We start from the raw sequence: 230,686 nt of genomic DNA on the forward strand, positions 1-230,686 counted from the left end.
CTTCTGAAATTTAACAAAAGAGACCTTTAAAGCAAGGAAAATATATCCCGGTTAAAGGTGATAAAACTCAGCTGATTAACCTGTTACGATGTGATTGCAATCATACTTTTCCATTTTTTATAGACTTAAATTTATATTGTTAAAAGGACTAAAAACCTGAATTCTTCCGACAAACTAACAAATAAAATAAAGACTATGAAAAAATCAATCATGATGCTTGCTGTTCTCGCGCTTGCTTTCTCTTCCTGCGCGAAAAGCGAAGAAGCAGCGACAACTGAAACCACCAGCACAGAAAATGTGGCAGTTGGAGGGCAGGAAGCTGTTCAGGACGATGAGAGTGCGCCCGACATCGTAAAACTTGCAGTCAGCAATAAAGACCTTTCTACTTTAGTTACAGGAGTTCAGGCGGCAGGTCTTGCGACTTCATTAAGCAACGCCGGACCTTTTACGGTTTTCGCACCAACTAACGAAGCTTTCGATAAACTACCAGCAGGAACTGTCGATGATCTTCTAAAAGCTGAAAATAAGGATAAACTTAACGATATTTTAAGCCATCACACTTACGTTGGCGTTATTAAAGCTGATCAGTTTACGGATGGCCAAAACCTCGGTATGGTGGATGGAAAATCAATCACCATTAAAATGGTGGATGGCAAACCAACTGTAAATGGTACAGCGCACATCATTGCTTCAGTACCTGCATCGAACGGAATGGTGCACGTAGTAGACAACGTAATTTTACCGCAATAAAGACTGTTTTTTTTGATTTAGATTTAATGTTTTGTTTACACTTCCCAATTTTTTGGGAAGTGTTTTTTATACCGTTTTCGGTTTCAGGCTGAACCAGATATAAAACAGTGAAAACATCATCAATAATGAAACTGCTAAAAGAATTTCCGCGGCGTACGGAACCGCAATATATTGTGTGGAGAAAAGGCCCATTAAACCTAAGACAGCTTCATTGAGGAAAATTCCTAACAGCAGCAATTTTAAGCCGGTGGTGACCGGTTTTGTCATTTTGAAAACATTGGTGGCTAAAATCTGATTTAAAAGGAAAATCGAAACACACATCAAAAGAATCAGGTGAAGATAAGCAATCACCACGTTTCTAAAGCCAAAAGCAAACTGGCTGAGGACCGGAACATTTGAGCCGAGCTGCAGCAAAATTTTCATGAAAAAAGCGAAGCCGACATACATCAAAACAAATCTTTGCAAGGCGGAAAAACTCTGCACTACTTTTCCCCAATTTTCTTTCACAACTTGATAGAGTTTGAAGGCAGAAACGGTTTGTGCAATCGTTCCAAGCAAAATCACAATCAGAATCCAAAGCGGAATTTTCATCCATAAAACTGAAAGTCCGTAACCGATTACGCAGCCGATAAACATCAGCCAAAAAATGAGGTTATTGTCTTTTTCGGTGATTACCGCGCCGATATTTTTCAGCGAAAGCAGCAGAAAACCGATGCAGCAGAAAATGAAAAATCCGTTATACTGGAAATGAAGATAATAATAGGTGGACGCCAGATACAGCGTTTGGTTCATATTTTCGGTCGCCATCATGTAGCTTAAGTTGAAAACGCCTGCTGACGAAATCACGGCAAAAAATAGCCCGGCTAAAAACCACGGTTTTACGATATCTCGCATGCCGCGCAAATCGCGAAGTAAAAAGAAAAAGAATGCAAAACTAGTGAGCAACGCCGCAGTAGAAGCTGCAATTGAAACCGAGAAATAACCGTTGTAAATAAAACTCGGAATCATTACATATGCTGCCACCGCATTGATAATTAACAGAATGTTGTATTTTTTTAGCGTTTCAGCAGGTAAAATTCCGTACAGATAGCGGATGATAAGAACGTAGATAATTTGGGTAATCCAGCCGTAAAAAGCAAAATGCGAATGCGCTTCCTGCATGAATTTCTGGTCAACGATCGGCAGCGAATATGCGATTTTATAACGCATAATAACGCCCAATATGGCAACAATAAAAAAGTTAAGAACTGAAAACCGGAGCCAAAAAACAATATTCTTCATATTACAAAAATAAAAGCAAAAAACTGATTAACACTAAGATTCAGATGATTTTCGGTATGATTTCCATCAGCCTTTTTAATAAATTATTTTACCGTTTACAATTTCGAGTTTCTCTTCCTTTTCCATTTTTTTTATGGTGCGGATAACGGTTTCAATGCGGAGACCGGTCATGTGCGCCAAATCTTTCCGCGTAAGCTGAATCAAAACTTTTTCATCCGGCTTTCCCATTTCTCTTTTGAAATCCTGCAGCTGAAGCGTAATGCGGTCTTCAGGATTGCAGAGGACAATTTGCTTTAAAAGCTGGCTTTTTTTAATGGATTTATTCGCCACAGAAAGCGTGAATTCAAACAGAATTTCCGGATTTTCCTTTAAATATTTAATCAAATTGTCGCGCGGAATCTTAATGATTTCGGCTTTGTCGGTGCAGACTTCCACATTTCCGGGAAAACCAACGCCGAGAAGCACCGCCGGTTCTGCAAAAAAATGGCCTTCTTTTACTTTGTGTTGCAACAGTTCCTTGCCCTTTTCGGTCAAGTTAGAAACCGAAAGTTCACCTTCTTTCAAATAATGAAAAAATTGTGAGCACTCCCCTTCGCTAAAAATAATATCACCTTTATAATATTTCTTAAATTCAGCTTTTGTCTGTTTTAATAAATCGTCTTCCAGTAAAAATTTCATTTATTGCAGTTGTAGTTCCTCAAATATAGCAAAGTTTTTACGTTAAATTTTACTAAAAACGCGATAATTTTGCTGATCTTCACCAAAAATCGACCATTATACCCATCTTAAATCTCTATTTTTGAGGAAGTAAAAAAGTAGAATGTCCAATCTTTTCAATCCGCGTGATATTACGTGGCTCGCCTTTAACGAACGTGTGCTCCAGGAAGCCATGGATCCTCACGTTCCGCTGCATTTGCGTATTCGGTTTATGGGAATTTTTTCGAATAATCTGGACGAATTTTTCCGAGTTCGCGTTGCCGGTTTAAAGCGCGCCATGGATTTTAAAGAAAAATTCATCACCGAATCTTTTTACCAGCCGCCAACCAAAATCTTGCAGAACATTACCGATATCGTAATCCGACAACAGCAGAATTTCGATAAAACCTGGACAAAAATTCAGGTGGAAATGGCGGAACAGAATGTTTACATTAAAACTGCAAAAAATCTGACCGTAAAGCAGCAAAAATTTGTGGTTGATTATTTTGACGAGTTTGTTGAAAGCAACGTCATCCCGATTTTGCTTCACGAAAATACTGCGATGCCGTATTTGCGCGATAAATCGCTGTATTTGGGCGTAGCAATGCGGAAAAAAGATTTACAGTACGAAAGTCAATTCGCGATTATCGAAATTCCGTCGCGCACTTTAGGACGTTTCGTTTTGCTTCCAAGCGAAAACGACGGTGAAAAAAATGTGATTTTGCTCGAAGATGTCATCATTCATAATTTACCGCATATTTTCTCCTATTTTGGATATAAAGAATTTGTGGCACATTGCTTCAAAGTTACAAAAGATGCGGAGTTTGATTTAGATAACGACATCCGTACGACGCTTGCGGAAAAAATTGAAAAAGGCATAAAATCGCGGCGAAAAGGAAAACCGACGCGTTTCGTTTTCGACAAAGAAATGGATAAGGCTTTGCTTGAATTTCTGATCCGAAAGCTGAATTTAAGCAAAAAAGACAGCATTATTCCGGGTGGAAAGATTCATAATTTTCGGCATTTCATGGAGTTTCCAGATGTTTTTGAGACGCATCAAAAACCCATTGAAAGAACTTCCTTCGATCATGCTGATTTCGTCGGAAAGCGAATCACCGATGTCATTCAAAAAACCGATATCTTGCTTTCCTTTCCGTATCATAAATTCACGCCTGTCATTGATTTGTTACGCGAAGCTGCGATGGATCCGGAGGTAAAATCAATTCAAATTACTGCGTACCGACTGGCGAGCAATTCAAAAATTATCAATGCTTTGATAAACGCCGTACGCAACGGCAAAGAAGTGACAGTGATGCTGGAACTCCGCGCGCGTTTCGACGAAGAAAATAATCTGGGGTGGAAAGAAATTCTGGAGCAGGAAGGCGCAAAAGTTCTGGTTGGAATTCCAAACAAAAAAGTGCACGCGAAACTGTGTGTCATCAAAAAAAGAGTACACAATAAAACCTTGCAGTACGGTTTTGTCAGTACGGGAAATTTCAATGAAAAAACGGCTAAAATTTACGGCGACCATTTGCTGATGACTTCTGACCGTGCGATTATGGCAGACATAAACAAAGTTTTCAGCGTTTTGAAAAAACCGAAACACGACATTTTGCCGGCACTGAAATCCTGTAAAAACCTGCTCGTTTGCCCGGATTTTATGCGTGAAAAAATCATCCAGCACATTGATAAAGAAATTGATGAAGCTAAAGCAGGTAAAAAAGCTTTGATTATCATTAAAGTAAATTCCTGCAGCGACCGCGCGCTCATCACCAAAATTTATGAAGCCGCGAAAGCCGGCGTGACGGTGAAAATGATCGTGCGCGGCATTTACTGCGCCATCAACCAGAAAGATTTTAAGCAAAAAATTTCCGCGATCAGCATCGTTGATGAGTATCTGGAACATTCGCGCATCATGTATTTTTACAATAAAGGTCAGGAAGACATTTACATTTCCTCCGCCGACTGGATGACGCGAAATCTGGATCACCGCATTGAAGCGGCGGCAAAAATCACGCAGAAAAATTTAAAAAAGGAAATCAAGGAACAGCTTGACATTCAGCTGAATGATAATGTAAAAGCCAGAATTCTCGATAAAAAACTTAGGAATTTTTATGTGCAAGATGGAGATGTTCCGATCCGTTCCCAAATCGAAATTTACCATTATCTAAAAGACAAAGTTTCAACTAGCTAAACTGAAAAAAAATGCCTGAAAAGCGGCAAATTTTTCGTTTTAAATTCACCATGATAAACCGCAAAAATATCTGCTTTTAGCCGGATATTTCCGCTATCTTTGCCATGCTTTTAGAAAAGGGAATCGTGTGAAACTCACGGACTGTCCCCGCAACTGTAAATCACGCTAAAAAATTGCTTCAAAAAAAACCACTGGAAACGGGAAGGTGAAGCAAAGTGAAAGTCAGGAGACCTTGCTGAAAGTACCATTATTAAACGCTTTCGGAGGAAGAGTCGTGAATTGCTGGAAATTTTTTTTCGGCTATTTTACCTACATTTTTCCGATAAGTACACTTTAACCAAAAATTATTTTTTTATGAAAAAAAGATTATTTTTTGTTGGAGCAATGCTTGTCGTAAGTTCAGACATTTTTGCCCAACAGGAATTTCAAATCGAGGAAGTGACCATCGCTTCCAAAACCAAACAGCAACTTTACAAAACCGGAAAAAACGTGCAATTGGTCACGGAAAAAGATCTGGAAAAACACCGCGGACAAAACCTTTCGGAAGTCTTAAACCAAGTTGCAGGTTTCCAGATTGTCGGAAACCAAAACAACAGCCAGGAACCGAAAGCTATGAAAATCCGTGGCGGAAAAAGTGCGAATGTTCTCATTTTAATTGATGGAATTCCGATGAAAGACGTCACCGGAAACGATTACAATGTTTCTGATTTACGTTTGATGTCCGTAGAGAATGTAGAAAGCATCGAGATTTTAAACGGCGCCTCGTCTGTTTTGTACGGCAGCAACGCTACGGTTTCGGTGATCAACATTAAAACCAAAAAATTTGCAACCAAAAACATCGAAGGAATTGTTGGCGCGCGCGCCAGTTCATTTAAAACATTTGCGCAGAACGCTTTAGTAAAAGGAAAAATCAGCCGCTATAATTACCAAATTTCCGGTTTTAACGAAAAGTCCGAAGGACTTTCTTCCGCGAAAGGCGAGAATTTTGAAAAAGACGGTTTTGAAAAGCAAAACGTAAACGCCAATTTTGGCTACGCTGCTGAATATTTCGACGTCAACATTAGCGGCGGATGGAATCATCATCTTTTCCAATACGACGGCGGCGCTTTTACCGACGGAGATTACCGTTCGGATGACCAGCAAAGTTACATTGGTGGAAACGCAAATTTTCGGTACAAAAAGGGCGAAATTTCTTTAAATACCAGATTTTCCGGTAACGAACGAATTGGTCAAAGTTTTGTGAATAGTGAGTATCAGGATCAGTTTTCCTATTCCGGCAGAGACTTTTTCACCGAATTATTCAACCATTATGAGTTTAATGAAAATATCGGTTTTACCGCCGGTGTTCAGTACGAAAATCAAAAAATGGGCGCAAAATCGCTGCCTTGGGGCGGAACGGCGATGCAGGAAGATTTGAAAATCGAGGACACCAAACTGCAAACTTTCGATGCTTTTGCGAACTTTAATTTTAAATATAATATTTTGAATTTGGATGGCGGAGCAAGACTGACCAACAATTCTAAGTTTGGAAATCACGTGGTTTACAGCGTGAATCCATTTATTTTAAAGGAGCTTGAAACGGTGTATTTCAAATTTGGATATTCCTTTGCGACGGCCTTCATTGCGCCGACTTTATACCAAAATTATGGTTCATTGCCGTATGTTTTGCCGAATTTCGATTTGAAACCGGAGACCAATTCTTCGCACGAACTCGATTTAAGTTTGGGTAAAAAAGACCGCAGCATTGTTTTCAACGCGAGTGTGTTTTACCGTGCCGAAGAAGATGCTTTTGCGTACGAAATCACAGATTTTCAAACATACGCCGGAAAATTTAAAAATGTGGGTGAAAACACAGTGAAAGGTTTTGATATTGGTTTCACGTACAAGTTGAATGAAATGCTGAATTTCGGTGGAAATTTCAGTTTTGTAGAAAAAGAGAAGCGCGAAACCATGCTTCGTCAGCCGAAACAGCGCGTAAATTCGTTTCTGGAAATTTTGCCGTTTAAAAGCACCAGAATTAATTTCATTCACCAGTTTGTTTCAAAACGGACGGATTCCTATTACAATTCCGAAACTTTTACGGTGGAAAATGTGGATTTGAAAGGTTATAATTTGTTCAATTTAAACATCAACCAGAAAATTTCACCAAAGATTGAAAGTTATCTGAACATCGGAAATCTTTTCAACACATCGTATGTGGACGTTATCGGCTTTACAACGAAACCGCGAAATTACTCGCTCGGCGTAAATTATCAGTTTTAAAAACTTAAAGAAAAAACCCTTTCAAAATTTTGAGAGGGTTTTTTATATTTTTCAATTATTTGCCAAAATAAGGCCCAAAATTTCAGCTTCTTTAATTACAAAGTTTCGTGCCTCAGTTTTATCGTTTGCGATTTCGCCTTCCAAAATCGCTTCTTTCACTTTTTCTTTTAAAATCCCGATTTCTCGTCCGGGCTTAAGGTTGAAAAGTTCCATAATTTCTTCGCCGGAAATCGGTGGCTGAAAATTCCGGACCTGGTCTTTTTCTTCAACTTCTTTTATTTTTACGGCAACTTCTTCGAAATTCCGCTTAAATTTTGCCTGTTTCGATGCGTTTTTTGTGGTAATGTCCGCTTTACACAGCGTAAATAAATCTTCGAGATCGTCACCGGCGTCGAATAAAAGTCGGCGCAGCGCCGCATCTGAAGTGTCGTCATCAATTAAAGCAATCGGACGCGAAGAAAGTTTCACCAATTTTTGTACGTATTTCATATCGCTCCCGAGCGGTAATTTCAGGCGGTGAAAAAGATTTTTCACCATTTTAGAGCCTAAAAATTCGTGGCCATGAAAAGTCCAGCCGCTGCCTTCCAGAAATTTTTTTGTGGGCGCTTTTCCGATGTCGTGCAACAAAGCTGCCCAACGAAGCCAGAGATTATCGGTGTTTTGCGAAATATTATCTACCACTTCCAGCGTGTGCCAGAAGTTATCTTTGTGCGTTTGACCTTCAACTTCTTCAATTCCGCGAAGTGCAGTGAGTTCTGGAATTATTAACGGCAAAATGCCTGTTTTTTCCAATAATTTCAAACCGAGCGAAGGTTTTTCGGAAAGCATGATTTTGTTGAATTCCACCATAATGCGTTCCATCGAAACGATTTTGATTCTCGCAGCTTCTTTGGAAATCGCGTTCAGCGAATTTTCTTCAATTTTAAATTTCAGAGTGGATGCAAACCGAATTGCGCGCATCATCCGCAGCGGATCATCGGAATAAGTTTGACTTGGTTCCAACGGCGTGCGCAAAATCTTGTGCTGAAGATCTTTTAAACCATCAAAAGGATCGATCAGTTCACCAAAATTTTCCGGATTTAAAGAGATCGCCAAAGCATTAATTGTAAAATCGCGGCGTTTCTGGTCATCTTCCAAGGTGCCGTTTTCTACCGAAGGATTTCGGGAATGTTCAGCGTAACTTTCTTTTCTGGCACCAACAAACTCCAGATCCAAACCTTTATGTTTGAACATCGCGGTACCGTAATTTTTAAAAAGGGAAACTTTGGGTGTAGGTTCAATTTCGTGGGCAACGGCTTTTGCCAAAGTCATTCCGTTTCCTTCTGTCACAAAATCGATATCGGTGGGCGCCGAACGGTGTAAAAGCAAATCGCGCACGTAACCGCCGACGATAAAAACGGTTTGTCCGTTTTTCTGGGCGACTTCGGAGATTAATTTAAAGAGTTTTAAATTTCTGTTTTGCGTGAGATTGATGTTCATAAGCTGCCGCGAAGATTTTTGCAAAGATAAAGCTTCTGGCGGGAACTTTTTTAGCTGAACAAACAGCAAATTTTTGAAAATTGCTTCTTACTGCACGTTGTTGTCCTGTAAAAGCCAATCATCTATTTCTTCTTTCAAATATTCGGTCTGAAGTTTTATGGCATCCAGAAAATCATCGGGAATACTGGTGACATCGGTGTGCTCCAGATTCCATAATTCTTCCGACATGGTTTCATATTCTGTAAAGACTCTTTTGAAACGTGGACTTTCTTTTTCCAATGCTTCAATTTTCTTTTGAAACGGCTTGAACTTTCGGGGCGGTGACTTGGTTCTCATAGCGTGATTTATTAGGTTTTGTGCGAAAATATTTTCAACTGAAAATTAAAAATCTGCGAAATTCAATCTTCATTAACTGCTTAAAAATGAAAACTTTATAATCGTATTTTCTTATTTGGCAAAATAAAAGTAAACAAAATAGAAAGACGAAAAAATAATTTAACATCTTTTTCTGATTGTTTAACATATAATTTTAAATTTGCAAGTTGAGTTATGAAGCAACTTCTTTTTAAGCAAAAACAGATTGTTTTTTTTGGTATCGCAGGAGCGCTGAGCGCTTTTGTAGAAATTGGATTTTTTAAGATTTTTACCCTTTATTTGCCGGTTTTTTTTGAAAATGAAAGAAATTTCCACGGCATTCATTTCCCTTTAAGCAACATTTTTTCTACCAGCTGCGGCATCATCACCAATTATTTCCTGAGCATCTGGTTTGTATTTGAAAGAGGCAAACATTCTAAAAGGCGGGAATTTGTTTATTTTATGACGATCTCGGTTTTTTCCACCATTTTAAGCTTAATTTTTTTCCAGATTTTCTTCAGCTTTATCTTCAGCGATCATCTTGATGTCGGTGTTTTCGTATTCAGCCGTGAGATTTTAAGTAAAATTTCTGCGATCCTGCTTGTTTCGATTTTAAATTATTCCGTAAAAAAGAAAATCATTTTCAACGGATAAGGTTTTAGACAAAACCAGAAAAAATGCCATTTTATGACGAAATTTTTTAATTATCTCTGGCGCGGATGGATGATATTATTAGGTGCGGTGCTCACCTTTTTATTGGCGATTCCCGTTTTGGCTTTCTCCGTAAAAAAAGAACATTACCCCATTGCTTATAAATTCATCCGGCTCTGGTGTTTCGGTATGTTTTACGGAATGGGATTTCGGTATGAGTTGATAAAGCTCACAGAAAAAAAAATCGATAAAAATCGGCAATATGTTTTCATTTCCAACCACACTTCGATAATGGATGTGATGTTGCCGTGCATTTTAATGCCAAATCATCCGCTGTGTTATGTCGGTAAAAAAGAAATCGAAAAAATCCCGGTTTTTGGGTTGGTTTACAAAAGAATCTGCGTGATGGTGGACCGCAGTTCGCCAAAAAGCCGCGCCGACGTTTACCGCCGCTGCGCGGAAAGAATGGAAGAAGGCGACAGCATCGTGATTTTTCCGGAAGGTGGCGTGGCTGAAGATACTTCTATAATTCTCGACACTTTTAAAGACGGCGCTTTCACCTTGGCTTCAAAACATCAGTCGCCGCTGGCAGTTTTTACTTTTGTGGGTTTAAAGGAAATGTTTCCTTTCGATGCGTCTCGTGGTTTTCCGGGAAAAGTGAAAGTTTATTTCACCGATGTTATCGAACCAGAAGAAAGTGTTTCCGAGCTGAAAAGCGAGGCTTTTAACCAAATCAAAAATGTGTTGGTAAACCACCAATAATGGAATAAAACGGCTATATTTGTTTTCAAAAAATAACTTTATATGTCGACAAATTATTCTAAGAAAACCAATTGGGGACAGTTCGTGCCGTTGGTTACGGTCTTTTTCTTTTGGGGTTTCGTTGCAGCCAGTAACGATATTTTAATTCCGGTTTTCAAAAAAGCTTTTGATCTTACCCAAAGTCAAAGTCAGCTGGTTTCGGTTGCTTTTTACGTCGCATATACCGTAGGTTCTCTTATTTATATGTTTGTGTCGCGCGCGATGAAGCAGGATTTGGTGAATAAAATTGGCTACAAAAATGGCTTAATTTTAGGTTTGCTGATTTCCGCTTCCGGAACTTTGCTATTTTATCCTGCCGCAAATCTCGGTTCATTTCCATTGATGATTTCCGGACTTTTTATCGTAGGACTTGGATTTTCGCTACAGCAGATTGTTGCAAATCCACTCGCGATTGAAATTGGACCTTCGGAAACCGGCTCGCAACGTTTGACAATGGCTGGCGGAATTAATAATTTCGGAACGACCATCGGACCGCTGATTGTTTCCTTTGCGATTTTCGGTTCTGTAACCGCCGGAAATACCGAAGCGAGCATTGAATCGGTGAAAATTCCGTATTTGGTTTTAGGTGTTGCTTTTATTTTGGTGGCAATTTTACTTAAATTTTCCTCTTTACCACAAATTACTCCAACCATAAAAGAAGATACAGAAGACGTGATTCCGGGCGAACACCGAGATTCTGCGCTGAAATATCCGCAGTTGGTTTTAGGAATGATCGCGATTTTTGTTTACGTGGGCGTCGAAGTTTCTACGGCGAGTAATTTGCCGGCTTATATGGAAAATTCGCTCGGATTTTCCACCAAAGATATTGCGCCCTACGTTTCACTGTATTGGGCTTCATTGATGATCGGGCGTTGGACCGGCGCTGTAGAAGCTTTTGATGTGACCTCCGGAACGAAGAAAATTTTGCGCTTTTTAGCACCTTATTTGGCTTTCGGAGTTTTCCTTTTGGTAAACGCCATCGCGCAGCACGATCTCTCTCATTTTTATGTGTACGGACTGATTATTTTGGTGATGATTGCGGCAGATATTGCGAGTAAAGGAAATCCCGCGCGGATGCTGCTTATTTTCTCCGGCATGGGAATTTTAGCTTTGGTAATCGGAATGATGACCACCGGAATGACGTCCGTTTACGCCTTTACAAGCGTTGGTTTGTTCTGTTCCACACTTTGGCCGTGCATTTTCGCGCTGGCGATTAATGGTCTCGGTAAGCACACAAATCAGGGTTCGGGATATTTAATTATGATGATTATGGGCGGCGGAATTGTTTCGTGGATACAGGGATCGCTTGCAGATGCGGTGAACATTCATTTCAGCTACATCGTTGGCGTCGCGTGTTTCGCTTATCTGGCTTTCTACGCCGTTCAGGTGACCAAAATTCTGAAAAAGCAGGGAATTGAATTAGACAGCGTGGAAAAAGCAAATGCTCATTAATTTTAAAAAATTATATCGCAGAAAAAGATTTTGGGCAGGTTTATTACTTGCCCAATTTGTTTTGTTTTTTATATTCTCGAAAATTTCGTTTTTTTCGGCGTTATTCGAGCATTTTTTTGAATTTCAAAAAGCATTTCATCAAAAGATATTTTCGGCAGTTCCGTTTTCGGTCGGTGATGTTTTATACATTTTGCTGATTATTTATTTCGCATTTATTTTCATTAAAATTTTAAACCGAAAAAAAAGGCCAGTTTACCTGCTAAAATTTTTAATGTTTCTAAATGTGCTATATTTCATTTACCAGATTTTCTGGGGAATGCTTTATTTTCAAAAACCACTTTTAGAAAAGCTACCGGAAAAAAATATCGGGTTAAATGAGGTAAAATTTCTGACTTTAAAATATCTGGAAAAATGCAAAAAATCGCGGAAATTTGTAAGTGAAGATGAGCACGGTGTTTTCAGAATTAATGATTTCCAGAAAGTGGAAACTGAAGTTTTAGCACAACAGAAAAAAATTCCGGCCTTTTTGAGCCGAAAATCTGCAACGGAAATTCATGCGTTTAAAAAGTCGCTGTTCCATAACGTCATAAGTTATAGCGGGATTTTGGGTTATTATAATCCGTTTACCGCCGAAGCACAATATAATGCTGATTTACCGGACACGTATTTGCCGTTCACTTTAGCGCATGAAAGCGCGCATCAGCTTGGTTTTGCGCGCGAACAGGAAGCAAATTTCGTAGGTTATTTAATTGGAAGAAATTCGAAAAACCCAGATTTAAAATACAGCACAGACTATTTTGTTTTGAAATCAATTTTGAATTCATTGGTAGAAGAAAATCCGGAATTTGTAAAAAATGTGATTGATAATTATTCGGAAGGAATGAAACGCGACCGAAATGCGGAAAAATTATTTGTTGAAAAACATGCCGGATTGCTCGATATTTTTTTCGGTTTCACCAATGATCTTTTCCTGAAAAGCAACCAGCAGGACGGCAGCATTACGTATTCTTATTTCATCGATCTGTTGCTGCGCTATGACGAAAATGTGAAATAAAAAGAATCGCAACTTACGAAGCGATTCTAAAAACACAAATGATGAAAAAAAATTTATTTACTCTCTAAGGATTTCTCCTTTAGCATTGTAAATGTAGTGCAAATTTACAACATTACCACATTGGTAAGTAGCTTTTTTATATTTTTTGCAGAGTGATATTTGTCAGGTGAAAATCAAGCTAAAATGAGAAAGGAAATCTTTAAATATTTTGCCGCTAAAAGTGCAAAAAATCGGGAATTGCTAAAACCGAAAAAACCCAGCTTTTGCCGGGTTTTTTTGTAGCGAAGACGGGAATTGAACCCGTGACCTCAGGGTTATGAATCCTGCGCTCTAACCAACTGAGCTACCTCGCCGTTTTGGTGGTGCAAATATAAAAATATTTTGTGAGGTAGCAAATAATTACTTTAACTTTAGATAAGAAATTACGTCGGCAGCGTGGTCCGGTTTAGCAATAATTTTGTTGTTTACGTCCAGTATGAAATACGTTGGTGTCGCGTGGATGTTATAGGTATCAGAATAAGAACTGTTCCAACCTTTCAACTCTGTATCATTAATCCACGGAAGCATTTTCACCTTGCTTTCGTAGGCGCTTTTGTCATTGTCTAAAGACAAAGCAATTATTTCACCTTTCTGACCTTTAATAGCATTGTATTTTTCAATAAGCGCAGGAAGTTCCGCTTCGCAGTGCGAACATGTTGAAGCCCAGAAAACCACAACTTTTTTATCAGCCTTAATATCGTGAAGCGTTTTCGCGGTCGTGTTGCTGGCATTTTTAAAGGTGTAATTCGGGAAAAGCGCACCAATTTCCGTATTTTTGTTGGTGGAAATTGTTTGAGCTAAACGGTCGTTAATTGTACATTTTAAGTTGGTAGCTTCGGTGAGGTATTTATTTTTCAAATCGGCCATTCCATAGGTGTCGAAAATTTCAATCAGTTCCGACATTACTGTTTGCCCACGTGGCGTTTCGGTATTTACAGCAGCTAAAAGTCTGTCCACATCGGCAATGATGTTTGTGCTTGGTCCGATGTTTAAGTATGAAACCAAAATGGGACGCAGCAGTGAAGACGTTTCCAGCATGTCGGTTGATTTGTTTATAAAATCAATGATTTCCTCATGAGTGACCGCGTTTGCACCTGCTTTCTTTTCAATGTATTTTCTGTAATTGGTGTTGTAGAAGTTGATGAACGGAAATTTTGTAGCGTCGGTCGCATTTGTAGATAGCCGCTCAATTTCCTGAGTAAGCGCGGTACCGAAACCTGCGTCGGTTTTGTAATATTCTTTAATCTGGTAAAGCGCCGGCAAAATTATTTCTTTCTTCTGCTGTATATCCTGAATTTGGTTCATGGTGTAATTCGCTTCATCCAGATATTCTACGTTGGTAATTTTATTGTTTTGCGTAGCGAATATCAGCTTTACATCTTTGTTCTCGGAAATAAAATTGATGGTAGCATTATTTTCCGGAAAATAAAGTTTCATCATTCCGGTATATGGTTGCTTTACCTGTAGTTGCCAGGAATTTCCTTTTTTTATTTCTCTTGTATTCAGGACATCTTTAGAACCATTTAAGGTATAGAGGTAAACCTCCTTTGGTGCAAATGACGCCGGTGCTTCAATGCTGATTTTAAATTGTGCGCTATAGGAGATGCACATCAATAAACTTGTAAATAGAACGATTTTTTTCATATTGTAAATATAAAAAAACCCACCGAGTTACGGTGAGTTCTTTTTTTTGTTTTAATCCAGTACTAAGCGAGTTTTTTACTTGCTCTCTTTGAATAATAAGCAATAAATAAAACTGCTACAATGCCCAATACATAAATATATGCATCAATTGGCGACGCCGGAGCACCCGGCCCAACACCACCACCACCACCACCCGGAGGAGCCGGCGGACCTGTTTGAGCACTTAAAAAGGCACCTACTGTAAGGAATGCGAATAATAAAATTTTATTAATATAGTTCATAATTTAACCTTTTTAAGAATTATCTGATAATTTTTGTACTGAATTTTTCGCCAGTTTCTGAAAGCGCTGTCACAATATATGCGCTGTTTTGTTTGCTTAATTTTAAATTGTAATCGCTGCCGGTTTCAACATTTTTGTTGGAAATAATAAGCTTTCCGCTCATATCGTAAACCTGAACATCCGCTTTTTTCCAGTTTGGATCAAACCTTACAAAGAAATCGTCCGTACTTGGATTGTAAACTACTCTTGTTCTGCTAGGTTTCACTACGTTATCTGTTCCGAGAGAGGTTGTAGCTTTACCGTAAAATAAGCTATATTTATCACCTGTTACAGGAACTATAGAGTTTTGCGAAGCTTCCTTTATTTCTCCGTTAACATCTTTATAATAAAAACCAATGCCTGTAGATAATTTGTGCTGACCCTTGTCGATTAATTCCGCGTTTTCTCTGATTTCAAATTTAAGAGATTTAATATCGCGGTTATAAAGCATCAAAGGTACAGCTTTTCCAAAAAAGTCTTTTTCATTTGCTTCATTAATATAAAGCCAGTATGCATCTTTTACCTTATCGTCAATTCCGCCTTTTACAGCATCTTCTTCATAAGTACCAATAATATTTTGGCTACCTAGAACTGCTTGTGTCGTAGATTTTGAAGAATGTCCGGTTGTACCGTTTTCGTAAACGACGTAATATGCTCGAGACATTTCTTTTCCGTTCGCATCTAACGCAATTACGCCTAATTGCTTAACAGTGCTTGTTCCAACCATCTTTTCCGCCGTTGGACTGTATGGAGTGCTGTTATTTCGCGAACCTGGGTTAAATCGGCGTAAGCCGTCAAAACTTAAAGTTCGGTTAGAACCGACCTCAGGATCGTTATTTCTTAATTTGATCGCAATAGCTTCCATTGGCTGAATGGATACATCCACGTCCCCTACAGGAATAGGACTAAACCCATCATTTGTGAAACTTATAATATCGGCATTTACAGACCACGTTGCGCCTGCTTCATTTGAAACAACACCGCCCGGATCTAATCTTATACCTTGAATTGCACTTATATTATTTCCATCTGTTGTTGCACCACTTTCAACTCGTCCAATAAATTTCAGATCTAAGTTAACGAGGTATGGATTTCCGTACTGATAAATATTTTTGCCGTAGGTAGGAACAGAATAAGGAGTTGCTCCCGGAGCTACTAACTGCGCATCCCAAGCATCTTGCAGGTACGTGTTATACGGCTCACTATATGAGTTTCTCATATTCCCTGTTGGTCCGAAATCAACTCCTGCTCCGGCATTTACCATCGTTTCTTTCACACCATTTGCAAATGGAATTCCTCTTAAAGTGAACACATCACCGACAAGAGGACTAGCTGAATTAAAGTCCTTGGAACCTAACATATAGTAAGTCGTTCCCTTTAACGTAAAATTACTTGTGCTGAAATTATCAGCTTCCACATTGTCATTATCCCAAATAAGAATCTCATTTTGGGACCGTCGAACATCGGTAAAGTTTTTACCTAATTCTGAATCCAGGGAAGCCATTGGTTTATTGAAGAATGGAAGTGCAACCTGCTGGTAAGTACCATGTTTTAGAGTTTTGTACTCTCTGTCAACAATTCCAGTAATATTACTTTGGGGAATTCCATCAATGTAAAGTTGCCCGTAACTAGTAGCGTCAACCGCTGTTGGTGAATTGATACGAACAATGATGTTACGGCCATCCGTTTTCTCACCGATCCCTGCGGCATCATACGTTCTAATACCGTCAGTTGCGTCGCCGACAATCATTAAATTTCCATGCAAATCAATGATACCGTTTCCTTTGGTCTGAATACCGCCGCCGTTGTATACTAAGGCATATTCGCCAACATAGAAATTGCCGCCATTATCAACATGAATAAGTGCCTGGGCACTCATTGATAAACTTAACGACAAAAATCCTACAGTTAATAGATTTTTTTTCATTATAAGTAGTGTTTGTGTTTTTAAAAAATAAGCCTGAGCTACAAATATACTATTTTTTTGAACACACCAATAATTATACCATCAAAAACTTTAAAATGAAATGTTTTTCTTGGTTACAGCAACTTTCTTTTCGGCATCGATATCAAACATATAATCTTCCAAAACTTTTTCCGTAGTACCGCGAAGTCCGCGCGCGCCCAAACCTTTTTCGTTGGTCTCTTCCACGATCATCTCCAAAGCTTCATCAGTAAACGAAAGTTCTACCCCATCCATTTTGAAAAGCTCTACGAACTGGTTGATGATAGAGTTCTTTGGCTCCTTCATAATCCTCAACATCGTTTCTTTTGTCAGTTTTTCGAGATAGGTAATGATCGGGAATCTTCCTAAAAGTTCCGGAATAAGGCCGAATTTTCGAAGATCGATTGCATTGATTTGCTTTAAAATATAATCCTCTTCATCAATTTTATTTATCTTGTCCGCGCTGAAACCAATTGCCTGCTTGTTAAGGCGACGTTCAATAATTTCCTTAATTCCGTCAAAAGCCCCACCGGCAATAAAAAGGATATTTTGGGTATTAACCTGAATGTATTTCTGATCCGGATGTTTTCTTCCCCCTTGCGGCGGAACGTTTACGATGCTACCTTCCAGTAATTTAAGCAAACCTTGCTGTACACCTTCGCCGGAAACATCACGCGTAATACTTGGGTTATCAGATTTGCGTGCAATCTTGTCGATTTCATCGATGAAAACGATGCCTCGCTCTGCTTTCTGTACATCATAATCTGCCACCATCAAAAGTCGCGACAAAATGCTTTCTACATCTTCACCAACATAACCCGCTTCGGTAAGAATGGTTGCATCTACGATACAGAAAGGAACATTTAGTTCTTTAGCGATGGTTTTAGCCAGAAGCGTTTTCCCGGTTCCGGTTTCACCGATCATAATGATATTCGATTTTTCAATCTCCACTTCACGGTTTTCATCCTGTGCGTGAAGTAATCTTTTATAATGGTTGTAAACCGCGATGGAAAGCTGCTTTTTTGCCTGATCCTGACCAATAACATACTGATCCAGGAACTTTTTTATTTCCATCGGTTTCTTTAACTCTTCCATAGTATTTGCCGGGGAAACCCCATTTTTCGTTGAAGTTTCCTTTACAATTCCATGAGCCTGTTCAATACACTCTTCGCAGATAAATCCGTCGTTTCCGGAAATTAACATTTGAACTTCATTTCGTTTCTTACCGCAAAAAGAACATTGGTTTGAATTCATATAATATTATTAAAAATAATTTTTTTTAAAGGTTAAGCGCTTCGGAGTTAACGATGCGTTGTTGGATTCTCTTGTATTCCTCTTCAGAAAATTTTAAACGCGCGTTTTTGAAATTCATATCTTCCATTTTCGAAATCGGGATGAGGTGAATATGCGCGTGCGGAACTTCCAGACCCACAACTGCCACAGCAATTCTTTTAGCCGGATAAGCTACTTCCAATTTTTTTGCCACTTTCTGCGCGAAAGCCCAAAGATTTTTATATGCTTCCGATTCCAGATCGAAAATGAAATCTGTTTCTTCCTTCGGTATGACCAAAGTATGACCTTCCACCAGCGGCATCGCATCTAAAAAGGCCAGATTTTCAGCATCTTCAGCAATTACATACGCCGAAATTTCTCCTTTTACAATCTTCGTGAAAATAGATGCCATTTTTGATATTTTAAATTAAAAAACCCACGCCGAAGCGCGGGTACAAATTTACAAAATCTGAAATAATAGTTCAGTTAAGGTTTTATTAATTTTATTTCACAAAAAATTCGCTGCTAAAACAGCATATTTTCATAATTTCTAAAGTGAAATTTCTAAAATATCGAATGAAAGTTTATTACCGTTTGGCAAAACAATTTCTGCGGTTTCACCTACAACTTTTCCTAACAAACCTTTCGCAATCGGCGTGTTCACTGATATTCTTCCGGTTTTAATATCGCTTTCGTTATCAGGAACCAAAGTGAATTTCTGCTCAGCTTTTGTGGCATTATTTTTCAAACGAACCGTGGTCAAAATAGAAACTTTAGAAATATCAAGCTGGCTTTCATCAATCACTTTAGCATTGATGATGATGTCTTTCAGTTTAGAAATTTTCATTTCCAACATTCCTTGTGCTTCTTTAGCCGCATCGTATTCGGCGTTTTCAGAAAGATCTCCTTTGTCGCGGGCTTCCGCGATCTGCTGCGTGATCTTTGGTCGTTCTATTGTTTCCAGCTTCTCCAATTCCGCCTTCATTTTGTCTAAACCTTCTTTGGTGACGTAACTTGCCATAGCTTCTAATATTTAGCGTTAGTATAAAAAAATAATCCGACATTTGTCGGACACTGTTTATGGGTGATTTGTTTCACAAAGATATAAATTTATTTTACATGAAATACATTTTTTACCGGCTTTTCGGCACAATAATTCTCATTTTCAGTCTTTTAAATCTGCAGTCCTGCGCAGATCGTCGCGAAACCGTCAGCTGCTTTCCCGAAACTCCGATAAATGTTGTTTTAAATCTCAATCTTCCGGCTTATTTTAATTTGCAATCGGTTGGCGGCTGGATTTATGTTGATGAACAGCAATCCGGAACACGCGGTCTAATCGTAGTTCGCACCACAACCGGCTTTAAAGTGTACGACCGTAATGCGCCGCATATTTGCCCCGATGCAAATACCACGCTGAACGTGGTTGAAAATATTAAAATCACCTGCGCGAAAGACGGCGCGGAATGGATTTTATTAACCGGCGAACCCATCAAGATCGCCACCGTTCCACCAAAAACGTATCCGTACAGCTACGACCGCAATTCCAATATTTTATCGGTTTATTACTAAGATTTTTAATTTTTTATGAAAGCAGTTATTCAGCGTGTTTCCCAATCATCCGTTAAAGTAGACGGAAAAATGGTCGGTGAAATTGAGGCCGGTCTTTGCCTTTTAATCGGCATTGATGAAGACGACACGAAAACTGATGCGGAATGGCTTACGCAGAAGATTTTAAACCTCAGAATTTTTGGTGATGAAGACGGAAAATTAAACAAATCGGTGCTGGATATTTCGGGTGAAATCCTTTGCATCAGCCAGTTTACGCTAATTGCAGATTATAAAAAAGGCAACCGACCATCATTCATCAAAGCTGCCAAACCTGATGTTGCAATTCCTTTATTTGAATTTTTCAAAGCGGAACTTGCAAAATCCTGTTTAAAAATAGAAAGCGGAATTTTCGGCGCGGATATGAAAGTTGAAATCAGCAACGACGGGCCTGTAACCATTGTGATGGATTCCAAAACCAAAATGTAAAGCATGAAATATTTTTTAGCCGCTATTTGGGCATTTTTTTTCTTTTCCTGCACACCAAAAGAACCTACGGAAAACCCATTGATTACCGCGGAACACAGAAGAATTGAATCGCTGAATGTCATCAGAACAAAAATTAATGACAGCATCGCGCTGAAAAACAGCAAAAACAAATTCCAAAACTTAGCGGGAAAACATCAGCTCAGTTTTTCAAATGACGAAAATTTGCCGTTTTATGGCGGTATTTTTTTTAAAGCGAACGGTGGCGATAAATATGAGGTTGAAGGCAGCGCAACATCCGGCAAAAATTCATTGAAAATTCAGGGGAAAATAAGAAGAATTTCTGAAAAGCATCTGAATTTCGAAGGTGAAATTATACAAAACATCAACGGTAAAATTTATAGGCGTACAGGTAAAACTACTTTTTTTGATGAAGACAAGGGGAATTTTTGGCGCCTTCAGAACAAAATAAATGGCGAAGGTTTTGTTGATTACATTGACATTCATTTCTAAAAAAATCTAAATTATGCTGAATTTCAAAACTTCGGGAAGCGGAAAAGAAAACCTGGTTTTGCTGCACGGTTTTATGGAAAATATTTCCATTTGGGACGAAATGGAAAAATTTCTGTCCGATAAATTTTCATTGATAAAAATTGATTTGCCCGGACATGGCGCCTCCAAAGTTTACCACGAAACGCACACGATGGAATTTATGGCGGAAAAAGTGAAAGAAATTACCGATTTTCTAAAACTGGAAAATTTCCACCTTTTAGGTCATTCCATGGGCGGTTATGTATCGCTGGCTTTCGCTGAAAAATTTCCGGAAGTTTTAAAAAGTTTAACCTTATTTTTTTCAAGTTATCTGGCTGATGACGATGAGAAAAAAGAACAGCGCCAGAAAAGTTTAAGAATTATTAAAGAAGCTTATCCCGGTTACGTAAATGCGGGAATTCCGAATCTATTTAACCCAAACGAAAAAGATTTCCTGGAAGGAAAAATTGAAAATGCAAAAAAAATTGCCCTGAGCACGGAAAATTCAGGTGTAATTGCCGCAGTGAAAGGAATGATTGAAAGAACTGATAAAACTTCTTTAATCCAGAATTTTGAAAATAAGATTCTGGTTATCGCCGGAAAACACGATAACGCCGTAAAAACCGAAGAATTGCTGAAAAATTTGCCGGATAAAACCAATATCAAATCTTACGTTTTAGATTCCGGGCATAACGGGCACTGGGAAAAACCGGAAATCTGCGCAGCCATCATTAATACCGAACTTCTGCACCATTTACCAAAACATTTCGTGCTGTAAATTTTGGAAAAAATGCCCAAATAGTGGCGAAAAAAAAGGTTGTCTTTTCAGGCAACCTTTTGTATTTAAAAATCTTCAGCTTCAATTTTCTCTTTAAAATCTTCGATGGTTTCTTCGATGGTTTTCATGTATTTTCCGCCCGCAGCATTAATGTGGCCACCGCCGTTAAAATATTTTCGGGAAAATTGGTTAACATCAACATCATCTTTTGAACGGAAAGAAATTTTAATGAAATCTTCATATAAATCTTCCATAAAAAAGGCAGAAACCTGAGTTCCCATAATACTTAAACCGTAATTTACAAAACCTTCGGTGTCACCTTTCTGGAAGCCGTATTCTTTCAGTTCCTCACGTTTTAACCAAAGAATGGCAACTTTTCCGTCTTTCACCACTTCAATTCTGCCCAAAATAAGCGCCAGCAAATGCAAGCGCGAAACCGTGTTGGTATCCCAGGTATTGGAAGTGATCATCGCGGGATCTGCACCATTTTCAATTAAGTTCGCGACAATCCGGTGTGTGGTCGCGCTTGTAGAACGGAAACGGAAACCGCCGGTATCGGTCATAATTCCGGTATAAAGACATTCCGCCACATTTTGATCGACCAAATTTTCCTCTTCCAAACCCTGAATAAAATGGTAAACCATTTGGCAAGTCGCAGGCACGGTGACATCAGAGTAGACAAAATCAAAATCCTCCGGCTGCTGATGATGATCGATGAGGATTTTCGTAGCACGCGCTTTTTCAAGCCACGGCCCAACCAAATTTCCACTTCGGTGCGACGCATTGAAATCTAAAACAAAAATGATATCAGCATTATGAATGGCTTCGCCGGCAACTTTCCGCTTATAATCTGCGATGATGACTTGCTTTGCGCCGGGCATCCATTTCAGGAATTTCGGAAAATCGTTCGGCGCGATTACATCAGATTCAAGACCTTTATTTTTCAGAAAATGCTGCAAGCCTAAACTGGAACCAATTGCGTCGCCATCGGGATTATAATGGGTGATAATGACGATTTTTTTGTCCGGAGTGAGTAGATTTTGGATATCGGTGAGTTCTGCAGCTGTAAACATTGGTGACGTAAATTTTTAGAATGACAAAGATAAGGTTTGTTTTTATTTTTTGGTTGCCGGCTTAATTTGATTCATATTTGAATGTGCTGAAAGAAAAAAATCTGCTGTTTTTAAAGCAATAAATTTTACCGGTTATTCACTTAAAAAACTTTCTATTAAATTTGCAGAAAGTAAAAAGTTTTCTATCTTTGCAATCTGAAAATAAGATATAGTTTTTACTAAAAATAATCGCAATGCCAAAAAGAACATTTCAACCCTCTGAAAGAAAAAAAAGAAACAAACACGGTTTCCGTGAAAGAATGTCTACTCCTAACGGAAGAAGAGTATTGGCTGCTAGAAGAGCGAAAGGCAGAAAGAGTTTAACTGTAAGTGCACAGCGCGCTAAGAGATAATCTCAGGAATTATCATATAAAATCATGCTTGAAAAGTTTCTTTTCAGGCATTTTTTGTTTGTTAAAATTTGCTAAATTGTAGCACGCAAAGAAAGTTTTATTTACTTTTGGTGGGCTATTGCAGCACATACATTTACTTTAATTAATTGTACTTTATATGCCACATACTTATCAGGAAGGACAGGATGTTATTCGGCTAAAAAATGCCAAAATTGCCCAGAAAAATTTTACCGTTCTGAACGATGTTAATTTAAATATTAAAAAAGGCCGTTTTTGCTACCTCATCGGCAAAACGGGTTCGGGTAAAAGTTCGCTTTTAAAAACGATTTACGGGCACATTCCGCTCACTGGCGGCCAGGGAAATATCGCAGGTTTCGACCTTGAAAAGCTCCGCACTTCGGATATCCCAAATTTGCGCCGCAAACTTGGAATTGTTTTCCAGGATTTTCAGCTTTTACCGGACCGAACTGTAGAAAAAAATCTTCGTTTCGTTTTGGAAGCTACAGGCTGGGACGACAAAACAAAAATTGATGACCGGATTAATGAAGTTTTGGCAAGCGTTGGTATGAAATCGAAAAAGCATAAAATGCCGCATGAACTTTCAGGTGGTGAGCAACAGCGTATAGCAATTGCGCGTGCGCTTTTAAACCACCCCGAATTGATTCTTGCTGATGAGCCCACCGGAAACCTGGATCCGGAAACTTCGAACGAGATTATGACTTTATTGAAGCAGGTTGCAGTTGAAAACGGTTCTGCAGTAGTAATGGCGACGCACGATTATCACATGATTCAGAATTTCCCGGGCGAAGCAATTCGCTGTGAAGACGGAAAAGTAACTGTTCTGGACACTTCCGAACTTTTCGAATAATTCTATTATTTTAAATAAAAAAATCCTGCTAAACGGCAGGATTTTTTGTTTTTTCTAAAAGTGAAATTAACCTTTAAACTGGCCCATGGCAATGAATTTATCTTGTCTTTGGGTTTCCAGTTCTTTTCCGGTGAATTTCGAAAAAGCTTTGATGTTTTGTAAAATAGAAGTTTTCAAATGCTCATAAGCAACTTTCGGGTCGTAATGCGCACCACCAAGCGGTTCTTCGATAATTCCATCGATGAATTTCTCATGAAGTGCATCGTTTGGCGTAAGTTTTAAAGCATTCGCTGCATCTTCTTTATGATCCCAATTTCTCCATAAAATAGATGAGCAACTTTCCGGTGCAATTACGGTATACCACGTGTTTTCCAGCATATAAACCTTGTTTCCAACGCCAATTCCTAAAGCTCCTCCGCTGGCACCTTCGCCAATGATGTACACGAAAATCGGCGTTTTCAGCATGGTCATTTCGAAAATGTTTCTCGCAATGGCTTCACCTTGTCCACGTTCTTCTGCTTCCAAACCTGGATAAGCTCCCGGTGTATCGATTAGAGAAATAACAGGAATATGAAATTTTTCTGCCAGTTTCATCAGTCTTAAAGCTTTTCGGTAACCTTCGGGATTGGACATGCCAAATCTTCGGTGTTGTCTTTCCTTAGTTGTACGACCTTTTTGCGTTCCGATAATCATCACTCGTTGTCCGTCGATGGTTGCTAAACCGCCAATCATTGCCGGATCATCCGCAAAATTTCGGTCGCCGTGCAGTTCCAGGAAACTGTCTTTATCTGTAATTCCTTTGATGAAATCTAACGTATACGGCCGGTCCGGATGACGCGAAAGCTGCACGCGCTGCCACGGAGTAAGATTATGATAGATCTCTTTTTTCTTTTCTATAATTTTATCCTCGATTTGCGAACAGGCGAGTTTTACGTCTACCCCACTTTCTTCGCCCACCAATGAACAGGTTTGATACTGATCCATCAGATCCTTAATCGGAAGTTCAAAACTTAAGTATTCCATTTCAGTTATTACAAATTATGAGTCAAATTTAGGGAAAATTCTAAGAAATCAGGTCAATATTATTCACCGCATTTTGAATCCTGGCGGCACATTCATCTTTTCCAAGGATTTGCATAATGTCCGGCACATCGGGGCCTTTCAATTCACCAACCAAACACAGGCGCAGCGGCATCATCACTTTACCCATACCTGTATTTTGACTTTCAGCAAAATCATGAATTTCCTGTTTCAATCCTTCTGCTGAAAATGAAAAATTTGCCATTTGAGCGGCTAAAATTATCATTACCGATTTCGCGCTTTCGCTCCAGGCTTTTTTAACGGCTTTTTCGTCATAATTTGTCGGAGCTTCGAAGAAGAATTTTCCATCTTCATAAATGTCTTTCGGGAAAGTTGCACGCTCTTTCATTAATGAAATTACTTTCAGCAGTTTTTCGTCACCGGAATTCGATAAATCTAAATCTTTTGAAGATTTTAGTAATTCCAAAACTTCTTCGTCAGATTTTAATTTTAAATATTGCTGATTAAACCATTCTGCTTTTTCCTTGGAAAATCTGGCACCGGCTTTATGTACTTTATGTAAATCAAATTCCTGCACCATTTCTTCTAATGTTAGAATTTCACGGTCGTTAGCGGGACTCCAGCCCAAAAGCGCTACCATATTGATGAAGGCATCTGGCAAATAACCTTCTTCGCGGTAACCTTTCGAAATATTTCCGGTTTCAGGATCTTTAAAATTCAACGGAAATACCGGGAAACCAAATTTATCGCCGTCTCTTTTGCTTAATTTTCCTTTTCCTTCGGGCTTTAAAATCAAAGATAAATGCGCGAACTGCGGCTTTTCCCAACCCATTGCTTCGTATAATAAATAATGCAAACCAAGTGATGGCAGCCATTCTTCACCACGGATGACGTGCGAAATTTCCATCTCGTGATCATCAACAATATTCGCGAAATGGTAAGTTGGCATTCCGTCATTTTTCACCAAAACTTTATCATCTAAAGTATTGGTGTTCACCGCAAATTTTCCGCGGATAATGTCTTCAAGATTTAAAACGCGGTCCACCGGCATTTTAAAACGCACAACATACGGAACCTGAGCTGCGATAAGCTTCTGAACTTCATCTGCAGAAAGCGTAATTGAGTTTTTCAGGCGGTTTCTAGTGACATAATTATAAGCGAACACATCGCCGTTCTGTTCGAATTCTTTTCGGATTTCGTCCAGTTCTTCAGTGGTGTCAAATGCCAGATAAGCGTAATCGGTTTTGAGAAGTTCTACCAGATGACGATCGTAGATTTCACGTCTTTCAGACTGACGGTACGGCGCAAATTTTCCGCCATGTTTTGGGCTTTCATCGGGGATAATTCCGCACCACTCGAGCGCTTCCATAATATATTCTTCCGCACCTTCCACGTAACGCGCGGTATCGGTATCTTCAATTCTCAAAACGAAATCGCCGCCCTGACTTTTAGCAAAAAGATAATCATATAAGGCAGTTCGTACGCCACCTAAATGTAAAGGCCCGGTTGGACTCGGCGCAAAACGCACTCTAACTTTGCTCATTTTCTGTAAAATTTTAAGAGGCAAATTTACTGAAAATTTAGCGCGTTTTAGAAATTTAGGTAATTTTGTATAATGGCAAAAATTAAAAAACAAAACAAACTTCTATTTTATCTCAAAGGTTTTTCTGCCAGATTGCTTCCACATCAAGAATTGGAACGCAAAATTAAGGATTTACGGAAAAATTTATCTGCGGAACAATTGAAAACAGTAGACTTTCGGGTAGATTATTATAATAAAATTTCGGAACCGACACCTGTTCCTCACAACGGAACCCGTATAAAAGATTTATTATCTCCTAAAAAGAAGAAAGTATATTATTTTGACACGTATAAATACGCAAAATATTTTGATAAAAATCTGCTGATTGACTTTACTTTTGGAGATGTAAATACGATTTTACCATTTCCCATGATTGCGAAAAGTCGACCCATTTCCGAAGATAATCAGAATAATATTCTGCTCAATTTGAATAAAATACGGCATTTTGTATCAGTTGAAAATGATAAACCACAAAATACTAAAAAAAATAAATTAGTTGGCCGTGCTGCAGTACACCAACAACACAGGATTGATTTTTATAATCAGTATTTTCAATCGCCCATCTGTAATCTTGGTCAAATTAATAAAACCGGCGGCCGCGCAGAATGGATTAAGCCAAAGATGCCTATTAAAGAACATTTAGATTACAAATTTATTCTTAGTTTGGAGGGAAATGACGTCGCAACAAATCTAAAATGGATTATGTCCTCAAATTCAATCGCTGTAACTCCAAAGTTGAAAATGGAAACTTGGTATATGGAAGGAAAGCTGGTTGCTAATGAGCACTACCTTTGCATTGATGACGATTACCAAAATCTGGACGAAAGACTTCAGTATTACCTCGATCACCCAAATGAAGCCAAAAACATCATTGAAAATGCTAAGATATATCGGGCTCAGTTTAATAATAAAAATATGGAAGATTTAATTTCATTTTTGGTTCTAAAAAAATATTTTAACTACATTCGCTAGAAATTTTGAGAGTATGTTAGAAAGTGGCGACAGACCATGGGGAAAATATTTTGTTTTGGCAGATGAACCACATTATAAATTAAAACGGATTGAAGTGCAGCCCGGGCATCGGCTTTCATATCAGTTTCATCATAAAAGACAGGAGCAATGGACGATTATAGAAGGAAATGCCACAGTAATTTTAAATGATGAGGAAATTTCGCTGTCCTATGGCGAGAGTATTTTCATTCCGCAAGGTGCAAAGCACAGAATTATGAATCAAACCAATAACCTCGTAGTATTTATAGAAGTACAAACTGGAACCTATTTCGGTGAAGACGATATTGTACGCCTCCAAGACGATTACGAAAGAAAATAAAAATATGCCGTTATAGCGGCATATTTTTTTTAATTTACATTTAAGATTTTGTTACAAATTCGATGGCATCATCGAATTTTTGCAATACCGATTTCCAGGAATAATTTTCCAAAACGTAATTCTGCGCTATTTCAGCTTCAATTTCCCTTTCTGTCTCGCTTTGCTCAATGTAAAACTGCAGCGCCTGGAAAAATTCTTCTTTTGTAGTATAACTTTTCCCCACGCCACTGCGCTGCACGTGGCTTTTTAAAACATCGCAATTTCCGTTCACAATCACCAGTTTTTTTTCTACCATCGCTTCCAAAGTCACCATCGAAAGACTTTCGTAAAAAGACGGCATAATCATGGCGAGTGCGTTGGTCAAATAAGCGTGCTTTTCTTCTTCGGTCACGAAACCTGCAAAAATTATCGAGCTGTTCCGGTAATTTTTTTTCATATGATTTTTCCCGACGAGCACCAGTTTAAATTCCCGGTATTTCGGGTATTTTTTCTGGAATTCCAGAAAATGGTGAATAACTAAATCACAACCTTTTGCGGATTCAATTCGGCCGATGTAAATAAAATATTTGTTCGGAATAATTTCAGCCGGAAGCTGGGCTTTTTCACCGTGGAAAGAGGAAATTCCCACGCCGGCAACCTCTGAATTTTGGGTAATATTCCGGAAGTTGTTTTCAACAAGCTGCTTTTCACTTTCCGTATTATACATGATAAATTTCGGGACAGAAAAAAGATTTTCGTACGGTTTCGTGTACAAAATCGGTTCGTCGTGCGCGGTTGGAATAAAAATACTTTTTTCCGCGACAAGCGGCATCCCGACCACAGTCGGATAATATAGATAGGTGAAAAATATAAAAACGTCGTAACTTTCTTTATTTGCTGAAATAAAATCTACCAAATCTGGTACGTAAGGTCCCTGACCGAGCAACCAGACGTCCACATTTTTTTCTGTAACTTCAGATAAATTGAAAAGCTGATCAGCTTTTTTAAAAATTCCAAGGAATTTTAAAATTTTAAAATACTTTTTCTTCTTAAAAATGGCTCGTCGCGCAGCCCGGGTTTTTCTCTTATTTTCGGCAAACGTTGGAAATCGGCGAACTTTAATTTCATTGATAAAACTTTCGCCGGGCTGATAATGATTTTCCCAACCGTGGTGGTTGATGGCGGTGGAAGTCAGAATTTCCACTTCATATTTTTGCGCTAATTTCTCCGCAAGAATCCGCGCATGAAATTCTGCACCGCCGTTTACTTCCACGCCATAACGCTGAACCACCAGAGCTATTTTTTTCTTTTTATCAGGCATTAAAGTTTAAAATATTTGGTTTTCCAGCGCAACTTAAGTTTTCGGATTAAATTTAAAGGTTTTGGTTTTAATTTTCCCTGATATTTTTCAATAAAATCGTCCACTGCCAAAAGCACGCGCTCGGAATTTTTACCATCGCGGTGCGCCTCGTGATGCAGCGTATATTTATGAATTTCTTGTATCAAATTTTCGGGTCTTTTCAGGGCTTTTTCCAAAGCTTTACCTATTTCATTTTTATCCAAAACATCGATTAAATGTTTTCCCGGATGCGTGTTCCGATAAGTCACCACAGGTTTATCCAAAAGCATGGCTTCAATAATAATCGAAGAACTGTCACACAACATCACATCGATTTTCTTTAAAGTTTCCAAGCCGTCATTAAACCGCTGAAAAGTAACATTTGGAAATTTTGCCGCTAAAGCACGGTATTTTTCAATAAGTTCCGCATCATCCAATTTCGGGTGGAAAGTGATAAGCCAATTCCAGTTTTTTGTCTCCATCAATTTTTCAAGCGTTCCATACAAAGCTTCGGCAGAGGAAATACCTTTTGTAAATGTTGGTGAATACAGAATTAACGGCCTTTCATTTTCCACTTTATGTTCCACCGAAAAAAACGGATCGACTTTACACCAGCCGGTTTCATAAATTTTAAAAAAACCTTTTTCTTTCTCTAATTTTTTAAAATATTCCGTGCTGCTCGGGCCTTGCGTGCAATAAATATCAAACCAGCCACGGATGGTAAAATGATCGTCAATTTTTTCAATGCGTTTTTTCATGGCATAACCGTGAAAAACTTCCACTTTTACACCGGGAAAAAAATCGTAAATATGATTTCCCGGCGCAAATACCGCGATCGGCTGATAATCCATAACTTCCTGAATTGAAAACAGTTGCTTTTCATCTTTGTTTAGCAACACCTCGCACGGTTCTTCTATAAACCACGCCACTTCATCACCACGTTTCCAGATTTCCTGCTGCAGCGGTCGTAAAATAGAGTACGAATACGGAAGTGAAACAAAAAAAAGATAGCGTTTCGGCATTTTTTTAAGGATTTCCCCAAAACTACAGAAATCGACTTGATGTCGCAAGATGTTCTGAAATCTGGTTTTACGTAAATACTCAGCTTCGATTTTTGAATTTTTAAATTATATTTGAGCTTATTAAACTTTACAAAGTTTGATGAAATAATGCTTAAAATTTAAAGGTTAAAATATTGATGAAAGTAAAAGTTCTGCTTGATCTTGAGCGACTTCGCCGACCGCATTCCGGCATTGCAAATGTTTTCAGAAACCTGGCGCGCGGCATCGAAGAAACTCAGCACAACTTTAATTTCACCTATTTTGGTGTTTTTACGACGATAAATTTTCCCTTAAATGAGCAAAAAAAGTGGAAACGGCTTCATAAAATTTACGAAAATTTCAGTCAAAAATTCGACATTATTCACGTCAGTCATCAGGCGTCGTTGTATTTTACGCGGAATTATAAAAATTCTATAAAAATTGTGACGCTGCACGATTTGAATTTTCTGCACGAAAATTTACCTGAAAAAAAGAAAAAAAAGCTGCTTTTAAGGCTGAATAAAAATCTAGAATACGCAGATTATATCGTTTGCATTTCTCAGTTTGTAAAAGCTGATTTCGAAGAAAATATCGGGCTTTTCCGGCTAAAAAAGCTGAAAAAGGTTGAAGTCATCCATAACGGAATTCAGCTTCCGGAAGTCCGGAAATACGAATTGGGGAAATTCGCGTGTTTAGCCGCTAAAAAATATATGCTGAACATCGGTGTATTATTCGACAAAAAAAACCAGCTGAAACTCGTAGAAATGCTGCCGTTTTTAGAAGAAGATTTGGTTTTGGTGGCTTCGGGTGAAAAGGAACCGTATGCGACAGAAGTTCGGAATAAAATTAAAGAACTGAAGTTGGAAAACCGCGTTCATTTTCTGAAAAATATTTCTGAGGAAGAAAAATATGCATTAATCCAGAACTGCGAAGCGATGTGTCATCCGTCGACGGCGGAAGGTTTTGGTATTCCGCCGATCGAAGCGATGGCATTTGGCAAGCCGGTTTTCCTGTCGGAATATACCAGCTTACCGGAAATTGGCGGTGATTCCGCCTTTTATTTTAAAAATTTTGAACCTGAATTAATGGCAAAATTTTATCGGGAAAAAATGAAACTTTACCACGAAAATCAAGAGGAATTTTCGCTAAAAATAAAAAATTGGGTAAAACAATTTGATTATAAAGCGATGGCGGCCAATTACCTTGATTTTTATAAAAGAATTTCGGAGGATTCTACTTCTTAAATTCCAAAACTGTTTTTTCGATAATTTTCACACATTCTAAAATCTGCTCCTCAGTGATGACCAAAGGCGGCGCGAGGCGAATTATGTTTCCGTGCGTAGGTTTTGCAAGAAGACCATTGTTTTTCAGTTCCATGCAAAGATCCCACGCGGTAGAACTTTCGGGTGAATCATTAATTAAAATCGCATTCAGCAAACCTTTTCCGCGAACTTTTGTGATAAGCTCGGTTTTTTCGATTACTTTTTCAATTTCGGAACGGAAAAGTCTTCCTAATTCTTCCGCTCTTTCGGAGAGGTTTTCGTCTTCTACCACGCCCAAAGCTGCTAATGCAACGGCGCACGCGATAGGATTTCCACCGAAAGTCGAACCGTGCTGACCAGGCTTAATGACATTCATAATGCTATCATTGGCCAAAACCGCAGAAACAGGGTACATACCGCCGGAAAGTGCCTTGCCGAGAACCAAAATATCCGGCTGAACATTTTCGTGATAACACGCGATTAATTTTCCGGTTCTTGCGATTCCGGTTTGAACTTCATCAGCAATGAAAAGAACGTTGTATTTTTTACAAAGTTCTGAAGCTTGTTTTAAATAACCTTCATCCGGCACGAAAACACCAGCTTCGCCCTGAATTGGTTCCACCAAAAAAGCCGCGATATTTTCCGCATCGTTTTTCAAAGTTTCTTCTAGAGCATTAATGTCGTTGTACGGAATTTTGACAAAACCCGGGGTAAAAGGGCCGTAATTTTTGCTCGCATCGGGATCGTTGGAAAATGAAACGATCGTGGTTGTTCTACCGTGGAAATTGTTTTCGCAAACAATAATTTTTGCGGCATTTTCGGCAATATTTTTCACTTCGTAACTCCATTTTCTGGCGAGTTTTACTGCAGTTTCTACCGCTTCCGCGCCGGAATTCATGGGTAAAACTTTATCAAAACCGAAAAGCGTCGTAATTTTTTTTTCGTATTCACCAAGATTTGAATTGTAAAAAGCGCGGGACGTCAGTGCCAATTTTTGCGCCTGGTTTACCAAAGCATCGACAATTTTCGGGTGCGAATGCCCTTGGTTCACCGCGGAATAAGCAGATAAAAAATCGAAATATTTTTTTCCCTCAACATCCCAAACGTATACGCCTTCGCCTTTTTCCAACACAACCGGTAACGGATGATAGTTGTGAGCGCCATATTTATTTTCTAAATCGATGTAATACTGAGCATTATTTTTTACCGCTAATTCTGACATATATTTTACTTTTTACAAATTTACTCAATATAATCCTAAATCTAAAACCAAAAAAATTGCCTCTAAAAGAGGCAATTTTTTGTATTTATTAAATTTCGGTTTTAGTTATCGAAACTTTTATCCATTTTGAAATCTTCCATAAATTTCGTGGTATAATTTCCGGACAAATAATCTTCATCTTCCATCAACTGACGGTGAAATGGAATTGTAGTTTTCACACCTTCAATATAAAATTCTTCCAACGCGCGCTTCATTTTGGCGATGGCTTCCTGACGCGACTGTGCTGTTGTAATCAGTTTAGCGATCATGGAATCATAATTTGACGGAATGGTGTAACCCGAGTAAACGTGCGTATCAACACGAACGCCGTGACCACCAGGAATATTTAAACCGGTGATTTTTCCCGGTGACGGACGGAAATCGTTAAATGGATCTTCCGCATTAATTCTACATTCGATTGAGTGAAGTTTCGGGAAATAATTCTGACCGGAAATTGCATTTCCGGAGGCTAAAAGAATTTGCTCACGAATTAAATCGTAATCTACAACCTGCTCGGTAATTGGATGTTCTACCTGAATTCTGGTATTCATTTCCATGAAATAAAAATTCCGGTGTTTATCGACCAAAAATTCTATTGTTCCTACGCCTTCGTAAGCGATATATTCCGCAGCTTTTACGGCAGCATCACCCATTTTCTGACGAAGTTCATCGGTCATAAACGGTGAAGGAGTTTCTTCAGTTAATTTCTGGTTTCTACGCTGAACGGAACAGTCGCGTTCTGAAAGGTGACATGCATTTCCGTACTGGTCGCCTGCAATTTGGATTTCAATGTGACGCGGTTCTTCGATGAGCTTTTCCATGTACATTCCGCCGTTTCCGAAAGCAGCAACAGCTTCCTGAATTGCAGATTCCCAAAGTTCTTTCAAATCCTCTTCTCTCCACACGGCGCGCATCCCCTTTCCGCCACCGCCGGCAGTAGCTTTAATCATCACCGGATAACCGATTTCTTTTGCGATAACCAGGGCGCTTTCATAAGATTCTACCAAACCGTCGGAACCTGGAACACAAGGAACACCTGCTTCTTTCATGGTCGCTTTAGCATTTGCTTTATCGCCCATTCTGTCGATTTGCTCCGGCGTTGCGCCGATGAATTTTATGCCGTTCTTTTGGCAGATTCTGGAGAAATTAGAATTTTCTGACAAAAACCCGTAACCCGGATGAATCGCATCGGCATTGGTGATTTCTGCGGCAGAAATAATATTTGGAATTTTAAGATAGGAATCTTTGCTCATCGCCGGTCCTATACAAACCGCTTCATCTGCAAACCGCACGTGCAAGCTGTCTTTGTCGGCTGTAGAATACACGGCAACGGTCTTTATTCCCATTTCTTTGCAGGTACGTAAAATACGCATTGCAATTTCGCCGCGGTTGGCGATTAATATTTTTTTGAACATCTAAGAAATTTTGAATTTTAATTTTAAATTATTTCAGACGAAGCGCCCAAAATTTATAATCTATAATTTAAAATTATATTAAGAAGGATCTACTAAGAATAATGGCTGATCGTATTCTACCGGCGTGGCATCATCCACCAAAACTTTAACGATTTTACCAGAAATTTCAGATTCAATCTGGTTAAATAATTTCATCGCTTCAATAACACAAACAACTTTACCAACAGAAACCTCATCACCAACGTTCACGAATAAATCTTTATCAGGAGCAGGTTTTCTGTAGAAAGTGCCGATCATTGGAGATTTTATGGTTACGTAGTTCGCATTTTCAGCAGCTGGTTCTTCAGTGGCAGCTGGAGCAGCAGGAGCACTTGATGGAGCAGCTGGAGCTTGCTGTTGCTGTGTGTGGTAAACGGCAGGTGCCGGACCGTAGTTAATTTCACTTCCACCAAGTGGCGTTTTAATGGTGATTTCGAAGTCCTTTGTTTTGTATTTTACCTCGGAAACCTCAGCTTTAGACACAAATTTTATAAGATTCTGTATGTCTTTAATGTCCATATAATTGGTATTTGTTTATTATGCCAAAGATACTAAAAATCAATAAAAAACCACTCAAAATTGTAAAAATTGAGTGGTTTATGTATTAAAACGAAGAAATTTGACGTTTTTTGGCTTAGTTCTCTTCTGAAGTTTCTACTTCTTTTTCCATTACTACTTTACCTCTGTAGTAAAGTTTTCCTTCATGCCAGTGTGCTCTGTGGTACAGGTGCATTTCACCAGATGTTGCATCTTTTGCCAATTGAGGAACTTCAGCTTTGTAGTGAGTTCTTCTCTTATCTCTTCTTGTTGACGACTGTCTTCTCTTTGGATGTGCCATTTTCTATATTTTTAATTTGATGAGCGATGAGTACTTGATTGCTCAATTCTCATCATTTTAAATTATTTAATTATTATCTTTTAACTTTTTCAGCGCTTCCCATCGGGGATCAGTCGCAGGTTCTTCTTCTTCAATAATTTCGGGACTGAACAGGTTTAAAATTTCCAAATCTTCCTCAGAAACATTTGGTGAAACCTTTTTCATTGGAATGGATAACATCACGTCTTCATAAATCAGCTGTGCTGCATTGAATGCGTGGTCGGTCATCGGAATGGTGATCACATCTTCATCGCTGTCATCATATTCTTCACCAAATTTCACTAAAACCTTGATCTCATGTTCAATAGGATAATCGAAATTGTCGTTCGTGATATCACAAACTAAATTAACGGTTCCAGTTGTTTTAATCCAAAGTTCCAGAAAAGTCGTATGCCGGTCCATAAGGATTTCGGCCACGATTCTGGGATCTGTAAATTCCTGTTCAGTATCGAAAAGTTCAAAGAACGCTTTATCTATCTCAAACCTGAACTCGTGTTTTCCGTTTTTAAGCCCTGAAAACACAATGTCGTAGTTTCTAAACTTGTCCATAAAATGAGTGTGCAAAAATATGCAATTTTTTTAATATTACAAATATATTTGAAAACAATCTGCAGTAATAAATATTTACTCAGATTTCTCAGGCGCGGTCAACCGGCAAATCTTCATCCACGTTGTTGTTGGAATTGTTGCGGCGCGGTCGCATTCTGTTGGTCATCAGATCATTATATTCCTGGCGGTTTTTAAAAATTTTAATTGCCATAAAAATCGCTTCACTGAAACTTTGCGGATCTGCGATGTTTTTTCCGGCGATGTCATAAGCCACGCCGTGGTCCGGACTGGTTCTGATAAAAGGCAATCCCGCAGTATAATTTACACCTTCTTCATAGGCGATCGTTTTAAACGGAGCCAAGCCCTGATCGTGATACATGGCTAAAACAGCATCGAAATTTTTATACTTTTCAGGCTGAAAAAAGCTGTCTGCCGGATACGGACCGAAAGTCATAATCCCATTATCGAATAGTTCGCGGATCGCAGGTTCGATAATTTCAATTTCTTCTTTACCAATCGCACCGCCATCGCCAGCGTGTGGATTTAATCCTAAAACCGCAATTTTTGGTCTTTCAATACAGAAATCTTCAACCAAACACTGGTTCAGCATCTTAATCTGCTTTTTAATTTTTTCTTTCGAAATATTTTCAGCTACGTTTGCGATTGGAATATGATGTGTAGATACCGCAACTTTCAAACTTTCTGTAACCAAAAACATTAAGCCTTTTCTATTGAATTTCTCTTCAAGATAACCGGTGTGGCCCGCGTGCTGAAAACCGTATTTCAGCATTTCTTCTTTATTGATCGGCGCGGTAACCAAAACATCTACTTCACCGTTCATTAAAGCATTTGTTGCAGCTTCCAGCGAATCTATCGCCATTTTCGTAGACTCTTCCGTTGCTTTTCCTAAATCAACATTAACATTATCCTTCCACAAATTCACCATATTAATTTTATCCGGATGCGCCTGCGCAACTTCGGTGATATAATTAAAATTATGCTGCAGTTTGAAGATATTTTTCTGGTAGGTAAACAATTTTCCGGAGCCAAAAATCACGGGCGTAAAAAAATCAGTGATGGATTTGTCCTGCAGAGATTTCATAATGATTTCCGGACCAATTCCGTTGTAATCACCGATCGATATTCCTACTCTTACTTTATGCGGTTTCGCGGTCATTTTTGTTATCTTTGAAAATTGTTTGAATTTTACAAATTTAACAAATTAGGACTAATAATCCTTCATATTATTTATTTTAAGCTAATTCAGCAGTTTATTTACTACCTTTTTTTAATAATACCAATATGTTTACAGGAATTGTAGAAGCCACGGGAATTGTAGAGAAAATTGAACATCGTGACCGAAACATCGATTTTATTTTGAGCTGCCCTTTCACCTCCGAATTAAAGATTGACCAAAGTCTGGCGCATAACGGCTGCTGCCTTACCGTAGTGGAAATTAGCGATACCAATTATCGCGTAACTGCTATCGACGAAACGCTGGAAAAAACAAATCTCGGCAAGTGGAATGTCGGAACCGAAGTGAATTTGGAACGCTGTTTGAAGTTTGATGGCAGACTTGATGGCCACATTGTACAGGGACACGTAGACAAAACCGGAATTATAGAAAAAATAGACGATAAAGCAGGAAGTTTTTTCATCACCATTTCTTACGATTCTACCGATGAATATACCACTGTTCCCCAAGGTTCCATAACTGTAAACGGCATAAGTTTAACGGTTGCGGAAAGTGCAGACACCAGTTTTTCTGTCGCGATAATTCCTTACACCTGGGAATTTACGAATATGAAAAACCTGCAAATTGGTGATATGGTTAATCTTGAATTTGATATTATCGGAAAATATGTAAACAAATTGATGAAAAAAAATGCCCTTCTCTAAATATAAAGGTTTAAGCCTTCGCAACAAAGTTTTCTGGGGATTTTTGGTGATCTGTTTACTCAGTATTACCGGTTCCTCAATACTTTCCTATTTTATTTTGAAGGACAATGCAACCGTGCAAAGCCGCACCGATTTGCAGAAAAAAGCAGAAGCGCTGATGTCTGCTTTGGATTACGCCGTAAGCCACACGCAGACGCAAACCGAAGATCTGCCGAAAATACTTTCAAATACCATTTACGAAATCGCGGACATCAATAATCAAGACATCATTATTTACGATTTAAACGGTAATTTTGTGCTTTCTAATAAAGACAGCAACCTCATCGCGACCAAAAAGCTTTCCTTACCGGTAATCAATCGCGTGCTGAAAAGCGATAAAAGAACCGATTACAATACTTTCGACAAAGACATCGGTGCGAACGTCACTTCTTCTTACATGATGTTGAAAAACAATATGCTGGAGCCGATTGCCATTGTTTATTTCCCTTTTTACCACAATGATTCCGCTTATGTGAGCGTTTTTAACCGTTATCTGAACTATATTTTCATCGTCAATCTTTTGGTCATTGCTTTCGGTGCCTGGCTGAGCTGGGTTATTTCTAAAAATCTCACGAAGACAGTCACGAAATTTTCAGAGCTTATCAATAAAATCACCTTCCTGGAAGAGGATCCGCAGCCCATTAAATATTATCAAAACGATGAGCTGAATCAACTTGTGAAAGCTTACAATAAAATGATTTTGCAGATTCGGGAGCAGAAAGAACGACTTTCCTTTAAAGATAAAGAAGAAGCCTGGCGCGAAATGGCAAAACAGGTGGCACATGAGGTGAAAAATCCGTTGACGCCGATGAAGCTTACCATTCAGAATTTTGAGCGGAAATTTGATCCGGCGGATCCTGAAATTAATGAAAAAGTGAAAAAATTAAGCAAAGTAATGGTAGACCAAATTGATTTGGTAGCCACCGTGGCGAACGCTTTTTCCCAGTTTGCGCAACTTCCGGAAAAATACAATGAAGTTTTCGATGTGAACAGTGAAATTAAAAACATCATTAAAATCTTCAGCGACGAAAAAATATATTTCCACGCCAACCAGGACAAAATCATGGTCGAAATGGACAAAATTTATCTGTCCAGAATTATTACCAACCTGGTTTCCAACGCGCGACAAGCCCGCGATGAAGAACGCGAAAACATTATTAATGTTGATGTGGAACAGCGCCAAAAAAGAATCATCATTACCGTGGAAGACAACGGCGTCGGCATTCCGGAGGAATTATACGCACGGATTTTCGAACCAAATTTCACCTCAAAAACCAGCGGAATGGGTCTGGGTCTTACGATGGTGAGGAAAATGGTAGAAGATTATAAAGGCGAAATCACAGTTTCTTCTGAAATTGGAAAAGGCACCACTTTTACCATTTTTCTTCCCACGAACCTGAAAGCAAAACACGAAAAAGTTTTAGAAAAAGCAATGGTTTAATCGGTGCTAAAACGGCATTTTTTTTCAAAATACATAATTCTTGAAACTTTTCCATTTTAAAAAATTCTCGGTTAAACAGTCCAAAAAAGTTTTCCGAGTGGGCACCGATGCGGTTTTGCTTGGCGCATTAACCAATGTTGACGGCGCGCAAAAAATCCTCGAAGTCGGCACTGGAACGGGAATTATTTCACTCATGGTAGCGCAGCGAAACACTTCAGCGGAAGTTACAGCGCTGGATATTTCAGCAGAAGCAGCAGAACTCGCGGCGGAAAATTTTGAAAACAGTCCGTTTCATTCGCGGTTGAAAAGCATCAATGCTGATTTTAAAGATTTCAAAAATTCCGTGCTATTTGACCTGATTTTTTCAAATCCGCCTTATTTCGAAAAAAACGGTTCGACAAAAGATATTGTAGCGCGACAGCAAACCGAACTTTCCTTCGAAGAACTTCTGACAAAATCTTCAAAAATACTGAGCAAAAAGGGGCAAATTTCTGTAATTATCCCAACTGAATCTGAAGCCGTTTTTACCAAAATTGCAAACGAAAAGCTGCTTTATTTAAACCGAAAAATTACGGTTTACGGCATCAAAAATTCAAAACCAAAACGCGTGGTGTTGGAATTTACATTTCAGGAAAAAATGACCGTAGAGCAGGAAATTTTTATTGAAAAATCGCCGCGGATTTATTCGGAAGAATATTTAAAACTTACTGAAGAATTTCACCTTTTTAACCGGTAGTTTTATTTCGGTTGGTTCAAGGTAATTACGATGTCTTTGCTGATGCTTTTCCGTGAGGTGTATTTCGCGTCACAAACCGAAGTTGTCAGCGTGTACGAACCTTTATCCACCATAATGAAGTTTTGGTTTCGTGCCGGGACATCAAGATTATAAAACTTTTTACCGTTGATTTTAACGATTAAATTGCATTTTGATTTATTTACGATTTGTACGTAAGCAGTTTTGCTGTTGGGATCAGAGTTAAAAAGATGATTCAGCAAATCTGCGGTTCTTTTGTGTTTGTCGTTGGTGCCGTCTTTTGCGACATCTTTCCGGACAGCGGTTTTCAGCTTATTTTTATTTACTGGCGTTACGGTAGGTTTTGCAACGCTGGCTTTTACGGCGACAGGTTTGTCATTATTGATAACGGCGAAGAGTTTTCTTTTAAATTCCGGTGTTCTTGGATGGTTGGGATTGTACTTAATGAAATTCGCGATAACCTGCGCATTGGTACTTTTTTCTACTTGCTGAACCGTATATTTGGACTGTGCAAAGGCAAAAACAGACAGTAAAAAAACAATTAAATAGAGTGTTTTTTTCATTAAAGGTTTAATAATTAGAGATTTAAATTTTAGTAATAACGGAAAAATCCTCTTTTTAGTTTGTGCTAAATTTATTATCTTTGCAACGCTCTAAAACCGAGCTAAAGTAATCAATTTTAAATCTAAAAAACAAGAATATGTATACACCAGTTGCTGCAGATGTAGCGAAATTGAGAAATATTACAGGCGCAGGAATGATGGACTGTAAAAAAGCGTTGGTAGAAGCGGAAGGAGATTTCGATCTTGCGATTGATAACCTACGTAAAAAAGGTCAGAAAGTTGCCGCTAACAGAGCCGACAGAGATTCTCATGAAGGTGCTGTAATTGCAAAACTGAACGAAGATTTCACCATGGGTGCAATTATCGCGTTGAACTGCGAAACTGATTTCGTTGCGAAAAACGACAGCTTCGTAGAATTGGCACACGAACTTGCTGAGCAGGCTGTGATGTATGCAAACAAAGAAGAATTTTTAGCTTCTGATTTCCACGGAATGACTGTCGCTGAAAAATTAATCGAGCAAACAGGTGTTATCGGTGAAAAAATCGAGATCGGTTCTTTCGAAAGAATTGAAGGTCCTTATTTAGGAGCTTATATTCACGCTGGGAACAAAATTGCTGCAATCAGCTCACTTTCTTCAAAAGTTGATGGCGCTGCCGAAGTTGCAAAATCTGTTTCAATGCAGGTTGCTGCGATGAACCCAATCGCTTTGGATGAAACTAAAGTTTCTCAGGAAACCATCGACAAAGAATTGGAAATCGAAAGAGAATTGTTAACAAAAGAAGGAAAACCTGCAAACATCATCGATAATATTTTGAAAGGAAAAATGCAGAGATTCTACAAAGACAACACTTTGGTGCACCAGTCTTTCATTAAAGATTCTTCCATTTCAGTTGCTGATTATGTAAAATCTTTAGATAACGATTTGAAAGTTTTAGGTTTCGTAAGAGTAAGTCTTACCTAATTTTTCAAAAAAAATAATTAAAATCTCTTTCTATTTTTAGGAAGAGATTTTTTTTTCGGCTAAATAGAAGTAATTTTATATTTCTAATTTAACTATATAATTGAAAAATCTACTTTCTTTCTTTTTTGCATTAATTTTTGCAGGTGCTTCTGCACAAATGGACACCGAACACTGGTTTGCACCTATGGCAGCAAGCCAGAGTTCAAACGGTTCTTTTCAGCCAGAAAGTTACCTTTATCTTTCCACCAATGAGACCACGTCTTTTCCTGTAGAAATTTACAGCGGTAATGTACTTTATACCACCGTACAGGTTTCTAAGGGAAACCCGCAAGTGATCGATATTCCGTTCAATTTTATGATGACAATTTCAACTTCGGAAATGTTTAGAGCAGTTCCGATGGGTCTTCATGTAAAAGGAACAAAGAAATTTTTTGCTAATTACAGATTTTCTGTACCTAATCACGCAGAAATTATCACTTCCAAAGGTTTAGCAGGAGTTGGAAAAAACTTTTTCGCCGTTATGGCACCTCTTACTGCCGCTAGAGAATACTTCAATGCGACCATAGGAGTTATTGCCACTGAGGACAATACGCAGGTAAAACTATCCGGCTATAATCCCGCGGTAGTTTTTGCGGATGGAAGTAGCAGTGCCACGAAAACATTTACCTTAAATAAAGGCGAGTCTTATATAATTAATGCGATCAACAATTTGGAGCTGGCAAACAGCGATGGTTTAGTTGGAGCAAAAATCGAAGCTAATCAACCTATCGCTGTGACTAATGGAAACTTTAATGGCATTTATACGAATGAAAATTTTAGTAATAATGACATCCTGATGGACCAATCTGTTCCGGTAGAACGACTTGGAAAAGAGTTTATTCTGGTCAAAGGAAACGGCCCATATAACAATAATATGGAATCCGCGCTTATCGTAGCATCCGAAGATGATACACATATTTTCATCAACGGCGCAGATTCCGGAGTTGTTTTAAATGAAGGAGATTATCACGTTTTTAAAGCTAATAATTACGTTGATCAGTCACGTAATCACTATAACATGAGCGTTTCTACGACTAAAAATGTTTATGTGTACCAGTTATTGGCTGGCGTCGGTTTTGGAAGCGTATATGCTACGGGCGGATTCAATTTTATACCGGCACTCAGCTGCTTTTTACCCAATAAAATTGATGAAATCTCTGCAATTAATCAAATTGGACAGGATCTCTATAACGCTAAATTAAATATTATCTCCGAAAAGGGAGCCATAGTTCAGGTAAATGGAACTGTACTTAACAGCCTGCAAGGTCCCTTTCCCGTGATCGGAAATCCAAACTGGGAAACCTACACCGTGCTAAATGTAAATGGTAATATCACGGTAAACTCTACAAAATCTGTTACCGCCGGTATTGCCTCGGGAAATGGCGCGGTGGGCTACGGCGGTTATTTCGCGGGGTTCAGTTCAGTGCCGGTGATTTCCAAAACAGGTGATTGCTATGCGGGAGTTTTATTACAGGTTGATGATTCCTATGACCAGTACCAGTGGTATTTAAATGGAATAGCGCTTCCGGGTGAAACTAAATTTATCATCAATCCCGACCTTTACGGAAGCGGAAGTTACACCAACAACATTTCGAAAACGAATTGTGAAACCAAGTTAACTGCGCCTTACCAATTTACAAAATGTCCGCCCATATCCACGACAACATTCGATATCGGTTTCTGCCAAACGGTTACGGTCATTCCGGCATTCACAAGTTCCAGCCAAAAAATAAACCCGCTTAAAACTAAAATTATTGTAAGACCTCAGTATGGAAGTGTCATTATTGATGTGGCAACCGGCATTATTACCTACACTCCTAATTCCACATTAACCACCAATGTTTCCGACGTTTTTGTTTATTATATTGAAGGAAACGGGACCCCGGAAGACAGCGAGTATTTTAAAGTGCTTGTCAATGTAAAAACCCCACAAACTACCGATGCTACCCTTCTGGTCTGCCCAAATCTGGACGGCACCGGAACCTATAATTTAAGTCTGGCCACCGTCTCCACCGATGCAACGGATACTGTTTTGTACTATTCGGATCAGCTGCTAACTAACCGCATTTCAAATTTCACCAACTATAAAACCCCACCCGGAACCGTATACGCGGCGGTAACTTCAACCTACAATTGCACTAAAACCGTAAAAATATTCTTAGAACTTACCAAGTTACCAATATTGAACGGAAATAATTACAGTTTTCCTTTCTGTGATGATAATTTTGCAGGAAGCATTCCAATTAAATTTTCGACTATTGCCCCGCAAATTATTTCAAATTACACCAATTCGTTTGTTGTCCGATATTACCTGAGCCCGGCAAGCCAGCAGAATGGTACAAACGATTTTTTACCCGACGACTGGTCTTATTCTGCCAATACTACGGTTTATGTGAGAGCATTTGACACCTCAGGCTGCACAGTTGTTTTAGGTCAAATTAATTTTATTGTTGGTGCAAAAACACCGCTTAAAAATTCCTCGGTAGTAAAGTCTGTCTGCGATGACAAAATTGTCGGAAAGGTAGATGTTGATTTAAATAATTATCTCTCAGAATTCACAGCTAATGCGTCTACTACTTTCTACATTAATGAAACCGATGCGAAAAATAAACAAAATCCAGTTTCAGCCAATCAAAATCTTACTGCTTCTAAAACATTTTACATTAGATTTGAAAGCAATAACGCATGTACAAATATCGGTACTTTAACCTTAAATATTTCTACTCCCAAGAAATCTACAACTTTAAAAAACGAAAAAATATGCCCTGGAAGCAGCGTAAATTTAGACGCTGGCTCCGGTTTCGATTCGTACAAATGGAGCACGGGCGAAACTACATCTAAAATTAATGCCCGAGTTGGAACGTACTACGTAGATTTAGGTTTTAACGGTTGTGTCTATAGGCAAACTGTAGAAGTTACAGCAGCTGAACTTCCGCAGATAAAACTAATCGAAGTTACCGGAAACACCGCCACGGTTTCAGTTACCGGTGGAACGCCACCTTACCAGTATTCTTTTGACAATATTAATTTCCAACCCTCAAATATTTTAACAAATATTCCCCGCGGAAAGCAAACGGTTTACGTGAAAGACGCGCAAAATTGCCAGGTAATTACCAAAGAATTTTTAATACTGAATTTAATAAACGTCATTACACCAAATGATGACGGAAAAAACGATGTGCTGGATTATTCCGACTTAAGCATCAAAAAAGATGTTCAGATTGAAATTTATGACCGCCAGGGAAATTTGGTATTTTTGGCCAATAAAGCACCGTATTTTTGGGATGGCAAATTAAACGGCCGGCTTTTACCCACCGGAAATTACTGGTATATTTTAAAATGGATTGAGCCCGACACCGATTTGCCAGTGCTTCACAAAGGCTGGATTCTGCTTAAAAACAGAAATTAATTCACGCTTCGGAAATTTGCTTAAAATCCTGAAAACCATTAAGAAAATCCTTAACGCTCATACGTTTTTTACCTTCAAGCTGAACTTCTTCGGGGAAATAAATTCCGTCTTCGGTAAAAAACTGCAGGTGATTTTTATCGATTTCTAAAGCTCCAGGTTTCTGATCGTGAGAATTTTCTTCGAAATGACCTTTAAATATTTTCAGCACTTTTTCATCATCACCGATTTTTATTGAAGTAAAAGCCGCGGGATACGGCGACATTCCGCGGATAAAATTGTAAACCGTTTCAGAACTTTTTTGCCAGTTAATCCGGGTATTTTCTTTAAAAATTTTAAAGGCATTTTTTGGATTTTCTACGTGTGGCTGCGGTTTCTCCTGAATGGAATTTTCCGCCAAACCATCCAATGTTTTTACCACGAGTTTTGCGCCCATTTCCATCAAACGGTCGTGCAGTTCGCCCGCATTTTCTTCAGGAAGAATATCGATTTCTTCCTGCAGAAGAATATTTCCTTCATCAATTTTTTCATTGATAAAAAAGGTTGTTGCGCCGGTTTTTTTCTCGCCGTTGATTACCGCGTAATTTATGGGTGCCGCACCGCGATAATCTGGCAGCAACGAAGCGTGCAGGTTAAAAGTGCCGAGTTGTGGCATTTCAAATAAAATTTTCGGCATCATCCGAAAAGCTACAACCACAAAAACATCGGCTTTTAATTTTTCTATCTCCGCTAAAAATTCTGGATCCTTCAACTTTTCTGGCTGCAAAACGGACAAATTTTTCGAAATTGCATATTCCTTCACTGCTGACTGATGGATTTTCTGGCCGCGGCCGCTCGCTTTATCGGCGACGGTCACTACGCCTACCACTTCGTGATGAGAATCGTGAATCGCCTGCAGCGAAGTTTTAGCAAATTCTGGTGTGCCGAAAAATATAACTTTTAGAGATTTCATTTGTTTAATTTAAAATGCATTTAATCATGGTTAAAGGCGTAAGTCCGGAAATTCAGCATTTTTATTTTTCCTGAATCCAGGAGATGAATAAGGTTTTCCAGGATATTTTCTTTGCTAAAGTACTTTAGTTTTATCGAAATTTCTTCCACATTTGCCGGAGAAATTTTTAAAATATTTAAAATATCAGCAGAAATGTCGCGCCCAAAAATGCTTTCTTTCTGTTGCTGACAAACCGAGCACTTTCCACAGTTTTTTGCATTTTTTTCACCGAAGTAGGATAAAATCATTTTCATTTTGCAGAAGTCCGTATCCTGCACAAAAAATTTCATTTCTTCCCATTTCTGGATTTTATTTTTCTGTATCTGTGCAAATAACTGCCAATATTTCCCTTCGATTGCACGCTGGTCGCGGTGCTGAAGAAATTTCACACTGGACAGCGCTCCGTCGATATAGCTTAAATGCCCGCTTTTTTGAAGTTCCAATAAACGTTCTTTCACCAAATGAGGCTCAGAACCAATTTTTGTACTGAACGTTTTTTCGCTGAAAAGCACTTTGTGTGTTGCTATTCCGGTGAGATTTCTGAGCAAAAGTTCAATAAAATAAGCGTCTTTCTTCGGTAATAATTCTATTTGTTCCGGACTTATTTTCAATTCCAGCGAGGACAAAGAATTTTGGGAATTATAATAAATAATCTCCTGATGGTGAAGAAAGTTCAGCACATTCCGGATTTTGGCTAAAGAACTTTTGGTAAAATTCTGAACTTTCTGGATATGAAGCTGAAAAATATTTTCAGGAAGATCATTTTCCGCGATTTGAAACCTGGAATATAAATAGGTGACAATTTTTTGAAATTCTAGTTTAGACGGAATTTGATTGATCAGAATTTGGTCAAAATTTTTGAGTTCCTGCTCATTCCACAGAAGAAAAACATAAGATTCTGTGCCGTCTCGCCCGGCTCTTCCGATTTCCTGGTAATAATTTTCAATCGACGCAGGCGGTGAAAAATGCAGCACAAAGCGCACATTTTCCTTATCGATTCCCATACCGAAAGCGTTGGTTGAAATTAGGACGTGGTTTTGGCTTTTCACCCAATTGTTCTGCTTCGCGTTTTTTTCTTTTATAGGAATTCCGGCATGGAAAAAATCAACATTTTTTATTTGGTTTCGGTGCAGGAAATGCGTCAGTTCTTCGGCTTCTTTGCGTGTCCGCACGTAAATTATTCCGGAGGAACTGTTATATTTTAAAAGATTTAAAACCCGTTCATATTTATCCGAAATTTTATCTGAAATAATTTTCAGGTTACTTCTGCGAAAACTTTTCTGAAAAACCAAAGCATTTTTCAGGTCCAGTTTCACCTGAATTTCCTGCATCACCTTTGGCGTCGCGGTAGCGGTTAAAGCTAAACACGGAATTTTGCCTATAAAAGGCCGGAATTTTTTAATATTCTGATAGCTCGGCCGGAAGTCCTGTCCCCATTCGGAAATACAGTGCGCTTCATCCACCGCAAGAAATGAAATCTGAATTTCTTCCAAATTTTTCAAAAAAATCTGGTTTGTAAGCCGTTCCGGCGAAACGTATAAAAGTTTGGTAAGACCATCTTTGCAACGGTTAAAAATGACTTCAGCATCAAAATCATCAAGTTCTGAAGACAGATATTCTGCTTCAATTCCCAAATTTTTCATCTGAAAAACCTGGTCTTTCATCAGTGCTAAAAGCGGCGAAACCACCAAACATGTGCCTTCTAAAATCAGGGCCGGCAGCTGGTAACAAAGCGATTTTCCACCGCCGGTAGGTAAAAGCGCTAATGCGTCCTGACCGGAAATTACAGCGTTAATAATTTCTTCCTGAGCATCGCGAAAATTCTCGAAACCAAAAAAATGTTTTAAGGTTTGATGTTTTAGCTGCTCAAAATTTTGGGAAGAAATCACCCGTAAATTTACTGAAACAAACTTCATAAAACAAAAAAAGCCACGATATACGTGGCTTCTTTTATAGTCTGAAAAACTTTGAAATTATTTAGCTTCGAAGTAAACTCTTCGGTTTGCTCTGTTTTTCCATTCAGGGCATTTTGTAGCCGGTTCACATTCTGGATATTTCAAGTCTTTTTCTCCTTTTCCGATTGCATTGATTTTACCTGCATTTACTCCGTTGTCGATCAAATAATTTTTAACGCTATTTGCTCTTCTTTCAGATAAATTTTGGTTATAAGCATCAGAACCTCTGGTATCTGTTCCACCGATTACGTTGTAAGTACCTTCGGAAGAATTGATGTAAGTTACTGCATTATTTAAAATTGGTGTGTTTGACGGAAGGATTCTGTCTGAATCGAAATCGAATTCAATACCTTCAAGTGTTCTTGTATCGTCAGAAACTGTAGATGAAGAAGTTGTAGGGCAACCGTCATTTTCAACTGGTCCCGGAACAGTTACACATTTGTCATACAAATCGATAACGCCATCTAAATCAGCATCTAAAGCTACACCAGCACCGTCAACTCTCGCTCCGGCAGGCGTATCCAATTGTCTGTCCCAATCATCGCAAACTCCGTCATTATCAGCATCACCTGTTTTACAAACTTCAACATCCTGATTTCTTTCAGCCAAAACATCTAACTTGTAATAGATTTCCTGTAACGGATCGTGCCAGAAAAGGTGAGATTCGTGTTTTCCTAAATTTAATGTTGCACCTAAAGTCAGGTTGATTAAGTTATCTGATGGGCTGTCGTTAACCGTTTTACGTGCACCGTCAAATGTCTCATCACCGGAAACCAGATACATACCTCTTGCTTCCAAATCTAATGATTTAGTCGCGCGGTATTTTACACCAGCACCTGCCTGGCCGAATAAACTGTTTAATTTAAACGGTTCTATTTCGGTAATTAAAGCCTGGTTATAAACTGGACCTGCATCCTGTCTGTAAGCTCTGTAAGCCAATGTACCAATACCTGCATAGCCGTGAAGTGCCCATCTGAAAGGTGAGTGATTATCAACTCTACGCAACAGGTTGGAAATATTAAGGTCTCCTAAAACGGAAAGTGCATCATACTGAGTTCTTGCACCGTCTCCCGCAGTAGTTGTTTCGTGATCTTTGGTATTTACAAAACCCTGTCTTGTTTCACCTTTGTCGTATTGTAGTTTAAGACCGAAAGCATGGGTAATTGCTTTGTCAACACTTAAATAAGCCGACCAGCCGAATAAGTTTTTACCTGCTCCAAAACCTTTAATAGAAGTTAAGTCAGATGACTGCATTAAAGGTACACCTACTCCAGCAGAAACTGCCCAGTCATTAAATCTTTTCGATTCCTGCGTAAACGGGGAAACATTTGCTGAACCGGAAGTGTAGGCATTTGGATAACCTACGGGCGCAACAGCAATTGTGTCCTGTGCAAAAGTAGCTGTTGGTATAGCTAACGCGATTGCAATAATTGTTAAATTTAGTTTCATATTTTGTTATTATTTGTAGATTAAGAATTTATAATATTTTGCATCAATATTTGTTGCATCTCATATTATATTATTTCGGGCAACCACTGTTTTCTACCGTACCCGGTACAGTAACACATTTGTCATAAAGGTCAATAACACCATCCAAGTCCATATCTAAAGCTACACCAGCACCGTCAACTCGCGCACCGGCTGGTGTATCAAGCTGTCTGTCCCAATCATCGCAAACGCCATCATTATCTGCATCACCACGTTCGCAAACAACCAATTCAATTGGTTTCGCTTCCAGCACCCCAATTCTGCCGTTAATATCCTGCAATGGATCATACCATGATAAATGAGTATCGTGACCACCCAATTTAAAGGTTAAACCAAGATTTACCGTAAATAAATTGTCTGAAGTACCTGGATTAATCGCGTTGTATGGAGGTCTCGCATTTTTTCCGTAACCGCCGCCGTCAAAAGAATCATCACCGGTAATAGTATATAATGCTCGTGCTTCAATATCAATTAGTTTTGAAGCGTTATATTTCACGCCTGTTCCCAAATGAAACATGAAAGTATCTAAACCTAATTTTTGATCAATTTTTATAGGAATTCTTGGTGGATTTGTACTGTATCTCGACATATCATTATCAAGCAATAAAGTATTGTAACCCTGGAAGCCTAAACCTGCGTACCCGTGCAATGCCCATCTGTAAGGTGAGTGGTTGTCTACACGTCGCATTAAATTAGAAAAATTTATATCACCCATTAAAGAAAGTTGGTGATATTTTGTATAAGCTGTCGCAACGCCCGCTGCTGCTCCCAGTTCACCAGGCAACATAGCCTTTTGGTTGGTTTCTCCGGTTTGGAAATGTAATCCTAAACCAAAAACATGTGTAATTTGTTTGTCTAATGACCCATACAAATTCCATCCGAAATCTGTTTTCCCGTCGTAGAACGAGTTTACATCGGCATTTTGTAGAAAAGCGCCGCCGCCACCTATTGAAACGGACCAGTCACGAAACATTCGCGAAGAATTGTCAAAGGGACGGACATCGGCAGAGCCGGAAGAGAATGCATTAGGATAATCCCCGATTGTGCGGTCTACTTTTGTGCTGTCCAGAGTGGTACTCTGCGCAAAAAAAGCCATCGGAAAAGCTAATGTTAATAATAAATTTAATTTCATATTATTGTTTTTTAATGTTCATTAATTCATCCAACAGCCGCCGGGAAAATTCCCGCTGATGCAAATGTTTCTCATGTGGAATTATCAATTCCGTAGAATAAAAGCTGATTTTATCAAAAAATATCACATCAATGTCAATTATTCTATCTTCGTAGATTTTTGAAACTGATGTGTCAGTGCTCCTGCCCATCAACCTTTCAACCGCTTTTAGCTGCTTTAAAAGGGATATGGGTGAATATTGCGTTTTTATTACTATTGCAATATTACAAAAAAAATTATTACTATCAAATTCTACCGGCTCGGTAGTAATCATTTCTGTGCGAGCTATAATTGTGCCGATTTTTGCTTCTAACAGCCGAATTGCGGTTTTTATATTATTTTCTGTGTTTCCGACATTACTGCCCAGTAACAAAGTGACTTCATGTTGCGACATATAGCACAAATATAAAAAGAATAATGAAGAGTTTTTTTAAAAATGTTTTAGCAAATATTGTTGCTGTAATTATTATCGCCGCGGTATTTTCTATCACCATTATTATGCTCATTGCTGCAAGTGCTTTAAGCGGTGATCAAAAACCCAAAATCAAAGACAAATCTGTCCTTACTCTCGATTTTAAAACCAATATCATCGATAGTCCTTCGGAAGACCAAGGTGAAATTTTTGCCTTTAACAACACGGAAAAAAATATCATGATTTATGATATGCTGGAAGCGGTGAAAAATGCCAAAGAAGACGACAAGATTAAAGGAATAAGTATAGAAACCGATGGCCTGCGCGCCGGTTTCACACAGCTGGATGATTTACGCGCAGCAATTCAGGATTTCAAGAAAAGTGGAAAATTCGTGTACGCATATGGGAACGTGGTTTCGCAGCCTGCGTATTACCTGGGTTCTGTTGCGGATCAGTATATTTTAAATCCTGCCGGTGGAATTGACTTGAAAGGACTTTCGATGGAGGTGCTTTACATGAAAAGTTTTGCGGACAAATACGGAATCGGAATCCAAATTATCCGCCATGGAAAGTACAAAGCAGCTGTAGAACCTTTTATGCGTGATGACATGTCGCCGGAAAATAAAGAGCAGCTTTCAACTTTATTAAATGATATTTGGACTGAAAATGCCGGTAAAATTGCAGCGTCACGAAAAATGGATACTCTGCAATTCCGAACTGTAGTTGATAGTCTTTACGGTACAATCCCGGAATTAAGCATCCAAAACAAACTTGCCGATCGGCTGATGCAAAAAACCGAGTACGACCAAATGATAAAAAACAAGCTGAAATTGGGCGAAAAAGATAAGCTATCAAAAGTATCGTTCAGTAAATACATAAAGTCATTTGAGGAAAAAGCCGACAAAAAAGACCAGGTGGCTGTTTTATATGCATCGGGTACCATTTATAATGGTGAAGGTTTCGACAATATTTATGCGGACAATTTCATCAAGGAAATTAAAAAGCTTTCGGAAAACGATAAGATCAAAGCGGTGGTGTTACGCGTAAATTCTCCTGGTGGAAGTGCAAACGCCTCAGACGAAATTTTATTCGAGCTCCAGCAGCTAAAAAAGAAAAAACCGCTAATCGTTTCGTTTGGTGATTACGCAGCCTCTGGTGGATATTACATTTCCATGGCAGCTGATAAAATTTATTCCGAACCGAACACACTTACCGGTTCCATTGGTGTTTTTGGCATGATTCCTTATTTTAAAGAATTAGCAGATAAAAACGGTTTAAGCGCACACGTCGTTTCTACCAATGCCAACTCCAATATGTATTCTGCAATTAACGGGGTAACACCAAGCGGCGTGGCAATCTTAACCAAAAGCGTGGAACAGACCTACAAAAGATTTATACATTTTGTAACCAAGAACCGCAACAAATCTTTTGAGCAGATTGATGCCATTGGCGGCGGTAGAGTTTGGAGCGGCGTGCGGGCGAAACAAATCGGGCTTGTAGATGAGCTGGGAAATTTGCAGGACGCTATAAAATTCGCTGCTCAAAAGGCAAAAATTAAAGATTTCGGTGTGGTAAACTATCCCAAAAAATCGTCGCCTTTCGAGCAGTTTTTTAAGAATATAGAGGAAGACGAAATCTCAGCAAGATTCATCAAAAATAAAATCGGTGCTGAAAATTATAAAATGTTTGAAATGATTTCGAACCCGAAATTCAAGCAAGGTGTAATGATGACCACACCTTTTCAAATTAAAATGGATTAAGAACAAAAAAAAATCCCGCACTGAAATTCAGCGCGGGATTTTTATATTTTCTTTTAATTATCCACGTTTTGTGGCCATACCGTAGATCCAGAGAACGACCAGCGCTCCTACTACAGCAAGAAGAATTCCTTTGATGTCAAAATCTTCAACAGTTCCCCAACCTAGCATACTTCCGATCCATCCACCAACGAATGCTCCTACGATACCTAAGATGATTGTTAAAAGCCAACCCATGTTTTGGTTTCCTGGCATAATTAATTTAGCGATTGCTCCTGCGATAAGACCAAAAATGATCCAAGTTAAAATTCCCATAGTTTAAAAATTTAATGTTAGTATTTATTAATTTAACTTCTATTCTCTCATCAAACATAAGACCAAAAGAAACTGACAACTGCATTTTTTAATCAACTACAGGTTAAAATTAATAAATTATATTTAAATAATGGGCATTTTTATTATCTTTTTTTGAAAAACGAATCCACGAACTCTGCTCCGTTGAAAAGCTGAAGATCAGTCATTTTCTCGCCAACACCGATGTATTTTACCGGGATTTGGAACTGATCTGAAATACCGATTACCACTCCGCCTTTCGCAGTTCCATCTAATTTTGTAATCGCCAAAGCATTTACTTCCGTCGCCGCTGTAAATTGTTTTGCCTGCTCAAAAGCATTCTGCCCAGTAGAACCGTCAAGCACCAAAAGAATTTCGTGTGGCGCATCGGGCAGCACTTTCTGCATCACTCGTTTGATTTTCGTGAGCTCGTTCATTAAGTTCACTTTATTGTGAAGTCGACCCGCGGTATCGATGATTACAACATCTGCATTGTTTGCCACCGCACTTTGTACCGTGTCAAAAGCGACGGACGCCGGATCGCTTCCCATATTTTGCTTTACAATCGGTACACCTACCCGTTCGCTCCAAATTACAAGCTGGTCCACAGCAGCCGCGCGGAAAGTATCAGCAGCGCCGAGAACTACTTTTTTACCTTCGCTTTTAAACTGGTGCGCCAGTTTTCCGATGGTTGTGGTTTTACCAACACCGTTCACACCAACAACCATAATCACATATGGTTTTTTGGTCTCATCGATATTACCACTTCCAGCGTGGGGATTATCGAGTAATAAGCCGGTAATTTCTTCACGTAAAATTTTATCCAGTTCATCGGTACCGACGAATTTGTCGCGCGCCACACGGTTTTCAATTCTTTCAATAATTTTAATGGTGGTAGATGCGCCGACATCCGACGCGATAAGAACTTCTTCCAGATCATCCAAAACCTCATCATCAACTTTAGATTTCCCAACGACTGCTTTCGAGATTTTATCGAAAAAACCCTGACTGGATTTTTCCAGACCTTTATCTAAAGTTTCCTTCTCTTCTTTTTTAAATATTTTTTTATACCAACTCATTGTCAGATTTAAGTTTTACATTAAGAAATTTAAGCGCCGCCGCGGCTGGCAAACAAAGATAAAATAAAAAAACTACCCAAAAAGGATAGTCTTATATATTCGCAATGGTGCTGAATGTTATTTTTTCAAATAAGCTTCAACCTCGTCAGCGTTCATTACTTTTTCGTCAAATACGTAAGCTCCGGATTTAGGAGATTTTACCATTTTCACAACTTTGGTCATTTTCTTTGATCCTGCACCACCCTGAAGCGTTGCTACTACTTTCTTTGCCATATTCTATAACTTTTAAAAAAATTATTTAATTTCTTTGTGAACAGTATATTTCTTCAGAACAGGATTATATTTTTTCAATTCTAATCTTTCTGTAGTGTTCTTTTTATTTTTAGTAGTGATGTATCGTGACATTCCTGCTACTCCAGTTTCTTTGTGCTCAGTACACTCCAAAATCACCTGTACTCTATTTCCTTTTTTTGCCATGATTTCTTCTTATTTTTTAATAAAACCATTTCTGGTTGCTCTTACGATAGCTTCTTCAATACCAATTCTATTGATAATTCTCAAACCGTGAGCTGAAACTTTTAAAGTTACAGATTTCTCCTGCTCCGGGATGTAAAATTTCTTTTCCAACAAATTTATTTCAAAACGACGTTTCGTTTTGTTATTAGCGTGAGAAACATTGTTTCCTACCATTGCACGCTTTCCTGTTATTTGGCAAATTCTTGACATATCTCGATGTTCTTTTTTTACTACTAAATATTTGAGAGTGCAAAATAACGAAGAATTTTTTAGTTAGACAAATATAATCCCGATTTATTTTGAAGAAAATCAAACAAATAAGCCCCGAATTTTTTCCGAACTCTCAGCCGAAAAAATTTACATGATGTTCACTTCCCTTTCCAGCTCAATTCCAAATTTTTCTGCCACCGAATCAATTATCTGCGAAGAAAAATCAAAGATTTCCTGCCCGCTTGCCTTCCCGGTTTTGTTCACAATTACCAAAGCCTGCAGTTCATGCGACGCCACATTTCCGATTTGTTTGCCTTTCCAGCCACATTGTTCAATCAGCCAGCCCGCCGGAATTTTCACTAAATCAGCGTTAGGATAATTCGGCATGTCCGGATATTTTTTCTGAACTTCTAAAAACTGATTTTTTGTTATCGAGGGATTTTTAAAAAAACTGCCCGCATTGCCCAATATTTTTGGATCCGGAAGTTTACTTTGGCGGATATTGATTACCGCTTCAGATACCTGCTGTATCGTCGGACTTTCAATTTGCTTTTTCTGAAGTTCCGCCTGTATCGCGCCGTATTCCGTTTTCAGCACATGATTTTTTCGCGTCAGTTTAAAAGTGACTTCTAAAATCACAAATTCACCTTTTCGCTCTCGTTTGAAAATAGATTCGCGATAACCGAACTTGCATTCTTCGTTTGTGAAAGTTTGAGTTTCTAAAATTCCGATATTCAAAACCTTGCAAGTCACAAAAGTGTCTTTAATTTCCCGGCCGTACGCACCTATGTTCTGCATCGGCGATGTCCCTACATTTCCCGGGATTAAAGACAAATTCTCCAGTCCGCCGTAATCTTTTTCTAGGCAAAACTGCACAAATTCATGCCAGTTTTCACCCGCTTTTGAAGTTACCAAAACTTCATCATCACTCAAAAGTTCCTCCGTAATTCCTTGTAAATTTAACTGAATGACCAAACCTTCAAAATCTTTGGTAAATAAAATATTACTTCCGCCACCTAAAAATAACGGCCTTAAAGACTGTTTTTTTGCAAATTGCAATGCCTCGATAAGTTCGTTTTCAGAAGTGACTTCTGCAAAATATTTTGCAGAAACCTCAACACCGAAAGTATTGTAATTTTTTAAAGAATAGTTTTCCTGAATCTTCATGTACGAATTTATAATATTAAAAAAAACGGGCAAAAACCCGCTTTTTTTTGATTTTACTACAGATTGAATTCCAGCTTATATTTTTCTAGTGCGTCGCTTAAAAGCTCTACACTTCGGCGCAAATCTTCTTCTTTTAAAACGTACGCTATTCTCACCTGTTTTTTTCCAAGTTCCGGATCGCTGTAAAAACCGCTCATTGGCGCCACCATTATGGTTTCGTTGTTGTTCGAATAACTTTCCAACAGCCATTGCGCAAATTTATCGGTATCATCCACCGGAAGTTCTACCGCGCAGTAGAAAGCACCTTTCGGTTTCGGACAAATCACGCCCGGAATACCGTTCAGCAAATCCACCAAAACATTTCGGCGGTGCGTATATTCAGCGCGAACTTTTAAAATATATTCAGAATCGTTTTCGTGTGCCGCAGCTGCCGCAATTTGTCCCAACAAAACCGGACTCAATCGTGCCTGCGCGAAAAGCATCGCAGCATCATGAATTTTTTTCGAGCGTGTTACCATAAAACCGATGCGTACGCCGCACATCGAATATCTTTTGGATTCAGAATCAATGATGATGCAGTTTTCCGCAATTTCCGGAAATTCAAACATAGAAATTTGCTGTTTTCCGTCGTACACATATTCACGGTAAACTTCATCAGAAATAATTACGATATCGTGCTTCGCCGCAATGTCCGCAAGTTTCTGCAACTCTTCTCGGGTGTAAAGATAACCCGTAGGATTTCCCGGATTACAGATTAAAATTGCCCGCGTTTTATCGGTAATTTTCTTTTCGAAATCTTCCACCGGCGGCAAAGCAAATCCTGTTTCAATGGTTGACGAAACAGCTACCACATTTACATTAAAAGTGCTTGCAAAACCGTTATAATTCGCGTAGTAAGGTTCGGGAATAATCACTTCATCACCGTCATCGCACAAAGTAGAAATTGCAAAATTCAAAGCTTCCGAACCACCGTTTGTCACGATGAAATTATCGGTGGTCAAATCGGTAAAACCTAAAGAATGGTAATAATTGTTCAGCGCCGTTCTGTAATTCAAATTCCCTTCAGAAAGTGCATATTCAAAAATCTTTAAATCATTATTTTTAACGGCGTCCAGGGCAGATTTTGGCGTTTCAATATCCGGCTGACCGATGTTCAAATGATACACTTTAATTCCTTTTTGCTTGGCTTGTAACGCATAAGGAACCAGTTTTCGCACCGGCGAGGCGGGCATATGTTGTGCTCTTTCAGAAATTTTTGGCATTATTTAAACTTTTACACAAAATTAAGAATATTTTTCGGGAGCAACACGGTTTTCTCTTCTAACAAGATGATCACCGGTCTCCGCTGCAATCTTTTTCTTCGCTGGCGCTACGAAAAGGGATTTCCGCTGCACCCGGGCTAGAAGTTCAGGTAGTTTTTCATCCGATGGGTGCGCGCACGGAATTTTGAAAAAATTTGCCCGAAAAACAGCCAAAAAATTTATTCATCAAAATCTGATTCTTTTACATTTCTGTAATAAGTTTAACTGAAAAAATTTGCCCAAATAGCGCCAAAAAAAACCGCAGAAAAATCTGCGGTTTAGTATCAATTATTTTGTAATTGATTTATTTGATAAATCCTTTGCTTTTCAATAAAGGTTTCAGATCCGCTTCGCGCCCTGTAAATTCTTTGAAAGCCTGATTCAAATCTTTTGAATTCCCGACAGATAAAATATATTTCCGGAAACGGTCACCGTTTTCACGCGTCATTCCACCGTGAGTGGAAATCCAGTCCCACGCGTCGGCGTTCAGCATATCGCTCCACATGTACGCGTAATATCCTGCAGAATATCCGCCGCCCCAAATGTGCGCAAAGTATGGCGAATGGTATCTTGGCGGAACTTCAGTAAGGTTGAATCCGTATTTCGCCAAGACATCTTTTTCAAATTCCAAAGTGGGTTTAAACTGCGCTTCATCCGTCACCGAATGCCAGTTCATATCCAGAGTTGCTGCAGAAACAAGTTCAGTGGTAGAATATCCCTGGTTGAAAGTTCCGGCTTTCTTAATTTTATCAACTAACGCCTGTGGCATTGGTTTTTTGGTTTCGTAATGTATTGCGTAGTTTTTCAAAACAGAAGGTTCCAGCGCGAAAAATTCATTGATTTGCGACGGAAATTCTACGAAATCGCGCGGCACATTTGTTCCGGAAATCGAGATGTATTTTTGATTTGCAAACAGACCATGTAAAGTGTGCCCAAACTCATGGAACATCGTAGTTACATCGTCATATGAAATCAACGAGGGTTTTCCTTCCGCCGGTTTCTGGTAATTGAAAACGTTAACAATCACAGGTTTCTGGCCTAGCAGATGCGACTGCTCAACAAAGTTGCTCATCCACGCGCCGCCGTTTTTATTGCTACGGGTATAAAAATCCAGGTAATAAAGTGCCATTGATTTTCCGTCTTTATCGAAAACTTCGTAAGCCACCACATCTGGATGATAAACCGGCAAATCCTTTCTTTCCTTGAAGGTTATACCGTAGAATTTTTCTGCGGCATAGAAAACACCTTTCTCGAGAACGGTCGTTACTTCGAAATATGGTTTAATTTCGTTTTCATCCAGATCATATTTTGCTTTACGAACCTGTTCTGCATAGAAATTCCAGTCCCATGGTTCTACCGTAAAACCGCCTTTTTGCTTGTCAATCAGCGCCTGAATTTCATCGCTTTCACGTTTTGCAGTTGCCACAGCCGGTGTTGCCAGACGCGCTAAAAGATTCATCGCATTTTCCGGAGTTTTTGCCATCTGGTCCTGTAACTTCCATTCCGCGAAAGATTTTTTGCCCATTAAATGACCTTTTTCCATGCGCAGTTTAGCTTCTTTTTCCAAAATAGGTCTGGTGTCATTTTCGTCACCTTTTTGTGCACGGAACCACGAAGCGCGGAATAACTTTTCTCTCGTTGCGCGGTTTTTAAGATTTTGAAGCAAAGGCTGTTGCGTAGTATTTTGTAAAGCCAAAAGATAACCGGTTTTTCCGGCAGCTTTTGCATCTGCTGCTGCCGCGGCAATTTCGTCTGCTGAAAGTCCGTCCAGCTCTTTTACATCAGTGATGAGAAGTGCACCTTCTTTTCTCGCATCCAATAATTTGCTCGAAAACTGCGTAGAAAGCGTTGCCAGTTCTTCATTGATTTTTTTCACCTTAGCTTTATTTTCCGGTGAAAGATTTGCGCCAGCAAGATCAAAATTCGTGGTGTATAATTCTAAGACGCGCTTTTCTTCAGAACCTAAATTTTCGGTTTTAATGGCTTTAATTCTGGAATAGAGTTTTTCGTTCAGATAAATTTTGTCGCTCAAGGCGGAAAAAACCGGCGCGTATTCTTCTTCCAGTTTCTGCAAGCCCGGATTGGTATTAGAGCCGGTAAGATTATAGAATACAAGCTGTGCTCTTTTTAAAACTTCACCGCTGTTTTCCAGCGCCACAATAGTATTTTCGAAAGTTGGCGCCGCAGTATTGTTAGCGATTGCTTCAATTTCTGCCAGCTGAACTTTCATTCCGTAATCAAAAGCCGGTTTGAAATGTTCGTCTTTGATTTTGTCAAATTCCGGTGCCTGATATTGCAGCGAACTTTTCTTTAAAAAAGGATTATTTGCCATTACGTCTGGAATCGCAATTTCTGTGGAAGCGTTTTCGGTTGTTTTCATAGTAGTACAGGCGGAAGTTAACGCCAGAGAAGATATTAAAAAAACAGATGTAATATTTTTCATTCTTGAATTGTTATTTAAAGATAAAGGTATTAATTTTAAATTTATCTTTAACAAATAAACCCTGAAAACAAACTAAACCATGAAAAAATCTCTAATTTTTGCCTGCTGTGCAGTGCTTTTTTTTAATTCCTGCTCCATAAAGTCAGACAACGGTTTTCCGCTGAATTTCCAGGTTAAAGAAGGAAAAGGAATAATTAAAAACAAAGAGTTTGAAGGTAATTTTGATGAAATCAAAGTTTCACAATCCATCAGCGCGGAAATTGTAAAAGCAAACACCGAAAAAGTAGTTTTAAGCGCACCATCCGATATCATTGATGATGTTTTGGTGGAAAATAAAAACGGAAAACTTTACATTCATTTCAAACCCGGACTTAATATTTCTGCGCGAAATGTGGCGGTGAAAATTTTTGCTAAAGATTTTACAAGAGTTGAAGCAAATTCTTCCGCTTCAATCGCCATGAAAGATCACTTCATCCAGGACAGAACTGAAGTAAAAGCCGCAAGCTCTGCTTCTATTTCCGGAAATATAGAAGCAAACCAACTTTCGATTGATGTTTCCAGCTCCGGCACTTTTACCGGAAAAATCTGGGCAGTAGATCTTGATGCTGAAGTTTCTTCTTCCGGTGACATTATTATTTCCGGTGAAACCAAAAATGCAAAACTTCATGCCTCATCATCCGGCACCTTGGATGCGCGGAAAGCTACGGCAGCGAATGCAGATATTGAAGCTTCAAGCAGCGGTTCCGTCAGCTTGGCAGTGAAAAACCAACTTTCAGCGCGCTCGAGTTCTTCCGGTGATATTACGATCCGAAAAGCTGGAAATTTAAATATAATCAGCAAAACCGAAAGCAGCGGTGGCAGCGTAAACATTCAGTAATATATAATTGCTAAAAAGAAAAAATCAGCCCTTTTAACGGCTGATTTTTTTTCATTTAAAATCTGTTCATTTTAATTTACCACCCACCAGATGCTCCGCCACCGCCGAAGCTTCCGCCGCCACCAAAGCCGCCGAAACCGCCACCTCCAAATCCGCCACCGGAACCGCCGAAGCCTCCGCCGCCAAAACTTCCCGGGAATGGGAAAAATCCGCCGGGATAAGATCTTCGTCCGCGACGTGAAAGGATTACATCTTCATCATCACCATTTCTTCCGCCTCCGCCGCCACGATTCCGGAAAAGAAAACTCAAGATAATGAAAACAAAAAACGCGATAATCATGATTTGCGCAGGTGACAGACTATCTCCCGAAGTATCTTTTACAATCGGTTTAAATTTTCCCTGCACCGCTTCCATAAGCGCCGTAGTTCCCCGGTTTATTCCTTCATACCAACGTTCCTGCTTAAAATTCGGCGTTACGATATAATCCAGAATCTGCCCTGCGACTGATGCGGTTAAATACTGCTCCACCGCTCGTCCTTGTTGAATCGACATGGTGTGATCTTCGGTCGCTATCAGAAAAACAATTCCGTTATCCGTCTCTTTTTGGCCAATTCCCCATTTTTCGCCGTACATCGTGGCAAGATAATTCACGTCTTCACCGCCGGTATTTGGAATAATAATAACTGCTATTTCGGTAGAAGTAGTGTCAGCAAATTTGATGAGTTTTTGGTTCAGCTGATCTTTTTCAGTCTGCGTTAATAAACCAACTTCGTCGGTAACCGGATATAAAATTGCCGGCTTTTCGGGTACTTTTTGGGCAAAAGCATAGATGCTAAAACCTAAAAATAAAAAAAGGAAAATATATTTACGAGAAAGTAATCTCATTCGAAATTTCATTGGGATTTTCGCCCGAAATCGGGAAATGTTTTTTTAGTTCCAAACCAGTTTCTAAAATCGCCTTTTTCAAACCGTCGTGGTATTTTCCCACCGCAAAATCCATCGTAATCTGGTCATGCATTTTATCCCAGAAACGCTGATGCACTTTTTTGTGAATTCCTTCATCACCGATAATGGTCAAATAGTGCTGCTCAAAATTTACATGAAAAAGCACGGCATTTTTTTCCGCGGTTTTTCCTTCGCACAACATCTTGAAAACCTCAAAAGCAATTTCTGCGTTGTTGCCTTCGGTTTGGGAATCTATGTGAATACGGATTTCACCCGTGGAGTGATCTTCGGCTGTTTTAATGGCTTCCACGAGAGAAGCCATTTCAGAATCTGTCAAAAAACTGTTCATTAGTTAGTGAAAACTTCCGGTGCTTTTTGCGCACCTGCATCCGCTTTAAAGTATGGTTTTTCTTTAAAGTTGGTAAAGTTTGCCAAAATATTATTCGGGAAAGTCTTTATCGAAGTATTGTAATCCTGCGCAGCTTCGTTGTAATACACGGTTTCGCTTCGGATGCTGTTTTCAATCGCTGTATATTCTCTTTGAAAATTCAGGTATTGCTGATCCGCTTTCAAGTTTGGATATTGTTCCACAACCGCCATCAATCTGCTCAAAGCACCGCTTAATTCACCTTGCGCCGCCTGGAATTTCGCCATATCAGCTTCGGTCATATTTGTAGGGTCCACAGTAATAGAAGTTGCTTTAGAACGCGCTTCAATTACTTTGGTTAAAGTTTCCTGCTCGAACTGGGAATATGATTTTACGGTACGTTCCAGATTTGGAATCAGGTTCGCACGTTTTTGATATACGGTTTCCACGTTTGACCATTTGGTATTTACGGTTTGCTCTTTGGTGACAAAATTATTGTAGCCGTTTTTACCCCAAAAGAACAGCACAGCAGCAATTACAAGGAGAGCAATACCGATGGTTCCGGCGCTCATACAACCTTTATTTCTCATAGTTTATTAATTTTTTTAATTTTTATTGCTACCCAAATATACAATTTATGTGCTAAATTTGTGGCAAATTACTTTAAAATGATTACAGCGGTCGTCGCCATGGGCTTAAACAATGAAATTGGTGCTGAAAATCAAATGCTTTGGCATTTACCAACCGATTTAAAACATTTTAAAGAAATTACCACAGACCATCCCGTGATCATGGGCCGCAAGACGTACGAAAGCATTGGCAAAGCTTTGCCGAACCGCACAAATATCGTCATCAGCACCAAAAAAGATTGGTTTGAAGAAGGAATTTTGATTGTGGGAAGTATTAAAGAAGCGCTGAAATTTGCTAAAAAAATCGATGAAAATTTCTTCATCATCGGCGGCGGCAAAATATACGAACAAACGATGGATGTTACCGATAAACTGGAAGTTACGCTGGTAAAAACCACGCTGAAAGCTGATACTTTTTTCCCGAAAATCAACGACAAAATCTGGATGAAAACCGAAGAAATTTGCCACGAAAAGGACGAAAAAAATGCTTTTGACTTTTGCTTTCAAACCTACGAGCGAAAAGTAAAACTCGAAAAATAAGCCTGAAACTGTGCTCTTTCTTTTTGGCACAAATTATTATCTTTGCACCACTAAAATTTAACAATGAACAAATACCTGAAATTCGTTATCGCAGCGCTGATTATCGCAGCCGGAGTTTATCTGATGATGAACAGAAATATAGGCTGGGGAATCGTTTTGGTAATTCTTTCCGCAATTCCGATTTTGCTTTTTTTCAAGAACGAATATATTTTGGCGGCTTTCTGGTATATGCGAAAACAGAACATGGTAAAAGCTGCGCACTGGCTTTCGAAAATCACCAATTATGAGTCGCAGTTGCACAAATCTCAATACGGCTATTTTCATTATTTACAGGGTTTAACATTGGCTCAGGAAAATCCGGCGAAAGTGGAACCTTTTATGAAAAAAGCATTGGAATTCGGTTTGAATATGAAACATGACCGCGCCATGGCAACTTTGAATATCGCTGCCGGAGCCATGCAGAAAGGTCGTCGCCAGGAAGCGCAAAAACTGTTGGAAGAAGCAAAACGCCTGGACAGCGCCGGAATGATGACCGATCAGATAAAAATGCTGAAAGACCAGCTGAAAATGCCGTCAATGCAGAAACATATGCACAACCCGAATATGCGCCAGCGTGGGAAATTCAATTAAAAAAAATACAGTATTAAAAACAGCTTTTTTAGAAATTGCTGCAGTTATAAAAATTAAAAAAAAGCCTCATTTAGGGGCTTTTTTTATGTTTATATGTTTGTCATTGTCGGTAGAAGTTGGTTTACGCAGAAGACTTTAATTAAAAAAAATACCGAGTTAAAACGGCATTTTTTTTATTTTTTCATAGTTTGCTAAAATCAAAAAAAACCCTCATTTAGCGGCTAATTTTTTGACTTGAATTCTTGATTACGCTTGAAAAAACGGGCCAATTTTAAATCAGAAAAATACCGGGCTAAAACGGCATTTTTTTTTAAATTTCAAAGTGAAATATTACATTTCCGAACTGTTGTCCACCCCATAAAACTTCGGGATTTCCCAATGGTATTTCACCGCAAAAGTACGTATGGCGACAATCAGCAAAATCGTGGAAACCTGTACAAAAGCGTAAGAAAGCGTACTGTATTTCACAAAACCTAAAAAAATGGTTCCACCGATTATGCACGCCGTGGCGTAGATTTCCTTCCGGAAAATAAGCGGAATTCGGTTCAGCAAAATATCGCGACTGATACCACCAAAACAACCCGTAATCGTTCCTAAAGTTATGCAGATCAGCGGATGCAAATCAGCATTAATTCCTTTCTGAATTCCGATAATGGTAAAAAGTCCCAGCCCAAAACTATCGAATATAAACAAGGTTACTTTAAACTTTTTTTCCACCGATTTAAAAATCATCGAAACGATCGTGGTGATGAAAATAACGCTGCAAATGACCATATCGTGCATCCAGAAAACCGGTACATCGAGGATCAGATCGCGAATTGTACCGCCGCCGACGGAAGTTACAAAAGCAATAATCAGTACACCGAAAGGATCCAGGCGCTTTTGCATCGCGGCAAAACTGCCCGACATCGCAAAAGCAATGGTGCCCAAAATTTCGATGGCTAAACTAAAGTTTTGCTGAACTTCCACGCTTTATTTTGTTTTAGGCGCAACGCGTACAGCTGGTGGAACCAAAATTTCATAATTGCCGCCAAAACTGATGATTTCGCGCACAATACTGCTGCTGATAAAGGATTTCCCGGCAGATGTCAGTAGGAAAATGGTTTCTATTAAATTATTTTTGGTGAGCTCTCGGTTGGTTTGCGCGATGGCTTTTTCAAATTCAAAATCTGCTGGATTTCTGAGGCCGCGAAGTATGAAATTCACGTTTTTGCTGTGGCAGTAATCAATTGTTAGACCTTCAAAATGATCGACTTCAATATTGGGAAAATCTTTGAAAACCTCGCGGATAAAATGCATCCGCTGCTCCAGGGAAAACATGTATTTTTTCTGCGAATTCTGCCCGATCGCGATAATTATTTTGTCAAATAACGGGTACGCTCTTTCTACAATATCGTAGTGACCAAGCGTGATCGGATCGAAAGAACCCGGAAAAACTGCAACTCTCATAAATGGTTGTTTTAATTACAATTTCAATTCGGCTTTTATGAATCTGAAATTTTTATTTTTTAGCTAAAGCTTTTTCTACCTCATTTCCGCACAAATCTTTGATGGAAATTCCGTAAAAAGCAGCTTGTTGTGGTAAAATTGAGGCGGGCGAAAACCCTGGATTGGTATTCATTTCCAACATATAGGGAATTCCATCCATAATAATGAATTCGCTGCGCGAAAAGCCACTCATTCCCAATGCATTATATGCTTTAATGGTGATTTCTTCCACACGTTTTCGCGTTTCATCATCAATTCTGGCTGGTGTAATTTCTTCGGATGCGCCTTCGTATTTGGCTTCATAATCGAAAAATTCTTTGTCCGGCACGATTTCCGTAATACCGAGCACGATGGTTTCACCATTGAAATCGACCGCGCCCACGGAAACTTCCATTCCGTCCAGAAAGCTTTCGATTAATATTTCCTCATCTTCCGCGAAAGCGAAATCTAAAGCTTTTTGAAATTCAGACTGCGCTTTTACTTTAGAAATGCCAAGCGAGGAACCGGATTGGTTTGGTTTCACGAAAAGCGGCAAACCGAGTTCCTTAATAATTTGGTCTTCCTCAATATTTTCACCGTGGCGCAAATAAATACTTTTCGCGGACGGAATTCCGTATTTTGACAAAACCGCCAAAGTATCTTTTTTATTAAAGGTGAGCGCGCTCTGGTAAAAATCGCAGCCGGTATATTTTTGCCCGATGGTGTTCCAATACGCTTGAAGTTCACCATTTTCACCTGGTTTCCCGTGGATAATATTAAAGCAGACATCAAATTTCACTTCAAAACCACTGCTTAATTCTACCGTAAAATCTGCTTTATTAATAGGTGCTTTTACACCGCGGTCGTCGACGAAATACCATTCATCTTTTAAAATGACGACTTTATAAACGTTATATTTTTCACGGTCCAGGGAATCAAAAATCAGTTGGCCGCTTTTTAGAGAAACTTTATATTCCTCGGAATAGCCGCCCATTACAACGGCAATGTTTTTTTTGTTCATCAGATTTTACAATAAAAGCAAAATTAAACAAATTGTTTAATAGCCACCGACTAATATGAGATTTTCTAAAAAAACTGGCTTTTAGCGGCTAATTTTTTCTTTAAAAATGTAAAGAATCACCTTTTTAGAAGTCTTAAAAAATTGTAATTTCGCCCTCTATGAAAAGATGGTATCTCTACCCTTTTTCCTTAGGTTATCATGTGGCTACGGCAGCGCGTAACACCATGTATAATTGGGGAATTTCTAAATCGACCGCCTTTAAAACGCCGATTATCAACGTCGGAAATCTTTCCGTTGGCGGCAGCGGAAAATCGCCGATGGTGATGTATCTCGCAGATCTGGTTTCCAAACATTACAAAACTGGTGTGCTTTCGCGTGGTTATGGCCGTGCGACCAAAGGTTACGGCATCACAAACTACGACAGCAATTATAAAACGGTTGGCGATGAAGCCATGCAGCTGTTTGAAAGGTTTAAAAACCGTTTCGTCATCGCAGTTTCCGAGGAAAGAGTTCCTGGCGCCAAAAAAGTCATTAAAGATATGGATCTGGAAGTTTTGATATTGGACGACGCTTATCAGCACCGCGCAATAAAACCGGGTTTTAATATTTTGATGACCGATTACGAAGATCCGTATTTCAAAGATTTTCTTTTACCTGCCGGAAATTTACGTGAAAGCCGAAGTGGCGCGCGGCGCGCTCAAATCATCATGGTTTCGAAATCTCCGGAAAACTTGACTGAGGAAAAAAAGCAATATTTCATCTCGAGAATAAATCCGCGTCACGGCCAAAAAGTATTTTTTTCGAGTATTGGTTACGATGAAAATGTATATTCGAAAACTCAGATATTGCCAGATAATAACCTTTCGTATTACGATATCTTGCTGATTACCGGAATTGCAAATCCGAAACCGCTCGTCAAACATTTAGCTAAATTTTCGGACCGCGTGAAACATCTTAAGTTTCGCGACCATCATAATTTTACCGATCATGACATTAAAAATATTTTGGCAGAATTTAAAAAACTCGGCGAGTATAAGCTCATTCTGACCACCGAAAAAGACTACGTTCGCCTGAAAACTTTTGATTATCTTCGGGACCTTGTTTTCTACTGGCCCATCAATATTACCATCGACCGGAAGGAAGAATTTAACCAAACCATCCTCAACTATGTTGGAAAAAATTAAAGAAACCGCAGCGTTCATTAAAAATATCATTCAGGAAACGCCGGAATTTGCCATCGTTTTAGGTTCTGGTTTAGGCAAACTTAAAGATGAAGTGGAACCGATTCACGTTTTGGATTATTCTGAAATCCCGAATTTCCCTCAAACTACGGTTGTTGGTCATGGAGGAAAATTAATTTTTGGCGTTTTAGAGGGCAAAAAAGTTTTGATGATGAGCGGGCGATTTCATTATTATGAAGGTCACGATATTCAAACAGTGGTTTTCCCTTTTCGCGTTTTTCATCTTTTGGGCATTAAAAATTTAATCTTGTCTAATGCTTCCGGCGGTGTGAATCCAGCTTTTAAAGTGGCTGATGTGATGATTATTAATGACCACATCAACATGATGCCGGAACATCCTCTGCGCGGAAAAAATCTGGAAGAATTTGGGCCACGCTTCGTGGATATGAGCGAACCGTACAATCGGCAAATGATAAAAATTGCCCGAAATACCGCCGAAAATCTCGGAATCACCGCGCACGAAGGCTGCTATGTCGCGCTGCAGGGACCAACTTTTGAAACGCCGGCGGAATACGGAATGATTCGCGCCATCGGCGGCGATGCTGTCGGGATGAGCACTGTGCCCGAAGTAATTGTCGCAAAACATCAGGGAATGGAGTGTTTCGGGATTTCCATCATCACCGATGTGGGTGGCCCGGACATCGCCTTCACCGTTTCCCACGAAGAAGTCTTGGCAGCTGCAGATAAAGCAATGCCGAATGTCATTAAAATTGTAAAAGGTGTGGTGAAAAATTATAACTCCTAAATTACATTTCCGCAAAAAATAAAAAAAATGCCCTTTTAGCGGCATTTTTTTTCGTTTTGGATCGTGCTGTTATTTCACACGCACATAAATATGCCTGATGTTTTTTACGCCGGTTTCTCTTTCGTCGATTTCAATTTTACCGATGCTTTTAATTAAAGGTAATAGCTTTGGAAAACCGAAATTTCGCGGATCGAAATCCGGTTTCTTTTTAATGATGAAACTTCCGAGGTTTCCAAGAAAAGTCCAGCCATCTTCATCGCCCAAATCATTGATGCTTTCCGTAATGAGCTTGATATTCCGCGAATCTACTTTGCTTAAAGGTTCTTTTTTGCGCTTGGTTTTCTCGGGCTTAATTGTGGCAATATTTTCAGATTCCTTTTCAGAATCTTCGGTATCATTTAAAATTTCAAGGTAAATAAATTTATCACAGGCAGAAATAAACGGCTTCGGCGTCTTTTTTTCACCAAATCCCATGACCATCATTCCGGCTTCACGAAGTCGTGTGGCAAGACGTGTAAAATCGCTGTCGCTGGAAACAATGCAGAAACCGGTAACTTTTTCAGAATATAAAATATCCATCGCATCGATTATTAATGCGCTGTCGCTTGAATTTTTTCCCGTCGTGTAGCTGTATTGCTGTATCGGCGTAATAGCGTTTTCAAGCAGCACATTTTTCCAGCCGGAAACCGTGGGTTTGGTCCAGTCGGCATAAATTCTTTTGATGGTGGGCGTGCCACTGCGCGAAATTTCTTCCAGCATTTCCTTCACATTTTTGTACGGAACATTATCTGCATCGATGAGCACTGCTAATTTATCGTCGTTCATATTTTTTTTTGAATTAAATTTTTGTCACTTTCTTCAAATTTACGGCATTTATCCGAAGGTTTGCGAAATGGTGAAAATCTAAAGTGCATTTCCTAATTTTGCTGCGTGCAAACCGACCGAAAAATTATTCATGTCGATATGGACGCGTTTTATGCGTCTGTAGAGCAACATGATTTCCCCGAACTGAAAGGAAAACCACTCGTGGTCGGTGGCGGCATGTACGGCGTAGTGGCAGCGGCGAGTTATGAAGCACGGAAATATGGAATCCGTTCTGCGATGCCGGGAAAAATTGCTTTGGAAAAATGCCCGCATTTGATTGTGGTGAAACCGCGTTTCGCGCGGTACAAAGAAATTTCGCAGCAAATTCGGGCAATTTTTTATGAATTTACCGATTTGGTGGAACCGCTTTCCTTGGATGAAGCTTATCTGGACGTGACCGAAAACAAAAAAAACGTCGATTCTGCTCAGGAAATTGCCAGAGAAATCCGGAAAAGAATTTTCGAAGAAACGGGATTGACTGCTTCTGCCGGAATTTCGGTGAATAAATTTTTAGCAAAAGTCGCCTCAGATTACCGAAAACCGAACGGCCAGAAAACCATTCATCCGAGCCAAATTCTTCAGTTTATGGAAGAATTGCCGATTGAAAAATTCTACGGAATCGGAAAAGTTACCGCCAATAAAATGCATGAACTGCACATTTTCAAAGGTTTACATCTGAAAGAAAAATCTTTGGAAGAGCTTGTGCGGCTTTTCGGAAAATCCGGCGCTTATTATTATAATGTGGTGCGCGGAATTCATCACAGCGAAGTGAAAGCGCACCGCATCCAGAAAAGTGTGGGCGTGGAAGAAACTTTTTGGGAAAATCTGCTCGATGAGGAGGAAGTTTTCAAGCAGCTGGAAATCATCAGCGAAGATCTGAACAAGCGGCTTCTGACGAAAGAAATTAAAGGAAAATCTTTGACCTTAAAAATTAAATACAAAGATTTCACCGTGTACACACGTAGTAAGACGCAGGAAGAATATTTCGGAAACGAAAAAAACCTCTTCGAAACGGCGAAAAAATTGTGGGAACTTCGTCCGTTCGATAAACCGGTGCGTTTGCTCGGCCTGTCACTTTCCAACCTCAACACACAGGCAAAAAAGCAGGTTTCGGTACAGCTGAAAATTCCGTTTGAGGAATTTGAATAATTTAAACCTAATTATTTTCCGGCTTTAAAATTCGCGAAGCGAGCTAAAACGGAAAAATTTGCCGAAATTAGAGGAAATTTTCTTTTTCACATTATTAAACTTTAATTCATGATGAATCCTACGATGATTCAGTTTTTCCATTGGTATTCCGATGGCAACGCTCAGCTTTTTGACCAGATCAAAGATTGCACTGCTTATTTAAAAGAACTGGGAATCAGCGCCGTGTGGTTTCCACCGGCATACAAAGCTGCGGGCGGCGGATATTCGGTAGGTTACGATCCGTACGATCTTTTTGATCTCGGCGAATTTGATCAAAAAGGCACCATTCCGACAAAATATGGCACCAAAGAAGAATATTTAAATGCCTGTAAAACGCTGGAGTCAAATGAGATTTCGGTGTATGTGGATATTGTTTTGAATCATAAAGCCGGCGGTGATGAAATGGAAAAATTTCATGTCATTAAAGTAAATCCGGAAAACCGGCTGGAAGATATTTCGGAACCTTTTGAAATTGAATCGTATACCAAATTTACTTTTCCGGGCAGAGGCAATACATATTCTGATTTTGAGTGGAATTTTCAATGTTTTTCCGGAGTTGATTATGCTGAAGGTCAGGAAGACGGCATTTTCCGCATTATCAGCGAGTACTGCGACGGTTGGGAAGAAATGATTTCCGACGAAAAAGGAAACTACGATTATTTGATGTACAATGACATCGAACACCGAAATCCCTTCGTACGCGAAGAGCTGAATAACTGGGCGAAATGGTATCATGATCAAGTTCAGTTTGATGGGGTGCGCCTGGATGCGGTGAAACACCAGTCGCCGGAATTTTATCAGGAATGGCTTTATAATTTACGCGCAAATACCGGCAAAAATATTTTTGCCGTGGGCGAATATTGGGCGCCCGGAGAATTATCGCTTCTGGAAAAGTATATTGAAGCAACGGCCGGTTCCATGAGCCTTTTCGATTCGTCGTTACAGCAAAATTTTCACATCGCATCGCTTTCCGGGTCGGAGTATGATTTACGTACTATTTTCGACGAAACACTAACTTCTGCAAATCCACTTTTGTCGGTAACTTTGGTGGATAATCACGATACGCAACCGCTTCAGGAACTGGAAGCGCCGGTGGAAAAATGGTTTAAACCGCTCGCCTACGCTTTAATTTTACTTCGGCAGGATGGTTATCCGTGCATTTTTTATCCTGATTTATTTGGTGCACATTACATTGACAAAGATAAAGAAGGCAACGACCAGGAAATTTTCCTGGATAAGGTGGAGAAAATTGAGGAATTGCTGAAAGCCCGACAATTGTTCGCTTATGGAATTCAGCGCGATTATTTTGAAGATGCCAACTGTCTCGGCTGGATTCGCGAAGGTGATGAAGAGCACGCCGGCTGCGCCGTGGTTTTGAGCAATAAAGATGCCTACGAAAAACCGATGGAAATGGGAATTCAATATGCAGGGCAAAATTTCTACGATTATTTGGGCTGGTTTGAGGAAAAAATTACCATTGATGAAAAAGGCTGGGGAAATTTCCCGGTTCCCGCCGGAAATGTTTCGGTTTGGGTTCCTGAATAAAATGGTCTAATAGCAGGTAAAAAATTTTAATACTTCATTAACACACATTCTTTTTCTTAGCCAGTATATTTGCGTAAACGAAAAAATAAAATATGGGCGATACCAATATAAAAGCTTTTGGAACGGCATCGAAGGATGAGGATTTAAAAGAAATGCACATCGAGCGGCGGGAAGTTTTACCTACCGACATCGAAATTGAAATTATGTACTGCGGCGTGTGCCACAGCGATTTGCACACTGCCAGAAACGATTGGGGCGGCACGAAATATCCCGCAGTTCCGGGACATGAAATAATCGGAAAAATTACAAAGATCGGTGCCGAAGTCACCAAATTTCAAGTCGGTGATTTAGCCGGCGTTGGCTGTCTGGTAGATTCCTGCCGCGAATGTGAAAGCTGCAAACAGGATTTGGAACAATATTGCCTGAACGGTTCCACCGGAACTTATAACGGTCACGACAAACATTTAAACCAACAAACTTTCGGTGGTTATTCCGAAAAAGTGGTGGTTGATGAAGCTTTTGTTTTGAAAATTCCGCAAAATTTAGATTTAAAAGCCGTTGCACCACTTTTGTGCGCGGGAATTACAACCTGGTCGCCACTTAAGCACTGGAACGTAAAAGAAGGTAGCAAAGTTGCAGTCGTAGGTTTAGGCGGTTTGGGGCACATGGCGATAAAACTTGCCAAAGGTTTAGGTGCTGAAGTGACTTTAATTTCCCGCAGTCCGGATAAAATTCAGGACGGATTGGATTTAGGCGCTGATGCCGTGGTGATTTCCACCTACGAAAATGAAATGAAGGCCGCCCAGGGAAAATTCGATTTGATTATTGATACTGTGCCTTACGATCATGATATCAACCCATATATTTCTACTTTAAATATTAGCGGAACTTTAGTTTTGGTCGGTTATATCGGGAAAATGGAAGAAGCACTGTTTACTCCACCCGTGGTTTTAGGCAGAAGATCGGTCGCCGGCTCACTGATTGGCGGCATTAAAGAAACCCAGGAAATGCTGGATTTCTGCGGTGAACACAACATTCTACCGGAAATTGAAATGATTAAAATGCAGGACATTAACGAAGCGTACGAACGCATGCTGAAAAGCGATGTTCACTACCGATTTGTCATTGATATGGCGTCCCTGAAAAATTAACAGCTTTTGGGAAAACGAAAAAATCCGGTCATTTGAGGCCGGATTTTTTATTTATTTTACGAGAACTTTTCTCGCTGTTGTTTGAGTACCGTCTATTGGTTCTGTGATTTTTAGCTTTAAAATATCGGCTACAATCGGGTACACATTTACATTTTTAAATTCACCAATTTTTTTATCGGTTTTAAAAGCCGGACCGTCCGCAATAAAAACGGCTTTCATTTCCGGCACTTTATACGGATTGTAACCGTGCTTTCCGGTGGAAGTTGTTTTGCCTTCTTCCAGAAATATTTTCGGAGCATTTGGCATCAAAACTAGATCACCAATCCGGCCGTAGCGGTCTTCTTTGGTTGAAAAGTTTAGCTTGCGCGGAATTCTTTTAGTTAAATAAACCTCGTAATCCGGTGTTTTATTTTTGTTTAATTCACGGTAAACCGAGTTTATTTCGCTTTTATTTTTAACTACAATTCGAAGCAAAGTTTGTGCATTGTAAAAATCAAACCGGTTTTTGTCTAATAAAATTTCCGGTATTTTCAGTGGATTTTCACGATCTACTGAAATCATTCCGTGATCAGAAACAAAAATAAAGTTCACATTTTTTAGGCCTAAATCGTCCACTTTCTTCACCAAACTTCCCACCGCATCGTCCACGAGTTTTACCGCCTGTGCTGTTTCTGCACTTTCCGGCCCGAAATGATGGCCTTTCGAATCCACTTCCGGGAAATATAAGCTGATGAAATGCGGTCTTTTATCCATCGGGAGTTTCAACCAGTTCACTACTTTTTCCACTTTTTCTTCGGGTGAAAATTTTTCGTGGTAATGGTAATAATAAGTTGGTCTCGCTCCGCCGGCATCACTTGCTGCACCCACCCACATCATGGAAGCTGAAACTACATCTTGCTTTTCGGCCAAACTCCAAAGCGGTGTTCCGCCGTACCAGGAACCGCTTTCAGCATCTTCTTGTTTGCTCATGGCGTACGATTTCTGCCGCTTATAATCGTAAAAATAATTGTCGATCAAACCGTGGTGCGAGGGATACAAACCGGTGATTAAGCTCCAGTGGTTCGGGAAAGTTATGGTTGGAAAACTCGGAATCATCGCAGTTGCGGAAACGCCATTTTCAGCCATTTTCTGAAGGTTTTTTGCCTGAAATTTCTCTACATAATCCGCACGGAAACCATCGGTTGAAATCAAAATAACATATGGTTTTTGCTGCGCTTCGGGAGAATTGAAACGGTTGGCGACAACCACCTGTGCGGTATCAGCCTGGGAATAGGCAAAACCGAAAAAAAGGGCAAAACAGAGCCGAAAAAATTTATTCATAATGAATTTAAAAAAATATAAAAAGTTTAATTGAAAAATTTAAAATGGAAATTTTGGTCATTAAAAAGCCAAATTTTTAGAAAAAATCTGGCTAGTTATCGTCTATAAAATTGCTTGAAGTTCAGTAAGCACTTTTTCAGTTTCGCGCTGAAGTTCCTCAAAACCGTCATTATTAAAAATAACAAAATCTGCCATTTTCACCTTATCTTTTTCGGGCATCTGGCGCAGCATGATGGATTCTACTTCGCGGTACGTTTTGTCGTCGCGGTCCATCACTCTTTTCAATCTGCAGTTGTCGTCCGCCGTTATCAAAATGGATTTGAAGCAGTCTTCATTTAATTTCAGTTCAAATAAAAGCGCAGTTTCCTTAAACACCAGATTTTTTGACTGCTGTTTTACCCAATTTTCGAAATTTAACTTTACGGCCGGATGAATGAGGGAGTTCAATTTTAAAAGCAAATCAGGATCATTAAAAACGAGATTTGCAACAAATTTCCGGTCGTATAAACCCTCCTGATTATAGGCTTTTTCACCTAAAAGCTCAGTGATTTTTCCGCGCAATTGCGCATCTTCATTGACAATTGTTTTAGCGCGCACATCCGAATAATAGACAGGAAATCCCGCTTCTTCGATAAATTTGGACACAGTAGATTTCCCGGAACCGATTCCGCCGGTTACGCCGATAATTTTCGTCTTTTCCCCGGGCTCAGGTTCAGCTTCTTCTTCTATCATAATTTTTTTTAAATTTTTAATGTTTTAATAGCCAAAAACTTCGTTCATAGAGAAGGTTTCGTCTAAACGGATGCCTTTTTCAGTCATTTTAAGGCTGGCGAGTTCGTTGTGAGCGTCGTGCTCGAAAAATAAAAGGTATTCGTTATCCACGCATTGCTTCAAAAACTTTGCCTTTTCTTCCATGGTCAAAAGCGGCCGCGTGTCATATCCCATCACATAAACCTGCGGAATATGTCCCACGGTCGGAATTAAATCTGCCGCGAAAACCACCGTTTTTTCTTGATATTGAATGACCGGCAGCATTTGTTTTTCGGTATGACCGTCGACGAAAATCACATTCATTTTTAAATCCGGTGCAAAACCGTAATTTCCGGTTTGTGGTGTCGGTAAAAACTGAAGCTGACCGCTTTCCTGCATCGGTAAAATATTTTCTTTAAGGAAACTTGCCTTTTCACGCGGATTCGGTTCTGTTGCCCATTTCCAGTGTTCTTCGTTCGTCCAGAAATTGGCATTTTTAAAAGCCGGACGATAGCCAGTTTTCTCATCATTCCACTCTATCGCGCCGCCGCAATGGTCGAAATGTAGGTGCGTAAGGAAAACATCGGTAATATCTTCTCTTACAAAACCATATTTCTTCAGGTTTTTATCCAAATTATCATCGCCCCAAAGCGAGTAATGACCAAAGAATTTTTCGTCCTGTTTATTACCCAAGCCACAATCGATGAGGATGAGTTTTTTACCGTCTTCCACCAAAAGTGAGCGGGTACCGAGCTCAATTAAATTATTTTCGTCCGCCGGATTTGTACGCTGCCAAAGGCTTTTCGGAACCACGCCAAACATAGCTCCTCCGTCTAATTTAAATTTTCCGCACTGGATTGGATAGAGTTTCATAAAACAATAGGTTTATTTTTATCTGTTTTTGAGACAAATTTCAATTCATACAAAATAACAATTTTATCTTTGAATGGGCTAAAACAGTTCATCCGGCCTACGCGGTACAGCAATCTGCAGATGTTTATAAGCTTTTTCAGTGACTTCGCGGCCGCGGGGCGTTCTGATGATGAATCCTTCCTGAATTAAAAATGGTTCATAAACCTCTTCCAATGTTTCCGGATTTTCCCCAATGGAAGTTGCTAAAGCAGAAATTCCTACCGGTTTGCCACGGAAATTTTCAATCATCACGCGCATAATCCGGTTGTCCATATCATCAAGACCGAATTCATCAACATTTAAGGAGTTTAAAGCAAATTTTGTAATCTCAATGTCAATTTCTCCGTTACCTTTTATTTCAGCAAAATCACGCACGCGTCGCAAAAGTGCATTTGCAATTCTCGGTGTTCCGCGACTTCTGCGCGCAATTTCCAACGCGGCGTCTTCGTAAATTTTTACATCTAAAACCCGCGCGCTGCGCTGGATAATCATCGACAAAAGTTCGATGGTATAATATTCTAGGCGCGACTGGATTCCAAATCTGGCGAGCATGGGTTTTGTCAGCATTCCGCTTCTCGTTGTGGCTCCCACCAATGTAAACGGATTTAAACCGATCTGCACACTGCGCGCGTTTGGGCCGCTTTCCAACATAATATCGATTTTGTAATCTTCCATTGCGGAATACAGATATTCTTCTACAATAGGAGAAAGCCGATGAATTTCATCAATAAAAAGCACATCATTTTCCTCCAGATTCGTTAGCAAACCTGCCAAACTTCCGGGCTTGTCCAAAACCGGCCCCGAAGTTATTTTGCAACCAACGCCCAATTCATTCGCAATAATATGTGCTAAAGTGGTTTTTCCCAAACCCGGCGGACCGTGCAACAGTACGTGATCCAGGGCGCCGCCACGGTTTTTTGCCGCAGCAACAAATACTTCCAAATTATCCAAAGTTTTGCGCTGACCCGCAAAATCCTGAAAGCTCTGCGGGCGGATTTTTTCCTCTAACATCAACTCATCCGCGGAGAAATTCTCCTGATCCGGATGCAAAAAATCGGGCATTTTTATAAAATTTATCCAAAGATATAAAATTTTAAAAGGGAATTTTTTCCATCTTTTTTAAATTCAAAGATTTCCTGAGATATTTTTTCGGCCTTAAAACGGCATTTTTTTCAAAAAAATCAAAAAAGTTTCGCTTTCTAAATTCGTAATTTTGCGCCAATGATTTCAACACCACAAAAGCAAAGAGTTGCTTTATCAGCTTATTTCCTGTTATCGGGAATGTGTTTTTCGACCTGGGCGTCGCGAATTCCCACCATCAAAGATCAATTTAACCTCAGCGAAAGCGATTTGGGAAACCTGCTGATGATCATGCCAGCAAGCGCAATTATCGGCATTCCACTTTCGGGTTGGCTTGTCGCAAAATATGACAGCCAAATTCCATTACAGTTCGCGAGCATACTTTTTCTGCTTTCTCTATTTTCAATCGGTTGGGGAATTTCGCTGTTTGCGCTGGTCGTTTCTTTGGTTTTATTTTCAATAGCTCTGCGCGTTATCAATGTGGCGATAAACACGCAGTCGCTTTCAATTCAGGAAAAATTTGAAAAAAAAATCATGGGGAAATTCCACGGCGTCTGGAGTATCGGCGGAATTTTAGGTGTGCTATTTTCCACGCTGATGATCAAATTTGAAGTTTCCATTTTTTGGCACTTTTTAGCGGTAATTTCTCTCGGATTGCTTATTGTCATTAGCATGTATCCTTTTCTGATTAAAAATGACAAAGCAAAAACCAGCAATCCGTTCCGGTTCCAGAAACCCAGCAAATATATTTCACTATTAGGATTCATGGTTTTTTTCGCGGCGATCTGCGAAGGCGGAATGTACGACTGGAACGGCGTTTACCTGCAGGAAATCGTCCATCAGGAAGTTTTCACCTATGGCTATTTGCTTTTCATGGTTTGTATGACGATTTCGCGGCTCACCATCGATAATCTGATGGGAAGATTTGGTATGCAAAAACTCTACATCACCAGCTCGGTTTTAATTACAGGCGGCGTACTTCTCGCCACCATTTTTCCTTATTTGTTGCCCGTTTTAATTGGGTTTTGCATGGTAGGTTTTGGCGTTTCGGGGCTTTATCCGATGACTTTTATTTTGGCCGGAAAAGCAAAAAAATATTCGGTGCCAATTGTAATTTCAATTATCAGCACCTATTCTACCGTCGGGATGTTTTTGGGACCGCCGATTATTGGTTATCTTGCAAGTGCTTTCGGACTTCAAAGAGCCTTTATCGCCTTTATTGTCGCCGGCGTAATGTTTATTCCGCTTTCGAAAATGGTCTTTCACCATTTAAAAAAGACAGCATAAATATTTAGAATTAAATTTTTTCCGCTCTAAAACGCCTTTTTTTTTGAAATTTTAAACTGCATTTATGAAATTGATCGGTCCTTTTAAACAAATTGTAACGCTTGCAAACCTGCCGCTTCGCGGAAAACTTTCTGATGAGCAGCTGGAAATTATTCCTGATGGCGGAATTTTGGTTAAAGACGGAACGATTTTAAAAACCGGAAATTTCTCCGCTTTAAAGGCCGAATTTTCTGAAATTGAAATTGAGGAAATTAAAGGCGAACAGGTCTGTTTGCCAGCGTTTACAGATTCTCACACGCATATTTGCTTCGGTGGAAACCGTGCGAACGATTTTGCTTTGCGAAATGCCGGAAAAACTTATCTCGAAATTGCGGAAAGCGGCGGCGGAATCTGGAGTTCGGTTTTACATACCAGAAAAGCGACCGAAGACGAGCTTTTGCAAACAGTTTTAGAAAGAATAAATTTTTTAATCGCGCTCGGAATTACAACAATTGAAATAAAATCCGGTTATGGTTTGGATGTTGAAAATGAGCTGAAAATGCTGCGCGTCATCAAAAAAGCGCAGAGTTTTACGAAAGCGACTTTAGTTCCGACCTGTCTTTCCGCACATTTAAAACCAAAAGATTTTACCGGAAGTTCTGAAGAATATTTAGAATATATTATTGATGAAATTTTGCCCAAGATAAAAGCAGAAAATCTTGCCAAAAGAGTCGATATTTTTATAGAAAAATCAGCTTTTTTACCCGAAGAAAGCCGGAATTTTTTGCTAAAAGCTAAAGAAATTGGTTTCGAAATAACGGTTCACGCGGATCAATTCACTTCCGGAAGTTCGCGAATCGCGGTGGAAGTCGGCGCGAAATCTGCCGACCATTTGGAAGCTACGATTGATGAAGATATTGAGTTTTTAGCAAAATCAAACACTGTAGCCACCGCGCTGCCAGGTGCAAGTTTGGGTTTAGGCGAGAAATTTACGCCCGCCCGGAAAATTCTGGATGCCGGTGGAATTCTTGCCATCGCTTCCGACTGGAATCCGGGTTCTGCGCCAATGGGAAATCTGATTACACAAGCATCGATTTTAGCGACTTTCGAAAAATTATCGACGGCAGAAGTTTTAGCCGGAATAACTTTTCGCTCAGCTTTTGCTTTAAATCTCGAAGACCGCGGAATTTTGGAAAACGGAAAAAAAGCCGATTTTATCACCTTTAAAACAGATAATTTTCAGAATATCCTTTACCATCAGGGAAGTTTGAAAGCCGAACATATTTTCATAGACGGAGAAAAAGTTTAAAAAAATCTTTATCTTTAAAACCATAAATTTTTGATTAATGAGCAACTTAGATATGTGGGAAGTTTTCATCCAGACAAAACCCGGACTTTCCCATAAACACGCAGGAATCGTGCAGGCAGCAACAGCAGAAATGGCGCTGCAAGCCGCACGCGACGTGTACACCCGCAGAATGGAAGGAACTTCAATTTGGGTGGTTCCGAGCAAATATTTGGTGACTTCGGAAGGTGTGGATAAAGAAGCGTTTTTCGATCCGGCAGACGATAAACTCTATCGCCACCCAACTTTCTACGAAATCCCGAATGATGTGAAAAACATGTAAAACCGCGATATGCAATAGGCAATAAGCACTACGCTTATAGCTTAAAGCTTATAGCCTAAAGCTTCAAATAAATGAATCCACTTTTTAATTATACTTTAAAATTAGCTGATGATACTTTGATTTTTGGTCAAAGGCTGGGCGAACTTTGTGGTCAGGGACCGTATCTGGAAGAAGATATTGCGCTGACGAACATCGCGCTGGACTATCTGGGCCAAAGCAATAATTTCTATAAATACGCGGCGCAAATTCAGGGTGAAGGAAAATCGGAAGATGATCTGGCTTTTCTTCGTTTGGAAAAAGAATATCTGAACTGCCAGCTTTCGGAACTTCCGAACGGCGATTACGCAAATACGCTGCTAAAAGTGTATTTTTTTGCGGTTTACCAAAAAATTCTTTACACAGAATTAATGAAAAGCAGCGATGAACAACTCGCCGCAATCGCTGAAAAATCGCTGAAAGAAGTAAAATATCACTATACGCACACTTCAACATGGATAAAAATGTTCGCGGGCGGAACGGAGGAAAGTAAAACCCGACTGCGAAATGCGGTTGAAAATTTATGGGAATACACCGGCGGAATGTTCGCGGAAACGCCGGGTGAAGAAGATTTAGCAAAATTGGACATCGTGCCGAATTCAAAAAATCTGCTCGAAAAGTGGTCAAAAAATATTTCTGAAGATTTCCAGACTTTTGGTTTACAAATTCCGGAAAGTGATTTTATGCAAAAAGGTTCCAGAACCGGTTATCACACGGAATATTTCGGATTTATTTTGTGCGAACTGCAGTATATGCAAAGAACGTATCCGAACTGCGCGTGGTAAATCCAATTTGAAAATTTGGTAATGTGCTGATTTCAGAATTAAAAAATTTCTCCATCATCAAATTACCAAATCGACACATTTTCAAATTACCAAATTGACACATTCTCAAATTCATAGTTTATTTTGAACCGACTTTTTGAACTTCTTTCCCAAATTCCTGATCCCGAAATTCCCGTCATCAATATTGTTGAATTAGGAATTGTGCGGGAAGCTGAAATGATTTCTGAAAACGAAGCCGAAATTATAATTACACCGACTTATTCGGCGTGTCCGGCGATGTTTAATATCGAAGAGGACATCATTAAACTTTTTAAAGAAAGCGGAATTTTAGCCAAAATAACTACCAAAATTTCTCCGGTCTGGACGACAGACTGGATTACCGATGAAGCACGCGAAAAACTCCGCGCGTACGGAATTACACCACCGGAAAAAGGAAATCACGAAGATCATCTGAACATTCCGAAAAAATGTCCGCGCTGCGGTTCGGAAAATACGAAGCAAATCAGCCGCTTCGGTTCTACACTTTGCAAAGCCAGCTATCAGTGCAACGATTGCCTGGAACCTTTCGATTATTTTAAATGTCACTGACGATGTGGTGATGTGCTAAATTGATGTTTAAAAAGACAGTATTCAAAGCATTATTTTAAATGTAATTAAACCATTATCTTTGTTAAAATCCGATTAATATTGGAAAAATAAACACATTACCACATTAGCAAATCAACACCTCAAAATATGTACAACCAACTCGAAATAGAATCTCACCTCGACGGGAAACTGCAGATCGCGTATCTGAATGACGAAAAAACTTATAACAGTTTAAATAAAACTTTGCTCGCAGAGCTCCGAAAATTTGTTCACGACGGCAGCCGCGATGAAAATGTGCGCTGTCTGGCGATTTCTGGACGTGGAAAAGCCTTCTGTTCCGGTCAGAATTTAAAAGACGCCATGTCATTAGGCGATGCTGACGAAGAAAGAGTCATTCAGCGCATGGTTATTGATTTTTATAATCCGTTGGTTAAAGAAATTGCAAACGCCAGAAAACCTGTAATTTCTTTGGTAAATGGTCCCGCAGTGGGAGCCGGGGCAATGTTGGCTTTGATTTGTGATTTCACTTTAGCCACAGTATCGTCGTATTTTTCTCAGGCTTTTGTAAACATCGGATTAATTCCGGACACCGGTGGAACGTATTGGCTGCCGAAACTTTTGGGAAGACAGCAGGCCAATTATCTGGCTTTTACGGGCAAAAAATTATCGGCTAAAGAGGCAAAAAATCTCGGTTTAATCGCCGATGTTTTTGAAGATGAAAACTTCCTTGAAAATTCAATGGCAATTCTGGAACAAATTTCAAATTCACCAACAAAAGCCATTTCATTAACAAAAAAAGCCTTTAACGAATCTTACGACAACACGCTGACTCAGCAACTTGACATTGAAGGAATTTTGCAGCAGGAAGCCGCAGAATCCGCAGATTTTATGGAAGGCGTGAGCGCATTTTTAGAAAAAAGAAAACCGGAATATAAGGGAAAATAGACAAAAGATGCAAGAACCAAGAACCAAGAAGCGCGAGAAATCTCAAATCTCAAATCTCGAATCTCAAATCTCCAAAGTAGGAATCATCGGTTCGGGGACCATGGGAATTGGCATTGCGCAGGTTGCGGCGACTTCCGGATGCCAAGTTTTTTTGTATGACGCCAACATTGCCCAAACCGAAAAATCTTTAGAAAACTTGCAAAAAGTTTTAGCCAGATTAGTTGAGAAACAAAAAATTACGCCAGAAAGCAGCGAAAATATTTTCAGGAAAATAAAACCTTGCACGGAACTTTCGGATTTTAAAAATTGCGATTTGGTCATTGAAGCGATTATTGAAAATAAAGAAATCAAGACCAAAGTTTTCCAGCAACTGGAAGAAATTGTGTCTGAAAAATGTATTATTTCGAGCAATACGTCATCAATTTCAATTACATCACTTTCTTCAGAATTAAAAAATCCGGCCCGTTTTATCGGAATTCATTTTTTTAATCCAGCGCCGCTGATGCCTTTGGTAGAAGTTATTCCCGGACTTTTAACCGAAGAAAATTTGGCGCAGGAAATTTATGTTTTGATGGAAAGTTGGGGTAAAATTCTTGTCATTGCGAAAGATGTTCCGGGTTTTATTGTCAACCGCATTGCGCGTCCGTTTTACGGCGAAGCTTTACGGATTGTTGAAGAAAATATCGCCACCGTGGAGCAGGTTGATGAAGCCATGCGAAGTTTGGGAAATTTCAAAATGGGACCTTTTGAACTCATGGATTTAATCGGAATTGACATCAATTTTTCAGTTACCAAAACAGTTTATGCCGATTATTTCTTCGATCCGAAATATAAACCGAGTTTGCTTCAACAAAGAATGGCAGAAGCGAAATTGCTGGGTAGAAAAACCGGAAAAGGATTTTATGATTATTCGGAAAAGACGCACGATGCAAGGACCAAGAGCCAAGAAATAAAAGATGTTGAGCAAAATTCAGAAAAAACTGTCGAATTGCACCGAAAAATTTTCATGCGAATTATTTCCATGCTGGTGAATGAAGCGGTGGAAGCCAAAAGACTCGGCATTGCAAATGATGAAGATCTTGAACTCGCCATGCAAAAAGGCGTAAATTACCCGAAAGGGTTGCTCGCGTGGGGAAAAGAAATTGGTTACCAGAAAATCTCGGAAACCTTGCAAAATCTTTACAGCGAATATCAGGAAGAAAGGTACAGACAAAGTCCGCTTCTTAAAAAGATGTCATTAAAATTCTACTAAAAGCTTAAAAATATGACTAAAAGAAAAATAGCTGGAGCATTCTGTGGCTCGATCGTATTCTCAGCTCTTTTAATTTTATTGAATTGGCAGATTGATCCCGAAAAATTCGAAATCGGCAACTACTGGTTTAAACCCATTTCACAAGGAATCATTATGTTTTTTGTTTTATTGTTACCTACGGCTATCCAGAATATAACCTGGAAAGAATTTTACCAAAATTTCTCAAAGTTCATTAAAAGTAGTCCGAGTAAAAACGTATAAAAAATATGCTGCTTTAAGCCCATTTTTTTCAAAGATTCAAATTAGCAGATTTTCACATTCCCAAATTATCAAAATACCCAATGACGCCACACGAACTCGCGCAATATATGCTGAACCAGGATGAATTCTCAAAATGGATGGGAATAAAACTTATCGAAATCCGCGAAAAATATTGCAAAATAGAAATGCCGGTGAAAAAAGAAATGATTAACGGCTTAAAAACCGTTCATGGCGGCGTAACTTTTTCGCTTGCGGATTCCGCGCTTGCTTTTTCCAGCAACAATACCAATGACGCGTCGGTTGCATTGCATTGCGCGATGAATTTTACCAAAGCTGCGAAACTCGGTGATATTTTAACGGCTGAAAGCACCTTAATTTCCGAAACACGAAAAACCGGAATTTATGACATTTCGATAAAAAACCAGGACGAAATTCTGGTCGCGAGTTTCCGCGGGACGGTTTATAAAATTAATAAAAAAGTCACCGATTTATAGCGCACACCGCAACCCGACTTGAGCGGAGCTCTTTTTGCGGAGCGGAGCAAAAAAGCGGGAGCGGAAGGCGGAAAAGTTGCCCAAAAAAAATTTGCCGCTAAAACACCCAATTTTTCTAAACTTCAAAAACTATTTTGAAGTTTTTTTTATTTCCATGTAACAAATTTGCGATCTTCGTTGTCTTACCTATAGAAACTAAACTATGACTCACACGATTTTTAAAGAAACGGTTTTCTGTCTCAAAGATGAGATGTACCGTTTTGCGAAAAGATTTGTGGTCAGCAGTGACGAGGCCGAGGATGTTGTGCAGGATCTGATGCTGAAATTCTGGCAGAAAAAAGAAGAACTCGGCAGTTTTGGAAATCTGAAATCCTATGTAATGAAGTCGGTAAAAAATGAATGCCTGAACCGACTGAAACATGAAGATGTGAAACTGGGTTTCGCGGGTTTTCAGCAGCACCGAAGCGAGATTTACCACGTGGAAGCGAATAATTTGAAAGACCAGATCATCGGTTTCATTAACCAATTACCGGAAAAGCAAAAAGCCGTGATTCACCTGAAAGATGTAGAAGATTTTGATGTGGCGGAAATTGCAGAAATCCTGGAAATGGAAGCCAATGCAGTTCGTGTAAATCTGATGCGCGCACGGCAGAAAGTGAAGGAGCAGATTGAAAAACTGATGGCTTTCGAAAACAGAATGATCGAAAATTTATAAAACTTTTTAAGATGGAAAAGAGCAAATCTCAAGATAAATATACCGAAATAACCAAAGAAATCCGGGAAGAGAAAATGAACTGGAGCTTCGAAGAATTTTTGGGAAAAGCCAATGAAGAGGAAAAAGTAATTCCGCGAAAAAAGGTCCAAAAAGGCGGTTATTTTCCTAAAAATTTCTGGATGGCGGCGAGCGTAATTTTTCTGCTCTCAATCGGCATTTTTTTCAAATTTGGCAATAACAATTCCGTGAAAGACCAGGATATTTTGGTGAAAAATGAGATTTTAAAGAATAAAGACAACTTTCAGCAGGAATCTAATTTCGCGGTGAATGCGGTAAATGACAGCGTGGAAGTTAGAAAAGACAGCATTATTTCCGATTCCAGCAGAACGGTAGAACAGTCGCCGGATGTAGATATTATGGAAAAAATATTACCGCGCCGCGGCAGAATCAGAAAAGACTTGAAACCGCGCTTCGCCGCAATTTCATCGGAAATTTCCGATCATAAAAAAAACACAGAAAAGCCTGAATACGAATCGAATTACGTAATTATTAACGGCCAGAAAATAGAAAATGAACAGGAAGCGATTGACTTGACGAAGTATTCCTTCCGGATTTTGTCTGAAAATGTTTCGAAAACCGTGGCGCAAACCGACGTCATCACCACAATTAGCGACGATTACTAAAATTTGAAATAACCTTTAAAAATCTTAGGTGATTCTGTGAAATCTTAACAACAAAAAAATTGTACCCATGAAAAAACTTCTGTTAATATTCGCCCTTACTTTTTCGTATTTTTTCCAAATCAATGCGCAAAAAGATAAACTGGATCAGCTTTTTGAAAAATACCAGGAAGCCGACGGCGTAACATCAATAAAAATCGCCAAACCGATGTTCAACATGCTGAACAAGCTGAATATCGCGGATGATGAATTATCGCAGATCAAACCTTTGCTAAGCAAAATCAACAGTTTGAAAATTTTAATTCTGGAAAAACCTGAGCTTTCCACCAATTTGGCAAACCAAAACCAAATGGCTTTATTTCAAAAACTACAGACTGAAATAGGAACTTCATTGAAAAACATGAAATATGAGGAACTGATTACCGTAAACAGCAAAGACAACAAAATTAAATTTCTTTCCACCGATGCGGCGAACGGAGTTTTAGATGATCTTTTGCTCAGCATCAATTCCGACGGAAATACGGTTTTGATGATGCTGGATGGCAGAATTTCGATGGATGATGTGAATAAATTGGTAAATGAAGCGCAGAATTCAGTTCCAAAAAGTTCGGTAACCACGGAAAACATTAATTCAAACGGTGTAACGCAAGTGCGAAATGTGGAAAAATTTACAGGAATTTCGGTTTCCAGTGGAATAAAAGTAAATTTCACACAGGGAAATAATCAAACCGTGGTCGTAGAAACCAATCCGAACCTTCAGGAATATGTTTCTACGGAAGTTGTAAACGGAATTTTGGTGATTTCATTAAAGAATAAAGAAAACAAGAATCTGAACTTCAAAAAGCTGTTGGTTACAATAGAAGGGCCGCGTTTGTCTTCGGTAAAAGTAAATTCCGGTGCTTTTTTTACCACCGTAAATACAGTAAATGAAAATGATTTTAATGCTGAAGTCACGTCAGGCGCTAATCTTACCGCGAATTTAAATGTAAAAAATCATACCAAAGTTGACATCAATTCCGGCTCTTCGATGAGAATGGATTTGAAAACAAAATCTCTGGAATTTGAAGGAAGCAGCGGCTCGATGGCGACTATTGCGGGAACTGCGGAAACCACAGTTGTAAACCTTTCCAGCGCCGCCTCTTACAATGGCCAGAATTTAACTTCTAAAAACAGCGCAGCGCGCGCGTCATCCGGCGCAAGTCTTAAAATCAATGCTACAGAAAGCTTGAATGCGGCGGCAACTTCGGGCGCCTCCATTCGTTACGTCGGAAATCCTAAAATGACTGGCGGTGAGAAATCTTCAAGCGGCGGCAGTGTAAAATCTATAAACTAAAAACCATGAAAAAACTCTATTTTGTCCCCGTATTTTTTGTGATGCTGTTCGCGCTGCAGTCGTGTATGGTATCCTCCAGCCCGAACATGGCGTTTTTCGACAATCCTTATTACGATTACAAAGACGCGCGGTTTACAAGCGTGAATGTCCCGATGTTTCTGGCAAAACCAATGGTGAAAAAAGCTTTGCGCGAAGACGGTGAAAGTGAGGAACTCATTAGGCTCATCAAAAAAATTTCCGATATTAAAGTGATGACCATTGAAAACGGAAATCAGGAAATGGTGGCAGATTTTGCTAATTATCTGACGAAAAACAATTTCGAAGAATGGGTAACCGTGAAAAAAGACAACGAAACCATTAATTTTCAGGCGAAACAAAAAGGTGAGTCCATCCGCAAGCTTTTAATTACCGTTGCTTCTGGCAAAGAGCTGGTTTATGTAGACATTTCAGGAAAGTTCACTGCGGATGATATTTCCAAAATGATCAACTATTCGGAGAAAAATGAAATCCGAAACAAAATGGCAGATTAAATATTATTGTAGCAAGAGTGCTTTATTTTATTTAAATTTAGCGCATGAAATTCAGTAAAATCTTAATAAGCCTTTTTCTGTGCTTAGGTATTTTTTCAAAGGCGCAATTAGATTTAGAGCACTGGTTTCCGCCTGTTTACCAAAGTGGCAGCCTCTATAAACTTTCAGAATTTGCCATTTATCTTTCTACGGAAAAAGAAGAACCTTTTAAGGTAAACGTGTACAGCAATAATATCCTGCTGAAAACGGTGGAAATCAGCAAATCAAAGCCGTTCAGCTTCCAGATTGAGGATACAAGTATAATACTGGTTTCAACCGACCGGCGCGTAATGAAAGTTCTACAGGCCGGTATTCACCTGGCGGGTGAAAAGAGTTTTTACGCCAGTTTAAGGCTTGCAACGGGAAGAACCGTAACTTCCGCACCTATCGCTGATGTTTTATCTTCAAAAGGAAAATCCGGTTTGGGTAAAGACTTTTTCACCGTTATGGACCAGATTATCCTGTACGGCAACAACCCGAGTGGCATGAATTATTTTGCCTCGGTAATTGCCACTAAAGATAATACGCACGTAAAAGTTTCCGATTACGATAAAACCATTATATTTTCTGACGACCAAAAGCACGAAAATTTAGAATTTACCTTGCAGAAAGGTGAATCTTATATTATCGCAATGGATAAAAGTAAAAATAATCCGAGCGGTATTTTAGATGATAATGACCCGAATTTAATTGGCATGCGAATTACCACCGACCAGCCGGTGATTGTTTCCAATGGAAATTTCGCAAGTCAGAATATTGGTGCGGAAGGCCCGGGAAACATGAATCTTGATCAGGCGATGCCCATTACGAAAATCGGCAAAGAATATTTTATCGCTAATGGAATGACCAAAACCGAAGCCGGAATGGAAAAAGTGATCGTCTTCGCTACTAAGGATGGAACCAAAGTTTATTTTAATAACGAAACCGTACCCTACAAAACGCTCAATAAAGGGGAACATTTTATAAGTCCGACCCCAAACCGAATAAATACCTGGGTAGACGGCGGGCAGGAAGGTTTTCGAAACGATGAGCCACTAGATATTGCAACACGCGGCATGTTCATTCGTACATCGCAACCCGCTTACTTGTACCAATTGATTGGCGGCTATAATTTTATGGTGCGCGGTCCCGTTCCCGACAGAACAGACTTTACCAGCGGAATGCTTTTTTCTTACCCTCTCGATAAAGATTATTTGCCAGACCCGCGGCAAAATTTATCCAATACCATTCAGATTCCCAAGATTAATGAGCTGGGTGCAGTTTCCGTCGTTAACAACAAAGTAATCGTAAAAACGCCCAGCAATGCCTCGGTTATTTTTAATGGCGTTCCGGTTACTGATTTCTCGGATATTCTCGGAAAAGCGGGTTGGTCCTATTTTACCAGAATAAATTTAGGCGGTGATATCAGCGTAAATTCCAATAAAAGTTTGATGGTAGATACCGTTGGCGGTTATCGATATGCCGGCTATGGCGCAGGATATACTGGCTTTTCCAATGATCCTTTCATCATAAAAAACGGAAATTGCATTGAAGAAGGCGTTTTTTTATACCTCAATAATAATGATTTTGACGGTTTTCAATGGAAACGTGACGGCGTAAATATCGCGGGAGAAACCAACCCAACGATTATCCCAAAACTTCCGGGAAACTACTCCTGCGTGCTTTCGTATATGGATTTTACATTCACCACTACTCCTATCCGCGTGGATGCTTGCCCTTACACGGTGATCGAAAAAGATGAGGGGTTACAGTGCCTTTCTTTTACTGCAGATGCGTCTTTTTCGCCTCCGCGACCGAGAGACGTTGTGGTTTCCACGAAAATTCTAACTGAACCCTTACGCGGAAAAGCGCGAATCGTTGATGAAGTTTTATTCGTGGAAATTGACAAAGACTTTTCTGGTGAAAACAGGTTAGTTTATGAAATAAGAGGTGAAAGCGGCTTTTCGCAGACAGTAAAATTAAATTTTTCAATTTATCCACCGCCAAATGTTCAGCTTCAGGAATCCATTTTTCCGAAAGGTTTCCGCGGCAGCAGTTATGTTTATAACCTTGCGGAAGCAGTTATTTCAAATCCGGGAAATAACCGAATCCGCTATTTCCAAACGGAAGATGCAAATTCTTCAAGTGAAATAACCGGTTCTGTCATTAATAATTTCGCTACCACAAAAACTGAAGTTTTCGCCCAAATTATTTATGGAAGCGGCTGCACTATTTTAATGCCCATCAGCCTTACTCAAACTAAAATCCCGGATCAGCCCGGCGACCCGAATGCGCTTTTAAATAATTTTTTCTCACCAAACGATGATGGTATTAATGACTTCTGGTGTTATGAAAATCTCGGAAATTTATCAACCTTAAGGCTCGCAATCTACGACCGGTACGGCACGAAAGTTTATGAACACACCAACAACGAAAGCTGCTGGAACGGCAAAAACACAAATGGCATCAGTTATCCCGTCGGAACGTATTGGGTGTATTACATCGTCACTGATTCCGAAGGAAATAAAATCCAGAAATCGCAATGGGTCGTGCTGAAAAACTCAAATTAAAAATTTGCCGTTAAAAGAGGCAAATTTTTCATTTTAAATAAAAATTGCTTAATTTTGCACAGAAAGTAAAGATGTCTATTCACAACAAAATCGTAGAAACTGCCATCACTTTCGATGACGTTCTGTTAATTCCTTCTTATTCCGAAGTTTTACCTAATCAGGTTTCCCTAAAATCACGACTTTCCGATAAAATTACGCTTCAGACTCCGATTATTTCGGCAGCGATGGATACCGTTACCGAAGCTGAAATGGCTATTGCGCTCGCGCGAATCGGTGGTTTAGGTTTTATCCATAAAAATATGCCGATTGAGGAGCAGGCTTCGCAGGTTTACCGCGTGAAACGTTCGGAAAACGGCATGATTTCCGACCCGGTTACTTTAACAAAAGACCATACTTTAAAAGAAGCGCGCGATCTGATGGCGACTTACAAAATCTCCGGTTTACCGGTGGTTAATGAAGAAAATACGCTGATCGGAATCATTACAAACCGCGATGTAAAATATCAGCAAAACCTGGATGCAAAAGTGGAAGAATTGATGACTAAAGAAAAACTCATTACTTCAGACAAAGCAACCACGCTGGAACAGGCAAAAGAAATACTGCTTCAAAACCGCATTGAAAAGCTACCGATTGTTGACCAGAACTTCAAACTGGTTGGTTTAATTACCATTAAAGACATTGACAACCAAATGGAATATCCAAATGCCAACAAAGACCAAAACGGCCGCCTGATCGTAGGTGCGGGCGTAGGTGTTGGCGAAGATACCATTGACCGCGTTACCGCTTTGGTAAATGCCGGAGTTGATATTATCGCTGTAGATTCAGCGCATGGTCATTCTAAAGGTGTTCTCGATAAAGTTGCTGAAATCCGTGAAAATTTCCCTGATTTAGATATTGTCGGCGGAAATATTGTAACGGCGGAAGCCGCAAAAGATTTAATTAAAGCCGGTGCCAATATTCTTAAAGTAGGCGTTGGTCCGGGCTCCATCTGTACCACCAGAGTTGTTGCCGGTGTTGGCGTTCCGCAACTTTCCGCGATTTACAATGTTTTCGAATATGCAAAAAGTAAAAATGTTGCTGTTATCGCTGATGGTGGAATTAAACTTTCCGGTGACATCGTAAAAGCTTTGGCTTCCGGTGCAAGCGCCGTAATGCTCGGCTCATTACTGGCCGGAACTGATGAAGCACCAGGGGAAGAAATTATTTTCCAGGGAAGAAAATTCAAATCTTACCAGGGAATGGGCTCGCTTTCAGCAATGAGAAGAGGCGGAAAAGAAAGATATTTCCAGAGTGAAGCCAAGAAATTTGTTCCGGAAGGAATTGAAGGTCGCGTTCCGCACAAAGGAAGTTTGGAAGATGTGGTTTTTCAGCTCACAGGCGGCATCCGCGCTGGAATGGGATATTGCGGCACGAAAGATATTAGCACATTGCAAAACGAAGGTAAAATGGTGATGATTACCGGAAGCGGTTTGAAAGAATCTCATCCGCACGACGTGATTATCACGCAGGAAGCACCGAATTATTCCCTGTAAAAACAAGGTTTTTTTCAAAAATTTAATGCCGGAGTTCTGCTTCGGCGTTTTGTTTTAAATTTTATTATATTTACTTTTTTGGAAGTTTTATGAAATCTATTTTTTCGGGGTTTTTACTGCTTTTTTTTCTGAGTTGCGAGGTTTTGCCACCGGGAAGCGTCTACCGCTCTCCGGCCGGTCAGGCACCGACCAACGCTTCGGCGCCGAAAAACGAAGGTTCAGAATTCGACCAGCTGATGGCAAAAGACCAAATCGATAAAAGAAAAGTTACCGCTGAAGTGCTGACTTATCTTTTAAATGATCCTGACCCGACGGAAAAACAAACTGGTGCCGTCATCGAAAATAAATCTAACTGTAATATTATTATTCGGCTGGTTGGCATTAATTCTACAAAAATTTACAATTTGCCCATTCCGCGTCAGTCTAAAAACCAATTTGTTATCGATAAAGGAAATTACACTTTAAAATCAGATATTTGCGGCGCTAATTATTACTCTCAAAAAGACATTACAGAACCGCTGATCTTAAAACTGTCCAATAACTAATTTTAACCGAACCAAAAACATTTTTTGATTACCATCAGAAATAACCAAAAATGTGCTCATTTACCCCGGAAAATTTAATGCAGAAGAAAGCTATTTCCAGATGATAAAATTCATATCAGCAAATTTTGAAATAAAGTCTAATTAGGATAATTTTGTCCTATTAAAAAACAGTAAAAAAAATCTCTTTAAAATGAAAAGAATTATCACAAGTTTTGCATTAGCCCTTTTAACATTACAGGCGTGCAAACAAACCACAAGCGACAACGGCGCTAAAACTACTGAAAATTCTGCAATGGATATGAAGGTAAGTGGTGAAACAGAAGTGCAGAAAAAATTAGACCCGCCATTGGTTCCTGCCGCAATTGGTAACAGAGCAGCGAAAAAAGTTGTAGTTCACCTGGAAGCTACTGAAGAAGAAGGCGAATTGGCTGATGGTGTAACTTACAAATTCTGGACTTTCAACAGTACAGTACCGGGAACTTTCATTAGAATCCGTGTAGGTGATGAAGTGGAGCTTCACCTGAAAAACGCAAGTAATAGCGTAATGCCGCATAACATCGACCTTCATGCTGTGAACGGCCCAGGTGGTGGTGCTGAAGCTACCAACGTAGCGCCGGGAAAAGAAGCAATATTCAATTTCAAAGCTTTAAATCCAGGTCTTTATGTGTATCACTGTGCTGCAGCGCCAGTTCCATTACACATTGCAAACGGTATGTACGGTTTGATCCTGGTAGAACCGGAAGGTGGATTGCCAAAAGTTGACCGTGAATATTACATCATGCAAGGTGAATTCTACACAAAAGGAAAAACCGACGAAAAAGGTCTTCAGGAATTCGACCAGGATAAAGGCGTTGACGAAAGACCAACTTATGTTGTCTTCAACGGTAAGAAAAACAAATTGATGGGTGCAGACGCTTTAGAAGCTAAAGTTGGTGAAACAGTTCGTTTCTTTGTAGGTAATGGTGGACCAAACTTGGTATCTTCATTCCACGTGATTGGCGAAATCTTCGATAGAGTTTACGTAGAAGGTGGCGACATGATCAATAAAAATGTTCAGACTACAGTAATCCCTGCTGGTGGAGCTGCAATGGTAGAATTCAAAGTAGAAGAGCCAGGAAACTATATTTTAGTGGACCACTCTATCTTCCGTGCCTTCAACAAAGGAGCTATCGGAATGCTGAAAGTTACCGGCGAGAAAAATCCAAAAATTTTCCATAAAGTTCAATAATATTGTTCACTTATAAATCAATAAAAGAAATCACCATGTCTAAAATTTTTAAAATAATCTTATTCTTTGGTGGTTTCTTTTTTCTATTCACCGCCTGCGAAAAGATTTCCGCCACCAATACGCACAAAGATTCTTTAAATCATTTAGAAGCTGCAATCACACCGGATGTAAAAATGGTTTTGATTAAAGGTGCCGAGTATCAGCCATTTTATGGTGAAGACAGCTCTTTTGTAGAAGTTCAGGATTTTTTACTCGATGAAAGACCTGTTACCAATGCTGAATTTTTAGATTTTGTAAAGAAAAATCCGAAATGGAAACGCAGCAACGTTAAAGCCGCTTTCGCTGATGAAACCTATCTGAAAGACTGGCAGGACGACGAAACCTTGCCAAAAGATGCAAATCCTGATGCAGCTGTAACGTTCGTTTCCTGGTTTGCCGCAAAAGCGTATGCTAAAAGCGCAGGCAAAAGATTGCCAACTCTGGACGAATGGGAATTTGTGGCGATGGCAGACGAAGAAAGCGCAAATGCGCGAAACAAACCAACCTACTCCTCTCACCTCATCAATCTTTATAATGAAAAAAATCGGGAGAAACACCCGGTAAAAATTTCAAAACCAAATTATTGGGGCGCTTATAATATGTTTGATCTGGTTTGGGAATGGACGGACGATTTTAACTCAATAATGACTACGAGCGATTCCAGAACTGCTGAATTTGATGACAAAGGTTTATTCTGCGCTGCAGGTGCCACAAGCACCACCGACGTTTTGAATTACGCTTCTTACATGCGCTACGCATTCCGTTCCAGTTTAAAAGCAAATTACACGGTAGGAAATCTCGGTTTCCGATGTGCTAAAGATGTAACAAAATGATGAAAAATATTTTTATCCTGCTCTTTTCGGTATTTTTTCTGTTTTCCTGTAAAGAAAACGAAGCTCCGAAAAACGAAAAAAAAGCCCTGAATGAGTCGATATTTTTATTGGATTCAAAATGGGAAAACCAGGATGCAAAGCATCTTCAGCTCCGCGATCTGAAAGGTAAAAACCTTGTCATGGTCATGATTTTCACAAGCTGTAAAACCGCCTGTCCGCTTTTGGTTTCAGACATGAAAAAAATCGCTAAGAAAATCGATGCAGACAAACTGAAAGAAACCACAATGGTAATGGTTTCCATAGATCCGGAAAATGATACGCCGGAAGTTTTGAAACAGTACGCCGCGCAAAATAAAATTTCCGGAGAACCATGGCTTTTTCTGCGCAGTGACAAAGAATCTGTACGCGAACTCGCGAATGTTTTAGCGGTAAAATATAAAAAGATTTCACCGATTGTTTTTTCTCATTCCAACATTATCACCGTTTTCAACAAGGAAGGTGAAATGGTAAAACAAGCCGAAGGAACCGTAAACGCTGATGAAGTTGCGCAAGCAGTTAATCAGCTTTAAAATAAAAATTTGCAAAACCAAAAAAAACCTGCTTAAAGCAGGTTTTTTTTATTTATTCATCTTCACCGAGCCGGTCTTTAAAATCATCAATCCGATGGTTGGTTAAAGCATTTCCTTTTTCTACTTTTTCTTTGGAATAAAGCCGGAAATCGTTTTCGGTTTTTTCTAAAAGATGATCATACGGACCAACGGTCGAAATTAATTTAACCAAAACCGGCGCAATTTCCAGGGTGATAAACAATCCCATAATAAAAGCCGCCGCGACTGCAATTATCGCTGAATTTTTGCCTAGTTCATCCAAAGCCTGCAAACGCGCCGCAAAACCATTGAACTGGTCTTCGAAAGTTTCGGTTTTATCCCGTTCTTTTTCAATGTTGGTGTACACTTTCGAAACTTCTTTATCCAGATATTCCAGGCGCGGTGCCATTTGCTTCTGATAATTTTCAAGATCTGCGCGGCGCTGTTCTTTCAGTTCAGCTTTTCGTTTAGCATTCGACCCGAAACCCACTTTTCCGCTGGTTAATCCGCTTTCTTTTCCTAAAATTTCTTTTTCAAGTTCAACCGAAGCAGAATCATAAGATTTTTGGTATTCTGCAATTTTGGTTTGAATTTGATTCTTTTCGGTTTCAAAAGGTCCGGATTGCTGCAAAATTCGTCCGTTCATTTCGGCTTGCAACTGCGTTTTATTTCGTTGAATAATGGTGTTCAGTTGCTTATTCACTTCTTTTTCAAAAATCTTCAGCTCCAACGGTTTTGAAATAATAATGCCCAAAAAAGCAGCTAAAATTAATCGCGGAATTGCCATTAAAATCTGGTTCCACCACGGCCCTGTTTTTTTAATCGAAGAAACAATGTAACGGTCTAAATTGAAAATCATTAAACCCCACAAAACTGCGAAACCTACAGAAATCCAGATATTGTCGAACACCGTGAACATCGCGTAACCCGCAGAAAGTGTGGCGAAAATTGCGGTGAAAAGCACGATTCCGCCAATGCCGGAAAATTTGTTCCACTCGCTCGGAGTTTTTCTTAAAATATGAATATTTCCACCGGAGCAAACCATCAGAAATTTCTGAAACCAGTTCATAGAATGACCTGCAGAATTCACCGGATTTATTTTTTGATTTTTCATGCTTAGAAGCGCTAATAATTAATTGGTCTTAGAAAACGCAACAATGTTACAAATAGTATTAGGTTTAGCCAAGTAAATGCTTTGTAAATATGCTGTAAATGTAATTTACAAAAAAGGATTTTGATTTTTAAGTACTTAGCTTATTTCAGCCGCTCCGGATTCTGTTTCAGGAAGCTGTCCCAGCCAGTGTAGGATTTATCCTGTGAAATGCTTCCGGAATTGAAATGATGACAAACCGCCACCGCCAAACCGTCTGAAGCATCCAGGTATTTCGTCGGAAATTCCTTGAGATTCAGCAAAGTTTTCAGCATTCCTGCAACCTGTTCTTTGCTGGCGTTTCCGTTTCCGGTGATTGCCATTTTGATTTTCTTCGGGGAATATTCCGTAATCGGCACATCGCGGTAAAGCGACGCCGCCATCGCTACGCCCTGTGCGCGACCCAACTTCAACATGGACTGTACATTTTTACCGAAAAACGGCGCTTCAAGGGCAACCTCATCCGGATGAAATTCATCAATCAAAGATAAAGTCCGTTCAAAAATATATTTGAGTTTGGTTTCGTGGTTTGGATATTTTTTCAGAATCAATTCGTGAATGGAAAGCAATTCCATTTTACTTCCCTTGACAGAAATAAGTCCGAAACCCATAATCGTGGTTCCGGGATCAATTCCTAAAATAATTTTTTCAGTCGCCATCAGCGCAAAGGTAAGAAAGTACTTTTACGATCGGACGCGAATTTTCTTCAGATGCGAAAATTTAATCATTCGGTTATTTTCCTCGTCCCAAAGCACATAAAAGGCGTATTTCAAGCTGCCCCACCAAGTGATTTCAGAAACGTGTTTTTGGAAAATTGGGTTTTCTTCGCTGCATTTTTTCAGTTTGTAAAACGGAATTTTTGGTGCTAAATGATGTAAATGATGATAACCGATATTTCCGGTAAAAAAGTTCAAAATAGCCGGTAATTTATAGTAAGAACTTCCCTTAATCGCCGCCAAAACGTATTCCCAGTCTTTTTTCCAGGCTTTGTAATTAGGGTCATGCTGATGTTGCATGTAGAAAAACCAAATCGCGGTAAAAACGAAAGTAAGCAAAATTGGAACGTAAATAAAAGCTAACTTTTTAAAACCGTAAGCCAAATCAAAACTCGGCAAAGAAAGTAAAAGCCCGAGAACTGCGAAAAACAAAACCAGAAAAAGATTGGTAAAATGCAGCATTTTTCTTTCTTTGTCCCAACCTTTTAAAGTGATGAAAGGTATGCGGTTGTGAACAAAAATATAATACGCAGGCCCAATAATGAACATTACGGGAAACGAACGGTAAACACGATATTTCAGTTTTTCAAATTTCGAAAGCGCTTCATATTCGCGGACGGTTAAAAGGTTAACATCGCCAATCGTTCGCGTATCAAGCTGTCCTTGGTGCGCGTGATGGTGATTATGCGATCTCGCCCAGTATTTATAGGGAATACAGGTCAAAAAACTTGTGATAAAGCCGGTTACATCATTTTTCTTGCGATCCGGGAAAAATGCGTTGTGGCCGCAGTCATGCTGAATAATGAAAACGCGGGTTAAAAAAAGTCCGCCCACGACGCAAACCACCAAAGTTGCGATCAGTGAATATTCGTAGAGAATTGCCGCTAAAATAAATATTCCGATGAACGGTAAAATGGTATTGAAAATCTGTTTCCAGGCGAGGTGCGTTTCCGGTGACGCGTAGGGTTTAATAAGTTTTTTCCAGTCTTTTAGATCGTTAATGATCTGTTCTTCTTGCTCTTTGGTCATGTAAATTGTTAAGATGCAAAGGTATTGTTTAAGAAACCACGATGCAAATTTTACCGCTTTTAACCGGAAATTTTTAAAATAATCTCATCATCCCTACAGCTTAAAATTTTTTAGCTGCTATAAAGCGGTTTTTTTCAGAGTCTCTTTGACCGAAACTGTTGCATTTTCCAGTGACTCGGTAATTTCTTTTATTCTTTTGTGTGAAATAAAAACCGCGCTTTTCCCGCGGCTTTCATCAGCAATATTGGATAAAATCACGACTGAAGTTCCGCTTTCTGGATAATAAATACTCAACGATGCAGAACCTTTCACGTAGCCCGTATGAAAATATGCCGTTGGTTGGGCAAAATTTGTCATAATTCCGAAACCGTAACCCATCTTTCCTAATATCGCGTGTTCGCGTTCAGCAGATTGTTCCAGAAATTTTTTCAGAGATGCCTGATTAATAATTTTTCCGGTGTACAAAGCATTATTCCAGCGATGAAGATTATTTAAGGTTGAGAGAATCCCGCCTGCGGGAACAGAAATGGCGCGCGCAGAAAGACGTTCGGGCATATTGGGAACTTCGGAAAAGTTTTTCGCCGTGCCGAGATACGCTGAGGCGAAATGCTTTCCGTCAAAATTATTGGCGGTAAATGAATGATTCATTCCAACCTTTTTAAATAATTCGTTGAGATTTTCATCGTAAGATTTTCCCGAAACTATTTCGATGATTTTCCCTAAATTATAAAAACCTTTATTCGAGTAATTAAATTCTTCACCTGGTTTTGAGTGTAAACCATCATCAAAATCGCGAATTCCGGAGGTGTGATTCAGCAATTCCTTAATGGTGATTTTTTCAAACTGTTTCGGTTCAAATTCCTTTAAATATTTTGAAACAAAATCGTCGGTTTTCAGTTTTCCGTTTTCTTCCTGCAGTAATATCAAAACGGCGGTGAACTGCTTGCTTAATGAAGCAATTGCAAAAACAGAATTGCTGTCGAGCGGCTTTTTATTCTTGAAATTTTCAAAACCGTTTATTTTCTCATATAAAATCTTTCCGTTTTGATGTACCGAAACACTGCCGTTAAAATTTGTTTTTGTGAAAACCGAATCAATCTGCGATTTCAGCAACTGCTTTTGAAAAACCGTAATCGTGCTGTCGATTATTGCATTTCGTTCAGCGGTTTTATTGACCACTTTCTCGGCTTCAGCTTTACAGGCAAATAGAGAAAACAGAAAAAAAAGGGCAAAAGAGGCGGAAAATTTTTGAAACACGATTTGTAATTTTTATAAAAATATCAATTTTAAATTAAACAAAAAACCCTGTCAGGATTTTGAGTTCCGAACAGGGCTTTTATTTTTTACCGGTTTAAAAAGCAAATTTTTACATATTTCTGCGGTATTTCCCGCCCACTTCGAAAAGCGCATTCGTGATTTGTCCCAAAGAACAGAATTTCACGGCTTCCATCATCTTTTCAAATAAATTTTCCTGGTTAATAGCGGCTGTCTGCAATCCTTTCAACATTTCTTCACTTTTGTCAGCATGCGATTTCTGAAAATTTTCAACATTCTGAATCTGCAGCTGCTTTTCTTCTTCGGTAGAACGGATGACTTCGCGCGGTAAAACCGTCGGCGAACCGTCCTTTCCTAAAAACGTATTTACGCCGATAATCGGAAATTCGCCGGTATGTTTCAGCATTTCGTAATACATACTTTCCTCTTGGATTTTAGAGCGCTGATACATCGTTTCCATAGCGCCAAGAACACCACCTCTTTCCGTAATTCGGTCGAACTCTGCATAAACAGCTTCTTCTACCAAATCGGTCAATTCTTCGATGATGAACGATCCTTGCAGCGGATTTTCATTTTTCGCTAAACCTAATTCTTTGTTGATGATCAGCTGAATCGCCATCGCGCGGCGCACGGAATCTTCAGTTGGTGTCGTGATCGCTTCATCATACGCGTTCGTGTGAAGAGAGTTACAGTTGTCGTAAATCGCATACAAAGCCTGAAGCGTCGTGCGGATATCATTAAAATCAATTTCCTGCGCGTGCAGTGAGCGTCCCGATGTCTGAATGTGATATTTCAGCATTTGGCTTCTTTCATTCGCGTGGTATTTCAGCTTCATGGCTTTTGCCCAGATTCTTCTCGCCACACGGCCGATTACGGCATATTCCGGATCAAGCCCGTTGGAGAAAAAGAAGGATAAATTCGGGGCAAAATCATTGATATTCATGCCACGGCTCAGATAATATTCCACATAAGTGAAACCGTTTGCAAGCGTAAACGCAAGCTGCGAAATCGGGTTTGCACCGGCTTCCGCGATGTGATAACCAGAAATTGAAACCGAATAAAAATTACGGACTTTCTGATCAATGAAATATTGCTGAACATCGCCCATCAATCTCAACGCAAATTCTGTGGAGAAAATACAGGTGTTTTGCGCCTGATCTTCTTTTAAAATATCTGCCTGAACCGTTCCGCGAACCGTGGCGATGGTTTCCGCTTTAATTTTATTGTAAACATCGGCTTCCACCACTTCATCGCCGGTAAGACCTAATAATTTCAGACCCAAACCATTATTTCCTTTTGGAAGTTCGCCTGCGTAAACCGGTCTTTTCAAACCTTTATCGTCGAATTTGGCTTTTAATTTCGCTTCAACTTGATCCCAGAGACTATTTTCTGAGAGGTATTTCTCTACATTTTGGTCAATTGCAGCGTTCATAAAAAAGGCGAGCAACATCGGCGCAGGACCGTTGATCGTCATCGAAACCGACGTCATGGCATTGACCAAATCAAAACCGGAATAGAGTTTTTTCGCATCATCTAAGGTCGCAATCGAAACACCTGCGTTTCCGATTTTTCCGTAAATATCTGGCGGAAAAGCCGGATCTTGGCCGTAAAGCGTCACCGAATCGAAAGCAGTGGAAAGGCGTTTTGCATCCATATCAGAAGAAACGTAATGAAATCTTCGGTTGGTTCTTTCCGGGCCGCCTTCACCTGCAAACATTCTAGTTGGATCTTCACCTGTTCTTTTGAAGGGAAATAAACCTGCGGTGTATGGAAACTGTCCAGGAACATTTTCCTGACCTTTCCAGCGCAATAAATCGCCCCAATCCTGGAATTTCGGTAAAGAAATTTTCGGGATTTTTAAATGGGAAAGCGATTCATATTTCGTTTCAACTTTAATTTCTTTTCCTCGGACGAAGTAAGAATACGTGTCGCCGGACATTTCTTCTTTAAAGTTTTTCCAGCCTTTCAGAAAGGCGATATTTTCTTCGGAAAGTTCTTTTTTAGTTTTCAGAAAAACTTTTTCCAGTTTGTCGCTCGTGTGCTGATCATCCGTAATGAGAACTTTTGCGCCTTCCAGCAAATACATTTTTTTGGCGATTAAAGCCTGATTTTCCACTTCTTTATCGTAAGCATGGTTGCTTTCAACAATTTCCGATAGGTAGCGCACTCGTTTTGGCGGAATTACCGTAGTATCTTCGGAAATATTCTGCTCAACGAATTCATTAAATTTCGGCGCTTTTTCACCCAGATTTTCTGAAAGTTTCGCATTCACTTTTTGGATCAGCGCATTGTATAATTCGGTCGTTCCATAGTCATTAAACTGGCTGGCTTTCGTGAAATACACCGGCATTTCTTCCAACGGTTTGTCAAAAGCGGTATGATTTCTCTGATAGGTTTTCCGAACTGCCTGCAAAGCGTCTAAAGCGCCGCGTTTGTCGGATTTATTTAAAGCAATCAAATCCGCATAATCCAACATATCAATTTTTTCAAGTTGCGTGGAAGCGCCATATTCCGGCGTCATCACGTACATGGAAACATCAGCGATATCGGTAATTTCAGAACCACTTTGTCCGATGCCGGAAGTTTCTAAAATAATGACATCTGGTTTGGCTAATTTTAAAATATTTAGCGCGGAATGAATGTATGGCGAAACCGAAACATTATTCTCCCGCGTCGCCATAGAACGCATATAAACGCGGGAATCGTTGATAGAATTCATGCGGATTCTGTCGCCTAAGAGCGCGCCGCCAGTTTTCTTTTTGGAAGGATCTACAGAAACAATGGCAATTTTTTGCTCGGGATTTGAGCGTAAAAATCGGCGCACTAATTCATCGGTTAGCGAAGATTTTCCCGCGCCGCCGGTTCCCGTGATTCCGATAATCGGAATGGTGGAATCTTTTGCTTTTTCGTCGATTGCCTGAACCAATTCCGGTTTTTGGTCGGAGAAGTTTTCAACGGCGGAAATAACTTCAGCAATCGATTTTGAGTCTTCGAAGGTGATATTTTCGAGATTAGAAACTTCGATTTTTTCACCAGTTGCGAAGTCGGACCTTTGCACCAAATCATTGATCATTCCCTGCAAGCCCATTTCGCGACCGTCATCCGGCGAATAAATACGGTCAATGCCGTATTCCATTAAATCTTTAATTTCTTCGGGTAAAATTACGCCGCCACCGCCACCAAAAATCTTGATTTGCGGCGCACCTTTCTGGCGCAAAAGATCATAAATATATTTGAAATACTCGTTGTGGCCGCCCTGATAAGACGTTAAAGCAATAGCATTTGCATCTTCCTGAATCGCGCAGTCTACCACTTCTTCCGCAGATTTATCGTGGCCGAGATGAATAACTTCAGCGCCGGTGGCCTGAATCATGCGTCTCATAATATTGATTGCAGCATCGTGACCATCAAACAAAGAAGCGGCTGTAACGACTCTTACCTTATTTTTGGGCGTATATTTTTCCTGGTTCATAAAATAGTTTCGATTGTCTCCAAAGATAAGGTTTTTAGAAATTTTGAGAAAAGAAAAGCCTTTCAGTTTGGTGAAAGGGTTTTAGCAGAAATATAACCGGGTTTTCCAAAAGCAAAAAAAAGCGTCAAAATGCCCCGAAAATTTCTAATTTTGTCACAAATCAAAATTAAATGCAACGCGCACTCCTCTATTTCTTCGCCGGTACTTTGGTCAGTTTTTTATTAAATTTTTTCCTTCTCGGAAGCCAGGGTTGGCAACTCGATTTATATTATGGTGTAGCATTTGGGCTCGCCTGGGGAATTGCGTATTTTCTGGATAACGAAAAATTTTCGCTGATGCAGAAACTTTTTTATTCTTTCGGTGCGATGGCGATTTTGGTTGCTTTAGGGGCATTTTTTTTCAATTTGGAACTTGCGGTGCCGTCGATCATTAAATTTTCAATGGTTTTCGTGGCGTATTATATTTTGGCAAGTTTTAAAAGATCAAAATCTTTGCGGAAATAAGCTGCCACGAAGGCACGAAGTTTTACAACTAAAATGGGAAAAAGCTGAAAACTTAGGGTTTTAAAAGATCGATTTCTATCAGATTATTGTCTTTTGCGTTTGCTTGTTTGGCGTTTTGCTCTATTTCTTTAATTCTTGAGGCTGGTGAAATCTCGGTTCCATTTTTGTCTTTAATGATAAACGTGCCGCCGCTGGCAATAACCTGCTTCATGTCTTTTGCCGGATCGTTTCGGCGGTCCCAAAACATCTTTTTATATTGTCCGCGGTTAACGGCGAGTGGTTTTGCCGGTGAATTAAATTGGGAAGTCACTTCAACTGCAGGTGTATATTTTGTTACGCCTTTCAATTCGAAAACGTGAGTTTTGCTTTCGTCTTCAAGCTTTACAATCAAACCCGGAAGTCCCTGAAATTTGTACGGACCGTCCTGGAAAGGCAATTCCGGTGCGAAAAAAGCTGTCCATTCTCTGCCGGCGAAAGTTGTTGTGGCTTTTTGAGCTTCAAATTCACCAATTTTCATTTTTTCTGGCAAAATTTTCCAAACCATCTTTCGGTCTTCAGCAACGTGAAAAAGATCGCGGCCGACTTTTGATTCTAAAATTACCTCCTGTTTCGGGTAATTTTTAAGGATTTTATCTTTTACAGTTCCTCGGTTGCCTGAATTGAAAGAAACCGAAACATTCATTCCTCCGGTGGTTTTTATCTGTTTTTCGAAATTGGCAAACATGGTGGAATCGGCGACGAAGGTGTCTCGGCTGTAAAACTTCGAACCGTCTTTAGAAATATCGAGATACATGAGTTCTTTTAAGACATCAGCTTTAGCTAAAGTGTCTTTCACAAAAGTGTAATCGTAGATAAACCGTTGGTTTTGCGCGGAAGACAAAACGGAAAAAAAGAGAAATAAAGCGGCAAATTTTTTCATTGTTAATGTAAATTTAAATTGAAAGATAATTCTTTTTTGGATTGTAAAGTTCGGAGAAAGATATTTTATTTAATTAAAATTTTTCGGTTTTAATATTCGCGGATGGCGCAATTTTTCACAGATGAAATTTAAAAAGAAAAAAAATGCAGTTTTAGCTTGGAATTTTTCAATTTGAATTTAAATAGTTTAAACCGGAATTTTAGTTTTTAATTCAAATCAGAAAAAAATGCGGTTTAAACCGGATATTTTTTAGTTTTTGAAATGTAAAATTTAGATAGAAAACTGCGCGAAGATATTCAGCGTGAATATTTTAGGTAAAAAAATATTTTGGTGGAAATCATTTCGGACAAATATTACGAAACCTTTTCGGAATAGAAAAAAAAATCCTACCTTTGCACACCCGTTTTGGGGAAAATTATGTTTAATCGTAAACGAAAAAGTGTGAATACATTAAGTTACAAAACCGTTTCAGCTAACAAAGCTACTGCAAATAAAGAATGGGTTGTGGTAGACGCTGAAGGACAGCCTTTAGGAAGATTAGCTTCCAAGGTTGCAAAGATTTTGAGAGGTAAGCACAAAACGAATTTTACACCTCACGCAGATTGCGGAGACAATGTAATCGTTTTGAATGCTGGGAAAGTTACTCTTTCCGGGAACAAGTGGGCTGACAAGACTTACATTTGGCATACTGGTTACCCAGGTGGTCAAAAGTCAATGACTGCGCTGGAACTTCAGAAAAAAGATTCTTTGAAAGTATTGGAAAAATCTGTAAAAGGTATGCTTCCAAAAAACAAATTGGGATCTATTTTGTTCACCAACCTTTATTTATATGAAGGAACTGAGCATAAACATGAAGCTCAACAGCCAAAAGTTATTAATATTAACGAATTCAAATAATTAATATGTCAATAGTTCATAAAATCGGAAGAAGAAAGACTTCTGTTGCAAGAGTTTATGTGCGACCAGGTTCTGGTGTGATCACAATAAACAAAAAAGATTCTAAGGAATACTTTGGTACTGATGTATTGGTTTACAAAATCAACCAGCCGTTTTTGTTGACAGAAACTGTGGGTCAGTATGACGTTACCGTGAATGTTTTCGGTGGCGGTATTACCGGTCAGGCAGAAGCTATCAGATTAGGGATTTCCCGTGCAATGTGCGAGATCAACGAAGAATTCCGTTTGCTTCTAAAGCCACACGGATTGCTTACCAGAGACGCAAGAATGGTTGAAAGAAAAAAACCAGGTCAGAAAAAAGCGAGAAAGAAATTCCAATTCTCGAAACGTTAAGAATGGCTGTAAGCTGTATGCAATATGCATTAAGCTTAAACCCGTACAAATTATTAACTCGCTGGAAAGCTTAAAGCGTACTGCTTAAAGCCCAAAGCACCAAATTGCCCCGTTTAGTTTAGCACCCAAACATTTCTCCCATCTAAAGAAATTGTTGATTGCATAAGCGGCACGTAAACTAAAAACAAAAAAGAGACATGGCAAAAGCAAATGTTAAAGACCTTTTAGAGGCAGGCGTACACTTCGGTCACATGACCCGTAAGTGGAATCCAAATATGGCTCCATACATTTTTATGGAGAAAAACGGTATTCACATCGTAGACTTACATAAAACAGCAGTAAAATTAGACGAAGCTTGTTCAGCTTTAGAAAAAATTACTTCTGCAGGTAAAAAAGTTCTTTTCGTAGCTACCAAAAAGCAAGCGAAAGAAGTTGTAGCGAAATATGCAGCAGAACTTAATATGCCTTATATTACTGAAAGATGGCCGGGCGGAATGTTAACCAACTTTGTTACCATTCGTAAAGCGGTGAAGAAAATGAACCACATCGATAAAATGAAGAAAGACGGTACTTTCGAAACTTTATCTAAAAAAGAAAGACTTCAGGTTGACCGTCAGCGTGCAAACCTTGAGAAAAACTTAGGTTCAATTTCCGACATGGTGCGTCTTCCATCAGCACTTTTTGTGGTTGATATCATGAAAGAACACATCGCGGTAACAGAAGCTAAAAAATTGGGCATCCCGGTTTTCGCAATCGTTGATACCAACTCAGATCCAAGAAAAGTAGAATACGTAATTCCTGGAAATGATGATGCTTCCAAATCAATAGATATGATTTTGAGCGTTGTTTCAGATTCAATCAAAGAAGGTTTATCTCAAAGAAAAGCCGACAAAGAAAAATCGAAAGAAGAAGGTGAAAAAGTTTCAGCTGATGCTGATGCAGATTTCACTTCCGAAACTCCAGCAACCGCTGCAGAATAAGGATTTGCTCTTTAAAATAAAAAAGGTTCAGAATTAATTTTCTGAACTTTTTTTTGGCCGTTATATTGGAAAATTTTTGCGTTTTAGCTTTTGAATTAAATTTAATTTTTTAAAAAAAAGAAAGGTTCAGAATTAATTTTCTGGACCTTTTTATTTGCCGTTATTTCGGCATTTTTTTGTGTTTTAGCTATTTAATTCTAAACTTGATATATGTGATGGTTTTTCCTTTCGCTTCGAAAAGACTTTCATAATAGGTTTTTATTTCCCGTAAAAGCGGAGTTTCCGGATCGAATTCCGGTGCGCCGTAAATATCGTGGTTCGCGAAGAGAATTTCGTGACCTAAACCCTGAAGCAAGCCTAAAGTGTAACCGTGCAGAAACTCCGAGTCAGTTTTTAGGTGCATAATGCCGTCTTTTTTCAGGATTTTTTTGTAGCGTTCCAGAAAGTCCGGATGCGTCATGCGGTGTTTCGTACGGCGATATTTTATCTGTGGATCCGGAAAAGTAATCCAGATTTCATCAACCTCATCTTCGGCAAAAAAACGGTCAATCAGTTCGATTTGAGTTCTTAAAAATGCCACGTTTTGCAGGTTATTTTCCAGCGCATCTTTTGCACCAAACCAAAACCGCGCACCTTTGATGTCGACACCGATAAAGTTTTTTTCCGGAAAAGCTTTTCCCAGTCCTACGGAATATTCGCCTTTGCCGCAACCCAACTCCAGCACAATCGGATTTTCATTTTTAAAAACTTCCTGCCGCCATTTTCCTTTCAGCGGATATTCCGCTAAAGCTTCTGCTCTGGTTGGCTGAAAAACGTTCGGAAGCGTTTTATTTTCGGCAAATCTTGCCATTTTATTTTTACCCATAAGTGGTACGGAAGCACGCGCTTCTACGAAAATTTTAGTGAAAAAAGGAAATTATTTTCCCGGATTGTTCAGCGAAACGATGATGGCTTTTTCAATAGATTTCTGCGATGCGTAATCAGCACCGCAAATCTTAGTTGTGAAGAGATAACTGCCCTTTTGTACTACAATAGAACCTTCTGCCTGGGTCGGAACCGCAAGACGGTATTTCGTATTCCCTACGCCTTCAATCCGCATGATCATATTGCATTTTGACTTATTTTCAATCATCACAATACTTTCTTTGCTTGCAGGATCGTTGTCAAACAGGGAGTTTAAAAGCTGAACAGTTTTATGCTTATGCTCCGCCGGCGAAACAGACATCAGCATCAGAAACTCTTCCTGTTCATTGGCATCCATTAAAGTTGATGATTCACCCAAAGCTGCTAAATCCTGATTTGCGGCGTAACTTTTTGCCGCAACTTCAGCTTCCAGCTTCGCGATTTGTTTTTGTTTGATGATTTCATTCATCTCCTCAAAACTAATTTTCGTGGAAGGTCTTCTGTAAAGTAAGGCTATTTTCTCCTGAAAATCCGGCACTCGCTGGTCCGAAGGATGCGCTTTTTTGATATATTCTTTCATCAGTTTTATCAGCCTTGGCTTCAGAAGCAGTCGTTTAGGATCATCGGGATGCGCGTCTTTCAAAAAAGCATCAATTTCATAAATACTGGTGCTTCGCATAATACGGGAATAATCCTTCATTTTTTTCTGTGCCGAAATATTTGCAGAAAACAAAGTGATAAGAAGTAAAAAAGATACCTTTTTCAAAAATGCCATAGAGTGTATAAATTATCAGTTCAAGTAAATTTCTAGTTTTGGTGTGCTAAAAAATACCTTTTTCAAGATACGTCGCCAAATATAAAAAATTATTCCTTATAAAAGAGTTCTGTGCCTTATTTTACCTGCTCCATCAAATTAGAATTTCTTAAACGGCGCTGGTAAATCGGCAGATATTTTTCAATATACAACGTGATTCCTTCATAATTTTTCGCTGCAACGAAGGAATAAATATCATCTGACGAATACACGAACTGCAGAAAATTTTCGATAAGATTTTCGGGAATTTTTAAATTGGTAAAATACGGAACGCCAAAATAATTTTTGATATTAATAACGGTTGAATTCATTTTTTCGTACTGCTCGGCTCTTTCTTTTTTCTTGCGCTCACCGGAAAGAATATCGTACATGCTTTCTACGCTGAAAGACAATCCACCACCTTGCAGCGACGCCACCGGAAGTCGTGGCGAAGTGCCGTCGCCTTTCGGACTTGGCAAACCAATCATTTGCTGCAAAGCCAAAGCTTTTTCACCATTTTTAAGCGAGTTTACGTCTTTGCGGAGATTTCCGGTGGGTTTAAATTTGCTGATGACCACTTCCTGAATATCGTAGTACGCAATTTTCAATTCTACCACATTTAGTGAAGTCTGCAGTTGCTCTTCGGTAACTTTTACATCTTTTCTGTCCGTAACTATTGAGGTAAAACGGATGACGTCGCCGGGTTTTGCAGGAATTTTAAAACTTCCGAAATGGTCGGTGTACACCGTTTTGCGGTCTGTTAAATTGGTAACGTAAATTTGGTTCAGATAATAAACCGATTTATCGCGGATGATAATTTCGCCGCTGAAATATTGCGCCTTGAATTGGGTTAAAATAAAAAAAACGGCCAGTAACAGTAGCTTCTTCATACAGTGCGCAAAATTAAATGCTTTTTCGCTAAGATTAATTTCTTTGATGCTAAATTGAGGTTAAAGTTTGGTTAAAATCAGAAAATATGCCCAGATAACGGCAAATAAATAAAAATCCCCGAAATATTCCGGGGATAGAGATATGTTTTTAAAAAAATTCGGTGCTATTTCTTTATAAATTTCACTTTTGCAGTTTCCTCAACATCTTTGAAGGAAATGATATAAACACCTTTTACCAAAGTTGAAACATCAACCTTACTGTCTTTTATTAAGCCATTTCCAACCAGCTGGCCGGTCATATTATAAATTTCAAAAGCAGCTTTATCTGAAACTTTGGTTACATTCAAAATCTCGGTTGCAGGATTTGGATAAACCTGGATTTCTGTTGAAGTCGGATCGTTCACCGCCAGATCAGCGCTAATTTTTACCGCGTAATCTTCAACTTCACCATAATTAAAAGTTCCGCACGGTGAAGTTTGTAAGGCATTATATCTTAAAACCACGCGCATTCCAACCGTTTTGTCTCCTGTATAAGCATCAGCCGGCACCGCGAAAGTTGCGGAAACCGGTGTGGTCTGACTTGGTGAACTCGACATAATGAGTTCACTCGCTTCGTAAATTCCATTTCGGTTGAAATCAATCCATGCCGTTACGCCGTCATTAAATCGGTCGCCCGGCCAGGTTTTAGTCACTCTAATGATGTTGTTCGTGGTATTCGCCCTAAGTTTCACCAACCGCGCCGGATCAGCTGAAAAGTCCGAATAGGTAGAAGCTCCGGAATCGCTGGTGACGCCGGTTGCTTTTTCAGCGATAATCTCAACTTTACTGATATATTCATCGGCTGCGCTGTTCGCATCCAAATCGCAATAAGTCAGTCCCGTGGTTTTAAAGTTTGCGTTCGCGTAAGCACCGACGGTACCGGAGCAAACAGCTGCGACCTGGACATTGTAATCTGTGCTTTCTGCTAAATTAGTAAGCGTATAGCTGACGCCTGTAACAGGAATTTGCGTCCAAGCGGTTTCAGTTGATTTTTTATACCGAACCATATATGTTGCATTTGCCACCGCTTCCCAGCTTAAAGTTGCGCTATTGTTGGTCACCGTGCTTACCGTGAAATTCTTCGGTGCTGTACCGTCGCACGGTGCTATTGGAGCCACCTTAACTGGTGCAACAGCATAAAATACATTTCCGATTGCGGAAATTCTTACCTTAATTTCGAGGTTTGTAGCTAAAGACGGAAAATTTAACAGTTCTACACCGTCATTCGGTGTGGAAGAGGTTACTAACAACCATGTATCGCCATTGTCTTTGGTATAATCTATGCGCACGTCTTTAACATTAAACGGTGCAGCATTGGTGCCTACAACATCCCAGGTTAACGGTCCGGAAGCATTATTGTAAACTTTCGTACTTGTAATTTTAAACGGACCATTATCGCTCACGATCACTTTCTGAACGGCACTTTGCGTTTGTTTTTGCGTAGCATTAGGGTGATTATCTCTAACATTAATACTAAAATTTGAAATTCGCGCGACAGTGGAAGCAGATTCCCAACTGTCGGGATTTCTCACCACGCCTGAAAGCACCGTTTCCAATTTCGGGAAATACCGCGTGGGGTTTGGAGTTGGCGGTAAAGACCGGAAACTTGCACCGGTGGTTGTTTTTCCAAGATTTTCCTTTTCAATCGGCGTCAAAGCGTTATCAACTTCTTCCCAGGTGTACGTCAGCGGGTTTTTTTCTGGATCTGTAGCCTGCGCGGTTAAAACAAAAGCCGTGGATTTTGGAATCGTAACATCGGGCATCGGCGTGATAACGGGCGGATTATTATTGATAGGAACCTCCACATCGCAGGTTTTATTAATTAAATTATTCTGAACCTGATTGATAGAAACCACATGAAAATAAGCATCAGCCTGTGCTTGAACATCGGTTGTGGCACCAGTGATTCCAGCGTAGCCCATTATGGTAGAGCCTGAACCCGGTTCCACATTATTGCCGCCTTCTAAAATATGCGAAAAAGTGTGCGTCGCACCGAGCTGGTGCCCAAGTTCGTGCGCCACGAAATCAAGATCAAAACTGTCACCTTTCGGAATGTTATTCGCCGGCGAAGTGATTCCGGAACCTTTACCTCTGTCGGTATCACTGGTCGGATTTACACAAACGCATCCTACGCAGCCGGCATTGCCGCCACCGCCCGAAGCGCCAAATAAATGCCCGATATCGTAGGCATTATTTCCTATGGTTTTGGTAAGATTTTTCTGAAGCTCAACGTTCCAATTATTTAGATTTGTATATGGGTCCGTATCGGGATTTGTATAAATAAGTTCTGGGAAATCCTGCAAAATGAGGCGCACGGCAAAATCTCTTTCGAAAACTCCGTTCACCCGCGTGAGCGTAGCATTAATAGCAGCTAAAGCCTGGGAAACACCGCCGAAATACTGCGTATATTCACCGTTTACCGACAAAGCCAGACGCAAAGTGCGGAATTTTTTATCGGATGATTTGGCAAAATTTAAAGCATTTTTATCGAAACTATTTCCTTCGGAATAGAGCTGATCAATCTGATGTTTGGTTAAGGGATTTTCGTTGGTTGAACAAACGAACGCTTGTGAACTGCTCGTTTTGGTGCTTTTCGGTTTAACACGGTAAATGGATTTCTCGGTGTTTTGCGGTTCGATGAATTCGTAAACGCCGTTTCTGATCATCATCGACTGAAAATCATTTGGTGCGATGCTGAAACGGACATAAGCTGACGGATCATCAATACCAACACCAACAAACGAACCCAAACCGTAACGGTCTGCCAAAGATTTTACCACCACAGGCGAGCTGTACACCGCAAATCTTTCCAGTTTGCCGTCCATCGTTGGAAGCGTAATTTCAACAGGAGCAGCATATTTGCCAGATTCATCTGCATTTTTAAGCGCTGAAATCATTTTATTTTGATCCAAAGCGTAATAAGCGGCCTGCTGCGTCGGTTTATTTATCTGTTCACCTTGCGCGGTTGTGCGAATCCACTGAGCGGTAGCTGCTGTTGAAAAGATTACGAAAAGAAAGGAAAGAAAAATCTTCTGCATATTCTGCTGTTTTTTTATTATTCAAATGTAGATTATTTTTGACTTATCTAAAATGGAAATAATGGTAAAGTATTTTTAAGCTACAGACATTTAGCTTTTTAGGAATTTATAAAAAGAAAAAATCGGGCTAAATAAGGGCGATTAATTTTGAAAGATTCATTAAAAAAAATTCCGGCAAAAATGACCATTTTTTTCAAATTTTTAAAAGAATACGCCGTATATCACTATTTGCAGAAATTTAGCAGATAGTTTCTGACTTGAAAATTAGTCTTATCACCTACTTTCATAAAAGCTTCACAGGCTTTTGGAATGTTACCAACTGCTAAATATGAAACTCCTAAATTAATAAATGCACGATTTAAATTAAATCCAAACCTTTCTTTAGTTACGGCAGCTATGTTTATGGAAAGTAATTTTTCGTAATTTATTATCGCATTGTTAAATTTATTCTTTTCATAAAGTTTATCACCTTTTTGTATGAAATTACATATTTGCACTTCTTCCTTATTGCTTAAACTTGCAAACATTTTGAAAAAATTGAACGTTTGCGTTACTAGTAAATCTTTGTCAGAAGTGTTTCTGAGGAACTTTTCGGAGTTAAAAAGTGCCGTTTTAAATTCAGCATCAAATCTTTTCGAAATGCCGTCAACAATTTGAATATCAGTGATCTTATTTTCTTTAGTAACAATAAACTTTGCTTTGAAAAAATTGTTTGTAGCAGATGTCGGTGAATAGCTTGGAATATTTTTTCTAATGAATTCTTCAAAACTTTCGGAATAATTGAATTCTGGCTTTACTATTGAATTTGCTTCAAAAACGGTTTTATCAGCATAAGTTATTTCTTGTGGTTCAAACTCCGGATATCTTTTCAAAAAATCAGTACTTTTTAAAAAATAATATACCTTGTCGCTGCCGCTTTCGTTAATAATTAGATATTCATTCTCAATTTTATAATTCAGTTTTCTAGTATTAGTGGTAATTATAGAACCATTTATCGAAAATTTAAATTTTGAATTATTTATCTCTAGATTATTTCCCTTAAAATCGTATTCTATAAAAGTAGAATATAAAGGATAATTAATTTCAAGAGGATTCCCGTTCTGATAATAGATTTTATCAAGTATCCACTTTCCTTGTAACCTGTTTTGCTGCGAATGTAAAAATGTAAAGGATAAAAGAATTAGAAGGAGTAAAATTCGCTTCATACCAAGATTTTTGAGTTAAAGCTTATTAAAAAAAATAGGCAATATTCCACGAAAAACCCATATTGAATTTTGCGGAGCTTTTACCAAATCCGGGAACGATCATCGGTTTTATTTCTTCCTGAGTCGTGGAATACAACAGATATTTTGGCTGCGCTGTCACTTCGATGTACAGTGGCGTTTCGAAGAGCTGAACTCGTCCGCCAACAGCACCTTCGAGCCAGTAAGAACTTTGTGTAGAAGCCGGAAAAGCGGTGGAAACATCGCTGTCACCATATCCGCGTATCGGTACCGCGAAATATTCCTGAGAATACAAAGAAGCCGCAGCTTTTGCACCGATAAAAAAGCCGTTCAGCTCATTTTCGGGATCTTTTGCCAACATGTACGAACTTCCCAGACGTACAAATGGACCAGAAGCTTTGGCATCGTACCCGTTTTTTTGGTAAACATTTGATTCGAAACCGCCATCGACAATGGCGTAAAAATCATTTTTAATTTTCGAAGAGACAAAAACTTGAATTAATTTCCTTTCTGTAAAAACCGCAAGTCCCGCATTTAAAACGTCAAAACCGACCAAGAAATTCGGTTCATATTTCCAGCTGGTTTTTACAGAATCTTTTTTATTCTGCGCTAAAGCGAAAATAAAAAAAAGGCTAAAAAAGAAGGAAAAAATGCGTTTTGCTTTCATCGGTAATCTGGGTTTGGTTGGTTTCTAAACCAAGAACAGGATTGGGAATTTCAAGCTCCGGACGGAAATTCTGGTAAACTTTTTTAATGCCACACGCAGGCGAAACATATTCCGCCACGGTGGTATAATTCAATTTGATTTTAGAATTTACCGCTATTCTTGACGTTCCCACATAAATATCGGTAAAAGGTGAATCGTCCACGCGAATGGGAATGAGCACCGAATCGGTTTTTACCACATTCCCGAAAACGGGCACTGGACCCTTCCCATAATCAACATTGATAAAGAGAGAGTCCAGTGTTTTTATTTTGCCCGTTGCCTGTGTTTTAAATTTGATTTTCACCCTTGGTGTGGCTTCTCCGCTGATACAGATGTCGTCATCTGACCCGCAGGAAAAAAGGAAAATCGAAAAAAAACAGAGAAAAAGCAGGTTTTTTTTCATTATTTCGGGTCTAAAGCCTTGTCGATTCGGTACACCAAATCGTCGTAATGATATTTGTTTATTAAATCGGTTGCAGTTTTTTGAGCTGCTTCATCTTTGATGCTTTTCAAAGTTCCGCGAACAACTGCAGTTACATCAGAGTTTTCAGAAACCGTTACACCGTCAGAAAAACGGGAAGTCGGTGCCGGTTTTGCTGTCAATAAATTGATGAGCGACCCAACATAATTTCTTTGAAGATTTCTGCGGTAAATATCGGTTTCACCATTAGTGAAAATCGAGTTTTTCAAATCGTTCATATATTCCACCAACGGATAAGCGTTTTTGTCCATCACCTGATTTTGATACATCATCTGAAGAACATTGGCGCTTAAAATTCGGTTTAAAACTGAATTTTGCAAACCTTCAACTACAGCTACCGGTGTTTTTTCCGTGTTCTGGAAAACGTCTTTCTGCAACAGCCATTCCGGTGTGGTAAAGATATTTTTGTTTAAGAAATCCAATGATCTTTTTTGATCTTCTTTGGAAACGACCTCATAAACCGGTCCTTTCTGTTCCAAAGTTTTCGGTGTTTCCATTTGTCCACCGATGTATTTCGAAACGTGACCTAAATATCTGCCGAACTGTCCTGTAACCTGATCGTACATTAACGCAAGGTTTGAGTAATCTTCGTTTGGTTTTTTGGTCCAGTTTGGTAAATTATCTACAATTCGCTGCAAGTTTTTAATTCCGTAAGTGCTTGCGAGCATTGCATCGTCACCAACCTGCTCGCTTTGGGAGCGCGGATCGTACGCATTGCTTTCAGTTCCAAACCAAAGTCTGTTGTCTTTCAACTTGTTCATCACCCATTTATTCAGGTGTTCTTTTTCTTTATCAGGTGAATTGAACTGGTAAAATCTTCGGTAACCCCAATCGATTGCCCAGTCGTCATAATCACCAATTCTCGGCATTAGTCCGGCTGCTTTTACACGGTCTTCCGGTTGTGCAACATAATTAAAACGCGCATAATCCATTATTGATGGCGTATGACCGTTTTTTTCCAACCATTTATTGTCGCGCAGTTTTTCAACCGGCACGCTGGAACTTGAACCGTAGTTGTGACGTAAACCTAAAGTGTGACCAACCTCATGCGAAGAAACGAAACGGATCAGTTGTCCCATCAACGCATCATCAAAATCCATTTTTCTGGCGCGCGCATCGTTTGGTGAGGCCTGCACGAAATACCAGTTTCTTAAAAGCAACATCACGTTGTGATACCAGTTGATATGACTTTCTAAAATTTCCCCGGTTCTTGGGTCTGAAATTGAAGGGCCCGAAGCATTCGGCACATCCGAAGGTTTATAAACGATCGCGGAAAAACGCGCGTCTTCCAAACTCCATTCAGGATCGTCTTTCGCATTCGGAACTTTTGCATAAATCGCATTTTTAAAACCTGCTTTTTCAAAAGCTTTTTGCCAGTCATTCACACCTTCCACTAAAAACGGAACCCATTTTTTCGGTGTTGCCGGATCGATGTAGAAAACAATGGGTTTTGCTGGTTCTACCAGTTCACCTCTTTTATATTTTTCCAGATCTTCAGGTTTTGGTTCAAGTCTCCATCTTTTAATCAATGAAACTCTTTTTACGCCCTGCGGATCAAGATCAAAATCGGTATAACCCACCGCGAAATAACCAACACGCGGATCGAAATATCGTGCCTGCATTTTATTAGCTGGCAATAAAACCAAAGATGAATTGATTTCCACCGTATAATTTCCGCTCACCACCGGTCTTTCCTGACCTGGCGGCACCGTAATTCTGCCTAAAGTTTTCGCAAAAGTTTTGGTGGTATTTATTTCGAGGTTATTCGGGAAAGATTTTACAAAATTTACAAAAGATTTATCTTTCTGGAAAGCGCCAACTTTGTAATTGTTTTTTACCGGCGCCGCAAATGAAACCAGCTCATTATCGGCGTTCAGCATATCGGTAACGTCAATTACCGCCGATTTTTTATCAGCACCATAAGCTTTAATGTCGAATGACATGATAATCGCCTGCATGTTATTCCGCATTACCGAATTGTACATTTCGGAAGTGGAATCTTTCGCATAATCTACATACGAAATAGATTTAATGAAAATCTTGTCTTCCGGTCCTTTTTCAAAAGTGATGACATTTTGCGCAATCTGGTCACCCGCGTAACCGCTAGTTCCGGAACGCATTCCTGCCGCCGCTTTTGTCAGTCTGCTTACAAGCAAAAATTCTTTCGCAAGTACAGAATTCGGAATTTCAAAATAAAATTTATCCTCAACTTTATGAACTGCAAGCACACCCTGATCGGATACTGCTTTCGCCGTAATCACGTCTTTGTAAGGTTTAATTTTTTCGGGCTTTTTGGCGGTATTTTTTGGTTTTGATGAAGCGGCAGTATCTTTTTTCGCCGTTAAAGTGTCTTTTTCCTGCGCCGAAGCACCGGTGATTACACCAAAAACCAAGAGAGCAGATAGAATGTTTTTCAATGATTTCATTATTTAATTTTAAAAAAATAAAAATAGTATTTATATTCGATATAACAGGGCAATATTTTCCACGTGATGCGTTTGTGGAAACATATCTACAGGTAAAATTTTCACCAGGCGGTATTGGTCTTTCATCAATGCAAGATCGCGCGCCTGTGTTGCCGAGTTACAGCTGACATAAACGATCTTCTCCGGCGCAATTTTCAGGATTTGTTCCACTACTTTCTGGTGCATGCCGTCGCGCGGCGGATCGGTAATCAAAACATCAGCTTTTGGATGCTGCGCAATAAATTCATCATTAAAAATTTCCTTCATATCGCCGCAATAGAACGTACAATTGTCCAAACCGTTCAGCGCCGCATGTTCGATGGCAGAATTAATGGATTCCTGCACCGATTCAATTCCGATAACATGTTTTGCTTTTCTCGCTACATATTGCGCGATCGTTCCGGTTCCGGTATAAAGATCATAAACAACCTCATCACCTTTTAAATCAGCGAATTCCAGAGTTTTTTGGTAAAGATTTAAAGCCTGTTTGTAATTCGTCTGGAAAAAAGATTTCGGTCCGATTTTAAAACGCAAACCTTCCATTTCTTCCATCAAAAATCCGGGACCGGAATAAATCTGAACCTCCTGGTCGTAAAGCGAATCATTTTGTTTGGAATTAATTGCAAACATCAACGTCTTGATTTCCGGGAATTTTTCGAGTAAAAAATCGAATAATTTTTCCTGGTTTTTTTCCTTACGGAAAAGCTGGAATAAAACCATCCATTCACCGCGGGAATTCTGGCGGAACATTACCGTGCGCAGAAAACCACTTTGGTTCCGCACATCGAAAAATTCCAAACCATTATCAACCGCGTAATTCCGGATCGCCAAACGCATCGCGTTGGACGGATCTTCCTGCAAAAAACACTCTTTGAGGTCCAGAATTTTGCTCCACATTCCGGGAATGTGAAAACCTAAAGCATCGCGGTTGCCGTAATTTTCTTCAGCGCTGATTTCATATTGCGTGAGCCAGCGCGCGTTGGAAAAAGAAAATTCCATTTTATTGCGGTAAAAATACTGCTCTTCACTGCCCAAAATTGGCAAAGTTTCGAAATCTTCAATTCCCGCAATTCTTTTTATATGATTATACACTTCGTCCTGCTTGAATTCCAGCTGTTTTTCGTAGGCCAAATTCTGCCATTTACAGCCACCGCAAACACCGAAATGAATACATCTTGGCTCTACACGAAACGGTGATTTTTCGACGATTTCCACCATTTCCGCTTCGTAGTAATTGGATTTTGATTTTCGTACGCGCGCATTTACCACGTCGCCGGGTACCGCGCCGGAAACCAAAACGGTTTTTCCTTCCAAGGTTTTCCCTACAGCAACGCCTTTAGAGCCCGCCGAAACCAGCTTAATATTTTCTAAAATAATATTTTTGTTCTTCTTTCTCATTGAAATTTATCTGTGCGCAAAAGTAAGGTTTTAAAATAAAAAATGCGGCGCAATTACAGCTCGAAATTTTACCGGCTTAAACGGTGTTTTTTCCTGATTTTTAATTTGATGTAAAAAATTTCATTTCTATTTAAAATCAAAAAAAAGCCTCAAATAGCAGCAAATAAATTTTAATTAATGCTGAAAGTTTTGATGTAAATATTCAGATCTTCATCTTTGTTAAAATGAAAAAATTAGGTGTTAAAAGCATAAAATTTTGAAAAAAATAACTGCCAAGAATGCACGAATTTGCTTTCAATTAAATTGGAAAAATATGCTGTTGAAACTGCAATTTTTTCTGAAATGGAATTTTCCAAATTAAAAAAGCATTTCATCAAAACAAAAAATTCCGCCCAAAAAGGGCAGAATTTTTATATTAAAAAATGTTATAAACTATTTAGTTTCCAGTGCCGGCTGCTGTTGCGGCGCAAGCAAATCATTTTGCAAAGTTGCTTCCGGCGCGGCGGTTGGCGCTTTCAAACCTGTCAGCTGGTCCAGAACCGTAATCAATTCCGGATCGCCTAAGTTGTAGAAAAACTTACTTGCGATTTTTCCGTCTTTACCGACAGCGACGTACGAAGGCATTTTAAAACCATAAATTCCTAAATCTTTCGCGATCTGAGAATTCATGCCGTTTTCCGCGTACACGTTGGTTCCCGGGATTCCCTGTAAAAGCGCTTTGCTGGTTTTGCCAAACTGGTCTTTGGTATCATCCAGATTCACGAAAACAAAATCCATTTTCGATTTGTAGAAATTTACCACTTCGCGCAAAACCGGAATATTAGATTCGGCGATGTACGGATTCCACGACGCGTAAAACATCACCAATTTTGGTTTTTCAGTAGCTGCAGAAAGGTTGAAATCGCCGCCGTCTGCTTTAATTAATTTTGCATTTGGCGCAGCTTCACCGATTTTCGGCCCAGAAATAACGAACTGAATTCTTTTTAAATCTTCTTTAATTTCTTTATCCTTGATTTTTTCGTCGATAATTTTGCTGATTTTTGCAGCATCAGCTTCGCTTGTAGACGGATTAATATCGCTGTTTGACATTACGAACGCCAACAGATAATCTTTAGCAAGCTGAGATAAATCTTTTTTGGTATCCAAAAATTTCGAGAAAAGCACGGAAGAAACTTCAGTTCCGGTTTTGTTGTTTGCATCCGCGTAAGCCTGGAAATCCTTGCTTAATTTGCCCAACAGATAATTGCGGTAAATCGGCTGGTTTTTCAGCAAACGGTCTTCGTCTTTTTTCAGTTTTGCTTCCATATTCGTAAAGTTTTTCGAAACTTTAAAGTTCGGATTTTGGCTGACCATCGGGCGGTTCATTTCGTATTGATTCATCAATCCCAAAACGCTCGCATTCAGTTCGTCTTTTTTCCACTGCACCACTTCGCTGTCCGGAGAAGTGCTTTTTGCGGCAGCTTCAATTTTTTGGTTCAAATCTGCGCTTATTTTTTCAATTTCCTTTAAGAACGCTGGTTCATCTTTGGAAACCAGTTCGCCAACATTTATTTTCGCTGCGTAACCTTCGATGAGTTTTTGAACTTCTTTTAAATACTGGTTATTATTTTTCGCATCACCAGCCACGGTAAACTGTGCCGGGAAAGATTGTGCTGAGCCGGAAATATTTACTTTCTGACCGCCTTTCAGGTAAATCATCGCCTGCTTTCCAGCGTAGGTCATGATGTACATTCCGTCTTTTGGCGCTTCGAAACTGCCGGAGAAATTTCCTTTGGCATCTACACCCATATTGATAAGCGGAAGTGTTGCCACACCCGAAGCTTCGATGAATTCTATCCTTTCCAAAGGTGAACCGCCGGCAAAATTACCGGAAACCTCCACTTTTTTTGAACAGGACATTGCCACGAAGGCGATTAAGAGCATTAGAAAAAACTTATTCATTTTTTATGATTTTACTTTTATGATTTTAAAAATATTTAAAGCAGATATGCTTTTAACTTTCAGCAAAAATAAGGTATTCGCTGAGTTATAAGAAATTTAAAAATAAGATTTGTGATATTTTAACAAAGAAAAAGCTGCTTTCCTTAGAGAAAACAGCTTTTGGTATTTTTTGTACAGATTTAGCCTTTATCAATATTTGCAGACATATATTCTCTGTTCATTTTTGCGATAACGGCAAGGGTAATTCCTTTCGGACATTCCACCTCGCAGGCACCGGTATTTGAACAGTTTCCAAAGCCTTCTTCGTCCATGGCTTTCACCATATTCAACACACGTCTCTCAGCTTCCACTCTACCTTGAGGCAAAAGTGCAAGCTGGGTAACTTTAGCACCCACGAATAACATTGCCGAACCGTTTTTACACGTTGCAACACAGGCACCACACGCGATACAAGCCGCAGCGTCCATTGCGTTGTCAGCATCTTCTTTCGGAACGGGAATCGCGTTGGCATCTAAGGTGTTCCCAGAAGTGTTTACGGAAATAAATCCGCCGGCTGCCATCACTCTGTCGAAAGAACTTCTGTCGGTTACCAAATCTTTAATGATTGGGAACGCAGCACTTCTCCACGGTTCAATGTGAATTGTTTCGCCATCTTTGAACATTCTCATGTGCAGCTGACAAGTGGTGATTCCGGTGTCCGGTCCGTGCGGACGGCCGTTGATGTACAGCGAACACATACCGCAGATTCCTTCGCGACAGTCGTGGTCGAAAGCTACAGGCTCCTGACCTTCGTTGATTAGATTTTCATTGAGCATATCCAACATTTCCAGAAACGAAGAATCCGTAGAAACACCGGAAATTTTGTAAGTCTCAAATTGTCCTTTTGATTTATTGTTTTTCTGTCTCCAAATTTTTAGAGTCAGGTTTAATCCTTTTTTAGTACTCATTTTATATTATATTTTGGAGATTATTTGTAGCTTCTTGTTTTCACTTCGATGTTTTCATAAATCAAATCTTCTTTATGCATCATTTCCTGGTTGATGTCGCCACCCTGATATTCCCAGGCAGCAACATATTTGAAGTGCTCATCGTCTCTCTCCGCTTCTCCTTCCGGCGTGGCATGGTCCCAACGGAAATGTCCACCGCAAGATTCTTCTCTTTTCAGTGCATCCATCGCCATCAGCTGACCTAATTCCAGGAAATCTGCAACGCGGAAAGCTTTTTCAAGCTCCATATTCATCCCATTAGCTTCACCCGGAACTTTTACTTCTGCCCAGAATTCTTTTCGAACTTCTTCGATTTCTGTAATGGCTTCTCTTAAACCTTCCGGTGTACGGCCCATTCCAACTTTATTCCACATAATATGGCCTAATTTTTTGTGGAAATAATCTACACTGTGCTTGCCTTTATTGTTCATAAAGAAAGCAACTTTATCCTGAATTTCTTTTTCGGCAGCATCAAATTCCGGCAAATCTGTTGGAATTTTTCCGGTTCTGATGTCGGCTGCTAAGTAATCCGCAATGGTATAAGGTAACACGAAATAACCATCCGCTAAACCTTGCATCAATGCTGAAGCTCCCAATCTGTTCGCACCGTGATCAGAGAAATTAGCTTCACCAATTACGAAACAACCCGGAATCGTTGACATCAAATTGTAATCAACCCAAACGCCGCCCATCGTGTAGTGTACCGCCGGATAAATTTTCATCGGAGTCACGTATGGATTGTCGGCAGTAATTTTTTCGTACATCACGAAAAGGTTACCATATTTTTCTTCAATCCACGCTTTACCCAAATCATAAATTTGTTGCGGCGAAGGATTGTGAATATTTTTCTCGATGGCAGCTTCATTTCCTTTTTTCAGGATTTCTGTGGAGAAATCAAGATAAACACCTTCGTGCGTATCGTTATTTTCAATACCGTAACCGGCATCACATCTTTCTTTTGCAGCGCGCGATGCAACGTCACGCGGAACCAAGTTTCCGAAAGCCGGATATCTTCTTTCCAAATAATAATCGCGGTTTTCTGCCGGAATATTTTCAGGTCTAAGTTTACCTTCGCGAATTGCGACAGCATCTTCAATATTTTTCGGTACCCAAATTCTTCCGGAGTTCCGTAAAGATTCGGACATCAACGTCAGTTTAGACTGTGCTGTTCCATGAACCGGAATACACGTCGGGTGAATTTGCACAAAGCACGGATTTGCGAAATACGCTCCTTTTTTGTGAATTTTCCACGCTGCAGAAACATTGGAGCCCATGGCATTCGTGGAAAGGAAATACACATTCCCGTAACCGCCGGAAGCGATTACAACAGCGTGCGCAGAGTGTTTTTCAATTTCGCCGGTTACAAGGTTTCTGGCAATAATTCCGCGCGCTTTTCCGTCTACGATCACCAGTTCAAGCATTTCGTGACGGTTGTACATTTTAATTCTTCCTTTACCGATTTGTCGGCTCATTGCGGAATATGCACCTAACAATAATTGCTGGCCGGTTTGCCCTTTCGCATAGAAAGTTCTTTTTACCTGCACTCCACCAAATGAACGGTTATCAAGCTGCCCGCCGTATTCTCTACCGAACGGAACACCCTGCGCGACACACTGGTCGATGATGGAAGCGGAAACTTCTGCTAATCTGTAAACATTAGCCTCGCGGGAACGGTAGTCGCCACCTTTAATAGTATCGTAAAATAAACGGTAAACGGAATCTCCGTCACCCTGATAATTTTTCGCAGCATTAATACCACCCTGAGCGGCAATAGAGTGCGCTCTTCGTGGTGAATCCTGATAACAAAAAGCCTTTACATTATATCCTTGCTCTGCTAAAGTTGCGGCAGCAGAGCCACCCGCCAAACCTGTACCTACCACGATGATATCAATTTTATCACGGTTGTTAGGTGAAACAAGGTTCATATGATCTTTATGATTTTTCCATTTGTCTGCCAACGGGCCGGCCGGAATTTTTGAATCTAATTTGCTCATTTTTTAGAAATTTTAAATTTTAGATTTTAAATTTTAGTCGTATAAAACTTAAAATTTATTGAGTAACGTAATGAAAAACGGCTATAAAAATAAAACCCGCAGGAATAAGAATGGAATACCAGGTACCGATTGCCTTGATAACCGGTGTATATTTCGGATGTCTTGCACCAACTGACTGGAACGAAGACTGGAAACCGTGTGCAAGGTGTAAACCCAAAAGAACGAAAGAAATCACATAAAGGACCACGCGCCAAAGCTCCGCGAATTTTGCATGAAGTTCACCCCAAAATCTTGTAACATCAGCTGCATCGCCCTCACCCGGAACATATTTGTACGTCATTTCGTGTGCCCAGAAATCATACATATGAAGTACTAAAAACGCTAAAATTACAGCGCCGGTAATAAGCATATTACGTGACATCCACGTACTGTTTGCTGCGCGGTTGTTCGTTCCGTACTTTATTGGTCGTGCTTTATTATTCTGAATTTCAAGTACAAAACCCATTACAAAGTGAAATATAACGCCGATTACCAAGATAGGTTGCATTACAAATTGTACCAGCGGGTTGTAACCCATAAAATATGATGCTGCGTTGAAAGGGCCATTTTCGCCACCCAAAGAAAGTAAATTTACCGAAAGGTGCATAATTAGAAAAAGGAGCAAAAACATCGCAGACAATGCCATTGCGTATTTTCTTCCAATCGTAGAAGTCGTAAATCCTGCCATAATATTGTTTAAATTTGAATTCTCACAAAGTTAGAAAAATGGTGAGCGACTACCACGTGAGAAATGTCAGAAACATTTAGTTTGTAATCTTTCTAAATAAGAAATCAGCGCCGGGCAATATTTTTCGGCGGTTCAGACTTTAAATATACGAAATTCCCGTCCTTAATGATAAGCTGAAAAGATTTTGTTCGGCGGGAAGTAAGATAAGGTTCAATGATGTACTGCATGATTTTTTCCTCATCAACATTTCTACCCGCATAAAATGTCACGTGCGGGCCATTTTTAACCGACCAGATTTTTTCTTTGAAAAACTGGTGCTCCAAAGTTTCATTTAAATTTTCTGCTCTATAATTAAGGAGCATCCGCACCGAAATAAAAATCAGGAAAAAATAGCCAAACCGCGCCAAATTTTTAATGCTGAAATTTTTAATCACAAACCTCAGCAGGTAAATCATAATAAGAAGCAGAAAAACTTCGAGCAAAGTCATCGGTATCATTCTGAAAAAAGCAAAATCCACATCAGCGAAGAAATGAATTACTTTCAAAGTAGTTTTCACGCTAAAATCATAGACTAAATTCAAAACCGAAAAATCTGCCGAAATAGCCGCCAAAAAAGTCATCAGCAATGCAAAAATAATCAGCACTTCGGAAAACGGTATAATGACAAGATTTGCCAAAATCGAAATAAATGAATATTGGTGAAAGTAAAAAAGCACCAAAGGTAAAGTTGCCAGCTGCGCTGAAAAACTGATTGAAATAATACTGAAGAAAAATTTCTGAAATTTATTCCGTGCTTGCGGCAGCAATTTTAAAATCGGCTGATTGAACCAGAAAATCCCGAAAACTGCCAAAAAACTTAACTGAAAACCCACATCGAAAAACTGGTTGGTGTCGATGACCAAAATAATCAGCGCCGCCAAGGACATCGCGTGCATCAAATCGGGTTTTCTTTGAAGCAAAATGAAAATGTAATACGCCGAAATCATAGTGCAGCTGCGCACCACAGAACTTCCGTAATCAATAAAAATGGCGAAACTCCAGATCAGCAGCAGCGCAATTATGATTTTAAAATTGCGGAAATTTGCCGGAAAAAGCGGCTTAAAAATCGCTAAAATCAGCCAGAAAATAATCGCCATGTGCGAGCCGGAAATCGCTAAAATATGCACCAAACCCGATTTGCTGAAATCCTTAACCACAGCTTTATCCATTTCCGTACGGTCCGCCAGAATAATTCCTTTCGAAAATTCGCGCGTAGGTTTTGAAAGTTTTGCGCTATCGATTTTCTGCAAAATTTCGAGCCTTTTCTGCCGTATTTTTTCAGAAAACGAAAGATCATTCCGCGCTGAAATTTCGAGCGAGCCGGGCAAATAACTTTGGAAATAAATATTTTTCCGTGCTAAATATTTGCCGTAATCAAACTGAAAATCGCTGTACGGTTTTTCGAGTTTATTGATGAAAAGTTCGGCGCGGTAATAATGCGCAAAATCAAGCTCGCGTTCAGCTTTTGGAATAGAAAGTACACTGTTAAATTGCTGATTATTTTTCCAGCCGGTGATTTCGTAGCGGCGGTTTTTCTCATTGCTGTTCAGCTTTTTCCTAAGTTTAAAAATAACCTGCTCTTTGCCCGAAAAATCCGGAAATTCCGGTTTTTTACCATGCAGAAAGTGCAGAAAAATTCCGAAACTGAAAAACAGAAATCCCAGCACAAAAGCACGGATTTTGAAAGTGAAAAAACTTTTAACAAAGAAAATAAGCAGTAAGAAACTACTGGAAATCAGGAAAAAAATGACCGTTTTGCTGCCAAAATTTAAATAATCCTGCAACGCAATTCCAAGAATAAACGCGAGACAAAGAATAAGCAGCGGTTGTTTTTGCAAGGTCTTTTCCGGTAAAAATATCAATATTTACCGAATATTTTACGGTGAAATCACCCATTTATAATGACGTCTGCGGCGTGGTCGCTGGCACCTTTTCCGCCTAATTTTTCCTGAAGTTTTTGGTAATTATTAAGCATTTTTTCGCGCTCAGCACCGTTCACAATTTTTCCGAGCTCTTCGACCAGATTTTTGGTATTTAACTCACTTTGAATTAGCTCTGTTACAATCTCTTCGTCCATTATCAAATTGACAAGCGAAATATACTTGATGTTTTTCACGACGCGTTTCCCGATTTCATACGAAATCATGCTGCTTCGGTAACAGACCACCTGCGGAATATTCAGCAATGCGGTTTCCAAAGTTGCCGTTCCGGAAGCGACCAACGCTGCTTTTGAACATCGAAGCAAATCGTAAGTTTTATTCGAGACAAAATGCACGTTTTCGTCCACATATTTTTGGTAAAAAGATTTGGGCAAACTCGGTGCGCCGGCAATTACAAACTGATAATCAGCAAAATTTTCACGCACGGAAAGCATTAAAGTCAACATTTTCGTGACTTCCTGCTCGCGTGAACCCGGCAAAAGCGCAATAATTTCTTTTTCGTTCAGCTGGTTTTCAGCTTTAAATTTTTCAACATCAATTTCCGGTAAGTTGGAAACAGCATCTAAAAGCGGATGTCCAACAAAATGCGCCTCCACCTGATGTTTTTTGTAAAAGTCTTTTTCAAAAGGCAAAATCACCAGAATCTCATCAACAAACTTCCGGATTTTTTCCACGCGGCCTTCTTTCCAGGCCCAAAGTTGCGGCGAAATATAATAGACCACCCGAAGCCCGAGATTTTTCGCAAATTCCGCAATTCTCAAATTAAAACCCGGATAATCGACTAAAATCAAAACATCGGGCTGATAATTTTTCAGGTCTTCTTTGCAGAATTTTATATTTTTCAGAATGGTGCCGAGGTTTTTCGCCACTTCCAGAAAACCCATAAAGGCCAAATCTTTATAATGTTTCACCGGTGAAGTACGGGCAACCTCAGCCATCAAATCGCCGCCCCAAAACCGAAATTCAGCTGCCGGATCTTTCGCAATAAGTGATTTCATTAGGTTTGAAGCATGAAGATCTCCGGACGCTTCACCCGCGATGATGTAATATTTCACTTGGATTTTATGTTGTAATTTTGCTCAAAGATAAAATAAAAAAAATGTCAGATTTAGAAATAAAAAATAAAATTGCCGAAAGCGGATTGGTTAATTTTGACCTTTCTAAGCTTGTTCCGCAAGGCAAAAGAATCGGAATTGATCTTAAAGATTTCCTTTTTGAAGGCTTGATTTTGAAAGAAAAAGACTTCCGCGAAAAAATAAATTTGCTCGATACAACGCAATATAATTCAGCTTTTGTGTACGTTTTTAATTCCGCAGAAGCTATTGTACCGTTGTGGGCGTATTTTTTACTCACCGCAAAACTCACCGGAACTGCCAAAAAAATCGTCTTCGGAAACCGCGAAGATCTGGAAGTTTTGTTGATGCACAACGCGATACAGACTTATGATTTTACCGAATTATTCGGCAAAAGAGTTTTGGTTAAAGGCTGTTCTGATGAAAGCATTCCGGAAAACGCGTACATCGAATTGGTGGAACAGCTGAAACCGGTGGTGAAATCGCTGATGTTCGGTGAAGCGTGTTCTAACGTGCCGATTTTCAAAAATTAAATTCTGGACCTTTATTTGCTGCTAAAAGTTCAAATTTTTAATATTTTAAAACAAAAAAAATGAGTTTAATCGATCTAATTACAGGAAACGCCGGTACGCAAGTAGCCGCGCAAGCAGAAAACAAATTCGGAATAGACAAAAATCAAGTCATCGCTTTGTTGGCAGTTTCGGCACCTTTGGTGATTTCCTACCTCCGAAAAAAATCCCAGGAAGACGACCAGGAAGCTGAAGCACTGAATTCTGCTCTGGAAAAAGATCACGACGGCAGCATTTTAAATAATCCGGCGCAGGCGGCAGACAGACAGCAGGAAGGAAATTCTATTTTGGATCATGTTTTCGGCGGACAAAAAGGTCAGGTGGAAAATCAACTTTCCGAAAAAACCGGCATTTCAATGGATAAAATCGGTCCGATTTTAGGAATGTTGGCGCCACTTATAATGGGATATATTGGAAAAGAAAAGCAATCGAATGGCGTAAATTCCGGCGGTGGTTTAGGCGATTTATTAGGCGGAATTTTAGGCGGCGCGCAAAGTCAGGCTCAGGCAGAACCTTCCAATCCCTTGAACGATATTTTAGGTAGCGTTTTGGGCGGTGGTTCTTCGCAATCTTCTGGAAATCCCCTCAATGATATTTTAGGAAGTGTCTTGGGCGGAGGCGGTTCGCAGAAACAGCAACAAGGCGGTTTGGGCGGACTTTTGGGAAGCATTCTGGGCGGAAGATAATTCAGCTAAAAGAAAATAAAAAAAACCGAAGATTATTCTTCGGTTTTTTTAGTTTTTGCTTCTTTCGGTTTATCGTCGGCTTCGGCAGCTTTAGTTTTCGGTTTTGCAGCGGCTTTTGGTTTTTTGTCAACGTCCGCGTTTTCAGATTTGTCAGATGGATAACCAACTTCTTTTCTCACTTTTTCTCTTGGCGCTTTTTTGTCATCTTCGTCCAGTACGCTTACCGGAATTTTCTTTGCTGAATTAGATTTGCGTGGTCTTCTTTTACCATAACTTCCCGCGGTGACTTTGCCGCGTCTGGATTTTTGATCGCCTTTTCCCATAATTTTATTATATTTTGGTTAATGATTTACATCAAAGTTAAAGAAATTCAGCAAATTCAACTTCTTAAAATTTCATAAAGTTTCTTTTTTAATTTTTAAATTTTCAGCCTTTAAAGCATCAGATTTTTCATTTTACCAATCCGTATTTTTTAGCTGCTTTTTAGCCATTTTTTTCATTTTTTTAAAAGCGCGAAATTTTTCGGCTTTTCTAAAGCTGCGCGATTTTCCGCGATAAATCATCCAAAAAACTTATCTTTGCAGCGGAAATTTTTACCATTTTCAAAGAGCAAAAATTTAACTTCAAACAGCTGCAAAATATGTTTCGGACGCACACCAACGGAGAATTAAACCTCGAAAATCTAAATCAAAATGTTACACTTTCAGGCTGGGTTCAAACCATTCGCGACAAAGGATTTATGATGTGGATCGATTTGCGCGACCGCTACGGCATCACGCAGTTGGTTTTTGATGCAGACCGTTCCAGCGAAGAATTGCTTGAAAATGCGCATAAACTCGGCCGCGAATTCGTAATTCAAATTGAAGGAAAAGTCATCGAAAGAGTCAGCAAAAATCCTAAAATTCCTACAGGAGACATCGAAATTCTGGTAGAAAAACTGGTGATTTTAAATCAGTCTGAAGTTCCGCCATTTACCATCGAAGATCAAACCGATGGCGGCGAAGAATTACGAATGAAATACAGATATTTGGACATTCGCAGAAATCCGGTAAAAGAGAAATTAATATTTCGGCACAAAATGGCCCAAAAAGTCAGAAATTACCTTTCGGACCAAAACTTTATTGAAGTTGAAACGCCGGTTCTGATTAAATCAACGCCGGAAGGGGCCAGAGATTTTGTAGTTCCTAGCCGCATGAATCCGGGACAATTTTATGCACTTCCGCAATCGCCTCAAACTTTTAAACAATTGTTGATGATTGGCGGCATGGACCGTTATTTTCAAATTGTAAAATGTTTTCGCGATGAAGATTTGCGCGCAGACCGTCAACCCGAATTCACACAGATCGATTGCGAAATGGCGTTTGTGGAGCAGGAAGATGTTTTGGAAATTTTTGAAGGAATGACCGCGACTTTATTGAAAGACATCAGCGGAAAAGAATTTGGCAAATTTCCAAGAATGACGTTTGCCGATGCAATGAAAAAATATGGGAATGACAAACCGGATATCCGTTTCGGAATGGAATTCGTGGAAGTAGATGATTTGGTAAAAGGAAAAGATTTTAAAATATTCGACGAAGCAGAACTCATTGTCGGAATTAATGTTGAAGGTTGCGCAGATTACACGCGTAAACAAATCGATGAATTAATCGATTGGGTAAAACGCCCACAAATTGGCGCTTCCGGTATGATTTGGATTAAATTTCAAAATGACGGCGTAGTCACTTCTTCTGTAAATAAATTTTACAACGAAGAAGAATTAAAGAAAATCGCAGAAAAATTCGCTGCTAAACCGGGCGATTTAATGCTTTTAATGTCTGGAAACGAAAATAAAGTAAGAACCCAACTTTCCGCGCTGAGAATGGAATTAGGGAACAGATTAGGTTTAAGAAATCCGAAAGAATTCGCGCCGCTTTGGGTCGTAGATTTTCCGCTTTTGGAATGGGACGAAGAGACTGGAAGATATCACGCAATGCATCATCCATTCACTTCCCCAAAACCCGAAGACGTCCATTTACTCGAAACCGATCCGGGAAAAGCGCGCGCAAATGCGTATGATTTGATTTTGAACGGCAATGAAATCGGTGGCGGTTCGGTAAGAATTTTCGATAAAGATTTACAGGCCAAAATGTTCAATTTATTAGGTTTTACAAAAGAAGATGCAGAAGCGCAGTTCGGATTTCTGATGAACGCTTTCCAGTACGGAGCGCCGCCGCATGCCGGAATTGCTTTAGGTTTCGACCGTTTGGTCGCGATTCTGGACGGTAATGAGGTCATCCGCGATTATATCGCGTTCCCGAAAAATAATTCAGGACGAGACGTGATGATCGATGCGCCAAGCAAGATTGCGGATGAGCAATTGGAAGAACTTTTCCTAAAAGTGGAGACGAAGGAATAAAGCACTTTTAAAAAATCATTATAAATCCCGGCAAAATGCCGGGATTTTTCTATTTTTAATCAAAATTACTCTATGACCAAATTCATCGTTATTTGTTCGCTCTGCGTTTTTCTTCCCATTCAGGCACAAAAATTAACATCGTTTGTGAATCCGTTCGTCGGCACTAAAAATATGGGACACACTTTTCCCGGTGCGACAGCGCCGTTCGGAATGGTGCAGCTTTCTCCGGAAACGAACATGGAACCTTACGCAATCGACGGTAAATACAATCCCGAAACGTATCGCTATTGTTCCGGTTATCAGTTTGAAGACAAAACTATTTTCGGCTTTTCGCATACGCATTTCAGCGGCGTGGGACATTCTGATTTGGGAGATTTTTTGGTCATGCCAACCACGGGAAAATTGAATTTGGAACCCGGAAAAGTTGGTGAACCTAAAAGTGGATATCATTCACAATTTTCAAAAAACACAGAAAAAGCGGAACCTGGTTTTTATGAAGTTTTTCTTGATGATTACGGAATTAAAGCGGAACTCACCACTTCCGAGCGCGTAGGATTTCACCGCTATACTTTTCCAAAATCCGGTGAATCGCATATAATTCTGGATTTGATGTCGAATATTTACAACTATGACGGCAAAAATGTCTGGACTTTTGTGCGCGTAGAAGACAATCAAACCGTAGTTGGCTACCGCGAAACGACAGGTTGGGCACGAACCAAAAAAGTTTTTTTCGCCATGAAGTTTTCAAAACCTTTTAAAAATTATGGCAGAAAACGTTATGAAAAAGTAGAATACAACGGCTTTTACCGGAAATTTAATGAAAACGAAAATTTTCCTGAATTTGCCGGAAGACAGATTCGAGCTTATTTCGATTTTGACACCGAAAAAGATGAGCAGATTTTAGTAAAATTTGCACTTTCAAATACTTCTACCAACGGCGCTTTAAAGAACCTGGAAGCTGAAATTCCGCACTGGGATTTTGATAAAGTCAAAGCCGAAACATCCGCAAAATGGGAAAAAGAACTTTCTAAAATTGAAGTGGAAACTTTAAATGAAAACGATAAAAAAACCTTTTATACCGCACTTTATCACACCATGATGTCGCCGATTCTTTATGAAGATGTAGACGGGAAATATCTAGGTTTGGACCAGAATATTCGTGAGTCTGAAGGATTTACCAACTACTCTATTTTTTCGCTTTGGGACACGTATCGAGCATTGCATCCGCTTTACAACATTATTCAGCCGAAAAGAAACAATGATTTTGTGCATTCGATGATGGCGCATTATGACCAAAGTGTTCACAAAGCTTTGCCAATTTGGAGTCATTACGCCAACGAAAACTGGTGCATGATCGGATATCACTCTGTTTCGGTAATCGCTGACGCTATTGCTAAAGGCACGACCGATATTGATTTAAATAAAGCTTTAACCGCCGCCATAAGTTCATCAAACCTAAAATATTACGACGGAATTGAAGATTATCTGAAGTACGGTTACGTACCGGAAGATAAAAGCAGCTCGTCGGTTTCCAAAACTTTGGAATATGCCTATGACGACTGGGCAATCGCGCAGATCGCGAAAAAATTGGGCGATAAAAGCACAGAAAATTTGTATTTGAAAAGAAGCGAATCTTACAAACGAGTGTACAATCCTAAAACCGGTTTTATGCAGCCGAAACTTTCTGACGGGAATTTTAAAAAAGAATTTGATCCCATGGACACGCACGGACAAGGTTTTATTGAAGGAAATGCGTTTAATTACGGGCTTTACGTGCCGCAGAATGTTCCGGAAATGATAAAAATGATGGGCGGAAAAAAGAAATTTTCAAAACATTTAGATGAAATTTTCACCACGGAAATCGCGGATAAATACATCGAAAAAAATGAAGACATCACGCGCGACGGCATCATCGGGAATTATGTGCACGGCAACGAGCCGGGACATCACATTCCGTATCTCTACAACTGGACGGGCGATGCGTGGAAAACGCAGGAACGCGTGCGCATGATTATGCGGAAAATGTATTCTGCGGAAGAAGATGGCCTGTGCGGAAATGACGATGCCGGGCAAATGTCTGCATGGTATGTTTTTTCAGCATTGGGTTTTTACCCCGTTTTGCCGGGTTCCGATGAATATCAGATCGGTTCGCCTTTGGTGAAATCTGCAAAAATTAGCCTCGAAAACGGCGAATTTTTGAATATTACCACTGAAAACCAATCGGAGAAAAATGTTTACGTGAAGAAAATTTTGGTGAACGGAAAAGAAGTGAAAAACCATGTCTTAAAGCACAGCGAAATTGCAAACGGTGGCGAAATCGTTTTTGTGATGAGCGACAAACACTAAAATTATGGCAATTTAGCCACGAATTTTTCGGGTAAAATTTTCAGAATAAAAAAGATCATTTTCCACTTCCAGTTCGGGACGATGGTGAACGAATTTCCGGCGCTCACGATATGTTCCGCGACGTAGTCAGGTTCCATTAATAAAGATTTATTCAGCGCTAAACCGGCATTTATTTTCGTGTTGATGTAACCGCTCACCAGAACATTTACGGTGATTTTCCGAGCTGATAATTCCTGTCTCAATCCAGCAAGATAAGTGGTAAAAGCCGCTTTTGTACTTCCGTAAATATAATTGCTTTTGCGTCCACGCACTCCCGAAAGCGATGATAAACCGATGATTCTTTCGAGATTTTTGTTGGTTTTGTCTGTCGCAATAATATTTAAAATAGAAACCGCGCCCATATAATTTACTTCCATCATGCGTTTTGCGCTTTCAAAATCGTGAAGCGCCTTTTCATTTTCAACCAAAAAACCGGCAGCATAAATTACGATGTGCGGTTTGGTAGAAAGTTCCGCATAAAATTTTTGGTGTGAAGAAAAATTCGCAGCATCGAAAAAAACAATTTGAACATTGTTTTCCAAATGATTTTCCTCCACATATATTCTCAGTGAATCCAAATCACGAGAAGCTGCTAGAATGGAAAAACCGCGCGCAACATATCGCAGGATACATTGCTTTGCGACATCGGAATTCGCTCCGAGAATGAGAACGGTTTTCATGAAAAAAATGCCTATTTAGCGCGTAATTTTTCTTTGATGGCTTCGATATTTTTCTTGGCAGAATCTTCGAGAATTAAGCTGGCACTCATGTGAATTCTTTCGGGCATTAAATTTTCGAAATGTTCGGTTCCTTCCCACGAAACTTTTTTAATTAAAGCTAATGCGTCGCTACTTCTTTGCGAAAGTTTTTCTAAAAAAAGGTGAAGCTGCGCATCCATTTCTGTTATATTTTCAGAAACTGAATGATAAACATCATGTTTTTCGCACCATTCAGCGCTACGGAAATCCGCATCAATTGACATTGCCGAATAAGCCGATTTACCGATTTTTCTTTCAACATACGGTCCGATTACAAAGGGACCGATACCTAAATTGAGTTCCGTTAAAGCCATCGCTGAATCTTTTGTGGCAAAGCAATAATCTGCCGCACATGCAATTCCGACGCCGCCGCCAGTTGTTTTTCCCTGAACGCGCACCACAACGATTTTACCGCAATGTCGCATGGCATTCAGCACTTTTGCAAAACCGCCGAAAAATGTTTTTGAGGTTTCCAGCTCTTCAATCGACAGCAATTCATCGAAACTTGCGCCTGCACAAAATGCTTTTTCACCTTCTGATTTTAAAAGAATTGCCTTTACATTTTCATCTTTTCCGCATTCTAAAATCGTTCGAGCGAGTTTCTCTAAAATTTCACCCGGTAAAGAATTACTTTTTGGTGTTCCAAAGGTGATTTCGGCAATATTATTTTTGATTTCGTGATTTACAAATCCGTTGTTCATTGTTTGTTATTTAATGCAATTATGTATTTGTCGATGTAGTGCTGTTTTTCTTTGCTTTTGTATTGCTGGATATAGCGCGGATGTTCAAGCACCGTCAGACGGTCAAAAAAGTGGTTTTCAGCATTTAATTTTTCGATAAAAGTAGCGTTTTTCTTGCCGAGAATGAAAACTTCTGAAGTATCCAAACCCAGATCGATGTGACTTTTTATGCTCTCAATCATAAATTTTTTGACGGCTAAAAAGAGGGGTTTTTCGTCATAATAATTCGCATTCAGCGAACCTCGAGGTGTGCGGCGAGTAATTGCAAGCGGAAAAGGTGAATTAATGTAAAACTCGCTGTAAAATTTTTCCGGACCACCGTACTGTTGAATAACATCATAAAGAAAAACCGAAGAAATCTCGTGGGTGTGCGCTGATTTCATTTCGATGCCACAAATGCTTTCAAGCCGCTTTGTATCGGTAAATGGCACGCCTGTAACGCCCGCACCATGACGGCTTGGATTAATGCCGATAATAAATTTCCGGTGGTTGACGTCGTTATAAAACTTGCTGTAAAAACTGGTCATCACTGTCAACGTTTCTTCGTTACCAAAAAACGGATTGAGCACATCAAATCCGTCCGGAAGCTCGCCCCCATAATGCAATGTTTTATTAAAGTCGACTACTTTTTCGCCAAAAGTTTTTTGCATAATGGCTAATTTTTTTGTTACACCTACTTGGTTTCTACGGATTACTACCATTGAAGCTCAAGATTCCACTGATAACGTTCCTACGGAACTTCACACTCGGATCCTATACCAACCCAAACTGTTCGAAATGGTGCGTTACATGTTTTTGGTGAAATAGCTCCATCATTTCTTTATTCAGCATGCCGAAAACAAAATGAAGATGTTCTGCTTCCGGATTTTCGCGGTAATATATCTGATAATTTTTTACAGATTCCAGGAAATGCGTTTTCGCTTCGTCGAGGTTTTTATATTTCAAAGCTGGTAATTTGCCATCTTCGAGGAAAGGTGCCGGGAAATCTTTCGGCATCTTTCGGAAATTATAAAGCGAATCCTGATATTTTTCCAAATGTTCTTCGGGCGTTTTACACTCTCTGGTTTCAAGCTCACCAATGCTGTATTTCATTGTAGATTCAAGATGTTCGAGCATTTCCTGCGCTGTCATTCTGCCCCACAGAGGCAGAGATTTTTCGGTTAAATTGTTCAGTCTTTTTGTAAAATCTTTGTAATCGATTTTAATGAAAGGTGATTTTTTTGCCACTAAAGTTAAAATTGTTGCGACACACACCACTTCTTCGCGCTGATTCACTACTTCTACGAGCCATTTTACCACGCCACTCGGGACATTGCGTCCTTTCACTCCCTTGTTGATTTTTTCTTTCGCCGTCAGGTAAACGGTAATGGTATCACCCGCGTAAACCGGTTTGAAGAAACTCGCGTTTTCCAGGCCGTAGTTGGCGATGACGGGACCTTTTTTTCCGGAAACAAATAAACCTGCAGCAGCTGAAAGAATGAAATAGCCGTGCGCCACGGTTTTGTCGAAAATGGTGCCGTTCAAAGAAGTTGCATCGGTGTGGGCATAGAAATGATCCCAGGAAACATTAGAAAAATTTACGATGTCGGCTTCAGTAACTGTTCTGCCAGCGGTTTCGAGAGAATCACCGATTTCCACTTCTTCAAAATAGCTGCGGAACGGATGTTTTTCAGAATATTTTTTTTCGGCTCCAGGCTGATAAATTTTGGTAATTGCGGTTAAAATATCTGGCGAACCTTGGATTGCCGTTTTTTGAAGGAAGAAATGAAGGCCGTTCAAGCCACCCATTTCTTCACCGCCGCCAGCGCGTCCGGGACCGCCGTGCATCAATGTCGGTAAAGGCGAACCGTGGCCTGTAGATTCTTTAGCGTTATCGCGGTTTAAAACGAAAATGCGGCCGTGTGAAGATCCCATTTTCCAGGAAGTTTTGGCGACGAACTTTTCATCGTGAGAAATAATGGAACCGACCAAACTGCCTTTTCCGCGTTTTGCCAAAGCGGCTGCTTCTTCGGAATCTCTGTACGGCATCAATGTGGAAACCGGACCGAACGCTTCGACTTCATGTGAAATATTTTTTTCAAAGGGTTTATCGTTGTAGAACACTTTTGGAGACATAAACGCGCCGTTTTCATAATCAGCGTCAACCAATTCATGCTTGCCGTCGTAAATAAGTTCGGTTTCAGCTCTTAATAAATTAATTTTTTCCTGTAAAACAGCCATTTCTTTTTTACCAACGATGGAACCCATGCGGGTTTCGCGGCTTAAAGGATTTCCGATTTTGGTTTGGTCTAAAGCTTTGCTTAAAGCATTTTGAACATCCCCAACCAAATTTTCCGGTACGATGATTCTGCGGATCGCGGTACATTTTTGTCCGGCTTTTGTGGTCATTTCTGTGCGAACTTCTTTGATGAACAGATCGAATTCCGGTGTGCCGGGTTTTGCGTCGAGGCCGAGAATTGAACAGTTCAAAGAATCTGCTTCCATATTAAAACGCACGGCATTTTTGGAAACTGAAGGTAAAGATTTTAGCTTTTTTCCCGTAGAAGCGGAACCCGTGAACAAAACAGAATCACCGTCCTGAACATAATCCAGGATATTTCCCGGTTCGCCACAAACGAGCTGAATTGCGCCTTCAGGCAGAATTCCGCTTTCTATCATATCCTGGAAAACCGCGTTCGTCAGGTAAGAACCCGGAGTTGCAGGTTTTACGATACTCGGAACGCCGGCTAAAAGGGAGGTGGAAAGCTTTTCCATCATTCCCCAAACGGGGAAATTATACGCGTTAATCTGCACCGAAACGCCTTCGCTTGGCGTGAGAATATGGGTGCCGAGGAAAGTTCCGTTGGCGGAAATTTTCTGTGTATCGCCATCTACCCAAAACGGTGTATTTGGCAACATGCGTTTTGCCAAACCGGAATAAGTGAAAAAAGTACCAAAACCACCTTCAATATCCACCCAGGAATCTGCATGCGTTGCGCCGGTTTTATAAGAAAGATCATAATATTTCTTTTTCCTTTCGAGTAAGTACAATGCTAATTTTTTCAGCATTTCGCCACGATCGTAGAAAGTCATAGAAGACAAGTTTTTGTAACCGACTGTTCTGCCGTAATCCAGCGCCTGCTCGAAATCGATTCCTTCAGTGTCGGAAATGGCGACGAGTTCGCCGTTTACTGCATTGTATAGTGGAATGTCGTTTCCGGAACCTACGATCCACTGGCCGCTGATATAATTTTTTAGTTTCGTCATTTTGGTTAAAATGGTGTTTTATAATTTAGAAAAATTTCCCCTTTTAAGGGCAAATTTTTTGGTTTTGAATGTTCAAAAAAAAACCGCCTTTTAGCCGGTAAAATCTGAAAATTAAAACCATTGTTATTGAAATGGGAAATTACGAATTTTATTATTTACAGGCGGAGAAGAAAAAAGGAAAAAGGAAAAAGGAAAAAGGAGAAAGAAAAAGTTGATGGTTGATAGTGGATAGTTGATAGCGAAAAGAAAACTAAAAAAAATGCCGAAACTGCTGCAAGAAAATTTTGTTTTGATGAAGATATTTTTGGAGATGCGGGAATTGCGCCCCGGATGGAACGGCCTGTTTGAGCTCTTTTTTGGCGGCGGCTGCGCCGCCGCCAAAAAAAGCGAGTAGTGACAGCTGGCAATGGCGCCCAAAAGAGATTAGAAAAGAGAAAAGAGAAAGACTAAAACTGAAAACTGAAACAAGAAAAGCGAAAAGCGAAAAAATGCCGAAATAAGGGCAAAAAAAATCCCTCGCAATAAAATTGCGGGGGAAATTGCTATATTTTCTTGATTTATCTTGCGTTCATCGGTACGTAATCGCGGGCACTTTCTCCCTGATAAACCTGTCTCGGACGCCCGATTGGGTCGTTGTGCAAACGCATTTCTTTCCATTGGGAAATCCAGCCCGGAAGTCTGCCTAAAGCAAACATTACGGTGAACATTTCGGTTGGGATTCCTAAAGCACGATAAATGATACCGGAATAGAAATCTACGTTTGGATAGAGTTTTCTGCTTACGAAATACTCGTCTTCCAAAGCTACACGCTCTAACTGCATCGCGATATCAAGCGCTTTGTCTTCAACTCCGAGAGAAGTTAAAATATTGTCAGCTGCTTTTTTAATGATGCGCGCTCGCGGATCAAAGTTTTTGTAAACGCGATGTCCGAAGCCCATCAAACGGAAATTATCGTCTTTATTTTTGGCTTTTTCTACATATTTTGCAACGTCGCCGCCGTCTTGCTCGATCATTTCAAGCATCTCTATCACCGCTTGGTTTGCGCCACCGTGAAGTGGTCCCCAAAGTGCAGAAATACCGGCAGAAACCGAAGCAAACAATCCAGTGTGTGCGGAACCTACCATTCTTACCGTTGAGGTAGAACAGTTTTGCTCATGATCCGCATGTAAGATTAAAAGTTTTTCTAAAGCATCAACTACAACCGGATCCAACTCGAATTCCTGGTTTGGACGACGGAAACACATTTTGTAGAAATTCTCTACATAGTTTAAGCTATCATCACCATGGTTGATTGGCAGACCCATTTTCTTACGGTATGTCCAAGCACAAAGGTGAGAGAATTTCGCGATCAACATTTCTGCTGCGTGGTCCATATCTTCTTTGGAATTCACGTCTACAGCTTTTGGATTAAAAGCGGTAAGTGCAGAAGTAAGTGAAGATAAAACACCCATAGGATGCGCGGAACGAGGGAAAACATCGATTAATCTTTTCATTTCATCAGCGACGAAATTGTATTTTTTGATGCCTTTTTCGAAACCGTTGAACTGGTCTGCTGTTGGTAAATTACCGTTCAGCAAAAGATACATTACTTCGGTAAAATTAGATTTTTCCGCAATCTGGTCGATTGGATAACCGCGGTAATACAATTCGCCGTTGTCACCATCCAGATAAGTAATGTCGCTTAAAGTAGCGCCCGTGTTTTTATATCCTAAGTCTAAAGTAATTAACCCGGTTTGGTCTCTTAATTTAGAAATATCAATTCCTCTGTCACCAATGGTGCTATCAATGATCGGATATTCGTAAGAATTGCCGTCATAGTTTAAGACAACTTTATTATCTGCCATTTTTAATTTATTTTTTACTAATTTATGAATATTGAAAGGAAAACACAAAAGATTTTCGGCGTTCCCAATTTATTTTGTCTATAATCTGTTTATTTTAAAAGCTGATAAACCCGGGAAAATTGCGGTTTCACCTAAAGCCCCTTCAATGCGGAGCAATTGGTTATATTTCGCCATTCTATCGGAGCGTGAAGCGGAACCGGTTTTTATCTGACCGCAATTCATAGCAACTGCTAAATCTGCAATGGTAGAATCTTCGGTTTCACCGGAACGGTGAGACATTACGGAAGTGTAACGGTTGTGCTGCGCCATTTGAACCGCTGCCATGGTTTCGGAAAGTGAGCCAATCTGGTTTACTTTTACCAAAATTGAATTGGCAATGCCTTCTTCAATTCCGCGGGAAAGTCTTTCAACATTGGTTACGAATAAATCATCGCCGACAAGCTGCACGCGGTCGCCTATTTTGTCTGTAAGCATTTTCCAACCTTCCCAATCGTCTTCGTGCATACCGTCTTCGATGGAAATAATCGGGTATTTATTTGCTAAATCTGTTAAGAAATTTACCTGCTCGCTTCTGCTGAAATGCGCAGATTCCGGAGTTTCGAATTTTCGGTAATCGTACATTCCGTCTTTGTAAAATTCGGAAGACGCACAATCTAAAGCAAACATAATATCATCGCCCACTTTATAACCCGCTTTTTCTACGGCTTGGGAAAGCGTGTCTAAAGCATCTTCAGTTCCTTTAAATTTCGGTGCAAAACCACCTTCGTCACCAACAGCTGTTGATAATCCGCGGCCGTGCAAAATCGATTTTAAACTGTGGAAAATTTCGGTGCCTTTTCGAAGTGAATCAGAAAAAGATTCAGCTTTTACCGGCATAATCATGAATTCCTGGAAAGCAATTGGTGCATCGGAGTGCGAACCACCATTAATTACATTCATCATCGGAACCGGAAGTGTATTTGCGTTAACACCGCCAACGTATTTGTAAAGCGGCATGCGCAGTTCTGTCGCCGCAGCTTTTGCAGCAGCAAGTGACACACCCAAAATGGCATTTGCGCCTAAATTTCCTTTATTTTTCGTGCCGTCCAAATCAATCATAATCTGATCGATGAAATTCTGGTCTGTTACCGGCATTCCGATTAATTCCGGAGCGATGACTTCTCTTACATTTTCTACCGCCTTCAGCACGCCTTTTCCAAGGTAAGGAGCGCCACCGTCGCGCAATTCAACAGCTTCATGTTCGCCGGTAGAAGCGCCGGATGGAACAGCTGCCCTGCCCATCGCACCACTTTCGGTAAAAACATCGACCTCGATGGTTGGGTTTCCACGGGAATCTAAAATCTGTCGGGCTTCAATGTAAGAAATGTAACTCATCTTAATTTTTTTAATATTTTAATGTAAGACAAATTTAGTTAAAATTGAGGGAAACATCGCGTGCGTAAACCTGATTTTAATATGCTTACCGTTAAAATTTAGTTAATTCTAAGTCTTTGAAGCAAATTAAAAATGGATTCTTTAAATTTGAGTTAATACAATGCAAAATACTATGAAAAAACTACTATTAACCGCGGCGGGCGGCGCTTTGCTGATGGCGACGAGCTGCACGAAAAATGCGGAAGGAAATACAAGTGTAATCAAAGACGATAACGGCGCGATAACCATTCCGGTTGATACTACGGTTGCTAAAACGAATGGCGCCGGTGACAGCACGACCGCGGACCAATATACTGACCGGTATGTGGCGGAAGACGGAAGTTCTGCTTTGGTGACTTTTAAAAATGGCTCGGACAAAACCATCAGCATCCAGAGCAATAACAAAACGATTTCGGCGCCGCAGAAAGAATCAAACGCAGAACGTAGTGTATATGGAAACTATGACATTGAAATTGTGGTGAAAAATGACAGCGTGACGATTACGCAGGGAAATAATGTCATCAGGCTTCGGAAAGCGAAAGGTGAGTAGAATTTAAAAAGTGAAAAAAAGCAGCTTTTATCGGGAAATTTTTTATAAATTTTCAAAGAAATAGGTTGCCACGAATGCACGAATTTACTTGGGATTAAATCGGAAAAATATGCTGTTAAAAGTGCAATTTTTTGAAAAGTTTACAAAAGGGAAAAGTGCTACGAATGCACGGATTAGATTTTATTTAGAGAAGAAAAAATATGCCGGTAAAGCGGCTAATTTTTTGGAAATATCAATGGAAAAAAATATCCCGCAGAATTCGCAGATTTTCCCGGAAACGCATTAATTCAAAATGGAAAAAAAATGCCGAATTAACGGCTATTTTTTTGGAAATCGTAATGCGAACATGCCACGAATGCACGAATTTTCGGAAGAAGGGGAAATTAGAAAAATATGCCGATAAAAGGGCAAATTTTTAAAACGACAGTTGAGGCGAAAATTAAAAAGCCGCTCAAAATAAATTGAGCGGCTTTTTTTGGGGAATTATCTAACTGACTAATCAGTTTTGTTATCTGATGATTGTGCGGCTTCGCCGGTAGTTTCTTCAGATTTCGTTTCGTCTTGTGCAGGAGTTTCTTTTACTTCAGCAACAGTTTCTGCAGCTTTTGGAGTTGCTCTTCTGCTTCTTCTTGTAACTTTTTTCTCTTCTGCATTCGGGTTGTAAAGTTCGTTGAAATCTACAAGCTCGATCATTGCCATATCAGCTGCATCACCTTGTCTGAAACCAGTTTTGATGATTCTGGTGTAACCACCATTTCTTTCTGCAATTTTAGGAGCAATTGTTCTGAAAAGTTCAGTAACTGCTTCTTTGCTTTGCAGGTAAGCGAAAACTGTTCTTCTGTTATGTGTTGTATCTTCTTTAGCTTTGGTTAAGATAGGCTCAACATACACGCGCAAAGCTTTTGCTTTTGCAACGGTGGTGTTGATTCTTTTATGCTCAATAAGAGAACAAGCCATATTAGAAAGCAAAGCACTTCTGTGCGAAGCTGTTCTAGATAAGTGATTGAATTTTTTACCGTGTCTCATTGTTTGTTATTTATCAGCGTCTAATTTATATTTAGCAACGTCGAAACCGAAGTTAAGACCTTTTGCATGCACTAATTCTTCTAATTCTGTTAAGGATTTTTTACCGAAATTTCTGAATTTCATCAAATCAGACTTTGTATAAGAAACCAGTTCTCCTAAAGTTTCCACTTCAGCAGCTTTCAAGCAGTTTAGTGCTCTTACAGACAGATCCATATCTACCAATTTGGATTTCAGGAGTTGTCTTGTATGTAAAGTTTCTTCATCATACTGGATGGATGCTTTCACGGCTTCAGTTTCTAAAGTGATTCTCTCATCGGAGAACAACATGAAGTGATAAATTAATATCTTAGAAGCTTCTGTCAATGCATTTTGAGGACTGATGGAACCATCAGTTTCAATATCCAATACTAATTTTTCGTAGTCTGTTTTTTGCTCGACACGATAGTTTTCAACACTGTACTGAACTTTTTTGATCGGTGTGAAGATAGAGTCAATCGCAATGGTTCCGATTGGAGCGTTTGCGGATTTGTTCTGCTCGGACGGAACATAACCTCTACCTTTCTCAATATTGAATGTGATTTCAAATTTCACATCTTTATTGGCGGAACAGATTACCAAGTCAGGGTTCAAAACTTCGAATTCCTGCATTGTTTTTCCTAAATCACCGGCTGTAATTGTATTTTGACCAGATATTTTCGCGGTAACTGTTTCTGCAGAAGCAGTTTCAGTTTTAGCGCGAAGTCTTAATTGTTTCAGGTTCAGAATTACTTCTGTCACGTCTTCAATAACACCTGGGATCGTTGAAAATTCGTGCTCTACGCCTTCTATTTTGATAGATGTAATAGCATATCCTTCCAGAGAAGAAAGTAAAACTCTTCTCAAAGCATTACCGATGGTAAGACCAAATCCTGATTCTAACGGGCGAAATTCAAATTGCCCTTTGAACTCATCAGAATTAAGAAGTATTACTTTATCGGGTTTAATAAATGTTAAAATTGCCATATAATTAGGTTGAGCAAAAATTTGAAAAAATTATTATTTAGAGTAAAGTTCGACGATCAGTTGTTCTCTGATATCTTCCGGGATTTGGATTCTCTCCGGAGCTGATACGAAAGTACCTTCTTTTTTCTCGTCGTTAAATTGTAACCACTCGTAAGTTGATTTGTAAGCTAATGAATCAGCAATTACTTCAAGAGATTTAGATTTTTCTCTTACCGCAACTACATCTCCTGCTTTCAAGGAATACGATGGAATATTTACCAATTCTCCATTTACGGTAATGTGTCTGTGAGAAACCAATTGTCTTGCACCCGCTCTGGTTTTAGAATAACCTAATCTGTACACTACATTGTCTAATCTAGATTCACACAACTGTAAAAGAACTTCACCTGTTACGCCTTTTGCTCGGTTGGCTTTTTCATAAAGGTTTGCAAATTGTCTTTCTAAAATACCGTAGGTATATTTAGCTTTCTGCTTTTCCATTAACTGAACAGCATACTCAGACTTCTTTGATCCTCTTCTTTTGTTCACACCGTGTTGTCCCGGTGGTTGGTTTTTTCTTTTCTCGAAGCTTTTGTCGTCTCCGTAGATTGCAGCACCAAATTTTCTTGCAATCTTTGTTTTTGGTCCTATATATCTTGCCATATTTCTTAGATTTAAAGATTCAAGATTCAAGATTCAAGATTTAATCAATTGAATTTTAAATGTTGAATGTTGAATTATTATACTCTTCTTCTTTTTGGTGGTCTACATCCGTTGTGTGGCATTGGAGTCACATCTACGATTTCACTTACTTCAATTCCTGAATTGTGAATAGTTCTGATAGCAGATTCTCTACCTGCACCTGGACCTTTCACGTAAACCTTTACTCTGCGTAGCCCAGCATCGTGTGCTACTGTAGAGCAATTTTCTGCTGCCATTTGAGCTGCAAAAGGAGTATTCTTTTTCGAACCTCTGAATCCCATCTTTCCGGCAGATGCCCAAGAGATGACTTCTCCGCTTTTATTTGTTAAAGAAATGATGATATTGTTGAAAGTAGCTTGGATATGCGCCTCACCGATTGCTTCAACTTTAACTTTTCTTTTTTTAACTGCTTTAGTCTGTTTTGCCATAATTCTTACCGATTATTTACTTGCTTTTTTCTTGTTAGCAACCGTTTTTCTCTTTCCTTTTCGGGTTCTAGAATTGTTTTTTGTTCTTTGGCCTCTTAAAGGTAATCCCAGTCTGTGACGTATTCCTCGTTGGCAACCAATATCCATCAAGCGTTTGATGTTTATTTGAGTTTCAGAACGCAATTCACCTTCTACTTTAATGTTTTCGGTGATATAGTTTCTGATTAATGCCAATTCATCGTCATTCCATTCGTTGACTTTCTTGTCTTCGCTGATGCCGGCTGCTTTTAAGATTTCAGAAGAAGTACTTCTTCCAATCCCATAAATATAAGTTAAGCCGATAACGCCTCTTTTGTTCTTTGGTAAATCAATACCGGAAATTCTCGCCATAATTTAATTTTAGCCTTGTCTTTGTTTAAATTTTGGGTTCTTCTTGTTGATCACAAAAAGAACGCCCTTTCTGCGAACAATTTTGCAATCAGCACTTCTTTTTTTGATAGATGCTCTAACTTTCATTTTAAGTTTTCTATTTTAATTTTGCAACGGTTAAATGAGATCTTACGGAATCATTCCCATTTTGTTTAAATTATGAACTCCATAATTTCACAACTACAGATGTCCTCTTTTATATAAAGCTCAGCGGACGCTGAAATTAATATCTGAATGTAATTCTCCCCTTAGATAAATCATAAGGAGATAATTCTAATTTTACCTTGTCGCCAGGTAATAATTTAATGTAATGCATACGCATTTTGCCGGAAATGTGCGCGATAAGTACGTGCCCGTTTTCCAGTTCAACGCGAAACTGCGCGTTCGAAAGTGCTTCCGTAATCACGCCGTCCTGTTCAATATGTTTCTGTTTAGCCATTAATAAATTTACTGGTTGGTTGTTGTTCTGGATAATTTAGACTGCATTAAACCATCATAATGATGATTCAACAAATACGTATTGATCTGTTGTACAGTGTCTAAGATTACCCCGACCATAATTAAAAGCGACGTGCCACCGAAAAACAGGGCAAACCGATCGGTCTGAACAAACGCTCCATACACAAGTGCTGGAAGGACTGCAAAGATAGCTAAAAACAACGAACCTGGCAAAGTAATTTTGGACAAAATATCATCCAGATAATCAGCGGTTTCCTTCCCAGGTCTAACCTTAGGAATCAAGCCACCATTTCTCTTTAAATCGTCCGCCATCTGATTCACTGGAATCGTAATTGCGGTATAGAAAAATGAGAAAATAATGATCAAAATTGCAAACAAAACATTGTACTGCCAACTGAAGACATTTTTGAATCCGGCTAAGAAAGTATTAGATTCATCAACCTTGGTTAATAATCCAGGCACAAACATCAGCGCTTGCGCGAAGATAATTGGCATTACTCCTGAAGCATTTACTTTAAGCGGAATCCACTGACGTGCCCCCTGCATCAAGTTTCGGTTCACACCGCCTCTGGCCTGCGCTCTGCTTACATACTGAATTGGAATTTTTCTTACAGCGACCGACAGTACGATTGCCAATAGAACTACAACCATCCAGAATAAAACTTCAATCAGAATCATAATGGTACCAAAACCACCTTTACCTGTTTGGGTTGCAACTTCCTGAATAAAAGCTCCCGGAAAGTCAGCTAAAATCCCTACCATAATTAAGATAGAAATACCGTTTCCGATACCTTTGTCGGTGATTTTTTCACCTAACCACATGGCGAATACAGAACCCGCAACCAATATTACGATACTTGGCAACCAGAACATGATAGACTGCGGATGCACATAGTAAGCTGAAGCGAACTGCGCATGAGGCAGGAACATCTGTGTGATTGAAGTAAGATAAGAAGGTGCTTGTACCAAACAAACTGCAATTGTTAACCATCTTGTAATTTGGTTCAGGGTATTTCTACCGCTTTCCCCATCTTTCTGCAATTTCTGTAGATATGGTATTGCCATACCCATCAACTGCACAATAATGGAAGCGGAGATATAAGGCATAATTCCGAGTGCCATAATTGACGCCCGGCTGAATGCTCCACCTGTAAAAGAAGAAAGCAACCCAAGAAGTCCTGCTCCCTGTTTGTTGCCTCCCTGATCTTTATAAATATCCAAAAGATTTCCTACTTCTGCCATGTTAATAGCTGGTAAGGAAATATAAGATGCGAATCTATACACGAGGACGATACCGAGAGTAAAAAGTATTTTATCTCTCAATTCCTTAAGACTCCAAATGTTTTTTAGTGTTTGTATAAATTCTTTCATGGGTAATATTAAAGAGTAATTGCTTTACCTCCTGCTTTAGAAATAGCTTCTTCAGCAGATTTAGTGAATTTGTGTGCAGAAACTGAAACTCCTGATTTCAATTCACCTCTACCCATAATTTTTACAATCTCGTTTTTCTTTGCCAAGCCATTTTCTACCAAAACTTCTTGTGTAATTTCAGTGATACTTTTGGTATCTGCTAAAATCTGAAGTGTATCGATATTAATACCTCGGTACTCTTTTCTGTTGATATTGTTGAAACCGAATTTCGGTAATCTTCTTTGTAACGGCATTTGCCCCCCTTCGAAACCAATTTTCTGTGAATAACCAGCTCTTGCCTGCTGACCATTGTGACCTTTCCCGGCTGTACCACCTTTACCACTACCTTGTCCTCTTCCGATTCTTTTTGTGCTGTGAGTAGAACCTGCTGCAGGTCTAATATTATTTAAATTCATTATTATTTAGATTTGAGATGTTAAGATAAGAGATAAGAGACTTTAAAAAAAAGCCTCTTTCCCGGCACTTTTTTCTATTTTACCACTACTACAAGGTGACTGATCGCCGATACCATTCCTAAGATAGAAGGAGTAGCTTCGTGCTCAACTACTTGGTGAAGTTTTTTTAATCCTAATGCTTCAAGCGTTCTCTTTTGAGTTTTGGTTCTCCCAATAGCGCTTTTTACTTGTTTTACTTGAATTTTTGCCATTGTTATTTTATTAACCGTTAAACACTTTATCTAATGAAATACCTCTCGCTTTAGCAATTTCTTCTGGTCTTCTGATGTCCAATAATGCTTTGAAAGTAGCTTTCACAACATTATGTGGGTTTGAAGAACCTTTGGATTTTGAAAGAATATCTTTAATACCCGCAGCTTCTACTACCATACGCACAGTTCCACCAGCGATTACACCGGTACCGTGAGTTGCAGGTCTTAAAAAGATATCTGCACCACCGTATCTTGCGGAAGTTTGGTGAGGAATTGTATGATTAATTACCGGTACTTTTACCAAATTTTTCTTAGCATCTTCTACTGCTTTTGCAATAGCGGAAGCAACCTCTTTAGATTTTCCCAAACCGAAACCTACAGTTCCAGCTTCATCTCCTACAACCACGATTGCAGAGAAACCGAAAGCTCTACCTCCTTTGGTTACTTTCGTAACTCTGTTTACTGAAACGAGACGATCTTTAAGTTCTAATCCTCCCGGTTTTACTTTTTCTATATTATCTAGTCCTAACATATTTCCGAAATTTAATGATTAGAATTTTAGTCCGCCTTCTCTTGCGCCATCAGCCAGAGCTTTCACTCTACCGTGGTACACGAATCCGTTTCTGTCGAACACTATATTTTCAATTCCTGCAGCTTTGGCTTTTTCAGCGATTGCTTTACCAACTTCTGCGGAGATTTCTGTTTTGTTTCCTTTCGCGTTCAATCCTCTTGAAGAAGCTGAAGCTAAAGTTTTACCGTCTTTATCATCGATCAATTGCGCGTAAATCTCTTTATTGCTTTTGTAAACAGATAATCTTGGTAATTCAGCAGAGCCAGAGATTTTCCCTCTTACTCTTCTTTTAATTCTATTTCTTTTTTCTACTTTGCTTAGTGCCATGTTCTTAAGTTTTAAAATTAAGCAGATTTACCAGCTTTACGTCTTACAATTTCTCCAACGAATCTTACCCCTTTTCCTTTATATGGCTCTGGTTTTCTGAAAGATCTGATCTTTGCAGCTACCATACCTAATAATTGTTTGTCGAATGACGTTAAAGTAATTACAGGGTTTTTACCTTTTTCAGATAATGTTTCTACCACAATTTCTTTAGGAAGATCCAATACAATTCCGTGTGAGAATCCCAAAGCTAAATCTAATCTGTTACCTTGATTAGAAGCTCTGTATCCTACCCCTACAAGCTCAAGTTTTTTAGTCCACCCTTCGGCAGTACCCTGAACCATATTGTTGATTAACGCTCTATAAAGACCGTGTAATGCTTTATGTTGCTTTGATTCCGACGGTCTGTCTAACGTAAGTATTCCGTCTTCCTGTTTTAGAGTGATTCCTTCGCTTAACTGCTGTGTAAGTTCGCCTTTTGGACCTTTCACAGTTACCAGACCGTCTTTCTCGGTTACGGTAACATTAGCGGGAATTTCTATAATTGATTTACCAATTCTTGACATTTTCCTTTGATTATTTATTAATAAACATAGCAGATTACCTCTCCACCAACTTTTTCCTGTCTGGCTTTTTTATCTGTCATCACTCCACGAGAAGTTGAGATAATAGCCACGCCCAAACCGTTCAATACTCTTGGAAGTTCAGCTGAACCTTTGTATTGTCTTAAACCTGGTCTTGAAGCTCTTTGAATGCTTTTAATAACAGGTTTGTTGGTTAGTTTGTCGTACTTTAAAGCGATTTTGATATTTCCCTGTACAGCGTTGTCTTCGAACTTGTAGTTCAAAATAAAGCCCTGTTCAAACAAAATTTTTGTAATCTCCTTTTTAATTTTCGATGCAGGAATATCCACCACTTTGTGGCCTGCGCTTTGTGCGTTCCTTACTCTGGTTAGGAAATCTGAAATTGGATCTGTTACCATTTTTCTATTTTAATTATTGGTTTGTGATAAACAGTTTTCTTAATGCTGTATGCGATACGCTTTAGCTATAGGCTAACAGCATTAAGAACTTATTTATCTCGATTGTTCTAAATTTATTACCAACTTGCTTTTTTCACTCCCGGGATAAGACCTTTGTTGGCCATTTCTCTGAAAGTTACTCTGGAAAGACCGAATGTTCTCATGTAACCTCTTGGTCTTCCTGTTAATTTACATCTGTTGTGTAGTCTTACTGGCGAAGCATCTTTTGGCAATAATTGCAAACCTGCATAATCTCCGGCTTCTTTCAAAGCTTTTCTTTTTTCTGCATATTTTGCTACCGTAGCTTCTCTTTTGCGCTCACGCGCTTTCATTGATTCTTTAGCCATCTTTTTAGTTCTTTTTGAAAGGTAAACCGAAGTGAGTTAGTAATGATTTGGCTTCTTTGTCAGTTTTCGCAGAAGTTACGAAAGTAATGTCCATCCCCTGGATTTTTTTCACTTTGTCAATTGCGATTTCCGGGAAGATAATCTGCTCGGTAATACCCAAGTTATAATTACCTCTTCCGTCGAAACCGTCAGCTTTGATACCGTTGAAATCACGGATTCGTGGTAAAGCTGAAGAGCTTAATCGGTCTAAGAACTCATACATTTGGTCAGCTCTTAAAGTTACTCTGGCACCTACCGGCATACCTTTTCTTAATTTGAAAGCTGCTTCATCTTTCTTAGAAATAGTTCCAACTGCTTTTTGTCCGGTGATTGCTGTAAGTTCTTCGATTGCATAGTCAACAATTTTCTTGTCAGCTGTTGCAGCTCCCAAACCTTGTGAAACAACGATCTTTAGTAATTTAGGAACCTGCATAACAGATTTATACCCAAATTCTTCCATCATTGCAGGAACAATTTTCTCTTTATATTGTTGTTTTGGTCTTGCTATATATTCCATCGTCGTTTAATTATAAAGTTTCACCGGTTGATTTCGCAACTCTTACTTTTTTATCACCCTCCATTTTAGATCCGGTCTTAGTGCCTTTACCGTTTTTGTCGGTAAGCATTACGTTGGAAATATGAATTGATGCTTCTTTCTCTACAATTCCGCCCTGTGGATTTCCTGCTGATGGTTTGGTATGTTTTTTAACGATATTTAAACCTGCAACAATTACTCTGGCGTCTTTGCCTTCTTTACGGATCACTTCAATAACTTCACCGGTTTTACCTTTGATTTCTTTTCTTCCGGTAGTGATGATTACGTTATCTCCTCTTTTGATTTTTAACTTTGTCATTTTTTGTAAATTTTAAAATTAAAGTACTTCAGGAGCTAATGAAATGACTTTCATATATTCTTTATCTCTCAGTTCACGTGCAACAGGACCGAAAACACGGGTTCCTCTCATTTCGCCGGCAGCGTTTAAAAGAACACAAGCATTGTCATCGAATTTGATGTATGAACCATCTTTTCTACGTACTGCTTTCTTAGTTCTTACCACTACTGCTTTAGAAACAGTTCCTTTTTTAGCCTGTCCTTGTGGCGTAGAATCTTTGATAGTAACTACGATCTTATCACCAACTGAAGCATATCTTCTTCTGGTTCCTCCCAGAACTCTGATTACAAGTACTTCTTTGGCACCTGTGTTATCAGCAACTTTTAATCTTGATTCGGTTTGTAACATTACTTAGCTTTTTCAATGATTCTTACTAATCTCCATCTTTTACTTTTACTTAAAGGTCTAGTTTCTGTAATTAAAACTGTATCGCCTTCAGTACACTCGTTATTTTCATCGTGAGCGGTATATTTTTTCGTTTTAAGAACGAATTTCCCATACATTGGGTGCTTTACTCTGGTGGTTTCACTTACAACAATGGTCTTTTCCATTTTATTGCTGGAAACAATTCCAATTCTTTCTTTTCTTAAATTTCTATCCATGATAAAATGAAATTCTTATTGTTGTTTTAGTGTTAATTCAGTTTCCAGACGCGCGATATTTCTTCTCAGGTCTTTGATCTGAATAGGATTTTCAATAGGGCTAATGCTGTGAGATAATTTCATTTTATTGAAATCTGCTCTTGCTTCAGCCAGTTTATTTTGAATATCTCCTGCGCTAAGATTTTTGATGTCAGCTTTTTTCATTTCTTAAAGATTATTGAGGTTGAACAAAATCGTTAGCCACTACAAATTTTGTAGTAATAGGAAGTTTTTGAGCTGCAAGACGAAGTGCTTCTTTAGCAATATCGTAAGGAACTCCACCTACTTCAAACATAATTTTACCAGGTTTTACTACAGATACCCAATATTCCACAGCACCTTTACCTTTACCCATCCTTACTTCGGCTGGTTTTTTGGTAATTGGCTTATCCGGGAAAATCTTGATCCATAACTGACCCTCTCTTTTCATATATCTTGTAGCAGCAATACGCGCTGCTTCAATTTGTCTTGCAGTAATCCAAGCACCTTCATTTGCTTTGATCCCGAAAGTTCCGTATGCAAGTTGACTGCCTCTTTGAGCAATCCCCTTCATTTTCATCTTGTGAACTTTACGGAATTTGGTTCTTTTTGGTTGTAACATAATCTATTTAGATATTAGATGTTAGATTTGAGATGTTAGATGAAAAAATTAAAATACAGTTCTTGTAACGGAAGTTCTAATTGCTAATTTCTATCTTCTAACCTCTAATTAAATTATTTTCTGTCTCTTGGTCTACGGTCGTCTCTGTCTCTTCTGTCATTACGATCGTTACGGTCTCCTCTACCTGCAGGTCCTTTTTTCTGTTGTCCTACCAGTGGGCTAAGGTCTCTTTTTCCGTAAACTTCGCCTTTCATGATCCAAACTTTTACGCCTAATTTCCCGTACTGAGTAAGTGCTTCACCGATATGATAATCGATATCCGCACGGAAAGTTGACAATGGGATTCTTCCGTCTTTGAAAGATTCGCTTCTTGCCATCTCAGCACCGTTTAAACGACCGGAGATCTGAACCTTAATTCCTTCAGCTCCCATTCTCATGGTACTTTGAATTGCCATTTTCACGGCTCTTCTATAAGAAATTCTATTTTCGATTTGTTTTGCAATGCTGTCTGCAACTAAAACTGCATCAAGTTCCGGTCTTTTGATTTCGAAGATATTGATCTGGATATCTTTATCCGTCAATTTTTTTAATTCTTCTTTTAATTTATCAACTTCCTGCCCTCCTTTACCGATGATTAAACCCGGTCTAGCGGTTGTAATTGTAATGGTTACCAATTTCAATGTTCTCTCTATGTAGATTCTTGAAATTCCACCTTTAGATAAACGAGCCTCAAGGTATCTTCTGATCTTGTAGTCTTCTGCGATTCTGTCTCCATAATCTTTACCACCATACCAGTTCGAATCCCATCCTCTGATGATACCTAATCTGTTACCAATTGGATTTGTCTTCTGTCCCATACCTTGATTATTTAGTTTCTTTATTACCTAAGATTAATGTAATGTGGTTTGATCTTTTTCTGATTCTGTGACCTCTACCTTGTGGCGCTGGTCTCAGTCTCTTCAACTGTCTTGCACTGTCTACAAAAATTTCTTTTACAACTAAGTTTGCTTCTTCGATGTCTGCACCCTCATTCTTTAACTGCCAGTTAGCCATTGCAGAAAGTAGTACTTTCTCTAATTTATTTGAAGCATCCTTCTTTGAATATTTAAGGATATATAAAGCCTTATCAACCTCTACACCTCTAATGATATCAGCAACTAATCTCATCTTTCTTGGCGAAGAAGGGCAATCGTTATGTAACGCTTTTGCTACGTCTTGGTTTGCTATTTTACGTGCTAATGCACTTTCTCTTTTTCTTGATCCCATGGTTATCTACCTCCTTTGTTTTTGTTACCGCCGTGACCTCTGAAAGATCTTGTCGGAGAAAATTCGCCTAACTTATGACCTACCATATTCTCAGTTACATAAACCGGGATAAAAGATTTCCCGTTGTGTACCGCGATGGTTTGTCCTACGAAGTCTGGAGAGATCATTGATGCTCTAGACCAAGTTTTGATTACTGTTTTCTTACCAGACTCTATATTTGTCTGAACCTTCTTATCTAAAGTGTGATGAATGAAAGGTCCTTTTTTAAGTGATCTTGACATAATTATTTTCTTTTAGATATGATATGACGGTTAGACGCTTTATTTTTCTTTCTGGTTTTGTAACCTTTAGCAGGCATACCATTTCTAGATCTTGGGTGACCTCCAGAAGATTTACCTTCACCACCTCCCATTGGGTGATCTACAGGGTTCATTACTACTGGTCTTGTTCTTGGTCTTCTTCCCAACCATCTGCTTCTACCTGCTTTACCGGAAACGGTTAGCTGGTGATCAGAGTTGGATACTGATCCAATCATCGCCATACATTCACCAAGAACCATTCTTGATTCTCCTGAAGGCAATTTGATGATTACATATTTCTTATCTCTTGAAGTTAACTGTGCCGATGAACCTGCACTTCTTGCCATAATTGCACCCTGACCAGGTTTCAATTCGATACAAGATATTACAGTTCCTAAAGGAATGTTTTTCAACTTCATTGCATTACCAACGTTTGGTTCTGCGGTTTCTGAGGAGATTACTTTCATATCTACCTTGATACCGTTCGGAGCGATGATATATCTCTTCTCTCCGTCTGTATATTCAACAAGTGCGATGAAAGCAGTTCTGTTTGGATCATACTCAACAGATTTTACCGTACCTTCAACATCAAACTTGTTTCTTTTGAAGTCGATAATTCTGTATTTTTGTTTGTGTCCACCTCCGGTGTAACGCATGGTCATTTTACCAGTATTGTTACGACCACCTGACTTACTAATACCAACTGTTAGAGATTTCTCTGGTTTGTTGGTAGTAATTTCCTCAAAGTTGTTTACAACTCTGAATCTCTGTCCCGGGGTGATAGGTTTTAATTTTCTAACAGACATTACTATTGTTTATATTAATTAATTTGCAAAAATATCTATCACTTCTCCTTCTGCAAGAGAAACGATGGCTTTTTTCAACTTGTTGGTTTTCCCAACCTGTAATCCTTTTTTCGTGTGTTTAGAAGAAACTTTAGGCGCATAAATCATGGTTCTAACGTCTGCTACTTTTACACCGTAAAGCTCTTCTACTGCCTTCTTAACCTGGATTTTATTCGCTTTAGTATTCACTAAAAAAGAATAAGCACCACGCAAATCAGTAAGATAGTTCGCTTTTTCTGAGATAATTGGTTTAATGATAACTGACATGATTTATTTTCTTAAATTTTCCTGAAATTTTTCTAATGCACCTTCTAAGAATACAATTTCTCCAGCATGTACCAAATCATAAGAACTGATCTCGTTGTACGTCAAAACTTTCGTCTTCGGTAAGTTTCTTGATGACAAGTACACGTTCTTGTTCGCTTCCGGTAAAATATAAAGAGATTTTTTTCCTTCAAATCCTAACGCATTGTTCAAAGTGATAAATTCTTTCGTTTTTGGAGCATCAAAATTGAAAGCTTCCAAAACTTTAATAGAATTATCTCTCATCTTTTGTGAAAGAACTGATTTCTTAGCTAATCTTTTCAAAGATTTGTTCAGTTTGAAACGGTAGTCTCTTGGTTTTGGACCGAATACTCGACCACCACCTCTGAAAGTTGGCGATTTGATATCACCATATCTTGCAGAACCAGAACCTTTTTGTTTTTTCAACTTTTTGGTTGAACCTACAATTTCGCTTCTTTCCTTTGATTTATGTGTGCCTTGTCGCTGTGCTGCAAGGTATTGTTTCACTTCTAAGTAAACCGAGTGCTGGTTTGGCTCAATTCCGAAGATTGCTTCGTCTAGAGTTACTTTTCTTCCGGTCTCTTTTCCTGATGTATTAAATACTACTAGTTCCATTTTCTGATAATTACATAAGAATTTTTTGCTCCCGGAACAGCTCCTTTTACTACTAAAAGATTTTGCTCTTCATCTACTTTTAACACCTGTAGGTTTTGTACGGTAACTTGCTTACCACCCATTCTACCTGCCATTCGCATTCCTTTGAATACTCGTGACGGGTCGGATCCTGCGCCAATAGAACCTGGGGCTCTTAATCGGTTGTGCTGTCCGTGAGTTGCCTGCATTACCCCCGCAAAGTTGTGTCTTTTTACAACCCCTTGGAAACCTTTACCTTTTGAAGTTCCGGTAACATCTACAAATTCACCTTCGGCGAACAAGTTTACCTTCACTTCATCTCCTACGCTTAACTTTTCTACGAAAGCATGGTAGAACTCTACCAATTTAGCTTTAGGAGCTGAACCTGCCTTTTTGAAGTGGCCGGCTAACGCTTTACCAACGTTCTTTTCACTCTTGTCATCGAAACCAAGCTGAGCAGCTTTGTACCCATCTTTTTCTACGGTTCTGACCTGTAAAACCGAGCAAGGACCTGCTTGAATAACGGTACACGGCATGTTTTTGCCATTCTCGTCAAACAGGGAAGTCATCCCGATTTTTTTACCAATAATACCTGACATTATTTATATATATTATATTATGTTCACGTTTTCAATCCCAGGTTCGGTGATTTCTATTTCTGAAATAGGCATACTTCTTCCTAAATTGAGTGTGCAAATGTATGAAGTTTTTTTGAATTGACAAACAGCGAGTTAAAAATATTTCCCCATTTCATATAAAAAACTTCAGATCGCTCCAAAGTCTTACGAATGAGTTCATTTTTAAGGCATTAAATTGTAATTAATGTAAATTTTCCGCCCAAATCTCTTCATCTGTTTTCCCCACGAAAAATCCGCCGCTAAAATGGCATTTTTTGAGATTTTTGATGGTAGAAATTAGATGTAGGATGTCACATGTCAGATGTCAGATGTCAGATGCAAGATGCAAAATTTTAAATTCCGAAATATTCGTGCATTAGTGGCATTATTTTCAGGAAGTAATGAATGGAAAACCATAGAAGTAAAAATCTGCTAAATCCGCAAAATCTGCGAGTTTAAATTCCATGTCGCAAATCCTCAAAAAAATTCGCCGCTACTCCGGCATTTTTTTCGATTTTAGGTTTTAGAAATATTCGTGCATTCGTGGCAATTCCCACGCGCGAAATGCAGCCTCTATTATAGAAAAAAAATTAGCCGCTTTAAAAGCAGCTTTTTTTCACTTTTATCGAAAAGGTGTTGCAGCAGAATTAGCGGTCCTCTTTTTCAATTTCGGCTTCAATGTGCAGGTTGCGCATTTTCACCTCTTGGTTATCTTCCGCCGCATCGATGGAGTGCGAAATATGCAAATCATTATCCTCCTGCGCCAGCTCTGAGAGTTTTTCGTAATACCGATGCAGCCTGTCCAGTTCTTTTTCCGTGAGATCTTCGATGTCAACAATCCTGTTGCTGGCTTTCTCGTGCGCGGCGATCAACTCGTTCAGCTTAATTTGTATGGCTTTGGAATCTTTGTTCTGTGATTTCTGAATGAGGAAAACCATTAAAAAAGTAATGATGGTTGTGCCGGTATTGATGACGAGCTGCCACGTTTCCGAATATTTAAAAATGGGACCGGTAAATGCCCAGCCCAGAACAATAACCGTGGCGCCAATAAAAGCGGCGGGGCTTCCGGTAAATTTACTCGCCCAATTCGCAAACTTGTCGAAAAAATTCGCTTGAGGTTCTTTATCTTTTTCTGGTGTGGTTTGCATTACTGATCATTTTACGTTGTGAACGCGAAATCACTGGCAATAATTGTGCATATTTTATTTGCCGTTATTTTGCCCAATTTTCTGAATTTCTTAAAAAGGAAAAAATTGGGCGTTTTAGTGGCGAATTTTCTCGATTTGAAAATGTGCTAATGTGATCATTTGAAGATTTCGAAAGCAGATAATTTTTCGCTGCTATTTCGGCGTTTTTTTAAATTTTTTTAAAACGGAAAAATCAGGCGTTTTAGCGGCGAATTTTTTTTAAACCTAACTTACTTTTTGGTATTAATTTACTTATTTACCCACATAATAATCATGATAACCGATAACAACAAATAGAAAAAAGTCGTGAGAATTTTTTTTCGGAAACCTTCAAGTGCGGATCGGAATCTAAGCAGGCAAATGAAAATTTTTAAACTTAATAGGAGATTGATAGCAATTACTACAATACTAATCGAAAACATGAAGGGTGTCTTAAAAGGTTCTGCTCCAAATAATAGAATAAAACCTAAACCGTGTAGAAAACCTAAATAATCTATGTAATTGTATAATTTTTTCATAAGTTATCATTCAACCCAAAATTTTGTATTGATTAGCAATAATAAAGAAATAAGCATAACTCTGCAAGTGGCGAGAAAATCGTTTTTACATCTCAACTTTAAGAATTTTTTTTACGCCGAAAATGATCAAAAAGATTTTCAGAGAAATGAAGTGATCGTAAGTTATTTACATTCACGAAAAAATTGGGCGTTTTACGGGCAAATTTTTTTGGATTTTAAAATTCGCTTCTAAAACCGGGGCAAGGTTTGGAATCTTGACAAGGTTAAGCTGTGAAGATTTTCTGGCGGCTTTTTTTGGCATTTTTTCCAGATTTTTAAAATTGAAAAATTATACTTTTTTACGCCGAATTTTTTTCGATTTGAAAATGTGATAATGTGCTCATTTGAAGATTTCGAAAGCAGATATTTTTAGCTGCTACTTTGGTTTTTTTTCTGGATTTACTAAATACCGAAAACTAGCCGTTTTAACCAGGAATTTCATAGAATTTGAAAATGTGGTAATGTGGTAATTTGCTCATTTGAAGATTTCCAAAGCACATATTTTTTAGCTGCTAAATGGGCAACTTTTCTTAAAATGTAAAATTAAAAAAAATGCACTTTTAGGCAGAAATAAACCGAAACCGTTCTTCTAGCCCCGATTGCAGCGGCATCCTTTTTTGAGGAGGCACGACGAAAAAAAAGATACAGCGGAAAGCGGGAACCCATCTTCGGGAGAGGCGCCACTTTTGTTGCTTCTAAAAAAAAATTCGGTGCGAAGACGCAAATTAGAAATCGAAAAAAATGCTCAAATAAGCGCCAAAAAAAATCCCTGATCTTTCGAACAGGGATTTTACTATCATAGCAAAGTATTTTCTGCAGCAGCTTAAAGCATAATTCTTAGAGCTCACCGCTTTTTATCACACTTTGATTTCTACGTCTACTCCGGAAGGAAGCTCTAATTTCATTAGCGCATCTACCGTTTTGGAAGAAGAAGAATAGATGTCCATCAATCTCTTGTGAGCTGAAAGCTGGAACTGTTCTCTTGCTTTTTTGTTTACGTGCGGAGATCTTAGTACGGTAAAGATTCTCTTGTTGGTTGGCAATGGAATCGGGCCGTTTACAACAGCGCCGGTAGCTTTTACCGTTTTTACGATTTTCTCAGCAGATTTGTCTACTAAATTGTAATCGTAAGATTTTAATTTTATTCTGATTCTTTGTGACATTTTGAACTAATTTAAATAATTAACCTCTTGCGATTTCGACTACTTTTTCAGCGACGTTTTGTGGTGCTGCTTCGTATTTCTCGAATTCCATTGAAGATGTTGCTCTACCTGAAGATAAGGTTCTAAGTGTAGTTACATAACCAAACATTTCGGAAAGTGGAACAAATCCTTTGATGACTTTCGCATTGTTACGGTCGTCCATACCATTGATGGTACCCCGACGCTTGTTAAGGTCGCCTACGATATCACCCATATATTCTTCCGGTGTTACCACTTCAATTTTCATAATAGGTTCCATGATCACTGGTTTTGCTTTTTTACCAGCTTCTTTGAAGCCCATTTTCGCAGCAAGTTCGAAAGAAAGTGCATCAGAATCCACCGGGTGGAAAGAGCCGTCTTTCAAAGTTACTTTAATTCCTTCGATTTCGAAACCTGCTAACGGACCGTTTTTCATAGCTTCTTTGAAACCTTTTTCTACGGACGGAATGAATTCTTTCGGAATGTTACCACCTTTAATTTCGTTAACGAACTCAAGGCCTGGTTTGTTGTCGTCAGCCGGAGCCAACTCAAACACAATATCAGCAAATTTACCACGACCACCAGATTGTTTTTTGTAAACTTCTCTGTGGTTTGCAGACATGGTAAGGTTTTCTTTGTACTCTACCTGTGGCTGTCCCTGGTTAACTTCTACTTTAAACTCACGTCTCATACGGTCAACAATAATGTCGAGGTGAAGCTCACCCATACCGGAGATGATTGTCTGTCCTGAAGCTTCATCAGTTTTCACCTGGAAAGTTGGATCTTCTTCAGCCAATTTTGCCAAAGCGTTACCCATTTTATCCTGGTCAGCTTTAGTCTTAGGCTCTACCGCGATACCGATTACCGGATCAGGGAATACCATAGATTCAAGAACAATAGGATGTTTCTCGTCACAAAGGGTATCACCGGTTTTGATGGATTTAAATCCAACCGCTGCACCAATGTCTCCAGCTTCGATATATTCAATTGGCTCCTGCTTGTTAGCGTGCATCTGGAAGATACGGGAGATTCTTTCTTTATTGTTAGATCTAGTGTTCAAAACATAAGAACCAGCATCAAGTCTTCCTGAATAAGCTCTGAAGAATGCTAATCTTCCTACGAAAGGATCGGTAGCAATCTTAAATGCCAAAGCTGCAAATGGTTCAGTTACGGAAGGCTTTCTTGAAATTGGCTCATCTGTTCTTGGGTCTGTACCGTCAATCGCTTCCTTGTCCATTGGTGAAGGAAGATATCTACATACAGCATCAAGCATGAACTGTACTCCTTTATTTTTGAATGAAGAACCGCATGTCATCGGGATAATACTCATATCCAAAGTAGCTGCTCTTAGCGCTGTGTGAACTTCTTCTTCGGTGATGGAATTTTCGTCTTCCATAAATTTCTCAAGAAGGTTTTCATCGTACGCAGCAATTTCTTCAATCAGTTGTGCTCTGTACTGCTTCACTTCATCAGCCATTTCAGCTGGGATGTCTACGATGTCAAAAGTAGAACCGTGGTTTTCCTCGTGCCATACAATCGCACGGTTTTTCACCAAGTCTACAACACCTTTGAAATCTGCTTCGTCACCAATTGGCAATACGATAGGCACTGCATTAGAACCTAGCATTTCTCTTACCTGCTTACAAACGTTCAGGAAGTCAGCTCCCTGACGGTCCATTTTGTTTACAAAGCCCATACGTGCAACTTTGTAGTTGTCCGCAAGTCTCCAGTTGGTTTCAGACTGAGGCTCTACTCCGTCTACTGCAGAGAAAAGGAATACAAGACCATCAAGTACACGAAGTGAACGGTTTACCTCTACGGTAAAGTCAACGTGTCCCGGTGTATCTATGATGTTGAAGTGATAATTTTTAGCATCTGCAAGTGCTTTCCCTTGCTCAGTTGGGAATTTCCAGTCTACAGTTACTGCTGCAGATGTAATGGTAATCCCTCTTTCAGCTTCCTGCTCCATCCAGTCGGTTGTAGCACCACCTTCGTGAGTTTCACCAATTTTGTGGTTTTTTCCGGAATAAAATAAGATTCTTTCTGTAGTGGTGGTTTTCCCTGCATCAATGTGCGCAGCGATACCAATGTTTCTTGTAAGTTTAAGATCTCTTGCCATTTCAGATTAGAATTTAAAGTGTGAAAATGCTTTGTTAGCTTCAGCCATTCTATGAGTGTCTGTTTTCTTTTTGTACGCAGCACCTTCTTCTTTCGCAGCAGCGATAACTTCAGCAGCTAATTTAGATGCCATAGATTTATCGTTTCTTGCTTTAGAATATTTGATTAACCATTTCATCGCCATAGAAATTTTTCTGTCAGCGCGGATTGGCATTGGAATCTGGAAGTTTGCACCACCAATTCTTCTTGAACGTACTTCTACGTGTGGCATAACGTTAGTCAAAGCATCTTTCCAAATTTCAAGTGCCGACTTTTCGTTTTCTCCTTTTTTGCTTTCTACGATATCTAATGCATCATAGAAAATTTTGAATGCGATGGATTTTTTACCATCAAACATCAAATTGTTTACAAATCTCGTTACCAGTTGATCACTAAATTTAGGATCCGGTAACAAGGGTCTTTTTTTCGCTTTCGTCTTTCTCATTGTTTCGTTTCTTAAAAATTAGTGATTACTTTTTCTTACCTTTTGCCGGTGCTGCAGCAGCCTGACCTGGTTTTGGTCTCTTAGCCCCGTACTTAGATCTTCTCTGAGTTCTTCCAGCTACACCTGCGGTGTCCAAAGCTCCACGAACAATGTGATAACGTACTCCCGGTAGGTCTTTCACCCTTCCGCCTCTAACCAATACTATCGAGTGCTCTTGAAGATTATGTCCTTCGCCCGGGATATAGGCGTTAACTTCTTTACCGTTAGAAAGTCTTACCCTTGCTACTTTTCTAAGTGCAGAGTTAGGTTTCTTAGGGGTGGTGGTATATACTCTTGTACATACACCTCGTCTTTGTGGACAAGATTCAAGGGCAGCCGATTTGCTCTTCTTGGCAAGCGAGACTCTTCCTTTTCTTACTAGTTGTTGAATAGTAGGCATTTAATTGCTTTTTATTTTAGGGGGCAAAAATACAATTTTTTTTCGAATTGGCAAACGTGCCTTTCTTTTAATTTTTAATTAAAATTTTTAGCATATCTATTTATATATATCAACCGGCTAAAAGTTTTCCTCATTTAAAAATATTTATTTGCCGCTATTTTGCCTAAAAATCCCGTTTTACCAGTTTATTGGTTTTGAATTTCTAAATTTGCTCTTACACTAACCTATATATATGAGTGAAGTCCGTTTAAGGTCAATTCTCGACAATGATTTTTATAAAATCACCATGCAGAATGCCGTAATTAAACTCTTTCCCAACGAAAAAGTAAAATATCAGTTCATCAACCGCGGCAAACATTATTTTCCACCCGGTTTCGCCGAAGAACTTCGCCGAAGCATCAATGCCATGGCTGAATTGAAGCTGACGCGCGACGAAAAGAAATTTCTGCAGATCATGTGTCCGTATCTCGATATGCCGTATCTCGATTTTCTTGCAGGCTATCATTACGATCCTTCAGAAGTTTCAATCGTTCAGACCGAAGATAATCTCGAAGTCACTGTGGAAGGCCAATGGTACCGCACCATTTTGTGGGAAGTTCCAATTCTCGCGCTTATTTCCGAACTGCATTACGAAATGAATAATATGCAGCGCAATTCCGATGAATTTGTCATCCAGAATACTTTAGAAAAGGCCGGTCAGCTTAACAACCTTCATGTCACTTTCGCGGAATTTGGGACGCGTCGCCGTCATTCCTACAAAGTTCAGGATTTGGTCGTGGAATCGCTGGTGAAAAATAATTCCTCCGGAAACTTTATTGGCAGCTCCAATGTGCATTTTGCGATGAAATATGGTGTAAAACCCATCGGCACGCACGCGCATGAATGGTTCATGTTTCATGGCGCCGAATATGGCTTCAAAATGGCAAACGCACTTTCGCTCGAACATTGGGTTGATGTTTACCGCGGTGATTTGGGAGTGGCACTTTCCGACACCTACACCACCGAAGTTTTTTTCCGGCAGTTTGACAAGAAATTTGCAAAACTCTTTGATGGTGTTCGGCACGACAGCGGAGACCCGATAGAATTTGCCAACAAAACCATCGACCATTACAAGAAAAACGGCATCAATCCACTCTTTAAATACATTATTTTTTCTGATGGTTTAAACCTTGAGAAAGTAGAAGAAATCACCAAAGCCTGCGAAGGCAGAATCGGGATTTCTTTCGGTATCGGCACCAATTTAACCAATGATGTCGGCTTAAAACCGATGAATATCGTGATGAAATTAATCGCAGCACAATCCATCACCGGCGATTGGATTCCCACCGTAAAACTTTCGGACGAACACGGGAAATACACCGGTGATCCGAAAATGATTGAGCTTGCTAAAGAATTTTTAAAAATCGATGCTTAAGCATCTTTCAAACCATTAATATCATGAAAAAAATTCTGCCCTTTATAGCCCTTTTTTTGCTTTTTGCAAATTTCACCGCGCAGGTGAAGATTCCTGGAGAAAAATTCAATCAAAGGTTAGCGGACTCTCTTGGCGCCGATCAGCGAGGAATGAAAAACTATATGTTGGTCATTTTGAAAACCGGACCAAATGACGCCGTGATTTCAGATAAAAAAGAAAGAGAAAAACTTTTCGAAGGTCATTTCTCAAATATGACAGCGATGGAGAAAAGTGGCAAACTCAAACTCGCCGGTCCTTTCGCGACAAAAAACACCTTGAATTACCGCGGAATTTTTCTTCTTGATGTGCCGACAGAAACAGAAGCCGCAGCCTTGCTTCAAAATGATCCCACCATAAAAAACGGCATTTTTACCGTAGAAATTTTGCCGTGGTATGGTTCGGCCGCCATTCCGATGCATCTTAAATATCACCATCAAATTTCGAAAGCTAAACCTTAATTTAAAAGTTGAATTCTTCAGCTATTTTTCCACAATTTAAAAATATCCGCTTATTTCTCCCTATTTTTGAAATATGGAAATCACGACTTTATTTATAGGAATTCTTCTTGGCGCAATCATCGGCGCTGTCATTTTATATTTTGTGCTGAAATCCTCGCATTTGCCGCGAAAAACTTACGATGACGTCAATCAAAATTTCATCCGCACGCAATCGGAACTCGAAAATTCTGCGGTAAAAATCCGGGAATTAAACGAATTTTTTCAAAAGGAAAAAGAAACCAATCAATCGCAAACCGAAATTCTGAACCAGCTTAAAAATGAAATTGCCACGCTGAACGCGGAATATTCTTCAATTCAAAACCAATTTCATGAACAGCGCGAAACAAATGCCCAGCAGACTGCGCAAATCAACCATTTAATCGCTGAAAAGCAGGATATTTTTGGTAAAAATTCTGAACTCAGCGCCATCAATGAAACTTTGAAAAATTCCCTCGACAATCAAAAGGAGGAAATCACCAAAATGCAGGAGCTGGCGAAAAACGAATTTCAAAATCTTGCGACAAAAATTCTGGAAGAAAAAACGAAAAAATTCACCGAAACAAACCGGGAAAATCTTGACCTTTTACTGAAACCTCTTGGAGAAAACCTGGAAACTTTCAAAAAAAGAGTAAACGAAGTTTATGATAATGAAGCCAGAGAAAGGTTTTCATTAAATAACACCATCAAACTGATGATGGAACAAACCAACAAAATCAGCCAGGAAGCGAACAACCTTGCCACCGCGCTTAAAGGGCAAACCAAAACCCAAGGCGATTGGGGCGAATTGATTCTGGAAAGAATTCTGGAAGATTCCGGTCTTACAAAAGACCGCGAATATTTTACCCAGTTCAATATTAAAAATGAAAACGGGGAAAACCAACGGCCCGACTTTATGTTGAAACTTCCTGGAAACCAAATTGTAATCATCGATTCCAAAGTATCGCTAAATGCCTACGAAAGAATGGTTTCTGCAGAAAATGAAGATGACAGAAATGCAAATCTCAAGCTTCACATCGCCGCTGTACGAAAGCATGTTGACACCCTTGCGCTGAAAAGATATGATCATCTGAAGGAATCTCTGGATTTTACCATTATGTTCATCCCGGTAGAACCGGCTTTCTTGACCGCGCTTCAGTACGACACACAACTTTGGAACTATGCATATAAAAAACATATCATTCTTTTAAGTCCCACAAATCTCATTGCTTATTTGAAACTTATTTCAGATGTCTGGAAAAGGGCTGACCAAAACCAGAATGCTGAAGAAATTGCGCGGCAGGCAGGCGCACTTTTCGATAAGTTCGAAGGATTTGTCAGCGATCTTTTGAAAATCGGAAAAAAGATGGATGACGCTAAAGGTGATTATGAAAATGCAATGAAGAAACTAACAACCGGTCGCGGAAATCTCGTTGGCAGCGTACAGCGGATTAAGCAATTAGGAGCATCAACGCGAAAACACCTGCCGGAAGCGCTTTTAGAACGGGCAAACGATGAATCTGAAATCAGTCTTTTTGATGAAAAAGAAGAAAATAATCAATTGTAAATGATGCTGATTGAAAGTTTCCAGAACGAGAAGATAAAATATGTGATACGCCTCCTTTCGGACAACCGTTTCCGGAAAAAAGAAGGCGTATTTGCCGTGGAAGGAAAACAGGAAAATGAGCGCGCGCAAAAATTCGGCTTTAAAAACCAGGAATTTTATATCGCTGAAAGTATTTTCAAAGACCAGCTTCCAGACGGAAAAATTCATTTGGTTTCAGATAAAGTTTATGATAAAATCGCGTATCGAGGCACTTCGGAAGGAATAATCGGGGTGTACAAAACGCCGGAAACCAAGCTTGAAGATTTTAAACCTTCAGAAAATTCGGCGGTGATTATCGTAGAAAGTGTAGAAAAACCGGGCAATTTGGGCGCAATTTTAAGAAGTTGTGAAGCTTTCGGCATCGAAGCTTTAATTATTACCGACTCCAGGGTCGATTTTTTTAATCCTAATGTCATCCGCTCCAGCGTGGGCTGTTTGTTTGGAATGAATATTTTCGCTTCAAGCAATGAAAAAGTCGCGGAATTCCTGAAGGAAAACGACTTTAATGTGTACACCACTTTTATGGATGAAAGCGCAGAGCCGCTTCAAAACCGAAATTTTTGCCAGAAAAGCGCCATAATTTTTGGTACTGAACATTCGGGGCTCACCGATTTTTGGCTGGGGAAAGGTTTAAACACCATTATCCCAATGGCTGGAAGTATAGATTCTCTGAATCTGAGCAACGCTGTCGCAATTTGCAGCTATGAAATTTTAAGACAGAAAATGAAATAAAAAAAACCGTTTCTAAAAAGAAACGGCTTTTTTTTGTGAGCTTTAAGCTAAGATTATTTTGCAGCGTCAGCAGCATCTTTAGCAGCATCTTTAGCAGCATCAGCAGCACCAGTTGCAGCATCAGCAGCACCTTTAGCAGCATCTTTAGCTTGGTCAGCAGCAGCGTCAGTAGTAGCAGAAGCAGCATCTTTAGCAGCGTCAACAGTAACTTCAGCAGCAGAATCAACAACAGTAGCAGCAGAATCAGCTACCATTGCAGCAGAATCAGCAAGAGTTGCAGATGCAGAATCAGAAGCGTTAGCAGTTTCTACAGTTTCAGTTTTGTTACAAGCTACTAAAGCTACAGCAGCGATTGCAGCTGCGAAAAATGATTTTTTCATAATAAGTTAAATTTAATTGTTTTGTTTTCTGTTTGCGTTCATTCATTTGAACAGAACAAAGATATAGCGAGAAAAAAAATTGTTTCTGAAAATTACTTGTAATCTCCTTGTAAAAATATTTTACAAAAAAACAAAGCTGATTTTCAACATCTTAAAGTAAAAACCTGCCTTTTTAAGGTTCCTCAATATATCATGTTAAGGATAAAACTTATCTTTAAATGATGAAGAATAATTAAAATAGAATTGCATTATGTGTTTGGCGCCAGGTGGGAGCGTTATTCATTTAAGAATAAAAAAACCGCCACGCACTGAAGCGGGCGGTTTTTATTGGAAGCTAAAATAATTATTTAGCAGCTTCTACGTCAGCTTTGATTGAATCAGTAGCAGCTTCAGCAGTTGCCTGAACTGAATCAACAGCAGCAGTTTCAGTAGAATCGATTGCTTCGATTGTAGAATCAGCAACAACTTCTAAAGAATCAGTTGCGTTAGCAGTTTCTACAGTTTCAGTTTTGTTACAAGCTACTAAAGCTACAGCAGCAATAGCAGCTGCGAAAAATGATTTTTTCATAATAAATTAAATTTAATTGTTTGTTTCTTGTTTGCGTTCATTAATTTGAACAGGACAAAGATATAGCGAGAAAAAAATTTGTTTCCGAAAATTAATTGTTTTATATTTGTAAAACCGATTTACAAAAAAGGACTACTGAAAATCAATAAATTACACCTATTCTGCAATTGAGCGATTTAGATTTATTACACTTCGAACAGCTAAAAAATGAGGTTCAAACTCAGTATTTAGAAAACCATACGCCCTCCTTTGATGATATTTCAAAATGGAAGGGCATTGACATCATATATTTTCAGGAAGATTTACGAAAAATCGCCAAAGGAAATATCAGCGAAAAAACTTTTTACACCTACTTTAAAAACTCGCCGGTAACCAAATTACCGCGGATTGATATGCTGAATATTCTTTCTGTTTATGCGGGTTACGTATCTTGGTATGATTTCAAGAAAAACCATCTTTTCTCCGACGAGATCTTAAAGGACCTCGAAGAGGAAGACGAAAATCTGGAGGAAATTTTATCTCAGGATATTAAAAATGCACCGGAAATTGAAGAGGAAGAAAAAAATCCGGCACCTAAGCCTAAAATTTCAGAAAAAACCGTTGAAAAGCAGGTAGAAAATTATGATTTACAAAACTCTACAACTGATATTCAAAACGTTAACAAAAACGGACCAACTTTTTCCTCTTACGACACTACGGAGCAAAAAGGCACATTCTCTCTTGTAAAAAAATATCTTTGGTTGGGAATTTCGCTCGTTTTGGCAATTTTGGTTGGTCTCCTTGGTTTCAAAGATGAACTTTTCAGCAAAAAATTCTATTACAGTTTTATAGACGCAGACCGAAACTCCAAAATCAATGCGGAACTGCAGGTGCAAATCCTGAAGGAAAACGAGTCGCCAATCGTTTACACCGCGAAACCGAATGAGCCTTTCGTTTACACCACGCAGTCAAAAAGCCTGACAATGGTCGTTTCCTCCCCTTATTACCGCACCGATACCATTCACAGAAACCTCGAAACTGCACCTGAAGCCGAAACCATTGAGCTGAAGCCGAACGATTACGCGATTATGCTTTTCTATTATTCCAAATCCATAAAAGATTTGAAACGTAAAAGAGAAACACTTAACTATCTGATCAGCGATGATGCCCTGATTTACCAGGTTTATGACAATGAAACCTACGGCGTAGAAACAATGGATAAACAGCGGTACATCAACCTCGTAACTTTACCTTCAACTTCGCTTGAAAATCTGGAAGTAATTGAAACTAAGGATGATAAATCGAATAAAATTATAATGATTAAATTTAAAATCGCTACCGATGAAAAAATTAACTAACATATTTTTTATTGCATTCACCATGCTCTTCTTCTTTGTTGCGTGCAAAAAAGAAGAACCACAACGCTCTGATCTCGAAATTGTAAGAAATAACAACAACCAATTGTCTTACCCCGTAACAAAAATGGACAGCGCACAGGCAATTACCACCATCACCAAACAAAAAATTCAGGAATTGCTGGATTTATCTACGCTCTATACCTCAGGAAACAAAGACACAGAAATCGATTCGGTAATTTACGCGCAGATGATTAAAAGTTATTTTGTAGATCAGGATTCCATGAAACTTACCGCAATTTTGTCGCAGCTCGACAGTTTGAAGGTAAAAACCGCGAAAGTCGGAAACATTAAGGTTTCCAAGAAAATGAACGAAAAAGACACTTTGGATTTTGCGCAGTTCAGCGTGGAATATTTTGACAGTAAAAACAGGTCGCTGGGAACTTTCGAAAAAACCGCGCAATATGTTTTGAAACCGTCACCGGTGAAATTCCAGAAAGAATTTAAGTTCTACTTTGTTGATTTTGATTCAAAATTGCCAAAAGACAGCACGTCGGTCGGTGTTACCAAATAATCCAGCGGAATATCAAACTCAGAAATATCTTCAACATCGCTTTCCGGCGGAAAAAAACTAACGCCCACTTTCAGCACATTTTCATTAATGTTCGTTAAAAAGCGGTCGTAAAATCCTTTGCCGTAACCAACTCTGTTTCCCTTTTTATCAGCGTAAAGCAAAGGCATAATCACCAAATCGAAATCTTTAACACCTGAATCTTCATTACCGACCGGTTCTTTTATTCCCCAGGAATTGGTTACCAGCGGCGTTTCCGCTAAGATTTCTATTGCGATTATTTTTTCATTCACAATTTTCGGCACAAAAACCCGGATATTTTTTTGAAAAAAATAATTTAAAAAAAATGCCGTTTCAACCTCCTTTTTTTTCGAAATGGATAGGAAACAATGCACTTTCTGCCCGTTGGAAAGCTGAAATTTTTCATTAAAATTCCGGAAAATTTCTTCTGATAAATTTTGAACCTCAGCCAAACTAAGGTTCATTTTTTTCTCCGAATATAATTTTCTCAGGGCTGTTTTGGTCATTTTTTCTAAATTTCCTTTACAGAAATAATCTTCACCGGACAGGCTTTTGCGGCTTTTTCACAAGGTTCAAAAGCTTCAAAAAAAGGCGTTTTAAGGGTGAAAAAACCTTTTTTATCCACCGTTTTCAGCAAAACCGATTTGCCGTCTTTTTTCGACATCCGGAAATATTCCGGCGCAAATTCCGCGCAATAATTACAGCCGATGCATTTTTCACGCTGCAAGGTTACGATGACCATCAGTTATTCTCTACGATTTTGTAAAGCTTGTCAGACGGACGAATTTTAAATTCGGTTTTAAAAGTGATTACGTCCGACTTCGAAGCTTTCGATGCGTTAGGTTTTGTGTCCACAAGCATTGCATCTAAAACCATTTCCTGGGAACCGGTCGTAGGACCTTGGATTAAAACGCGATCGCCCACGTTTAGATCATACGCTTCCACCAGAAACTCTGCAACATTGGATTTTGGGTAAAAATGTCTGCCTTTTCCGATATAAATTTTCTTTTGAGTTGCCGCTGAACCCGAAACATTGGACCATTCGCCCAATTCCTGACCAAGGTAATAGCCCGCCCAGAAACCTCGGTTATACACCGTTTCAAGTCTTGCCATCCAGTCCGCAACTTTTTCCGGGCTGAAAGTTCCGTCTGCAACTGCATCAATCGCTTCGCGGTAACATTTCGTAACCGTTGCCACATATTCGGGCGCACGGCCACGACCTTCAATTTTCAAGACTTTTACGCCAGAATCTACCACATGATCTAAAAAATTGATGGTGCACAAATCCTTTGGCGACATCATATATTCGTTATCGAGCTCGATTTCAAAACCGGTTTCCTGGTCAATTACGGTATATTTCTTACGACAGTTCTGCTTGCACGCACCACGGTTTGCAGAGGAATTATGCGAATGCAAACTCAAATAGCATTTCCCCGAAACTGCCATGCACAAAGCGCCGTGACCAAAAATCTCCACTTCAACCAAATTTCCCGATGGTCCGCGAACATCATCTTTAACAATCTGATCGCAGATTTTTTTCACCTGCATGATAGAAAGTTCACGGCTCATCACCATCGTATCGGCAAAAAGCGCGTAGAACTTCACGGTTTCGATATTGGTGATATTGATCTGCGTAGAAATATGCACTTCCATGCCGATTTGTCGCGCGTAAGAAATCACCGCCTGATCCATCGCGATCACCGCAGTGAGATTTGCGGCTTTTGCTTTGTCTAAAAGCGTTTTAATGAGCGATAAATCGTGATCGTAAATGATGGTATTTAAAGTAAGATACGTTCTAACCCCTTTTTCAGCACATCTTTGCGCAATTTCCGGTAAATCATCAATGGTGAAATTAATGGAAGCGCGCGCCCGCATATTAAGCTGCTCCACACCGAAATAAATAGAATCTGCACCGTTATCCAGAGCGGCCTGCATTGATGTGAAATCACCCGCAGGTGCCATCAGTTCGATTTTTCCTGAAGATGTCATTAGCTTAAGATTTTAAAAAGTTTATCAGACAGGCGAACTCTGAACGGAACCGGGAAAGTAATCTGGTCACCGGCTTTTGCGGTTTCGCAAGCTTCACCATTGGCAAAAATTTCAGTTATGTTAAATTTCTGTTCACCTGTTGTTGGTCCGGAAATCAAGACTTTATCACCAATGTTAATCTCACCATTTTCAAGTAAAAACTGTGCGATTTTAGATTTGGTATAATAATGTTCAGCTTTGCCCAGCAACACTTTTTTTATACTGATTTTCTGTCGGATATTTTTTTCCGCCTTTGCAAGCGCTTTTTTTGGTAATTCGCCGGACTTTTTAAATTTCAACGCTTCAGATTTTCCTTTCCGGAAAATTTTATTACCAACCTGAACGCCTTTTCGCAATTTTATCTGTTCCGCCAACGGCAAATGAATAATATCCTGACATTCGGCAGAACAGCAGTTTTCCATGGCAGCTTTACACTCATCACACTGAATGAAAAGCAAATGACAACCTTCATTAGCACAGTTCGTGTGATTATCACAGGGTTTTCCGCACTGGTGACACTGCGAAACAATATCCTCAGTAATTCTTTCACCAAGTCGGTGATCGAAAACGAAATTCTTACCAATGAATTTGCTTTCAATATTTTCTTCTTTAATCTGGCGCGTATACTCGATGATTCCACCTTCAAGCTGATAAACATTTTTAAAACCCTGATGTTTGAAATAAGCGCTCGCTTTTTCACAACGGATTCCGCCGGTGCAATACATCAGCAGGTTTTTATCTTCTTTGAAATCCTGTAGTTTTTCATTAATGATCGGCAAACTTTCCCGGAAAGTTTCCACATCCGGCGTAATGGCACCTTCAAAATGTCCGACTTCACTTTCATAGTGATTTCGAAAATCTACGACAATCGTATTTGGATCTTCAAGTAAAGAATTGAATTCTTTTGCTTTCAGGTGAATTCCTTTATTGGTAACATCAAAGGTTTCATCATTTAAACCGTCGGCCACAATTTTATGCCGCACTTTAATGGTTAATTTCAAAAATGAATGGTCATCGTGCTCCACGGCCTCATTCAGCCGAATGCCTTTCATAAAATCATATACTTCCAGCGTTTCGCGGAAAGCAGCCAGATTTTCCTCCGGAATACTCATCTGAGCGTTGATACCTTCGTGCGCCACATAAATTCTGCCCAGCGCATCGAGGGCGTTCCAGGCTATAAATAATTCGTCGCGAAACTGCTTAGGATTTGGGATTTTGGCGTACGCATAGAAAGACAAAGTAAGACGCTGCTTACCGGCTTCATCAATAAGCTGGGCTCTTTCTTCTGCGCTTAAGGTGTTATACAGTTGCATGCTATAAACGGTTTAAGTGAGAAAATTTTTGCAAAGATAAAAATTTTAGCGTCATTGCGAGCCACACAAATGGTGAAGCAATCTGTTGCTTTTATAGAAAGTTTTATTTGGGCAGCTTTTTGACGGCGTCGAATGTCAAAGTGTAATTTATTTTGGCAGACATTTCCGCCCTCCGTTCCCGCTTTTTTTTGTCATTGCGAACGAAGTGAAGCAATCCATTGAACTTTTTTCCAGTCGCAATAACAAAAAAAGAGCTCCACTCAGGTCGGGCTGCAATTTCTAGCCGCTAAAATCAGTAATTTTCGTAAATATACTTCAGGATATTCTGGTCGGTTTCTGTAAACGGAACTTTTCTTCGCGCCATCGCCAGTTCAGCAACTTCATAGGCTTTTTCAAGCTTGAATTTCTCGTCACCTTTCATTCCGCCCCAGGAAAAACTCTCAATTAAATTTGGCGGAAAACCGGATTTAAAAATATTCGCTGCAACACCAACTACCGTTCCGGTGTTAAATTGAGTATTGATCGCAGATTTCGAATGATCCCCCATAATCAAACCCGCAAATTGCAGGCCTGTAGAGGCAAATTTTTTCGTTTTATAATTCCACAGTTTTACGACGGCGTAATTATTTTTAAGGTTCGAGGAATTGGTATCAGCACCGAGATTACACCATTCTCCAATTACAGAATTCCCGATAAAACCATCGTGGCCTTTATTTGTATAACCAAAAATCACAATATTATTCACTTCACCGCCCACTTTACAGTGTGGACCAACCGTAGTCGCACCGTAGATTTTCGCACCTAAATTAAATTTCGATCCTTCACAAAGTGCAATCGGGCCGCGCAGGTTGCAACCTTCCATCACTTCTGCGTTTTTACCGATGTAGATTTTTCCGGTTTTGGTGTTCAAAGTTGAAAATTCTACCTCGGCGCCTTCTTCAATAAATAAATCTTTTTCGTCGCCCAAAAATCCATTCGTTGCAGAAAGCTTTTGCGAAGTTGTGCCTTGCGTCAGCAATTCAAAATCAAAATCCAACGCCTTGTCATTAAAGGAAAATAAATCCGTCGGCTGCGTGAAAAATAAAATTTGTTCCTCAATATCCGTCATTTTATTAATTTGGCTCAGAGAGAAATTCTCCATATTAATTCGCACTGCAAGCAGTTCATCCTTGTAAACCAAAGCTTCACCCAATTTCAAATCTTTTATCTGAGCTAAAATCGCAGGCGTTGGTAAAAAGTTCGGAACCAAAAAAATGCTCTCTTTAGCGGCATATTTTTTAAATTTTTCCTGCAGATAATCTTCCGTCAAGTAAGAAACATCGGAAATTTCCAGCAATTTCTGCCATCTTTCGGAGAATGTCAGAATTCCGCAACGCATTTCTGCGACGGGGCGTGTGAAAGTTAGCGGTAAAAAATCTTCCCAGAACTGGGCATCGGAAAAAACAAGCTGCATGTGATAGATGTTAGGTGTTGGCTGTAAGATAATCGATAAAAAATTGCAAATAAAAATACCATTTTTTACCGAAAATAACTTCAAAAAATTGGAATAAAAAAAGTCTTTCAAAAAAAATTGAAAGACTTTAGTTCTAAAAATTCGGCGCTTATTTCGCGAATTTTTTGTATTTGTTCATGAATTTGTCAACTCGACCTGCGGTATCAACTAATTTCACTTTTCCGGTATAGAAAGGGTGAGAAGTTGAAGAGATCTCCATTTTTACCAATGGATAAGTTTCTCCTTCATATTCAATCGTATCTTTGGTATCTGCTGTAGATTTGCAAAGAAACACCTCGTCGTTACTCATATCTTTGAAAACAACAAGTCTATAATTTTCTGGGTGGATTCCGTTTTTCATAACTTATTTTATTATTAATAATTAAAGCTTTGCTTTCGAAATAGTAATGGTATTTCTCTGCTAAATTTTAGACCGCAAAAGTACAATTATTTTTTTAATTTGCAAATACAACTCCTATTAAATTTTAAAGTCTTCACCTCAACAATTTTAATTAAATTTGAAAAATCAGTATTCTTTCGTCTATGAACCGCTATAAAACCATTCTTGCCACCGTTTTTTTTCTGCTTTTGGCGGTTTTAAGCTGTACGCGCGATGACCTCAATTTTGAAGGTCCGAGCCAACTTCTGCGCGTTTCCGCAGACACGGTTTTTCTGGACACGGTTTATAATCAGGTTCGTTCCGAAACTTATGCGGTGAAACTGTACAACGACGAAAACAAGGATGTGCTGATTCCTGAAATTTCCCTTAAAAAGGGCGAAAATTCTCTGTATAGAATTAATGTTGACGGAAAATCCGGCACCACGTTCCGCGAGGTTCTGTTAAGAAAAAAAGACAGTCTTTATATTTTTGTTGAAATTGCGCCCGTTGCAAACGCTCCGGAAGCAATTGCCGAAGATTTCATCAGCGTAAAAAGCGCCGCCGGAACTCAGGAAATCACCTTGTTTTCTGTGGTTCGGGACGCAGAATTTTTTATTCAAAGCAAAACCAATCCGAATATTCTTTCGGAAAATACCACTTGGAGCAACGAAAAAGCAAAAATTATATTCGGTGATTTGACGCTTGCGAGCGGAAAAACTTTAGACATAAAAAAAGGAACCAAGGTTTACTTTTTTAAAAACAGCAGCTTGAAAATTTCAAAAAACGCGACTTTAAATATTACCGGAGATTTGGGCAATGAAGTAATTTTCCGCGGTGACCGAAATGATCCGCGTTACGACACCATTCCGAAAAACTGGAACCGGATTTCGCTTGACGAAAATGCGAAATTAACTATGAATTACGCCAAAATTTTCGGCGGAACGCGTGGGTTGGAACTTAATCAGGCGACAGCGAACATCGAAAACAGCATCATTCACACGCATCAGGAATATGGAATTTACGCCGTGAATTCTGTTGTAAACGCTAAAAATCTGGTCATGAACAATTGCGGCGAAGCGGATTTTGGTATTTTTAAAGGCGGAACGTACAATATCATTCATTCCACGCTCGCGAATTACTGGGATTTAAATCCGTCTTTGCCGGCGCTTGGCTTGTATGCCACAAACGAATTTAATAACGGAACTTCCCCGGAACAAGGTGCTTTAACTTTAAACATCCGAAATTCCATTATTTATAACAAGCGCGAAAATGCAGTGGTTTTTAAACCAACTTCGGGACAGGTTTTCAATTATCAAATCCAGAACTCTTTGCTTAAATACAGCACAAACGCCGGATTTAATTTCGATTCAAATCCAAATGTCATTAATTCCCTTAAAAACGAAGACCCGAAATTCCAGAATTATTTCGCCGAAAAAATGAATTTAAGGCTGAAAGATGATTCGCCCGCAAAAGGAAAAGGAAATGTCTCAGTCGCCGCAACTGTTCCGTTAGACATTGTAAAAATTTCGCGGCTGGTAAAACCAAGTCTCGGCGCTTATCAATAAAAAAAATTCCGGCCTAAAAGCAGCAAAAAATGGAAATTACCAAACTACAAAACGAGGTTGATGACTGGATAAAAACCGTCGGCGTCCGCTATTTTAATGAGCTGACGAATATGGCGATGCTTACCGAAGAAGTGGGCGAAGTAGCGCGAATTATTGCGCGCAGATATGGCGAACAAAGCGAAAAAGAATCTGATAAAACGAAGGATTTAGGTGAAGAACTTGCGGATGTACTTTTCGTGACTTTATGCCTGGCAAACCAAACCGGCACCGATCTTCAGCAGGCTTTCGACCGGAAAATGAAAAGCAAAACCGTGCGCGACAAAGAGCGGCACCAGAATAATAACAAACTAAAATAACCACGCGAAATTTGCTTTTCGGTGAAAGACAGAAAAATGCAGCTGGAAAAATCAATTTTAAAAGACAATGAAACCGTTGAAATCAGCGGTTCGAAAAGTATTTCAAACCGTCTCCTGATCCTCAACCAACTTTACGACAATCTCATCATCGAAAATTTGTCGACTTCGCAGGACACGCAACTTTTGCAATCTGCGTTGGAAAGCAACAGCGAAACGATTGATATTCACCATGCCGGCACCGCCATGCGTTTTTTAACTTCTTATTTTGCAATTCAGGAAGGAAAAACTAAGGTTTTAACCGGTTCTGAACGCATGAAACAAAGACCCATCAAGTTTTTGGTTGAGGCGCTGCGAGATTTGGGTGCTGAAATTTCTTACCTCGAAAATGAAGGTTTTCCGCCCTTAAAAATTACCGGCAAAAAACTCGGAAAAAATGAAGTTTCTATTCCTGCGCACGTCTCCAGCCAGTTTATTTCCTCATTAATGTTAATCGGTGCGAAACTGGAAAACGGTTTGAAAATAAATTTGGTTGGCGAAATTACTTCGCGGCCTTATTTAGAAATGACCTTAAAACTCCTTCGGACGATCGGAATTACGACGGAATGGAATGACCAAACGATTGAAATCTATGCCGGAGATTTAAGTCAAAAAGATCCGCAAACCATCAAAATTCACACGGAAAGCGACTGGAGCTCGGCGTCCTATTATTATTCGCTCGCGGCGATTGGTCGCAAAAGCATCAATTTGAAATCTTTCCGTCCCTACTCATTGCAGGGCGATTCCGTCATCAAAGAAATTTACTGGAAAAATTTTGGTGTAAACACCATTTCCGAAGGCGCTGAAAGCAAAATTTCACTCCTTACGGAAAGTTCTTTCATTTTGCCCGAAAAAATTGAAATCAATATGAACGACTGCCCGGACATTGCGCAAACTCTGTGTGTGACGGCGACCGCGCTGCAAATTCCTTTTGAAATCACGGGGCTTTCCACTTTAAAAGTGAAAGAAACCGACAGATTGGTGGCTTTAAAAAATGAACTTTTCAAAATTGGCTGTATCTGCGACATCACGGATGACTCCATCGCTTCCGTAAAATTTTTCGAGGCAAATGACCATATTTTTATCGAAACGTACAATGATCACCGCATGGCGATGAGTTTTGCACCTTTTTGTCTCATTAAACCACTTGAAATAAAAAACTCCAGCGTGGTGGAAAAATCCTACCCTGATTTCTGGAAAGATTTTCGCCAGGTTTTGCAATAATTATTTAAATAAAAATGACAATAATAATCACCGGCACTTCGACCGGAATTGGTTTCACACTCGCCGAATATCTTGGCAGGAAAGGGCACAAAGTTTTCGGGCTCAGCAGAAAAAATGTGGAATCCGAGTTTTTTAAAACGATTCCCACCGATATTACCAATCCGGCACAGGTTGAAAATGCCATTGCCGAGATTTTGAAAACCGAAACACGCGTCGATGTTCTTATCAACAACTCCGGAATGGGAATGGTCGGCCCGGTTGAAGATTCTACGAAAGAAGATATTTTAAAATTATTCAATTTAAATCTCGTAGGTTCGGTACAGATGATGAGCGCGGTTTTGCCGAAAATGCGTGAGCAGAAAAGTGGCAAGATCATCAACATTTCCAGCATCGGCAGCGAAATGGGTTTACCTTTCCGTGGCTTTTATTCTGCTTCAAAATCCGCGCTGGATAAAGTGACTGAAGCCATCCGCTACGAAGTTTCGCCGTGGAATATTCAGGTTTGTGCGCTGCATTTGGGCGATATTAAAACCAGAATCGCCGAAAATCGGGTAAAAACCAATGTTTCCGAACCTTACCAAAAAACTTTCGGGAAAGTTTATGGTTTAATGAATTCTCACGTTGATGATGGCACAGAACCACTAGAAGTTGCTGAATACATTGAAAAATTGCTCGCTAAAAAATCCTGGAAAGCACATTTTTATTTCGGCAAATTCGGGCAAAAAATTGGCGTTCCGCTGAAATGGTTTCTTCCCCAGAATTTCTACGAAAACCTGATGCGGAAATACAATCAAATTGACTAGGTTTTTTTTAAAAGTTTAAACTATTTATTTTCGCTGAGTCGTAAAATATCACCAAAAACACCGCGTGCGGTAACTTTTGCGCCCGCGCCTGCGCCCATAATTACGAGCGGATTTTCACCATAATTTTCGGTGTAAATTTCAAAAATTGAATCTGAACCTTTCAGCTGACCAAGCGCGGAATTTGCCGGAACTGAAACAAGCTGAACATCCAATTTGCCTTTTTCCTGCTGTAAATCTCCGTGCAGTTCACCGACGTAGCGCAGCACATGCCCCTCTTCCTGATTGTTTTTAAGGTTTTCAAAAATTCCGTCCAATTCGGGCAAATTTTTGGAAAATTCCAAAGCGTTTGATTTTCGGAGATTTTTCGGAACTAAATTCTCAATGTTAATATCCGAAAATTCATTTGCCAAATCCAGTTCGCGTGCCAAAATTAGAAGTTTCTGCGCAACATCATTTCCGGACAAGTCTTCTCGCGGATCAGGCTCGGTAAAACCTTTGGAAATCGCTTCTTTTAAAATGTCAGAAAACCTGTCGTCGCGAACGGAGAAATTATTAAAAATATAGCTCAGCGACCCGGAAAAAACACCTTTAATGCGCGTAATATTTTCACCCGAAAGATGCAGCAATTTAATGGTATCAATGAGCGGTAAACCGGCTCCGACATTGGTTTCGTAGAGATATTTTTTATTCTTTTTCCGCAAAACATTACGCAAATCGCGGTAATCGGAAATGGGTGAAGTGTTGAAAATTTTGTTTGAAGACACCAGATCAAAACCGTTTTCCGCCAGAAATACATAATTCTTAGCCAGCGCGGAACTTGCGGTTACATCCACTGCGATTAAATTCTCGAGGTGATGAAGCTGCGCAAAAGTAATAAGCTTTTCAACGTCTGGCTTTTCCTCCGCCTGAGAAATTTCCTGCTGCCAGCTTTCAGAAAATCCTTCGGTATTAAAAGCAACTTTTTTCGAATCTGCGATGGCAAAAATTTTCAAATCGAGTTTTTTCCGGTTTCTGATGTCTTTACTTCGTTCCAAAACCTGGTTGATCAGCGTAGCACCGACTTTTCCGTGACCGAAAATGGCGAGATGAACGGTTTTCGGTCTGGAGAAAATTTCCGCTTCAAGAATGTTCTTTGCTTTTTCACCTTGCGAGGAAGTCACCACCAAACTGACTTTATTTTCTGCGGAATTTTGGTTTAAAATCAACGGGAAAACGTTGTTCCGTGCGAGTTCGGTCATAATTTTATTGAAATCTTTAACGACAAAACTTAAAACCGAAACATTATTGATGCTATAAATCTGCCGCACTTTGCCGCTTTTTCTTTCGTTTTCAAACTCGTCGATTAGGCAGTTTACAGCTTTTTCGGAATCGGAATCGTTGACCAAAACGGAAATTCCGTTTTCAGCGGCTTGTTGAGAAATGACGCCAACGCTGATTCTGGCGTAAGTCAATGCTTTAAAAATCCTTCCATCAACACCAATTTCGCCCAGGAAATCCTTTCCTTCAAATTTGATGATGGCTTTATTTTTCAAAATTTTTATTTCAGCTCTGTTTTTCATTAAAATGGATTTAAAAATGTTTTTATTTAAAAATGAAACATTCAGCTATTTTAAATAATCGAAATGCTAAAACTGAAAAATATGCCGTTACAAGGGCAATTTTTTTCAAAATGAAAAACGCAAAACTGCTATCAGAAAAATCGCCTGATATAAAAATTGAATGGTATAATTTAATAGTTTGTAGCGGAGTTTTCAATTTTTTAAAATAAATAAATTGAAAATGCTACCGGAAAAGTGGTAAAAAAGTTTCTGTTATCTTCTCCCGATATATCGAGGTAGAATGTAGCACCTTCTCCGTTGCCGAAGGGTTGCCAAGGTATCATAGAGTCTAATCTCTCCACCTTTCTTAATAACATTTTCAGTATGTGAATGAACTTAATCTGCTGCAAAGAAAAGCAATAAAAACACAACAAGCAATTTTTCATAATTTTTTATTTCCTAATTTCGCGGCAGAAATTTTTTTTAGGAGATGACAACCGAACGAGAGAGAATGCTGGAGGACCAATGGAAAACCTGGGGACCATATGTGAGCAACAGGCAGTGGGGAACGGTGCGCGAAGATTACAGCGCTACCGGTAATGCGTGGGGATACACCACTTACAACGACGCTATAAGCCGCGCTTACCGCTGGAGTGAAGATGGAATTGCAGGAATTTGCGACACCAAACAATACCTTTGTTTTGCGCTTTCGTTCTGGAATTACAAGGATAAAATGCTCAAGGAACGCTTTTTCGGCTTGAGCAATCATCAGGGAAACCACGGTGAAGATGTAAAGGAACTGTATTATTATTTGGACAATACACCGACGCATTCTTACATGAAAATGGTGTATAAATATCCCATTAATGAATTTCCTTACACGGATTTGATTGATGAAAACCGCCGCCGCAGCAAGCGTGAACCGGAATACGAAATTATTGATACCGGCATTTTCAACGATAATGAATATTTTGATATTTTTATTGAATACGCGAAAATTCACCACGATGATATTCTTATCAGGATTTCCGTTAGCAACAGAAGCGGGAAAAAAGCGCCACTCGCCATTTTACCGACATTATGGTTTCGCAACAACTGGAAATGGGGATACGGCACTTATGAACCGGAATTGAAATCAACCCGACCAGACGTCATTGATATCGAACACGGCTCAATTGCACCAAAAAAACTGTATTCCCGAAATAAAAACTGTCAGGCTTTTTTCTGTAATAATGAAACCAATCCGGAAGTTATTCCATATTCGCCGACGAACGCTAAATTTTATAAAGACGGCATCAATAATTTCGTGGTCTATGGTGACCAAAATGCCATTAATCCAGAAAAAAAAGGCACTAAAGCAAGCTTTTTTTTAGAAGCAGAAATTGAAGGCGGCGAAACCCAAGTTTTCGATTTCCGCATGAGTCCGCATGATATGGAAGACGCTTTTTTCGATTTCGACCAGGTTTTCGATTTACGGAAAAATGAAGCTGATGAATTCTACGGCGAAATTCAGTGTCAGATTGAGGACGAAGAAGAAAAAAACATCCAAAGACAGGCGTTTGCCGGACTTTTGTGGAATAAGCAATTCTACCATTATAACGTTTCGAAATGGCTGAAAGGTGATCCGCAGCTGGAAGCGCCGCGAAATTTCAATCATTTTGTACGCAATACGGAATGGGAACATATGCAGAACAAAGACATCATTTCCATGCCTGATAAGTGGGAATATCCGTGGTTTGCAACCTGGGATTTGGCTTTTCACTGCGTTCCTTTTGCAATTTTAGATTCAGATTTTGCAAAATGCCAGCTGAAATTATTAACCAAAGAATGGTACATCCATCCGAATGGGCAATTGCCGGCATATGAATGGGATTTCAGCGATGTAAATCCGCCCGTGCATGCCTGGTCAACTTTCCGCGTTTTCAAGATTGATGAAAAAATGCACGGAAAGCCCGATATACCTTTTCTGGAAAGCGTTTTCCAAAAGCTTTTGCTGAATTTCACCTGGTGGGTAAACCGGAAAGATAAAAACGGAAATAATGTTTTTGGCGGCGGCTTTTTAGGTTTGGATAATATTGGAGCTTTTGACCGAAATATGCAGTTTAAAAATGGTGATCACCTCGAACAGGCCGACGGCACGAGCTGGATGGCGATGTTTGCCTTAAATATGATGCGGATTTCAATGGAATTGGCACTTTACAATCCGATTTATGAGGATATGGCGATTAAGTTTTTCGAGCATTATCTCTATATCGCGGAAGCGATGGAAAATCTGGGTGACAAGAAAAACGGTCTTTGGAACGAGAATGACGGGTTTTTCTACGATCTGCTTCAATTGAACGACGGTGATTCAAAATCCCTGAAACTCCGCAGTATTGTGGGTTTAATTCCGCTTTTCGCCGTGGAAATCATCGAACATGAAACGCTGGAAAAACTGCCGAATTTCCGCGAACGGATGGAATGGATTCTGAAAAATAAGCCAGATCTTGCAGACTTGGTTTCGCATTGGGAAGTTGAAGGCCAAGGCGGAAAACACCTCATGAGCATTTTGAGAAAAACTCGCCTGAAACGAGTTTTGAGCCGCATGGTTGATGAAAAAGAATTTTTATCGGATTACGGAATTCGCTCCATGTCGAAATATTACGAAATCGATCCTTTTGTTTTTAATATTGACGGGCAGGATTTTGTAGTGAAATATACGCCCGCAGAAAGTGACAGCAGCATGTTTGGCGGCAACAGCAACTGGCGCGGCCCGATTTGGTTCCCGATTAATTTCCTGATTGTTGAAAGTCTGCAACGCTTCCATTATTATTATGGCGACAGCCTTCAAATCGAATATCCGACGGGCAGTTTGGAAATGCGCAATCTGGATTTTGTGGCGAATGATTTGAGCAAGCGCCTCTACTCCATTTTCAGTAAAGATGAAAACGGAAACCGACCGTTTAACGGCGGAAACGAATTTTTGAATCAAAACGAATTTTTCAAAGATTACGTGATGTTCCATGAATATTTCAATGGTGATACCGGCGAAGGAATTGGCGCCTCACACCAAACCGGCTGGACGGCAACCATCGCCAAACTTATCCAGCCAAGAATGGGTTCGCGGCCTGCTTAAATTTAAGTAAATTTTAGAAATGTAAAAATTCCGTGCTAAAAGCACGGATTTTCTTAGTTTTTAACATACGGTACGCCAAATTTCTGATAAGCAAAGTACAGCAGAAATAACCAAAAAAACACGATTATAACGCCGAAAATCCAGTTGGTTTTTTGAAGCTTTTTCGGGTTTTCCGCAACGTTTTTCCGGCTTCTTCCAGAATGTTTTTTGGTATTAAATTTATTGACCACATAATTAAAAGCGGCACGATGATGAGGTCGTCCAAAAGCCCGAGAACTGGAATAAAATCCGGGACTAAATCTATTGGACTTAGCAGATAACCAACCGTGAGGCCAATCACCAGTTTCGCCAGCAAAGGCGTTCGCCTGTCGGAATACGCAAAAATCAGCAACTGGATTTCTGCTTTTAACTTTTGGACTTTTTCTTTTATTTGGTCTAAAAATTTCACACTTTTTCGCCGTTAACGAAAACTTCGTAAGTCACCGTGACATTTGGCTCCATGGTTTTGGAAACCGAACAGTATTTCTCAAAAGAAAGCGAGGCAGCGCGCTCGGCTTTTGCGTGATCAATATTTCCTTGCAGAAAAAATTTCACCAAAATATTTTTAAAAGGTTTTGCTTCGTCTTTCTGAATTCTTTCGCCTTCAACTTCCGCGGAAAAGCCGGTGAGTTCCTGTCTTTGTTTCTTTAATATCGAAACCATATCAATTCCGCTGCAGCCCGCGACAGCCATCAAAATAGTTTCCATGGGCGAAACGCCTGTCGTTCCAGGCGATTCAGAAATATTATCCAAAAGAATTTTGTTGCCCAAAGCGTTGGTGCATTCAAACAAATAATCGTCGTTGAGGCGGTTCAGTGTGATTTTCATTAAAAATATTTAATCCAAAGTTAAAAATTTTAATTTCATAAAACCTTAAGGTTTTGAAGGCATGAAAAATGCTTTGAATAAATTTCAGTAAATTTATTCAACAGAAAAATCACAAATTATGAATTATACGAACAACCGCTCAGGGAACGGCGGCATAATTACACTCTCAAACGATGAAGAAATTGGCAGATTGACTTATACGATTGCTCCCGAAGAAAATAAAATGATCATTTCGTACGTCCTGGTTCACCCGAAATTTGAAGGCCGCGGAATGGGAAAATATCTCGTGCAAGAAGGAATAAGATTCGCGCGCGAAAACAACTGGAAAATCTATCCGCATTGCTCCTACGCACGCTCGGTCATGAACCGAATGAATGATGTAGACGATATTTTAATGCCACGCTAAAACAAAAAAAAATCCCCTTTTAAGGGGATATTTTTATACCGAAAGTTTACGGTTTGCTGATGTGGTAATACGCCAGCATTTTATAATACAGCTTCGCGGCAAGAAAAGCCGTAGGTTTTGGCATCGGCGAATCCATGAGTTCCACAATGTCGAAAGCAACAACGTTGCATTTTTCAAAAACCTTGCGGAGCAATTCTAAAGTTGGATACCATTGCAATCCGCCCGGTTCCGGCGTTCCGGTAGACGGCGCGATTGACGGATCAAAAGCATCCAGATCAATGGTGATGTAAACGTTTCCAGAAACTTTCTCCAGCACGTCATTCACCCAATTTTCGTTGTTGGCAATTTCATGCGCGAAAAAGCACTGCTCTTTGTTCACATATTGCATTTCTTCGATGTCACACGAACGTATTCCGACCTGAACGAGATTATGTTTCTGGCTTGCCTCGAAAACTGCGCAGGCATGATTGGAAGTGGAACCGTGAAAATCGGGGCGCAAATCTGTATGAGCATCAAACTGTAAAACCGTAAGATTTTCAAATTTCTCACCCACGGCACGGATCGAACCAATGGAAACCGAATGTTCACCGCCGAAAAGCGTGAAAAGTTTGTCGTGGTGGTTTAATAATTCTTTGGTTTTAGTGTAAACCGCTTCGGTCATGGCTTCCGGAGATGATTTTTCGGAAATTTCACCCGCCATAAAAACACCTTCCAAATACGGTTCTGTTCCGGTTTCGATGTCATACAATTCCATATTTTCAGACGCGTCCAGAAAAAGCTCCGGGCCTTTGTCGGCGCCTTTCCCCCAAGTTGAAGTTCCGTCGTAAGGAACGGTAACAAGCACCACTTTTGAAGTTTCCAATTGTGCATTTTCTTCGGGAATTCCGGCGTATGTTTGCATGGTATTTTGAATTTAGGTTGATAATTTTAAGAGTCCAAAGATAAAAATTTCAAAAGACTTCAAAGATTTTTAAAAATGGTAAAAGTGAAAAATTAGCCGTTTTAAGGGCAAATAAATTGCTCTCAGAAATATTCGGTGCTATTCAGCCCTTATTTCCTATTTTTGTAAAAACTCATAAATGCCATTAAAAGCAGTATTATTCGATATGGACGGCGTCATCGTCGATACAGAACCACTTCACCGAAAAGCGTATTTTAAAATGTTCAATGACTTCGGGATTGTGGTGCCGGAAGATCTTTACACCACTTTTACGGGCGCCGCGACGAAAAAAGTCTGCTCCATACTCATCAAAAAATATGGTCTGAATGCCAGCATTAATGAACTTTCGGCGATTAAACGAAAATATTTCAAATACTTTTTTTACCACGATGAGGATTTTGCTTTGCTTCCCGGCGTGGAAAATCTGATTAAAAACTATTTTGAAAACGGAATTAAGCTGGTCTTGGCCTCGTCTGCAAGTATGGTGACAATTGATATGGTTTTTGAAAAATTTGGGTTGGCAAAATATTTTATCGGAAAAATAAGCGGTGATGATTTAAAGGAATCTAAACCGAATCCCGAAATTTTTCTGCTCGCCGCGGAAATCGCGCAGGAACCGAAAGAAAACTGTATGGTCATCGAAGATTCTACGAACGGAATTTTAGCCGCTCATAATGCCGAAATTTTCTGCGTCGCCTACAAAAGCGAACATTCTCTTCATCAGCATTACGAAAAAGCCAATCTGCTGATTTCTGATTTCTCCGAGATTACGACAGAAAAAATTAGCCTCTATTTTTAGGTTTTTTTTGAAAACTTAAACCAAAAAAAAATCAGCTGCTCTTTATAGGTTTTTTTCTGATTTACCATTTTTAAACTAACTACCAGCCCTAGCCCCGATGGGAACAACATCCTTTTTCTGCCGATAAAATCGGCAGAAAAAGATACAGTGAACAGCGGGAAATAGCTCCTAAAAAAAAGAAGCAACTTACCGCTGCTTCTTTCTAAAAATTCCGTACTTAATAGCCCAATAATTTCAAAACATCGTCGGGTCTCTGCTCATCGCGAAAAACGCTGTAGGTGAAATTTCCATCGCCATCTTTGTCGATCAAAATATGTTTGGGCTGAGGCATCAAACAGTGGTGAACGCCGCCGTAACCGCCGATGGTTTCTTGGTACGCGCCGGTGTTGAAAAAGCCGATGTACAGAGGTTTTGTGTCGCTGAAAACCGGCAGATAAATAGCGTTGGTGTGCTGCTCGGAGTTGTAATAATCATCTGAATCGCAGGTTAAACCACCGAGGAACACGCGCTCGTAGGTATCTTCCCAACGGTTGAGCGGCAACATGATAAATTTGCGCGAAATCGCCCAGGTATCGGGAAGTGTGGTCATGAACGAAGAATCGATCATATTCCATTTTTCGCGGTCATTCTGACGCTTCTGGGAAATAATTTTGTAAAGGTGACCGCCGCTTTCGCCAACGGTAAAACTACCAAATTCGGTATAGATATTCGGTTCTTCAACGCCTTCTTCTTCGCAGAATTTTTTAATTTGGGACACAATTTCGTTCACCATGTATTGGTAATCATAATCGAAATTCAAAGAGGTTTTTATGGGAAAACCGCCGCCGATATTCAGCGAATCAACTTCCGGAGCAATTTTTTTCAAACGGGCGTAAACGCGCAGACATTTGTAAAGCTCGTTCCAGTAATACGCGGTGTCTTTGATGCCTGTATTGATGAAAAAATGCAGCATTTTGAGTCGCGCGTTCGGGTGTTCCGCGATTTTCTGGCTATAATACGGGATGATATCTTTGTAACCAATGCCAAGTCTTGAGGTATAAAATTCGAATTTCGGTTCTTCTTCAGAAGCGATTCGGATCCCGATATTGAACGTGGTATCTATGCTTTCGGTGAGTTTGTCGAGCTCGCGGTAATTATCTAAAATCGGCGTTATGTTGTGAAATCCGCTATTGATAAGCCCCGAAATTTTTGCTAAATAGTCATCAGTTTTAAAACCGTTGCAAATCACTTCGACATTTTTGTCAAACTTTCCCTTTTCGTACAATGATTTCACAATATCCATGTCGTACGCGGAGGAAGTTTCAATTGAAATATCGTTTTTCAACGCTTCTTCCAAGACAAAGGCGAAGTGACTCGATTTGGTGCAATAGCAGTAACGATAATCTTTTTTGTAATCGTTGATTTCAAAAGCTTCCTTAAACCAGGCTTTTGCACGCTGAATATTGGTAGAAATTTTCGGCAGATAATTAAATTTCAAAGGTGTGCCAAACTTTTCAACAACCTCCATCAGCGGAATATCGTGAAAACTGAGACTATTTTCGGTAACACTGAATTCTTCGGTGGGAAAATAGAGGGTCTGGTCTATAAGTTCTGAATATTTAATTTTCATGCTAAATCTGAAGTTGTACTATTATTAAAGACTGCAAAGTTGAGAAAAAAAGTTGGGTTTTTATTTTAAAATTCCGTTAAAGTTCAGCTGCCGGCCGGTGCGAGTGAAAAACCAACAAATCACCATTTTCAAAAGTGATTTTCACCTGATCTTCAACGGCAAAATTTCTTGTGCCGATTCTACTGGTGAGGTTTAAGTTTTCTTTGTTTAATGTCCAGTTTAGGCCGATAGAAGTCACATTTTCGGTAAACGGAAACGGATACAGCGAAATTTTGCAATGCTTCACATTTTCTATAAGTAAATTTTTCGGTGAGAAAAAATAGGTGCCAAATTCATCAAAAAAAGTAATTTTAAGCGCATCTTTTGCTTTAAAAGCCACGGTTAAATTCCCGAGAAAATGATCCATTTCTCCGCCGGAACCGCCGTAGACATCCACTGCTGTTGCGCCGCGCTGCAGCAAGATTTCAAGCGCTTTTTCAAAATCGGTTTTATCCTGATCCGGTGTATAAATAAATTTTTCTTGGTAAATACTTTCATCATTTCCGGAGTGCGAATCGAAATCGCCTGAAATAAAACCAAGCTTTTCAAGCGGAAAATTTTTATTTTTTAAATAATGAAAAGCACCGTCGGTACACGCAATTAAAAAATATGCCTCTAAAGCAGGTAAAATTTCCGGCGGCACACCATTGATAAAAAGTAGCGCTTTATCGGTCATTGGGATTCCAGTATTCTTCCGGTTCATTCGCAAGTTTTGAGGCGTGGCGAGCCAGCACAAAAAGATAATCCGATAATCTGTTTAAATATTTCAGCAATTCGGGACGAATTTCTTCGGTTTCGTTCAAAAATACCAAACTGCGTTCTGCGCGGCGGCAAACTGTACGACAAACGTGAAGTGATGTTGCAGATTTTCCGCCGCCGGGTAAAATAAAATATTGAAGCGGTTGTAAGCCTCTTTCGATTTCATCCATCCAAAGTTCCAATTCTTCAATTTCCTTTTCGGAAATTTCGAGTGCTAAACGCGATTTTCCGTTTGCCATCGTTAATTTATCCGTTGGAGTTGCAGATTCTGAACCGACGGTAAAAAGATCAAACTGAATTTTTTTGAGCTGAGAAAGCACCTGTTCATCAGTAATTTCGCTTTTCGCCACACCGATAAAAGAGTTAAGCTCATCGATGGTTCCGTAAGCTTCCACCCGAGCGGACGCTTTGGAAACCCGCGTGCCCCCGTAGAGCGCAGTTTGGCCTTTGTCGCCGGTTTTTGTATAGATTTTCATGGGTTTTACTTTGAGGTAAATTTAAGGATTTTAAAACTGTTTGCCAGAACTTCCCCGTTCGCGTAATTTTAAAACTTAAAAGTTTTTTGTAATAATTTCAAAACTTATTTATCCAATAGATAGAAAACACAAAAATTTGCCGTTGAAACAGCCAAAATTTTAAAAATGAAAATAAAAATTTACCACCTGAAAATCCGCACTAATGACCTACGAATTTGACCAGCTTTACCGGGAATTTTCGCCGCGTATTTATAAACTTTGTTTGAGTTATTCGGGTGACCGGCTTTTTGCGGATGATCTTCACCAGGAAACCTGGATCGCGGTCTGGCACAGTTTGCCGAAGTTTCGGAACGAAAGTAAAATCGGAACCTGGATTTACCGAATCGCGATAAATACGTGTCTGGTCGGACTGAAAAAAGAAAAAAACAAGGCAGATGACTCGGAAAAAATATTATCGAAACTGGTTTACGAAGAAACGCAGGACAATTCCAAAGAAATCAACCGTTTGTACGAATCCATCAGCAAACTGAAAGAGAACGAAAGAATTATTATAACGTTGGTTTTAGAAGAAAAGCCTTACGACGAAATCGCAGAAATCACCGGAATTACCGAGAACAATTTGCGTGTAAAAATCCACAGAATTAAAAAAGAACTTCAGCAAATCTATAGCAGCCATGGAAGAATTTAAAGATCTAGAAAACCTCTGGAAAACCTCGGAGACAAAAATTCCGGCTAAAAACGACCAAATTTCTAAAATTAAAAACAACCGTATGAAACTGAAAAACAATTACACCAAAGGCGCAATTCTGCTCGTCGCAACAGGAATTTTCATCCTGATTTTAATGACCACTTTTGATGCTAAAATCTTAACAACACCAATTGTTTCGGCAATGGTTATTATTTCTCTGGTTTGCTTTCTCCAGGCTGGACTGATGTTTTTCACCGCAAAAAAAATCAGCGATATTGATGAAACCCAAACACCGGCTTCTCACCTTCAGCAATGGCTGGAGTTCCGGGAGTTCCAGAAAAAACTCCGACACTGGAACATGCCGGTTTACTATATTTTGCTCAGCCTCGCGCTCGGCGTTTATATGTTTGAATTGCTGAAAACGGTGGATCTGTGGAAAATGCTTCTGGCTTTTGCCATAACGTATTCGTGGCTGCTTTTTGCTTATTTTTATCTCGGAAAAAAAGAGGTGAAAAAACAGGACGCAAAAATGGACGGAATTATTTCGGAGCTTAAAAATCTCGAAAACCAATTTAATTAAAATAAAAAGCCGGAAATTTTTTCCGGCTTTTTTGCTATATTTTTTCTAAAATAATCTTCCAGAGCGGTCGGTTATAAGTTCGAAAAAAGTTCACGTGTCCGATTTCAAGTTTTGGAGATTCCTTCACCCAAACTTTTCGGTAGGTTTTTCGGAGGTTTGGATACACATTTTTCATCAGGTTTTCCATGCCTTTCATTGTTACCCACGGATCGTCTTCGGCATAAATAATCAAGGTTTCCTGATCGAAATTTTCGGCGTTATTTGCGCCAATTTTTTCATAAAGCCTTTTGGTGGATTTCTTATTTATAATTAAAGTTTTCCAGTCGTAGGCCACGCCTTTCGGTAAAGATTCGCCTAAACCAAACCGGTGCGCCGGAAAATAACCAAATATTTCAGATAGAATCGGAAGTGCAATTCCGAAACCCAGAAATCCGGTAAGAGCGACCTTAAAACTTAAATTTGAAAGTTGTGCATCCTGAGTCGCAACAAATATAAATTTGCTGAAAATCGCAGAATCTTGGTTCATTCCGACAATTAACGCGCCTACGGAATGTCCCAGACAATATTTCAATTCCTCCGGATATTCCTGCCGGATATAATGGGTAAGCGTTTTAAAATCTACGGTGCCCCAGATGCGCATATTTGCCTCAAAACCGGCTAATTTTTTCGGTTTAGATTCACCGATGCCGCGGTAATCGTAAGTGATGACAGTGAAACCATTTTCAGCAAAATATCTAGCGAAAGAAAAATACACTTGCTGTTTCACACCGGTTGCGGAATTGATGAGCAAAACTTTTCCGTTTGAAATTTTTGGTTCAAAAACTTTAACAAAAAGCGGAAAATTATCGGAGGTTTTTAAAGTTAGCTCTTTCATCATAAAAAAATTCCACTAAAAAAAGTGGAATTAATATTTAAAAATATAAATTTTTAAGCTTTAAATTTAATAAACCGATATGTTTGAAATAGCAAATTACTCTGAAACAATGTCTTTCATATAAGGTAAACCACGCTGCGAACCGCGGTTTTTTGTCACTTTCAATGAAACATCATTGCCAAAACGCACGCAATCATCAATCGAATTCCGGTGACAAAGTGCAACGGCAAATCCGCCCGCAAAAGCGTCGCCCATTCCCATTTTGTGAAGCACAGAATCGTGGTCGTTGCGGTAATATTTCATTTCCGTTCCGTTGAAATAAGTGGTGGAATTGGTATCGTCGCGAACGAATAATTTATTAGGATATTTCCGTAAAATTTCTTCGCGCGGCTGATCGCCGAAAATAATGGAAAGTTCGTTGCTTTTGGCGACGATAAAAGTTGCGGAATCGATAACTTCTTCAGACAGCTTTTTTGCCGGTGACGCATAAAGTCCGATTTTTTTGCCGTTTGAAGCGGCTAATTTTGCTGCGAATTCTACGGTTTCCATGGGAATTTCAAGCTGAAGCAAAACCAAATCTGCAGTGCTGAACAGTTTTTCAGCTTCAGAGACATTCTGTGGTTGTAAACAATAATTAGCGCCAGGCACCACAACGATTGAATTTACGCCTTTTGCTGCAATTACATAAGCGGTACCGGTGGAAGCTTCTTCGGTTTCTACAACATATCCCACATTTACACCTTCATCAACCAAATTACGCATAATCTGCTGCCCGAACGGATCCATACCAACAGCACCGATAAAATAAACGCTTGCGCCCAGACGCGCCGTGGCAACCGCCTGATTGGCGCCTTTACCACCAAAGAAGCTTTCAGATTTCTCTGCCATCACCGTTTCATTCGGTTGCGGCGGATGTTCGGTATTTAAAACTAAATCTATTGAAGAACTGCCAATTACAATAATTTTTGGTTGTTCGGAAGTGATGTTCATTATGGTAAAAAGTATACTTTTAATTAGAAAAAATATGGTTGCCTAAAGCTATTAAATAATCTCTATAAATTCACACACCAGTTTTACGGGATTGTTATTTTGGTCAAAACCGATATAGCTTGCGTAAAAACCTTCACCATAGCCGGTTTCGAATGCAAAAAGATTTCCTTCTTTTTCCTCGTGAGGTTTTAGAAATGCATACTGATTAATGGCGCCGTCCTGCTGAAAAAAGTGTTCGTGAAAAAATTCCTCGTAAATACCCATAAAATCTTCACCTTTTCGGTGAAACAAATGTTGCTCCAAACTGTTGAGGTCTTTTTGGGATTCAATATCCATCAAACAACCCATCCCGCTTTCCACCTGAAAGCCATAGATTTCGCCATCTTGCAGCTCATCGATGTTCTGTCCTTCTGCGACAGCAAGTTTCCAGCTGGTAATCGGCGTGTTACCGAAAACCACTTCCACATAGGCGATGCAGTTGCTTTCTGTTTCTTTGTGCACCAAAACCGGGAAACTTCCGTGCGCAAAAATGGTCGCAAAAGCCGGCATTTCCGCGGTAATCATTGGATCAGAAGCTGTTAAATGTCCGCTGGTGATCAGAAGATTTCCAGCCTCAAAAGTTTCAATTAAAGGATTTTCAATGAAGTTTTTTGTGAATAGCTTCTGGATACTTTCGATGTGCTTCATGATAAAGATTTTAATTTTTCTTCCAGCAAAAATAGTTTATCCTGAGCATCTTTCTTTTTTTTCAGCTCAATGTCCACAACCTGCTGTGGTGCTCCCGCCATAAACTTCTCATTTCCTAGCTTTTTTTCCACCGAAATTAAAAACCCGTTCAGATATTTAATTTCTTCTTCAGTTTTAATTTTTTCTTCCGCTAAATCCAGTTTTTCACTGAGTGGAATTGAAACTTCCGTCGCGCCGACTAAAAATGAAAAAGTAGGTTTCTCGGTTTTTTCATTAAAATTAATGGCTTCAATATTCGCTAATTTCTGGATAAGTTCTTCATTTTCGAACGACGTTGCATTGGTGAAAACATCAACACTTTCGCGCGGCGAAATACCTTTCGTTTGCCGGTAATTTCTAACGCCCGAAATGATCTCTTTAGTAATTTCGAAATTTTTGGTCAAAACGCCATCAAAATCTTCAGCTTTTTTTTGCTGAGCAATAACTAAAGCTTCCGCCGGACTTCTTTCAGCAATATTTTGCCACAATTCTTCCGACAAAAACGGCATGAAAGGATGCAACAGCTTCAATAATTCTTCGAAATATTTAATGGTTTGGTCGTAAACTACGGTAGAAATCGGTTCACCAAAATTTGGCTTCACCGCTTCTAAATACCAGGAACAGAAATCGTCCCAAATTAATTTATATAACAAGTGCAAAGCATCTGAAATCCGAAATTTTTCAAACTGGTCCGCAATTTCCACAATGGTTTTATCCATTTGGTTTCCAAACCACGCGATTGCTTGCTCGTCAGATTTATTTGCCGCTAAATCATCATTTTTTTTCCATCCTTGAATCAGCTTATTTGAGTTCCAAATTTTGGTTGCAAAATTTCGGCCTTGTAACATCAAGTCTTCGTCAAATAGCAAATCGTTTCCTGCGGCTGAACTCAATAAAATACCAACACGAACGCCATCGGCGCCATATTTTTCGATCAGTTCAATCGGGTCCGGCGAGTTTCCGAGTGATTTCGACATCTTCCGTCTTTGTTTATCGCGGACAATTCCAGTGAAATACACGTTTTTAAACGGAACTTCCTGGCGGTATTCAATTCCGGCCATAATCATACGCGCAACCCAGAAAAAGATGATATCCGGGCCGGTAACCAAATCGGAAGTCGGATAATAATAACTAATGTCTTTATTTTCGGGATCTAATAATCCATCAAAAACCGTAATTGGCCACAACCACGAAGAAAACCAGGTATCCAAAGCATCTTCATCCTGTTTTAAATCAGAAATTTGAAGATTTGTATTTTTTGCCTTTTCACGGGCTAAAATTAAAGCTTCTTCGATGTTTTCAGCAACTACGAAATCTTCATCTCCACTCCCAAAATAATAAGCAGGAATTTGCTGTCCCCACCAAAGCTGGCGCGAAATATTCCAGTCGCGGATGTTTTCCATCCAGTGTTTGTAGGTATTTTTGAATTTTTCGGGGTGAAATTTTACCTCATCATTCATCACCACATCCAATGCAGGCTGAGCGAGCTCCGACATTTTCAGAAACCACTGGACCGAAACTTTCGGTTCTATGATGGCGCCGGTTCTTTCCGAAGTTCCAACTTTATTTACATAATCTTCCGCTTTCAGCAAAAGATGCTTTTCCTCCAGTTCCTTTACGATTTCCTTGCGGACAACAAAACGGTTTTTACCGGCATAATGCTGACCGTGCTCATTCAAATTCGCATCGTCATCCAGTGAATCAATCATCGGAAGACCGTGACGTTTTCCTATTTCGTAATCATTGGTGTCGTGTGCCGGAGTTATTTTCAGCGCGCCAGTCCCGAATTCCATATCCACATAGTCATCCTCAATAATAGGGATGATGCGCTTTACGATAGGAACAATTACTTTTTTCCCCCTTAAATGGGCATATTTTTCATCATTTGGATTGATGCAAACTGCAGTGTCGCCGAAAATGGTTTCCGGGCGCGTAGTCGCAACGGTAAGAAAATCTTCAGTTCCTTCGATTTTATATTTTAAATAATATAATTTTCCGTTTTGTTCTTTAAAGATCACCTCTTCATCAGAAATATTGGTTTTCGCTTCCGGGTCCCAGTTTACGATTCTGTAGCCGCGATAAATTAAACCTTTTCGGTACAGATCCACGAAAGATTTCACCACTTGCTCGGAAAGTTTTGGTTCCATGGTAAATCGCGTGCGCTCCCAATCACACGAACAGCCAAGTTTTTTCAGCTGCTCCAAAATGGTTCCGCCGTATTTATCGGTCCATTCCCAGGCGTGTTTCAAAAATTCTTCCCTTGAAATATCGGCTTTATTGATGCCTTCTTCTTTCAGTTTCGCCACCACTTTTGCTTCAGTCGCAATTGACGCATGATCTGTGCCGGGAACCCAACAGGCGTTGAAGCCCTGCATACGTGCGCGGCGCACCAAAATATCCTGGATGGTATTATTCAGCATATGTCCCATGTGCAGAATTCCGGTAACATTGGGCGGTGGAATTACGATGGTATACGGCGGCTTTTCGTTGGGTTCCGAATGAAAATAATTATTTTCCAGCCAGTAATTATACCATTTTTGCTCGGTTTCCCGCGGCGAATATTTATCTGAAATCTGCATAGAATCTAACTTTTGCTTTAATCTACAAAAATAGACAAATAAAAAAAATTTCCTTTACTAATAAAATAATTTTTAACTTTGCCTGTTACAATTTGTCAAAACAACAATTTTTAAAACAACAAAATGAAAAAAATATTTGCCGGACTTTTCCTTACCGCTTCTTTCGCTTTTGCTACGGCGCAAACCATTTCCTTCGATAAAACTACTATCGATTACGGAACTGTAAAATTAGGTGAAGACGGTCACCGTTACTTTACTGTGAAAAATATAGGTGATAAGCCGTTAATTATTTCCAGAGTTCAGGCGCCGTGCGGCTGTACAACTCCGGAAGTTCCGAAAGATCCGATTATGCCGGGTAAAACTGCGAAACTGAATGTTGCTTACGATACCAAAATCCCGGGAACTTTTGTAAAAATCATCGAAGTTTATTCTAATGATGCTGAAAACGGAAGATCCGTAATAAATATCAAAGGTAAAGTTGATCCCGCTGCCGCAGTTCCAGCAACTAAAGTTCTTCCTGCTACAGCAGTGCAAAAAGACTAAAAATAGAATTTCCACATATATCGTATTTCTGCGATAATCCTGAAAATCATTTCTTTATTGAAATGATTTTTTTATTTTAGTAGAAATATAAAAATATGGATTTAGATTTTAGAGATAATTTTATTGTTAAAGATAACTTTAAAATTGCAGATGCGCTTACCAAATACGACGGTAAACTTCAAAAGGCAGAAGGCAAAAAAATGCTCGAAAAGGAGAAAGAAAAACTCCGCGACCTGCAGGAAAAACTTTATGCTGATGGCAGCAAATCTTTACTAATCGTGCTTCAGGCCATGGATGCTGCAGGAAAAGATTCGCTGATCGAGCACGTTTTCGGTGGTGTAAATCCGCAGGGCTGCGAAGTCCACAGTTTTAAATCTCCAAGTGCTAAAGAATATGCGCACGATTTTTTATGGCGTCATTACATCGCTTTGCCGGAAAAAGGTAAAATAGGGATTTTTAACCGAAGCCATTATGAAAGTGTATTAGTTTGTAAAGTTCACCCTGAATATAATTTAAGCGAAAGGGTTTGGGATTCTCTAAACGATTTTGATGGAAAATTCTGGGAAAACCGTTACGAAAGTATCTGTAATTTTGAAAAACATCTGGCAGAAAACGGCACCACAATCGTAAAAATATTTCTGAACGTTTCACAGGAAGAACAGAAACAAAGATTTCTGGACAGAATAAATGAGCCGGAAAAAAACTGGAAATTTGCAGCAGGAGATTTACCCGAACGCGCTTTGTGGGAAAAATATATGGAAGTTTACGAACGCGCCATAGATGAAACTTCAAAGGATCACGCGCCGTGGTTTGTAATTCCGGCGGACCAAAAGTGGTTTGCACGGGTAGCCGCCGTTCAGATTATTATTGATGCTTTAGAACACATGGATTTAAAATTTCCGAAACTTTCGGATAACGAAACTGCCGCTTTAGCAGAAGCGAAAAAACAGCTGGAAAACGAATAAAAAACTGACTTCTGACCCCTGATTACTGGCCACTGACCACTGAAAAAAACCCACAAGAAAAACTATAAGCCGGATTCTGTTTTCTCGCCGAAGCGAAAGCGCCTGTTATTTATCTACGTTCTGCATTGCTGCAGAACTTTAGCTGTTTACCCCTCGGTTTTTGGAGCGAGCAACTCCTATTTTCATTGCTGAAAAAATCCGATATACTTAACATTGCACCGCAAAGAGTTTACCTGGTTTCACTATAAATTAATATACATACTTTCTGTTGCACTTGTCCTGATCTTGCGACCGGCGGGCGTTACCCGCTTTGCTGCTCTGTGGTGTCCGGACTTTCCTACCCCAGACGAATCTGGAATCAACAAGCCGTTTTTCTTGTGGACCGCAAAGATACATATTCCCGCAATTTTTACTAAACTATTATTTGGAAAGAATTTTGCTTCCCCCAGAACCTAAAATATCGATATTTGAATTATGAATTATTATGAAATTATAATGAACGTGCTGGAACGCTGGTACCGCACATTTGTTCAGGCAACGCCGAAACTCGTCGTAGGAATACTGGTTTTCCTGATTTTTTATATGATGAGCACCTACCTCAGTAAAATTTCGGTGAAGATTTTCCACAAATTTTTCCCGAAAAGTAAAAACCGCTCCATTGTAGCTTTAATTAAAGTTTTTAAATTCCTCATTGTTCTCGCCGGCGCCTTTATCGCCATGGAAATCATGGGCCTCGGCAGTTTTGTTTTTAAATTTATCGGAAGTTTAGGTGTTGCCGGTGTTGTTGCGGGTGTTGCGCTGAAAGATTTGGTGTCTTCGATGTTTTCCGGTGCGCTTGTCGGCATCGATAAGTCTTTTTCCGAAGGCGATTATGTTTCCATAAAAGAAGTCACCGGAGTTGTGGAAAAAATAGGCTTTTTAACAACCAAAATTATTACCGACGATGGCAAAAAAGTTTTCGTGCCGAACCAGCTGATTTTCACCGCGCCATTCACCAACTATTCATCATCAGGGCAAAGAAAAGTATTCTTAAATCTTCAGGTTGCGGCCAACCAGGATTTGGAAAAAGCCACCGAAATTATTTTAGAAGAAATAAAAAGCTTTGAATTTACCGACCATACCGATCAGGCGCAGGTGATGATTCTGAAACAGTCGTTCGGGATTTTCTACCTTCAGGCAAGATTTTTTATGCAAACCGGCTCCGATATTATGAAAGTAAAAAGCGACGCTTTGCTTCGACTCAAAGGCAGGTTGCAGGAAGAAGGCATCGAACTTGCGACCCAACTTCCAACTTTCAGCGACGATGATTTCTAAAAAATTCCGTGCTAAAACAGCCTTTTTTTTAAAATTTAAAAATTTGCCGCTAAAACCGCCTTTTTTAAAAAACGAAAAAAAAGCCCAAATAGCACCGAATTTTTTCATCATTAGGTAAAACAAAAAATTCCGCCCAAATAGAGCGGAATTTTTATTATTTATTTCTAAATTTTAGTTTCCTAAAACTTCTTTTACCTTATTAGCAGCTTCTTCCAAAGTGATTACCGAATGCACCGGCAAACCAGAATCATCGATGAGTTGTTTCGCTTCAATCGCATTTGTTCCTTGCAAACGCACGATCAAAGGAACTGGTAAACTTCCCATCGCTTTGTAAGCGTCCACAATTCCCTGTGCAACACGGTCGCAACGAACGATACCACCGAAAATATTAATCAAGATTGCTTTTACATTCGGGTCTTTCAAAATAATTCCGAAAGCTTTCTGAACTCTTTCAGCGTCAGCAGTTCCACCAACGTCAAGGAAGTTTGCTGGGTTACCACCGGATAATTTAATGATATCCATGGTCGCCATTGCAAGGCCCGCACCGTTCACCATACAGGCAACGTCACCGTCAAGCTTCACGAAGTTAAGACCAGCTTCTCCGGCTTCAACATCGGTTGCATCTTCTTCTCTTGTATCTCTTAGTTCAGCCAAATCTTTGTGACGGAAAAGAGCGTTGTCATCCAAAGAAACTTTTGCATCAACAGCGATAATTCGGTTATCAGAAGTTTTCAAAACCGGGTTGATTTCAAATAAACTTGCATCAATACCAACATAAGCGTTGTAAAGTGAAGTGATGAATTTCACAAAATCTTTATGTGCAGCACCGCTCAAACCTAAGTTAAAAGCGATTTTTCTCGCCTGGAAACCTTGCAAACCAACACCCGGATCTACCACTTCATTGTGAATCAAGTGTGGCGTAACTTCTGCAACGTGCTCAATATCCATTCCACCTTCCGTAGAATAAACGATCATATTTTTTCCTTGTGCTCTGTCTAAAAGGATAGAAACATAAAACTCTTTAGTTTCACTTTCACCAGGGTAATACACATCTTCCGCCACCAAAACGAAGTTTACTTTTTTACCTTCTGCAGAAGTTTGTGGAGTCACCAACTGCATTCCGATAATATTTCCGGCATTTTCCTTCAATTTTTCAATATTCGGGGAAAACTTTACGCCGCCGCCTTTACCACGGCCACCTGCGTGAACCTGTGCTTTTACCACCCAGCCTTCGTTACCGTTCATTTCTGTCAGCTTGTTTGCTGCTTCTACAGCTTCGTCAACATTATTTGCGATAAAACCACGTTGGATATTTACGCCGTATTTTGCCAAAATTTCTTTCGATTGGTACTCGTGAAGATTCATATTATTTTTATTAAATATTTATTTTTTTAAAAGATGCACAAATTTAAGAAAATTATGACGATAAAACGATAAATACCAATTTTTTGGGCGCACATTTCCGCCCTCCATTCCCGCTTTTTTTATTTTTTTCTGCAAAAAAATAAAAAAGAGCTCCATTCAGGTCGGGGCGCAGGTATTTTTTATTGCCGGATTTCCGCTCCAAATCAAAATGAAAAAATATGCTGCTAAAACAGCAAATTTTTTAAAATTGCGCATCACGCTAAAATGTCATAATTTGTTGCTTTAACCAGAAATTTTCACCGCATCGGAACTTCCGAAGCCTCAGCTATTTAACAAATGATTCTTAGAAAAAACAATAAAAAATGGGCGCTGATTACAATTATCACAGCGCTGATCATCTTTCTCGCGCTTTTTCCCGTGCCGGCGCAAACACCGATAAAATATGTTGAGCGCAGCAGCGGCGAGGTAAAAATCGAAAACGTTTACGGCGAAAACTGGCTCAACTGGCTCTACCACAATCCTGTGGGGCAGGCCACTTTGTGGGCGGTTGCTAAGCGAAAATTCGTTTCCTCCATTTATGGCGACATGATGGACGATCCCTCCTCCGCCGAAGAAATTATGCCTTTTGTAAAAGAATACAAAGTAGATCTCAGCATCGCGCAGGAAAAAAAATTCGGCTCTTTTAACGACTTTTTTGTCCGAAAGCTAAAACCCGAAGCGCGGCCCATTAATCTAGACTCTTTGGTCGTAATTTCACCCGCGGATGGTAAAATTTTAGCCTATCAAAACCTCAAAAATTCAAATTTTTATATCAAAGGTTTAAAATTCAATGTCGCTTCATTTTTAGACAAGCCCGAACTGGCGAAAAAATATGAAGACGGCGCGATGATCGTTTTCCGCCTTGCACCGCCGGATTATCACCGCTATCATTTCCCAATCAGCGGCACGGTACCGCGCAGCAATACCAAAATCGACGGAGATTTTTATTCCGTAAATCCATTAGCGCTACGTAAAAAAGCCGAAATTTTCTGGCTCAATAAGCGGGAATTTGGCGTGATTAAAAGTCCGATTTTCGGTGACGTCATCATGTCGGAAGTTGGCGCCACAATGGTTGGCAGCATGATTCAGACTTATCAAAGTACACACGTAAAAAAAGGCGAGGAAAAAGGTTATTTTAAATTCGGTGGCTCCACCGTTGTGCTTTTCTTTGAAAAAGACAAAATTACCATCGATGAAGATTTGCTGAAAAACACAGAAAAAGGCCTTGAAACCACAATAAAAATGGGCGAAAGAATTGCCGAAAAAAAATAATACCGACGAACTTAATCTGCTGCTTTTTTTTCGTAAAAAGTCGTGGCAATTCCTGCCAAAATAATTACACTTCCGATCATTTGAACGGTTGTAATTTTTTCATTCACAAAAATCGCTGCTAAAATAGTTGCAAAAATTGCCTGACTGAGCAGACTTAGGGAAACGCGCGTCGCTCGCATACTTTGTGTAGCGTAACTTATTAAAAGCCACGCAATCAGCTGACAGACAATTCCCTGAACAAACAGTGAAATCCAAGCTTGATCTGAAAATCCCAAAAACTGTTCACCGAAAATTACATTAACGAAAAAGAGGAAAACCGTACTGAAAATCATACTGTAGGTGATAAATGTAATAACTTCCATTTTTTCTAAAACGGTTTTGCTTACCAAGATATACAGCGCATACAAAACACCAGAAAGAATCCCGAGGAAAAAAGCAGCATCAAACTGGAGATTCAAAATCGTTTCAAATCCTACAAAGATTGCCATTCCCAGCAGCGCAATTATTGTCCCCAGCCAAAAACTTTTCCGCGGACGGAAATTCAGGAAAAGAAGTGAGAAAATTCCGACCCAAATGGGTGATAAATTTGTTAATAAAGTAGCCTGCGTTGCCGAAGAATTCTGAATTGAAATATTCCAGACGGCAATATCCGAAGCGAATAAAACTCCACAAACCGCAATTGGAAAAAGCGTTTTTAAACTTTCAAGCTTTAGTTTGCCTTTGTAAATTGCAATCGGTAAAATAACAGCAGTTGCAATTGCCATCCGGTAAAAAGCCGAAATCAAACCCGACGTAAGATTCATCCGCACAATTACGGGAAAAATGGAAATACATAAAATGCCTATAAATAAAGCAATTCTCGGCTTTGTCATTTTCTAATACTTTCTGCCCACATCTTTACAGATTTCCAGATATTCTTCCGGCATTTTCGAGAAATAACTTTGCTCAAAATATTCGTCGGTATGTGGAATATAAATGCTGTATTTTTTTCCCAACGGAATGAGCGGAATAAAAAACAGCTCCAGATAATTCTTGTAAACGGTGATGATTGCGTTTACCTCAAAACCATTTTTCATGATTTTGCGCGTTTCTTTACCGACCGGTTTTTTATTCAGTCCGAAAATGAAGAAAAACATTAGATTTTATTTTTAGCAAAATAGAAAATAAGCATCGCCCAGGAAATAATCATCAGCAAACCACCGAACGGCGTCACCGGCCCGATAAATTTCGACGGAATTGCAGCAACTTCACTGAACGCTAATAAATAAATGCTCACCGAAAAAATGAATGTACCGAGAATCATTAAAATCGAAATCCATTTTTCCGTTGTCGTTTCAAACTTTAAAATATAACCGACCACGAGTAAAAACAGCGCCGCGTACATTTGATATCTCACGCCGGTTTCGAAACTTACCAGTTTCTCTACGGAAATAACTTTCTTTAAAGCATGCGCGCCAAAAGCGCCTAATATAACGGAAACTAAACCGTAAACCGCTCCAATTATCAGCGTTGTATTTTTCATTTTATATTTCTTTTAATTGATACATCAGGATTATTTTAGCGATAGCCGAAAATGCGCCGATCACGAGAAAAACCCAATAAAATTTCTTTGTTCTTGCAAAACCCGGATCTTTGGTGACTTTTAAAAAAATCCCAAAAACGATCAATAAAGCGCCTAAAAAAATCTGAAACATCTTAGTTATTTCTCAAATTGTTAAACTCAGTAATCACTTCGTGGTGCGTCACCGTACGGTTTTTAAAGTAATTCACAAAATGCTCTTTTTCAGCTTCCGTAGCACCGAGTTGATTTAAAATATTGAAAAGATGCATTTTCATGTGCCCTTTCTGAATTCCCGTTGTTACTAAAGAACGCAGCGCGCCGAAATTTTGCGCCAGACCGGAAACCGCTAAAATGCTCATCAGCTCCTGCGCGGAAGGCTTTCCTAAAAGTGCTAAAGAAAATTTCACCAGCGGATGTAAATTAGTTAAACCGCCGACAACACCCACGGAAATTGGCAAATCAATCCAGAACCTAAAGATTCCGTTATCGATCGTGCAATGCGTCAAGCTGGAATATTTGCCGTCTTTTGCGGCATATGCGTGTGCGCAGGCTTCGGTCGCTCGGAAATCATTTCCGGTGGCAATGACCACCGCATCCACGCCGTTCATAATTCCTTTATTGTGCGTCGTTGCGCGGTATGGTTCAATTTCTGCAATCGTTACGGCACGTTTAAATTTTGTTGCAAATTCTTCGTTGGAAATTCCGCTGTCGTCCTTTAAATCTTCAATTTTACAGGAAACCTCAGCGCGCACGATACAATCCGGCGTGTAATTGGACAGAATATTCATCACAATTTGCAGCGAATTTTTTTCTTCCGGCGTAAAATCTTCGTCTTTTTCAACCTCTTCTTTCAGCGTTTTCCCAAATTGTTCCAGGCAGGAATTAATGAAATTCGCGCCCATAGAATCCACGGTATCAAAACTCGCACGCAGCTGAAAATAATCTTCCAAATCGGCAGTTTTATCGATGAGGCGAATATTTAAAATTCCGCCGCCGCGGTTGCGCATATTTTTGGTGATTTCCTCGGTCGCTTCAAAAAGTTTTTTCTTTAGTTTGAAATTGAAAAAATGCAGCATTTTATGCGGCTCCACATTCATTATAAAATGCGTGTGGCCGAGTTTTTTGGTGTTGATGATGGTTGTTTTGAAACCGCCTTTATCGATCCAGAATTTAGCCGCTTTCGAAGCAGCAGCAACTACCGAACTTTCTTCAACCGCCATCGGTAACGCGAGCAATTTCCCATCGATGAGGAAGTTCGGCGCAATTCCGTAAGGCATATAAAAGTTAGAAATCGTGTTTTCGGAAAATTCTTCGTGGAGTTTTTGCAAAGTGTGATCGCCGTTCCAGTATTGGTGCAGAATTTGCTCGTAACTGCGGTCTTCATTAAGATATTCTTTGATGAGCCAATCTATTTTTCTTTGTTTTGAGAGTTTAGAAAAGCCTTCAACCGGTTGGTGATTCATTGAAAATATTTTTGAAATTCAAAGATAGGAAATATGGGTGAGGTAAGTGGCGGCGCTCCCAGGAATTGTGCACAAAAAAACCGCCAAAAATTTCCGGCGATTTCGATGATTTTTTTGATTTTAGCTAAAATTATTCCAGCTGTGCGCCAATATATTCCCATTCTTCCAAAGCCAAATCGAGTTCCGCTTTTTTCGAATTATAAATTTCTAAAGTTTCTTCCGACGGATTTTCAGAAGTAAAAGTGGCTTCCATTTCCTCGATTTTCAGCTCTAAATCCGAAATTTTTTCTTCTACTTTTTTGATTTTATTTTGAAGGTTTTTTTGGTCTTTAGAAACGATCTCCACCTTTTTTTCAATTGGTTTTTCAACCACTTTCGGTGCTGGCTCATTTCGCAGTTCCTGAAGTTTTGATTTTTCTGCAGAAACTTCACGGATGCTTTCTTTCTGACGGAAAGCCAAATACTCATTAATATCGCCCAAAAACTCCTTCATTCTCCCATCGCGAAATTCGAAAATTTTGTCGCTTAAGCCCTGTAAAAATTCGCGGTCGTGGGAAATAACAATCAAAGTTCCTTCAAATTTTTGCAGCGCGAGCTTGATAATTTCCTTGGACTGAATATCGAGGTGATTGGTCGGCTCATCCATGATTAACGTGTTGAAGGGGCGCAGCAAAAGTTTACACAAAGCCAGACGGTTTCTTTCGCCACCGGAAAGGACTTTGGTTTTTTTCTGCACATCTTCTCCTTGAAAAAGGAAACTTCCGAGCAAATCTCGCACTCGTGGGCGCGTTTCTTCGGTTGCAGAATCTTCAGCTTCTTCCAAAACGGTTTTATTCGGCGTTAAAACTTCTTCCTGATTTTGCGCAAAATAACCGATGTTTACGTTGTGACCGAGATTCCATTCACCGGAATAATCGGTGATTTCACCGGCTAAAATTTTAGCTAAAGTTGTTTTCCCCTGACCGTTCTGGCCCAAAAGCGCGATGCGATCGCCCCGTTCTACAAAGAAATCTACGTGATCGAAAATCTGTTTTTTTCCGTAGGCTTTGCCCAAATTTTTCGCTTCAAAAACCACTTTCCCGGGAACGACAGACTGCACGAAACGGATGTTGAATTTCGAAACGTCATCGTTATCAATTTCAATGCGGTCAATTTTATCGAGTTTTTTAATCAAAGACTGCGCGAAGGAAGATTTTGTTGCGGAAGCACGAAAACGGTTGATATTATCTTCCATTTGTTTAATTTCCACATCCTGATTTTTCTTCGCCTGAATGAGTTTTTCTTTGCGCTCTTTGCTGAGCTCCAGATATTTGGTGTAATTGGCTTTGTAATCATCAACTTTTTTATTGTTGATATCGAAAGTCCGGTTACAAACCGAAGTCATAAATTGCTTGTCGTGACTCACCAAAACGATGGATCCCGGATAATCTTTCAGAAAACTTTCCAGCCAGATAATGGATTCCATATCCAGGTGATTCGTTGGTTCATCCAGCAACATCAAATCATTTTTCTGCAAAAGAAGTTTCGCAAGTTCAATTCGCATTCTCCAGCCACCGGAAAATTCATCGGTTATTTTATGAAAATCATCGGCTTTAAAACCTAAACCTAACAGAATTTTCTCCACATCACCTTCCAAATTATACGCGTCATAATGCATCAAAAGATCATTAAGCTCGGTCATTTTATGGATGAGATTTTCGTAGTAATCGCTTTCATAATCGGTGCGCGTCGCCAGTTGCTCGTTCACATCATCCAGCTCATTTTTCATCGCATTAATCTGCTCAAAAGCCTGCATGGTTTCATCCCAAACGGTTCTGCCTTTCACAAAATCAAGATCCTGTTTCAGAAAACCCATGGTTACATTTCCTTCCGGAACGATGGAGCCTTCGTAGAAATTAATTTCGCCGGTAATCATCTTCAACAAGGTGGATTTTCCCGCACCGTTTTTCCCAACCAAACCGATTTTATCATCTTTCTTGATTGTAAAATTGACGTTTTGGAAAAGATAATTTCCCGAGTGATGAAGACCTAAACTTTGAACCGAAATCATAAGATTTAATACTAATTGATGAGTGAATTTTCGAGGTGCAAAAATAGTGAAACTAATTGAATTACAGACTATCCTGGAATCAGATGGTAATCAGTTTTTTAGCAAGAAAAGTTTTGCCGAGAAAGAAAAAGATAATTTGAAAAATTTGCCGCTATTTCGGCTAGAAATTTCCTTTTAGCAAATGGCAATATTTTGAAAACTTAAACTAAAAAACGCGGTGAAGAAAAATTGATAAAATTTGCCCTTTTAACGACCTATTTTTCAGGAATAGAAATTGAATATTGCGCGGTTACTGAGATGCTAAAAATAAAAGAATCCACCGATGAAAGTGGATTCTAAAAAACACAAATGATGAAAAAAAATTTATTCTTTGCTTTCGCAAGCATTTGAACACTGCAAATATTAGCAATTTTTTCATCATAGCAAAATGTTTTTATTAAAAAGATAACTGTTTAATCTTTTTAATCGGTTTTTGTTACCTCCGAAGCCGACTAAAGTAGAATAAAATCTGCGTAAAAGCCTTTCTGTCAGTATGAAGTTTAATATGTCTCGAGTGAGCTCAAACTTTGCTTAAATTTATTTTGTTTAAACCTGTTTTAAATTTAAAAATTTCCGAAAAAATGCCAATTTAGCATGTTATTTTCCGTTTTGCGTTTTTCGTTTTTTAAAATTAACAGCGATTTTCAGGTTTAAATATAATTGTAAAAAAAGTATGTTTAAAAAAACAGAGCTTTCACCATTTATTTTTACAGAAAATAAAAAGCAAAACCACCGGCAAAAGTGTGCGGTGGTTTTTTTTAAAAATTTATTGAAATTCTGTTATTCCGCCTGGCGGAAAACCAAACCGCTTTCCTCGAAATAATCTAAAATAATCCGATCGCCGTCGTTTACATTTCCGGCAAGAATTTCTTTCGATAATTTATTCAGCACTTCCTGCTGCAAAACTCTTTTCAAAGGTCGCGCACCAAAACTTGGGTCGTAACCACGGTTGGTGATATATTTTACCGCATCGTCTGTAGCGGTCATAATGATGCCGCGTTTTGCCAGCATTTCATTGAAACCACGAAGCTGGTAATGCACGATTTTGCCGATTTCTTTGATGTTCAAAGGTTGGAAAAGTACCGTTTCATCAATTCTGTTTAAAAATTCCGGTCTTAAAGTCTGTTTCAGCAAGCTGAAAACTTCTTCTTTTGTTTTTGCAACAACTTCGTCCACATTTTCTTCGGTGATTTTCTGGAAATTTTCCTGAATTAAATGCGAACCTAAATTCGAGGTCATAATGATAATGGAATTTTTGAAATTCACGACGCGGCCTTTGTTATCAGTCAAACGACCATCATCTAAAACCTGAAGCAAAGTGTTGAAAACATCGGGGTGCGCTTTTTCAATTTCATCTAAAAGCACCACGGAATATGGTCTGCGACGAACGGCTTCTGTTAACTGGCCGCCTTCGTCATAACCCACATAGCCCGGAGGCGCGCCGACCAATCGCGACACCGAATGTCTTTCCTGATATTCGCTCATATCAATTCGCGTCATATTATTTTCGTCATCGAAAAGATATTCGGCGAGCGCTTTTGCAAGTTCAGTTTTACCAACGCCAGTTGTTCCTAAAAATAGGAAGCTTCCGATCGGTTTTTTTTCATCATTCAAGCCCGCGCGGTTTCTGCGGATCGCATCGGCAACAGATTCTATTGCTTCTTCCTGACCAACAACGCGCTTATGCAGCTCGTCTTCAAGGTGAAGAAGTTTTTCACGTTCAGATTGCAGAAGTTTGGTCACCGGAATTCCCGTCCATTTTGAAATGACTTCGGAAATATTTTCGGCGGTGACTTCTTCTTTGATCAGTTCATTCTGATGGTTTTGCATTTCAAGCTCCAAAGTATGCAAAGCATTTTCTTTTTCTTTGATTTTACCATACTGAATTTCGGCAACTTTGGCATAATCACCGGCTCTGGAAGCGCGTTCGGCTTCTAATTTCAGCGCTTCAATATCTTTTTTAATGGTGGTTAGATCTTCAGATTTTTGCTTTTCTTTCAGCCATTTTGCATTAATTTCATTCCGCTCTTCGGAAACCCGGGAAATATCTTCTTTTAAATGCTGAACTTTAATATCATTTCCTTCTCTAGAAATTGCTGCTAATTCAATTTCCATCTGCATTAATTTTCGGTCTAAAACATCCAATTCTTCCGGTTTTGAGTTGATTTCCATTCGCAATTTAGCGGAAGCTTCATCAATTAAATCAATGGCTTTATCCGGTAAAAAACGGTCGGAAATATAACGTTGCGACTGCTCCACCGCAGCGATAATCGCTTCATCTTTGATGCGGACTTTGTGATGCGCTTCGTATTTATCTTTAATTCCACGCAAAATAGAAATCGCAGATTCCGTGTCAGGTTCTTCAACCATAACCTTTTGGAAACGTCTTTCTAAAGCTTTATCTTTTTCGAAATATTTTTGATATTCATTTAAAGTCGTGGCACCAATCGCGCGAAGTTCACCTCTAGCCAAAGCCGGTTTTAAAATATTTGCTGCATCCATCGCACCTTCGCCACCGCCGGCACCAACCAGCGTGTGAATTTCATCGATGAAAAGAATGATTTGCCCGTCGGATTTTATGACTTCGTTCACCACAGATTTCAGCCTTTCTTCAAATTCACCTTTGTATTTTGCACCGGCAATCAACGCGCCCATATCCAGCGAAAACAAGGTTTTGTCTTGCAAATTTTCTGGGATATCTCCGGAAATAATTCGGTGCGCAATACCTTCCGCAATTGCCGTTTTTCCGACTCCGGGTTCACCAATTAAGATTGGGTTATTTTTGGTTCGACGGGAAAGAATCTGTAAAACGCGGCGGATTTCTTCATCCCGCCCGATAACGGGATCGAGTTTTCCTTCGGCGGCGAGTTCGTTGAAGTTTTTCGCGTATTTATTTAAACTTTGGTAGGTTTCTTCCGAGCTTGCGGAAGTTGCTTTCGAGCCTTTTCTTAATTCTTTTATTGCGGTTTCAAGCGTGTTTTTGGTAACGCCCATGTCTTTCAGCATTTGCGAAACCGGCGAACCTACTTCAAAAAGTGAAAGCCACAAATGTTCGATGGTTACGAATTCGTCGCCCATTTTCTTGGCGATATTCGGCGCATCGAGCAAAATTTTATTTGTGGATTGCGAGAGGTAAATATTTCCACCTTCTACTTTCGGTAGTTTTTCGAGATTTTCACGGTTTCTTTCGCGTACTAAATAAAGTTCAGCTTCAGATTTTTTAAGCAAAAACTCGGAAATATTTTCATCAACCTGAAAAATTCCTTCCAATAAATGTTGTGGTTCAATGCTTTGATTCCCGAATTCCATCGCAATTTGCTGCGCTTTCTGTATGGCTTCCTGAGATTTTACGGTATATTGATTCAGATTCATAGGAATATTTTTTAATTTTTTGGGAACACGGGGAATTCACTACTTCTGAATTCCCGATGCCTCCAATTCAATCATTTATTTAATTCAACTTTCTGTCATCAAAAATTATTCTAACGCATTTATTTGCCGTTATTTAAGCCAATTTTTCCGATTTGCATTTTCTAAAGCACTGGCTTTCAGTCAATTTTTCCGGATTTAGCAAAATAGCAAAATTCCATTTTTAAAAAATATGCCTTTAAAGGAGGAAATTTTTCTGATTTGAAAAGCAGGTTTCCAATTTTTCAGCTTTTAAAAAATAAGTATATTTGTTGAACTCACTTTATTTGAGATTTTTACTTATTATGCACCATTTCCACCAGCTAAAAACAACAAGAGTTACGCGCGAAACCAACGATTGCGTACATATCGCTTTTAAAATACCAGACCATCTCCGCCACGAATTTTCCTTTAAACAAGGGCAATATCTGAATGTAAGATTTGTTTTTGAAGGTGAAGATTTGCGCCGCAGCTATTCCATCGTCAACGCGCCGAGCGAAAAAAACAACGAGCTGGAAATTTTGGTGAAACATCTGGAAAACGGTAAAGTTTCCACGTATTTAAACCAGGAATTAAAAGGCGGTGATATGCTGGAAGTTCTCGCACCCTCGGGACATTTTTACACGCATTATCATCCGTCAAACCAAAAAACCTATGTTGGTTTAGCGGCAGGAAGCGGAATTTCGCCGGTTTTATCCAATATTAAAGAAGCACTATTTCAGGAACCTTTAAGTTCAGCTTATCTTTTTTTCAGCAATAAAAGTTTTAATGAAATTATATTTAAAAAAGAGATCGATGAGCTGGTAGAAAAATTTCAGGGACGTTTGAAGGTTATTTTTCTGCTTTCGCGCGAAAAGCATTTTGAGGATGAACTTTTTGAAGGACGAATTTCTGCGGAAAAACTGGATCTTTTGTTTCAAAGGTTTGACCAGATTCCGGTGCAGGATTCCACCTATTTTATTTGCGGACCTTCGGAAATGATTAAAGGAATTTCAGATTATCTGAAAAAGGAAAAGAAAGTTCCGTCTTTACAGATTATGTATGAATATTACGTTGCGCCCGATCAGGAAGGCAATGCAGATATGAGTGAAGAATTTAAAGCTATTCCCAATCTGGAAAGTATGGTAACTTTAATCATCGATGATGATGAATATTCGTTTCACCTGAATTCCAAGAAAAAAAGCATTCTGGATCAGGCGTTAGACGAGAAACTTCCGGTACCGTTTGCGTGCAAAGGCGGCGTTTGCTGTACCTGCAAAGCACAGGTGATGGAAGGTGAAGTATTTATGGAAAAAAACTTTGCGCTGACCGAAGATGAGGTGGAGCGCGGTTTTGTACTGACGTGCCAATGTCACCCGACGACCAATGTGGTGATGTTGAACTACGACGTTTAAGTGAAATTAAAAAAAACAGAAAAAATGGCAAGTTGGAAATTTGCTTCGATTATCGAAGAAGACAAAGAATTTAAAGTAGAAGGATTGAATATCTGGAACTATTATTGGCATTGCTCTGACCGCAAGATTGAAGTGATTGGTCCGAAAACCGGAAACCCGTACCAGTTTAATGAGTACGAAATCCGAAGTCCGGAAAAAACCGTAACTTTTGTAGCCGGCGAATTTTCCGACGGCAAAATCGGACTTTATTTAAAAGAGGAAGAATCGATTAATTAATTTGAAAATGTGCTGATTTGAAAATGATTTGAAAAAGTACTTTAAACTACACCTTCTAACTCGCAAACTTTCAAATTCTCAAATTTTTAATTTTTAATTTTCAAAAAAAAAGCAATGAATAACGATAAATTTTTAGAATACGTACAGGCAGAAAATAAGGTCGAACCAAAAGATGTAATGCCCGATGATTACCGAAAACTGCTCGTACGCCAGATTTCTCAGCACGCGCACTCCGAAATAGTTGGAATGTTGCCCGAAGCCAACTGGATTTCCCGCGCGCCCACGCTCCGACGAAAAATGGCACTTTTAGCAAAAATTCAGGATGAAGCCGGCCACGGTCTCTATTTATACGCCGCAACAGAAACTCTGAACAACGGTGAAATAGCGGCCGACCGCGATTCTACCTACAACGATATGCTTTCCGGAAAAGCAAAATATTCCAGCATTTTTAATTATCCGGCACTTTCCTGGGCAGATATTGGCGCCATTGGCTGGCTTGTAGACGGCGCAGCTATTATGAACCAGGTGATGCTGATGGGAAATTCCTACGGTCCGTATTCCCGCGCCATGGTGAGAATCTGTAAAGAGGAATCTTTTCACCAACGACAGGGTTATGAAATATTGATGACGCTTTGTCGCGGAACTAAAGAGCAGAAAGATTTAGCACAGGAAGCGTTGAACCGTTTCTGGTGGCCGGCGTTGATGATGTTCGGACCAAACGATGCCGATTCGCCAAATTCCCAAAAATCCATGAATTACCGGGTAAAAAGAGAAAGCAACGATGCACTTCGTCAAAGATTTGTGGATGTTACCGTTTCCCAGGCAGAATTTTTAGGTTTAAAAATTCCAGACAAAGATTTAAAATGGAATGAAGAAACGCAGCATTACGATTTCGGTGAATTGCCGTGGGACGAATTTATGGAAGTTTTGAAAGGAAATGGACCCTGCAACAAAAAACGTTTGGAAACCAAAAGAAAAGCGCAGCGCGAACATTCCTGGGTGAAAGAAGCCGCAATGGCGTATGCTGAAAAGCATGTTTCAGTTTAAATAAACTTTAGACTGAAACCGAAAAGTCTTTCCCAGCTATTTCCGCACACCAACAAATTTTCAGATTTTCAAATTTTCAAATCATCACATTTTCAAATCGCAAATCTCAAACTAAAATATGATTTGGCAAGGACGTTTCGATGGTGAAGAACCACTCTATCACCGAGTTTTCCAACGTGTCACCGAAGAAAGCAGTTATGAAGTCATTAATGAAAATGATTTTGTGCTGCACGGTTTTGCGGTGGACGAAGGTGTAAAACGAAATAAAGGTCGCGAAGGGGCCAAAAACGCGCCCGATATTATCCGAAGAAATACCGTGAATTTCCCGATTGTCAATCCGCATTTCGCGCTGAAAGATTTCGGAAATATTTCTTGTGAAGATGGTGATTTAGAAAAATCCCAAAAAAACCTCGCTGAAGCCGTTAAAAAAACTTTAGAACAAAAAGGAAAATCTTTGGTTTTCGGTGGCGGACATGAAGTGATGTTCGCGCATTTTTCCGGCATTAAAGCCGCTTTTCCGGAAAAGAAAATCGGAATCATCAATTTTGATGCGCATTTTGATAACCGGGAAATCGACAAAAATATCGGCGCAACTTCCGGAACGGGATTTTGGCAAATCGCACAAGAAGGCGATTTAAATTCATTACACATCGGAATTCAAAGAAATTCAAATACTTTAAAATTGTTCGATAGCGCTCATCAGATGGGAATGAAATACATTTTGGCGGAAGAGTTGTTTTTCGAAAATTTGCCGGTTTTGTACCCAAAAATTGAGGAGTTCATTGCGGATGTGGATTTGCTTTACATCACCATTTGTATGGATGTTTTCAATGCGGCAATAGCGCCGGGCATTTCTGCGCCTGCTTATAACGGGATTTTTGCGGATGCGGCTTTTATGCATTTGTATAAGCATATTTTCGATTCAAATAAAGTAATCGCGCTGGATGTTGCGGAAGTGAACCCAAATTTCGACGAAAATGAAAGAACTGCAAGATTAGCCGCGGCGCTGGTGAATGAGTGGTTTATGGTGAGTTCATTTTAAAAAAAATCGGGTTAAAAAGACATTTTTTCTAAATTTCTATTTTCAATTTTAATAAAATTTAATCTGAAGTTTTTCTATTTCTATCGAACCTTACTCAAGAAAATTAGGCTATATTTGCCCACTTTTTATAAAATAATGCAGGTAGGAAATTCCGGAAAAAAGCACCGAAGAGCAGGTAAAAAATACTAAAAAAAGTGCTACTAATAAAGAATTTTATATATTTGCAGCAACTAACAATTAATTAAAATTTAATACTATGTCAGACATTGCATCAAGAGTAAAAGCGATTATCGCTGATAAACTCGACGTTGAAGAAACGGAAGTAACTCCAGAAGCTAGCTTTACTAATGATTTAGGAGCTGATTCTTTGGACACTGTAGAACTAATTATGGAATTCGAAAAAGAATTTAACATTCAGATTCCTGATGACCAAGCAGAAAAAATTACAACGGTAGGACACGCTATTGCTTACATTGAAGAAGTAGTGAACAAATAATATTCTATCACAAAGAAAAGATTTATGGAATTAAAAAGAGTAGTTGTTACCGGCTTCGGCGCTATTACACCTGTAGGAAAAAATGCCAAAGATTTCTGGGAAAGCCTTGTGAAAGGTGAGAGCGGTGCTGCTCCTATTACTCTTTTTGATGCCAGAAACTTTAAAACCAAATTTGCGTGCGAGGTTAAAAACTTCGATCCATTGGAGCATTTCGATAAGAAAGAAGCGAAGAAAATGGATAGAAACACGCAACTGGGCGTTGTTGCCGCGCGCGAAGCCGTGGCACATTCCCGAATTATGGAAGGCGAACTTGATAAAAACCGAGTTGGCGTAATCTGGGGCTCCGGAATTGGCGGTCTGGAAACTTTCGAACAGGAGGTACTGGGCTGGGCAAACACGGAAATCCCGCGTTTCAACCCGTTTTTTATTCCAAAAATGATTGCCGATATCACTGGCGGTCAAATTTCTATTGAATACGGTTTTCACGGACCGAACTACACGACAGTTTCTGCGTGTGCTTCTTCTGCGAACGCGATTATCGATTCTAAAATGCTTATTCAGCTCGGCAAAGCAGACGTTATTGTCTGCGGTGGTTCTGAAGCTGCTGTTACAGCGAGCGGCGTAGGTGGTTTTAATGCCATGATGGCGCTTTCAACCCGAAACGACGATCCAAAAACTGCTTCCCGACCTTTTGACAAAGACCGCGACGGTTTTGTTTTGGGCGAAGGAGCAGGAACTATTATTTTAGAAGAATATGAGCATGCGGTAAAACGTGGCGCAACCATTTATGCTGAACTTAAAGGCGGCGGAATGAGTGCTGATGCTTATCACATGACTGCTCCGCATCCTGAAGGTTTAGGCGCTTATCTGGTAATGAAAAATTGCCTGGAAGATGCCGGAATAAGTGCGGACGAAGTGGATCACATCAATATGCACGGAACTTCTACTCCATTAGGCGATATTGCGGAATCCAACGCGATCTCGAAACTTTTAGGTGAACATGCGTTTGACATTCAGATCAATTCCACAAAATCAATGACCGGTCACTTATTAGGTGCTGCGGGCGTTGTGGAAGCTATTGCCGCAATCCATACCATTATCCACAATATTGTTCCTCCAACGATCAATCATTTCACGGATGATGAAAAAATTGACAGTCGACTGAACTTTACTTTCCACCACGCAGTGGAAAAAGAAGTAAATGTAGCGATGAGCAATACTTTCGGTTTTGGCGGGCATAATGCGTGCGTACTTTTCACTAAAATCTAAGAACTTCAACAATGGAGTTACAGAAATACCTTTCTAAATTCCTGGTCAGAAGAAAAAAAACACTTTCGGAAAAAGATTACCATTTAAGCAATGAAATTACCAAAATCATCGGTTGTTCCATTCAAAACATCAATCTTTACCGCGAAGCTTTTTCTTTAAAATCGTCTTCGAAATTTAAGCAAAACAACAACTATGAACGCCTGGAATTTTTAGGCGATTCTGTCTTGGGAACCATTATTTCCTGTCATTTATTTGCAACATATCCGCACGCGAACGAAGGATATTTAACGCAGATGAAATCTAAAATCGTAAACCGGAAAAACCTTAATAAATTAGGAACTGAACTCGGTTTACCGAATTTTCTGCAGAATGATTCGCATACGACTTTAAGCGAAAATCTCGCGGGAAATCTTTTCGAATCGCTTATTGGTGCACTTTACCTGGATTTAGAATACGACACGTGCCGGAGAATTGTACTGGAACGTTTGCTTACGCCGTCGGAAATCAACAAACTTGAAAATAAGATCGTAAGTTACAAAGGTTTGCTGCTGGAATGGAGCCAGAAAAAAAAGCTGAGTATCCGTTACGAAACTGTCGAAGAAATTCAGGCAAATAGAAACCTGGTTTTCAGGACGTACGTTTGGCTCGAGAACGAAAGCATTTCTAACGCGACGGAAACCTCTAAGAAAAAAGCTGAAGAAAAAGCAGCACAGCGTGCCTTCTATATTTTAAATAAAAAACAGTGCATCATTGAAAACCCAAAAGATCATCCTTGATATTGACTATGACGACGAAATTACGATCGGCCTGGTTCGTCTCGCAAAGGAGGTTCCGGATTATGAACTTTTTTACCACCTCAATGCCTTAAATCCTTTTAGCTTTAAACGGATTTCCGACCTTGTTCTACGCGGCAACATTTCAGATCATTATTTCCCTCGCTTCCGGGCTTTTCACAATTCCACGCAGGTATGCGTTCACTTTATTTCCAACCGTGCTTCGCAGGTAATACAGACCAAAACTTCGCACGAATTATTTTCCGGCGACGAAGATTCCGGGTTTTTGCTTAAAAATTTTCAGGATGTAGATTATATCATAAAGACATCGGAGCCATTTGATGATTTTTCAGTAATTTTGCTCCCTGAAAATCTGATGTTTCAAATTCAGAATTTTCATTTAAGCCCCGAAGAGGAGCTTTATCAATTAATTCAATATTATGATTAAATATCTAAAAAAGACCAAAATCATCGCAACCCTCGGGCCTGCATCTTCCGACAAGGAAACGATGATCGAGCTGGTAAAAGCAGGTGTAGATGTGTTCCGTATCAATTTTTCGCACGCTGATTACGCTATTGTAAAGAAAAATATAGAAACCATTCGCGAAATCAACAAGGAGTTTGGTCACTCCGTTGGGATTTTAGGGGATTTACAGGGACCAAAGCTTCGCGTAGGTGTTGTTAAAGAAGGTTCTTATTTAAATCCCGGTGATGTTTTAACCTTTACCAACGAGAAAATTGAAGGTGATTCTACCAAAGTTTACATGACTTATCAGCAGTTTCCGAAAGATGTAAAAGTTGGTGAAAGAATTTTGATCGATGACGGAAAACTGGTTTTGCAAGTTATAGAAACAAATGAAATAGATACTGTACGCGCAAAAACAATTCAAGGGGGACCGCTGAGTTCAAAAAAAGGCGTAAATCTTCCGAACACGAATGTTTCTTTACCCGCTTTGACGGAAAAAGACATCGAAGATGCCAACTTTATGCTCGATTTGGAAGTTGACTGGATCGCCTTGTCTTTTGTGCGACACGCGCAGGACATTATTGATTTAAAGGAAATTATAAAAAATCACCCTACAAACAAGCAAAAAACGCCAATCATTGCTAAGATCGAAAAGCCGGAAGGTGTTCGGAACATCGAACAGATTTTGATGGAATGCGATGGATTAATGGTGGCGCGTGGGGATTTGGGTGTAGAAGTTCCGATGGAAGAAGTTCCTGCCATTCAGAAAAATTTGGTCGCTATAGCCCGAAATTATGCGAAACCGGTCATCATTGCTACTCAGATGATGGAAACCATGATCAACAGTTTAACACCGACCAGAGCTGAGGTAAACGACGTTGCCAACTCGGTGCTTGATGGTGCCGATGCTGTAATGCTTTCCGGTGAAACTTCAGTAGGAAAATATCCGGTTGATGTGGTGCGGAATATGGCAAAAATTGTAAAAAATATTGAGCAAACTAATTTTTACCGAACAAAAAATTCGCCAATTGAGCACGATTTTGACTGCATCGATGAACGTTTTATTACAAATAGAATCTGTCTTGCAGCCGTAAGAATTGCTAAAACCACAAATGTTGAAGCAATTGTAACCTTAACGCATTCCGGGTATACAGCGTTTCAAATTTCTGCGCACAGACCGAATTCAAACATTGTGGTTTTCAGTTCTAACAAACGTGTGATTACGATGTTGAACTTGCTTTGGGGCGTACGCGCTTTCCATTACGATATGCAGAAATCTACCGACGAAACCATTACTCAGGTAAATATGCTGGCGCATACCAACGGTTTTGTGCAAAAGGGCGATTTTGTAATCAACCTGAACGCGACGCCGGCTTATGTAGACGGGAAAACAAACACGCTGAGACTAACTACGATATAATTTTTGCTTTAGGCTATAAGCTTAAAGCTTACGGCTCAAAATTCTTTAAATCTAAAAAATTAGCCGATATAACGGCATATTTTTTGGGTTTGCTAAAACAAAAAATTCCGCGCTAAAAGCACGGAATTTTTTTCTCTGCTATAGGTAAGCTTAAAGCCTATTGCTTATGGCTTAAAGCAGTAAGCGTATTACATCATTCCCGGCATTCCGCCACCCATTGGCATTGCTGGTTCATCTTTTTTAACCTCGGTGATTACACACTCTGTAGTTAACAACATTCCGGAAACGGAAGCTGCATTTTCCAAAGCAACACGTACCACTTTAGTTGGGTCAATGATTCCCGCTTCGTACATATTTACGTACTCGTCAGTTTTTGCATTGAAACCAAAATCTGATTCACCTTCCGCAACTTTCGCTACGATTACAGAACCCTCTCCGCCTGCATTGATCACGATTTGTCTCAATGGTTCTTCGATGGCTCTTCTTACGATTTTAATACCGGTAGTTTCGTCCATATTGTCACCTTCAAAATTAAGGGAAGCAATACTTCTTACCAAAGCTACACCACCACCTGCAACAATACCTTCTTCTACAGCGGCTCTTGTTGCGTGAAGTGCATCATCAACACGGTCTTTTTTCTCTTTCATTTCTACTTCAGAAGCGGCACCGACGTAAAGTACGGCTACTCCACCGGCTAATTTTGCTAATCTTTCCTGAAGTTTTTCTTTATCGTAATCAGATGTTGTAGTTTCCATCTGAGCTTTGATCTGGTTTACACGACCTTTGATTTGAGCTTCGTCACCGCCACCGTTTACCAAAGTAGTATTGTCTTTATCGATAACCACTTTTTCAGCTGTTCCAAGCATTTCTAAAGTTGCGTTTTCCATAGTGAAACCTCTTTCTTCCGAGATTACAGTTCCGCCAGTTAAAATCGCGATATCTTCCAACATTGCTTTTCTACGGTCACCAAAACCAGGTGCTTTTACCGCAGCGATTTTAAGAGAACCTCTTAATTTATTTACGACTAAAGTTGCCAAAGCTTCACCTTCAACTTCCTCACAGATAATCAATAAAGCTTTTCCGGCTTGTGCAACAGGTTCTAAAACCGGAAGCAATTCTTTCATTGAAGAGATTTTTTTCTCTACCAAAAGAATGTACGGATTTTCAAGTTCAGTCAACATTTTTTCCGGATTGGTCACGAAATAAGGTGATTGGTAACCTCTGTCGAACTGCATTCCTTCTACAACATCTACGGTTGTATCCGTTCCTTTTGCTTCTTCCACAGTGATTACACCTTCTTTACCAACCTTACCGAAAGCTTCAGCGATTAATGTTCCGATGTTGTCGTCATTATTTGCAGAAATTGAAGCAATTTGCTTGATTTTTTCTGATGAATCACCAACTTCTCTGGATTGTTCTTTTAAATTTGCTACAACTGCAGAAACTGCTTTGTCGATCCCTCTTTTTAAATCCATTGGGTTTGCGCCTGCTGCTACGTTTTTCAAACCTTCACGAACGATAGCCTGAGCTAAAACCGTTGCTGTAGTTGTTCCGTCTCCGGCGATGTCATTGGTTCTGGAAGCAACTTCCTTCACCATTTGAGCACCCATATTTTCTACGCGGTCTTCCAGTTCAATTTCTTTTGCGACAGAAACACCGTCTTTGGTAACGTGTGGTGCACCGAATGATTTTTCGATTACCACGTTTCTACCTTTTGGTCCTAAAGTTACTTTTACAGCGTTCGCCAAAGCGTCAACACCTCTTTTTAAAGCGTCTCTTGACTCGATATCAAATTTTATTTCTTTTGCCATTTTCTTTTATTTTTTGCGAGGGAGTAATTTACCTGCGCTTGATTTGTTAATTGTTAATTGATATACTAGAAAACAGAGTGTTACCCAATAATTCCCAAGATATCGCCTTCTTTTACGATCAGATAATCTTTACCATCTAACTTCAATTCGGAACCTGAATATTTTCCGTAAAGCACTTTATCACCAACTTTCACGGCGGTAGGTTCATCTTTTTTGCCCGGTCCGGCAGCAACTACAATACCTTCCTGTGGTTTTTCTTTTGCGGTATCGGGGATAATAATTCCTGAGGCGGTTTTTGTTTCAGCAGCGGTTGGCTCTACCAAAACTCGGTCTGCTAATGGTTTAAAGTTTACTGACATATTTTTTAGTTTAAATTATTAATTATACTGCGGTGGTTTTGACGAAAACAATGCCAACGGAGCTTTTGTGCTAATCTGTCACGGCAGAGCCATTTGCAAGAAAATTTGGCAGAAAAAAAGTCACCTCAATGAGATGACTTTTATTAAATTTTATTTTCTACTTTTTCTTTCCGGCTGCCTGCATCGGATTTACTTTTCCGTTTGCAGCGCCACGCGCTGAACCTTCCTGCTTTTGTTTGAAAACCTGAAATTTCGAAGCCGGTTCTGGAATCTCTCCCCAGAAATTATTCGAAGTATCGATGTCTGCAGTTTCACGCATCGGATCAAGCTGAACTGATTTCAGTTTTTTCTTGAAATAATACGTTTTCGACACCTTATTTTCATTTTTTCTCCAGATTTGCGCCGAAGATTTGTCATTTAATTTTGAACCATCTTCAAAAATGAATTCTAAAATCAGCGGCATTACCAAACCGCCTTTATTTGCGAAATCAATTTGGTATGCGTAAATATCTTCAACTGCAGCTCTTTCTTTTTCCGGAACGGTCTGTAAATTATCTGCTTTAATGCGGTATTCTTTTTTAGAATCTACTTTTTCCTGACCACGGTTATAACGCCAGTAAAAATCCTGCGTTTCTTTATCCGTGTCCGTATAAAAAGTGATGTTTTTATCTTCTTTATTTCTGATTTTAGAAATATCCACGAAATCATTCTGCAACGGTGGATCGATGGTATAAATGAACTCGCGGTTTGGTGGCAAAGTGGTAAAATCCGGCTTTGCAACCGTTACTTTTTCAATAGCGATATCTACAGGATCAATTCCGTAAAACCAACCTCTCCAAAACCAATCCAGGTTTTCCGCACTTGCATCATTCATGCTTCGGAAAAAATCTGCCGGCTCCGGATGTTTGAAAGCCCATCTTTTAGAATAAGTTTTAAAAGCTTTGTCAAACAGTTCGCGACCTACAATCGTTTCACGAAGAATATTAAGTCCTGTTGCAGGTTTTGAATAAGCATTCGGGCCAAACTGAACGATATTTTCCGAATTGGTCATAATCGGTTCCAGCTGGTCTTTCGGCAATTTCATGTAATCTACAATCGTATGCGCAGGACCGCGACGTGACGGGAAATTATTGTCCCATCTTTCTTCGGTTAAATATTCCACAAAAGTATTTAAACCTTCATCCATCCAGGACCATTGTCTTTCATCAGAATTAATGATCATCGGGAAGAAATTATGTCCCACTTCGTGGATGATTACACCGATCATTCCGTTTTTAATTCCTTCAGAATATGTACCGTCTTTTTCAGTTCTCCCGAAATTGAAACAAATCATCGGATACTCCATACCATTTGCGGCTTCAATGGATTGTGCTACAGGATACGGATACGGAATTGTGAATTCAGAATAAGTTTTAATCGTATGTGCAACGGCTCTCGTAGAAAATTTTCGGTATAAGTTATAAGCTTCTTTCGGATATAAACTCATCGCCATCACCTCATTTTTATTTTCCGGAATCGTTACTTTCATTCCGTCCCAAACAAATTTTCTTGATGAAGTCCAAGCAAAATCTCGCACATTATCTGCTTCAAATTTCCAGGTTTTTCGCTGCTTAGACTTGCTTTTTTCCGCTTTCTTCGCTTCATCTAAAGTCACAATTTCTATCGGTTCATTAGCATTTTGTGCCTGTTTCCATCGCGCAAGTTGTGCTGAAGTCAAAACTTCCTCGAAGTTTTTGCCGGCACCTGTCGCGGCCACGATATGATCCGCAGGAACATTCATTGAAACTTTAAAATCTCCAAAGGCTAAAGCAAATTCACCGCGACCGGTAAACTGGTTATGCTGCCAACCGCGGAAATCGCTGTAAACACACATTCTCGGGTACCATTGCGTAATCGTATATAAATCATTTCCGTCTTCCGGGAAAAATTCGTATCCGCCACGGCCACCCATTTCGATGCGGTTCGGGATGTTGTAATTCCAATCTATTTTAAAGGTAATTTTTTCACCTTTTTTCAACACTTTAGGTAAATCGATGCGCATCATCGTTTTGTTCACGATATATGGCAAAGCTTTTCCGGAAGCATCGGTTACTTTTTCTAAGTTGACGCCGAAACCATTATTTTTCACCGGTAAATCGCTCACTTTTAGATCATCAGAAGTTGCTCTTTTTGGCAAAAATGATTCTGAATCATAACCCGCATTTTTTACGGACGACTGCTCATTTTCATCAAGTTGCAACCACAAATATTCCAGATCATCCGGTGAATTGTTATAATAGGTTATTGTTTCTGAACCTTTCAAATTCCTTTTGTCTTCATCCAGATACGCAGTGATGTCGTAATCGGCGCGGTTTTGCCAATAACCTTGTCCGGGCGCGCCAGAACCTGTTCTGTAAACGTTCGGCGTTGGCAGAATTGTGCCGAGCTGTTCAAACTTATTGCCGTGATTGCTTGTAGGATTGTTTTGAATGTTCTGCCCGAAAAACACAGTAGAACAAAAGACCAGAGCGAGGAATTTGATTTTCATAAATGCTTAGTGAGATTTCAAATTTAAATATTTTCTGTAAATATTGGTTTTTTTTTTCAAAAAACCACGCTGGAACCGAATTTTTTCTGCGGTTTTCGCAAATTCAAATTTTTCGGTGAAGTCAAAATCGAAAAAAAGGGCAAAATAGCCCAGAATTTTTACATCCGTTCCAAAATCATTTGCCCGGAAAGTAAGATTGCAACCACGGAAATTCCGGTGATCCAATATTTTTGCTGAAGTTTCAAGAATTTTGAAAGTAAGAAAAACAGCGTCATAATCAGTACAACAACAGTAATTTGACCGAGTTCCAAGCCGATATTAAAACCTAAAAGCGGTACTGCGATGGTTTGTTCTGCTGCCATCGCCATTCGCGCGGTATTTGCGAAACCTAAACCATGTATTAAGCCAAAGAAAAGCGCCAAACCATAATTGATTTTCATCAATTTCTGCCGGTTTTCCCGAAATAAAATATTGTCCAGCGCCGTTAAAACAATGGTAATCGGAATTAAAATTTCAACTAAAGTTGACGGCAATCTCACCAAATCTAAAATACTGAAAGCTAAAGTTATGGAATGGCCAATGGTAAAAGCGGTGACCAAAAGCAGAATTTTTCGCCAGTCTTTATAGAAATACGCCGCCACCAAAACCAAAATAAAAAGCTGATGATCAAGCGCATCTAAAGAAATAATGTGTTCCCAGCCAAGGTTTAAATAAAATAAAAAATCAGACATTGTAAAAAAAATTTTTACGAAAATAATGATTAATTTCGTCACCTGAAATGCAAAACATAATGCTGAAAAAAATACTGCCCTTTTTACTGCTTTTTTTCTTTTTTACCGCACCGGCCAACGAGATTCATCCGTATCACGTGGGCTCGGTGGAATTTAATTATAACCAAAAATCAAAAACCTTCGAAATTACCGGCAAATTTTTCCTGGATGATTTGGAAAATGCCTTGAAAGAAAAATTCGGCAGCGCGGTTCATTTTAATGATCCGAAATATAAAAATCAAATCAACGATTATTTGAAAAAATACTGCGAGGAATATTTGAAACTGAAAGCTGACAATAAATTTGTGAAGGTGAATTATATCGGGTTTGAAGAAGACAGCGAAGCCGTAAATATTTATCTGGAATCCGAACCTGTGAACGCTCCCAAAAAAGTGGAAGCTGCGGTAAGTTTGCTCTATAATTTTTTTGAGGATCAGATGAATATTATTCACATCATCGTAGCCGGAAACCGACAAAGTGACAAACTGAATTATCCGAATCGGTACTTGTATAAAACCTTTTAAAAGCCGGAATTCACTTCTTTCACGTGCGCTACAAGATCCGGAAAAAAAGCGTCGAAATGCCGTTGAAGTTGTGGTTTATTGCTGAGAAAAACTTCGAAAACGCCTAAACTTTTGTCCAGATATTTTGCTTTGTTCAGCACATTCTGCATTGAATATTTAATTCCCCAATCTTCGCGGTAATTGAAAAGCCAATTGTCTTTTTCCATTGCATCTACCATTTTTAGCAGCTTTTCGGGCAAAAAATCTTCATTTCTCCGCAACGCCTGATAAACTTTTTCTGCGTGTATTTTCAACTCTTTTTTAGACATTGAATTGGCTAAAAAATAATCCAGCGCTACATCTACAAACGCGCCGGAATACAACCGAACCATCGGACTGAAAATTTTGCGCGCTTCGTGAAGTTCCGGATGCGCATCGGTAAAAGTATCGATTTCACGGTGCAAGGTAATTCCCTGCTGCATTTTTTCGGGATAAGAATATCTATCGCGATTCGGAATAAAATCCTCCAGAAACTGCCCTACGATCTGCTCGTCGGAATAAGTGAGGAAAGAATGCGCGAGGTAATTCATTTCTATAAGGATGGAGGTTGAAGGATGAAGGATGGAATTGTAATCGTTAATGGTTAATGGTGAATGATAAATTTAAAACAAGCTTTCATGAAAATCCTCAATCTTACTCACTTCCACAATGGTGATGCCGTATTTTTTCTTTGGAATTTTATTGAGGTTTGAAACGAATATTTTTTCGTAGCCGAGTTTTTCAGCTTCGGAAATCCTTTGCTCAATCTGCGGAATGGGGCGGATTTCTCCACTCAAACCAATTTCTCCCGCAAAACAGAAATGTTCGGAAATCGCTACATCTTCATTGGAAGATAAAATGGAAGCTACCACTGCTAAATCCAGCGCTGGGTCTCCTGTTTTTATTCCACCAGTTATATTAAGAAACACGTCTTTGGCACCGAGCTGAAAACCCGCTCTTTTTTCGAGAACCGCCAAAAGCATATTCAGTCTTTTGGAATCGAAACCTGTACAACTGCGCTGTGGCGTACCATAAACCGCGGAACTTACCAGCGCCTGGATTTCAATCAGCATCGGGCGGTTTCCTTCCAAAGTCACTGCGACAGAATTTCCGGAAAGTTCCTCGAACTTTTTAGTTATTAATATTTCCGAAGGATTTTTAATTTCTTTCAAACCTTGGGACACCATTTCGTAAATACCGATTTCCGCAGTGGAGCCAAAACGGTTTTTGCTGGCGCGCAAGAGGCGGAATAAATGATTGCGGTCGCCGTCGAAATTCAGCACCACATCTACCATATGTTCCAACACTTTCGGGCCGGCAATTTGGCCATCTTTGGTGATATGACCGACCAAAAACACCGGCGTATTGGTCTGTTTCGCGTATTTTATAATTTCGTTGGAACATTCGCGGATCTGCGAAACCGTTCCCGGCGAACTTTCAATCAGCTGACTTTGCAAAGTTTGGATTGAATCTATAATCACAAAATCGGGCTGCAATTTTTTGGCTTCGTGCAGGATTTTTTCTACCGAGGTTTCGGTAAAAAGGTAGCAGTTTGGGTTCTGAAGTTCCGTAAGCCGGTCCGCGCGCATTTTGATCTGCGAGGCACTTTCTTCCCCCGAAACGTACAAAATTTTCTTTTTCATCTTCAGCGCCAGCTGCAGCAATAAGGTCGATTTTCCGATGCCGGGTTCGCCGCCGATCAGCGTGACGGAACCCAGGACAATGCCGCCGCCCAAAACGCGGTTCAATTCTTCGGAAGGTGTTGTAATTCTTGGTTCTTCCTGAGTTTCCACCTCAATGATATTGATGATATGCTGCTTGGATTTTTCGCTGAAACTTTTCGCGGGAGATTTCTCCACGATTTCTTCCACCAAAGTATTCCATTCGCCGCAATTCTTGCACTGCCCAAGCCACTGCGGATATTGGGAGCCACAGTTTTGACAGAAATATGCCGTTTTCACTTTTGCCATGTTGCGAATTTCCTTCTTTTTTTTGGATAATTAAATTTTTGCAAAAAAAATAACCGCTGGAAAGCGGCTACTTTTTATTGAAGAATATTTCTTGTTTGATTAGTTCGCAACAATATTTACAGTCACTTTAATCGCATCACCGGTTTTTACTCCCATGAAACCAGGTCTTTCCATACCGTAAGTTGAAAGTTTCATATTTTCAGTCCCTGTTATATGATAAGATTTACCGTTTTTAGTTACTGTTACAGGGAAATTCACCTCCTTGGTAACACCTGCTATCGTCATTTTACCTGCCAAATTTCCTTTTCCAACTGCTAATGTAGGTGCGGTAAAAGTAATGTTAGGATACTTATCTGATTTCAGCGCTCCATATGCTTTGTTATCCATCATTTTTCCTTTGGTGCTTTTGAGGCTTTTTGCCGGCATTGTGAATTTTACATTGGTGATGGTGTTTCCGTCTACAGTTCCTGTAAAGGTTGCAGATGACCCATTCATCACCCAGTCATGCACTGGTGAAGTTCCTTCGATATTTACAGTTGTAGATTTTCCTGTGATGTTTTGAGCATTTACCAATCCAGTAAGGGTAACAGCAAATAAAACCAAAATAGATTTCAATGTGTTTTTCATTTTTTTAATTTTTTACAGTCACTTCATTGTAACTGTGTGTAGGACAAAATTCCTTTGGTGAAGTTAAAACAGTTTTGGCCACATTCGTATGATAACTGTCAGGTTTACGTTTTTAGCGCGTATCATATTGACCAATTCCTTTTTTCAGGGCAGATTAGGAAAATTTTCTGCTCGAAATAATTTTAAAAAAAATGACAAAATAGCGGCAAATTTTTTGGTGCGAATGCAGGGATTTTTGAAAAAAAGAGAAAAGGAAAAAGGTAAAAGGAAAAAGTATTTAAAGAGGAAAGAAAAATTTTTGGCGCACAAACAGTCCTACGCGCCGCAAATTAATCTGTGAAAATCTGCGAGCGAAGACTTTCAGCAACTAAAAAATTCCGCTTTAAATGAGCATTTTTTCTTGATTTTGCATGCGAAGTTATTTTGAAAAAAATGCCGAAATAGCAGCATATTTTTTTGGTGCGAAGTATTTCTAGCCCTGATTGCAGCGGCATCCTTTTTTGACGAGGAACGAGGAGAAAAAGATACAGCGGAAAGCAGGTTCCCGGCTCCTGAAAAATATTTGGCAGCGCTTTAGTTGCGCCGCGTTGCAAATTCCCTTAACTTTGCCCAAACCTAATCTAATGAGTAAAAAGAACACGAAATACATCTTCGTAACGGGCGGTGTAACTTCTTCTTTAGGCAAGGGAATCGTCTCGGCATCGCTCGGCTTACTGCTGAAATCGAGAGGTTTTAATGTCACAATCCAAAAACTTGACCCTTATATAAATATCGATCCGGGAACGCTGAATCCGTACGAACACGGCGAATGCTACGTGACGGAAGATGGCGCGGAAACCGACCTTGATCTGGGCCACTACGAAAGATTTCTGGATTCTAAAACTTCGCAAAATAATAACGTAACAACCGGTAAAATTTACCAAACCGTAATTGAAAAAGAGCGGAAAGGTGATTTTCTGGGGAAAACCGTGCAGGTGATTCCGCATATTACGAACGAAATTAAGCGCCGAATAAAAATACTGGCGAAACAGAACTACGACATCATCATCACCGAAATTGGCGGAACTGTTGGCGATATAGAATCGCTTCCTTATATAGAAAGTGTTCGACAATTAAAATGGGAACTGGGTGAAAATAATTCCATGGTGATTCATTTGACTTTGTTGCCGTATTTGGCCTCAAGCGGAGAACTGAAGACGAAACCCTCGCAACACTCGGTGCGCCAGCTGATGGAATCGGGAATTCAGGCGGATGTCCTGGTTTGCCGCACGGAGCACATTATCCCGAAAGAGCAGCGCATGAAACTGGCGCAGTTTTGCAACGTGCCATTGGAAAACGTGATTGAATGTAAAGACCTGGAAACGATTTACGAAGTTCCGCTTTATTTGCAGAAACAGGACTTTGATGATGTGGTTTTAAAAGAACTGAACTTAAAATCTGACTCAGAAGCCGACCTGAAAGACTGGAAAAGCTTTTTGAAAAAATATAAAAATCCGAAAAAATCGGTGGAAATCGCGCTGATCGGAAAATATGTTTCGCTGCAGGATTCTTATAAATCGATTGCTGAAGCATTTATCCACGCTGGCGCTAATATGGAAACTGAAGTGAAAATCCGCTGGGTGTACAGCGGTGAGCTGACGGAAGAAAATATCGCCGAAACTTTGCAGGGAATTGACGGAATGCTGATCGCACCCGGATTCGGTGATCGCGGCATCGAAGGAAAAATTGCAGCCGCGAAATTCGCGAGAGAAAATAATATTCCGCTTTTGGGAATTTGCCTCGGAATGCAGATTATGACGATTGAATTTGCGAGAAATGTCTTGGGCTACCAGAAAGCCAATTCCATGGAATTTGACACTTCCACGCCGGAACCCGTGATCTCATTAATGGAAGACCAGAAAAATGTGGTGGAAAAAGGCGGCACAATGCGTCTTGGCGCCTGGAAATGTGCGCTGAAAGGCGGCTCGAAACTTATCGAAATTTACGGTTCGAAAAATATTTCGGAAAGGCACCGCCATCGTTATGAATTCAATTCTGAATATAAAGAGGAGTTTGAAAAGAACGGTTTGGTTCCGACGGGCGTCAATCCGGAAACGGAACTGGTGGAAACCATTGAGCTTAAAGATCATCCTTTCTATATCGGTGTTCAATATCACCCGGAATATAAGAGCACGGTTGCCTCGCCGCATCCTTTATTCAAGGCGCTGATACAAGCTTCCGCGAAAAAATAAACAACAAGAGATAAAAGACAGCCGTTTTTTATCTCTCGTTTTTTAAATGAATAGGTAAAATCTTCTTGATTGCCAAAAATTTCAGTATTTTTGCCACCTAAAATTATGAGGCAGGAAAGGCAAATTTTTGAGCTTCGCGATTTCAATTCCAAATAAATTAAAATGCAGCAAAATAACGGTTTAGATAAAAACCAACTGATCAGTTTCGTTTTGTTTTCTTTGTTGATCATGGGCGCCATGTTTTATTTTCAGAATAAGCAGGCTACAGAACAGCAGTTAGCAGAAGGGCAAAAGACCACTCAAGTAACGCCAGCGACACCCAACGCAACAAAGCCGGCAGTTGTAGCCAACCTGAACGACAGTGTACAGGCAACTTCAATTCAGCAAGTTCAGTTAAAAAATAAAGAGCTGACGGTTTCTATTTCTACTTTAGGCGGCCAGCTTTCTACCGTGGAGCTGAACGAATACAAAGCGTACAACAAAAATACCGATGTAAACGACAAAAAATTACTGCTTTTTGACCAGAATAATTCTTCATACGGATTTCAGTTTAAAGATAAAACGGGTAAAATTTTCAGCACTAAAGATTTAGTTTTCACGCCGACACAAAACGGAAATACCGTAACGATGCAGGCGAATGCAAATGGCGCTGTGATCCAATTCATTTATACGTTGCTCGGGAAATATACGATTGACTTTAACGTAAAAACACAAGGTTTATCTCAGCTGGTTTCGGATACCAAAGCAGATTTTGTTTGGGATTTTACAGCGCGTCAGCATGAAAAAGGACGTTCGCAGGAACAAACTCATACGGAATTTAATTACGTTTTTGATAATTACAGCAGTTTTGATTACGACGGGAGAACCACAATGGAGGAACCGGACGAAACCCTAAACTGGTTGGCTATAAAACAGCAGTTTTTCGCGATGGTGATTGAGCCGCAAAACGGTTTTAAAAACTCGCAGGGCAGTCAGGACATGATTGACGAAGGCGATTTTCTGAAAAAATTTAATTTTAACGGTCAGGTTGATTTGGCCGGCGGTGAAATGAGCCAGAATTACAAATGGTATTTCATGCCTTTGGATTTGCCTTTATTAAAATCTTACGACAAAAACTTCGATGAATTGCTTCCACTGGGTTGGTCGTTCATCGGAACTTTAAACCGATGGTTTTTCATCCCGATGTACAATTTGATTTCAAGTTGGGGATTAGCTGCAGGTTGGGTAATTTTCCTGATGACGATCATCGTGAAAATTATTTTGTCGCCGGTAATGTTTAAGCAGCATAAGCTGAGCGCGATGATGCGCGTAATTCGTCCGGAAATTGATGAAGTAAACGCGAAATACAAAGACGCCGACCCGATGAAAAAGCAGCAGGAAACCATGGCGGTTTACCGGAAAGCCGGTGTAAACCAAATGGCGGGCTGTTTGCCGGGACTTTTACAGGTACCGATTTTCTACGCCCTGTTCCGCTTTTTTCCGAATATGATTGACCTCCGTGGAAAAAGTTTTTGGTTCGCTAAAGATTTGACCGCATATGACGATGTGATAAAACTTCCGTTTTCAATTCCGTTATTAGGAGATCATTTAAGCATATTTGCGATTGCGTGTACCGTGGTGATTTTAATTTACACCGTAATGACTGCCGGAAATATTCAGCAGCCAACTCAGGAAGGTATGCCGAATATGAAAGTGATTATGTACATTTTCCCGATTACTTTCCTTTTCTTCCTTAATACCTCCGCATCCGGACTTTCGTGGTATTACTTCGTATCGAATGCGATTAATATTTTAATCATTTTAGTCATTAAATATTGGATTTTGGATGAAAAGAAAATTCATGCCCAAATACAGGCGAATAAATTGAAAGAGCCGAAGAAAGAAGGAAAACTTCAGAAAAGAATGCGCGTGATGATGGAAAAAGCACAGGAACAGCAAAAACTTCAGCAACAGCAGTCTAAGAAGAAATAGAAAAAAACACCAAGAAAGCCGGAAGAAAATCTTCCGGCTTTTTTATGCTTCTAAATATGCTGCTTCCTCTTCCGGCGCCGCTTGGCTATAATCTAAGCGGAATGACCTTCGGTGATGAACAGTTGGCCCAAATTCCATTAATGCATTCTGATGTGCTTTTGTCGCATAGCCCATATTGGTGTTCCAGCCATATTGCGGAAATTCGTCATGAAGTTTTATCATCAGTTGATCACGGTAATTTTTTGCTAAAATTGAAGCACACGCAATTGAAAGAAATTTTTCATCACCTTTTATAATACACTGATGTGGAATAAAAGGATAAGCGTGGAACCGGTTGCCATCAACTAATATAAGTTCCGGGCGCGTCGTTAATTGATCTACGGCACGGTGCATCGCGTGAATGCTGGCGTTTAGAATATTGTGTTCATCTATAAAAGACGGCGGAAGTTCCGCAATTGCAAACTCCATTACATTTTCTTTAATATAGGAGTCCAAATCCATTCGGGTCTGAAACGTTAATTTTTTGGAATCATTAACCAAATTTTGCTTAAATTTTTTGGGTAAAATAACAGCTGCAGCTACGACCGGACCGCAAAGACATCCTCTTCCTACTTCATCGCAACCTGCCTCCAGGTAGAGCGATGACCAGCTTTTACGCAATTTCATTTATAGTACCTGTTTAATAATTAAATGGTAATTAAGGTGAC

232 protein-coding genes, 1 tRNA gene, 1 other RNA gene, 1 pseudogene and 2 riboswitches (1 of these 237 running past the window's edge) are annotated in these 230,686 nt (G+C 39.5%); of the genes and pseudogenes, 91 read left to right on the forward strand and 144 right to left on the reverse strand.

Going from position 1 to position 230,686, the window contains the following annotated elements:
* Both OA84_RS01145 and OA84_RS01150 read left to right on the forward strand, forming a co-directional pair.
* Nucleotides 1-30 carry the final stretch of an ABC transporter permease subunit gene (locus OA84_RS01145; RefSeq protein ID WP_039341173.1) on the forward strand. Its footprint begins 738 nt before the window's first position, so 30 of the gene's 768 nt are visible here — the last part of the coding sequence; its start codon lies beyond the left edge, outside the window; it ends in the stop codon at nt 28-30.
* Between the two features lie 165 nt (nt 31-195).
* Complete coding sequence (locus OA84_RS01150) at nt 196-750, forward strand: fasciclin domain-containing protein (RefSeq protein WP_039341175.1); 555 nt, start codon at nt 196-198, stop codon at nt 748-750.
* A 66-nt stretch (nt 751-816) separates the two neighbouring features.
* Here OA84_RS01150 and OA84_RS01155 read toward each other — a convergent pair whose 3' ends face one another.
* Nucleotides 817-2,031: a hypothetical protein gene (locus OA84_RS01155; RefSeq protein WP_039341178.1), complete on the reverse strand. Its 1,215-nt coding sequence runs from the start codon at nt 2,029-2,031 to the stop codon at nt 817-819.
* Between the two features lie 75 nt (nt 2,032-2,106).
* Entirely contained in the window at nt 2,107-2,709 is a 603-nt protein-coding gene (locus OA84_RS01160) for a Crp/Fnr family transcriptional regulator (RefSeq protein ID WP_052252057.1), read from the reverse strand.
* Between the two features lie 142 nt (nt 2,710-2,851).
* Here OA84_RS01160 and ppk1 point away from each other — a divergent pair, with 142 nt between their 5' ends.
* Both ppk1 and OA84_RS01170 read left to right on the forward strand, forming a co-directional pair.
* Nucleotides 2,852-4,921, forward strand: a complete 2,070-nt coding sequence (gene ppk1 / locus OA84_RS01165; protein ID WP_039341180.1) for a polyphosphate kinase 1 — start codon at nt 2,852-2,854, stop codon at nt 4,919-4,921.
* 61 nt (nt 4,922-4,982) lie between these two features.
* Nucleotides 4,983-5,174, forward strand: a riboswitch (cobalamin riboswitch).
* A 101-nt stretch (nt 5,175-5,275) separates the two neighbouring features.
* Nucleotides 5,276-7,183, forward strand: a complete 1,908-nt coding sequence (locus OA84_RS01170; RefSeq protein WP_039341183.1) for a TonB-dependent receptor plug domain-containing protein — start codon at nt 5,276-5,278, stop codon at nt 7,181-7,183.
* Between the two features lie 51 nt (nt 7,184-7,234).
* Here OA84_RS01170 and OA84_RS01175 read toward each other — a convergent pair whose 3' ends face one another.
* A complete protein-coding gene (locus OA84_RS01175) occupies nt 7,235-8,662 on the reverse strand; it encodes a CCA tRNA nucleotidyltransferase (RefSeq protein WP_039342591.1) in 1,428 nt (475 codons plus the stop codon).
* Nucleotides 8,663-8,749: 87 nt separating this feature from the next.
* Nucleotides 8,750-8,998 carry a hypothetical protein gene (locus OA84_RS01180; RefSeq protein ID WP_039341186.1) on the reverse strand — a complete coding sequence of 83 codons (249 nt, stop codon included), beginning with the start codon at nt 8,996-8,998 and terminating at the stop codon, nt 8,750-8,752.
* A gap of 213 nt (nt 8,999-9,211) precedes the next feature.
* On the opposite strand from OA84_RS01180, the gene OA84_RS01185 reads away from it, so the two are divergent.
* The 4 genes from OA84_RS01185 (at nt 9,212) to OA84_RS01200 (ending at nt 12,974) form a co-directional block, all read left to right on the forward strand.
* Nucleotides 9,212-9,670, forward strand: coding sequence for a GtrA family protein (locus OA84_RS01185; protein ID WP_039341190.1), 459 nt, complete (start codon nt 9,212-9,214; stop codon nt 9,668-9,670).
* Nucleotides 9,671-9,703: 33 nt separating this feature from the next.
* A complete protein-coding gene (locus tag OA84_RS01190; RefSeq protein ID WP_039341193.1) occupies nt 9,704-10,429 on the forward strand; it encodes a lysophospholipid acyltransferase family protein in 726 nt (241 codons plus the stop codon).
* 42 nt (nt 10,430-10,471) lie between these two features.
* Nucleotides 10,472-11,920: an MFS transporter gene (locus OA84_RS01195; protein ID WP_039341198.1), complete on the forward strand. Its 1,449-nt coding sequence runs from the start codon at nt 10,472-10,474 to the stop codon at nt 11,918-11,920.
* A 61-nt stretch (nt 11,921-11,981) separates the two neighbouring features.
* Nucleotides 11,982-12,974 carry a DUF3810 domain-containing protein gene (locus OA84_RS01200; RefSeq protein WP_233701808.1) on the forward strand — a complete coding sequence of 331 codons (993 nt, stop codon included), beginning with the start codon at nt 11,982-11,984 and terminating at the stop codon, nt 12,972-12,974.
* A gap of 279 nt (nt 12,975-13,253) precedes the next feature.
* Here OA84_RS01200 and OA84_RS01205 read toward each other — a convergent pair.
* The 7 genes from OA84_RS01205 to greA all read right to left on the reverse strand — a co-directional run bounded on the left by OA84_RS01205 (nt 13,254) and on the right by greA (nt 19,215).
* Nucleotides 13,254-13,327, reverse strand: a tRNA-Met gene (locus tag OA84_RS01205).
* 46 nt (nt 13,328-13,373) lie between these two features.
* A complete protein-coding gene (locus OA84_RS01210) occupies nt 13,374-14,657 on the reverse strand; it encodes a peroxiredoxin family protein (protein WP_039341200.1) in 1,284 nt (427 codons plus the stop codon).
* A 62-nt stretch (nt 14,658-14,719) separates the two neighbouring features.
* Nucleotides 14,720-14,938, reverse strand: coding sequence for a hypothetical protein (locus OA84_RS01215; protein WP_052252058.1), 219 nt, complete (start codon nt 14,936-14,938; stop codon nt 14,720-14,722).
* Between the two features lie 19 nt (nt 14,939-14,957).
* Nucleotides 14,958-16,904 carry a T9SS type A sorting domain-containing protein gene (locus OA84_RS01220; RefSeq protein WP_039341202.1) on the reverse strand — a complete coding sequence of 649 codons (1,947 nt, stop codon included), beginning with the start codon at nt 16,902-16,904 and terminating at the stop codon, nt 14,958-14,960.
* A 90-nt stretch (nt 16,905-16,994) separates the two neighbouring features.
* Nucleotides 16,995-18,176, reverse strand: a complete 1,182-nt coding sequence (gene clpX, locus OA84_RS01225; RefSeq protein WP_039341204.1) for an ATP-dependent Clp protease ATP-binding subunit ClpX — start codon at nt 18,174-18,176, stop codon at nt 16,995-16,997.
* A 25-nt stretch (nt 18,177-18,201) separates the two neighbouring features.
* The gene (locus tag OA84_RS01230) at nt 18,202-18,606 is read right to left on the reverse strand and encodes an HIT family protein (RefSeq protein ID WP_039341207.1); all 405 of its coding nucleotides are present in this window, start codon (nt 18,604-18,606) and stop codon (nt 18,202-18,204) included.
* Nucleotides 18,607-18,744: 138 nt separating this feature from the next.
* Nucleotides 18,745-19,215 carry a transcription elongation factor GreA gene (greA, locus tag OA84_RS01235; RefSeq protein ID WP_039341210.1) on the reverse strand — a complete coding sequence of 157 codons (471 nt, stop codon included), beginning with the start codon at nt 19,213-19,215 and terminating at the stop codon, nt 18,745-18,747.
* Nucleotides 19,216-19,313: 98 nt separating this feature from the next.
* Here greA and OA84_RS01240 point away from each other — a divergent pair, with 98 nt between their 5' ends.
* The 4 genes from OA84_RS01240 to OA84_RS01255 are packed head-to-tail and all read left to right on the forward strand — an operon-like array spanning nt 19,314 to nt 21,534.
* The gene (locus OA84_RS01240) at nt 19,314-19,763 is read left to right on the forward strand and encodes a Rieske (2Fe-2S) protein (protein ID WP_052252097.1); all 450 of its coding nucleotides are present in this window, start codon (nt 19,314-19,316) and stop codon (nt 19,761-19,763) included.
* A 15-nt stretch (nt 19,764-19,778) separates the two neighbouring features.
* Nucleotides 19,779-20,228 carry a D-aminoacyl-tRNA deacylase gene (dtd, locus tag OA84_RS01245; RefSeq protein ID WP_039341216.1) on the forward strand — a complete coding sequence of 150 codons (450 nt, stop codon included), beginning with the start codon at nt 19,779-19,781 and terminating at the stop codon, nt 20,226-20,228.
* A gap of 3 nt (nt 20,229-20,231) precedes the next feature.
* Nucleotides 20,232-20,738, forward strand: a complete 507-nt coding sequence (locus OA84_RS01250) for a hypothetical protein (RefSeq protein ID WP_039341220.1) — start codon at nt 20,232-20,234, stop codon at nt 20,736-20,738.
* 13 nt (nt 20,739-20,751) lie between these two features.
* Nucleotides 20,752-21,534, forward strand: a complete 783-nt coding sequence (locus tag OA84_RS01255; protein WP_039341223.1) for an alpha/beta fold hydrolase — start codon at nt 20,752-20,754, stop codon at nt 21,532-21,534.
* A gap of 65 nt (nt 21,535-21,599) precedes the next feature.
* On the opposite strand, the gene OA84_RS01260 is transcribed toward OA84_RS01255, so the two are convergent.
* Nucleotides 21,600-22,607, reverse strand: coding sequence for a DHH family phosphoesterase (locus OA84_RS01260; RefSeq protein ID WP_039341226.1), 1,008 nt, complete (start codon nt 22,605-22,607; stop codon nt 21,600-21,602).
* Nucleotides 22,608-22,840: 233 nt separating this feature from the next.
* Between OA84_RS01260 and rpmH the strand changes: the two genes are divergently transcribed.
* Together rpmH and OA84_RS01265 are read left to right on the forward strand one after the other, a co-directional pair.
* On the forward strand, nt 22,841-22,999 hold the full coding sequence (rpmH, locus tag OA84_RS11290; RefSeq protein WP_084060812.1) for a 50S ribosomal protein L34: 159 nt from the start codon (nt 22,841-22,843) through the stop codon (nt 22,997-22,999).
* Nucleotides 23,000-23,156: 157 nt separating this feature from the next.
* Nucleotides 23,157-23,867 carry a cell division ATP-binding protein FtsE gene (locus OA84_RS01265; RefSeq protein WP_039341229.1) on the forward strand — a complete coding sequence of 237 codons (711 nt, stop codon included), beginning with the start codon at nt 23,157-23,159 and terminating at the stop codon, nt 23,865-23,867.
* 66 nt (nt 23,868-23,933) lie between these two features.
* On the opposite strand, the gene OA84_RS01270 is transcribed toward OA84_RS01265, so the two are convergent.
* Together OA84_RS01270 and gltX are read right to left on the reverse strand one after the other, a co-directional pair.
* Nucleotides 23,934-24,890 (reverse strand): acetyl-CoA carboxylase carboxyltransferase subunit alpha, encoded by a 957-nt coding sequence (locus tag OA84_RS01270; protein WP_039341232.1) that lies wholly within the window; start codon nt 24,888-24,890, stop codon nt 23,934-23,936.
* A gap of 40 nt (nt 24,891-24,930) precedes the next feature.
* The gene (gene gltX, locus OA84_RS01275) at nt 24,931-26,451 is read right to left on the reverse strand and encodes a glutamate--tRNA ligase (RefSeq protein ID WP_039342599.1); all 1,521 of its coding nucleotides are present in this window, start codon (nt 26,449-26,451) and stop codon (nt 24,931-24,933) included.
* 72 nt (nt 26,452-26,523) lie between these two features.
* On the opposite strand from gltX, the gene OA84_RS01280 reads away from it, so the two are divergent.
* The gene (locus tag OA84_RS01280) at nt 26,524-27,462 is read left to right on the forward strand and encodes a glycosyl transferase family 90 (protein ID WP_039341235.1); all 939 of its coding nucleotides are present in this window, start codon (nt 26,524-26,526) and stop codon (nt 27,460-27,462) included.
* Between the two features lie 13 nt (nt 27,463-27,475).
* On the forward strand, nt 27,476-27,820 hold the full coding sequence (locus OA84_RS01285) for a phosphomannose isomerase type II C-terminal cupin domain (protein WP_039341238.1): 345 nt from the start codon (nt 27,476-27,478) through the stop codon (nt 27,818-27,820).
* Nucleotides 27,821-27,860: 40 nt separating this feature from the next.
* On the opposite strand, the gene OA84_RS01290 is transcribed toward OA84_RS01285, so the two are convergent.
* Nucleotides 27,861-29,120 (reverse strand): glycosyltransferase family 4 protein, encoded by a 1,260-nt coding sequence (locus tag OA84_RS01290; RefSeq protein WP_039341241.1) that lies wholly within the window; start codon nt 29,118-29,120, stop codon nt 27,861-27,863.
* On the reverse strand, nt 29,120-30,160 hold the full coding sequence (locus OA84_RS01295) for a UDP-N-acetylglucosamine 2-epimerase (protein WP_039341243.1): 1,041 nt from the start codon (nt 30,158-30,160) through the stop codon (nt 29,120-29,122). The genes OA84_RS01290 and OA84_RS01295 overlap by 1 nt, the downstream gene beginning before the upstream one ends.
* Before the next feature lie 176 nt (nt 30,161-30,336).
* Here OA84_RS01295 and OA84_RS01300 point away from each other — a divergent pair, with 176 nt between their 5' ends.
* A complete protein-coding gene (locus OA84_RS01300; RefSeq protein WP_039341248.1) occupies nt 30,337-31,422 on the forward strand; it encodes a glycosyltransferase family 4 protein in 1,086 nt (361 codons plus the stop codon).
* Here OA84_RS01300 and rocD read toward each other — a convergent pair.
* From rocD to pdxA, 6 genes are all read right to left on the reverse strand, one after another.
* On the reverse strand, nt 31,412-32,662 hold the full coding sequence (gene rocD, locus OA84_RS01305; RefSeq protein WP_039341251.1) for an ornithine--oxo-acid transaminase: 1,251 nt from the start codon (nt 32,660-32,662) through the stop codon (nt 31,412-31,414). The genes OA84_RS01300 and rocD overlap by 11 nt on opposite strands.
* A gap of 101 nt (nt 32,663-32,763) precedes the next feature.
* A complete protein-coding gene (gene accC / locus OA84_RS01310) occupies nt 32,764-34,116 on the reverse strand; it encodes an acetyl-CoA carboxylase biotin carboxylase subunit (protein WP_039341253.1) in 1,353 nt (450 codons plus the stop codon).
* 78 nt (nt 34,117-34,194) lie between these two features.
* Nucleotides 34,195-34,674, reverse strand: a complete 480-nt coding sequence (gene accB, locus OA84_RS01315; protein WP_039341255.1) for an acetyl-CoA carboxylase biotin carboxyl carrier protein — start codon at nt 34,672-34,674, stop codon at nt 34,195-34,197.
* A 115-nt stretch (nt 34,675-34,789) separates the two neighbouring features.
* On the reverse strand, nt 34,790-34,993 hold the full coding sequence (rpmF, locus tag OA84_RS11295; RefSeq protein ID WP_084060814.1) for a 50S ribosomal protein L32: 204 nt from the start codon (nt 34,991-34,993) through the stop codon (nt 34,790-34,792).
* Between the two features lie 66 nt (nt 34,994-35,059).
* Nucleotides 35,060-35,581: a YceD family protein gene (locus tag OA84_RS01320; protein WP_039341258.1), complete on the reverse strand. Its 522-nt coding sequence runs from the start codon at nt 35,579-35,581 to the stop codon at nt 35,060-35,062.
* A gap of 88 nt (nt 35,582-35,669) precedes the next feature.
* Entirely contained in the window at nt 35,670-36,758 is a 1,089-nt protein-coding gene (pdxA, locus tag OA84_RS01325) for a 4-hydroxythreonine-4-phosphate dehydrogenase PdxA (protein WP_039341261.1), read from the reverse strand.
* 125 nt (nt 36,759-36,883) lie between these two features.
* On the opposite strand from pdxA, the gene OA84_RS01330 reads away from it, so the two are divergent.
* The 3 genes from OA84_RS01330 to OA84_RS01340 are packed head-to-tail and all read left to right on the forward strand — an operon-like array spanning nt 36,884 to nt 39,696.
* Complete coding sequence (locus OA84_RS01330) at nt 36,884-37,480, forward strand: riboflavin synthase (protein WP_039341263.1); 597 nt, start codon at nt 36,884-36,886, stop codon at nt 37,478-37,480.
* Entirely contained in the window at nt 37,467-38,960 is a 1,494-nt protein-coding gene (locus OA84_RS01335; protein ID WP_052252060.1) for a sensor histidine kinase, read from the forward strand. Before OA84_RS01330 ends, OA84_RS01335 begins: the two co-directional genes overlap by 14 nt.
* A 40-nt stretch (nt 38,961-39,000) precedes the next feature.
* Nucleotides 39,001-39,696, forward strand: coding sequence for a tRNA1(Val) (adenine(37)-N6)-methyltransferase (locus OA84_RS01340; RefSeq protein WP_039341265.1), 696 nt, complete (start codon nt 39,001-39,003; stop codon nt 39,694-39,696).
* A gap of 2 nt (nt 39,697-39,698) precedes the next feature.
* Here the strand turns inward: OA84_RS01340 and OA84_RS01345 are convergent, their stop codons facing one another.
* The gene (locus OA84_RS01345; RefSeq protein WP_039341267.1) at nt 39,699-40,277 is read right to left on the reverse strand and encodes a DUF6759 domain-containing protein; all 579 of its coding nucleotides are present in this window, start codon (nt 40,275-40,277) and stop codon (nt 39,699-39,701) included.
* Between the two features lie 137 nt (nt 40,278-40,414).
* On the opposite strand from OA84_RS01345, the gene tsf reads away from it, so the two are divergent.
* Complete coding sequence (gene tsf / locus OA84_RS01350; RefSeq protein ID WP_039341271.1) at nt 40,415-41,239, forward strand: translation elongation factor Ts; 825 nt, start codon at nt 40,415-40,417, stop codon at nt 41,237-41,239.
* 100 nt (nt 41,240-41,339) lie between these two features.
* On the forward strand, nt 41,340-44,687 hold the full coding sequence (locus OA84_RS01355; RefSeq protein ID WP_039341274.1) for a T9SS type B sorting domain-containing protein: 3,348 nt from the start codon (nt 41,340-41,342) through the stop codon (nt 44,685-44,687).
* A 1-nt stretch (nt 44,688) separates the two neighbouring features.
* Here the strand turns inward: OA84_RS01355 and fmt are convergent, their stop codons facing one another.
* From fmt to folK, 5 genes are all read right to left on the reverse strand, one after another.
* Nucleotides 44,689-45,636 (reverse strand): methionyl-tRNA formyltransferase, encoded by a 948-nt coding sequence (gene fmt, locus OA84_RS01360; protein ID WP_039341276.1) that lies wholly within the window; start codon nt 45,634-45,636, stop codon nt 44,689-44,691.
* 20 nt (nt 45,637-45,656) lie between these two features.
* Entirely contained in the window at nt 45,657-47,591 is a 1,935-nt protein-coding gene (locus OA84_RS01365) for a RecQ family ATP-dependent DNA helicase (protein WP_052252061.1), read from the reverse strand.
* 57 nt (nt 47,592-47,648) lie between these two features.
* Nucleotides 47,649-49,079 (reverse strand): OmpA family protein, encoded by a 1,431-nt coding sequence (locus OA84_RS01370; RefSeq protein ID WP_039341280.1) that lies wholly within the window; start codon nt 49,077-49,079, stop codon nt 47,649-47,651.
* 70 nt (nt 49,080-49,149) lie between these two features.
* Nucleotides 49,150-50,250: an outer membrane beta-barrel protein gene (locus OA84_RS01375; protein ID WP_039341283.1), complete on the reverse strand. Its 1,101-nt coding sequence runs from the start codon at nt 50,248-50,250 to the stop codon at nt 49,150-49,152.
* Nucleotide 50,251: 1 nt separating this feature from the next.
* Nucleotides 50,252-50,683, reverse strand: a complete 432-nt coding sequence (folK, locus tag OA84_RS01380; protein WP_039341286.1) for a 2-amino-4-hydroxy-6-hydroxymethyldihydropteridine diphosphokinase — start codon at nt 50,681-50,683, stop codon at nt 50,252-50,254.
* A 23-nt stretch (nt 50,684-50,706) separates the two neighbouring features.
* On the opposite strand from folK, the gene sppA reads away from it, so the two are divergent.
* Nucleotides 50,707-52,461, forward strand: a complete 1,755-nt coding sequence (sppA, locus tag OA84_RS01385) for a signal peptide peptidase SppA (protein ID WP_039341289.1) — start codon at nt 50,707-50,709, stop codon at nt 52,459-52,461.
* Nucleotides 52,462-52,518: 57 nt separating this feature from the next.
* Here the strand turns inward: sppA and OA84_RS01390 are convergent, their stop codons facing one another.
* The 8 genes from OA84_RS01390 to OA84_RS01425 all read right to left on the reverse strand — a co-directional run bounded on the left by OA84_RS01390 (nt 52,519) and on the right by OA84_RS01425 (nt 59,507).
* Nucleotides 52,519-52,773 carry a GlsB/YeaQ/YmgE family stress response membrane protein gene (locus tag OA84_RS01390; protein WP_039341291.1) on the reverse strand — a complete coding sequence of 85 codons (255 nt, stop codon included), beginning with the start codon at nt 52,771-52,773 and terminating at the stop codon, nt 52,519-52,521.
* A gap of 143 nt (nt 52,774-52,916) precedes the next feature.
* Nucleotides 52,917-53,870 (reverse strand): signal recognition particle-docking protein FtsY, encoded by a 954-nt coding sequence (gene ftsY / locus OA84_RS01395; protein WP_039341294.1) that lies wholly within the window; start codon nt 53,868-53,870, stop codon nt 52,917-52,919.
* 117 nt (nt 53,871-53,987) lie between these two features.
* Entirely contained in the window at nt 53,988-54,143 is a 156-nt protein-coding gene (locus OA84_RS11300) for a DUF4295 domain-containing protein (protein WP_084060817.1), read from the reverse strand.
* 21 nt (nt 54,144-54,164) lie between these two features.
* Entirely contained in the window at nt 54,165-54,347 is a 183-nt protein-coding gene (gene rpmG, locus OA84_RS01400) for a 50S ribosomal protein L33 (protein ID WP_039341297.1), read from the reverse strand.
* Between the two features lie 9 nt (nt 54,348-54,356).
* On the reverse strand, nt 54,357-54,596 hold the full coding sequence (rpmB, locus tag OA84_RS01405; RefSeq protein WP_039341300.1) for a 50S ribosomal protein L28: 240 nt from the start codon (nt 54,594-54,596) through the stop codon (nt 54,357-54,359).
* Nucleotides 54,597-54,743: 147 nt separating this feature from the next.
* Nucleotides 54,744-55,763 (reverse strand): UDP-N-acetylmuramate dehydrogenase, encoded by a 1,020-nt coding sequence (gene murB, locus OA84_RS01410; protein WP_039341303.1) that lies wholly within the window; start codon nt 55,761-55,763, stop codon nt 54,744-54,746.
* A 56-nt stretch (nt 55,764-55,819) separates the two neighbouring features.
* Nucleotides 55,820-57,025: a pyridoxal phosphate-dependent aminotransferase gene (locus OA84_RS01415; protein ID WP_039341305.1), complete on the reverse strand. Its 1,206-nt coding sequence runs from the start codon at nt 57,023-57,025 to the stop codon at nt 55,820-55,822.
* Nucleotides 57,026-57,368: 343 nt separating this feature from the next.
* On the reverse strand, nt 57,369-59,507 hold the full coding sequence (locus OA84_RS01425) for a M3 family metallopeptidase (RefSeq protein ID WP_039342606.1): 2,139 nt from the start codon (nt 59,505-59,507) through the stop codon (nt 57,369-57,371).
* A gap of 79 nt (nt 59,508-59,586) precedes the next feature.
* Here OA84_RS01425 and OA84_RS01430 point away from each other — a divergent pair, with 79 nt between their 5' ends.
* On the forward strand, nt 59,587-60,384 hold the full coding sequence (locus OA84_RS01430) for a head GIN domain-containing protein (RefSeq protein WP_039341311.1): 798 nt from the start codon (nt 59,587-59,589) through the stop codon (nt 60,382-60,384).
* A gap of 76 nt (nt 60,385-60,460) precedes the next feature.
* Here the strand turns inward: OA84_RS01430 and OA84_RS01435 are convergent, their stop codons facing one another.
* The 3 genes from OA84_RS01435 to OA84_RS01445 are packed head-to-tail and all read right to left on the reverse strand — an operon-like array spanning nt 60,461 to nt 62,287.
* Nucleotides 60,461-61,270, reverse strand: coding sequence for a TPM domain-containing protein (locus tag OA84_RS01435; protein ID WP_039341313.1), 810 nt, complete (start codon nt 61,268-61,270; stop codon nt 60,461-60,463).
* On the reverse strand, nt 61,251-61,679 hold the full coding sequence (locus OA84_RS01440) for a TPM domain-containing protein (protein WP_039341314.1): 429 nt from the start codon (nt 61,677-61,679) through the stop codon (nt 61,251-61,253). Before OA84_RS01440 ends, OA84_RS01435 begins: the two co-directional genes overlap by 20 nt.
* Nucleotides 61,679-62,287 carry a LemA family protein gene (locus OA84_RS01445; RefSeq protein ID WP_039341317.1) on the reverse strand — a complete coding sequence of 203 codons (609 nt, stop codon included), beginning with the start codon at nt 62,285-62,287 and terminating at the stop codon, nt 61,679-61,681. Before OA84_RS01445 ends, OA84_RS01440 begins: the two co-directional genes overlap by 1 nt.
* 78 nt (nt 62,288-62,365) lie before the next feature.
* Here OA84_RS01445 and OA84_RS01450 point away from each other — a divergent pair, with 78 nt between their 5' ends.
* Together OA84_RS01450 and OA84_RS01455 are read left to right on the forward strand one after the other, a co-directional pair.
* Nucleotides 62,366-62,866: a dihydrofolate reductase gene (locus OA84_RS01450; protein ID WP_039341320.1), complete on the forward strand. Its 501-nt coding sequence runs from the start codon at nt 62,366-62,368 to the stop codon at nt 62,864-62,866.
* A gap of 63 nt (nt 62,867-62,929) precedes the next feature.
* Nucleotides 62,930-63,496, forward strand: coding sequence for a membrane protein (locus tag OA84_RS01455; protein ID WP_039341322.1), 567 nt, complete (start codon nt 62,930-62,932; stop codon nt 63,494-63,496).
* Nucleotides 63,497-63,826: 330 nt separating this feature from the next.
* On the opposite strand, the gene OA84_RS01460 is transcribed toward OA84_RS01455, so the two are convergent.
* The 3 genes from OA84_RS01460 to OA84_RS01470 form a co-directional block, all read right to left on the reverse strand.
* Nucleotides 63,827-64,405, reverse strand: a complete 579-nt coding sequence (locus tag OA84_RS01460; protein WP_052252098.1) for a trimeric intracellular cation channel family protein — start codon at nt 64,403-64,405, stop codon at nt 63,827-63,829.
* Nucleotides 64,406-64,468: 63 nt separating this feature from the next.
* A complete protein-coding gene (coaD, locus tag OA84_RS01465) occupies nt 64,469-64,945 on the reverse strand; it encodes a pantetheine-phosphate adenylyltransferase (RefSeq protein WP_039341328.1) in 477 nt (158 codons plus the stop codon).
* A 52-nt stretch (nt 64,946-64,997) separates the two neighbouring features.
* Nucleotides 64,998-65,984: a D-alanine--D-alanine ligase gene (locus tag OA84_RS01470; RefSeq protein ID WP_039341332.1), complete on the reverse strand. Its 987-nt coding sequence runs from the start codon at nt 65,982-65,984 to the stop codon at nt 64,998-65,000.
* Between the two features lie 158 nt (nt 65,985-66,142).
* Here OA84_RS01470 and lpxK point away from each other — a divergent pair, with 158 nt between their 5' ends.
* Nucleotides 66,143-67,168 carry a tetraacyldisaccharide 4'-kinase gene (lpxK, locus tag OA84_RS01475; protein WP_039341335.1) on the forward strand — a complete coding sequence of 342 codons (1,026 nt, stop codon included), beginning with the start codon at nt 66,143-66,145 and terminating at the stop codon, nt 67,166-67,168.
* On the forward strand, nt 67,152-67,970 hold the full coding sequence (locus OA84_RS01480; RefSeq protein ID WP_039341338.1) for a purine-nucleoside phosphorylase: 819 nt from the start codon (nt 67,152-67,154) through the stop codon (nt 67,968-67,970). The genes lpxK and OA84_RS01480 overlap by 17 nt, the downstream gene beginning before the upstream one ends.
* Before the next feature lie 69 nt (nt 67,971-68,039).
* Here OA84_RS01480 and OA84_RS01485 read toward each other — a convergent pair whose 3' ends face one another.
* Complete coding sequence (locus OA84_RS01485) at nt 68,040-68,795, reverse strand: NYN domain-containing protein (RefSeq protein WP_039341341.1); 756 nt, start codon at nt 68,793-68,795, stop codon at nt 68,040-68,042.
* A 138-nt stretch (nt 68,796-68,933) separates the two neighbouring features.
* On the opposite strand from OA84_RS01485, the gene dinB reads away from it, so the two are divergent.
* The 3 genes from dinB (at nt 68,934) to OA84_RS01500 (ending at nt 72,718) form a co-directional block, all read left to right on the forward strand.
* Nucleotides 68,934-69,983 (forward strand): DNA polymerase IV, encoded by a 1,050-nt coding sequence (gene dinB / locus OA84_RS01490; protein ID WP_052252099.1) that lies wholly within the window; start codon nt 68,934-68,936, stop codon nt 69,981-69,983.
* 108 nt (nt 69,984-70,091) lie between these two features.
* Nucleotides 70,092-71,567: an alpha-amylase gene (locus OA84_RS01495; RefSeq protein ID WP_233701809.1), complete on the forward strand. Its 1,476-nt coding sequence runs from the start codon at nt 70,092-70,094 to the stop codon at nt 71,565-71,567.
* A gap of 92 nt (nt 71,568-71,659) precedes the next feature.
* The gene (locus OA84_RS01500) at nt 71,660-72,718 is read left to right on the forward strand and encodes an NAD(P)-dependent alcohol dehydrogenase (RefSeq protein WP_039341345.1); all 1,059 of its coding nucleotides are present in this window, start codon (nt 71,660-71,662) and stop codon (nt 72,716-72,718) included.
* A gap of 51 nt (nt 72,719-72,769) precedes the next feature.
* Here OA84_RS01500 and OA84_RS01505 read toward each other — a convergent pair whose 3' ends face one another.
* The 4 genes from OA84_RS01505 to ruvB form a co-directional block, all read right to left on the reverse strand.
* The gene (locus OA84_RS01505) at nt 72,770-74,038 is read right to left on the reverse strand and encodes an alkaline phosphatase family protein (RefSeq protein WP_039341347.1); all 1,269 of its coding nucleotides are present in this window, start codon (nt 74,036-74,038) and stop codon (nt 72,770-72,772) included.
* Nucleotides 74,039-74,140: 102 nt separating this feature from the next.
* A complete protein-coding gene (gene coaE, locus OA84_RS01510) occupies nt 74,141-74,770 on the reverse strand; it encodes a dephospho-CoA kinase (protein ID WP_052252062.1) in 630 nt (209 codons plus the stop codon).
* A 24-nt stretch (nt 74,771-74,794) separates the two neighbouring features.
* On the reverse strand, nt 74,795-75,661 hold the full coding sequence (locus OA84_RS01515; protein WP_039341350.1) for an MBL fold metallo-hydrolase: 867 nt from the start codon (nt 75,659-75,661) through the stop codon (nt 74,795-74,797).
* Nucleotides 75,662-75,739: 78 nt separating this feature from the next.
* Nucleotides 75,740-76,762, reverse strand: a complete 1,023-nt coding sequence (gene ruvB, locus OA84_RS01520) for a Holliday junction branch migration DNA helicase RuvB (protein ID WP_039341353.1) — start codon at nt 76,760-76,762, stop codon at nt 75,740-75,742.
* Between the two features lie 159 nt (nt 76,763-76,921).
* Between ruvB and OA84_RS01525 the strand changes: the two genes are divergently transcribed.
* The 18 genes and pseudogenes from OA84_RS01525 to OA84_RS01615 all read left to right on the forward strand — a co-directional run bounded on the left by OA84_RS01525 (nt 76,922) and on the right by OA84_RS01615 (nt 94,627).
* A complete protein-coding gene (locus OA84_RS01525; protein ID WP_039341356.1) occupies nt 76,922-78,067 on the forward strand; it encodes an MFS transporter in 1,146 nt (381 codons plus the stop codon).
* A gap of 64 nt (nt 78,068-78,131) precedes the next feature.
* Entirely contained in the window at nt 78,132-79,355 is a 1,224-nt protein-coding gene (gene hutI, locus OA84_RS01530; RefSeq protein WP_039341360.1) for an imidazolonepropionase, read from the forward strand.
* Between the two features lie 37 nt (nt 79,356-79,392).
* Nucleotides 79,393-79,674, forward strand: a complete 282-nt coding sequence (gene paaB / locus OA84_RS01535) for a 1,2-phenylacetyl-CoA epoxidase subunit PaaB (protein WP_039341363.1) — start codon at nt 79,393-79,395, stop codon at nt 79,672-79,674.
* A gap of 71 nt (nt 79,675-79,745) precedes the next feature.
* On the forward strand, nt 79,746-80,495 hold the full coding sequence (paaC, locus tag OA84_RS01540) for a 1,2-phenylacetyl-CoA epoxidase subunit PaaC (RefSeq protein WP_039341366.1): 750 nt from the start codon (nt 79,746-79,748) through the stop codon (nt 80,493-80,495).
* Nucleotides 80,496-80,618: 123 nt separating this feature from the next.
* Entirely contained in the window at nt 80,619-81,083 is a 465-nt protein-coding gene (paaD, locus tag OA84_RS01545) for a 1,2-phenylacetyl-CoA epoxidase subunit PaaD (protein WP_039341370.1), read from the forward strand.
* A 147-nt stretch (nt 81,084-81,230) separates the two neighbouring features.
* Nucleotides 81,231-82,028 (forward strand): enoyl-CoA hydratase-related protein, encoded by a 798-nt coding sequence (locus tag OA84_RS01550; RefSeq protein WP_039341372.1) that lies wholly within the window; start codon nt 81,231-81,233, stop codon nt 82,026-82,028.
* Between the two features lie 7 nt (nt 82,029-82,035).
* Nucleotides 82,036-83,280, forward strand: a complete 1,245-nt coding sequence (locus tag OA84_RS01555) for a 3-hydroxyacyl-CoA dehydrogenase NAD-binding domain-containing protein (RefSeq protein ID WP_084060819.1) — start codon at nt 82,036-82,038, stop codon at nt 83,278-83,280.
* Nucleotides 83,281-83,621: 341 nt separating this feature from the next.
* Complete coding sequence (locus OA84_RS01565) at nt 83,622-84,035, forward strand: PaaI family thioesterase (RefSeq protein ID WP_039341380.1); 414 nt, start codon at nt 83,622-83,624, stop codon at nt 84,033-84,035.
* A gap of 202 nt (nt 84,036-84,237) precedes the next feature.
* Entirely contained in the window at nt 84,238-84,750 is a 513-nt protein-coding gene (locus OA84_RS01570; RefSeq protein WP_039341383.1) for an RNA polymerase sigma factor, read from the forward strand.
* Between the two features lie 11 nt (nt 84,751-84,761).
* Nucleotides 84,762-85,433 (forward strand): hypothetical protein, encoded by a 672-nt coding sequence (locus tag OA84_RS01575; RefSeq protein ID WP_039341386.1) that lies wholly within the window; start codon nt 84,762-84,764, stop codon nt 85,431-85,433.
* Between the two features lie 67 nt (nt 85,434-85,500).
* Nucleotides 85,501-86,763: a DUF4252 domain-containing protein gene (locus OA84_RS11440; RefSeq protein ID WP_052252063.1), complete on the forward strand. Its 1,263-nt coding sequence runs from the start codon at nt 85,501-85,503 to the stop codon at nt 86,761-86,763.
* A gap of 5 nt (nt 86,764-86,768) precedes the next feature.
* Nucleotides 86,769-87,293 carry a DUF4252 domain-containing protein gene (locus OA84_RS01585; RefSeq protein WP_039341389.1) on the forward strand — a complete coding sequence of 175 codons (525 nt, stop codon included), beginning with the start codon at nt 86,769-86,771 and terminating at the stop codon, nt 87,291-87,293.
* A 44-nt stretch (nt 87,294-87,337) separates the two neighbouring features.
* Nucleotides 87,338-89,881: a T9SS C-terminal target domain-containing protein gene (locus tag OA84_RS01590; protein WP_039341392.1), complete on the forward strand. Its 2,544-nt coding sequence runs from the start codon at nt 87,338-87,340 to the stop codon at nt 89,879-89,881.
* Between the two features lie 71 nt (nt 89,882-89,952).
* Nucleotides 89,953-91,413 (forward strand): IMP dehydrogenase, encoded by a 1,461-nt coding sequence (gene guaB / locus OA84_RS01595; RefSeq protein ID WP_039341394.1) that lies wholly within the window; start codon nt 89,953-89,955, stop codon nt 91,411-91,413.
* An 89-nt stretch (nt 91,414-91,502) separates the two neighbouring features.
* Nucleotides 91,503-91,958 carry a DUF6759 domain-containing protein gene (locus OA84_RS01600; protein WP_052252064.1) on the forward strand — a complete coding sequence of 152 codons (456 nt, stop codon included), beginning with the start codon at nt 91,503-91,505 and terminating at the stop codon, nt 91,956-91,958.
* Between the two features lie 190 nt (nt 91,959-92,148).
* Nucleotides 92,149-93,171 (forward strand): annotated as a pseudogene (nirK, locus tag OA84_RS01605) (copper-containing nitrite reductase); the annotation flags it as partial.
* A 50-nt stretch (nt 93,172-93,221) separates the two neighbouring features.
* Nucleotides 93,222-94,058: a formylglycine-generating enzyme family protein gene (locus OA84_RS01610; protein ID WP_039342618.1), complete on the forward strand. Its 837-nt coding sequence runs from the start codon at nt 93,222-93,224 to the stop codon at nt 94,056-94,058.
* Nucleotides 94,055-94,627, forward strand: a complete 573-nt coding sequence (locus OA84_RS01615; protein ID WP_052252065.1) for an SCO family protein — start codon at nt 94,055-94,057, stop codon at nt 94,625-94,627. The genes OA84_RS01610 and OA84_RS01615 overlap by 4 nt, the downstream gene beginning before the upstream one ends.
* 52 nt (nt 94,628-94,679) lie before the next feature.
* On the opposite strand, the gene OA84_RS01620 is transcribed toward OA84_RS01615, so the two are convergent.
* The 5 genes from OA84_RS01620 to OA84_RS01640 form a co-directional block, all read right to left on the reverse strand.
* Entirely contained in the window at nt 94,680-95,759 is a 1,080-nt protein-coding gene (locus OA84_RS01620) for a DUF4407 domain-containing protein (protein ID WP_039341397.1), read from the reverse strand.
* 140 nt (nt 95,760-95,899) lie between these two features.
* Complete coding sequence (ruvC, locus tag OA84_RS01625) at nt 95,900-96,454, reverse strand: crossover junction endodeoxyribonuclease RuvC (protein WP_039341399.1); 555 nt, start codon at nt 96,452-96,454, stop codon at nt 95,900-95,902.
* A gap of 24 nt (nt 96,455-96,478) precedes the next feature.
* Complete coding sequence (locus OA84_RS01630; protein WP_039341401.1) at nt 96,479-97,540, reverse strand: fatty acid desaturase; 1,062 nt, start codon at nt 97,538-97,540, stop codon at nt 96,479-96,481.
* A gap of 117 nt (nt 97,541-97,657) precedes the next feature.
* Entirely contained in the window at nt 97,658-98,797 is a 1,140-nt protein-coding gene (locus tag OA84_RS01635; RefSeq protein ID WP_052252066.1) for a serine hydrolase domain-containing protein, read from the reverse strand.
* Nucleotides 98,798-98,906: 109 nt separating this feature from the next.
* Entirely contained in the window at nt 98,907-102,287 is a 3,381-nt protein-coding gene (locus OA84_RS01640; RefSeq protein WP_039341405.1) for a methylmalonyl-CoA mutase family protein, read from the reverse strand.
* Nucleotides 102,288-102,457: 170 nt separating this feature from the next.
* Between OA84_RS01640 and OA84_RS01645 the strand changes: the two genes are divergently transcribed.
* On the forward strand, nt 102,458-102,790 hold the full coding sequence (locus tag OA84_RS01645) for a hypothetical protein (RefSeq protein WP_039341408.1): 333 nt from the start codon (nt 102,458-102,460) through the stop codon (nt 102,788-102,790).
* A gap of 52 nt (nt 102,791-102,842) precedes the next feature.
* Here OA84_RS01645 and OA84_RS01650 read toward each other — a convergent pair whose 3' ends face one another.
* The gene (locus OA84_RS01650; protein ID WP_039341410.1) at nt 102,843-103,709 is read right to left on the reverse strand and encodes a GLPGLI family protein; all 867 of its coding nucleotides are present in this window, start codon (nt 103,707-103,709) and stop codon (nt 102,843-102,845) included.
* A 441-nt stretch (nt 103,710-104,150) separates the two neighbouring features.
* Between OA84_RS01650 and rplM the strand changes: the two genes are divergently transcribed.
* The 3 genes from rplM (at nt 104,151) to rpsB (ending at nt 105,978) form a co-directional block, all read left to right on the forward strand.
* Nucleotides 104,151-104,606 carry a 50S ribosomal protein L13 gene (rplM, locus tag OA84_RS01655; RefSeq protein ID WP_039342627.1) on the forward strand — a complete coding sequence of 152 codons (456 nt, stop codon included), beginning with the start codon at nt 104,151-104,153 and terminating at the stop codon, nt 104,604-104,606.
* Nucleotides 104,607-104,611: 5 nt separating this feature from the next.
* Nucleotides 104,612-104,998: a 30S ribosomal protein S9 gene (gene rpsI, locus OA84_RS01660; protein ID WP_039341413.1), complete on the forward strand. Its 387-nt coding sequence runs from the start codon at nt 104,612-104,614 to the stop codon at nt 104,996-104,998.
* A 197-nt stretch (nt 104,999-105,195) separates the two neighbouring features.
* Nucleotides 105,196-105,978 (forward strand): 30S ribosomal protein S2, encoded by a 783-nt coding sequence (gene rpsB / locus OA84_RS01665; RefSeq protein ID WP_039341416.1) that lies wholly within the window; start codon nt 105,196-105,198, stop codon nt 105,976-105,978.
* Between the two features lie 187 nt (nt 105,979-106,165).
* On the opposite strand, the gene trmB is transcribed toward rpsB, so the two are convergent.
* From trmB to lpxB, 15 genes are all read right to left on the reverse strand, one after another.
* Nucleotides 106,166-106,843 (reverse strand): tRNA (guanosine(46)-N7)-methyltransferase TrmB, encoded by a 678-nt coding sequence (gene trmB, locus OA84_RS01670; protein WP_039341419.1) that lies wholly within the window; start codon nt 106,841-106,843, stop codon nt 106,166-106,168.
* A gap of 51 nt (nt 106,844-106,894) precedes the next feature.
* Nucleotides 106,895-107,581 carry a DUF6759 domain-containing protein gene (locus OA84_RS01675; protein WP_233701810.1) on the reverse strand — a complete coding sequence of 229 codons (687 nt, stop codon included), beginning with the start codon at nt 107,579-107,581 and terminating at the stop codon, nt 106,895-106,897.
* A gap of 191 nt (nt 107,582-107,772) precedes the next feature.
* A complete protein-coding gene (locus tag OA84_RS01680; RefSeq protein ID WP_039341422.1) occupies nt 107,773-108,564 on the reverse strand; it encodes a hypothetical protein in 792 nt (263 codons plus the stop codon).
* Nucleotides 108,565-108,728: 164 nt separating this feature from the next.
* Nucleotides 108,729-111,641: a reprolysin-like metallopeptidase gene (locus OA84_RS01685; protein WP_039341424.1), complete on the reverse strand. Its 2,913-nt coding sequence runs from the start codon at nt 111,639-111,641 to the stop codon at nt 108,729-108,731.
* A 224-nt stretch (nt 111,642-111,865) separates the two neighbouring features.
* Nucleotides 111,866-112,846: a hypothetical protein gene (locus tag OA84_RS01690; protein WP_039341427.1), complete on the reverse strand. Its 981-nt coding sequence runs from the start codon at nt 112,844-112,846 to the stop codon at nt 111,866-111,868.
* Nucleotides 112,847-112,871: 25 nt separating this feature from the next.
* Entirely contained in the window at nt 112,872-113,531 is a 660-nt protein-coding gene (locus OA84_RS01695) for a DUF6048 family protein (protein ID WP_039341429.1), read from the reverse strand.
* Nucleotides 113,497-113,973: a hypothetical protein gene (locus OA84_RS01700; RefSeq protein ID WP_039341432.1), complete on the reverse strand. Its 477-nt coding sequence runs from the start codon at nt 113,971-113,973 to the stop codon at nt 113,497-113,499. Before OA84_RS01700 ends, OA84_RS01695 begins: the two co-directional genes overlap by 35 nt.
* Nucleotides 113,973-116,477, reverse strand: coding sequence for a zinc-dependent metalloprotease (locus OA84_RS01705; RefSeq protein ID WP_039341435.1), 2,505 nt, complete (start codon nt 116,475-116,477; stop codon nt 113,973-113,975). The genes OA84_RS01700 and OA84_RS01705 overlap by 1 nt, the downstream gene beginning before the upstream one ends.
* A gap of 30 nt (nt 116,478-116,507) precedes the next feature.
* Nucleotides 116,508-117,914, reverse strand: a complete 1,407-nt coding sequence (gene rlmD, locus OA84_RS01710) for a 23S rRNA (uracil(1939)-C(5))-methyltransferase RlmD (protein ID WP_039341439.1) — start codon at nt 117,912-117,914, stop codon at nt 116,508-116,510.
* A 432-nt stretch (nt 117,915-118,346) separates the two neighbouring features.
* Nucleotides 118,347-119,855, reverse strand: a complete 1,509-nt coding sequence (locus tag OA84_RS01715) for a TlpA family protein disulfide reductase (RefSeq protein WP_039341442.1) — start codon at nt 119,853-119,855, stop codon at nt 118,347-118,349.
* A 179-nt stretch (nt 119,856-120,034) separates the two neighbouring features.
* Nucleotides 120,035-120,802 (reverse strand): succinate dehydrogenase/fumarate reductase iron-sulfur subunit, encoded by a 768-nt coding sequence (locus OA84_RS01720; protein ID WP_039341446.1) that lies wholly within the window; start codon nt 120,800-120,802, stop codon nt 120,035-120,037.
* 20 nt (nt 120,803-120,822) lie between these two features.
* On the reverse strand, nt 120,823-122,835 hold the full coding sequence (locus tag OA84_RS01725) for a fumarate reductase/succinate dehydrogenase flavoprotein subunit (RefSeq protein WP_039341449.1): 2,013 nt from the start codon (nt 122,833-122,835) through the stop codon (nt 120,823-120,825).
* Between the two features lie 55 nt (nt 122,836-122,890).
* Nucleotides 122,891-123,562 carry a succinate dehydrogenase cytochrome b subunit gene (locus OA84_RS01730; protein WP_039341452.1) on the reverse strand — a complete coding sequence of 224 codons (672 nt, stop codon included), beginning with the start codon at nt 123,560-123,562 and terminating at the stop codon, nt 122,891-122,893.
* A gap of 104 nt (nt 123,563-123,666) precedes the next feature.
* A complete protein-coding gene (locus OA84_RS01735; RefSeq protein WP_084060821.1) occupies nt 123,667-125,463 on the reverse strand; it encodes a ComEC/Rec2 family competence protein in 1,797 nt (598 codons plus the stop codon).
* A gap of 26 nt (nt 125,464-125,489) precedes the next feature.
* Nucleotides 125,490-126,596, reverse strand: coding sequence for a lipid-A-disaccharide synthase (lpxB, locus tag OA84_RS01740; protein ID WP_039341456.1), 1,107 nt, complete (start codon nt 126,594-126,596; stop codon nt 125,490-125,492).
* A gap of 44 nt (nt 126,597-126,640) precedes the next feature.
* On the opposite strand from lpxB, the gene OA84_RS01745 reads away from it, so the two are divergent.
* On the forward strand, nt 126,641-127,147 hold the full coding sequence (locus tag OA84_RS01745; protein WP_039341458.1) for a DUF2480 family protein: 507 nt from the start codon (nt 126,641-126,643) through the stop codon (nt 127,145-127,147).
* A 59-nt stretch (nt 127,148-127,206) separates the two neighbouring features.
* On the forward strand, nt 127,207-127,869 hold the full coding sequence (locus OA84_RS01750) for a DUF937 domain-containing protein (RefSeq protein ID WP_039341461.1): 663 nt from the start codon (nt 127,207-127,209) through the stop codon (nt 127,867-127,869).
* 32 nt (nt 127,870-127,901) lie between these two features.
* Here OA84_RS01750 and OA84_RS11615 read toward each other — a convergent pair whose 3' ends face one another.
* On the reverse strand, nt 127,902-128,192 hold the full coding sequence (locus tag OA84_RS11615; RefSeq protein WP_039341465.1) for a 30S ribosomal protein THX: 291 nt from the start codon (nt 128,190-128,192) through the stop codon (nt 127,902-127,904).
* A gap of 317 nt (nt 128,193-128,509) precedes the next feature.
* Here OA84_RS11615 and aspS point away from each other — a divergent pair, with 317 nt between their 5' ends.
* Both aspS and OA84_RS01765 read left to right on the forward strand, forming a co-directional pair.
* The gene (gene aspS / locus OA84_RS01760) at nt 128,510-130,264 is read left to right on the forward strand and encodes an aspartate--tRNA ligase (RefSeq protein ID WP_039341468.1); all 1,755 of its coding nucleotides are present in this window, start codon (nt 128,510-128,512) and stop codon (nt 130,262-130,264) included.
* A gap of 72 nt (nt 130,265-130,336) precedes the next feature.
* Nucleotides 130,337-132,610, forward strand: coding sequence for a GH92 family glycosyl hydrolase (locus tag OA84_RS01765; RefSeq protein ID WP_039341471.1), 2,274 nt, complete (start codon nt 130,337-130,339; stop codon nt 132,608-132,610).
* Nucleotides 132,611-132,612: 2 nt separating this feature from the next.
* Here OA84_RS01765 and OA84_RS01770 read toward each other — a convergent pair whose 3' ends face one another.
* The 4 genes from OA84_RS01770 to paaZ form a co-directional block, all read right to left on the reverse strand.
* On the reverse strand, nt 132,613-133,329 hold the full coding sequence (locus tag OA84_RS01770; RefSeq protein ID WP_039341474.1) for an SDR family NAD(P)-dependent oxidoreductase: 717 nt from the start codon (nt 133,327-133,329) through the stop codon (nt 132,613-132,615).
* Nucleotides 133,330-133,340: 11 nt separating this feature from the next.
* Nucleotides 133,341-134,108 (reverse strand): enoyl-CoA hydratase/isomerase family protein, encoded by a 768-nt coding sequence (locus OA84_RS01775; RefSeq protein WP_039341477.1) that lies wholly within the window; start codon nt 134,106-134,108, stop codon nt 133,341-133,343.
* Complete coding sequence (locus OA84_RS01780) at nt 134,105-134,797, reverse strand: SMUG2 DNA glycosylase family protein (protein WP_039342633.1); 693 nt, start codon at nt 134,795-134,797, stop codon at nt 134,105-134,107. The genes OA84_RS01775 and OA84_RS01780 overlap by 4 nt, the downstream gene beginning before the upstream one ends.
* 103 nt (nt 134,798-134,900) lie before the next feature.
* Nucleotides 134,901-137,393 (reverse strand): phenylacetic acid degradation bifunctional protein PaaZ, encoded by a 2,493-nt coding sequence (gene paaZ, locus OA84_RS01785; RefSeq protein ID WP_039341480.1) that lies wholly within the window; start codon nt 137,391-137,393, stop codon nt 134,901-134,903.
* A 259-nt stretch (nt 137,394-137,652) separates the two neighbouring features.
* On the opposite strand from paaZ, the gene OA84_RS11585 reads away from it, so the two are divergent.
* The gene (locus OA84_RS11585; RefSeq protein WP_262493298.1) at nt 137,653-137,787 is read left to right on the forward strand and encodes a hypothetical protein; all 135 of its coding nucleotides are present in this window, start codon (nt 137,653-137,655) and stop codon (nt 137,785-137,787) included.
* A 163-nt stretch (nt 137,788-137,950) separates the two neighbouring features.
* On the opposite strand, the gene OA84_RS01790 is transcribed toward OA84_RS11585, so the two are convergent.
* Nucleotides 137,951-139,237 (reverse strand): citrate synthase, encoded by a 1,287-nt coding sequence (locus tag OA84_RS01790; protein ID WP_039342634.1) that lies wholly within the window; start codon nt 139,235-139,237, stop codon nt 137,951-137,953.
* A 78-nt stretch (nt 139,238-139,315) separates the two neighbouring features.
* Entirely contained in the window at nt 139,316-140,611 is a 1,296-nt protein-coding gene (eno, locus tag OA84_RS01795; protein ID WP_039341483.1) for a phosphopyruvate hydratase, read from the reverse strand.
* A 172-nt stretch (nt 140,612-140,783) separates the two neighbouring features.
* On the opposite strand from eno, the gene OA84_RS01800 reads away from it, so the two are divergent.
* Nucleotides 140,784-141,200 carry a hypothetical protein gene (locus OA84_RS01800; RefSeq protein WP_039341487.1) on the forward strand — a complete coding sequence of 139 codons (417 nt, stop codon included), beginning with the start codon at nt 140,784-140,786 and terminating at the stop codon, nt 141,198-141,200.
* Between the two features lie 495 nt (nt 141,201-141,695).
* Here OA84_RS01800 and rplQ read toward each other — a convergent pair whose 3' ends face one another.
* The 33 genes from rplQ to rpsL form a co-directional block, all read right to left on the reverse strand.
* Nucleotides 141,696-142,226 carry a 50S ribosomal protein L17 gene (gene rplQ / locus OA84_RS01810; protein ID WP_039341493.1) on the reverse strand — a complete coding sequence of 177 codons (531 nt, stop codon included), beginning with the start codon at nt 142,224-142,226 and terminating at the stop codon, nt 141,696-141,698.
* Between the two features lie 6 nt (nt 142,227-142,232).
* Complete coding sequence (locus OA84_RS01815; protein ID WP_039341496.1) at nt 142,233-143,228, reverse strand: DNA-directed RNA polymerase subunit alpha; 996 nt, start codon at nt 143,226-143,228, stop codon at nt 142,233-142,235.
* A gap of 33 nt (nt 143,229-143,261) precedes the next feature.
* A complete protein-coding gene (gene rpsD, locus OA84_RS01820) occupies nt 143,262-143,870 on the reverse strand; it encodes a 30S ribosomal protein S4 (RefSeq protein ID WP_039341498.1) in 609 nt (202 codons plus the stop codon).
* 77 nt (nt 143,871-143,947) lie between these two features.
* The gene (rpsK, locus tag OA84_RS01825; protein ID WP_027376638.1) at nt 143,948-144,337 is read right to left on the reverse strand and encodes a 30S ribosomal protein S11; all 390 of its coding nucleotides are present in this window, start codon (nt 144,335-144,337) and stop codon (nt 143,948-143,950) included.
* Between the two features lie 12 nt (nt 144,338-144,349).
* Nucleotides 144,350-144,727 (reverse strand): 30S ribosomal protein S13, encoded by a 378-nt coding sequence (rpsM, locus tag OA84_RS01830; RefSeq protein ID WP_039341509.1) that lies wholly within the window; start codon nt 144,725-144,727, stop codon nt 144,350-144,352.
* A gap of 9 nt (nt 144,728-144,736) precedes the next feature.
* Nucleotides 144,737-144,853, reverse strand: coding sequence for a 50S ribosomal protein L36 (rpmJ, locus tag OA84_RS11310; RefSeq protein ID WP_007839480.1), 117 nt, complete (start codon nt 144,851-144,853; stop codon nt 144,737-144,739).
* A gap of 136 nt (nt 144,854-144,989) precedes the next feature.
* The gene (gene infA / locus OA84_RS01835; protein ID WP_031503426.1) at nt 144,990-145,205 is read right to left on the reverse strand and encodes a translation initiation factor IF-1; all 216 of its coding nucleotides are present in this window, start codon (nt 145,203-145,205) and stop codon (nt 144,990-144,992) included.
* An 8-nt stretch (nt 145,206-145,213) separates the two neighbouring features.
* Complete coding sequence (gene secY / locus OA84_RS01840; RefSeq protein ID WP_039341517.1) at nt 145,214-146,596, reverse strand: preprotein translocase subunit SecY; 1,383 nt, start codon at nt 146,594-146,596, stop codon at nt 145,214-145,216.
* An 8-nt stretch (nt 146,597-146,604) separates the two neighbouring features.
* On the reverse strand, nt 146,605-147,051 hold the full coding sequence (rplO, locus tag OA84_RS01845) for a 50S ribosomal protein L15 (protein ID WP_039341520.1): 447 nt from the start codon (nt 147,049-147,051) through the stop codon (nt 146,605-146,607).
* A 74-nt stretch (nt 147,052-147,125) separates the two neighbouring features.
* Nucleotides 147,126-147,302 carry a 50S ribosomal protein L30 gene (rpmD, locus tag OA84_RS01850; RefSeq protein ID WP_039341523.1) on the reverse strand — a complete coding sequence of 59 codons (177 nt, stop codon included), beginning with the start codon at nt 147,300-147,302 and terminating at the stop codon, nt 147,126-147,128.
* A 10-nt stretch (nt 147,303-147,312) separates the two neighbouring features.
* Entirely contained in the window at nt 147,313-147,834 is a 522-nt protein-coding gene (gene rpsE / locus OA84_RS01855; RefSeq protein ID WP_039341526.1) for a 30S ribosomal protein S5, read from the reverse strand.
* Between the two features lie 18 nt (nt 147,835-147,852).
* Nucleotides 147,853-148,200 carry a 50S ribosomal protein L18 gene (gene rplR / locus OA84_RS01860; RefSeq protein ID WP_039341529.1) on the reverse strand — a complete coding sequence of 116 codons (348 nt, stop codon included), beginning with the start codon at nt 148,198-148,200 and terminating at the stop codon, nt 147,853-147,855.
* 17 nt (nt 148,201-148,217) lie between these two features.
* Nucleotides 148,218-148,763 carry a 50S ribosomal protein L6 gene (gene rplF / locus OA84_RS01865; protein WP_039341533.1) on the reverse strand — a complete coding sequence of 182 codons (546 nt, stop codon included), beginning with the start codon at nt 148,761-148,763 and terminating at the stop codon, nt 148,218-148,220.
* A 17-nt stretch (nt 148,764-148,780) separates the two neighbouring features.
* Nucleotides 148,781-149,179, reverse strand: a complete 399-nt coding sequence (gene rpsH / locus OA84_RS01870) for a 30S ribosomal protein S8 (protein WP_039341536.1) — start codon at nt 149,177-149,179, stop codon at nt 148,781-148,783.
* Nucleotides 149,180-149,295: 116 nt separating this feature from the next.
* A complete protein-coding gene (gene rpsN / locus OA84_RS01875) occupies nt 149,296-149,565 on the reverse strand; it encodes a 30S ribosomal protein S14 (RefSeq protein ID WP_039341538.1) in 270 nt (89 codons plus the stop codon).
* Nucleotides 149,566-149,569: 4 nt separating this feature from the next.
* Nucleotides 149,570-150,121, reverse strand: coding sequence for a 50S ribosomal protein L5 (gene rplE / locus OA84_RS01880; RefSeq protein ID WP_039341540.1), 552 nt, complete (start codon nt 150,119-150,121; stop codon nt 149,570-149,572).
* Between the two features lie 10 nt (nt 150,122-150,131).
* Nucleotides 150,132-150,458, reverse strand: coding sequence for a 50S ribosomal protein L24 (gene rplX / locus OA84_RS01885; RefSeq protein ID WP_039341543.1), 327 nt, complete (start codon nt 150,456-150,458; stop codon nt 150,132-150,134).
* An 18-nt stretch (nt 150,459-150,476) separates the two neighbouring features.
* Nucleotides 150,477-150,845, reverse strand: coding sequence for a 50S ribosomal protein L14 (gene rplN / locus OA84_RS01890; RefSeq protein WP_039341546.1), 369 nt, complete (start codon nt 150,843-150,845; stop codon nt 150,477-150,479).
* Nucleotides 150,845-151,102: a 30S ribosomal protein S17 gene (gene rpsQ / locus OA84_RS01895; protein ID WP_088263399.1), complete on the reverse strand. Its 258-nt coding sequence runs from the start codon at nt 151,100-151,102 to the stop codon at nt 150,845-150,847. Before rpsQ ends, rplN begins: the two co-directional genes overlap by 1 nt.
* Before the next feature lie 12 nt (nt 151,103-151,114).
* Nucleotides 151,115-151,303, reverse strand: coding sequence for a 50S ribosomal protein L29 (gene rpmC / locus OA84_RS01900; RefSeq protein ID WP_039341555.1), 189 nt, complete (start codon nt 151,301-151,303; stop codon nt 151,115-151,117).
* Nucleotides 151,304-151,313: 10 nt separating this feature from the next.
* Complete coding sequence (rplP, locus tag OA84_RS01905) at nt 151,314-151,739, reverse strand: 50S ribosomal protein L16 (protein ID WP_039341558.1); 426 nt, start codon at nt 151,737-151,739, stop codon at nt 151,314-151,316.
* 113 nt (nt 151,740-151,852) lie between these two features.
* The gene (gene rpsC, locus OA84_RS01910) at nt 151,853-152,596 is read right to left on the reverse strand and encodes a 30S ribosomal protein S3 (protein ID WP_039341561.1); all 744 of its coding nucleotides are present in this window, start codon (nt 152,594-152,596) and stop codon (nt 151,853-151,855) included.
* 7 nt (nt 152,597-152,603) lie between these two features.
* Complete coding sequence (gene rplV / locus OA84_RS01915; protein ID WP_039341563.1) at nt 152,604-153,005, reverse strand: 50S ribosomal protein L22; 402 nt, start codon at nt 153,003-153,005, stop codon at nt 152,604-152,606.
* Between the two features lie 2 nt (nt 153,006-153,007).
* A complete protein-coding gene (gene rpsS / locus OA84_RS01920; protein ID WP_039341565.1) occupies nt 153,008-153,286 on the reverse strand; it encodes a 30S ribosomal protein S19 in 279 nt (92 codons plus the stop codon).
* A 2-nt stretch (nt 153,287-153,288) separates the two neighbouring features.
* Nucleotides 153,289-154,110, reverse strand: a complete 822-nt coding sequence (gene rplB, locus OA84_RS01925; RefSeq protein ID WP_039341569.1) for a 50S ribosomal protein L2 — start codon at nt 154,108-154,110, stop codon at nt 153,289-153,291.
* Between the two features lie 18 nt (nt 154,111-154,128).
* On the reverse strand, nt 154,129-154,416 hold the full coding sequence (rplW, locus tag OA84_RS01930) for a 50S ribosomal protein L23 (protein ID WP_039341572.1): 288 nt from the start codon (nt 154,414-154,416) through the stop codon (nt 154,129-154,131).
* Between the two features lie 3 nt (nt 154,417-154,419).
* The gene (gene rplD / locus OA84_RS01935) at nt 154,420-155,049 is read right to left on the reverse strand and encodes a 50S ribosomal protein L4 (RefSeq protein ID WP_039341575.1); all 630 of its coding nucleotides are present in this window, start codon (nt 155,047-155,049) and stop codon (nt 154,420-154,422) included.
* Entirely contained in the window at nt 155,040-155,666 is a 627-nt protein-coding gene (gene rplC / locus OA84_RS01940) for a 50S ribosomal protein L3 (RefSeq protein WP_039341578.1), read from the reverse strand. Before rplC ends, rplD begins: the two co-directional genes overlap by 10 nt.
* A gap of 665 nt (nt 155,667-156,331) precedes the next feature.
* Nucleotides 156,332-156,832, reverse strand: a complete 501-nt coding sequence (locus OA84_RS01945) for a low affinity iron permease family protein (protein ID WP_039341580.1) — start codon at nt 156,830-156,832, stop codon at nt 156,332-156,334.
* Nucleotides 156,833-158,285: 1,453 nt separating this feature from the next.
* Complete coding sequence (rpsJ, locus tag OA84_RS01960) at nt 158,286-158,591, reverse strand: 30S ribosomal protein S10 (RefSeq protein WP_002661363.1); 306 nt, start codon at nt 158,589-158,591, stop codon at nt 158,286-158,288.
* Nucleotides 158,592-158,610: 19 nt separating this feature from the next.
* Nucleotides 158,611-160,728 carry an elongation factor G gene (gene fusA, locus OA84_RS01965; RefSeq protein WP_039341604.1) on the reverse strand — a complete coding sequence of 706 codons (2,118 nt, stop codon included), beginning with the start codon at nt 160,726-160,728 and terminating at the stop codon, nt 158,611-158,613.
* A gap of 6 nt (nt 160,729-160,734) precedes the next feature.
* A complete protein-coding gene (rpsG, locus tag OA84_RS01970) occupies nt 160,735-161,211 on the reverse strand; it encodes a 30S ribosomal protein S7 (protein ID WP_039341606.1) in 477 nt (158 codons plus the stop codon).
* 25 nt (nt 161,212-161,236) lie between these two features.
* Nucleotides 161,237-161,650, reverse strand: a complete 414-nt coding sequence (rpsL, locus tag OA84_RS01975) for a 30S ribosomal protein S12 (protein ID WP_034718671.1) — start codon at nt 161,648-161,650, stop codon at nt 161,237-161,239.
* A gap of 232 nt (nt 161,651-161,882) precedes the next feature.
* Here rpsL and pncB point away from each other — a divergent pair, with 232 nt between their 5' ends.
* The 4 genes from pncB (at nt 161,883) to OA84_RS01995 (ending at nt 165,914) form a co-directional block, all read left to right on the forward strand.
* Entirely contained in the window at nt 161,883-163,064 is a 1,182-nt protein-coding gene (pncB, locus tag OA84_RS01980; protein ID WP_039341611.1) for a nicotinate phosphoribosyltransferase, read from the forward strand.
* A gap of 23 nt (nt 163,065-163,087) precedes the next feature.
* Complete coding sequence (locus OA84_RS01985) at nt 163,088-163,561, forward strand: YciI family protein (protein ID WP_039341613.1); 474 nt, start codon at nt 163,088-163,090, stop codon at nt 163,559-163,561.
* 73 nt (nt 163,562-163,634) lie between these two features.
* Nucleotides 163,635-165,143: a DNA recombination protein RmuC gene (rmuC, locus tag OA84_RS01990; RefSeq protein WP_052252068.1), complete on the forward strand. Its 1,509-nt coding sequence runs from the start codon at nt 163,635-163,637 to the stop codon at nt 165,141-165,143.
* A 3-nt stretch (nt 165,144-165,146) separates the two neighbouring features.
* A complete protein-coding gene (locus OA84_RS01995) occupies nt 165,147-165,914 on the forward strand; it encodes a TrmH family RNA methyltransferase (RefSeq protein WP_039342638.1) in 768 nt (255 codons plus the stop codon).
* A gap of 53 nt (nt 165,915-165,967) precedes the next feature.
* Here OA84_RS01995 and OA84_RS02000 read toward each other — a convergent pair whose 3' ends face one another.
* Together OA84_RS02000 and OA84_RS02005 are read right to left on the reverse strand one after the other, a co-directional pair.
* On the reverse strand, nt 165,968-166,294 hold the full coding sequence (locus OA84_RS02000) for a hypothetical protein (RefSeq protein ID WP_039341615.1): 327 nt from the start codon (nt 166,292-166,294) through the stop codon (nt 165,968-165,970).
* A gap of 343 nt (nt 166,295-166,637) precedes the next feature.
* A complete protein-coding gene (locus OA84_RS02005) occupies nt 166,638-166,862 on the reverse strand; it encodes a hypothetical protein (protein ID WP_039341617.1) in 225 nt (74 codons plus the stop codon).
* A gap of 167 nt (nt 166,863-167,029) precedes the next feature.
* On the opposite strand from OA84_RS02005, the gene OA84_RS02010 reads away from it, so the two are divergent.
* On the forward strand, nt 167,030-168,199 hold the full coding sequence (locus OA84_RS02010) for a hypothetical protein (RefSeq protein WP_039341619.1): 1,170 nt from the start codon (nt 167,030-167,032) through the stop codon (nt 168,197-168,199).
* The gene (locus OA84_RS02015; RefSeq protein WP_039341621.1) at nt 168,183-168,770 is read left to right on the forward strand and encodes a hypothetical protein; all 588 of its coding nucleotides are present in this window, start codon (nt 168,183-168,185) and stop codon (nt 168,768-168,770) included. Before OA84_RS02010 ends, OA84_RS02015 begins: the two co-directional genes overlap by 17 nt.
* On the opposite strand, the gene OA84_RS02020 is transcribed toward OA84_RS02015, so the two are convergent.
* From OA84_RS02020 to OA84_RS02045, 6 genes are all read right to left on the reverse strand, one after another.
* A complete protein-coding gene (locus OA84_RS02020) occupies nt 168,707-169,294 on the reverse strand; it encodes a 5-formyltetrahydrofolate cyclo-ligase (RefSeq protein WP_039341623.1) in 588 nt (195 codons plus the stop codon). The two genes, OA84_RS02015 and OA84_RS02020, sit on opposite strands and share 64 nt — an antisense overlap.
* A 5-nt stretch (nt 169,295-169,299) precedes the next feature.
* Nucleotides 169,300-169,530 carry a ferredoxin gene (locus tag OA84_RS02025; RefSeq protein WP_039341625.1) on the reverse strand — a complete coding sequence of 77 codons (231 nt, stop codon included), beginning with the start codon at nt 169,528-169,530 and terminating at the stop codon, nt 169,300-169,302.
* Nucleotides 169,530-170,777, reverse strand: coding sequence for a peptidase U32 family protein (locus OA84_RS02030; protein ID WP_039341626.1), 1,248 nt, complete (start codon nt 170,775-170,777; stop codon nt 169,530-169,532). The genes OA84_RS02025 and OA84_RS02030 overlap by 1 nt, the downstream gene beginning before the upstream one ends.
* Nucleotides 170,777-172,129, reverse strand: coding sequence for an oxygen-dependent tRNA uridine(34) hydroxylase TrhO (trhO, locus tag OA84_RS02035; protein WP_039341628.1), 1,353 nt, complete (start codon nt 172,127-172,129; stop codon nt 170,777-170,779). The genes OA84_RS02030 and trhO overlap by 1 nt, the downstream gene beginning before the upstream one ends.
* 292 nt (nt 172,130-172,421) lie before the next feature.
* A complete protein-coding gene (locus OA84_RS02040) occupies nt 172,422-173,582 on the reverse strand; it encodes a GlmU family protein (RefSeq protein ID WP_039342640.1) in 1,161 nt (386 codons plus the stop codon).
* 148 nt (nt 173,583-173,730) lie between these two features.
* Nucleotides 173,731-173,982 (reverse strand): type B 50S ribosomal protein L31, encoded by a 252-nt coding sequence (locus OA84_RS02045; protein WP_039341630.1) that lies wholly within the window; start codon nt 173,980-173,982, stop codon nt 173,731-173,733.
* Between the two features lie 182 nt (nt 173,983-174,164).
* Here OA84_RS02045 and OA84_RS02050 point away from each other — a divergent pair, with 182 nt between their 5' ends.
* Genes OA84_RS02050 through OA84_RS02065 form a run of 4 tightly spaced genes read left to right on the forward strand, consistent with a single transcriptional unit; the run spans nt 174,165 to nt 177,984 of the window.
* Nucleotides 174,165-175,565 (forward strand): hypothetical protein, encoded by a 1,401-nt coding sequence (locus OA84_RS02050; RefSeq protein ID WP_039341633.1) that lies wholly within the window; start codon nt 174,165-174,167, stop codon nt 175,563-175,565.
* Between the two features lie 29 nt (nt 175,566-175,594).
* Entirely contained in the window at nt 175,595-175,921 is a 327-nt protein-coding gene (locus OA84_RS02055) for a nucleotide pyrophosphohydrolase (protein WP_039341637.1), read from the forward strand.
* A gap of 36 nt (nt 175,922-175,957) precedes the next feature.
* A complete protein-coding gene (locus tag OA84_RS02060) occupies nt 175,958-177,181 on the forward strand; it encodes a 3-phosphoshikimate 1-carboxyvinyltransferase (RefSeq protein WP_039341640.1) in 1,224 nt (407 codons plus the stop codon).
* 14 nt (nt 177,182-177,195) lie between these two features.
* Nucleotides 177,196-177,984: an SDR family oxidoreductase gene (locus tag OA84_RS02065; protein ID WP_039341642.1), complete on the forward strand. Its 789-nt coding sequence runs from the start codon at nt 177,196-177,198 to the stop codon at nt 177,982-177,984.
* 20 nt (nt 177,985-178,004) lie between these two features.
* Here the strand turns inward: OA84_RS02065 and OA84_RS02070 are convergent, their stop codons facing one another.
* Nucleotides 178,005-179,543 carry an ACT domain-containing protein gene (locus OA84_RS02070; protein ID WP_039341645.1) on the reverse strand — a complete coding sequence of 513 codons (1,539 nt, stop codon included), beginning with the start codon at nt 179,541-179,543 and terminating at the stop codon, nt 178,005-178,007.
* 32 nt (nt 179,544-179,575) lie between these two features.
* Here OA84_RS02070 and OA84_RS11375 point away from each other — a divergent pair, with 32 nt between their 5' ends.
* Together OA84_RS11375 and OA84_RS02075 are read left to right on the forward strand one after the other, a co-directional pair.
* The gene (locus OA84_RS11375) at nt 179,576-179,752 is read left to right on the forward strand and encodes a hypothetical protein (protein ID WP_156965018.1); all 177 of its coding nucleotides are present in this window, start codon (nt 179,576-179,578) and stop codon (nt 179,750-179,752) included.
* A gap of 40 nt (nt 179,753-179,792) precedes the next feature.
* Nucleotides 179,793-179,899, reverse strand: a riboswitch (SAM riboswitch).
* Nucleotides 179,900-180,012: 113 nt separating this feature from the next.
* A complete protein-coding gene (locus OA84_RS02075) occupies nt 180,013-182,637 on the forward strand; it encodes an MGH1-like glycoside hydrolase domain-containing protein (protein WP_039341648.1) in 2,625 nt (874 codons plus the stop codon).
* 124 nt (nt 182,638-182,761) lie between these two features.
* On the opposite strand, the gene OA84_RS02080 is transcribed toward OA84_RS02075, so the two are convergent.
* Nucleotides 182,762-183,085, reverse strand: a complete 324-nt coding sequence (locus OA84_RS02080) for a YkvA family protein (RefSeq protein WP_156965019.1) — start codon at nt 183,083-183,085, stop codon at nt 182,762-182,764.
* A complete protein-coding gene (locus OA84_RS02085; RefSeq protein WP_039341651.1) occupies nt 183,082-183,504 on the reverse strand; it encodes an OsmC family protein in 423 nt (140 codons plus the stop codon). The genes OA84_RS02080 and OA84_RS02085 overlap by 4 nt, the downstream gene beginning before the upstream one ends.
* Before the next feature lie 118 nt (nt 183,505-183,622).
* Here OA84_RS02085 and OA84_RS02090 point away from each other — a divergent pair, with 118 nt between their 5' ends.
* Nucleotides 183,623-183,910 carry a GNAT family N-acetyltransferase gene (locus OA84_RS02090; protein WP_039341653.1) on the forward strand — a complete coding sequence of 96 codons (288 nt, stop codon included), beginning with the start codon at nt 183,623-183,625 and terminating at the stop codon, nt 183,908-183,910.
* 46 nt (nt 183,911-183,956) lie between these two features.
* Here OA84_RS02090 and speB read toward each other — a convergent pair whose 3' ends face one another.
* The gene (gene speB, locus OA84_RS02095) at nt 183,957-184,811 is read right to left on the reverse strand and encodes an agmatinase (protein ID WP_039341656.1); all 855 of its coding nucleotides are present in this window, start codon (nt 184,809-184,811) and stop codon (nt 183,957-183,959) included.
* Nucleotides 184,812-184,989: 178 nt separating this feature from the next.
* Between speB and OA84_RS02100 the strand changes: the two genes are divergently transcribed.
* Nucleotides 184,990-185,649, forward strand: a complete 660-nt coding sequence (locus OA84_RS02100) for an HAD family hydrolase (protein WP_039341658.1) — start codon at nt 184,990-184,992, stop codon at nt 185,647-185,649.
* Nucleotides 185,650-185,866: 217 nt separating this feature from the next.
* Here OA84_RS02100 and OA84_RS02110 read toward each other — a convergent pair whose 3' ends face one another.
* The 3 genes from OA84_RS02110 to OA84_RS02120 all read right to left on the reverse strand — a co-directional run bounded on the left by OA84_RS02110 (nt 185,867) and on the right by OA84_RS02120 (nt 188,532).
* Nucleotides 185,867-187,258, reverse strand: a complete 1,392-nt coding sequence (locus tag OA84_RS02110; RefSeq protein WP_039341664.1) for a type III PLP-dependent enzyme domain-containing protein — start codon at nt 187,256-187,258, stop codon at nt 185,867-185,869.
* 76 nt (nt 187,259-187,334) lie between these two features.
* Complete coding sequence (locus tag OA84_RS02115; RefSeq protein WP_233701811.1) at nt 187,335-188,000, reverse strand: thiamine diphosphokinase; 666 nt, start codon at nt 187,998-188,000, stop codon at nt 187,335-187,337.
* Nucleotides 187,963-188,532: a cob(I)yrinic acid a,c-diamide adenosyltransferase gene (locus tag OA84_RS02120; protein WP_039341666.1), complete on the reverse strand. Its 570-nt coding sequence runs from the start codon at nt 188,530-188,532 to the stop codon at nt 187,963-187,965. Before OA84_RS02120 ends, OA84_RS02115 begins: the two co-directional genes overlap by 38 nt.
* A 202-nt stretch (nt 188,533-188,734) precedes the next feature.
* On the opposite strand from OA84_RS02120, the gene OA84_RS02125 reads away from it, so the two are divergent.
* The gene (locus tag OA84_RS02125) at nt 188,735-189,220 is read left to right on the forward strand and encodes an RNA polymerase sigma factor (RefSeq protein ID WP_039341668.1); all 486 of its coding nucleotides are present in this window, start codon (nt 188,735-188,737) and stop codon (nt 189,218-189,220) included.
* Entirely contained in the window at nt 189,207-189,800 is a 594-nt protein-coding gene (locus tag OA84_RS02130) for a hypothetical protein (RefSeq protein ID WP_039341670.1), read from the forward strand. Before OA84_RS02125 ends, OA84_RS02130 begins: the two co-directional genes overlap by 14 nt.
* A gap of 34 nt (nt 189,801-189,834) precedes the next feature.
* Here OA84_RS02130 and OA84_RS02135 read toward each other — a convergent pair whose 3' ends face one another.
* The 4 genes from OA84_RS02135 to OA84_RS02150 all read right to left on the reverse strand — a co-directional run bounded on the left by OA84_RS02135 (nt 189,835) and on the right by OA84_RS02150 (nt 194,969).
* Nucleotides 189,835-190,674: an alpha/beta hydrolase family protein gene (locus OA84_RS02135; RefSeq protein ID WP_039342645.1), complete on the reverse strand. Its 840-nt coding sequence runs from the start codon at nt 190,672-190,674 to the stop codon at nt 189,835-189,837.
* 96 nt (nt 190,675-190,770) lie between these two features.
* Nucleotides 190,771-191,664: a ribokinase gene (locus OA84_RS02140; protein ID WP_039341672.1), complete on the reverse strand. Its 894-nt coding sequence runs from the start codon at nt 191,662-191,664 to the stop codon at nt 190,771-190,773.
* A 51-nt stretch (nt 191,665-191,715) separates the two neighbouring features.
* Nucleotides 191,716-192,351, reverse strand: coding sequence for a DUF4241 domain-containing protein (locus OA84_RS02145; protein ID WP_039341674.1), 636 nt, complete (start codon nt 192,349-192,351; stop codon nt 191,716-191,718).
* Nucleotides 192,348-194,969, reverse strand: a complete 2,622-nt coding sequence (locus OA84_RS02150) for a valine--tRNA ligase (RefSeq protein ID WP_039341675.1) — start codon at nt 194,967-194,969, stop codon at nt 192,348-192,350. Before OA84_RS02150 ends, OA84_RS02145 begins: the two co-directional genes overlap by 4 nt.
* Before the next feature lie 123 nt (nt 194,970-195,092).
* Here OA84_RS02150 and OA84_RS02155 point away from each other — a divergent pair, with 123 nt between their 5' ends.
* Both OA84_RS02155 and OA84_RS02160 read left to right on the forward strand, forming a co-directional pair.
* Nucleotides 195,093-195,512 (forward strand): DUF1573 domain-containing protein, encoded by a 420-nt coding sequence (locus OA84_RS02155; RefSeq protein WP_039341678.1) that lies wholly within the window; start codon nt 195,093-195,095, stop codon nt 195,510-195,512.
* Nucleotides 195,513-195,607: 95 nt separating this feature from the next.
* Nucleotides 195,608-196,477 (forward strand): PPK2 family polyphosphate kinase, encoded by an 870-nt coding sequence (locus OA84_RS02160; RefSeq protein WP_039341680.1) that lies wholly within the window; start codon nt 195,608-195,610, stop codon nt 196,475-196,477.
* 49 nt (nt 196,478-196,526) lie between these two features.
* Here OA84_RS02160 and rnpB read toward each other — a convergent pair.
* Nucleotides 196,527-196,855: RNase P RNA component class A (gene rnpB, locus OA84_RS11150), an RNA gene on the reverse strand.
* A 96-nt stretch (nt 196,856-196,951) separates the two neighbouring features.
* Here rnpB and OA84_RS02165 point away from each other — a divergent pair.
* Complete coding sequence (locus OA84_RS02165; RefSeq protein WP_039341682.1) at nt 196,952-197,791, forward strand: mechanosensitive ion channel family protein; 840 nt, start codon at nt 196,952-196,954, stop codon at nt 197,789-197,791.
* 171 nt (nt 197,792-197,962) lie between these two features.
* On the opposite strand, the gene sucC is transcribed toward OA84_RS02165, so the two are convergent.
* Nucleotides 197,963-199,156, reverse strand: coding sequence for an ADP-forming succinate--CoA ligase subunit beta (sucC, locus tag OA84_RS02170; protein ID WP_039341685.1), 1,194 nt, complete (start codon nt 199,154-199,156; stop codon nt 197,963-197,965).
* A 336-nt stretch (nt 199,157-199,492) separates the two neighbouring features.
* On the opposite strand from sucC, the gene OA84_RS02175 reads away from it, so the two are divergent.
* The gene (locus tag OA84_RS02175; protein WP_084060823.1) at nt 199,493-200,467 is read left to right on the forward strand and encodes a phosphatidylserine decarboxylase; all 975 of its coding nucleotides are present in this window, start codon (nt 199,493-199,495) and stop codon (nt 200,465-200,467) included.
* Between the two features lie 11 nt (nt 200,468-200,478).
* Here OA84_RS02175 and OA84_RS02180 read toward each other — a convergent pair whose 3' ends face one another.
* From OA84_RS02180 to clpB, 7 genes are all read right to left on the reverse strand, one after another.
* Nucleotides 200,479-201,339: a DMT family transporter gene (locus tag OA84_RS02180; RefSeq protein WP_039341687.1), complete on the reverse strand. Its 861-nt coding sequence runs from the start codon at nt 201,337-201,339 to the stop codon at nt 200,479-200,481.
* A 3-nt stretch (nt 201,340-201,342) separates the two neighbouring features.
* Entirely contained in the window at nt 201,343-201,603 is a 261-nt protein-coding gene (locus tag OA84_RS02185) for a hypothetical protein (RefSeq protein WP_039341689.1), read from the reverse strand.
* Nucleotides 201,603-201,989, reverse strand: a complete 387-nt coding sequence (locus OA84_RS02190; protein WP_039341691.1) for a DUF423 domain-containing protein — start codon at nt 201,987-201,989, stop codon at nt 201,603-201,605. The genes OA84_RS02185 and OA84_RS02190 overlap by 1 nt, the downstream gene beginning before the upstream one ends.
* A gap of 1 nt (nt 201,990) precedes the next feature.
* Nucleotides 201,991-202,161, reverse strand: a complete 171-nt coding sequence (locus OA84_RS11460) for a hypothetical protein (protein ID WP_221399746.1) — start codon at nt 202,159-202,161, stop codon at nt 201,991-201,993.
* A 1-nt stretch (nt 202,162) separates the two neighbouring features.
* The gene (locus tag OA84_RS02195) at nt 202,163-203,491 is read right to left on the reverse strand and encodes a hydroxymethylglutaryl-CoA reductase, degradative (RefSeq protein WP_039341693.1); all 1,329 of its coding nucleotides are present in this window, start codon (nt 203,489-203,491) and stop codon (nt 202,163-202,165) included.
* 130 nt (nt 203,492-203,621) lie between these two features.
* Nucleotides 203,622-205,541, reverse strand: a complete 1,920-nt coding sequence (locus tag OA84_RS02200; protein WP_039341698.1) for an ABC-F family ATP-binding cassette domain-containing protein — start codon at nt 205,539-205,541, stop codon at nt 203,622-203,624.
* 819 nt (nt 205,542-206,360) lie between these two features.
* A complete protein-coding gene (gene clpB / locus OA84_RS02205; RefSeq protein ID WP_039341700.1) occupies nt 206,361-208,952 on the reverse strand; it encodes an ATP-dependent chaperone ClpB in 2,592 nt (863 codons plus the stop codon).
* A gap of 305 nt (nt 208,953-209,257) precedes the next feature.
* Between clpB and OA84_RS02210 the strand changes: the two genes are divergently transcribed.
* From OA84_RS02210 to pyk, 9 genes are all read left to right on the forward strand, one after another.
* Entirely contained in the window at nt 209,258-210,382 is a 1,125-nt protein-coding gene (locus tag OA84_RS02210) for an FAD-binding oxidoreductase (RefSeq protein ID WP_233701812.1), read from the forward strand.
* A gap of 24 nt (nt 210,383-210,406) precedes the next feature.
* Nucleotides 210,407-210,658 carry a hypothetical protein gene (locus tag OA84_RS02215; protein ID WP_039342651.1) on the forward strand — a complete coding sequence of 84 codons (252 nt, stop codon included), beginning with the start codon at nt 210,407-210,409 and terminating at the stop codon, nt 210,656-210,658.
* Between the two features lie 114 nt (nt 210,659-210,772).
* A complete protein-coding gene (gene paaA, locus OA84_RS02220; protein ID WP_039341704.1) occupies nt 210,773-211,705 on the forward strand; it encodes a 1,2-phenylacetyl-CoA epoxidase subunit PaaA in 933 nt (310 codons plus the stop codon).
* A 118-nt stretch (nt 211,706-211,823) separates the two neighbouring features.
* Nucleotides 211,824-212,747 carry a formimidoylglutamase gene (hutG, locus tag OA84_RS02225; RefSeq protein ID WP_039341706.1) on the forward strand — a complete coding sequence of 308 codons (924 nt, stop codon included), beginning with the start codon at nt 211,824-211,826 and terminating at the stop codon, nt 212,745-212,747.
* Nucleotides 212,748-213,003: 256 nt separating this feature from the next.
* Entirely contained in the window at nt 213,004-213,243 is a 240-nt protein-coding gene (locus OA84_RS02230) for an acyl carrier protein (protein ID WP_002976354.1), read from the forward strand.
* Between the two features lie 24 nt (nt 213,244-213,267).
* Nucleotides 213,268-214,512, forward strand: a complete 1,245-nt coding sequence (fabF, locus tag OA84_RS02235; RefSeq protein WP_039341731.1) for a beta-ketoacyl-ACP synthase II — start codon at nt 213,268-213,270, stop codon at nt 214,510-214,512.
* 11 nt (nt 214,513-214,523) lie between these two features.
* A complete protein-coding gene (gene rnc, locus OA84_RS02240; RefSeq protein WP_039341734.1) occupies nt 214,524-215,288 on the forward strand; it encodes a ribonuclease III in 765 nt (254 codons plus the stop codon).
* Nucleotides 215,263-215,733 carry an IPExxxVDY family protein gene (locus OA84_RS02245; RefSeq protein WP_039341736.1) on the forward strand — a complete coding sequence of 157 codons (471 nt, stop codon included), beginning with the start codon at nt 215,263-215,265 and terminating at the stop codon, nt 215,731-215,733. The genes rnc and OA84_RS02245 overlap by 26 nt, the downstream gene beginning before the upstream one ends.
* Nucleotides 215,726-217,171, forward strand: coding sequence for a pyruvate kinase (gene pyk, locus OA84_RS02250; protein ID WP_039341738.1), 1,446 nt, complete (start codon nt 215,726-215,728; stop codon nt 217,169-217,171). Before OA84_RS02245 ends, pyk begins: the two co-directional genes overlap by 8 nt.
* A 188-nt stretch (nt 217,172-217,359) precedes the next feature.
* Here pyk and groL read toward each other — a convergent pair whose 3' ends face one another.
* The 4 genes from groL to OA84_RS02275 form a co-directional block, all read right to left on the reverse strand.
* Nucleotides 217,360-218,982 carry a chaperonin GroEL gene (gene groL, locus OA84_RS02255; RefSeq protein WP_039341741.1) on the reverse strand — a complete coding sequence of 541 codons (1,623 nt, stop codon included), beginning with the start codon at nt 218,980-218,982 and terminating at the stop codon, nt 217,360-217,362.
* 80 nt (nt 218,983-219,062) lie between these two features.
* Nucleotides 219,063-219,341, reverse strand: a complete 279-nt coding sequence (locus OA84_RS02260) for a co-chaperone GroES (RefSeq protein ID WP_039341744.1) — start codon at nt 219,339-219,341, stop codon at nt 219,063-219,065.
* Nucleotides 219,342-219,498: 157 nt separating this feature from the next.
* On the reverse strand, nt 219,499-221,868 hold the full coding sequence (locus OA84_RS02265) for a M1 family metallopeptidase (RefSeq protein ID WP_039341747.1): 2,370 nt from the start codon (nt 221,866-221,868) through the stop codon (nt 219,499-219,501).
* Nucleotides 221,869-222,026: 158 nt separating this feature from the next.
* Nucleotides 222,027-222,599, reverse strand: coding sequence for a HupE/UreJ family protein (locus tag OA84_RS02275; protein ID WP_039342654.1), 573 nt, complete (start codon nt 222,597-222,599; stop codon nt 222,027-222,029).
* A gap of 59 nt (nt 222,600-222,658) precedes the next feature.
* Here OA84_RS02275 and OA84_RS02280 point away from each other — a divergent pair, with 59 nt between their 5' ends.
* Nucleotides 222,659-223,162 (forward strand): DUF6702 family protein, encoded by a 504-nt coding sequence (locus OA84_RS02280; RefSeq protein WP_084060832.1) that lies wholly within the window; start codon nt 222,659-222,661, stop codon nt 223,160-223,162.
* Here OA84_RS02280 and OA84_RS02285 read toward each other — a convergent pair.
* The 3 genes from OA84_RS02285 to OA84_RS11125 form a co-directional block, all read right to left on the reverse strand.
* A complete protein-coding gene (locus OA84_RS02285) occupies nt 223,159-223,731 on the reverse strand; it encodes an acyl carrier protein phosphodiesterase (RefSeq protein WP_039341753.1) in 573 nt (190 codons plus the stop codon). The genes OA84_RS02280 and OA84_RS02285 overlap by 4 nt on opposite strands.
* 72 nt (nt 223,732-223,803) lie before the next feature.
* Entirely contained in the window at nt 223,804-225,150 is a 1,347-nt protein-coding gene (gene radA / locus OA84_RS02290) for a DNA repair protein RadA (RefSeq protein WP_039341756.1), read from the reverse strand.
* Nucleotides 225,151-225,249: 99 nt separating this feature from the next.
* Nucleotides 225,250-225,777, reverse strand: a complete 528-nt coding sequence (locus OA84_RS11125; RefSeq protein ID WP_052252069.1) for a YceI family protein — start codon at nt 225,775-225,777, stop codon at nt 225,250-225,252.
* 623 nt (nt 225,778-226,400) lie between these two features.
* Here OA84_RS11125 and OA84_RS02310 point away from each other — a divergent pair.
* Both OA84_RS02310 and yidC read left to right on the forward strand, forming a co-directional pair.
* A complete protein-coding gene (locus OA84_RS02310) occupies nt 226,401-228,008 on the forward strand; it encodes a CTP synthase (RefSeq protein ID WP_039341763.1) in 1,608 nt (535 codons plus the stop codon).
* A gap of 162 nt (nt 228,009-228,170) precedes the next feature.
* Nucleotides 228,171-229,979, forward strand: a complete 1,809-nt coding sequence (yidC, locus tag OA84_RS02315) for a membrane protein insertase YidC (protein WP_039341765.1) — start codon at nt 228,171-228,173, stop codon at nt 229,977-229,979.
* 42 nt (nt 229,980-230,021) lie between these two features.
* On the opposite strand, the gene OA84_RS02320 is transcribed toward yidC, so the two are convergent.
* Entirely contained in the window at nt 230,022-230,645 is a 624-nt protein-coding gene (locus OA84_RS02320; protein ID WP_052252070.1) for a ribonuclease HII, read from the reverse strand.
* Nucleotides 230,646-230,686: the final 41 nt, after the last annotated feature.

Origin of the sequence: Kaistella solincola, assembly GCF_000812875.1 — a bacterium.
Lineage (GTDB): Bacteria > Bacteroidota > Bacteroidia > Flavobacteriales > Weeksellaceae > Kaistella > Kaistella solincola.

Excerpts from the sequence above, each read along its gene's own strand:
- OA84_RS01705 (WP_039341435.1), bottom strand. The coding sequence starts at position 116,477 with ATGAAATCATTGAAAAACATTCTATCTGCTCTCTTGGTTTTTGGTGTA.
- OA84_RS01730 (WP_039341452.1), bottom strand. The coding sequence starts at position 123,562 with ATGGCAGGATTTACGACTTCTACGATTGGAAGAAAATACGCAATGGCA.
- rplC (WP_039341578.1), bottom strand. The coding sequence starts at position 155,666 with ATGTCAGGTATTATTGGTAAAAAAATCGGGATGACTTCCCTGTTTGAC.
- OA84_RS11125 (WP_052252069.1), bottom strand. The coding sequence starts at position 225,777 with ATGAAAAACACATTGAAATCTATTTTGGTTTTATTTGCTGTTACCCTT.
- OA84_RS02155 (WP_039341678.1), top strand. The coding sequence starts at position 195,093 with ATGAAAAAAATATTTGCCGGACTTTTCCTTACCGCTTCTTTCGCTTTT.
- fusA (WP_039341604.1), bottom strand. The coding sequence starts at position 160,728 with ATGGCAAGAGATCTTAAACTTACAAGAAACATTGGTATCGCTGCGCAC.
- OA84_RS02275 (WP_039342654.1), bottom strand. The coding sequence starts at position 222,599 with ATGTCTGATTTTTTATTTTATTTAAACCTTGGCTGGGAACACATTATT.
- OA84_RS02045 (WP_039341630.1), bottom strand. The coding sequence starts at position 173,982 with ATGAAAAACGGAATCCACCCAGAAAATTATAGACTTGTTGTTTTCAAA.
- aspS (WP_039341468.1), top strand. The coding sequence starts at position 128,510 with ATGTTTCGGACGCACACCAACGGAGAATTAAACCTCGAAAATCTAAAT.
- OA84_RS02125 (WP_039341668.1), top strand. The coding sequence starts at position 188,735 with ATGACCTACGAATTTGACCAGCTTTACCGGGAATTTTCGCCGCGTATT.
- OA84_RS02195 (WP_039341693.1), bottom strand. The coding sequence starts at position 203,491 with ATGAATCACCAACCGGTTGAAGGCTTTTCTAAACTCTCAAAACAAAGA.
- fabF (WP_039341731.1), top strand. The coding sequence starts at position 213,268 with ATGGAATTAAAAAGAGTAGTTGTTACCGGCTTCGGCGCTATTACACCT.
- OA84_RS02015 (WP_039341621.1), top strand. The coding sequence starts at position 168,183 with ATGAAAAAATTAACTAACATATTTTTTATTGCATTCACCATGCTCTTC.
- OA84_RS01525 (WP_039341356.1), top strand. The coding sequence starts at position 76,922 with ATGATTTCAACACCACAAAAGCAAAGAGTTGCTTTATCAGCTTATTTC.
- infA (WP_031503426.1), bottom strand. The coding sequence starts at position 145,205 with ATGGCTAAACAGAAACATATTGAACAGGACGGCGTGATTACGGAAGCA.
- OA84_RS02070 (WP_039341645.1), bottom strand. The coding sequence starts at position 179,543 with ATGAAAAACAGAGCTGAAATAAAAATTTTGAAAAATAAAGCCATCATC.
- OA84_RS01640 (WP_039341405.1), bottom strand. The coding sequence starts at position 102,287 with ATGAACCAGGAAAAATATACGCCCAAAAATAAGGTAAGAGTCGTTACA.
- paaB (WP_039341363.1), top strand. The coding sequence starts at position 79,393 with ATGAGCAACTTAGATATGTGGGAAGTTTTCATCCAGACAAAACCCGGA.
- OA84_RS02110 (WP_039341664.1), bottom strand. The coding sequence starts at position 187,258 with ATGAAAATTAAATATTCAGAACTTATAGACCAGACCCTCTATTTTCCC.
- OA84_RS02060 (WP_039341640.1), top strand. The coding sequence starts at position 175,958 with ATGCAGCTGGAAAAATCAATTTTAAAAGACAATGAAACCGTTGAAATC.
- OA84_RS01495 (WP_233701809.1), top strand. The coding sequence starts at position 70,092 with ATGATGAATCCTACGATGATTCAGTTTTTCCATTGGTATTCCGATGGC.
- OA84_RS02000 (WP_039341615.1), bottom strand. The coding sequence starts at position 166,294 with ATGAAAAAATCATTTTTCGCAGCTGCAATCGCTGCTGTAGCTTTAGTA.
- rpmB (WP_039341300.1), bottom strand. The coding sequence starts at position 54,596 with ATGTCAAGAATTTGCCAAATAACAGGAAAGCGTGCAATGGTAGGAAAC.
- OA84_RS01700 (WP_039341432.1), bottom strand. The coding sequence starts at position 113,973 with ATGAAAAAAAACCTGCTTTTTCTCTGTTTTTTTTCGATTTTCCTTTTT.
- OA84_RS02145 (WP_039341674.1), bottom strand. The coding sequence starts at position 192,351 with ATGAAGCACATCGAAAGTATCCAGAAGCTATTCACAAAAAACTTCATT.
- OA84_RS02215 (WP_039342651.1), top strand. The coding sequence starts at position 210,407 with ATGGCAAGTTGGAAATTTGCTTCGATTATCGAAGAAGACAAAGAATTT.
- OA84_RS01945 (WP_039341580.1), bottom strand. The coding sequence starts at position 156,832 with ATGCAAACCACACCAGAAAAAGATAAAGAACCTCAAGCGAATTTTTTC.
- OA84_RS01220 (WP_039341202.1), bottom strand. The coding sequence starts at position 16,904 with ATGAAAAAAAATCTATTAACTGTAGGATTTTTGTCGTTAAGTTTATCA.
- OA84_RS01600 (WP_052252064.1), top strand. The coding sequence starts at position 91,503 with ATGAAATCTATTTTTTCGGGGTTTTTACTGCTTTTTTTTCTGAGTTGC.
- speB (WP_039341656.1), bottom strand. The coding sequence starts at position 184,811 with ATGCAAACATACGCCGGAATTCCCGAAGAAAATGCACAATTGGAAACT.
- OA84_RS02055 (WP_039341637.1), top strand. The coding sequence starts at position 175,595 with ATGGAAATTACCAAACTACAAAACGAGGTTGATGACTGGATAAAAACC.
- OA84_RS02135 (WP_039342645.1), bottom strand. The coding sequence starts at position 190,674 with ATGAAAGAGCTAACTTTAAAAACCTCCGATAATTTTCCGCTTTTTGTT.
- ppk1 (WP_039341180.1), top strand. The coding sequence starts at position 2,852 with ATGTCCAATCTTTTCAATCCGCGTGATATTACGTGGCTCGCCTTTAAC.
- OA84_RS02280 (WP_084060832.1), top strand. The coding sequence starts at position 222,659 with ATGCTGAAAAAAATACTGCCCTTTTTACTGCTTTTTTTCTTTTTTACC.
- OA84_RS01285 (WP_039341238.1), top strand. The coding sequence starts at position 27,476 with ATGTTAGAAAGTGGCGACAGACCATGGGGAAAATATTTTGTTTTGGCA.
- OA84_RS01500 (WP_039341345.1), top strand. The coding sequence starts at position 71,660 with ATGGGCGATACCAATATAAAAGCTTTTGGAACGGCATCGAAGGATGAG.
- accC (WP_039341253.1), bottom strand. The coding sequence starts at position 34,116 with ATGTTCAAAAAAATATTAATCGCCAACCGCGGCGAAATTGCAATGCGT.
- OA84_RS02190 (WP_039341691.1), bottom strand. The coding sequence starts at position 201,989 with ATGAAAAATACAACGCTGATAATTGGAGCGGTTTACGGTTTAGTTTCC.
- OA84_RS01800 (WP_039341487.1), top strand. The coding sequence starts at position 140,784 with ATGAAAAAACTACTATTAACCGCGGCGGGCGGCGCTTTGCTGATGGCG.
- rpmD (WP_039341523.1), bottom strand. The coding sequence starts at position 147,302 with ATGGCAAAAATTCAAGTAAAACAAGTAAAAAGCGCTATTGGGAGAACC.
- OA84_RS02085 (WP_039341651.1), bottom strand. The coding sequence starts at position 183,504 with ATGAAAATCACACTGAACCGCCTCAACGACGATTATTTGTTTGAATGC.
- rplP (WP_039341558.1), bottom strand. The coding sequence starts at position 151,739 with ATGTTACAACCAAAAAGAACCAAATTCCGTAAAGTTCACAAGATGAAA.
- OA84_RS01690 (WP_039341427.1), bottom strand. The coding sequence starts at position 112,846 with ATGAAGCGAATTTTACTCCTTCTAATTCTTTTATCCTTTACATTTTTA.
- OA84_RS01550 (WP_039341372.1), top strand. The coding sequence starts at position 81,231 with ATGTACAACCAACTCGAAATAGAATCTCACCTCGACGGGAAACTGCAG.
- OA84_RS01615 (WP_052252065.1), top strand. The coding sequence starts at position 94,055 with ATGATGAAAAATATTTTTATCCTGCTCTTTTCGGTATTTTTTCTGTTT.
- OA84_RS01610 (WP_039342618.1), top strand. The coding sequence starts at position 93,222 with ATGTCTAAAATTTTTAAAATAATCTTATTCTTTGGTGGTTTCTTTTTT.
- hutI (WP_039341360.1), top strand. The coding sequence starts at position 78,132 with ATGAAATTGATCGGTCCTTTTAAACAAATTGTAACGCTTGCAAACCTG.
- OA84_RS02260 (WP_039341744.1), bottom strand. The coding sequence starts at position 219,341 with ATGTCAGTAAACTTTAAACCATTAGCAGACCGAGTTTTGGTAGAGCCA.
- OA84_RS01685 (WP_039341424.1), bottom strand. The coding sequence starts at position 111,641 with ATGCAGAAGATTTTTCTTTCCTTTCTTTTCGTAATCTTTTCAACAGCA.
- pncB (WP_039341611.1), top strand. The coding sequence starts at position 161,883 with ATGAGTGAAGTCCGTTTAAGGTCAATTCTCGACAATGATTTTTATAAA.
- rpsI (WP_039341413.1), top strand. The coding sequence starts at position 104,612 with ATGTCAATAGTTCATAAAATCGGAAGAAGAAAGACTTCTGTTGCAAGA.
- OA84_RS01295 (WP_039341243.1), bottom strand. The coding sequence starts at position 30,160 with ATGCCGAAACGCTATCTTTTTTTTGTTTCACTTCCGTATTCGTACTCT.
- OA84_RS02150 (WP_039341675.1), bottom strand. The coding sequence starts at position 194,969 with ATGCAGATTTCAGATAAATATTCGCCGCGGGAAACCGAGCAAAAATGG.
- OA84_RS01485 (WP_039341341.1), bottom strand. The coding sequence starts at position 68,795 with ATGAACGACGATAAATTAGCAGTGCTCATCGATGCAGATAATGTTCCG.
- OA84_RS01750 (WP_039341461.1), top strand. The coding sequence starts at position 127,207 with ATGAGTTTAATCGATCTAATTACAGGAAACGCCGGTACGCAAGTAGCC.
- OA84_RS02090 (WP_039341653.1), top strand. The coding sequence starts at position 183,623 with ATGAATTATACGAACAACCGCTCAGGGAACGGCGGCATAATTACACTC.
- OA84_RS01230 (WP_039341207.1), bottom strand. The coding sequence starts at position 18,606 with ATGGCATCTATTTTCACGAAGATTGTAAAAGGAGAAATTTCGGCGTAT.
- groL (WP_039341741.1), bottom strand. The coding sequence starts at position 218,982 with ATGGCAAAAGAAATAAAATTTGATATCGAGTCAAGAGACGCTTTAAAA.
- rpsB (WP_039341416.1), top strand. The coding sequence starts at position 105,196 with ATGGCAAAAGCAAATGTTAAAGACCTTTTAGAGGCAGGCGTACACTTC.
- rpmC (WP_039341555.1), bottom strand. The coding sequence starts at position 151,303 with ATGAAAAAAGCTGACATCAAAAATCTTAGCGCAGGAGATATTCAAAAT.
- OA84_RS01585 (WP_039341389.1), top strand. The coding sequence starts at position 86,769 with ATGAAAAAACTCTATTTTGTCCCCGTATTTTTTGTGATGCTGTTCGCG.
- OA84_RS01515 (WP_039341350.1), bottom strand. The coding sequence starts at position 75,661 with ATGAAACTCTATCCAATCCAGTGCGGAAAATTTAAATTAGACGGAGGA.
- rplF (WP_039341533.1), bottom strand. The coding sequence starts at position 148,763 with ATGTCAAGAATTGGTAAATCAATTATAGAAATTCCCGCTAATGTTACC.
- sppA (WP_039341289.1), top strand. The coding sequence starts at position 50,707 with ATGAAGAGTTTTTTTAAAAATGTTTTAGCAAATATTGTTGCTGTAATT.
- rpmH (WP_084060812.1), top strand. The coding sequence starts at position 22,841 with ATGCCAAAAAGAACATTTCAACCCTCTGAAAGAAAAAAAAGAAACAAA.
- ruvC (WP_039341399.1), bottom strand. The coding sequence starts at position 96,454 with ATGGCGACTGAAAAAATTATTTTAGGAATTGATCCCGGAACCACGATT.
- OA84_RS02230 (WP_002976354.1), top strand. The coding sequence starts at position 213,004 with ATGTCAGACATTGCATCAAGAGTAAAAGCGATTATCGCTGATAAACTC.
- OA84_RS01155 (WP_039341178.1), bottom strand. The coding sequence starts at position 2,031 with ATGAAGAATATTGTTTTTTGGCTCCGGTTTTCAGTTCTTAACTTTTTT.
- OA84_RS01260 (WP_039341226.1), bottom strand. The coding sequence starts at position 22,607 with ATGTTTACAGCTGCAGAACTCACCGATATCCAAAATCTACTCACTCCG.
- OA84_RS02065 (WP_039341642.1), top strand. The coding sequence starts at position 177,196 with ATGACAATAATAATCACCGGCACTTCGACCGGAATTGGTTTCACACTC.
- rplX (WP_039341543.1), bottom strand. The coding sequence starts at position 150,458 with ATGACAAAGTTAAAAATCAAAAGAGGAGATAACGTAATCATCACTACC.
- rplQ (WP_039341493.1), bottom strand. The coding sequence starts at position 142,226 with ATGAGACACGGTAAAAAATTCAATCACTTATCTAGAACAGCTTCGCAC.
- OA84_RS01620 (WP_039341397.1), bottom strand. The coding sequence starts at position 95,759 with ATGAAAAATCAAAAAATAAATCCGGTGAATTCTGCAGGTCATTCTATG.
- OA84_RS01335 (WP_052252060.1), top strand. The coding sequence starts at position 37,467 with ATGCCCTTCTCTAAATATAAAGGTTTAAGCCTTCGCAACAAAGTTTTC.
- OA84_RS11585 (WP_262493298.1), top strand. The coding sequence starts at position 137,653 with ATGCCGAAACTGCTGCAAGAAAATTTTGTTTTGATGAAGATATTTTTG.
- OA84_RS01365 (WP_052252061.1), bottom strand. The coding sequence starts at position 47,591 with ATGAAGTTTGTTTCAGTAAATTTACGGGTGATTTCTTCCCAAAATTTT.
- OA84_RS01415 (WP_039341305.1), bottom strand. The coding sequence starts at position 57,025 with ATGCCAAAAATTTCTGAAAGAGCACAACATATGCCCGCCTCGCCGGTG.
- rpmF (WP_084060814.1), bottom strand. The coding sequence starts at position 34,993 with ATGGCACATCCAAAGAGAAGACAGTCGTCAACAAGAAGAGATAAGAGA.
- OA84_RS02120 (WP_039341666.1), bottom strand. The coding sequence starts at position 188,532 with ATGAAAATCTATACAAAAACCGGCGACAAAGGCCAAACTGCGCTCTAC.
- OA84_RS11300 (WP_084060817.1), bottom strand. The coding sequence starts at position 54,143 with ATGGCAAAGAAAGTAGTAGCAACGCTTCAGGGTGGTGCAGGATCAAAG.
- OA84_RS01715 (WP_039341442.1), bottom strand. The coding sequence starts at position 119,855 with ATGAATAAGTTTTTTCTAATGCTCTTAATCGCCTTCGTGGCAATGTCC.
- yidC (WP_039341765.1), top strand. The coding sequence starts at position 228,171 with ATGCAGCAAAATAACGGTTTAGATAAAAACCAACTGATCAGTTTCGTT.
- secY (WP_039341517.1), bottom strand. The coding sequence starts at position 146,596 with ATGAAAGAATTTATACAAACACTAAAAAACATTTGGAGTCTTAAGGAA.
- paaC (WP_039341366.1), top strand. The coding sequence starts at position 79,746 with ATGAATCCACTTTTTAATTATACTTTAAAATTAGCTGATGATACTTTG.
- rpsE (WP_039341526.1), bottom strand. The coding sequence starts at position 147,834 with ATGTTAGGACTAGATAATATAGAAAAAGTAAAACCGGGAGGATTAGAA.
- OA84_RS01695 (WP_039341429.1), bottom strand. The coding sequence starts at position 113,531 with ATGAAAGCAAAACGCATTTTTTCCTTCTTTTTTAGCCTTTTTTTTATT.
- rplO (WP_039341520.1), bottom strand. The coding sequence starts at position 147,051 with ATGAATTTAAATAATATTAGACCTGCAGCAGGTTCTACTCACAGCACA.
- rplV (WP_039341563.1), bottom strand. The coding sequence starts at position 153,005 with ATGGGATCAAGAAAAAGAGAAAGTGCATTAGCACGTAAAATAGCAAAC.
- OA84_RS01555 (WP_084060819.1), top strand. The coding sequence starts at position 82,036 with ATGCAAGAACCAAGAACCAAGAAGCGCGAGAAATCTCAAATCTCAAAT.
- OA84_RS01770 (WP_039341474.1), bottom strand. The coding sequence starts at position 133,329 with ATGAAAACCGTTCTCATTCTCGGAGCGAATTCCGATGTCGCAAAGCAA.
- OA84_RS01995 (WP_039342638.1), top strand. The coding sequence starts at position 165,147 with ATGCTGATTGAAAGTTTCCAGAACGAGAAGATAAAATATGTGATACGC.
- OA84_RS02285 (WP_039341753.1), bottom strand. The coding sequence starts at position 223,731 with ATGAATTACCTCGCGCATTCTTTCCTCACTTATTCCGACGAGCAGATC.
- OA84_RS11375 (WP_156965018.1), top strand. The coding sequence starts at position 179,576 with ATGAAACATTCAGCTATTTTAAATAATCGAAATGCTAAAACTGAAAAA.
- OA84_RS02005 (WP_039341617.1), bottom strand. The coding sequence starts at position 166,862 with ATGAAAAAATCATTTTTCGCAGCTGCTATTGCTGCTGTAGCTTTAGTA.
- OA84_RS01255 (WP_039341223.1), top strand. The coding sequence starts at position 20,752 with ATGCTGAATTTCAAAACTTCGGGAAGCGGAAAAGAAAACCTGGTTTTG.
- OA84_RS01175 (WP_039342591.1), bottom strand. The coding sequence starts at position 8,662 with ATGAACATCAATCTCACGCAAAACAGAAATTTAAAACTCTTTAAATTA.
- OA84_RS01265 (WP_039341229.1), top strand. The coding sequence starts at position 23,157 with ATGCCACATACTTATCAGGAAGGACAGGATGTTATTCGGCTAAAAAAT.
- OA84_RS01680 (WP_039341422.1), bottom strand. The coding sequence starts at position 108,564 with ATGAAGAAGCTACTGTTACTGGCCGTTTTTTTTATTTTAACCCAATTC.
- OA84_RS02180 (WP_039341687.1), bottom strand. The coding sequence starts at position 201,339 with ATGACAAAGCCGAGAATTGCTTTATTTATAGGCATTTTATGTATTTCC.
- OA84_RS02160 (WP_039341680.1), top strand. The coding sequence starts at position 195,608 with ATGGATTTAGATTTTAGAGATAATTTTATTGTTAAAGATAACTTTAAA.
- OA84_RS01240 (WP_052252097.1), top strand. The coding sequence starts at position 19,314 with ATGAAATACATTTTTTACCGGCTTTTCGGCACAATAATTCTCATTTTC.
- lpxK (WP_039341335.1), top strand. The coding sequence starts at position 66,143 with ATGAAAAGATGGTATCTCTACCCTTTTTCCTTAGGTTATCATGTGGCT.
- OA84_RS02025 (WP_039341625.1), bottom strand. The coding sequence starts at position 169,530 with ATGGTCATCGTAACCTTGCAGCGTGAAAAATGCATCGGCTGTAATTAT.
- OA84_RS01215 (WP_052252058.1), bottom strand. The coding sequence starts at position 14,938 with ATGAACTATATTAATAAAATTTTATTATTCGCATTCCTTACAGTAGGT.
- OA84_RS01375 (WP_039341283.1), bottom strand. The coding sequence starts at position 50,250 with ATGAAATTAAATTTATTATTAACATTAGCTTTTCCGATGGCTTTTTTT.
- coaE (WP_052252062.1), bottom strand. The coding sequence starts at position 74,770 with ATGATAGAAGAAGAAGCTGAACCTGAGCCCGGGGAAAAGACGAAAATT.
- OA84_RS01180 (WP_039341186.1), bottom strand. The coding sequence starts at position 8,998 with ATGAGAACCAAGTCACCGCCCCGAAAGTTCAAGCCGTTTCAAAAGAAA.
- OA84_RS02050 (WP_039341633.1), top strand. The coding sequence starts at position 174,165 with ATGAACCGCTATAAAACCATTCTTGCCACCGTTTTTTTTCTGCTTTTG.
- fmt (WP_039341276.1), bottom strand. The coding sequence starts at position 45,636 with ATGAAATCTCTAAAAGTTATATTTTTCGGCACACCAGAATTTGCTAAA.
- sucC (WP_039341685.1), bottom strand. The coding sequence starts at position 199,156 with ATGAATCTTCACGAGTACCAATCGAAAGAAATTTTGGCAAAATACGGC.
- rpsD (WP_039341498.1), bottom strand. The coding sequence starts at position 143,870 with ATGGCAAGATATATAGGACCAAAAACAAAGATTGCAAGAAAATTTGGT.
- OA84_RS01280 (WP_039341235.1), top strand. The coding sequence starts at position 26,524 with ATGGCAAAAATTAAAAAACAAAACAAACTTCTATTTTATCTCAAAGGT.
- rpsL (WP_034718671.1), bottom strand. The coding sequence starts at position 161,650 with ATGCCTACTATTCAACAACTAGTAAGAAAAGGAAGAGTCTCGCTTGCC.
- OA84_RS01445 (WP_039341317.1), bottom strand. The coding sequence starts at position 62,287 with ATGAGAAATAAAGGTTGTATGAGCGCCGGAACCATCGGTATTGCTCTC.
- eno (WP_039341483.1), bottom strand. The coding sequence starts at position 140,611 with ATGAGTTACATTTCTTACATTGAAGCCCGACAGATTTTAGATTCCCGT.
- pyk (WP_039341738.1), top strand. The coding sequence starts at position 215,726 with ATGATTAAATATCTAAAAAAGACCAAAATCATCGCAACCCTCGGGCCT.
- OA84_RS02020 (WP_039341623.1), bottom strand. The coding sequence starts at position 169,294 with ATGACCAAAACAGCCCTGAGAAAATTATATTCGGAGAAAAAAATGAAC.
- OA84_RS01630 (WP_039341401.1), bottom strand. The coding sequence starts at position 97,540 with ATGACCAAAGAGCAAGAAGAACAGATCATTAACGATCTAAAAGACTGG.
- rplR (WP_039341529.1), bottom strand. The coding sequence starts at position 148,200 with ATGGCACTAAGCAAAGTAGAAAAAAGAAATAGAATTAAAAGAAGAGTA.
- paaA (WP_039341704.1), top strand. The coding sequence starts at position 210,773 with ATGAATAACGATAAATTTTTAGAATACGTACAGGCAGAAAATAAGGTC.
- murB (WP_039341303.1), bottom strand. The coding sequence starts at position 55,763 with ATGAAGATTCAGGAAAACTATTCTTTAAAAAATTACAATACTTTCGGT.
- OA84_RS02040 (WP_039342640.1), bottom strand. The coding sequence starts at position 173,582 with ATGCAGCTTGTTTTTTCCGATGCCCAGTTCTGGGAAGATTTTTTACCG.
- rpsG (WP_039341606.1), bottom strand. The coding sequence starts at position 161,211 with ATGAGAAAGACGAAAGCGAAAAAAAGACCCTTGTTACCGGATCCTAAA.
- OA84_RS01765 (WP_039341471.1), top strand. The coding sequence starts at position 130,337 with ATGACCAAATTCATCGTTATTTGTTCGCTCTGCGTTTTTCTTCCCATT.
- OA84_RS01150 (WP_039341175.1), top strand. The coding sequence starts at position 196 with ATGAAAAAATCAATCATGATGCTTGCTGTTCTCGCGCTTGCTTTCTCT.
- OA84_RS02310 (WP_039341763.1), top strand. The coding sequence starts at position 226,401 with ATGAGTAAAAAGAACACGAAATACATCTTCGTAACGGGCGGTGTAACT.
- rpsH (WP_039341536.1), bottom strand. The coding sequence starts at position 149,179 with ATGGTAACAGATCCAATTTCAGATTTCCTAACCAGAGTAAGGAACGCA.
- OA84_RS02075 (WP_039341648.1), top strand. The coding sequence starts at position 180,013 with ATGACAACCGAACGAGAGAGAATGCTGGAGGACCAATGGAAAACCTGG.
- clpB (WP_039341700.1), bottom strand. The coding sequence starts at position 208,952 with ATGAATCTGAATCAATATACCGTAAAATCTCAGGAAGCCATACAGAAA.
- OA84_RS01300 (WP_039341248.1), top strand. The coding sequence starts at position 30,337 with ATGAAAGTAAAAGTTCTGCTTGATCTTGAGCGACTTCGCCGACCGCAT.
- radA (WP_039341756.1), bottom strand. The coding sequence starts at position 225,150 with ATGGCAAAAGTGAAAACGGCATATTTCTGTCAAAACTGTGGCTCCCAA.
- ruvB (WP_039341353.1), bottom strand. The coding sequence starts at position 76,762 with ATGCCCGATTTTTTGCATCCGGATCAGGAGAATTTCTCCGCGGATGAG.
- rpmJ (WP_007839480.1), bottom strand. The coding sequence starts at position 144,853 with ATGAAAGTTAGAGCATCTATCAAAAAAAGAAGTGCTGATTGCAAAATT.
- OA84_RS01190 (WP_039341193.1), top strand. The coding sequence starts at position 9,704 with ATGACGAAATTTTTTAATTATCTCTGGCGCGGATGGATGATATTATTA.
- OA84_RS01210 (WP_039341200.1), bottom strand. The coding sequence starts at position 14,657 with ATGAAAAAAATCGTTCTATTTACAAGTTTATTGATGTGCATCTCCTAT.
- OA84_RS02030 (WP_039341626.1), bottom strand. The coding sequence starts at position 170,777 with ATGACATCTTCAGGAAAAATCGAACTGATGGCACCTGCGGGTGATTTC.
- OA84_RS02185 (WP_039341689.1), bottom strand. The coding sequence starts at position 201,603 with ATGTTTTTCTTCATTTTCGGACTGAATAAAAAACCGGTCGGTAAAGAA.
- OA84_RS01330 (WP_039341263.1), top strand. The coding sequence starts at position 36,884 with ATGTTTACAGGAATTGTAGAAGCCACGGGAATTGTAGAGAAAATTGAA.
- paaZ (WP_039341480.1), bottom strand. The coding sequence starts at position 137,393 with ATGACGAAACTAAAAAATTATATCAGCGGCCAGTGGATCGTAGGTTCC.
- OA84_RS11460 (WP_221399746.1), bottom strand. The coding sequence starts at position 202,161 with ATGTTTCAGATTTTTTTAGGCGCTTTATTGATCGTTTTTGGGATTTTT.
- OA84_RS11615 (WP_039341465.1), bottom strand. The coding sequence starts at position 128,192 with ATGGGAAAAGGCGATCAAAAATCCAGACGCGGCAAAGTCACCGCGGGA.
- rlmD (WP_039341439.1), bottom strand. The coding sequence starts at position 117,914 with ATGAGAAAGAAGAACAAAAATATTATTTTAGAAAATATTAAGCTGGTT.
- OA84_RS01435 (WP_039341313.1), bottom strand. The coding sequence starts at position 61,270 with ATGAGATTACTTTCTCGTAAATATATTTTCCTTTTTTTATTTTTAGGT.
- OA84_RS01780 (WP_039342633.1), bottom strand. The coding sequence starts at position 134,797 with ATGCAAAAAACTTTTGGCGAAAAAGTAGTCGACTTTAATAAAACATTG.
- greA (WP_039341210.1), bottom strand. The coding sequence starts at position 19,215 with ATGGCAAGTTACGTCACCAAAGAAGGTTTAGACAAAATGAAGGCGGAA.
- rnc (WP_039341734.1), top strand. The coding sequence starts at position 214,524 with ATGGAGTTACAGAAATACCTTTCTAAATTCCTGGTCAGAAGAAAAAAA.
- rplB (WP_039341569.1), bottom strand. The coding sequence starts at position 154,110 with ATGTCTGTTAGAAAATTAAAACCTATCACCCCGGGACAGAGATTCAGA.
- OA84_RS01505 (WP_039341347.1), bottom strand. The coding sequence starts at position 74,038 with ATGAATAAATTTTTTCGGCTCTGTTTTGCCCTTTTTTTCGGTTTTGCC.
- OA84_RS01425 (WP_039342606.1), bottom strand. The coding sequence starts at position 59,507 with ATGAAAAATATTACATCTGTTTTTTTAATATCTTCTCTGGCGTTAACT.
- OA84_RS02200 (WP_039341698.1), bottom strand. The coding sequence starts at position 205,541 with ATGATTTCGGTTCAAAGTTTAGGTCTTCATCACTCGGGAAATTATCTT.
- OA84_RS02265 (WP_039341747.1), bottom strand. The coding sequence starts at position 221,868 with ATGAAAATCAAATTCCTCGCTCTGGTCTTTTGTTCTACTGTGTTTTTC.
- trmB (WP_039341419.1), bottom strand. The coding sequence starts at position 106,843 with ATGGGTAAAAATAAAATGGCAAGATTTGCCGAAAATAAAACGCTTCCG.
- OA84_RS01460 (WP_052252098.1), bottom strand. The coding sequence starts at position 64,405 with ATGTCGGGCAGTTTTGCCGCGATGCAAAAGCGCCTGGATCCTTTCGGT.
- gltX (WP_039342599.1), bottom strand. The coding sequence starts at position 26,451 with ATGAGCAAAGTTAGAGTGCGTTTTGCGCCGAGTCCAACCGGGCCTTTA.
- pdxA (WP_039341261.1), bottom strand. The coding sequence starts at position 36,758 with ATGACCGCGAAACCGCATAAAGTAAGAGTAGGAATATCGATCGGTGAT.
- rpsM (WP_039341509.1), bottom strand. The coding sequence starts at position 144,727 with ATGGCGAGAATTTCCGGTATTGATTTACCAAAGAACAAAAGAGGCGTT.
- guaB (WP_039341394.1), top strand. The coding sequence starts at position 89,953 with ATGTCTATTCACAACAAAATCGTAGAAACTGCCATCACTTTCGATGAC.
- ftsY (WP_039341294.1), bottom strand. The coding sequence starts at position 53,870 with ATGAGTTGGTATAAAAAAATATTTAAAAAAGAAGAGAAGGAAACTTTA.
- OA84_RS01185 (WP_039341190.1), top strand. The coding sequence starts at position 9,212 with ATGAAGCAACTTCTTTTTAAGCAAAAACAGATTGTTTTTTTTGGTATC.
- OA84_RS02100 (WP_039341658.1), top strand. The coding sequence starts at position 184,990 with ATGCCATTAAAAGCAGTATTATTCGATATGGACGGCGTCATCGTCGAT.
- OA84_RS01720 (WP_039341446.1), bottom strand. The coding sequence starts at position 120,802 with ATGAGTACTAAAAAAGGATTAAACCTGACTCTAAAAATTTGGAGACAG.
- trhO (WP_039341628.1), bottom strand. The coding sequence starts at position 172,129 with ATGCAACTGTATAACACCTTAAGCGCAGAAGAAAGAGCCCAGCTTATT.
- OA84_RS01775 (WP_039341477.1), bottom strand. The coding sequence starts at position 134,108 with ATGAACAACGGATTTGTAAATCACGAAATCAAAAATAATATTGCCGAA.
- rpsJ (WP_002661363.1), bottom strand. The coding sequence starts at position 158,591 with ATGTCACAAAGAATCAGAATAAAATTAAAATCTTACGATTACAATTTA.
- accB (WP_039341255.1), bottom strand. The coding sequence starts at position 34,674 with ATGGACATTAAAGACATACAGAATCTTATAAAATTTGTGTCTAAAGCT.
- rplE (WP_039341540.1), bottom strand. The coding sequence starts at position 150,121 with ATGGAATATATAGCAAGACCAAAACAACAATATAAAGAGAAAATTGTT.
- OA84_RS01985 (WP_039341613.1), top strand. The coding sequence starts at position 163,088 with ATGAAAAAAATTCTGCCCTTTATAGCCCTTTTTTTGCTTTTTGCAAAT.
- OA84_RS01250 (WP_039341220.1), top strand. The coding sequence starts at position 20,232 with ATGAAATATTTTTTAGCCGCTATTTGGGCATTTTTTTTCTTTTCCTGC.
- rplW (WP_039341572.1), bottom strand. The coding sequence starts at position 154,416 with ATGTCAGTTATCATTAAACCAATTATCTCAGAAAAAGCGAACTATCTT.
- OA84_RS01590 (WP_039341392.1), top strand. The coding sequence starts at position 87,338 with ATGAAATTCAGTAAAATCTTAATAAGCCTTTTTCTGTGCTTAGGTATT.
- rpmG (WP_039341297.1), bottom strand. The coding sequence starts at position 54,347 with ATGGCAAAAAAAGGAAATAGAGTACAGGTGATTTTGGAGTGTACTGAG.
- folK (WP_039341286.1), bottom strand. The coding sequence starts at position 50,683 with ATGTCGCAACATGAAGTCACTTTGTTACTGGGCAGTAATGTCGGAAAC.
- OA84_RS11440 (WP_052252063.1), top strand. The coding sequence starts at position 85,501 with ATGAAAAAACTTCTGTTAATATTCGCCCTTACTTTTTCGTATTTTTTC.
- OA84_RS02115 (WP_233701811.1), bottom strand. The coding sequence starts at position 188,000 with ATGAACCGGAAGAATACTGGAATCCCAATGACCGATAAAGCGCTACTT.
- tsf (WP_039341271.1), top strand. The coding sequence starts at position 40,415 with ATGTATACACCAGTTGCTGCAGATGTAGCGAAATTGAGAAATATTACA.
- rocD (WP_039341251.1), bottom strand. The coding sequence starts at position 32,662 with ATGTCAGAATTAGCGGTAAAAAATAATGCTCAGTATTACATCGATTTA.
- OA84_RS01725 (WP_039341449.1), bottom strand. The coding sequence starts at position 122,835 with ATGAGCAAATTAGATTCAAAAATTCCGGCCGGCCCGTTGGCAGACAAA.
- OA84_RS02140 (WP_039341672.1), bottom strand. The coding sequence starts at position 191,664 with ATGAACATCACTTCCGAACAACCAAAAATTATTGTAATTGGCAGTTCT.
- OA84_RS01450 (WP_039341320.1), top strand. The coding sequence starts at position 62,366 with ATGATTACAGCGGTCGTCGCCATGGGCTTAAACAATGAAATTGGTGCT.
- OA84_RS01575 (WP_039341386.1), top strand. The coding sequence starts at position 84,762 with ATGGAAAAGAGCAAATCTCAAGATAAATATACCGAAATAACCAAAGAA.
- OA84_RS01370 (WP_039341280.1), bottom strand. The coding sequence starts at position 49,079 with ATGAAACTAAATTTAACAATTATTGCAATCGCGTTAGCTATACCAACA.
- rpsN (WP_039341538.1), bottom strand. The coding sequence starts at position 149,565 with ATGGCTAAAGAATCAATGAAAGCGCGTGAGCGCAAAAGAGAAGCTACG.
- OA84_RS01440 (WP_039341314.1), bottom strand. The coding sequence starts at position 61,679 with ATGAACAGTTTTTTGACAGATTCTGAAATGGCTTCTCTCGTGGAAGCC.
- rmuC (WP_052252068.1), top strand. The coding sequence starts at position 163,635 with ATGGAAATCACGACTTTATTTATAGGAATTCTTCTTGGCGCAATCATC.
- OA84_RS01270 (WP_039341232.1), bottom strand. The coding sequence starts at position 24,890 with ATGGAATACTTAAGTTTTGAACTTCCGATTAAGGATCTGATGGATCAG.
- OA84_RS01570 (WP_039341383.1), top strand. The coding sequence starts at position 84,238 with ATGACTCACACGATTTTTAAAGAAACGGTTTTCTGTCTCAAAGATGAG.
- OA84_RS02320 (WP_052252070.1), bottom strand. The coding sequence starts at position 230,645 with ATGAAATTGCGTAAAAGCTGGTCATCGCTCTACCTGGAGGCAGGTTGC.
- rpsS (WP_039341565.1), bottom strand. The coding sequence starts at position 153,286 with ATGTCAAGATCACTTAAAAAAGGACCTTTCATTCATCACACTTTAGAT.
- hutG (WP_039341706.1), top strand. The coding sequence starts at position 211,824 with ATGATTTGGCAAGGACGTTTCGATGGTGAAGAACCACTCTATCACCGA.
- OA84_RS01390 (WP_039341291.1), bottom strand. The coding sequence starts at position 52,773 with ATGGGAATTTTAACTTGGATCATTTTTGGTCTTATCGCAGGAGCAATC.
- OA84_RS01470 (WP_039341332.1), bottom strand. The coding sequence starts at position 65,984 with ATGAACAAAAAAAACATTGCCGTTGTAATGGGCGGCTATTCCGAGGAA.
- OA84_RS01195 (WP_039341198.1), top strand. The coding sequence starts at position 10,472 with ATGTCGACAAATTATTCTAAGAAAACCAATTGGGGACAGTTCGTGCCG.
- OA84_RS01455 (WP_039341322.1), top strand. The coding sequence starts at position 62,930 with ATGAACAAATACCTGAAATTCGTTATCGCAGCGCTGATTATCGCAGCC.
- OA84_RS01290 (WP_039341241.1), bottom strand. The coding sequence starts at position 29,120 with ATGCCTGATAAAAAGAAAAAAATAGCTCTGGTGGTTCAGCGTTATGGC.
- dtd (WP_039341216.1), top strand. The coding sequence starts at position 19,779 with ATGAAAGCAGTTATTCAGCGTGTTTCCCAATCATCCGTTAAAGTAGAC.
- OA84_RS01675 (WP_233701810.1), bottom strand. The coding sequence starts at position 107,581 with ATGAAGGATTATTCCCGTATTATGCGAAGCACCAGTATTTATGAAATT.
- OA84_RS01345 (WP_039341267.1), bottom strand. The coding sequence starts at position 40,277 with ATGAAAAAAACACTCTATTTAATTGTTTTTTTACTGTCTGTTTTTGCC.
- OA84_RS01645 (WP_039341408.1), top strand. The coding sequence starts at position 102,458 with ATGCAACGCGCACTCCTCTATTTCTTCGCCGGTACTTTGGTCAGTTTT.
- rplD (WP_039341575.1), bottom strand. The coding sequence starts at position 155,049 with ATGGAACTAGTAGTATTTAATACATCAGGAAAAGAGACCGGAAGAAAA.
- OA84_RS02175 (WP_084060823.1), top strand. The coding sequence starts at position 199,493 with ATGATTCTTAGAAAAAACAATAAAAAATGGGCGCTGATTACAATTATC.
- OA84_RS01745 (WP_039341458.1), top strand. The coding sequence starts at position 126,641 with ATGTCAGATTTAGAAATAAAAAATAAAATTGCCGAAAGCGGATTGGTT.
- OA84_RS01430 (WP_039341311.1), top strand. The coding sequence starts at position 59,587 with ATGAAAAAATCTCTAATTTTTGCCTGCTGTGCAGTGCTTTTTTTTAAT.
- OA84_RS01565 (WP_039341380.1), top strand. The coding sequence starts at position 83,622 with ATGACGCCACACGAACTCGCGCAATATATGCTGAACCAGGATGAATTC.
- rpsC (WP_039341561.1), bottom strand. The coding sequence starts at position 152,596 with ATGGGACAGAAGACAAATCCAATTGGTAACAGATTAGGTATCATCAGA.
- OA84_RS01650 (WP_039341410.1), bottom strand. The coding sequence starts at position 103,709 with ATGAAAAAATTTGCCGCTTTATTTCTCTTTTTTTCCGTTTTGTCTTCC.
- OA84_RS02165 (WP_039341682.1), top strand. The coding sequence starts at position 196,952 with ATGAATTATTATGAAATTATAATGAACGTGCTGGAACGCTGGTACCGC.
- dinB (WP_052252099.1), top strand. The coding sequence starts at position 68,934 with ATGGACGCGTTTTATGCGTCTGTAGAGCAACATGATTTCCCCGAACTG.
- rplN (WP_039341546.1), bottom strand. The coding sequence starts at position 150,845 with ATGTTACAAACCGAATCAAGATTAAAAGTTGCTGATAACACAGGTGCC.
- OA84_RS01480 (WP_039341338.1), top strand. The coding sequence starts at position 67,152 with ATGTTGGAAAAAATTAAAGAAACCGCAGCGTTCATTAAAAATATCATT.
- OA84_RS01170 (WP_039341183.1), top strand. The coding sequence starts at position 5,276 with ATGAAAAAAAGATTATTTTTTGTTGGAGCAATGCTTGTCGTAAGTTCA.
- OA84_RS01160 (WP_052252057.1), bottom strand. The coding sequence starts at position 2,709 with ATGAAATTTTTACTGGAAGACGATTTATTAAAACAGACAAAAGCTGAA.
- OA84_RS01790 (WP_039342634.1), bottom strand. The coding sequence starts at position 139,237 with ATGGCAGATAATAAAGTTGTCTTAAACTATGACGGCAATTCTTACGAA.
- OA84_RS01320 (WP_039341258.1), bottom strand. The coding sequence starts at position 35,581 with ATGGACAAGTTTAGAAACTACGACATTGTGTTTTCAGGGCTTAAAAAC.
- coaD (WP_039341328.1), bottom strand. The coding sequence starts at position 64,945 with ATGAGAGTTGCAGTTTTTCCGGGTTCTTTCGATCCGATCACGCTTGGT.
- rpsK (WP_027376638.1), bottom strand. The coding sequence starts at position 144,337 with ATGGCAAAACAGACTAAAGCAGTTAAAAAAAGAAAAGTTAAAGTTGAA.
- OA84_RS02130 (WP_039341670.1), top strand. The coding sequence starts at position 189,207 with ATGGAAGAATTTAAAGATCTAGAAAACCTCTGGAAAACCTCGGAGACA.
- clpX (WP_039341204.1), bottom strand. The coding sequence starts at position 18,176 with ATGAATTCAAACCAATGTTCTTTTTGCGGTAAGAAACGAAATGAAGTT.
- OA84_RS01815 (WP_039341496.1), bottom strand. The coding sequence starts at position 143,228 with ATGGCAATTTTAACATTTATTAAACCCGATAAAGTAATACTTCTTAAT.